The organism is Amycolatopsis thermalba (genome assembly GCF_023376025.1).
GTDB classification, from domain to species: Bacteria; Actinomycetota; Actinomycetes; order Mycobacteriales; family Pseudonocardiaceae; genus Amycolatopsis_E; species Amycolatopsis_E thermalba.
The window spans coordinates 3689235-3914172 of record NZ_CP091196.1; the positions used below are offsets into that span (position 1 = coordinate 3689235).

Annotated in this window: 219 protein-coding genes, 4 pseudogenes and 1 riboswitch (2 of these 224 only partly in view); of the genes and pseudogenes, 123 read left to right on the forward strand and 100 right to left on the reverse strand. The window is 73.5% G+C overall.

What is annotated here, in order from left to right; all coding sequences use genetic code 11:
- On the reverse strand, positions 1–718 hold the 5' portion of the coding sequence (locus tag L1857_RS17735) for a class I SAM-dependent methyltransferase (RefSeq protein WP_115944944.1). The gene continues 155 nt to the left of window position 1, outside the view; the window shows 718 of its 873 coding nt (coding positions 1–718); its start codon is at positions 716–718; its stop codon lies off the left edge, out of view.
- A 273-nt stretch (positions 719–991) separates the two neighbouring features.
- On the opposite strand from L1857_RS17735, the gene rpsA reads away from it, so the two are divergent.
- The gene (gene rpsA / locus L1857_RS17740) at positions 992–2488 is read left to right on the forward strand and encodes a 30S ribosomal protein S1 (RefSeq protein WP_094009190.1); all 1497 of its coding nucleotides are present in this window, start codon (positions 992–994) and stop codon (positions 2486–2488) included.
- A gap of 304 nt (positions 2489–2792) precedes the next feature.
- Here the strand turns inward: rpsA and L1857_RS17745 are convergent, their stop codons facing one another.
- Complete coding sequence (locus tag L1857_RS17745; protein ID WP_094009189.1) at positions 2793–3428, reverse strand: TetR/AcrR family transcriptional regulator; 636 nt, start codon at positions 3426–3428, stop codon at positions 2793–2795.
- A 142-nt stretch (positions 3429–3570) separates the two neighbouring features.
- Here L1857_RS17745 and folP point away from each other — a divergent pair, with 142 nt between their 5' ends.
- Positions 3571–4383, forward strand: coding sequence for a dihydropteroate synthase (folP, locus tag L1857_RS17750; protein ID WP_198958410.1), 813 nt, complete (start codon positions 3571–3573; stop codon positions 4381–4383).
- A 94-nt stretch (positions 4384–4477) separates the two neighbouring features.
- Here the strand turns inward: folP and L1857_RS17755 are convergent, their stop codons facing one another.
- Complete coding sequence (locus tag L1857_RS17755; protein WP_094009187.1) at positions 4478–4981, reverse strand: hypothetical protein; 504 nt, start codon at positions 4979–4981, stop codon at positions 4478–4480.
- Positions 4982–5062: 81 nt separating this feature from the next.
- Positions 5063–5809 (reverse strand): IclR family transcriptional regulator, encoded by a 747-nt coding sequence (locus tag L1857_RS17760; protein WP_240323363.1) that lies wholly within the window; start codon positions 5807–5809, stop codon positions 5063–5065.
- 58 nt (positions 5810–5867) lie between these two features.
- Between L1857_RS17760 and L1857_RS17765 the strand changes: the two genes are divergently transcribed.
- Positions 5868–6779 carry an acetaldehyde dehydrogenase (acetylating) gene (locus tag L1857_RS17765; protein WP_116113384.1) on the forward strand — a complete coding sequence of 304 codons (912 nt, stop codon included), beginning with the start codon at positions 5868–5870 and terminating at the stop codon, positions 6777–6779.
- Positions 6776–7795 carry a 4-hydroxy-2-oxovalerate aldolase gene (gene dmpG / locus L1857_RS17770; RefSeq protein ID WP_116113387.1) on the forward strand — a complete coding sequence of 340 codons (1020 nt, stop codon included), beginning with the start codon at positions 6776–6778 and terminating at the stop codon, positions 7793–7795. The genes L1857_RS17765 and dmpG overlap by 4 nt, the downstream gene beginning before the upstream one ends.
- A gap of 266 nt (positions 7796–8061) precedes the next feature.
- Here the strand turns inward: dmpG and L1857_RS17775 are convergent, their stop codons facing one another.
- Positions 8062–8652: a TetR/AcrR family transcriptional regulator gene (locus L1857_RS17775; RefSeq protein WP_094009183.1), complete on the reverse strand. Its 591-nt coding sequence runs from the start codon at positions 8650–8652 to the stop codon at positions 8062–8064.
- A 48-nt stretch (positions 8653–8700) separates the two neighbouring features.
- Between L1857_RS17775 and L1857_RS17780 the strand changes: the two genes are divergently transcribed.
- From L1857_RS17780 to L1857_RS17800, 5 genes are all read left to right on the forward strand, one after another.
- Entirely contained in the window at positions 8701–9624 is a 924-nt protein-coding gene (locus L1857_RS17780; protein WP_094009182.1) for an oxygenase MpaB family protein, read from the forward strand.
- Positions 9621–10646: an LLM class F420-dependent oxidoreductase gene (locus tag L1857_RS17785; RefSeq protein ID WP_116113389.1), complete on the forward strand. Its 1026-nt coding sequence runs from the start codon at positions 9621–9623 to the stop codon at positions 10644–10646. Before L1857_RS17780 ends, L1857_RS17785 begins: the two co-directional genes overlap by 4 nt.
- Before the next feature lie 93 nt (positions 10647–10739).
- Complete coding sequence (locus L1857_RS17790; protein ID WP_116113392.1) at positions 10740–12752, forward strand: neutral/alkaline ceramidase; 2013 nt, start codon at positions 10740–10742, stop codon at positions 12750–12752.
- An 80-nt stretch (positions 12753–12832) separates the two neighbouring features.
- The gene (locus L1857_RS17795; RefSeq protein ID WP_094009179.1) at positions 12833–14134 is read left to right on the forward strand and encodes an MFS transporter; all 1302 of its coding nucleotides are present in this window, start codon (positions 12833–12835) and stop codon (positions 14132–14134) included.
- Entirely contained in the window at positions 14131–15552 is a 1422-nt protein-coding gene (locus L1857_RS17800) for a pyridoxal phosphate-dependent decarboxylase family protein (protein WP_249465673.1), read from the forward strand. The genes L1857_RS17795 and L1857_RS17800 overlap by 4 nt, the downstream gene beginning before the upstream one ends.
- Before the next feature lie 420 nt (positions 15553–15972).
- On the opposite strand, the gene L1857_RS17805 is transcribed toward L1857_RS17800, so the two are convergent.
- From L1857_RS17805 to mrf, 4 genes are read right to left on the reverse strand one after another with little or no spacing between them, the layout of a single operon-like run.
- Entirely contained in the window at positions 15973–17022 is a 1050-nt protein-coding gene (locus tag L1857_RS17805; protein ID WP_094005287.1) for a GTP-binding protein, read from the reverse strand.
- Positions 17019–17177: a 50S ribosomal protein L32 gene (gene rpmF / locus L1857_RS17810; protein ID WP_094005288.1), complete on the reverse strand. Its 159-nt coding sequence runs from the start codon at positions 17175–17177 to the stop codon at positions 17019–17021. The genes L1857_RS17805 and rpmF overlap by 4 nt, the downstream gene beginning before the upstream one ends.
- Positions 17177–17425, reverse strand: coding sequence for a type B 50S ribosomal protein L31 (locus L1857_RS17815; RefSeq protein WP_116113399.1), 249 nt, complete (start codon positions 17423–17425; stop codon positions 17177–17179). Before L1857_RS17815 ends, rpmF begins: the two co-directional genes overlap by 1 nt.
- A complete protein-coding gene (gene mrf / locus L1857_RS17820) occupies positions 17422–18648 on the reverse strand; it encodes a ribosome hibernation factor-recruiting GTPase MRF (RefSeq protein WP_249465674.1) in 1227 nt (408 codons plus the stop codon). The genes L1857_RS17815 and mrf overlap by 4 nt, the downstream gene beginning before the upstream one ends.
- Before the next feature lie 50 nt (positions 18649–18698).
- On the opposite strand from mrf, the gene rpmB reads away from it, so the two are divergent.
- The 6 genes from rpmB to cobA are packed head-to-tail and all read left to right on the forward strand — an operon-like array spanning position 18699 to position 21352.
- The gene (rpmB, locus tag L1857_RS17825) at positions 18699–18935 is read left to right on the forward strand and encodes a 50S ribosomal protein L28 (RefSeq protein WP_094005291.1); all 237 of its coding nucleotides are present in this window, start codon (positions 18699–18701) and stop codon (positions 18933–18935) included.
- Positions 18935–19099 (forward strand): 50S ribosomal protein L33, encoded by a 165-nt coding sequence (rpmG, locus tag L1857_RS17830; RefSeq protein ID WP_017988077.1) that lies wholly within the window; start codon positions 18935–18937, stop codon positions 19097–19099. The genes rpmB and rpmG overlap by 1 nt, the downstream gene beginning before the upstream one ends.
- Positions 19099–19404: a 30S ribosomal protein S14 gene (gene rpsN / locus L1857_RS17835; protein ID WP_116113404.1), complete on the forward strand. Its 306-nt coding sequence runs from the start codon at positions 19099–19101 to the stop codon at positions 19402–19404. The genes rpmG and rpsN overlap by 1 nt, the downstream gene beginning before the upstream one ends.
- A complete protein-coding gene (rpsR, locus tag L1857_RS17840) occupies positions 19401–19649 on the forward strand; it encodes a 30S ribosomal protein S18 (protein ID WP_094005293.1) in 249 nt (82 codons plus the stop codon). The genes rpsN and rpsR overlap by 4 nt, the downstream gene beginning before the upstream one ends.
- 49 nt (positions 19650–19698) lie before the next feature.
- Complete coding sequence (locus tag L1857_RS17845; protein WP_094005294.1) at positions 19699–20085, forward strand: ankyrin repeat domain-containing protein; 387 nt, start codon at positions 19699–19701, stop codon at positions 20083–20085.
- Between the two features lie 37 nt (positions 20086–20122).
- Positions 20123–21352: a uroporphyrinogen-III C-methyltransferase gene (cobA, locus tag L1857_RS17850; RefSeq protein WP_094005295.1), complete on the forward strand. Its 1230-nt coding sequence runs from the start codon at positions 20123–20125 to the stop codon at positions 21350–21352.
- Here cobA and L1857_RS17855 read toward each other — a convergent pair.
- Positions 21340–22167 (reverse strand): alpha/beta fold hydrolase, encoded by an 828-nt coding sequence (locus L1857_RS17855; RefSeq protein WP_116113411.1) that lies wholly within the window; start codon positions 22165–22167, stop codon positions 21340–21342. The two genes, cobA and L1857_RS17855, sit on opposite strands and share 13 nt — an antisense overlap.
- A 68-nt stretch (positions 22168–22235) precedes the next feature.
- On the opposite strand from L1857_RS17855, the gene L1857_RS17860 reads away from it, so the two are divergent.
- Together L1857_RS17860 and L1857_RS17865 are read left to right on the forward strand one after the other, a co-directional pair.
- Positions 22236–23078, forward strand: a complete 843-nt coding sequence (locus L1857_RS17860) for a crotonase/enoyl-CoA hydratase family protein (RefSeq protein ID WP_094005296.1) — start codon at positions 22236–22238, stop codon at positions 23076–23078.
- Between the two features lie 11 nt (positions 23079–23089).
- Complete coding sequence (locus L1857_RS17865) at positions 23090–24793, forward strand: AMP-binding protein (protein WP_249465675.1); 1704 nt, start codon at positions 23090–23092, stop codon at positions 24791–24793.
- A 34-nt stretch (positions 24794–24827) separates the two neighbouring features.
- Here the strand turns inward: L1857_RS17865 and L1857_RS17870 are convergent, their stop codons facing one another.
- Positions 24828–25274, reverse strand: a complete 447-nt coding sequence (locus L1857_RS17870; protein ID WP_240323364.1) for a hypothetical protein — start codon at positions 25272–25274, stop codon at positions 24828–24830.
- A gap of 156 nt (positions 25275–25430) precedes the next feature.
- Here L1857_RS17870 and L1857_RS17875 point away from each other — a divergent pair, with 156 nt between their 5' ends.
- From L1857_RS17875 to L1857_RS17905, 7 genes are all read left to right on the forward strand, one after another.
- A complete protein-coding gene (locus tag L1857_RS17875) occupies positions 25431–25634 on the forward strand; it encodes a hypothetical protein (protein WP_094005298.1) in 204 nt (67 codons plus the stop codon).
- A gap of 737 nt (positions 25635–26371) precedes the next feature.
- Complete coding sequence (gene clsA, locus L1857_RS17880; protein WP_094005299.1) at positions 26372–26983, forward strand: cardiolipin synthase ClsA; 612 nt, start codon at positions 26372–26374, stop codon at positions 26981–26983.
- Between the two features lie 58 nt (positions 26984–27041).
- Entirely contained in the window at positions 27042–27425 is a 384-nt protein-coding gene (gene gcvH, locus L1857_RS17885; protein ID WP_094005300.1) for a glycine cleavage system protein GcvH, read from the forward strand.
- A 104-nt stretch (positions 27426–27529) separates the two neighbouring features.
- Positions 27530–27994 carry a glycogen accumulation regulator GarA gene (gene garA, locus L1857_RS17890; RefSeq protein WP_017988089.1) on the forward strand — a complete coding sequence of 155 codons (465 nt, stop codon included), beginning with the start codon at positions 27530–27532 and terminating at the stop codon, positions 27992–27994.
- Complete coding sequence (ftsR, locus tag L1857_RS17895; protein WP_162831004.1) at positions 27991–28740, forward strand: transcriptional regulator FtsR; 750 nt, start codon at positions 27991–27993, stop codon at positions 28738–28740. Before garA ends, ftsR begins: the two co-directional genes overlap by 4 nt.
- 247 nt (positions 28741–28987) lie before the next feature.
- A complete protein-coding gene (locus tag L1857_RS17900; protein ID WP_017988091.1) occupies positions 28988–29461 on the forward strand; it encodes a bifunctional nuclease family protein in 474 nt (157 codons plus the stop codon).
- Positions 29462–29836: 375 nt separating this feature from the next.
- Positions 29837–30403, forward strand: coding sequence for a MerR family transcriptional regulator (locus L1857_RS17905; protein ID WP_094005301.1), 567 nt, complete (start codon positions 29837–29839; stop codon positions 30401–30403).
- 42 nt (positions 30404–30445) lie between these two features.
- Positions 30446–30546: riboswitch (glycine riboswitch) on the forward strand.
- 162 nt (positions 30547–30708) lie between these two features.
- Here the strand turns inward: L1857_RS17905 and L1857_RS17910 are convergent.
- Positions 30709–31071, reverse strand: coding sequence for a nuclear transport factor 2 family protein (locus L1857_RS17910; protein WP_094005302.1), 363 nt, complete (start codon positions 31069–31071; stop codon positions 30709–30711).
- 124 nt (positions 31072–31195) lie between these two features.
- Here L1857_RS17910 and L1857_RS17915 point away from each other — a divergent pair, with 124 nt between their 5' ends.
- A complete protein-coding gene (locus L1857_RS17915; protein ID WP_094005469.1) occupies positions 31196–31960 on the forward strand; it encodes a helix-turn-helix transcriptional regulator in 765 nt (254 codons plus the stop codon).
- Positions 31961–32051: 91 nt separating this feature from the next.
- On the opposite strand, the gene L1857_RS17920 is transcribed toward L1857_RS17915, so the two are convergent.
- A complete protein-coding gene (locus L1857_RS17920) occupies positions 32052–32738 on the reverse strand; it encodes a substrate-binding domain-containing protein (RefSeq protein ID WP_249465677.1) in 687 nt (228 codons plus the stop codon).
- 85 nt (positions 32739–32823) lie between these two features.
- Here L1857_RS17920 and L1857_RS35410 point away from each other — a divergent pair, with 85 nt between their 5' ends.
- Positions 32824–32955: a hypothetical protein gene (locus tag L1857_RS35410; protein WP_275895889.1), complete on the forward strand. Its 132-nt coding sequence runs from the start codon at positions 32824–32826 to the stop codon at positions 32953–32955.
- Positions 32956–33347: 392 nt separating this feature from the next.
- On the opposite strand, the gene L1857_RS17925 is transcribed toward L1857_RS35410, so the two are convergent.
- From L1857_RS17925 to L1857_RS17940, 4 genes are all read right to left on the reverse strand, one after another.
- Complete coding sequence (locus L1857_RS17925) at positions 33348–34208, reverse strand: 3-methyladenine DNA glycosylase (protein ID WP_116110167.1); 861 nt, start codon at positions 34206–34208, stop codon at positions 33348–33350.
- Positions 34208–35251 (reverse strand): hemolysin family protein, encoded by a 1044-nt coding sequence (locus L1857_RS17930; RefSeq protein WP_094005304.1) that lies wholly within the window; start codon positions 35249–35251, stop codon positions 34208–34210. Before L1857_RS17930 ends, L1857_RS17925 begins: the two co-directional genes overlap by 1 nt.
- On the reverse strand, positions 35248–36582 hold the full coding sequence (locus tag L1857_RS17935; RefSeq protein WP_094005305.1) for a hemolysin family protein: 1335 nt from the start codon (positions 36580–36582) through the stop codon (positions 35248–35250). The genes L1857_RS17930 and L1857_RS17935 overlap by 4 nt, the downstream gene beginning before the upstream one ends.
- A 191-nt stretch (positions 36583–36773) precedes the next feature.
- Entirely contained in the window at positions 36774–37367 is a 594-nt protein-coding gene (locus L1857_RS17940; RefSeq protein WP_094005306.1) for a TetR/AcrR family transcriptional regulator, read from the reverse strand.
- A gap of 166 nt (positions 37368–37533) precedes the next feature.
- Here L1857_RS17940 and L1857_RS17945 point away from each other — a divergent pair, with 166 nt between their 5' ends.
- From L1857_RS17945 to egtD, 4 genes are read left to right on the forward strand one after another with little or no spacing between them, the layout of a single operon-like run.
- On the forward strand, positions 37534–38787 hold the full coding sequence (locus L1857_RS17945) for a glutamate-cysteine ligase family protein (RefSeq protein WP_249465680.1): 1254 nt from the start codon (positions 37534–37536) through the stop codon (positions 38785–38787).
- The gene (egtB, locus tag L1857_RS17950; RefSeq protein WP_249465683.1) at positions 38784–40145 is read left to right on the forward strand and encodes an ergothioneine biosynthesis protein EgtB; all 1362 of its coding nucleotides are present in this window, start codon (positions 38784–38786) and stop codon (positions 40143–40145) included. Before L1857_RS17945 ends, egtB begins: the two co-directional genes overlap by 4 nt.
- A gap of 1 nt (position 40146) precedes the next feature.
- Entirely contained in the window at positions 40147–40905 is a 759-nt protein-coding gene (gene egtC / locus L1857_RS17955; RefSeq protein WP_116110165.1) for an ergothioneine biosynthesis protein EgtC, read from the forward strand.
- Positions 40905–41879 (forward strand): L-histidine N(alpha)-methyltransferase, encoded by a 975-nt coding sequence (gene egtD / locus L1857_RS17960; RefSeq protein ID WP_116110164.1) that lies wholly within the window; start codon positions 40905–40907, stop codon positions 41877–41879. Before egtC ends, egtD begins: the two co-directional genes overlap by 1 nt.
- Here egtD and L1857_RS17965 read toward each other — a convergent pair.
- Positions 41876–42861 (reverse strand): annotated as a pseudogene (locus tag L1857_RS17965) (IS481 family transposase). The gene egtD and the pseudogene L1857_RS17965 overlap by 4 nt on opposite strands.
- A gap of 469 nt (positions 42862–43330) precedes the next feature.
- Positions 43331–43783 carry a transposase gene (locus L1857_RS35725; RefSeq protein ID WP_429727768.1) on the reverse strand — a complete coding sequence of 151 codons (453 nt, stop codon included), beginning with the start codon at positions 43781–43783 and terminating at the stop codon, positions 43331–43333.
- A 160-nt stretch (positions 43784–43943) separates the two neighbouring features.
- On the opposite strand from L1857_RS35725, the gene L1857_RS17975 reads away from it, so the two are divergent.
- From L1857_RS17975 to L1857_RS17985, 3 genes are all read left to right on the forward strand, one after another.
- Positions 43944–44414 carry a nitroreductase family deazaflavin-dependent oxidoreductase gene (locus L1857_RS17975; protein WP_094005310.1) on the forward strand — a complete coding sequence of 157 codons (471 nt, stop codon included), beginning with the start codon at positions 43944–43946 and terminating at the stop codon, positions 44412–44414.
- A 141-nt stretch (positions 44415–44555) separates the two neighbouring features.
- Entirely contained in the window at positions 44556–45134 is a 579-nt protein-coding gene (locus L1857_RS17980; RefSeq protein ID WP_116110163.1) for a TetR/AcrR family transcriptional regulator, read from the forward strand.
- On the forward strand, positions 45131–46303 hold the full coding sequence (locus L1857_RS17985) for an SGNH/GDSL hydrolase family protein (RefSeq protein WP_249465686.1): 1173 nt from the start codon (positions 45131–45133) through the stop codon (positions 46301–46303). Before L1857_RS17980 ends, L1857_RS17985 begins: the two co-directional genes overlap by 4 nt.
- On the opposite strand, the gene L1857_RS17990 is transcribed toward L1857_RS17985, so the two are convergent.
- Both L1857_RS17990 and L1857_RS17995 read right to left on the reverse strand, forming a co-directional pair.
- Complete coding sequence (locus L1857_RS17990; protein ID WP_094005313.1) at positions 46270–47358, reverse strand: serine hydrolase domain-containing protein; 1089 nt, start codon at positions 47356–47358, stop codon at positions 46270–46272. The two genes, L1857_RS17985 and L1857_RS17990, sit on opposite strands and share 34 nt — an antisense overlap.
- Complete coding sequence (locus L1857_RS17995; RefSeq protein ID WP_094005314.1) at positions 47355–48677, reverse strand: flavin-containing monooxygenase; 1323 nt, start codon at positions 48675–48677, stop codon at positions 47355–47357. The genes L1857_RS17990 and L1857_RS17995 overlap by 4 nt, the downstream gene beginning before the upstream one ends.
- Positions 48678–48760: 83 nt before the next feature.
- On the opposite strand from L1857_RS17995, the gene L1857_RS18000 reads away from it, so the two are divergent.
- Positions 48761–49354, forward strand: a complete 594-nt coding sequence (locus tag L1857_RS18000) for a TetR/AcrR family transcriptional regulator (protein WP_094005315.1) — start codon at positions 48761–48763, stop codon at positions 49352–49354.
- A gap of 101 nt (positions 49355–49455) precedes the next feature.
- Positions 49456–50667 (forward strand): acetyl-CoA C-acetyltransferase, encoded by a 1212-nt coding sequence (locus L1857_RS18005; RefSeq protein ID WP_116110161.1) that lies wholly within the window; start codon positions 49456–49458, stop codon positions 50665–50667.
- A 10-nt stretch (positions 50668–50677) separates the two neighbouring features.
- On the opposite strand, the gene L1857_RS18010 is transcribed toward L1857_RS18005, so the two are convergent.
- On the reverse strand, positions 50678–52165 hold the full coding sequence (locus L1857_RS18010) for a peptide MFS transporter (RefSeq protein ID WP_233157244.1): 1488 nt from the start codon (positions 52163–52165) through the stop codon (positions 50678–50680).
- 175 nt (positions 52166–52340) lie between these two features.
- On the opposite strand from L1857_RS18010, the gene L1857_RS18015 reads away from it, so the two are divergent.
- Genes L1857_RS18015 through L1857_RS18025 form a run of 3 tightly spaced genes read left to right on the forward strand, consistent with a single transcriptional unit; the run spans position 52341 to position 54428 of the window.
- Positions 52341–53324: an Lrp/AsnC family transcriptional regulator gene (locus L1857_RS18015; protein ID WP_233157245.1), complete on the forward strand. Its 984-nt coding sequence runs from the start codon at positions 52341–52343 to the stop codon at positions 53322–53324.
- Positions 53325–53328: 4 nt separating this feature from the next.
- Positions 53329–53904 (forward strand): class F sortase, encoded by a 576-nt coding sequence (locus L1857_RS18020; RefSeq protein WP_094005318.1) that lies wholly within the window; start codon positions 53329–53331, stop codon positions 53902–53904.
- Between the two features lie 23 nt (positions 53905–53927).
- On the forward strand, positions 53928–54428 hold the full coding sequence (locus tag L1857_RS18025) for a hypothetical protein (RefSeq protein WP_094005319.1): 501 nt from the start codon (positions 53928–53930) through the stop codon (positions 54426–54428).
- Positions 54429–54477: 49 nt separating this feature from the next.
- Here L1857_RS18025 and glpD read toward each other — a convergent pair whose 3' ends face one another.
- Genes glpD through L1857_RS18040 form a run of 3 tightly spaced genes read right to left on the reverse strand, consistent with a single transcriptional unit; the run spans position 54478 to position 58528 of the window.
- Complete coding sequence (gene glpD, locus L1857_RS18030) at positions 54478–56163, reverse strand: glycerol-3-phosphate dehydrogenase (RefSeq protein WP_116110159.1); 1686 nt, start codon at positions 56161–56163, stop codon at positions 54478–54480.
- Between the two features lie 19 nt (positions 56164–56182).
- Positions 56183–57694 carry a glycerol kinase GlpK gene (gene glpK / locus L1857_RS18035; protein ID WP_249465689.1) on the reverse strand — a complete coding sequence of 504 codons (1512 nt, stop codon included), beginning with the start codon at positions 57692–57694 and terminating at the stop codon, positions 56183–56185.
- Between the two features lie 18 nt (positions 57695–57712).
- Positions 57713–58528, reverse strand: a complete 816-nt coding sequence (locus tag L1857_RS18040) for an MIP/aquaporin family protein (RefSeq protein WP_094005322.1) — start codon at positions 58526–58528, stop codon at positions 57713–57715.
- Positions 58529–58681: 153 nt separating this feature from the next.
- Between L1857_RS18040 and L1857_RS18045 the strand changes: the two genes are divergently transcribed.
- Both L1857_RS18045 and glpK (L1857_RS18050) read left to right on the forward strand, forming a co-directional pair.
- Positions 58682–59443: an IclR family transcriptional regulator gene (locus L1857_RS18045; RefSeq protein WP_249465692.1), complete on the forward strand. Its 762-nt coding sequence runs from the start codon at positions 58682–58684 to the stop codon at positions 59441–59443.
- 30 nt (positions 59444–59473) lie between these two features.
- Entirely contained in the window at positions 59474–61378 is a 1905-nt protein-coding gene (gene glpK / locus L1857_RS18050; protein WP_249467440.1) for a glycerol kinase GlpK, read from the forward strand.
- Between the two features lie 25 nt (positions 61379–61403).
- Here glpK (L1857_RS18050) and L1857_RS18055 read toward each other — a convergent pair whose 3' ends face one another.
- Together L1857_RS18055 and L1857_RS18060 are read right to left on the reverse strand one after the other, a co-directional pair.
- Entirely contained in the window at positions 61404–62003 is a 600-nt protein-coding gene (locus tag L1857_RS18055) for an isochorismatase family protein (RefSeq protein ID WP_116110156.1), read from the reverse strand.
- Between the two features lie 71 nt (positions 62004–62074).
- The gene (locus tag L1857_RS18060) at positions 62075–63058 is read right to left on the reverse strand and encodes a GlxA family transcriptional regulator (protein ID WP_094005325.1); all 984 of its coding nucleotides are present in this window, start codon (positions 63056–63058) and stop codon (positions 62075–62077) included.
- A gap of 148 nt (positions 63059–63206) precedes the next feature.
- Between L1857_RS18060 and L1857_RS18065 the strand changes: the two genes are divergently transcribed.
- From L1857_RS18065 to L1857_RS18090, 6 genes are all read left to right on the forward strand, one after another.
- Positions 63207–63551 (forward strand): MmcQ/YjbR family DNA-binding protein, encoded by a 345-nt coding sequence (locus L1857_RS18065; RefSeq protein WP_094005326.1) that lies wholly within the window; start codon positions 63207–63209, stop codon positions 63549–63551.
- A 41-nt stretch (positions 63552–63592) separates the two neighbouring features.
- Positions 63593–64129 carry a sugar O-acetyltransferase gene (locus tag L1857_RS18070; protein ID WP_283258016.1) on the forward strand — a complete coding sequence of 179 codons (537 nt, stop codon included), beginning with the start codon at positions 63593–63595 and terminating at the stop codon, positions 64127–64129.
- A 67-nt stretch (positions 64130–64196) separates the two neighbouring features.
- Positions 64197–64553 carry a hypothetical protein gene (locus tag L1857_RS18075; RefSeq protein WP_249465694.1) on the forward strand — a complete coding sequence of 119 codons (357 nt, stop codon included), beginning with the start codon at positions 64197–64199 and terminating at the stop codon, positions 64551–64553.
- A 202-nt stretch (positions 64554–64755) separates the two neighbouring features.
- Positions 64756–65979 (forward strand): MFS transporter, encoded by a 1224-nt coding sequence (locus L1857_RS18080; protein ID WP_249465697.1) that lies wholly within the window; start codon positions 64756–64758, stop codon positions 65977–65979.
- Positions 65979–66770 (forward strand): ArsR/SmtB family transcription factor, encoded by a 792-nt coding sequence (locus L1857_RS18085; RefSeq protein WP_094005329.1) that lies wholly within the window; start codon positions 65979–65981, stop codon positions 66768–66770. Before L1857_RS18080 ends, L1857_RS18085 begins: the two co-directional genes overlap by 1 nt.
- On the forward strand, positions 66767–67228 hold the full coding sequence (locus L1857_RS18090; RefSeq protein ID WP_198958212.1) for a DinB family protein: 462 nt from the start codon (positions 66767–66769) through the stop codon (positions 67226–67228). Before L1857_RS18085 ends, L1857_RS18090 begins: the two co-directional genes overlap by 4 nt.
- 46 nt (positions 67229–67274) lie before the next feature.
- Here L1857_RS18090 and L1857_RS18095 read toward each other — a convergent pair whose 3' ends face one another.
- From L1857_RS18095 to L1857_RS18105, 3 genes are read right to left on the reverse strand one after another with little or no spacing between them, the layout of a single operon-like run.
- Positions 67275–67484, reverse strand: coding sequence for a hypothetical protein (locus tag L1857_RS18095; protein ID WP_094005330.1), 210 nt, complete (start codon positions 67482–67484; stop codon positions 67275–67277).
- Between the two features lie 3 nt (positions 67485–67487).
- Positions 67488–67946, reverse strand: coding sequence for a cupin domain-containing protein (locus tag L1857_RS18100; protein ID WP_094005331.1), 459 nt, complete (start codon positions 67944–67946; stop codon positions 67488–67490).
- A complete protein-coding gene (locus L1857_RS18105) occupies positions 67946–68608 on the reverse strand; it encodes a hypothetical protein (RefSeq protein WP_094005332.1) in 663 nt (220 codons plus the stop codon). Before L1857_RS18105 ends, L1857_RS18100 begins: the two co-directional genes overlap by 1 nt.
- Positions 68609–68750: 142 nt before the next feature.
- Here L1857_RS18105 and L1857_RS18110 point away from each other — a divergent pair, with 142 nt between their 5' ends.
- Complete coding sequence (locus L1857_RS18110; RefSeq protein ID WP_249465700.1) at positions 68751–71354, forward strand: helix-turn-helix transcriptional regulator; 2604 nt, start codon at positions 68751–68753, stop codon at positions 71352–71354.
- Between the two features lie 3 nt (positions 71355–71357).
- Here L1857_RS18110 and L1857_RS18115 read toward each other — a convergent pair whose 3' ends face one another.
- The 3 genes from L1857_RS18115 to L1857_RS18125 form a co-directional block, all read right to left on the reverse strand.
- Positions 71358–71531, reverse strand: coding sequence for a hypothetical protein (locus L1857_RS18115; protein WP_162831003.1), 174 nt, complete (start codon positions 71529–71531; stop codon positions 71358–71360).
- Between the two features lie 100 nt (positions 71532–71631).
- Positions 71632–72282 (reverse strand): response regulator, encoded by a 651-nt coding sequence (locus tag L1857_RS18120; RefSeq protein WP_249465702.1) that lies wholly within the window; start codon positions 72280–72282, stop codon positions 71632–71634.
- A gap of 68 nt (positions 72283–72350) precedes the next feature.
- On the reverse strand, positions 72351–72914 hold the full coding sequence (locus L1857_RS18125; RefSeq protein ID WP_116110149.1) for a TetR/AcrR family transcriptional regulator: 564 nt from the start codon (positions 72912–72914) through the stop codon (positions 72351–72353).
- Between the two features lie 89 nt (positions 72915–73003).
- Between L1857_RS18125 and L1857_RS18130 the strand changes: the two genes are divergently transcribed.
- Complete coding sequence (locus L1857_RS18130; RefSeq protein WP_249467444.1) at positions 73004–74524, forward strand: MFS transporter; 1521 nt, start codon at positions 73004–73006, stop codon at positions 74522–74524.
- 22 nt (positions 74525–74546) lie between these two features.
- Here the strand turns inward: L1857_RS18130 and L1857_RS18135 are convergent, their stop codons facing one another.
- Positions 74547–76073, reverse strand: a complete 1527-nt coding sequence (locus L1857_RS18135) for a hypothetical protein (protein ID WP_240323118.1) — start codon at positions 76071–76073, stop codon at positions 74547–74549.
- A 39-nt stretch (positions 76074–76112) separates the two neighbouring features.
- Entirely contained in the window at positions 76113–76832 is a 720-nt protein-coding gene (locus L1857_RS18140; protein WP_116110148.1) for an SDR family NAD(P)-dependent oxidoreductase, read from the reverse strand.
- Between the two features lie 54 nt (positions 76833–76886).
- Here L1857_RS18140 and L1857_RS18145 point away from each other — a divergent pair, with 54 nt between their 5' ends.
- The gene (locus L1857_RS18145) at positions 76887–77423 is read left to right on the forward strand and encodes a MarR family winged helix-turn-helix transcriptional regulator (protein WP_094005337.1); all 537 of its coding nucleotides are present in this window, start codon (positions 76887–76889) and stop codon (positions 77421–77423) included.
- On the opposite strand, the gene L1857_RS18150 is transcribed toward L1857_RS18145, so the two are convergent.
- Positions 77377–78780, reverse strand: a complete 1404-nt coding sequence (locus tag L1857_RS18150) for an MFS transporter (RefSeq protein WP_249465705.1) — start codon at positions 78778–78780, stop codon at positions 77377–77379. The genes L1857_RS18145 and L1857_RS18150 overlap by 47 nt on opposite strands.
- A 100-nt stretch (positions 78781–78880) precedes the next feature.
- Here L1857_RS18150 and L1857_RS18155 point away from each other — a divergent pair, with 100 nt between their 5' ends.
- Complete coding sequence (locus L1857_RS18155) at positions 78881–79549, forward strand: TetR/AcrR family transcriptional regulator (protein ID WP_116110145.1); 669 nt, start codon at positions 78881–78883, stop codon at positions 79547–79549.
- A gap of 339 nt (positions 79550–79888) precedes the next feature.
- A complete protein-coding gene (locus tag L1857_RS18160; RefSeq protein ID WP_249467445.1) occupies positions 79889–81343 on the forward strand; it encodes a DEAD/DEAH box helicase in 1455 nt (484 codons plus the stop codon).
- 127 nt (positions 81344–81470) lie between these two features.
- On the opposite strand, the pseudogene L1857_RS18165 reads toward L1857_RS18160, so the two are convergent.
- The 3 genes and pseudogenes from L1857_RS18165 to L1857_RS18175 all read right to left on the reverse strand — a co-directional run.
- Positions 81471–81935: pseudogene (locus L1857_RS18165) on the reverse strand (gamma carbonic anhydrase family protein); the annotation flags it as partial.
- Positions 81936–81965: 30 nt separating this feature from the next.
- The gene (locus tag L1857_RS18170) at positions 81966–82124 is read right to left on the reverse strand and encodes a hypothetical protein (protein WP_233157247.1); all 159 of its coding nucleotides are present in this window, start codon (positions 82122–82124) and stop codon (positions 81966–81968) included.
- A 2-nt stretch (positions 82125–82126) separates the two neighbouring features.
- Complete coding sequence (locus L1857_RS18175; RefSeq protein WP_240323117.1) at positions 82127–82285, reverse strand: CoA transferase; 159 nt, start codon at positions 82283–82285, stop codon at positions 82127–82129.
- Positions 82286–82434: 149 nt separating this feature from the next.
- Between L1857_RS18175 and L1857_RS18180 the strand changes: the two genes are divergently transcribed.
- The 4 genes from L1857_RS18180 to L1857_RS18195 are packed head-to-tail and all read left to right on the forward strand — an operon-like array spanning position 82435 to position 85364.
- Positions 82435–83406, forward strand: a complete 972-nt coding sequence (locus L1857_RS18180; RefSeq protein WP_233157249.1) for a thiamine pyrophosphate-dependent enzyme — start codon at positions 82435–82437, stop codon at positions 83404–83406.
- A complete protein-coding gene (locus L1857_RS18185; RefSeq protein ID WP_094005341.1) occupies positions 83399–84388 on the forward strand; it encodes an alpha-ketoacid dehydrogenase subunit beta in 990 nt (329 codons plus the stop codon). The genes L1857_RS18180 and L1857_RS18185 overlap by 8 nt, the downstream gene beginning before the upstream one ends.
- Positions 84381–84698 (forward strand): biotin/lipoyl-containing protein, encoded by a 318-nt coding sequence (locus tag L1857_RS18190; protein ID WP_094005342.1) that lies wholly within the window; start codon positions 84381–84383, stop codon positions 84696–84698. Before L1857_RS18185 ends, L1857_RS18190 begins: the two co-directional genes overlap by 8 nt.
- Positions 84699–84701: 3 nt before the next feature.
- Positions 84702–85364, forward strand: coding sequence for an alpha/beta fold hydrolase (locus L1857_RS18195; protein ID WP_094005343.1), 663 nt, complete (start codon positions 84702–84704; stop codon positions 85362–85364).
- Between the two features lie 16 nt (positions 85365–85380).
- On the opposite strand, the pseudogene L1857_RS18200 reads toward L1857_RS18195, so the two are convergent.
- The 3 genes and pseudogenes from L1857_RS18200 to L1857_RS18210 all read right to left on the reverse strand — a co-directional run.
- A pseudogene (locus L1857_RS18200) lies at positions 85381–85911 on the reverse strand (hypothetical protein); the annotation flags it as partial.
- A gap of 544 nt (positions 85912–86455) precedes the next feature.
- Positions 86456–87118: a response regulator gene (locus L1857_RS18205; protein WP_116110142.1), complete on the reverse strand. Its 663-nt coding sequence runs from the start codon at positions 87116–87118 to the stop codon at positions 86456–86458.
- Positions 87115–88218 carry a sensor histidine kinase gene (locus L1857_RS18210; RefSeq protein ID WP_094005345.1) on the reverse strand — a complete coding sequence of 368 codons (1104 nt, stop codon included), beginning with the start codon at positions 88216–88218 and terminating at the stop codon, positions 87115–87117. The genes L1857_RS18205 and L1857_RS18210 overlap by 4 nt, the downstream gene beginning before the upstream one ends.
- 194 nt (positions 88219–88412) lie before the next feature.
- On the opposite strand from L1857_RS18210, the gene L1857_RS18215 reads away from it, so the two are divergent.
- Genes L1857_RS18215 through L1857_RS18225 form a run of 3 tightly spaced genes read left to right on the forward strand, consistent with a single transcriptional unit; the run spans position 88413 to position 90351 of the window.
- Complete coding sequence (locus tag L1857_RS18215; RefSeq protein WP_094005346.1) at positions 88413–88730, forward strand: DUF6223 family protein; 318 nt, start codon at positions 88413–88415, stop codon at positions 88728–88730.
- 41 nt (positions 88731–88771) lie between these two features.
- Complete coding sequence (locus tag L1857_RS18220; RefSeq protein ID WP_094005347.1) at positions 88772–89428, forward strand: maleylpyruvate isomerase N-terminal domain-containing protein; 657 nt, start codon at positions 88772–88774, stop codon at positions 89426–89428.
- Positions 89425–90351, forward strand: a complete 927-nt coding sequence (locus L1857_RS18225) for an LLM class flavin-dependent oxidoreductase (protein WP_094005348.1) — start codon at positions 89425–89427, stop codon at positions 90349–90351. Before L1857_RS18220 ends, L1857_RS18225 begins: the two co-directional genes overlap by 4 nt.
- A 10-nt stretch (positions 90352–90361) precedes the next feature.
- Here the strand turns inward: L1857_RS18225 and L1857_RS18230 are convergent, their stop codons facing one another.
- A complete protein-coding gene (locus L1857_RS18230; protein ID WP_346009476.1) occupies positions 90362–91156 on the reverse strand; it encodes an alpha/beta hydrolase in 795 nt (264 codons plus the stop codon).
- 172 nt (positions 91157–91328) lie between these two features.
- Between L1857_RS18230 and L1857_RS18235 the strand changes: the two genes are divergently transcribed.
- From L1857_RS18235 to L1857_RS18245, 3 genes are all read left to right on the forward strand, one after another.
- A complete protein-coding gene (locus L1857_RS18235; protein ID WP_249465708.1) occupies positions 91329–92858 on the forward strand; it encodes a Re/Si-specific NAD(P)(+) transhydrogenase subunit alpha in 1530 nt (509 codons plus the stop codon).
- Positions 92859–92880: 22 nt separating this feature from the next.
- Positions 92881–94341 (forward strand): Re/Si-specific NAD(P)(+) transhydrogenase subunit beta, encoded by a 1461-nt coding sequence (gene pntB, locus L1857_RS18240; RefSeq protein ID WP_249465710.1) that lies wholly within the window; start codon positions 92881–92883, stop codon positions 94339–94341.
- Between the two features lie 237 nt (positions 94342–94578).
- Positions 94579–95610: a hypothetical protein gene (locus L1857_RS18245; RefSeq protein WP_233157250.1), complete on the forward strand. Its 1032-nt coding sequence runs from the start codon at positions 94579–94581 to the stop codon at positions 95608–95610.
- A gap of 48 nt (positions 95611–95658) precedes the next feature.
- Here L1857_RS18245 and L1857_RS18250 read toward each other — a convergent pair whose 3' ends face one another.
- A complete protein-coding gene (locus tag L1857_RS18250) occupies positions 95659–96057 on the reverse strand; it encodes an MmcQ/YjbR family DNA-binding protein (protein ID WP_198958213.1) in 399 nt (132 codons plus the stop codon).
- A gap of 26 nt (positions 96058–96083) precedes the next feature.
- Positions 96084–96374 (reverse strand): hypothetical protein, encoded by a 291-nt coding sequence (locus L1857_RS18255; RefSeq protein ID WP_094005353.1) that lies wholly within the window; start codon positions 96372–96374, stop codon positions 96084–96086.
- Between the two features lie 348 nt (positions 96375–96722).
- Between L1857_RS18255 and lnt the strand changes: the two genes are divergently transcribed.
- From lnt to L1857_RS18270, 3 genes are read left to right on the forward strand one after another with little or no spacing between them, the layout of a single operon-like run.
- Positions 96723–98210, forward strand: coding sequence for an apolipoprotein N-acyltransferase (gene lnt, locus L1857_RS18260; RefSeq protein ID WP_094005354.1), 1488 nt, complete (start codon positions 96723–96725; stop codon positions 98208–98210).
- 10 nt (positions 98211–98220) lie between these two features.
- On the forward strand, positions 98221–98847 hold the full coding sequence (locus L1857_RS18265; RefSeq protein ID WP_094005355.1) for a VOC family protein: 627 nt from the start codon (positions 98221–98223) through the stop codon (positions 98845–98847).
- 50 nt (positions 98848–98897) lie between these two features.
- Positions 98898–99350 (forward strand): iron chaperone, encoded by a 453-nt coding sequence (locus tag L1857_RS18270; RefSeq protein ID WP_094005356.1) that lies wholly within the window; start codon positions 98898–98900, stop codon positions 99348–99350.
- On the opposite strand, the gene L1857_RS18275 is transcribed toward L1857_RS18270, so the two are convergent.
- Entirely contained in the window at positions 99343–100017 is a 675-nt protein-coding gene (locus L1857_RS18275; RefSeq protein ID WP_249465712.1) for a haloacid dehalogenase type II, read from the reverse strand. The two genes, L1857_RS18270 and L1857_RS18275, sit on opposite strands and share 8 nt — an antisense overlap.
- Before the next feature lie 70 nt (positions 100018–100087).
- On the opposite strand from L1857_RS18275, the gene L1857_RS18280 reads away from it, so the two are divergent.
- On the forward strand, positions 100088–100627 hold the full coding sequence (locus tag L1857_RS18280; RefSeq protein WP_094005358.1) for a CGNR zinc finger domain-containing protein: 540 nt from the start codon (positions 100088–100090) through the stop codon (positions 100625–100627).
- Here L1857_RS18280 and L1857_RS18285 read toward each other — a convergent pair.
- The 5 genes from L1857_RS18285 to L1857_RS18305 form a co-directional block, all read right to left on the reverse strand.
- The gene (locus tag L1857_RS18285) at positions 100597–101394 is read right to left on the reverse strand and encodes an NAD(P)-binding domain-containing protein (RefSeq protein WP_233157256.1); all 798 of its coding nucleotides are present in this window, start codon (positions 101392–101394) and stop codon (positions 100597–100599) included. The genes L1857_RS18280 and L1857_RS18285 overlap by 31 nt on opposite strands.
- 2 nt (positions 101395–101396) lie before the next feature.
- Positions 101397–102902, reverse strand: coding sequence for an amino acid permease (locus L1857_RS18290; RefSeq protein WP_094005477.1), 1506 nt, complete (start codon positions 102900–102902; stop codon positions 101397–101399).
- A 4-nt stretch (positions 102903–102906) separates the two neighbouring features.
- Positions 102907–104502 carry an MFS transporter gene (locus tag L1857_RS18295; protein ID WP_094005359.1) on the reverse strand — a complete coding sequence of 532 codons (1596 nt, stop codon included), beginning with the start codon at positions 104500–104502 and terminating at the stop codon, positions 102907–102909.
- A gap of 525 nt (positions 104503–105027) precedes the next feature.
- On the reverse strand, positions 105028–106809 hold the full coding sequence (locus L1857_RS18300; RefSeq protein WP_094005360.1) for a GMC family oxidoreductase N-terminal domain-containing protein: 1782 nt from the start codon (positions 106807–106809) through the stop codon (positions 105028–105030).
- Positions 106809–107711 carry a hypothetical protein gene (locus L1857_RS18305; protein ID WP_116110133.1) on the reverse strand — a complete coding sequence of 301 codons (903 nt, stop codon included), beginning with the start codon at positions 107709–107711 and terminating at the stop codon, positions 106809–106811. Before L1857_RS18305 ends, L1857_RS18300 begins: the two co-directional genes overlap by 1 nt.
- Before the next feature lie 166 nt (positions 107712–107877).
- On the opposite strand from L1857_RS18305, the gene L1857_RS18310 reads away from it, so the two are divergent.
- Together L1857_RS18310 and L1857_RS18315 are read left to right on the forward strand one after the other, a co-directional pair.
- Entirely contained in the window at positions 107878–109065 is a 1188-nt protein-coding gene (locus L1857_RS18310) for a PucR family transcriptional regulator (RefSeq protein WP_249465713.1), read from the forward strand.
- Between the two features lie 15 nt (positions 109066–109080).
- Positions 109081–110073, forward strand: coding sequence for a crotonase/enoyl-CoA hydratase family protein (locus L1857_RS18315; protein ID WP_094005363.1), 993 nt, complete (start codon positions 109081–109083; stop codon positions 110071–110073).
- 183 nt (positions 110074–110256) lie between these two features.
- Here L1857_RS18315 and L1857_RS18320 read toward each other — a convergent pair whose 3' ends face one another.
- Positions 110257–111174, reverse strand: a complete 918-nt coding sequence (locus L1857_RS18320; protein ID WP_094005364.1) for a DUF3048 domain-containing protein — start codon at positions 111172–111174, stop codon at positions 110257–110259.
- Complete coding sequence (locus tag L1857_RS18325; RefSeq protein ID WP_233157251.1) at positions 111174–112082, reverse strand: DUF4175 domain-containing protein; 909 nt, start codon at positions 112080–112082, stop codon at positions 111174–111176. The genes L1857_RS18320 and L1857_RS18325 overlap by 1 nt, the downstream gene beginning before the upstream one ends.
- A gap of 239 nt (positions 112083–112321) precedes the next feature.
- On the opposite strand from L1857_RS18325, the gene rho reads away from it, so the two are divergent.
- The 4 genes from rho to katG all read left to right on the forward strand — a co-directional run bounded on the left by rho (position 112322) and on the right by katG (position 117073).
- Positions 112322–113371: a transcription termination factor Rho gene (gene rho, locus L1857_RS18330; RefSeq protein ID WP_249465716.1), complete on the forward strand. Its 1050-nt coding sequence runs from the start codon at positions 112322–112324 to the stop codon at positions 113369–113371.
- 63 nt (positions 113372–113434) lie between these two features.
- A complete protein-coding gene (locus tag L1857_RS18335) occupies positions 113435–114271 on the forward strand; it encodes a GNAT family N-acetyltransferase (RefSeq protein ID WP_094005367.1) in 837 nt (278 codons plus the stop codon).
- A gap of 72 nt (positions 114272–114343) precedes the next feature.
- The gene (locus tag L1857_RS18340; protein ID WP_116110129.1) at positions 114344–114796 is read left to right on the forward strand and encodes a Fur family transcriptional regulator; all 453 of its coding nucleotides are present in this window, start codon (positions 114344–114346) and stop codon (positions 114794–114796) included.
- Positions 114797–117073 (forward strand): catalase/peroxidase HPI, encoded by a 2277-nt coding sequence (gene katG, locus L1857_RS18345; RefSeq protein WP_116110128.1) that lies wholly within the window; start codon positions 114797–114799, stop codon positions 117071–117073.
- Between the two features lie 85 nt (positions 117074–117158).
- Here the strand turns inward: katG and ilvD are convergent, their stop codons facing one another.
- A complete protein-coding gene (gene ilvD / locus L1857_RS18350) occupies positions 117159–118994 on the reverse strand; it encodes a dihydroxy-acid dehydratase (protein ID WP_116110127.1) in 1836 nt (611 codons plus the stop codon).
- 82 nt (positions 118995–119076) lie between these two features.
- Between ilvD and L1857_RS18355 the strand changes: the two genes are divergently transcribed.
- Positions 119077–119919 carry a helix-turn-helix transcriptional regulator gene (locus L1857_RS18355; RefSeq protein ID WP_116110168.1) on the forward strand — a complete coding sequence of 281 codons (843 nt, stop codon included), beginning with the start codon at positions 119077–119079 and terminating at the stop codon, positions 119917–119919.
- Positions 119916–120323: a RidA family protein gene (locus L1857_RS18360; protein WP_116110126.1), complete on the forward strand. Its 408-nt coding sequence runs from the start codon at positions 119916–119918 to the stop codon at positions 120321–120323. The genes L1857_RS18355 and L1857_RS18360 overlap by 4 nt, the downstream gene beginning before the upstream one ends.
- 130 nt (positions 120324–120453) lie before the next feature.
- On the opposite strand, the gene L1857_RS18365 is transcribed toward L1857_RS18360, so the two are convergent.
- The 6 genes from L1857_RS18365 to L1857_RS18390 are packed head-to-tail and all read right to left on the reverse strand — an operon-like array spanning position 120454 to position 127067.
- The gene (locus L1857_RS18365) at positions 120454–121419 is read right to left on the reverse strand and encodes an ABC transporter substrate-binding protein (RefSeq protein ID WP_094005372.1); all 966 of its coding nucleotides are present in this window, start codon (positions 121417–121419) and stop codon (positions 120454–120456) included.
- A gap of 19 nt (positions 121420–121438) precedes the next feature.
- Positions 121439–122434 carry an ABC transporter permease gene (locus L1857_RS18370; protein WP_094005373.1) on the reverse strand — a complete coding sequence of 332 codons (996 nt, stop codon included), beginning with the start codon at positions 122432–122434 and terminating at the stop codon, positions 121439–121441.
- The gene (locus tag L1857_RS18375) at positions 122431–123990 is read right to left on the reverse strand and encodes a sugar ABC transporter ATP-binding protein (protein ID WP_369806796.1); all 1560 of its coding nucleotides are present in this window, start codon (positions 123988–123990) and stop codon (positions 122431–122433) included. The genes L1857_RS18370 and L1857_RS18375 overlap by 4 nt, the downstream gene beginning before the upstream one ends.
- A 14-nt stretch (positions 123991–124004) precedes the next feature.
- Positions 124005–124853 carry an amidohydrolase family protein gene (locus tag L1857_RS18380; RefSeq protein ID WP_094005375.1) on the reverse strand — a complete coding sequence of 283 codons (849 nt, stop codon included), beginning with the start codon at positions 124851–124853 and terminating at the stop codon, positions 124005–124007.
- Positions 124850–125797, reverse strand: coding sequence for an aldo/keto reductase (locus L1857_RS18385; RefSeq protein ID WP_094005376.1), 948 nt, complete (start codon positions 125795–125797; stop codon positions 124850–124852). The genes L1857_RS18380 and L1857_RS18385 overlap by 4 nt, the downstream gene beginning before the upstream one ends.
- Positions 125790–127067: an L-fuconate dehydratase gene (locus L1857_RS18390; RefSeq protein ID WP_094005377.1), complete on the reverse strand. Its 1278-nt coding sequence runs from the start codon at positions 127065–127067 to the stop codon at positions 125790–125792. Before L1857_RS18390 ends, L1857_RS18385 begins: the two co-directional genes overlap by 8 nt.
- 149 nt (positions 127068–127216) lie before the next feature.
- On the opposite strand from L1857_RS18390, the gene L1857_RS18395 reads away from it, so the two are divergent.
- The gene (locus L1857_RS18395) at positions 127217–128074 is read left to right on the forward strand and encodes a fumarylacetoacetate hydrolase family protein (RefSeq protein ID WP_116110123.1); all 858 of its coding nucleotides are present in this window, start codon (positions 127217–127219) and stop codon (positions 128072–128074) included.
- Positions 128074–128808: an SDR family NAD(P)-dependent oxidoreductase gene (locus L1857_RS18400; RefSeq protein WP_116110122.1), complete on the forward strand. Its 735-nt coding sequence runs from the start codon at positions 128074–128076 to the stop codon at positions 128806–128808. Before L1857_RS18395 ends, L1857_RS18400 begins: the two co-directional genes overlap by 1 nt.
- A gap of 374 nt (positions 128809–129182) precedes the next feature.
- Here the strand turns inward: L1857_RS18400 and L1857_RS18405 are convergent, their stop codons facing one another.
- The 4 genes from L1857_RS18405 to L1857_RS18420 form a co-directional block, all read right to left on the reverse strand.
- Positions 129183–129860, reverse strand: a complete 678-nt coding sequence (locus tag L1857_RS18405; RefSeq protein WP_094005380.1) for a FadR/GntR family transcriptional regulator — start codon at positions 129858–129860, stop codon at positions 129183–129185.
- A 120-nt stretch (positions 129861–129980) separates the two neighbouring features.
- Positions 129981–130409 (reverse strand): MFS transporter, encoded by a 429-nt coding sequence (locus L1857_RS18410; RefSeq protein WP_249465719.1) that lies wholly within the window; start codon positions 130407–130409, stop codon positions 129981–129983.
- Positions 130346–131170, reverse strand: a complete 825-nt coding sequence (locus tag L1857_RS18415) for an MFS transporter (protein ID WP_249465721.1) — start codon at positions 131168–131170, stop codon at positions 130346–130348. The genes L1857_RS18410 and L1857_RS18415 overlap by 64 nt, the downstream gene beginning before the upstream one ends.
- Entirely contained in the window at positions 131167–131328 is a 162-nt protein-coding gene (locus L1857_RS18420; RefSeq protein ID WP_162831002.1) for a hypothetical protein, read from the reverse strand. The genes L1857_RS18415 and L1857_RS18420 overlap by 4 nt, the downstream gene beginning before the upstream one ends.
- A gap of 20 nt (positions 131329–131348) precedes the next feature.
- Here L1857_RS18420 and L1857_RS18425 point away from each other — a divergent pair, with 20 nt between their 5' ends.
- A complete protein-coding gene (locus tag L1857_RS18425) occupies positions 131349–132257 on the forward strand; it encodes a LysR family transcriptional regulator (RefSeq protein WP_116110120.1) in 909 nt (302 codons plus the stop codon).
- 292 nt (positions 132258–132549) lie between these two features.
- Here the strand turns inward: L1857_RS18425 and L1857_RS18430 are convergent, their stop codons facing one another.
- Both L1857_RS18430 and L1857_RS18435 read right to left on the reverse strand, forming a co-directional pair.
- Positions 132550–134145 (reverse strand): non-homologous end-joining DNA ligase LigD, encoded by a 1596-nt coding sequence (locus tag L1857_RS18430; RefSeq protein ID WP_249465724.1) that lies wholly within the window; start codon positions 134143–134145, stop codon positions 132550–132552.
- Between the two features lie 68 nt (positions 134146–134213).
- Positions 134214–134861 (reverse strand): TetR/AcrR family transcriptional regulator, encoded by a 648-nt coding sequence (locus L1857_RS18435; RefSeq protein ID WP_116110118.1) that lies wholly within the window; start codon positions 134859–134861, stop codon positions 134214–134216.
- Positions 134862–134986: 125 nt separating this feature from the next.
- Here L1857_RS18435 and L1857_RS18440 point away from each other — a divergent pair.
- The 5 genes and pseudogenes from L1857_RS18440 (at position 134987) to L1857_RS18460 (ending at position 141351) form a co-directional block, all read left to right on the forward strand.
- Positions 134987–136208 (forward strand): annotated as a pseudogene (locus L1857_RS18440) (oxygenase MpaB family protein).
- 14 nt (positions 136209–136222) lie between these two features.
- Positions 136223–137440 (forward strand): oxygenase MpaB family protein, encoded by a 1218-nt coding sequence (locus L1857_RS18445; RefSeq protein WP_116110117.1) that lies wholly within the window; start codon positions 136223–136225, stop codon positions 137438–137440.
- 3 nt (positions 137441–137443) lie between these two features.
- A complete protein-coding gene (locus L1857_RS18450; RefSeq protein WP_249465727.1) occupies positions 137444–139705 on the forward strand; it encodes a molybdopterin cofactor-binding domain-containing protein in 2262 nt (753 codons plus the stop codon).
- 8 nt (positions 139706–139713) lie between these two features.
- Entirely contained in the window at positions 139714–140190 is a 477-nt protein-coding gene (locus tag L1857_RS18455; protein WP_116110115.1) for a (2Fe-2S)-binding protein, read from the forward strand.
- 789 nt (positions 140191–140979) lie between these two features.
- Entirely contained in the window at positions 140980–141351 is a 372-nt protein-coding gene (locus tag L1857_RS18460; RefSeq protein ID WP_249465730.1) for a hypothetical protein, read from the forward strand.
- Positions 141352–141603: 252 nt separating this feature from the next.
- On the opposite strand, the gene L1857_RS18465 is transcribed toward L1857_RS18460, so the two are convergent.
- Both L1857_RS18465 and L1857_RS18470 read right to left on the reverse strand, forming a co-directional pair.
- Positions 141604–143196, reverse strand: coding sequence for an amidohydrolase (locus L1857_RS18465; protein ID WP_116110113.1), 1593 nt, complete (start codon positions 143194–143196; stop codon positions 141604–141606).
- A 14-nt stretch (positions 143197–143210) separates the two neighbouring features.
- Positions 143211–145088, reverse strand: a complete 1878-nt coding sequence (locus tag L1857_RS18470; protein WP_249465733.1) for a primary-amine oxidase — start codon at positions 145086–145088, stop codon at positions 143211–143213.
- Between the two features lie 83 nt (positions 145089–145171).
- Between L1857_RS18470 and L1857_RS18475 the strand changes: the two genes are divergently transcribed.
- From L1857_RS18475 to L1857_RS18500, 6 genes are all read left to right on the forward strand, one after another.
- The gene (locus L1857_RS18475) at positions 145172–145759 is read left to right on the forward strand and encodes a TetR/AcrR family transcriptional regulator (protein ID WP_094005393.1); all 588 of its coding nucleotides are present in this window, start codon (positions 145172–145174) and stop codon (positions 145757–145759) included.
- A gap of 100 nt (positions 145760–145859) precedes the next feature.
- Positions 145860–147239 (forward strand): spinster family MFS transporter, encoded by a 1380-nt coding sequence (locus L1857_RS18480; protein WP_249465737.1) that lies wholly within the window; start codon positions 145860–145862, stop codon positions 147237–147239.
- On the forward strand, positions 147240–148328 hold the full coding sequence (locus L1857_RS18485) for an NAD/NADP-dependent octopine/nopaline dehydrogenase family protein (protein WP_249465739.1): 1089 nt from the start codon (positions 147240–147242) through the stop codon (positions 148326–148328).
- The gene (locus tag L1857_RS18490; RefSeq protein WP_116110109.1) at positions 148325–149272 is read left to right on the forward strand and encodes a 3-hydroxyacyl-CoA dehydrogenase NAD-binding domain-containing protein; all 948 of its coding nucleotides are present in this window, start codon (positions 148325–148327) and stop codon (positions 149270–149272) included. The genes L1857_RS18485 and L1857_RS18490 overlap by 4 nt, the downstream gene beginning before the upstream one ends.
- A gap of 415 nt (positions 149273–149687) precedes the next feature.
- Positions 149688–149840, forward strand: a complete 153-nt coding sequence (locus L1857_RS18495) for a hypothetical protein (RefSeq protein WP_198958216.1) — start codon at positions 149688–149690, stop codon at positions 149838–149840.
- Positions 149837–150016 carry a GYD domain-containing protein gene (locus L1857_RS18500; RefSeq protein WP_198958217.1) on the forward strand — a complete coding sequence of 60 codons (180 nt, stop codon included), beginning with the start codon at positions 149837–149839 and terminating at the stop codon, positions 150014–150016. Before L1857_RS18495 ends, L1857_RS18500 begins: the two co-directional genes overlap by 4 nt.
- Before the next feature lie 44 nt (positions 150017–150060).
- Here L1857_RS18500 and L1857_RS18505 read toward each other — a convergent pair whose 3' ends face one another.
- A complete protein-coding gene (locus tag L1857_RS18505; RefSeq protein ID WP_249465742.1) occupies positions 150061–151401 on the reverse strand; it encodes an MFS transporter in 1341 nt (446 codons plus the stop codon).
- Between the two features lie 175 nt (positions 151402–151576).
- Here L1857_RS18505 and L1857_RS18510 point away from each other — a divergent pair, with 175 nt between their 5' ends.
- Positions 151577–152131 carry a nuclear transport factor 2 family protein gene (locus L1857_RS18510; protein ID WP_094005397.1) on the forward strand — a complete coding sequence of 185 codons (555 nt, stop codon included), beginning with the start codon at positions 151577–151579 and terminating at the stop codon, positions 152129–152131.
- A complete protein-coding gene (locus tag L1857_RS18515) occupies positions 152128–152742 on the forward strand; it encodes a response regulator transcription factor (RefSeq protein ID WP_116110107.1) in 615 nt (204 codons plus the stop codon). The genes L1857_RS18510 and L1857_RS18515 overlap by 4 nt, the downstream gene beginning before the upstream one ends.
- A 68-nt stretch (positions 152743–152810) precedes the next feature.
- On the opposite strand, the gene L1857_RS18520 is transcribed toward L1857_RS18515, so the two are convergent.
- The 4 genes from L1857_RS18520 to L1857_RS18535 form a co-directional block, all read right to left on the reverse strand.
- Positions 152811–154034 (reverse strand): amidase family protein, encoded by a 1224-nt coding sequence (locus tag L1857_RS18520; protein WP_116110106.1) that lies wholly within the window; start codon positions 154032–154034, stop codon positions 152811–152813.
- The gene (locus L1857_RS18525; protein ID WP_094005400.1) at positions 154031–154288 is read right to left on the reverse strand and encodes a hypothetical protein; all 258 of its coding nucleotides are present in this window, start codon (positions 154286–154288) and stop codon (positions 154031–154033) included. The genes L1857_RS18520 and L1857_RS18525 overlap by 4 nt, the downstream gene beginning before the upstream one ends.
- 10 nt (positions 154289–154298) lie before the next feature.
- Complete coding sequence (locus tag L1857_RS18530) at positions 154299–154805, reverse strand: flavin reductase (RefSeq protein WP_094005401.1); 507 nt, start codon at positions 154803–154805, stop codon at positions 154299–154301.
- A 94-nt stretch (positions 154806–154899) separates the two neighbouring features.
- Positions 154900–156396: an ATP-binding protein gene (locus L1857_RS18535; protein WP_116110105.1), complete on the reverse strand. Its 1497-nt coding sequence runs from the start codon at positions 156394–156396 to the stop codon at positions 154900–154902.
- Positions 156397–156530: 134 nt separating this feature from the next.
- Here L1857_RS18535 and L1857_RS18540 point away from each other — a divergent pair, with 134 nt between their 5' ends.
- Genes L1857_RS18540 through L1857_RS18565 form a run of 6 tightly spaced genes read left to right on the forward strand, consistent with a single transcriptional unit; the run spans position 156531 to position 161530 of the window.
- Positions 156531–157664, forward strand: coding sequence for an acyl-CoA dehydrogenase family protein (locus L1857_RS18540; RefSeq protein ID WP_249465745.1), 1134 nt, complete (start codon positions 156531–156533; stop codon positions 157662–157664).
- Positions 157665–157686: 22 nt separating this feature from the next.
- Positions 157687–158067: a hypothetical protein gene (locus tag L1857_RS18545; protein ID WP_116110103.1), complete on the forward strand. Its 381-nt coding sequence runs from the start codon at positions 157687–157689 to the stop codon at positions 158065–158067.
- A gap of 12 nt (positions 158068–158079) precedes the next feature.
- A complete protein-coding gene (locus L1857_RS18550) occupies positions 158080–159357 on the forward strand; it encodes an aromatic ring-hydroxylating oxygenase subunit alpha (protein ID WP_116110102.1) in 1278 nt (425 codons plus the stop codon).
- A complete protein-coding gene (locus tag L1857_RS18555) occupies positions 159350–159850 on the forward strand; it encodes an aromatic-ring-hydroxylating dioxygenase subunit beta (RefSeq protein ID WP_116110101.1) in 501 nt (166 codons plus the stop codon). The genes L1857_RS18550 and L1857_RS18555 overlap by 8 nt, the downstream gene beginning before the upstream one ends.
- Positions 159847–160572 carry an SDR family NAD(P)-dependent oxidoreductase gene (locus L1857_RS18560; RefSeq protein WP_094005407.1) on the forward strand — a complete coding sequence of 242 codons (726 nt, stop codon included), beginning with the start codon at positions 159847–159849 and terminating at the stop codon, positions 160570–160572. Before L1857_RS18555 ends, L1857_RS18560 begins: the two co-directional genes overlap by 4 nt.
- Before the next feature lie 16 nt (positions 160573–160588).
- Positions 160589–161530 carry a PDR/VanB family oxidoreductase gene (locus L1857_RS18565; protein ID WP_116110100.1) on the forward strand — a complete coding sequence of 314 codons (942 nt, stop codon included), beginning with the start codon at positions 160589–160591 and terminating at the stop codon, positions 161528–161530.
- Between the two features lie 52 nt (positions 161531–161582).
- Here L1857_RS18565 and L1857_RS18570 read toward each other — a convergent pair whose 3' ends face one another.
- Together L1857_RS18570 and L1857_RS18575 are read right to left on the reverse strand one after the other, a co-directional pair.
- Positions 161583–162569, reverse strand: a complete 987-nt coding sequence (locus L1857_RS18570; protein ID WP_094005409.1) for a transketolase family protein — start codon at positions 162567–162569, stop codon at positions 161583–161585.
- Complete coding sequence (locus L1857_RS18575; protein WP_094005410.1) at positions 162566–163429, reverse strand: transketolase; 864 nt, start codon at positions 163427–163429, stop codon at positions 162566–162568. Before L1857_RS18575 ends, L1857_RS18570 begins: the two co-directional genes overlap by 4 nt.
- Positions 163430–163522: 93 nt before the next feature.
- On the opposite strand from L1857_RS18575, the gene L1857_RS18580 reads away from it, so the two are divergent.
- The 7 genes from L1857_RS18580 (at position 163523) to L1857_RS18610 (ending at position 171658) form a co-directional block, all read left to right on the forward strand.
- A complete protein-coding gene (locus L1857_RS18580; protein WP_094005411.1) occupies positions 163523–164314 on the forward strand; it encodes an IclR family transcriptional regulator in 792 nt (263 codons plus the stop codon).
- Between the two features lie 125 nt (positions 164315–164439).
- Entirely contained in the window at positions 164440–165231 is a 792-nt protein-coding gene (locus tag L1857_RS18585) for an SDR family NAD(P)-dependent oxidoreductase (RefSeq protein WP_094005412.1), read from the forward strand.
- A gap of 47 nt (positions 165232–165278) precedes the next feature.
- Entirely contained in the window at positions 165279–166235 is a 957-nt protein-coding gene (locus L1857_RS18590; protein WP_094005413.1) for a substrate-binding domain-containing protein, read from the forward strand.
- Position 166236: 1 nt separating this feature from the next.
- The gene (locus tag L1857_RS18595; protein WP_116110099.1) at positions 166237–167784 is read left to right on the forward strand and encodes a sugar ABC transporter ATP-binding protein; all 1548 of its coding nucleotides are present in this window, start codon (positions 166237–166239) and stop codon (positions 167782–167784) included.
- 4 nt (positions 167785–167788) lie between these two features.
- Positions 167789–168799, forward strand: a complete 1011-nt coding sequence (locus L1857_RS18600; protein ID WP_116110098.1) for an ABC transporter permease — start codon at positions 167789–167791, stop codon at positions 168797–168799.
- 34 nt (positions 168800–168833) lie between these two features.
- Positions 168834–169895 carry an SDR family oxidoreductase gene (locus L1857_RS18605; RefSeq protein ID WP_249465747.1) on the forward strand — a complete coding sequence of 354 codons (1062 nt, stop codon included), beginning with the start codon at positions 168834–168836 and terminating at the stop codon, positions 169893–169895.
- A 26-nt stretch (positions 169896–169921) separates the two neighbouring features.
- Complete coding sequence (locus tag L1857_RS18610) at positions 169922–171658, forward strand: flavin-containing monooxygenase (protein WP_205413197.1); 1737 nt, start codon at positions 169922–169924, stop codon at positions 171656–171658.
- A gap of 9 nt (positions 171659–171667) precedes the next feature.
- On the opposite strand, the gene L1857_RS18615 is transcribed toward L1857_RS18610, so the two are convergent.
- Entirely contained in the window at positions 171668–172150 is a 483-nt protein-coding gene (locus tag L1857_RS18615; protein ID WP_094005417.1) for an Lrp/AsnC family transcriptional regulator, read from the reverse strand.
- A gap of 154 nt (positions 172151–172304) precedes the next feature.
- Here L1857_RS18615 and L1857_RS18620 point away from each other — a divergent pair, with 154 nt between their 5' ends.
- Complete coding sequence (locus L1857_RS18620; protein ID WP_249465750.1) at positions 172305–175739, forward strand: indolepyruvate ferredoxin oxidoreductase family protein; 3435 nt, start codon at positions 172305–172307, stop codon at positions 175737–175739.
- Positions 175740–175751: 12 nt separating this feature from the next.
- Here L1857_RS18620 and L1857_RS18625 read toward each other — a convergent pair whose 3' ends face one another.
- Complete coding sequence (locus tag L1857_RS18625; RefSeq protein WP_116110094.1) at positions 175752–176528, reverse strand: alpha/beta fold hydrolase; 777 nt, start codon at positions 176526–176528, stop codon at positions 175752–175754.
- Between the two features lie 166 nt (positions 176529–176694).
- Between L1857_RS18625 and L1857_RS18630 the strand changes: the two genes are divergently transcribed.
- The 3 genes from L1857_RS18630 (at position 176695) to L1857_RS18640 (ending at position 178207) form a co-directional block, all read left to right on the forward strand.
- Positions 176695–176985, forward strand: coding sequence for a hypothetical protein (locus tag L1857_RS18630; RefSeq protein WP_162831001.1), 291 nt, complete (start codon positions 176695–176697; stop codon positions 176983–176985).
- Positions 176986–176998: 13 nt separating this feature from the next.
- Entirely contained in the window at positions 176999–177316 is a 318-nt protein-coding gene (locus L1857_RS18635; protein WP_115944449.1) for a hypothetical protein, read from the forward strand.
- A 66-nt stretch (positions 177317–177382) separates the two neighbouring features.
- Positions 177383–178207 carry a thioesterase family protein gene (locus L1857_RS18640; RefSeq protein ID WP_116110092.1) on the forward strand — a complete coding sequence of 275 codons (825 nt, stop codon included), beginning with the start codon at positions 177383–177385 and terminating at the stop codon, positions 178205–178207.
- A gap of 662 nt (positions 178208–178869) precedes the next feature.
- Here L1857_RS18640 and L1857_RS18645 read toward each other — a convergent pair.
- Entirely contained in the window at positions 178870–179526 is a 657-nt protein-coding gene (locus L1857_RS18645) for a winged helix-turn-helix domain-containing protein (protein ID WP_094005424.1), read from the reverse strand.
- Between the two features lie 118 nt (positions 179527–179644).
- On the opposite strand from L1857_RS18645, the gene L1857_RS18650 reads away from it, so the two are divergent.
- The 6 genes from L1857_RS18650 to L1857_RS18675 all read left to right on the forward strand — a co-directional run bounded on the left by L1857_RS18650 (position 179645) and on the right by L1857_RS18675 (position 188093).
- Complete coding sequence (locus L1857_RS18650) at positions 179645–180328, forward strand: response regulator transcription factor (protein WP_233157252.1); 684 nt, start codon at positions 179645–179647, stop codon at positions 180326–180328.
- Positions 180325–181704: a sensor histidine kinase gene (locus L1857_RS18655; protein ID WP_249465754.1), complete on the forward strand. Its 1380-nt coding sequence runs from the start codon at positions 180325–180327 to the stop codon at positions 181702–181704. Before L1857_RS18650 ends, L1857_RS18655 begins: the two co-directional genes overlap by 4 nt.
- Before the next feature lie 6 nt (positions 181705–181710).
- Complete coding sequence (locus tag L1857_RS18660) at positions 181711–183648, forward strand: fibronectin type III domain-containing protein (protein WP_249465757.1); 1938 nt, start codon at positions 181711–181713, stop codon at positions 183646–183648.
- A complete protein-coding gene (locus L1857_RS18665; protein WP_249465760.1) occupies positions 183633–184610 on the forward strand; it encodes an AAA family ATPase in 978 nt (325 codons plus the stop codon). Before L1857_RS18660 ends, L1857_RS18665 begins: the two co-directional genes overlap by 16 nt.
- A 2-nt stretch (positions 184611–184612) precedes the next feature.
- A complete protein-coding gene (locus L1857_RS18670; RefSeq protein WP_094005428.1) occupies positions 184613–185749 on the forward strand; it encodes a DUF58 domain-containing protein in 1137 nt (378 codons plus the stop codon).
- Positions 185750–185987: 238 nt separating this feature from the next.
- Positions 185988–188093 carry a transglutaminase TgpA family protein gene (locus tag L1857_RS18675; RefSeq protein WP_116115517.1) on the forward strand — a complete coding sequence of 702 codons (2106 nt, stop codon included), beginning with the start codon at positions 185988–185990 and terminating at the stop codon, positions 188091–188093.
- Here L1857_RS18675 and L1857_RS35415 read toward each other — a convergent pair.
- The 4 genes from L1857_RS35415 to L1857_RS18695 are packed head-to-tail and all read right to left on the reverse strand — an operon-like array spanning position 188086 to position 193389.
- Positions 188086–189750, reverse strand: a complete 1665-nt coding sequence (locus L1857_RS35415; protein ID WP_283258017.1) for a serine/threonine protein kinase — start codon at positions 189748–189750, stop codon at positions 188086–188088. The genes L1857_RS18675 and L1857_RS35415 overlap by 8 nt on opposite strands.
- A 53-nt stretch (positions 189751–189803) precedes the next feature.
- Positions 189804–191453 (reverse strand): right-handed parallel beta-helix repeat-containing protein, encoded by a 1650-nt coding sequence (locus tag L1857_RS18685; RefSeq protein ID WP_249465761.1) that lies wholly within the window; start codon positions 191451–191453, stop codon positions 189804–189806.
- Complete coding sequence (locus L1857_RS18690; RefSeq protein ID WP_116115502.1) at positions 191453–192154, reverse strand: helix-turn-helix domain-containing protein; 702 nt, start codon at positions 192152–192154, stop codon at positions 191453–191455. Before L1857_RS18690 ends, L1857_RS18685 begins: the two co-directional genes overlap by 1 nt.
- A complete protein-coding gene (locus L1857_RS18695) occupies positions 192151–193389 on the reverse strand; it encodes a hypothetical protein (protein WP_249465763.1) in 1239 nt (412 codons plus the stop codon). The genes L1857_RS18690 and L1857_RS18695 overlap by 4 nt, the downstream gene beginning before the upstream one ends.
- A 109-nt stretch (positions 193390–193498) precedes the next feature.
- On the opposite strand from L1857_RS18695, the gene eccD reads away from it, so the two are divergent.
- Together eccD and eccB are read left to right on the forward strand one after the other, a co-directional pair.
- Positions 193499–194872 (forward strand): type VII secretion integral membrane protein EccD, encoded by a 1374-nt coding sequence (eccD, locus tag L1857_RS18700; protein ID WP_249465766.1) that lies wholly within the window; start codon positions 193499–193501, stop codon positions 194870–194872.
- Between the two features lie 3 nt (positions 194873–194875).
- A complete protein-coding gene (eccB, locus tag L1857_RS18705) occupies positions 194876–196270 on the forward strand; it encodes a type VII secretion protein EccB (RefSeq protein ID WP_094005435.1) in 1395 nt (464 codons plus the stop codon).
- 105 nt (positions 196271–196375) lie between these two features.
- On the opposite strand, the gene L1857_RS18710 is transcribed toward eccB, so the two are convergent.
- From L1857_RS18710 to L1857_RS18755, 10 genes are all read right to left on the reverse strand, one after another.
- A complete protein-coding gene (locus tag L1857_RS18710; RefSeq protein WP_094006720.1) occupies positions 196376–197575 on the reverse strand; it encodes an IS110 family RNA-guided transposase in 1200 nt (399 codons plus the stop codon).
- 680 nt (positions 197576–198255) lie between these two features.
- Positions 198256–199524, reverse strand: coding sequence for a type VII secretion-associated serine protease mycosin (mycP, locus tag L1857_RS18715; protein WP_198958219.1), 1269 nt, complete (start codon positions 199522–199524; stop codon positions 198256–198258).
- Positions 199521–199853 carry a hypothetical protein gene (locus L1857_RS18720; protein ID WP_094005436.1) on the reverse strand — a complete coding sequence of 111 codons (333 nt, stop codon included), beginning with the start codon at positions 199851–199853 and terminating at the stop codon, positions 199521–199523. Before L1857_RS18720 ends, mycP begins: the two co-directional genes overlap by 4 nt.
- The gene (locus L1857_RS18725; protein ID WP_094005437.1) at positions 199840–200199 is read right to left on the reverse strand and encodes a YbaB/EbfC family nucleoid-associated protein; all 360 of its coding nucleotides are present in this window, start codon (positions 200197–200199) and stop codon (positions 199840–199842) included. Before L1857_RS18725 ends, L1857_RS18720 begins: the two co-directional genes overlap by 14 nt.
- Positions 200196–200684 carry a hypothetical protein gene (locus L1857_RS18730; RefSeq protein WP_094005438.1) on the reverse strand — a complete coding sequence of 163 codons (489 nt, stop codon included), beginning with the start codon at positions 200682–200684 and terminating at the stop codon, positions 200196–200198. Before L1857_RS18730 ends, L1857_RS18725 begins: the two co-directional genes overlap by 4 nt.
- 18 nt (positions 200685–200702) lie before the next feature.
- On the reverse strand, positions 200703–202358 hold the full coding sequence (locus L1857_RS18735) for a hypothetical protein (RefSeq protein WP_249465769.1): 1656 nt from the start codon (positions 202356–202358) through the stop codon (positions 200703–200705).
- 220 nt (positions 202359–202578) lie between these two features.
- A complete protein-coding gene (locus L1857_RS18740) occupies positions 202579–204063 on the reverse strand; it encodes a DUF6973 domain-containing protein (RefSeq protein ID WP_116115352.1) in 1485 nt (494 codons plus the stop codon).
- Between the two features lie 64 nt (positions 204064–204127).
- Positions 204128–204418 (reverse strand): hypothetical protein, encoded by a 291-nt coding sequence (locus L1857_RS18745; protein ID WP_233157253.1) that lies wholly within the window; start codon positions 204416–204418, stop codon positions 204128–204130.
- 32 nt (positions 204419–204450) lie between these two features.
- Positions 204451–204885, reverse strand: a complete 435-nt coding sequence (locus tag L1857_RS18750) for a WXG100 family type VII secretion target (RefSeq protein WP_094005442.1) — start codon at positions 204883–204885, stop codon at positions 204451–204453.
- On the reverse strand, positions 204882–205283 hold the full coding sequence (locus L1857_RS18755; protein ID WP_116115354.1) for a YbaB/EbfC family nucleoid-associated protein: 402 nt from the start codon (positions 205281–205283) through the stop codon (positions 204882–204884). Before L1857_RS18755 ends, L1857_RS18750 begins: the two co-directional genes overlap by 4 nt.
- A 453-nt stretch (positions 205284–205736) precedes the next feature.
- On the opposite strand from L1857_RS18755, the gene eccCa reads away from it, so the two are divergent.
- The 4 genes from eccCa (at position 205737) to L1857_RS18775 (ending at position 211794) form a co-directional block, all read left to right on the forward strand.
- A complete protein-coding gene (gene eccCa, locus L1857_RS18760) occupies positions 205737–209693 on the forward strand; it encodes a type VII secretion protein EccCa (protein WP_116115356.1) in 3957 nt (1318 codons plus the stop codon).
- Positions 209690–210007, forward strand: a complete 318-nt coding sequence (locus L1857_RS18765; RefSeq protein ID WP_233157254.1) for a hypothetical protein — start codon at positions 209690–209692, stop codon at positions 210005–210007. Before eccCa ends, L1857_RS18765 begins: the two co-directional genes overlap by 4 nt.
- On the forward strand, positions 210007–211224 hold the full coding sequence (locus tag L1857_RS18770; protein ID WP_249465772.1) for a hypothetical protein: 1218 nt from the start codon (positions 210007–210009) through the stop codon (positions 211222–211224). Before L1857_RS18765 ends, L1857_RS18770 begins: the two co-directional genes overlap by 1 nt.
- Before the next feature lie 72 nt (positions 211225–211296).
- On the forward strand, positions 211297–211794 hold the full coding sequence (locus L1857_RS18775; RefSeq protein WP_249465774.1) for a hypothetical protein: 498 nt from the start codon (positions 211297–211299) through the stop codon (positions 211792–211794).
- Between the two features lie 17 nt (positions 211795–211811).
- On the opposite strand, the gene L1857_RS18780 is transcribed toward L1857_RS18775, so the two are convergent.
- From L1857_RS18780 to L1857_RS18800, 5 genes are all read right to left on the reverse strand, one after another.
- Positions 211812–213173, reverse strand: a complete 1362-nt coding sequence (locus L1857_RS18780; protein ID WP_094005447.1) for an MFS transporter — start codon at positions 213171–213173, stop codon at positions 211812–211814.
- 164 nt (positions 213174–213337) lie between these two features.
- Positions 213338–214735: an aspartate ammonia-lyase gene (locus L1857_RS18785; RefSeq protein ID WP_094005448.1), complete on the reverse strand. Its 1398-nt coding sequence runs from the start codon at positions 214733–214735 to the stop codon at positions 213338–213340.
- Positions 214736–214762: 27 nt separating this feature from the next.
- Positions 214763–215899, reverse strand: coding sequence for a M20 family metallopeptidase (locus tag L1857_RS18790; protein ID WP_094005449.1), 1137 nt, complete (start codon positions 215897–215899; stop codon positions 214763–214765).
- Positions 215899–216564: a DUF1028 domain-containing protein gene (locus L1857_RS18795; protein WP_116114447.1), complete on the reverse strand. Its 666-nt coding sequence runs from the start codon at positions 216562–216564 to the stop codon at positions 215899–215901. Before L1857_RS18795 ends, L1857_RS18790 begins: the two co-directional genes overlap by 1 nt.
- The gene (locus tag L1857_RS18800; protein ID WP_116114449.1) at positions 216561–216983 is read right to left on the reverse strand and encodes a RidA family protein; all 423 of its coding nucleotides are present in this window, start codon (positions 216981–216983) and stop codon (positions 216561–216563) included. Before L1857_RS18800 ends, L1857_RS18795 begins: the two co-directional genes overlap by 4 nt.
- Before the next feature lie 183 nt (positions 216984–217166).
- Here L1857_RS18800 and L1857_RS18805 point away from each other — a divergent pair, with 183 nt between their 5' ends.
- Positions 217167–218408: a flavin-containing monooxygenase gene (locus L1857_RS18805; protein WP_116114473.1), complete on the forward strand. Its 1242-nt coding sequence runs from the start codon at positions 217167–217169 to the stop codon at positions 218406–218408.
- Between the two features lie 2 nt (positions 218409–218410).
- Here L1857_RS18805 and L1857_RS18810 read toward each other — a convergent pair whose 3' ends face one another.
- Together L1857_RS18810 and L1857_RS18815 are read right to left on the reverse strand one after the other, a co-directional pair.
- Positions 218411–219331: a LysR substrate-binding domain-containing protein gene (locus tag L1857_RS18810; protein WP_116114475.1), complete on the reverse strand. Its 921-nt coding sequence runs from the start codon at positions 219329–219331 to the stop codon at positions 218411–218413.
- 102 nt (positions 219332–219433) lie between these two features.
- Positions 219434–220588: a PP2C family protein-serine/threonine phosphatase gene (locus tag L1857_RS18815; protein WP_116114451.1), complete on the reverse strand. Its 1155-nt coding sequence runs from the start codon at positions 220586–220588 to the stop codon at positions 219434–219436.
- 131 nt (positions 220589–220719) lie between these two features.
- On the opposite strand from L1857_RS18815, the gene L1857_RS18820 reads away from it, so the two are divergent.
- From L1857_RS18820 to L1857_RS18830, 3 genes are all read left to right on the forward strand, one after another.
- Positions 220720–221199, forward strand: a complete 480-nt coding sequence (locus L1857_RS18820; protein ID WP_338024707.1) for a MarR family transcriptional regulator — start codon at positions 220720–220722, stop codon at positions 221197–221199.
- 254 nt (positions 221200–221453) lie between these two features.
- Positions 221454–221849 (forward strand): ATP-binding protein, encoded by a 396-nt coding sequence (locus tag L1857_RS18825; protein WP_346731875.1) that lies wholly within the window; start codon positions 221454–221456, stop codon positions 221847–221849.
- Between the two features lie 96 nt (positions 221850–221945).
- Positions 221946–223055 carry a hypothetical protein gene (locus L1857_RS18830; protein ID WP_249465777.1) on the forward strand — a complete coding sequence of 370 codons (1110 nt, stop codon included), beginning with the start codon at positions 221946–221948 and terminating at the stop codon, positions 223053–223055.
- A gap of 53 nt (positions 223056–223108) precedes the next feature.
- Here L1857_RS18830 and L1857_RS18835 read toward each other — a convergent pair whose 3' ends face one another.
- Complete coding sequence (locus L1857_RS18835) at positions 223109–224269, reverse strand: TetR/AcrR family transcriptional regulator (protein ID WP_116114455.1); 1161 nt, start codon at positions 224267–224269, stop codon at positions 223109–223111.
- 188 nt (positions 224270–224457) lie between these two features.
- Here L1857_RS18835 and L1857_RS18840 point away from each other — a divergent pair, with 188 nt between their 5' ends.
- Positions 224458–224938, forward strand: the start of a protein-coding gene (locus L1857_RS18840) for an oxygenase MpaB family protein (protein WP_116114457.1). It continues 728 nt past the right edge of the window; the window shows 481 of its 1209 coding nt (coding positions 1–481); it begins with the start codon at positions 224458–224460; the stop codon falls past the right edge of the window.

Sequence of the window (224938 nt, forward strand, 5' to 3'; positions counted from 1 at the left end):
CGTAGTCGCCCACCGTGCGGTGGTACTCGACGTAGGTGGCCCGGCTGCCGGCGTCGACCTCGACGTAGGGGGTGCGGTCGAAGTACGGCTGGCTCGCGGTCAGCCCGGCCGGGCCGGGATCGTCCGGAAAGATCCACCGGATCGGGTGAGTCACCGCGAACACCCACGGCCCGCCCGGCCGCAGCACCCGGCGCACCTCGGCGAACACGGTCTCGATCGAGGCCACGAACGGCAGCGCGCCGAACGCCGAGCAGGCTGCGTCCATGCTCCCGTCCGCCAGCGGCAGCCGCTCGGCCGTGGCCTGGATCAGCGGGACGCCGATGCCGGTGCGCGCGGCGGCCGCCCGGGCGTGCCGGAGCATCCCGGCGGACAGGTCGAGCCCGACCGGGTGCGCCCCGGCGGTGGCGAGCCAGCGCGAGCACGCGGCCTGGCCGCACCCGATCTCGGCCACGCGGCGGCCGCGCACGTCGCCGAGCAGGCGGGCGTCGGCCTCGCGCACACCCTCCGGGCACCACACGAAGTCCGCGTCGCCGAGGAACTCGCCGTGGGCCGCCTGGTAGTCGTCGGCGTCGGCGTCCCACCAGGCCAGGTTCGCCGCCGTCGCCTCGTGCGCGGCCACCTCCCGGTGCGCCACGCCGACCGTGCCGAGCCGCTGTTCGGCCCGCGCGTGCCGGTCCGGGTCCAGGTCTTCGCCGTGGTGCTCGCCCGCCGTCGTCACACCGGTATTCTCACCGGCCGGCCGGTGCGCGTCCGTGCGGGCGACCCTGTTTGTGCGCCTCGCAGGCGGCCGCGTACGATATCTCTAGCGCAGTGGGTTCGCGCTACCTTCCACTCGGCAGAGCTGAGCCGGGTTCCGGGTCGCGCACCGTCGGCGGTGATGCTCCGCGGCCGTTCCGTTGTGAACGTTTGCTCATGGTTGCCGTCGTACGCTCGCCGCGCACGCAAACTGCAAACCTACTCGAGCCGTAAACCAACCGGAGCAACCCACCTAATGACCACCGACACCACCACCGCCCCGACGTCCGGCGCCGCCCAGGTCGCCGTCAACGACATCGGGTCGGAGGAAGACTTCCTCGCCGCGATCGACAAGACGATCAAGTACTTCAACGACGGCGATATCGTTGAGGGCACCATCGTCAAGGTCGACCGCGACGAGGTGCTGCTCGACATCGGTTACAAGACCGAGGGCGTCATCCCCTCGCGTGAGCTGTCCATCAAGCACGATGTCGATCCCGGCGAGGTCGTCAGCGTCGGTGACGAGGTCGAGGCCCTCGTCCTCCAGAAGGAGGACAAGGAAGGCCGGCTGATCCTGTCCAAGAAGCGCGCCCAGTACGAGCGCGCCTGGGGCACGATCGAGGAGCTCAAGGAGAAGGACGAGCCCGTCAAGGGCACCGTCATCGAGGTCGTCAAGGGCGGCCTGATCCTGGACATCGGCCTGCGGGGCTTCCTGCCCGCCTCCCTGGTGGAGATGCGCCGCGTGCGGGACCTGCAGCCCTACGTCGGCCGCGAGCTCGAGGCGAAGATCATCGAGCTGGACAAGAACCGCAACAACGTGGTCCTGTCCCGCCGCGCCTACCTCGAGCAGACCCAGTCCGAGGTCCGCAGCGAGTTCCTCAACGCGCTGGCCAAGGGCCAGGTCCGCAAGGGCGTCGTGTCCTCGATCGTCAACTTCGGCGCGTTCGTCGACCTCGGCGGCGTCGACGGTCTGGTGCACGTCTCGGAGCTGTCCTGGAAGCACATCGACCACCCGTCCGAGGTCGTCGAGGTCGGCCAGGAGGTCACCGTCGAGGTGCTGGACGTCGACATGGACCGCGAGCGCGTGTCCCTGTCGCTGAAGGCGACCCAGGAAGACCCGTGGCGCCAGTTCGCCCGCACCCACGCGATCGGCCAGATCGTGCCGGGCAAGGTCACCAAGCTCGTCCCGTTCGGCGCGTTCGTCCGCGTCGAGGAGGGCATCGAGGGCCTGGTGCACATCTCCGAGCTGGCCGAGCGCCACGTGGAGATCCCGGAGCAGGTCGTGCAGGTCGGCACCGAGGTCATGGTCAAGGTCATCGACATCGACCTGGAGCGCCGCCGGATCTCGCTGTCGCTGAAGCAGGCGAACGAGGGCTTCACCACCGACACCGAGTTCGACCCGACCCAGTACGGCATGGCCGCCGAGTACGACGACCAGGGCAACTACATCTACCCCGAGGGCTTCGACCCCGACACGCAGGAGTGGCAGGAAGGCTACGACAAGCAGCGTGAGGAGTGGGAGCGCCAGTACGCCGAGGCGCACGCCCGCTACGAGGCCCACATGCGGCAGATCGCCAAGGCTGCCGAGGCCAGCGCCCAGGCGGCGGCCGAGGAGGCCACCGGCGGCCCGGTCGGCGGCGGCGAGCAGAACTACAGCTCGACCGGTGGCGGCGCGGAGCAGCGCAGCGGCGGCACCCTCGCCAGCGACGAGCAGCTCGCGGCCCTGCGCGAGAAGCTGTCGGGCGGCGCGTGAGCGCGTAGCTCAGGCTGACTGATCGATTCGTGGCCCCCGGTTCTCTGCGGAGACCGGGGGCCACGTTCGTCTCACCCGCCCGCGAGTCCCACGCTCCGGCGGGCGAGTTCTGCGTTCGGTGCGCGCGAGTTCCACGCTCCGGCGGGCGAGTTCCACGCTCCGGCGGGCGAGTTCCACGCTCCGGCGGGCGAGTTCCACGCTCCGGCGGGCGTGTCCCACGCTCCGGTGGGGGAGTTCGGCGTCCCGTGCGCGCGAGTCCGTGTGCCCGGGTAGGTGCGGGGCGTGGGCCGTGAGCGGGCGCGGATCAGCCGAGGTCGAGGTCCAGTCCGTTGAGCATCGCGCGGATGCCGGCGCCGAAGATGTCGTCGTAGGCGGTGTCCGTCGTCGCGATGAACCACTTCGGCGGCGGGTTGCGCGCGCGGTGCGTCAGCTCGACGCTCACCAGCCCGTGCATCGTCGTCCAGATCAGGTAGCCGGTGACGTTCGGATCGCGGCCGGGCGGTGTCGCCGGCGCCACGCGGTCCACGAGCAGGTCGAAGGTGCCGCGCTGGGCGAACGACCGCAGATCCGGGTCCGGGTCGAACCCGGGCACCGACTGCTCGAACATGAACGAGTACCGCGCCGGGCTGTCCAGCGCGAACCGGCGGTAGGCCCGGGCCAGCGCGAGGATCCCCGCGGCCGGGTCGCCGGGAACCCGCGGCACGGCCACGAACTTCTCGTGCAGCATCTCGAAAGTGCGCTCGTACAAGGCGTCCAGCACCCCGTTGCGGCCGCCGAAGCGCGTGTAGACCCCGATCGTCGACGTGCCGGCCGCCTCGGCGACGCTGCGCACCGTCAGCCCGGACACGCCATGCTCGAGGAGAACCGTCAGCGCGGCCTGCAGGAACCGCTCCCTGCTGTGGCTGTCCGCCGGGCCCGCCGGGCCGTGCCGGGTGGCCATCCGCGCACCCCCTTCGCTCTTCTGGAAGCAACTTAGGGCATAACGCGCGTTATCGCGCCCCCGCCACGGCAGGCATGATGAACTCGTGGCAGTCGACTTGGTCTTCCGCGGGCGGCGCGTCGTCTCCGACCGCGCGCTCGTGATGGCGATCGTGAACCGCACCCCCGATTCGTTCTACGACCGGGGCGCGTCCTTCGCCGATCCGGACGCCCTCGCGGCCGTCGACCGAGCCGTCGCCGAAGGTGCCGACATCGTGGACATCGGCGGGGTCAAGGCCGGCCCGGGCAGCGACGTCGGCGTCGCCGAGGAGACCCGCCGGGTGGTGCCGTTCGTGGCCGAGATCCGGCGCCGGCACCCGGACCTGGTGATCAGCGTGGACACCTGGCGGCACGAGGTGGGGCGCCTGGCCTGCGAGGCCGGGGCGGACCTGCTCAACGACACCTGGGCCGGCGCCGACCCCCGGCTGGCGGAGGTCGCGGCCGAGTTCGGCGCCGGGTACGTGTGCTCGCACACCGGGGGAGCGGTGCCGCGGACGCGCCCGTTCCGCGTGCGTTACGAGGACGTGGTGGGGCAGGTGATCGAGGAGCTCACCCGCCGCGCCGAGGAGGTCGTGGCGCTCGGCGTGCCCCGCGGCGGCGTCCTGATCGACCCGACGCACGACTTCGGCAAGAACACCTGGCACAGCCTGGCGCTGCTGCGGCACGCGCGCGACCTGACGGCGACCGGCTGGCCGGTCCTCATGGCACTGTCCAACAAGGACTTCGTGGGGGAGACCCTGGGCGCGGGCATCACGGAGCGCCTGGACGGCACCCTGGCCGCGACGGCGCTCGCCGCGCGGGACGGGGCGCAGGTGTTCCGCGTCCACGAGGTCCAGCAGACGCGCCGGGTCCTGGAAATGGTGGCGACGATCGCCGGGGAGCGCCCGCCGGCGCAGGCGCTGCGCGGACTCGCCTGACCCGCGCGGCGGCGGCACCGGCCGCGGTGGTCCCGCGCGACCGGCGCCGCGCACCGCTCCCGGGAAGCGCTGTCCGGCCCGCCCGCGGAAAGCGCTATCGTGCGGAACCGTTGAGTCCGTGCAGCACGCGCTGCAGGATCTGCGAGTCCAGGAAGTCGGGCTCCGGCAGCGGCTCCTCGGCCGGGTACTCGGTCGCGGGGCTGGGCAGGCGGTGCGGGGAACGCGTCGGGAGGGCTCCGGTCACCCCGGCGGGCAGCGGCAGCTCGCACCACGCGGTGCGGTGCCCGCCGGGCAGGGCGACGGTGTTGATGGTCCAGCCGGGCAGTTCGGGGGGTTCGCCGGGGCGGTCGTCGTCGAGTTCGACGACCACCACGTCGCGGTGCAGGCGCAGCCGGACGGTCAGGAAGCGGGGCGATCGCCGGTCCGCCCCGTCCACCGAGGACCGCACCAGGTGCCGGATGACGGTCGCCGCGTCGTCGGCCAGCGGGCGTAGTTTCCACTCCAGGAGGGCGAAACGGACGAACATCTCGGCGCAGCTGACGGCGGTCGGCGCCGCCACGAGCCGAAGGTCGTCTACCTGGGTGGTCGCGGTGGTCACGCCAATCCTCCCTAACATCCCCGTGGCCCGGCGAGCGCCACGAGACCTACGTGTCGATCTTCCCCGCTGGTGCGCGAGACCCTACGGCAAGGCCCGCGACAAAGCGAGAGCCGCCGTGCGCACCGCTGGAGAGACGCGCTCGACCCGGACCCGGTTGCTCCAGCCCGAGATCGAAATCGCGGCCCGTGCCCGACCGGTCGCGTCGAGCACTGGACTGGCTGCACAGGTTACGCCCACCCCGGATTCCTCCCGCTCGTAGGCGACCCCCTCGTCGCGGATCCGGGTCAGCTGCCGCCGCAGCAGCCCCGGCGCGGTGATCGTGCGCGGGCCCACCCTGGTCAGCCCCGCCGCCAGCACGGTCTCCAGCACGGACGCGGGGGAGTGCGCCAGGATCGCCTTGCCCACCGCCGTGGCGTGCGCGGGGAACCGGCCGCCGATGCGGGACGGCAGCGCCGGCGCGTCCGGCCCCCGCACGATGTCGAGGTACACCACCTCGGTGCCCTCCAGCACCGCCAGGTGCACCGTGTTGCGCGTGGCCTCACGCAGATCGGCCAGGTAGGGGCGGGCGGCGTCGACGAGCCCGCGCTCCCGCCCGGCCAGCTGCCCGATCTCGAACAGCCGCAGCCCGAGCCGCACCGCGGTGCCGTCGCGCTCCAGCAGGCCCTGCGTGACCAGGTGCCCGGTCAGCCGGTGCACCGACGACTTCGGCACGCCGGTGCGGCGCGCCAGCTCGGACGCGCCCAGCGCCCGGTCTCCGGGCCGGAACGCGCCGAGCAGCGCGGCGATCCGCGCCGCGGTCATCCCGTCGTCCCGCTCAGCGGCACACATGCGTTGAGTGTGCCGCAGTCCGGCGCGCACCGTGGAGCCGACCCCGGAAGGAGGGCGCATGAGCACCCGGAAGGCACGGGCCGCGATCGTCGGACCCGGCAACATCGGCACCGATCTGCTCGTCAAGCTGCGGCGCAGCGAGCACATCGAGGTCGCGTACATGGTCGGGGTGGACCCGGCCTCCGACGGCCTGAAGCGGGCGGCCGCGCTGGGCGTGGACACCTCGGCCGAGGGCGTGGACTGGCTGCTGTCCCGCGACGAGCTGCCGGACATCGTCTTCGAGGCCACCTCCGCCAAGGCGCACCTCGCCAACGCCCCGCGCTACGCCGAGGCCGGCATCCAGGCCGTCGACCTGACCCCGGCCGCGGTCGGCCCGTTCACCTGCCCCGCGGTGGACCTGCCGGACCAGCTGGGCGCGGCGAACTACAACATGATCACCTGCGGCGGGCAGGCCACGATCCCGATCGTGCATGCCGTCTCCCGCGTCACCGAGGTGCCCTACGCCGAGATCGTGGCGTCGGTGTCCTCGCGGTCGGCCGGTCCGGGCACGCGCGCCAACATCGACGAGTTCACCGAGACCACCGCCCGCGGCCTGGAGATCGTCGGCGGCGCCGCGAAGGGCAAGGCGATCATCATCATCAACCCGGTCGAACCGCCGCTCATCATGCGCGACACCGTGTTCTGCGCGATCTCGCCGGACGCCGACCGCGACGCGATCACCGCGTCGATCGAGCGGATGGTCGCCGACGTGCAGGAGTACGTCCCCGGCTACACGCTCAAGGCGGCGCCGCAGTTCGACGACCCGCGGCCGGACTGGCGGGGCCGGGCCCGGGTCGCGGTGTTCCTCGAGGTCGCCGGCAACGGCGACTACCTGCCGCCCTACGCCGGGAACCTGGACATCATGACCGCCGCCGCGGCCCGCGTGGGTGAGCTGCTGGCCGCCAACCGCGCGCAGGAGGTGCCGGCATGACCGAGCGGGAGGTGCGGCTCGTCGACACGAGCCTGCGCGACGGCAGCCACGCCATGGCCCACCAGTTCACCGAGGCCAACGTGCGGGACACCGTGCGCGCGCTGGACACCGCCGGGATCTCGCTGATCGAGGTGACCCACGGCGACGGCCTCGGCGGATCGACCTTCAACTACGGCTTCTCCCTGGTCGACGAGCGCAAGCTGATCGCCGCCGCCGTCGACGAGGCCGAGCGGGCCACGATCGCCGTGCTGCTGCTGCCCGGCCTGGGCACGGTCAGCGACCTGAAGGCCGCCGCCGACCTGGGCGCGGGCGCGGTGCGGATCGCCACGCACTGCACCGAAGCTGACGTGTCGATCCAGCACTTCACCGAGGCGCGCACGCTGGGGCTGGAGACCGTCGGATTCCTGATGCTGTCGCACATGGCCACGCCGGAGACCCTCGCGAAGCAGGGCCGGATCATGGTCGACGCCGGATGCCAGTGCGTGTACGTGGTGGACTCCGCCGGCGCGCTGATCCTGGAGGAAGCCGCCGACCGGGTGGCCGCGCTGGCCGCCGAGTTCGGCGACGCGGCGCAGGTGGGCTACCACGGCCACCAGAACCTCAGCTTCGGCGTGGCGAACTCGGTGCTTGCCTATCGGGCGGGGGCGAAGCAGATCGACGGCTCGCTCGTCGCGCTCGGCGCCGGGGCCGGCAACTCGCCGACCGAGGTGCTCGCCGCGGTGTTCGAGCGGCTGGGCGTCCAGACCGGGGTGGACAAGGACGTGCTGATGGACGCCGCGGAGAACGTGGTCAAGCCGTTCATCACGCGGCTGCCGGTGATGGACCGGTCGTCGATCGTGCAGGGGTTCGCCGGGGTGTACTCCAGCTTCCTGCTGCACGCCGAGCGCGCCGCCGAGCGGTACGGGGTGCCCGCCCACGAAATCCTGTACCGGGTGGGGGAGCGGCGCTACGTCGGCGGTCAGGAGGACATGATCATCGGCATCGCCCTCGAACTCGCGGGGGAGAAATCCGGGTAGGGCGTGAGTCGCGGTGCGGGTGGTGGCCCCTCCCGCCAGCCCACCACCACCCTCAACGGACGCGCTCCGCGCGGCTGGGCCGACTCAGCCCCCTCGCTGTGGGATCGCCTCCTCATGAATTCCCGCCCGCCGGCCCGACCACCACCCCTGGTGGACGCGCTTCGCGCGACAGTGCCAACCACCACGTCGGCGCTGTCCTCGCGAGGGGGCTCCTGAGAACCCGCGGCGGTGCCGGTGGCTCGAGCGTGCCGGGCAGAGAGGTCCGCTTAGGACGATCGCACCAGCAGGCGGACGCAGTGCTCCACGAGGCGCTCCCGGGACATCTCCGGCGTGCCGGACAGGTAGGCGGTGAACAGGTGGGTCAGCGCGCCGACGAGGCCGATCGCGGTCAGCTGCTTCTCCAGCGCGTCCATCCGCTCGGGCAGCTGCTCCCGCACCAGCCCGGCGAAGGCCGGCAGCAGCGCCACGCCGCGGGCGGACAGGGCCGGGTCGGTGATCGGCGCCAGCAGCAGGACCCGGCCCTTGCGCGGATCGTCGAGCATCAGCCCGACGAACGCGGTGACCGCCGCCTCGGCGCGCTCGGCCGGGTCCCGCCGGCTGTCCGGCACCGCGTCGGCGAGGGCGCGGTGGGCCTCGGCGGCGACCTGCTCGTAGACCGCGACCACCAGCTCCTCGCGGTCGGCGAAGTTCTCGTAGAAGTAGCGCTCGGTGAGCCTGGCCTGCCGGCACACCGCGCGCACGGTCACCGCGGCGCTGCCCGCGGTGCCGAGCAGGTCGAGTCCCGCGTCGAGCAGCTGGGCGCGCCGGGCCGCCCGGCGGTCGCTCAGCGTGGTGCCCGCCCAGGTCTTCTCCGCCATCCGCCCTCACAATTGACTACAGGTGTTGTCAATTGTAGCGTTCGGATCATGGCAGCGCAGCCCCTGGGCCCCGGGTCCCTGACGTGGAAGTACTTCGGCGACTGGCGGACCCTGCTCATGGCACTGTGGGCGGGCTCGTTGCAGAACATGCACCCCGAACTCGGCGCCGGGGTGGAGCAGCACTCGCGGTTCTTCGCCGAACGCTGGCAGCGGCTGTTCCGCTCGCTGTACCCGATCGGCGGCGTGGTCTACGACGGCCCGCGCGCGGCCGGGACCGCGCGGGCGGTGCGCGGCTACCACGAGACGATCCAGGGCGTGGACTCCCGCGGCCGCCGCTACCACGCGCTGAACCCGGGCACGTTCTACTGGGCGCACTCGACGTTCTTCATGCTCACCGTGGTCGCCGCGGAGCGGATGATGGGCGGGCTCAGCGAGGCGGACAAGCGGCGGCTGTTCGACGAGCACATCCAGTGGTACCGGCTCTACGGGCTGAGTATGCGGCCGGTGCCGGCCACCTGGGAGGAGTTCCAGTCCTACTGGGACCACATGTGCACCGAGGTCCTGGAGGACAACAAGGCCACGCGGGACGTGCTCGACCTCCGCGGGATCGCCAAGCCACCGTTCGTGTCTTGGATGCCGGAGCCGGTGTGGCGGGTGCTGCGCGCCGGGATCGCCAAGTCGTTCGTGTGGTGGACCGTCGGCCTGTACCACCCGGCGGTGCGGGCACGGCTGGGCTACTCGTGGTCGCGCCGCAGCGAGGTGCTGCACCGGCTCACCGGCCGCGCGATCGGGCTGGCGTTCCGGTTCGTGCCGCGCGACCGCCGCTACCACCCGCGCGCCCGGGCGGCGTGGCGCCGGGTGCGCGGGGAGGTCCCGGCGGACGCCCCGCTGGTGGAGACCCCCGCGCGCAACCTGCCACCACTGTCCGAACGGGACAGTCCCATCCACTACGTTCCCCGGGAGGCGTCGTGAAGCTCGGCTATCACATCGGTTACTGGTCCTCCGGTCCGCCGGAGGGCGCGCTCGAGGCGATCCGCGCCGCGGAGGAGCTGGGGTTCGACTCGGTGTGGACCGCCGAGGGGTACGGCTCGGACGCGCTGACCCCGCTGGCCTGGTGGGGCGCGGCGACCTCGCGGGTCAAGCTGGGCACCAACATCGTCCAGATGTCGGCCCGCACCCCGACCGCGACCGCGATGGCCGCGATGACCCTGGACCACCTCTCCGGCGGCCGGTTCATCCTCGGCCTCGGCGCGTCCGGCCCGCAGGTGGTGGAGGGCTGGTACGGGCAGCCGTACCCGCGGCCGCTGGCCCGGACACGGGAGTACGTGGAGATCGTGCGCCGGGTGGTGGCGCGCCGCGAGCCGGTGACCTTCGACGGCGAGCAGTACCAGCTGCCGCTGCGGGACGGGACCGGGCTGGGCAAGCCGCTGAAGTCCACCGTGCACCCGCTGCGCCCGGAGATCCCCGTCTACCTGGCCGCGGAGGGGCCGAAGAACGTGGCGCTGGCGGCCGAGATCTGCGACGGCTGGCTGCCGCTGTTCTTCTCCCCGAAGAGCGACGCGTTCTACCGCGAGGCGCTCGCCGAGGGCTTCGCGCGCCCCGGCGCCCGGCACACCCAGGCCGATTTCGAGGTGGCCGCGTCGGTGCCGGTCATCGTGCACGACGACGTCGAGACCGCGGCCGGGTTCATCAAGCCGTCGCTGGCGCTCTACATCGGCGGCATGGGGGCCAGGCAGGTGAACTTCCACAAGGACGTGTTCGCCCGGCTCGGGTATGCGGACGTCGCGGAGAAGGTGCAGGAGCTCTACCTCGCCGGGCGGAAGGAGGAGGCCGCCGCGGCGATCCCCACGTCGCTGGTGGAGGACACCTCGCTGATCGGGCCGCCGGAGAAGATCCGGGCGGAGCTGGCCGCGTGGGAGGAGACGGTGGTGACGACCTTGCTGCTGCGCGGGGATGCGCGAACCTTGCGGCGGATCGCTGAGGTGATCGGGTAGCGAATCCACCCGGACGAGGGTTGGCAGCGCCGGGCGGCCTCCTCTAGTCTCCGTCAAATCTGAAAGGGCTTCACGTCTGGAAGGAGTGTGCCGATGCCGGTGAGCCGCAGGACCGTCTTGGCCGGAGCGGCCGCGGCGCCGCTGGCCGCGGGAGTGCTCGCCATCCCGCAGGCGACCGCGCAGCAGGGCTACCTCGTCGGCGCCGGGATCTCCGACGTCACCGGGCCCGCGGCCGAGTGCGGCATGATGGGCTACTCGATGCCGCAGCAGCAGACCGCCGGCATCCACCAGCGCACCCGTGCCCGCGCCTACGTCGTCGCCGAGCCGGGTGGGCGGCGGATCGTGTTCGTCACCGCCGACGTGGGCGCGCTGTTCCAGTCCGTGCACCAGGGGGTGCTCGCCCGGCTCGCGCAGCGCTACGGCGACCTCTACACCGAGCAGAACGTGCTGCTCAACGCCACCCACACGCACGCCGGCTGCGGCGGATCGTCCTGGTACGCCGCCTACAACCTGTCGATCCTGGGCTTCCAGCGGCAGACCTACGACGCGCAGGTCGACGGCATCGTCGAAGCGATCCAGCAGGCGCACGACGACCTCGCCCCCGGCACGATCACCCTCGGCCGGACCGAGCTGACCGACGCCAGCGTCAACCGCTCCCGCACCGCGTTCGAGCTGAACCCCCAGGCGGACAAGGACCACTTCCCGCTCGCCATCGACCCGGCCGTCACCGTGCTGCGGTTCCGCCAGGGCGGCCGCGACATCGGCGCCATCGCCTGGTTCGCCACCCACGGCACGTCGATGACCAACGCGAACAAGCTGATCAGCGGCGACAACAAGGGCTACGCCGCCTACGCCTGGGAACACGGCCGCGGCACCCGCTCCCTCGACGGCGCCCCGGAGTTCGTCGCCTGCTTCCCGCAGACCAACTCCGGCGACATGTCCCCGAACCTCAACCTGAAACCGGGATCCGGCCCGACCGAGGACGAGTTCACCAACACCCGCATCATCGGCGAACGCCAGTTCACCGCCGCCAAAACCGCCTTCGACAGCACGCGCACGCCCCTCGCCGGGCCGCTGGACTTCCGCTTCTGCTACGTGGACATGTCGAAGGTGACCGTCGACGGCCGCTACACGCCGGACGGACGGCAGCACACCACCGCCACCGCCGCGATCGGCGTGTCGATGCTGGCCGGCAGCACCGAGGACGGCCCCGGCCTGCCGCTGCCGGAGGGCGTGCGCAACCCCTTCGTCGACGCGCTCGGCGGGATGGACGCGCCGATCCCGCAGGCGCTCGCCGACGCGCACGCGCCCAAGGTGATCGCGGTGCCCTTCGGCGCGATGAAGCCCTACCCGTGGGCGCCGGAGGTGCTGCCGCTGCAGATCCTGCGGCTCGGGCAGCTCTACCTCGTCGGCGGGCCCGCCGAGTACACGATCGTCGCCGGGCTGCGCATCCGCCGCACCGTCGCCGCCGAGCTCGGCGTGCCACTGGAGAACGTGATCATGCAGGGCTACGCCAACGCCTACAGCCAATACGTGACCACGCCCGAGGAGTACGACTCGCAACAGTACGAGGGCGCGTCCACGCTCTTCGGCCGCTACACGCTGCCCGCCTACCAGCAGGAGTTCGCGCGCCTGGCCGCGGCGATGCGGACCGGCGCGAGCGTGCCGCACGGCCCGGTGCCACGCGACCTGTCCGGCGCGCAGCTCAACTTCCAGCCCGGCGTGGTGGTCGACTCGCCGCCGCTGCTCAAGCGGTTCGGCGACGTGCTCACCGAGGCGCGCGGCAGCTACCGGCGGGGCGAGCAGGTGGTGGTCGAGTTCGTCACCGGCCACCCGAAGAACGACCTGCACCGGAACGGCACGTTCGCCGAGATCCAGCGCCTGGACGGCGGCGCCTGGGTGCGGCACGCCGACGACGGCGACTGGGCCACCAAGTACCGCTGGACGCGCACCTTCCTGGCCGAGTCGAAGGCGACGATCACCTGGGACATCCCGCCGGACACCCCGGTCGGCAAGTACCGCGTCGTCCACTTCGGCGACGCGAAGGCACTCGACGGCACGATCACCCCCTTCACCGGCACCTCACGCGCGTTCGTCGTCTCGTGACGAATTCGCGCCCCGGGCTCACCCGGGCGCGTGATCGGTGACACGATGCGGGCGATCATCGGGGTGTCGATCGGAGGACCATGGTCGCCCTACCGGCCAAGACCAGGCTCGGCTACTCCGCCGGGTCGTTCGTCACCGGCGCGTTCGGCACGGTGCCCGGCCTGCTGCTGCTGCCCTACCTCACCGACACGATGGCGGTGCCGGGCGCGATCGCCGGGGCCATCGTGCTGGTGCCCAAGGCGTGGGACGTCCTGTTCAACCCGGTCGCCGGGCGGCTGTCCGACGCGAGCCTGAACCGGCGGGGCAGCAGGCGCCCGTTCCTGCTGTTCGGCGGGCTCGGCGTCGCGGTGCTGTTCGCGGCGATCTTCGCCCACCCGGGCTTCGGCAGCACCACGCTGGACGCCGGGTACGTGGTGCTCGCGTTCTTCCTGTGCGCCACCGCGTTCGCGTTCTTCCAGGTGCCCTACAACGCGCTGCCCGCCGAGCTGACCGGGAACTACCACGAGCGCACCCGCCTGACCAGCTGGCGCATCGGCCTGCTGGCGATCGCGATCCTGGTCTCCGGCGGCGGCGCACCCGAGATCACCAACCAGGTCGGCGGCGTCACCGGCTACCGCGTCATGGGCGTCGTGATGGGCGTGATCATGATCCTCGGCACCATCGCGGTGTACGTGGGCACCCGGACCGCGCCGGTGGGCAACCTGCGCCCGCCGACGCCGGGCTGGCGCGACCTGCTCGCGACGATGCGGCAGTGGCGCGCCTTCCGGTGGCTGCTGGGTGTCTACTTCGTCCAGTCGCTCGGCCTGGCCACGCTGCTCGCCGGGGTCAACTACGCCTCCCGGTACGTGTTCGGCGACGCGGACCTGCAGACGTTCCTGTTCGTCGGGTTCGTGCTGCCCGCGCTGGTGACCATGCCGCTGTGGCCGCGCATCGGCGCGCGCTGGGGCAAGCTGGCCGGCTTCCGGTTCGCCTGCATCGCCTTCGGCGTCGCGTGCGCGGGCCTGTGCGCCGCGCTGGTGGTGCCGGTCGGCGTGTCGTTCGTGTTCGTGGCCCTGGCCGGGGTCGGCTACGCCGGGATCCAGGTGTTCCCGCTGGCGATCCTGCCGGACCTGATCAGCGCCGAGGAGGAACGCACCGGCGCCACCCGGGCCGGCGTCACCGCCGGGGTGTGGACCGCGTCGGAGACCCTCGGCCTCGCGCTGGGGCCGGGCCTGTTCGGGCTGGTGCTGTCCGCGGGCGGGTACGTGTCCAGTGTGGACGCTTCGGCGGCGCAACCGGGCAGCGCGGTCACCGCGATCCTGCTCGGGTTCGCCCTGCTGCCCGGAATCCTCGTGGTGGCGGGCCTGCCGCTGCTGCGCCGGTCGATCCTGGAGCCGCGATGAAACCCGCCCGCGAGGTCCTGGCCCGGCTGCGCGAGCTGCGCGCGGCAGACCTGCCCACCCACGGCGGCCGCACCCTGGCCTACGTCTACGACAGCGGGCTGTCCGGTGTGGACGAGCTGGCCGCGCAGGCCCACGCGCTCGCCGCCGCCGCCAACGGTCTCGACCCGACGGCGTTCCCCAGCTTGCGGCGCCTGGAGAACGACCTCGTCGCCGCGACCGCCCGCCTGGTGGGCGGCACGCCGTCCACGGTCGGCGCGGTGACCTCCGGCGGCACCGAGTCGTGCCTGCTCGCGGTGCTCGCCGCGCGCGAGGGCCGCCCGGACGTCGCCGCGCCGAGCATGGTGCTGCCCTCGACCGCGCACGCCGCGTTCCACAAGGCCGCGCACCTGTTCCGGGTGCGGCCGGTCGTGGTGCCCGTCGACCCGGTCACCTTCCGCGCCGATCCGGACGCGATGGCGGCCGCCATCGACGACACGACGGTGCTCGTGGTCGCCAGTGCCCCGTCCTACGCCCACGGCGTGATCGACCCGGTCGCGCCGATCGCCGCCGCGGCCGCCGCGCGCGGGGTGCGGATGCACGTGGACGCCTGCATCGGCGGCTGGATCCTGCCCTACTTCCGCCGGCTCGGCCGCCCGGTGCCGGAGTTCGGGTTCGCCGTCGAGGGCGTCACCAGCGTCTCGGTGGACCTGCACAAGTACGCCTACGTCCCGAAGGGCGTGTCGGTGCTGCTGCACGCCGACGCGGATCTGCGGCGCGGGCACTTCTTCGCCAGCGCGGACTGGCCCGGCTACACGATGCTCAACAGCACCGTCCAGTCCACCCGCTCCGGCGGCCCGCTCGCCGCCGCGTGGGCCGTGCTGGAGCACCTCGGCGACGACGGCTACCTCGAACTCGCCCGGCAGACGCTGGCCGCGGTGACGACCCTGGCCGAGGGCATCAGGAGCGTCGACGGCCTGCGGCTGCTCGCCGAACCGGACTCGACGCTGATCGCGCTCACCGCCGGCGACGCGGGCTTCGACCTGTTCACCGTCGCCGACGAGATGCGGGCCCGCGGCTGGTACGTGCAGCCGCAGTTCGCCCACGAGTCCTCGCCGGTGAACCTGCACCTCACCGTCACGGCCGCGAACCGGGGTGGCGAGGCCGGGTTCCTGGCCGACCTCGCCGCGTCGGTCGCCGCCGCCCGGGACGCCGGACCGGTCACCGTGGACGAGAACGTGGCGGCGTTCGTCGCCGCCCTCGACCCGGACACGCTGACCGGCGAGCAGTTCGAGGGCCTGCTCACCGCGGCCGGCCTGGGCGGCGGGGCCGGGGTGCCGGACCGGATGGCCGGGATCAACGCCCTGCTCGGCACCGCCCACCCGGCGCTGAGGGAACGCCTGCTGCGCGAGTTCCTCGGGATGCTGTACCGGCCGGACTAGTGCGCCGCGTGGTCGTGCCGTTGTCCAGGTGGTGACGTCGGGCGTCGAAGGTAGGTGGCCGTCCGCCGCGGGAACCGCTTCACTTGCGATGCCGGGCCTGGTCGCCGGGCCCGGGAATGACCGCCTGGCTCGCGCGTCGGCGTAGGTCGCGGGGATGGTGCGGGAGGAGCTGGCCTTGCCGAGGACTCGGTGGCGGCGGGCGCGGCCGCTACCGAGGCGGGTACCCGCGGTTGGGACATCAGCGGCTCGGTCATCGGCGAGTCCCTGGCCCGACGGCGGTCAGGCCAGGGACCAGAGGGCGGCCGTTGCCCTCGGCCAGACGGTGTAGCCAGGTGGTCCAGCCGCCGCGGCCGGCCGCCGCTTCAGCACCACGTCCCAGGCGCCTTCGCCGACCAGGCGGCGATGCCAGGTCCAGAGACCCTAGTGCGCCGCGTGGTCGTGCACCGCCCAGGCGGGGAACGGGTCGGGACCCGCTTCCTCGCCGAGGCAATCCGCCAGCGCCGCCGTCAGTGCCGCGTGGTCCAGGCCCGTCCCGATGAACACCAGCTCCTGCCGCGCGGGCCCGCTGCCCTGCGGTTCGAACCGCGCCACCGAACCGGCCTGCGACCACAGACCCACCACGCCCGGACGGGACGCCAGCGCGAAGAACCCCTTGGCGCGCAACACCTTCCCGAACCGGCCGGAGTCCAGGTCCCGCGTCACGAACGACCACAGCCGGCCCGGGTGGAACGGCCGGTCCGCCCGGAACACGACACTGGAGATGCCGTACTCCTCGGTCTCCGGCACGTGGTCGCCGTTCAGCTCGGCCACCCAGCCGGGCGCCTGCTGCGCCCGTTCGGCGTCGTAGCGGCCGGTCCCGAGCACCTCCCGCACCGGCACGCGCCCGAAGCCGGCCCGGATCACCTCCGCCGCCGGGTTCAGCCGCCGCAGCAGCGCCTCCAGCCGGGCCAGCTCGCCGGGGCCCACCAGGTCGGTCTTGTTCAGCACCAGGACGTCGGCGAACTCCACCTGGTCGATCAGCAGGTCGCTGACCGTCCGCTCGTCACCGTCGTACTGGTCCAGCGACCGCTCGGCCAGGCCGTCCCCGCGGTCCAGCTCGCGGGCGAAGTTCACCGCGTCCACCACGGTGACCATGGTGTCCAGCCGCGCCCGCGGCAGGAACGTGAACGTCGCCGCGACCGGCATCGGCTCGGAGATCCCGCTCGACTCGATCAGCACGTGGTCGAAGCGGCCCTCGTCGCACAGCCGGCCCACCTCCTCCAGCAGGTCGTCCCGCAGGGTGCAGCAGATGCAGCCGTTGGTCATCTCGACGAGCCGCTCTTGCGTGCGCACGAGCGCGGCGTCGATGTTGACCTCGCTCATGTCGTTGACGACCACCGCGACCCGCAGGCCCTCGACGTTGCCCAGCACGTGGTTGAGCAGCGTCGTCTTCCCCGCACCGAGGAACCCCGACAGAACGGTGACCTTCACCGGGCCAGCCGGTGGAAGTGGCCGAGCAGCCTGCGCGGCACCAGCTGCTCCTTGCCGTCGATCACCACCGGCACCAGGTCCGGCTTGACCGCCTTCCACTGGGCGCGGCGGTGGCGGGTGTTGCTACGCGACATCTTGCGCTTGGGAACGGCCATCACTTCCGCCTTCCGTAGCGGCGGTGGAACTTCTCCACCTGGCCCGCGGTGTCCATGATCCGGCGCGCGCCCGTCCAGAACGGGTGCGACCACGCGCTGACGTCGACCAGCACCAGCGGGTAGGTGTTGCCGTCGCGCCACTCGATCGTCTTGTCCGAGGTGATCGTCGACCGCGTCAGGAACCCGTCCCCGGTCGCGGTGTCCTGGAACACCACCGGGTGGTAGTCGGGATGGATGCCCGGTTTCACTGCTTCTCCGTTCCGGACGTGACGTTCACGTCCTGCGTCTCGTCGGTTTCTTCGCACGGCTCCTCGTGCCAGGCGCCGAACGGGTCGTCGTAGGTCAGCCACTCCCGCTGCCCGGCGGCGAGCTCGGCGTCGGTGAGCAGCGCCCCGGACAGCGCCTCCTCGATCTCGGCCGGCGTGGCCTGATCGGTGACGACGAAGATCTCCGAGGCCCGGTCGCCGAACACCGGGTGCCAGCGCAGCGACGCCAGCGTCCGCCGCTCCGGGGACACGTCCGTCCACGCCGGACCGTCCGGCGCGTCCAGCCACGGCCCGGCGTGCCCGACGCCCAGGCCACCGCCGGCCGACTCCAGCCACAGCGCCATGTCCGGCTGGCTGGCCACCCACACCCGGCCGCGGGCGCGCACGACGCCGTCCAGCAGCACGTCGAGCGCGTCGTGCAGGCGCTCCGGGTGGAACGGGCGCTGCGCGGTGAACAGCAGCGTCGCCACGCCGCAGTCGGCGCCCAGCGGCGGCTCGCCGTGCAACAGCGGGCCGTGCATGTCGGTCACCTCGCCGCGCCGCGCGCCCGCGGGCACCTCGGCCAGGCGCGAGGTGCGCAACGCCGCCGGGGCGACGCGGTCGAGCACGGCCGCGGTCTTCGCGTCGGTCCAGGCGTCGGCGGTGCCGGTCAGCACGAGCACGTCGGCGAACTCGGCCTGCGACAACGCGACCTGCGCGACCGTCCGCTCGTCGTCCTGGCTGGCCTGCAGCCCGCGCTCCTCCAGGGTGTCGTCACCGGTGGCGTCGGCCAGCCAGGTGCCGCGGTCGAGCACCGTGTGCACGCCGTCGATCGTCACGAAGTCGCTCACCGGCCGGTCGCCGACGAGGACGTGCCGGATCGCCCAGCACACCGGCTCCGGCTCCATCGCCTCGTCCAGCCGCACCGCGATGTGCCGCACGCCGGGCGTGCCGGCCAGGCGGCGCAGCAGGGGGAGCAGGTCCTCCCGCAGGGTGCAGGACACGCAGCCGTGCGCGAGTTCGAGGACGGTCGTCTCGTCGCGGTCGCCCAGCTGCAGCCGCCGCCGCACGACCCCGCCGCGGATTTCGCGCAGGTCGTGGTGCACGACCGCGGTGCCGGGCCGGGCCGCGCGGACCTGCTCGGCGAGGTCCGCGGTGGCCGCCGGGACGAGGCCGCTGATCAGGGTGAGGGGCACCCGGGTGGTGCCGGTCGTTTCGGGATCCACGCGTTGTAGAGTAGTTGGTAATGAAAATCGATACCAACTAGGGAGGGTGGATGTCGGCGGTCTGCCAGGTCACCGGCCGCAAACCGGGCTTCGGCAAGCAGGTGTCCCATTCGCACCGGCGGACCTCGCGGCGGTGGGACCCGAACCTCCAGCGGCGCCGCTACTGGCTGCCCGCGGAGGGACGCTGGGTCACGCTGCGGGTTTCGGCGAAGGGCATCAAGACGATCGACAAGCGCGGCATCGAGGCGGTCGTCGCCGAGCTGCGCGCGAAGGGGGTGAAGCTGTAGTGGCCCGCAACGACGTCCGGCCGATCATCAAGCTCCGCTCGACCGCGGGGACCGGCTACACGTACGTGACCAGGAAGAACCGGCGCAACGACCCGGACCGGATGGTGCTGCGCAAGTTCGACCCGGTGGTCCGCCGCCACGTCGAGTTCCGGGAGGAGCGCTGATGGCGAAGAAGTCGAAGATCGCCCGCAACGAGCAGCGGCGTGCCGTCGTGGCCCGCTACGCCGAGCGCCGCGCGGAGCTGAAGGCGGTCGTGTCCTCGCCGCGGTCCACCGCGGACGAGCGGGCGGCCGCGGTGTCGGCGCTGCAGAAGCTGCCCCGCGACGCCAGCCCGACGCGGCTGCGCAACCGCGACACCGCCGACGGCCGCCCGCGCGGCTACCTCCGCAAGTTCGGGTTGTCCCGGGTGCGGCTGCGCGAGATGGCCCACCGCGGCGAGCTGCCCGGCGTGTCGAAGTCGAGCTGGTGAGCGCCGTGCCCAAGTACGTCAAGGAGCGGCCCGGCCGCCGTCGCCGCAACCTGCTCGCCGAGGCGGACGTGTCCGTTGTGGACTGGAAGGACGTGGACCTGCTGCGCAAGTTCATCTCCGACCGGGGCAAGATCCGCGCCCGGCGGGTGACCGGCCTGTCGCCGACGCAGCAGAAGCAGGTGGCCCAGGCGATCAAGAACGCCCGCGAGATGGCGTTGTTGCCCTACCCCTCGTCGGCGCGCTGAGGTGGTGCGGTGCGGGCCGGGTGGCCCGCACCGCACTAGGCTCGGCGTCATGAGCGAGCCCGATCCCGAACTGGTCGAGCTGTGGAGCCGCGTCTTCCAGATGGCGCGGGAGGGGCGGACCGAGACGCTGGCCGCCTACGTGGACGCCGGCATCGCGGTCAACCTGACCAACGACCGCGGCGACACGCTCGTGATGCTGGCGGCCTACCACGGCCACGCGGACACGGTCAAAGCACTGCTCGACCGCGGCGCCGACCCGAACCGCCTCAACGACCGCGGCCAGAGCCCACTGGCCGGCGCGGTGTTCAAGAACGACCCGGACGTGGTGAAGGCGCTGCTGGCCGGGGGAGCGGACCCGGATGCGGGCACGCCGTCGGCCGTGGACACCGCGCGCATGTTCGGCAATACGGAGTTGCTCACACTCCTGCAACCCTGAGGTGTCATCGGCGCTTCCGGCAGGCATGCTTGTCCGCATGCCCGAAGACCAGCACTACCTCGTCGGCCTCGATCTCGCCGGGCGGCGCGTGGTGCTCGTCGGCGGTGGCACCGTCGCCCAGCGCCGGCTGCCCCGCCTGATCAGCGCCGGGGCCGCGGTCGAGCTGATCTCGCCGTCCACCACGCCGGCCGTCGGCGGCATGATCGACGCCGGTGAGGTCGTCTGGCACCAGCGCCGCTACGCCGACGGCGACCTCGACGGCGCCTGGTACGCGCTGGCCTGCACCGACGACCCCGAGGTCAACGCCGCGGTCTGCGCGGAGGCCGAGCGGCGCCGGATCTTCTGCGTGCGCGCCGACGCCGGCATCGAGGGCACCGCGGTGACCGCCGCGGTCGGCCGCCACGAGGGCCTCGTCGTGGGTGTGCTGTCCGGCGGCCAGCCGCTGCGCTCGGCGGCGGTGCGCGACAACATCGTGGAGGCCCTGCACACCGGCGCGATCGCCGGCGATCTCACCCCGCCGGACGCCACCGAGCTGCCCGGCGTCGCGCTCGTCGGCGGCGGCCCGGGCGATCCGGAGCTGATCACCGTCAAGGGCCGCCGTCTGCTCGCCCGCGCCGACGTCGTCGTCGCCGACCGGCTGGCCCCGCGTGAGCTGCTCGACGAGCTGCCCCCGGACGTCGAGGTCGTGGACGCCGCCAAGATCCCCTACGGCCGCGCCGCGAGCCAGGAGTTCATCAACGCCACCCTGATCGAGCACGCCAAGGCGGGCAGGTTCGTGGTCCGCCTCAAGGGCGGTGACCCGTACGTGTTCGGCCGCGGCTTCGAGGAGCTGCTCGCCTGCGCCGAGGCCGGGGTGCCGGTGACGGTGGTCCCGGGCATCACCAGCTCGATCGCCGGGCCGGCGGCCGCCGGGGTCCCGGTCACCCACCGCGGGGTCGCGCACGAGGTCGTCGTCGTGTCCGGGCACGTCGCGCCGGACCACGAGAGCTCGCTGACCGACTGGACGGCGCTGGCGAAGCTGCGCGGCACGATCGTGCTGATGATGGGCGTGGAACGGCTCGGCCAGTTCGCCGCCGCGCTGCTCGACGGCGGCCGCCCCGCCGACACGCCGGTCGCGATCGTGGAGAACGGCACCATGCCGGCCCAGCGCGTGCACCGCTTCACCCTGGCCACCGCGGCGGAAGACGCCAAGGCCGCCGGGGTGCGCCCGCCCGCGGTGATCGTGATCGGCCCGGTCGCCGGCCTGCTGCCGGATCAGCTCCGGTAGCAGCGCCGCACGAAGTCCAGGATCGCCGCGGTCAGCCGCTGCGGGTCGAACCGCAGCTCGACCGGGCTGCGGGCCTGCACGAACTCCGCGTGGGGCAGGTCGGCGGCGAGGGTGTCCGCGTCGCCGAACGGGTGAATCGGGTCGCGCTGGTGCCCGATCACCAGCGCGGGCACCTCGATCCGCCCGCGCACCGACCGCGGCGGGGCGATCCGGCCGAAGAACACGCCGTGCAGCAGCGCGGCCATCGACGCCGGGCGCTGGTCGAGGGTGTCGGTGACGACGTCGACCCACTGGCTGCCCTGCGGCACCAGCCCGGCCACCTTCGCCACCGCCTGCACCCCGAACGGCACGAACCGCGCCGCGAACAGCAGCGGCGTGAACGCCAGCAGCCCGGCGACGATCGCGTTGTCCAGCACCGGCATCTCCACCACGATCCCGCGCAACCGCTCCGGCGCCTTCACCGCCACCTCCAGCGCCACGTTCGCGCCGAGCGACGTCCCGCCGACCACCGCGCGGCCGACGTCCAGGTGGTCCAGCAGCGCCACCACCTGGTCGCCGAACGCCGGGATCGAGTAGTGCCACGACTCGCGCGGCCGGTCGGAGTCGCCGTGACCGAGCAGGTCCAGGGTGATCACCCGGAACCCGTCGGCGGCGAGACGGCGCGCCAGCGGCGCGTGCATCCGCCGGGTGAACATCAGGCCGTGGGCCAGCACCACGACCTGGTCGCCGGTGCCGAACTCGGTGTAGCAGAGCCGGTGGCCCTCGAAGGTGAACGCGGCAGCCAGTCCGGTGGTCTCCAGGGGACGGGTCAGCATGACGATCAGCAAACCATCCCGCGCGGGCTTGTGCGCGCGAATGCGTCCGGATGCGTCAAGATGGCCGCATGACTGACACCGCCGACAAGCTCCCGGACCTGGTTTCGCTCGCCGTCGAGCGCACCGGCCCGGTCGCCCGCGTCACCCTGCTCGGCCCGGGCAAGGGCAACGCGATGGGCCCGGACTTCTGGCGCGAGCTGCCGATCGTGTTCCGCACCCTGGACGCTGATCCCGCGGTCCGGGCGATCGTGCTGACCGGCAGCGGGAAGAACTTCTCCTACGGCCTCGACCTGCCCGCGATGATGGGCGGGTGGGCGCCGCTGCTCGCCGGGGACGCCCTGGCCGGCCCGCGCACCGAGTTCCTCCGCGAGATCCGCGTCCTGCAGGACAGCGTCACCGCGGTCGCGGAGTGCCGCACGCCGGTGATCGCCGCCGTGTCCGGCTGGTGCATCGGCGGCGGGGTCGACGTCATCGCGGCCGCCGACGTGCGGCTGGCCAGCGCGGACGCGAAGTTCAGCGTGCGCGAGGCGAAGGTCGCGATCGTGGCGGATCTGGGCAGCCTGCAGCGGCTGGCCGGGATCATCGGCGAGGGCCACCTGCGTGAGCTGGCCCTGACCGGCAAGGACATCGACGCGGCCCGCGCCGAGCGGATCGGCCTGGTCAACGACGTGTACCCCGATCAGGACGCGGTGCTGGCCGCGGCCGAGGACCTGGCCCGCGAGATCGCCGCCAACCCGCCGCTGGTCGTCCAGGGCGTCAAGGAGGTCCTTTCGCTCAACACCGAGCGGCAGGTCAGCGACGGGCTGCGCTACGTCTCCACCTGGAACGCGGCGTTCCTGCCCAGCAAGGACATCCAGGAAGCGGTGCGGGCGTTCATGGAGCGCCGCGCGCCGGAGTTCACCGGCGAGTGAGGAGGAACGCCATGAGCAACACCGCTCACCAGCGGTTCCGCGAGGCGCGCGACTTCCTGCTGGCGCACCGCGAGGACTACGACACCGCCTACCGCGAGTTCGCCTGGCCGCGGCTGGACGAGTTCAACTGGGCGCTGGACTGGTTCGACGTCGTCGCCGCCGATCCGGCCAACGCGGAGAAGTACGCGCTGTGGATCGTCGAGGAGGACGGCGGCGAGGGCCGCTGGACCTACCCGGAGATGTCCCGCCGCTCCAGCCAGGTGGCCAACTGGCTGCGCGGGCTCGGCGTCCGCCGCGGCGACCGGCTGATCCTGATGCTCGGCAACCAGGTCGAGCTGTGGGAGACCATCCTCGCCGCGATCAAGCTGGGCGCGGTGATCATCCCGGCGTCGACCCTGCTCGGGGCGGCCGACCTGCGCGACCGGGTCGACCGCGGCAACGCGCGGCACGTAGTGGTCCGCTCGGCCGACACCGGGAAGTTCGCCGACGTCGCCGGGGACTACACCCGCATCGCGGTGGGGGAGCCGACCGAGGGCTGGCACTCCTTCGCCGACGCCTATTCCGCGGAGGAATCGTTCACGCCGGACGGGCCGACCGCCGCGGCCGATCCGCTGCTGCTGTACTTCACCTCGGGCACCACGGCCAAGCCGAAGCTGGTGCAGCACACGCACGTGTCCTACCCGGTCGGGCACCTGTCCACGATGTACTGGATCGGCCTCGAACCGGGCGACGTGCACCTCAACATCTCCTCGCCCGGCTGGGCCAAGCACGCGTGGAGCAACGTGTTCGCGCCGTGGAACGCCGAGGCCACGGTGTTCCTGTACAACTACACGCGCTTCGACGCCGGCGCGCTGATGGCGCAGATGCAGCGGTGCGGGATCACCAGCTTCTGCGCGCCGCCGACGGTGTGGCGGATGCTGATCCAGGCCGACCTCGGCGCGCTGGAGACGCCGCCGGTCAAGGTGGTCGGCGCGGGCGAGCCGCTCAACCCGGAGGTGATCGACCAGGTCCGCAAGGCGTGGGGCGTGACCATCCGGGACGGGTTCGGCCAGACCGAGACCAGCGTGCAGATCGCCAACACGCCCGGACAGGAGGTCAAGGCCGGGTCGATGGGGCGTCCGGTGCCCGGCTTCCAGGTGGTGCTGGTCGACCCGGTGAGCGGGCAGCCCGCCGAGGAGGGCGAGATCTGCCTCGACCTGACCGAACGGCCGGTGGGGCTGATGGTCGGGTACGCCGACGACGCCGACCGGACGGCGGACGCGTTCCGCGGCGGCTACTACCACACCGGTGACGTCGGGTCGGTCGACGAGAAGGGCTACATCACCTACGTCGGGCGCACCGACGACGTGTTCAAGGCGTCGGACTACCGCATCTCGCCGTTCGAGCTGGAGAGCGTGCTGCTGGAGCACGAGGCGGTCGCCGAGGCGGCGGTGGTGCCCGCGCCGGACCCGATCCGGCTCGCGGTGCCCAAGGCCTACGTCGTGCTCGCGGCCGGGCACGAGCCGGACGCGGCCACCGCGGAGAGCATCCTGGCGTTCTGCCGCGAGCACCTGGCGCCGTACAAGCGGATCCGGCGGCTGGAGTTCGCCGAGCTGCCCAAGACCATTTCGGGCAAGATCCGCCGCGTCGAGCTGCGCGGCAAGGAGCAGGCGTCGCCGGAGTCGCGCCCGGCGGGCGAGTTCCGCGAGGACGACTTCCCGGGGCTCAAGGGCTGAGGACGGGCCGCCCCCGGTTCGTGGCCGGGGGCGGCTACTCCGCCTCGGTGACGCGGGCGAAGACGGTGTCCTCGCCGCGGCTGCACGTCGTGCCGCCCTGGGAGGCGGGCGGGCCGGACACGCACAGCCAGCCGTCCACGGTCTCGCCGACCGGGCGGCCCGACCCGGCCGGCTGCCGCCCGGCGATCGCCTGCTGGAAGCGGGTCACCAGGTCGGTGGCCTGACCGCAGCTCAGGCCGCTGGTCGTGGTGTCCATGACCTGGAGCGTCAGCCCGCTGGCGGCGCGCACGGTGCCGCACTCGTCCGCGCGGGCCCCGGCCGGGCTGGTCGCGGTGGTGCTGGTCGCGGTGGTGCTGGTGGTCGCGCTGGTGGTCGCCGGCGGTGGGCTCGATGCCGGCGCGACGTCCGGTGTATCGGTACAGCCGGCGAGGACACCGGCGGACAGGAGCAGCAGCGCCAGGGCGCGGCGGGGTGCGGTCATCAGTGGTTGCCTCCTGGATCCCGAAATTACCGTGACAGCGGCGAAATCGCTGGCAGGACGCGCCCGGCGAGGCTCCATTGTGGACGCTGATCCACCGGCCGGGTGAATGGTCGGCGGGAGGCTAACACTTCGGTCTCCTCGCGCGACTCCACAATCGTGTTGAGCACCGAAACCGCGACCGAGACGGACCCGCTCCCTACCGCCCCCTGCTCCGTGGTGTGGAGCCAGGGCCGCCCCTACGTCCTCGAGCCCGGCGCCGGGACGCTGCGCTGGGTGGGCACCGACCACCTCGGCCGCCCGCTCACCCTCAGCGGAGACGAACTCCGCCGCCGCGGCTGGACGCACCGCCGCGCGGGCTGACCCCGAAGGGGCGCCGGACAGAGGCGCCCCCGGCCCGCTGGCGTACCCCTCGCGCGCGCCGCGGAGCCTCGGATACACGCTTGCCCGGGCTCGTCCACCGTTGGCGGCGGCCGGCCGGCGAGATGCGGGCCGCGGCTCGGGGAGCTGGCGAACGCCTGGCGCGCCGCGGAGCCTCGGATGGGCCGTTGCCGCCCCGGCGACACGGACACCACCCGGAAGCTGGTGGAGTGCCTCCGGCGGCAGGACCGCCACGACCGCGTGTGCCGCTCGTCCGCCGTTGGCGGCGGCCGGCCGGCGAGATGCTGGCCGCGGCTCGGCCCGCCGACGCACGCCTGGCGCGCCACGCAGCCTCGGATGCGCGGTTGCCGCGCTCGCCCGCGTTGCGGCTGCGGGCCGCGCCTCGGGCGCTCGGGAACCAGCGATCCGGCTGGACCGACCTCTCGCCCGCCCGGGCCCACTCGGCTGGCCCGGCACGCACGATGCCCCGGGCCGGGCTGTCCGGCCCGCCCTGGGGGCCACCTGCCACCCATGAAGTGCACCGCCGGGCCGGAAACCCCTGTCCCGTCCGCCTTCGCGCTGCTCACCCGGCTGCCGACCGCCGCAGGTGCGTCCGTGACGAGCCGAGCCCGCCGCCACCCCGGCCGGCCCCCGTCCGCCCCTCCCCACCATCACCCCCGCGGTGCCCGCCTGGCCCGAAGGGGTGAACCCGCCCCCGCACCACCGATTAGGCTCATCCCGTGATCGAACCGCGCACCGAGACGGCCGAGCCCAGCCTGTTGCGGCAGGCGTGGACCGTGCCGAACCTGCTGTCCCTGCTGCGGCTGGCGGGCGTCCCGGTGTTCCTGTGGCTCCTGCTCGGCCCGAAGGCCGACGGCTGGGCCCTCGCGCTGCTGGTGTTCAGCGGCCTGTCCGACTGGCTGGACGGCAAGCTCGCGCGCTGGCTGGACCAGACGAGCCGCCTCGGGCAGTTGCTCGATCCGGCCGCCGACCGGCTCTACATCGTCGCCACGCTGGTCGCCTTCCTGGTCCGCGGCATCGTGCCCTGGTGGCTCGTCGCGGTGCTCGTCGGGCGCGAGCTGCTCGTCGGTGTGGCCCTGCTGGTCCTGCGCCGCCACGACTACGCCCCGCCCGAGGTCACCTACATCGGCAAGGCCGCGACCTTCGTGCTGATGTACGCCTTCCCGTTCCTGCTGCTCACGCAGGGCGCTTCGACCGCGGCCGCGATCGCCCGGCCCATCGCCTACTCCTTTACCGCGTGGGGCACCGTGCTGTACGTGTGGTCCGGCGTGCTGTACCTGCTGCAGACCTTCTGGGCGGTCCGGCGTGCCAGGGCGGGCGCGCGGATGTAAGACTGCGCGCGAGCATCGCGACGCCTCGCGCGAGCCGGGGCAGGAAAGGGGACGTGGAGTGTCCGCGCCAGAAGAGTTGCGCTACACGGAGGAGCACGAGTGGGTGGCCACCCGTGCCGACGACGTGGTCCGCGTGGGGATCACCGAGTACGCGCAGGACCAGCTGGGTGACGTGGTGTTCGTCGACCTGCCCGAGGCCGGCAAGTCGGTCACCGCGGGCGAGCCGTTCGGCGAGGTCGAGTCGACCAAGAGCGTGTCCGAGCTGTTCGCCCCGGTCGACGGCGAGGTCGTCGCCGTCAACGACGCGGTCGCCGACTCGCCCGAGCTGATCAACAGCGACCCCTACGGCGAGGGCTGGCTCGTCGAGATCAAGGTGAGCGACGCCGACGCCGTGGCGGGACTGCTCGACGCCGACGCCTACAACCGGCTGACCGCAGGCTAGGACCGCGTTTTGGGGGGAGCCGCGGGGGCCGAATCGATCAGGCACGGTACGTTGGCAGCCACAGGTTTTCAGCCAGCGACACATCAGTGGTGAGGAGAGCTCAGGTGAGCACCAACGACGGGCCCGGCGTTCCCCCGGAGCAGTCTCCGGAGCGGACCTCGGTCTTCCGGGCCGACTTCCTGGCGGACGTGGAGGGTCAGGAGGCGCCGACGCCGGAGCCTTCGGTCGCCGGTGTCGACGCGCTGCCGGCCGGTACGGCGTTGCTGGTGGTCAAGCGGGGCCCGAACGCGGGTTCGCGCTTCCTGCTCGACCGGGACACCACGAGCGCCGGGCGCCACCCGGACAGCGACATCTTCCTCGACGACGTCACGGTGTCCCGCCGCCACGCGGAGTTCCGCCGCGAGGGCGGGGAGTTCGTCGTCATCGACGTGGGCAGCCTCAACGGCACCTACGTCAACCGCGAGCCGGTCGACCAGGCGGTGCTCGCGGGCGGTGACGAGGTGCAGATCGGCAAGTTCCGCCTGGTCTTCCTGACCGGCCCGGGGCACGGGGGCCAGGGGGCGCGGTGACGGCTGCCGGGCGGCCACAGCGTGATGGACTGAGCATCGGGGCGGTACTGGCGCAGCTGCGCCCGGACTTCCCCGATGTCACCATCTCCAAGATCCGGTTCCTCGAGTCCGAGGGACTGGTCCGCCCGGGCCGGACCGCGTCCGGATACCGGCAGTTCTCCGCGGCGGACGTCGAACGGCTGCGGTTCGTGCTGGCCGCGCAGCGGGACCACTACCTGCCGCTCAAGGTCATCAAGGAACAGCTCGACGCGGCCGACCGCGGCCTGACCGACGGCCAGCCCCTCGGGAAACTGCCCCGCAAGCTGGTCCCGCTCCCGGCGACCCCGGGCGCGGGGGACGGCCTGCCCCGGCCCGACGACTTCGCGCCGGGCCGCGACGTCCGCCTGACCCGGGAGGACCTGCTCGCCGAGGCCGGCGTCGACGGCGGCCTGCTCGCCGAGCTGGAGCAGTACGGGCTGATCCGCCCCGGCGCCGCCGGGTTCTACGACCCGGACGCGGTGCTGGTGGCCCGCACGGTCCGCGCCATGACCGAGTTCGGCATCGAACCGCGGCATCTGCGCGCCTTCCGCTCGTCGGCCGACCGCGAGGTCGGGCTGCTCGAGCAGATCGTGCGGCCGGTGGCCCGGCACCGGGACGCGGACGCCAAGGCGCGCGCGGACGAACTGGCGCGCCAGCTCGCCGCGCTGTCCGTGACCTTGCACACGCTGCTGGTCAAAGCGGGCATCCGGGACGTGACGGACAGATGAGCGCGACCGGCCGGTCTGGATCTCCGCTGGTCGCGGCTCGCGACGGTAATGACATGGTTTCGGGGCTCCGCAGCGGGCCGCCGATGCCGTACCGTTGGTGATGGATTTGCCGGAACGGTCCATGCGACTGCCACACGGTTCCCGAAAGCGAGCACGGCGTCGGGATGGCGGGTAGCGTCGGAGATGTCGATGCGGGGCCCTCGGACCAGCGCTGCGGCCCGCGCACACGAGAGGGAGGCGAAGCCCGATGAGCGAAATGCGCGTCGTCGGCGTGCGGGTGGAGTTGCCCGCGAACCAGCCGATCTTGTTGCTGCGGGAGGCGCAGGGTGAGCGGTACCTCCCGATCTGGATCGGGTCCGTGGAAGCCACCGCGATCGCGCTCGAGCAGCAGGGCGTCCGCCCCGCCCGCCCGCTGACCCACGACCTCCTCAAGGAGGTCATCGGCGCGCTGGGCCGCGAGCTCGAGCAGGTCGTGATCACCGACCTGCGCGAAGGCACGTTCTTCGCCGAACTGGTCTTCGACGGCAACGTCCGGGTGTCCGCGCGGCCGAGCGACTCGGTGGCGCTGGCCCTGCGCGTCGGGGTGCCGATCCACGCGGTGGACGCGGTGCTCGACGAGGCCGGGCTCATCATCCCGGACGAGCAGGAGGACGAAGTCGAGAAGTTCCGCGAATTTCTCGAATCCGTCTCGCCGGAGGACTTCCGCGGCGCGGACACCTGACCGCCCGCCCTCCGGCGGCGCCGAAGGGGTCTTCCCGGCTCGAGCACCGGCCGGGAGGGCCCCTTCGGCGCGTTCCGGGGCCGCGCACGGTGCCGGCGGCGGAAAATTACCCGTCCGGGTAACCGTGGTCGGGGCGTCTTGACCGGTCAACTCTCGAGACACCGTCGAGGCGGGCCGCGCGTCGCGTTGACCAGGGGCGCGCCCACGCATACCGTCGATGGCGGTAAATCGCTTCGGTGTGATTCGGCCGCGGCGCGGTCACTGGGGCACAGTGCGGTCACGAGCGCGGGGCGGTTTACCACTGCCGCGGGTCCTGTCCAGGGCCCCGGGTGCTTGTTTCGACCGGCCGCACCGGCCGGGCGAGGGGAGGCATGCGTGGTCGACGAAAGGCCGGTTCAGGTCGTGCCCGGGGAGCAGGGTGAGCTCTTCCCGGACTCGTCCCTGCCTGACGAGCTGGTCGGATACCGGGGTCCCGCGGCCTGTCAGATCGCCGGCATCACCTACCGGCAGCTGGACTACTGGGCGCGCACCGGGCTGGTCGCGCCGAGCATCCGCACCGCCCACGGTTCGGGCTCGCAGCGGCTGTACTCGTTCAAGGACATCCTCGCCCTCAAGATCGTCAAGCGTTTACTCGACACGGGCGTCTCGCTGCAGAACATCCGCGTGGCCGTCGAGCACCTGCGCAAACGCGGTGCGCGTGACCTGGCGAAGGTCACGCTGGTCTCCGACGGCACCACGGTCTACGAGTGCACCTCGCCGGAGGAGATCGTGGATCTGCTCCAGGGCGGCCAGGGCGTGTTCGGGATCGCGGTGAAGGTGCCGATGCAGGAGATCAGCGGCACGATCCACGACTTCCCGGCCGAGCGCGCCGACGGTGGCGAGGTCGAATCGGTCGTACCCGACGAACTCACCCAGCGCCGCAACGCTCGCCGGACCGGGTGATCGTCCGGCCGAACCGGGGAGTAGGGTACTGATCGCGGTCGCCGAAGCCGCGCGGGAGAGACCGGGCCACCACCAGCGCGCCCGGCGCCGAAGGAGCAAATCCTCCCCGGAACCTCTCAGGCACCCTGGACCGCGCGGACGAGACGCCTCTGGAAAGCGGGCCGACGGGCACAACTCCGTCCGGCCCCGCCGAAGGTGCAAACCCGGCTCAACTCTCGGGTGAACCTCTCAGGCGCCCTGACGGGGCACGACAGAGTGGGGAGGGCCCGGAACTGGGGGTTCCGGGCCGGCCGGCGGCTTGCGCGTCAGCTGGGCACCTTGTCCAGGAATCCCAGCACCTGGCTGATGCGGCCGTTGTCGATCACCACCACGTCGAAGCCGATGACGAGCGGCTCCGCGGCACCGGGCGCGCCCAGGTGCCAGGTGAACCGCGCCTGGTCGTGGTGGCCGTCCACGGCGCCGCCGAGGCTGAAGGTCAGCCCGGCGAACTGCGCCTGCGCTCCGGCGACGAACCCGTCGATCCCGTCCGTGCCGCGCACCGCGCCCAGCGGGTCGGTGTAGGTGGCGTCCGGGGTGAACAGGTCCTCCACCAGCGCCCGGCGCTTGTCGGCGTCGGTCTCGTTCCACACGTCGATGTAGCGGTGGGCGAGGGTGGTGTAGTCGGACATTCGATCCTCCTGATGTGGTCGGTGTGACCTGATCACGATCTCCCGGAACGCGCGGCGCGTCGATTACGCCGGAGGTAATGGCGGCCGTGCCCCCGAACCCCGTAACTTCGCACGGGTGACGACCATGCAGCGCCCCGTGGGCGAGCAGTTGCGGAACTGGCGGGAACGCCGACGGCTGAGCCAGCTCGACCTCGCCCTGTCCGCCGAGATCTCCACGCGCCACCTGAGTTTCCTGGAAAACGGCCGGTCCCAGCCCAGCCGCGACATGGTGCTGCGCCTGGGGGAGCGGCTGGAGGTGCCGCTGCGGGAACGCAACCGGCTGCTGCTGGCCGCCGGCTACGCCCCGGTGTTCCCGGAGACCCCGCTGCCCGACGTGGGCGCGGCGCTCGACGCCGTCCGGCACCTGCTCGCCGGGCACGAGCCGTACCCGGCGGTGGTCGTGGACCGCAACTGGGACCTCGTCGAGAGCAACAGCGGCATCGCGTTGCTGACCGATCTCGCCGACCCGGCCCTGCTGGAGCCGCCGGCCAACGTCCTGCGGATCGCGCTGCACCCCCGTGGCCTGGCGCCGCACGTGATCAACCTGGGGCAGTGGCGGGCCGAGCTGCTGGGACGGCTGCGGCGCCAGGTGGAGATCACCGGGGACCCCGATCTGGCCGGCCTGCTGACCGAGGTGAGCGGGTACCCGTGCGACGATCCGGTGGACGAGGCGCCGGCCGGGTCGGTGTTCGTGCCGGTGCGGCTGCGCCGCGGGGACGCCGAGCTGACCCTGCTGTCGGTGGTCGCGACCTTCGGCACCGCGCTGGACGTCACGCTGGCCGAGCTGGTGATCGAGTCGTTCTACCCGGCGGACGCGGCCACCCGCGAGGTGCTCACCCGGTCAGCGTGACCACCGGCGCCCCGCACCGGCCCGGGCCGGTGCGGGGCGCCGGATCTGCCCGGTGCGGTGGTGGCCCGGAGGGCGGAGCCGGTCCGGGTCCTCAGGCGCCGGGGGTGAGCACCCGGGCGAAGTCGGCCTTCTGCGCGGGTTCCTGCAGGTAGTTGCGGAACACCTGGGAGGCGCGCTGCTGGACCTCGTCCACGGCGTCGGCGGTGAGCACCGCGCACGGGTAGTCGGCGGTGGGGGTGGTCGCCAGCGGTTCGGCCGGGGAGGTCAGCAGGGCGGGCCGGGCGGCGGTCAGCTGGGTGATCGTCGCCGTGGTTTCCGGGATCCACACGGCGGGCTGGCCGCCGATCGAGTCGAGGTTGCCGCGGCCGGTCAGGGCGAGCAGGACGCGCTGGTCGTCGATGGCCTGCACCCGGACGTGGACGCAGTGCGCGCGCACGACGGTCCTCGCCTGGTTCCACCGCTCGGCGGCGGCGGTCACCGCGGGCGCCACGGACGGGGCGGCGACCACGCTGAGGGTGGAGTCGCCCTCGGCGCAGGCGCTGGCCTGGGCCTCGGCGCGGCTGTTGAGGATGCTGTCGGCCCAGCCCCAGCCGAGGAGCCCCAGGACGAGCAGCACGACGAAGCTCGCGGCGACGATCGGCCACTTCGCGATGCCGCGCTTGGTCTCGCCGAGCACGCGGTGCGAGCCGGTCGCCTCCCCGGGCGGCGCGACGCGGTGCGAGCCGGTCGATTCGCCCGGCGAGGCCCGCCGGCGGCCGAGCTGGGGACGCCCATCCACCGCGAGGACCTGCCGGGTGCCGGCGCTCCGGCCCGCGCGGCCACGCCGCGAGCCCGACGCCTCACCCACCGCACGCTGGCTGCCAGTGAACTCAGCGGCGCCCGCGCGGCGGCTGCCGGTGGTTTCGGAGACGCCCACGGCGGCGCGGCGGCTGCCGGTGGTGTCGGCCGTGATCGCCCGGCGGCTGCCGGTGGTTTCGCCGGGCGCGGTGCGGTAGCCGGAGTCGAGGGCGCGGCGGCTGCCTGTCGCCTCACTGGGGGTGGTGCGGTAGCCGGAAGCCTCACCCGCTGCGCGGAAACCCGGCCGATAGCCGCTCCCGTCGACGGCGCCCGGAGTGCGGCGGCCCGTCGTCTCACCAGGAGCGTCCGGCACGCGCCGGTACCCGCTCGCCGGGCCGGGATCCACTGGGAAGGCCCCCACGACCTCGCCCGGCCGCGGCGCCGCGGTCCGAGTCTCAGGACGGCCGTGAGCGGGGTCGTCGCCCCTGCTGTGTCGCCCCATACGTGCTCTTCCTCAACTCTCCGTGTGCTCCGACAAACGATGTTCACCCTAACAGGGGTTCGCCGTTAGCGAAACGTGATGAACCCAAGAAAATCGCAGGACTGAGCGTTACCGCTCTGCTGCGAGCAGCGTCCGGCAGTGCTCGATCAGCCGAGTGCGCAGCGGGTCCGCCCGGGCCGCGAACGCCGCCTGGGCACGCGCGTACTCCGCGCGCCCCCGGGCGGTCTCGATCCGCACGGGGGAGTAGCCGAGCCCGGACAAATCGTACGGGCTGGCCCGCATGTCCAGCTCCCGGATCTCCACCGCCAGCTCGAAGCAGTCCGCGACCAGCTCGGACGGCACGAACGGGTCGAGCTTGAACGCCGCCCGGTACAGGTCCATGTTGGCGTGCAGGCACCCCGGCTGCTCCAGCTCCACCTGCCGCTCCCGCGACGGCTCCAGCGCGTTGCGCGGCCGCGCCGGCGGGGTGAAGAACCGGAACGCGTCGTAGTGTCCACAACGGAGCTCCAGCGACTCCACCACGGTGTCGGTGCCCGCCGGCCCGAGCCGCAGCGGCAGCTGGTTGTGCCGCACCTGCCCGGGCGGCTGCCGGTACACCATCGCCCACTCGTGCAACCCGAAACAGCTCAGCCGCGGCGCGCGGGACGCGGTGGCCTCCAGCAGCACGAGCAGCGCCCGCACCGTCGCCACCCGCTTGGCCGACAACTCGCCGACCACCACGCCCCCCTCGGCCTCCCGGAAACCCGGCCGCTCCAGGAACTCGCGGGCGCCCGCGAGCACCACACCCGGCCCCGGGCTCCACCGCTCCAGGTGCGCGGGGCGGTGCGGGTAGTACTGGAACAGGAAGTCGTGCACCGGGTGCTTCTCGCCCCGCGACCGGCGCTCCTGGTAGGGCACGGTCCAGCGGCGGACCCGCGCGACGTGCTCGCGTTCCCGGGCCCGCCACTCGTCCTCGGTCAGCACCCGCATCACGCCGTCACGTGCGTCCCGTCGCGCACCGTGCCCACGTACTCCTCGACCAGGTCCTCCAGCGCGACGACACCGATGATCGTGCCGTCGGCGTCCCGCGCGCGGGCCAGGTGGCTGCCCTCGCGCCGCATCGCGGACAGCGCCTCGTCCAGGCGGGCGTGCACCGGCAGATCGGTCAGCGGCCGCGTCCTGTCCGCCGGGACCGTGCTCCCCGCGGGCTCGCCGATCTGGTCGAGCACGTCCTTGACGTGCAGGTACCCGATCAGCTCACCGCCGGCCGACCGCAGCGGGTAGCGCGAGAAGCCGGTCGAGGACACCGCCGCCTCCACCTCGCCCACCGTCGGCGCGCTCGGCAGGGTGGTCAGCTCCGCGGTGGGCACCAAGACGTCGGCCACGGTCTTCTCCACCGACGACAGCGTCTGGCTCAGCCGCTCGTGCTCGGACTGCTCCAGCAGGCCCTCCCGGCGCGACTCGGACAGCAGCTCGGCCAGCTCGTCGGAGGTGTAGGCGGTCTCCAGCTCGTCCTTGGGCTCGACGCGGACCACCCGCAGCAGCGCGTTGGCCATGGCGTTGAGCAGCCAGACGAACGGGTTGGTGAGCTTGACCCAGCCCACGTGGATCGGCACCAGCCACAGCGCCAGCCGCTCCGGTTCGGCGATCGCGAGGTTCTTCGGCACCATCTCGCCGATCAGCACGTGCAGGACCGTGATGAAGGCCAGCGCGATCGCGAACGACACCGCGTGCAGCACCACGTCCGGCAGGCCGATCAGCTCGAACAGCCCCTCGAGCTGGTGTGCCACCGCCGGTTCGCCGAGGCGGCCCAGCAGCAGGGAGCAGATCGTGATGCCCAGCTGGGCGCCGGCGAGCATCTGCGACACGTGCCTGCTCGCGTTGATCACGATCCGGGCCCGGGTCTTGCCCTGCTCGAGCAGGGCCTCCAGGCGGTCGCGGCGCGAGGAGATCAGGGTGAACTCCGCGCCCACGAAGAACGCGTTGAGCAGCAGCAGGACGACGATCAGGAAGATGGCGAGCCCGTCGTTCACCGCGCCACCTCCGGCCGCGCCCCGGCCAGCGGCCGCAGGCTCACCTCGGCGATCCGCAGCCGGTCCATCGCGGACACGGTCAGCCGCCAGCCGTCGACCTCGGTGGAGTCACCCGGCTCGGGGATGCGGCCGAGCCGCTCCAGCATCAGGCCCGCGATCGTTTCGTAGTCGCCGTCGGGCATCCGGAACCCGGTGATCTCGGTGACCTCGTCGGCGCGCAGCTGCCCGGACACCAGCCAGGTGTCGGTGCCGACGCGCTGCGAGGACGGCGCCTCGCCGGTGTCGTGCTCGTCGCGGACGTCGCCGATGATCTCCTCGACCACGTCCTCCAGCGTCACCAGGCCGGCCGTGCCGCCGTACTCGTCGACGACCATGGCCAGCTGGAAGCGCGAGTCCCGCAGGCGGGACAGCAGCGCGTCACCCGGCAGCGACTCCGGCACGGTGGGCACCGGGCGCATCACCGAGCCGATCCGCACGGTGCCGCGCTCGGCGGCGGGCACCGCGAAGGCCTGCTTCACGTGCACCGCGCCCTGCACGTCGTCCAGGTCCTCGGTGTAGACCGGGAACCGCGAGAACCCGGTGCGCCGGGACAGCTCGACGAGGTCGTTGATCGTCTCGCCGACGGTCAGCGACTGGACCTGCACGCGCGGGGTCATCAGCTCCTCGGCGGTGCGGTCGCCGAAGCGCAGCGACTTGTCCAGCAGCTGCGCGGTCGAGGTGTCGAGCGTGCCGCTTTCCGCGCTGGTGCGCACGATCGAGCCGAGCTCCTGCGGCGAGCGCGCCGAGCGCAGCTCCTCCTGCGGCTCGATGCCGAACTTGCGCACGACCCAGTTGGCGCTGTTGTTCATCAGCGTGATCAGCCAGCGGAACAGCGCCGAGAACCGGGAGTGGTAGCCCATCACGGCCCGCGCGGTCTCCAGCGGCTTGGCCACGGCGAGGTTCTTCGGCGCCATCTCGCCCAGCACCATCGACAGGATCGTCGCCAGCAGCAGCGCGATGACCAGGGACGTGCCCGCGGCGAGGCCGTCGGACAGCCCGGCGCCGGTGAGCAGCGGGCGGACCAGGTTGCCGATCAGGGGCTCCGCGACGTACCCGGTGACCAGGGTGGTCAGCGTGATCGCGACCTGCGCGCCGGAGAGCTGGAACGACAGCGTCGAATGCGCCTTGCGGACCGTGTGGGCCCGTTTGTCACCGACCTGGCGGACGTGCGCCTCGACGGTGCTGCGCTCGAGGGCGGTGAGGGAGAACTCGGCGGCCACCGCGAGACCGGTGCCGACGGTGAGCAACACGAAGAAAACGACTCCGAGAACGGAGAGGAGCACTTCCATCATCGGCCATCACGGTCCTGAACCGGGCCGGGGAGGTGCTCGGGAACGCCGGGTTCGCCACCCGGCTTCGTACTGTCACCAGGTGACTGCGCGTCGCGCACGAAAGAAGTCACTCCTTGGGAGTTGGCTGAAAGTGTGCCGCCATGATACCCGCCCGCGCGTGCGCACGAGTGGTATCGGCGCTGGTGAGCGTGTCAGGACTCGGCGGCGGCCCGCGCCCGGTGCCGTCGCACGCTCTCCTCGACCAGGTCGAGCACCGGCCCGAGGTCGTCGGCGGGCAGGCCCATCGCCAGGTGCGAGACCAGGCCCTCCAGGACCAGCTCCAGGTACGCGGTGAGCACGTCCACGTCCACGTCGTCGCGGAGGTTGCCGGCCTGGCGCTGCCACTGCAGGCGCTGCCGGGTCGCGGCGGTCAGCTGCTGCGAGCGCTCGGCCCAGCGGCCGCGGAACTCCGGGTCGGTGCGCAGCCGCCGGGAGACCTCCAGGCGGGTGCCCAGCCAGTCGGCGGGGTGGTCGCTGCCCTCGGCGAGCAGGTCGCGCATCACCTGCACCAGGCCCTGCTGGGCCACGACGTCGGCCATCCGGGCGGCGTCCTCCTCCGCGAGGGCGAGGAAGAGTGACTCCTTGTCACGGAAGTGGTGGAAGATCGCGCCCCGGGACAGCCCGGTCGCTTCCTCCAGCCTGCGTACCGTGGCACCCTCGTAGCCGTACCGGGCGAAACAGACACGGGAACCGTCGAGGATCTGGCGCCTGCGCGCTTCGAGGTGGTCCTGGCTCACCCGGGGCATGGCTAGATCCTGACACCGGGTGCCCGGTTTTCGCAAACCGTACGTACTTACTGCAATTCTTCCGGATCTCCCGCGCCGTGGCCTGTCCGGTCCGTTCGACGCCTGAAATTGTCGGTGCCCGCGTGTAGCTTCCGAAGACGAGTGCTCCGCAGAGATTGGACACGACATGACAACGGCTCGGCCCGTTTCTCCCGCCCCGGGCGGGGCGGTGGCGGCGAAGGTGGTTTCCGACCGCGCCGAGGGTGAGGCGTACGTGGCGTCCGTGTGCTTCAAGCACGGCCCACCGCGCCTGCTCGGCGTGGAGCTGGAGTACACCGTGCACTACGCCGGCGCCCCCCGAAGACCACTCGACCCTGATGACCTCGCCCGTGCGCTCGGCCCGCACGCCCCGCGCACCCTCAGTCCCGACAGCCCGGCCCGCCCGTTGCCGGCCGGCTCCCCGCTGACTCTCGAACCCGGCGGCCAGGTGGAGATCTCCGCCCTGCCCCAGGCCTCGCTCCGCGAGCTCGCCGCGGCGGTCACCGCCGATCTGGAACACCTCACCGGACTCCTCGCCCGCCACGGGTTCGTCCTGCGCGACGACGGCATCGACGCCCACCGCGCACCGGCCCGGCTGCTCGACACCCCCCGCTACGCCGCGATGGAACGCCGGTTCGCCCCGATGGGCCCCGGCGGGGTCACGATGATGTGCAGCACCGCCGGCCTGCAGGTCTGCGTCGACGCCGGGGAAGCCGACACGTTCCCGGCCCGCTGGGCGGCGATCCACGCGCTCGGGCCGCCGCTGCTGGCCCTGTTCGCCAACTCGCGGCGGCACGCGGGCCGCGACACCGGCGCGGCCTCGGCCCGCTGGCTCGCGGTGATGAACACCGAACCGTGCCGGACCGCGGCCGCCGCGTGCGGCCCGGACCCGGTGGACAGCTGGTCCCGCCGCGTCCTGGACACGCCGCTGCTGGTGGTGCGCCGGGGCGGGGAGCCGTGGGACGCGCCGGAGGACCTGAGCTTCGCCGGCTGGGCCACCGGCCGCGGCGCCGGGCGGGTCCTGCGGCGGCCGACGCTGGCCGACCTCGACTACCACCTGTCCACGATGTTCACCCCGGTGCGGCCCCACGGTTACCTGGAGGTCCGCTACCTCGACGCCCAGCCGCGGCACCGTTGGCTGCACCCGGTCGCCTTGCTGACCGCCCTGCTCGACCGGCCGTCCACTGTGGACCGCGTGCGCGAGGTGTGCGCGCCCGTCGAAGGGGAGTGGGAAAGGGCCGCGCGCGCCGGGATGGCCGACCCGCGGATCGCGGCGGTGGCCCGCGAGGTCGCCGACCTCGGGTGCGCCGAGCTCGGCCGCACCGATCTGACCGAGGAGACCGTCGACCGGATCAGCGAAGGCGTGCAGCGGCTCGCGCACGCCGGGGAGGGGACGAAATGACCGAGGTGTCGCCGCTGACCGAGGCGCCGAACCCGGTGCGGGACCTGCCCGCCGAGGCCCTGCGGTCCCGCGCGGCCGCGGCGCTGGAGCGGGCCCGCGCCCGCAGCACCGCGCTCACTGGCGCGGTGGACGACGACGACCTCGTCCGCCAGCACTCGAAGCTGATGTCGCCGCTGGTCTGGGACCTCGCGCACATCGGCAGCCAGGAGGAGTTGTGGCTGGTGCGGGACGTGGGCGGCCGGGAGCCGCTGCGGCCCGACATCGACGACCTCTACGACGCCTTCCAGCACCCGCGCGCCACCCGGCCGTCGTTGCCGCTGCTGGGCCCGGCGGAGGCGCGCGCGTATGTCGCCGAGGTGCGGGCCAAGGCGTTCGACGTCCTGGAGCGCGCCCCGATGACCGGCCGCCCGCTCACCGAGGCCGGGTTCGCCTTCGGCATGATCACCCAGCACGAACAGCAGCACGACGAGACCATGCTGGCCACCCACCAGCTGCGCCGGGGCGATCCGGTGCTGCACGCGCCCGAGCCGCCGCCCGCCCGGTCCGGGCCGCTGCCCGGGGAGGTCCTGGTCCCGGCCGGCCCGTTCGTGATGGGCACCTCGCTCGAGCCGTGGGCGCTGGACAACGAGCGCCCCGCGCACGAGGTCCACGTGGACGCGTTCTACCTGGACACGGTGCCGGTGACCAACGGCGCGTACGTGGAGTTCCTCGAGGCGGGCGGCTACGAGCAGCGCGAGTGGTGGAGCGCGGCGGGCTGGGAGTACCGCACCGCGCACGACATCACCGCGCCGCGGTTCTGGCGGCGCGAACCGGACGGCTGGTGGCGCGTCCGGTTCGGGGTGCACGAACCGGTGCCGGCCGGTCAGCCGGTGGTGCACGTGTCGTTCCACGAGGCCGAGGCGTACGCGAAGTGGGCCGGCAAGCGGTTGCCGACCGAGGCGGAGTGGGAGAAGGCCGCCCGGTTCGACCCGGCGACCGGGGAGTCCCGGCGGTACCCGTGGGGCAACGACGATCCCACGCCCGAGCACGCGAACCTGGGCCAGCGGCACCTGTCCCCGGCCCCAGCGGGCGCCTACCCGAAGGGTGCCTCGGCGTTCGGCGTGCACCAGCTGATCGGCGACGTGTGGGAGTGGACGAGCACCGACTTCGCCGGCTATCCGGGCTTCCGCGCGTTCCCCTATCGGGAGTATTCGGAGGTGTTCTTCGGGCCGGAGTACAAGGTGCTGCGCGGCGGTTCGTTCGGCACCGACGCGGCGGCCGTGCGCGGCCCGTTCCGCAACTGGGACTACCCGATCCGGCGGCAGATCTTCTCCGGGTTCCGGTGCGCGCGGGACGTCCCGCCGGGCGAGCGGGCCTGAGATGTGCCGTCACGTGGGTTACCTGGGCCCGCCCCGCTCGCCGGTGGACGCGGTGTTCGACGCGCCGTACTCGCTGCTGCGCCAGACCTACGCGCCGCGGGACATGCGCGGCGGTGGTGTGGTGAACGCCGACGGGTTCGGGCTGGGCTGGTACGACGACGGGCCGGAGCCGGTGCGGTACCGGCGACCGGTTCCCCTGTGGAGCGACCACGACCTGCCGCGGCTGGCGCGATCGGTCCACAGTGGCGCGTTCGTCGCCGCGGTGCGCAACGGCACCACCGGCATGCCGTCCGGGGAGGGCGCGTGCGCGCCCTTCACCGGGGGCCGGTGGCTGTTCAGCCACAACGGGATGGTGCGCGGCTGGCCGGACAGCCTCGCCGTGCTCGCCGGGAAGCTGCCCGTCACCGACCTGATGACGCTGGAGGCGCCCACCGACTCGGCGGTGCTGTGGGCGCTGCTGCGCGAGCGGCTCGCGGCGGGGGAGGACCCCGCCGGGGCGGTCGCCGACCTGATCGCGCAGGTCGAGCGGGCCGCGCCGGGGTCGCGGCTGAACTTCCTGCTCACCGACGGCACCGTGCTGGTCGGCACGGCCTGGACCCACGCCCTGTCGGTGCGGGTCGAGGGCGAGGCCGTCCTGTTCGCGTCCGAACCGCTCGACGACGCGCCCGGCTGGTCGGAGGTGCCGGACCGGCACCTGGTCCGCGCCGAGCACGGCGCCGTCGAAGTCATCCCCCTCAACGCCGATCGGAGTGTTCCCTGATGACCGAGTCCGAACTGGACATTCACCGCAGCGCCACCGACATCGCCGAGGCGCTGCGCGCGGATGTGCGGGAGGGGCTGTCGGCCGAGCAGAAGTGGCTGCCGTCCAAGTGGTTCTACGACGCGACGGGAAGCCGGCTGTTCGAGGACATCACCGCGCTGCCCGAGTACTACCCGACGCGGTCCGAACGGGAGGTGCTGGCGCGGGAGGCCGGGGCGATCGCGCGGATCACCGGCGCGCACACGCTGGTCGAACTCGGTTCCGGGTCGAGCGAGAAGACCCGGCTGCTGCTGGACGGGTTGCGCGATCACGGCAGCCTGCGCACGTTCGTGCCGCTGGACGTGTCGGAGTCGGCGCTGGCCGAGGCGGTGGAGGCGATCCAGGCCGGCTACCCGGGGCTGGACGTGCGCGGGGTGGTCGGCGACTTCACCGAACACCTGGGCCTGCTGCCCGGTGAGCCGCCGCGGCTGGTGGCGTTCCTCGGTGGCACGATCGGCAACTTCCTGCCGGCCGACCGCGGCAAGTTCCTGCGCTCGGTGCGGGACGTGCTCGCCGGTGGTGAGTGGTTCCTGCTGGGCACCGACCTGGTCAAGGACGCGGAGACGCTGGTGCGCGCCTACGACGACGCGGCCGGGGTGACGGCGGAGTTCAACCGCAACGTGCTGCGGGTGGTCAACGAGGTGCTGGGCGCGGACTTCGACCCGGACTCCTTCGAGCACGTGGCCCACTGGGACGCCGGGAACGAGTGGATCGAGATGCGGCTGCGCGCCCCGGAGGCGGTGCGCGTGTCGATCCCGGGCGCGGGCATGGAGGTGTCGTTCGAGGCCGGGGAGTACATCCGGACGGAGATCTCGGCGAAGTTCCGTCGCGAAGGAGTGACCACCGAACTGGCCGTCGCGGGCTTCGAGGTGGCGCACTGGTGGACCGACGCCCAGGGGCGCTTCGGGGTGTCCCTGGCGCGCGCGGTGAGCTAGCTGTTCTGTCCCGTGAGGTTGGGTATGCGGGTGGCGGTGGGCCGCCGATGCTGGTGTGGTGTCGGTGATGGTTGTAGTGGTGGAGGAAGTGGGGCAAGGCGGCGCGCCGTTGGGTTTCTGTGTGGTAGGGGTGGGCGTAGGCCCATTCGTTGAGCAGGGTGCGGTTGAAGCGCTCCACTTTGCCGTTGGTTTGGGGGCGGTAGGGGCGGGTGCGTTTGTGCTGGATGCCGGCGGCGGTGAGGGTGTCGCGCCAGTCGCGTGAGCGGTAGCAGGAGCCGTTGTCGGTCAGCACCCGCTGCACGGTGATGCCGTGGGAGGCGAAGAACGCCTGGGCCCGGGTCCAGAACGCGACCGCGCTGGTCGTGGTCTCGTCGGGCAGGATCTCGGTGTAGGCCAGGCGGGAGTGGTCGTCCACGGCGTTGTGCAGGTAGCTGTAGCCGATCTGGGGTTTGCCGTGGGGGTAACGGGCGGTGGTGGTGGCCTTGCGGTGCTGGTTGCCGGTGGCGCGGTCGCAGATCTTGTGGCCGCCGCCGTCGGGGATGTTGCCCAGCTTCTTGATGTCGACGTGCACCAACTCGCCCGGGGTGGCCCGTTCGTAGCGGCGCACCACCCGCCCGGTGGCCCGGTCCAGATCAGCCAGCCGCGCCAGGCCGTAGCGGGCCAGCACCCGATGCACCGTGGAGGCGGCCAACCCCAGCAGGGCAGCGATGCGGGCGGGTCCCCACCGGCGCAGCACCCGTACCTTGATGATCCGGCGCTCGGTGCGTGTCGGGGTCCGGTGGGGACAGGTGTGTGGCCGTGAGGAGCGGTCCACCATCCCGGCCTCACCCTCAGCGCGGTAGCGGTCAGTCCACCGCTTAGCGGTGGCCACCGACACCTGGAACCGCTCCGCCGCCCGCCGCAGCGGCCACCCCTCCTCCGCGACACACCGGGCCAGACGCAGCCGACCGGTCGGGGTCAACGGGGCGTTACCGTGAGACACGAGGACCTCCCGAGGTGCGGTGCAGATTGTGGTGATCCACACCGAACCCGGAGGCCCTCCCTATTTCAAGATCATCATCTACACATCTCCACGTCCACAACTCCCCGGGCAGTACAGCTAGTGCGTGTTTTGTCAGCGGGGCAGCCCCGCGTTGATCGAGGCGATCATCGGTACCGCCTCGAAAACGCGCGGCGAGCTTGTCGTAGCGGGTGGCCACTGCCCGGTTGCGTTTGAGCCGGTTGATGCAGCACCGCGTGCCGCTGCTTGGAGACCTCTGGATCGAACGCTGGTGGCCGGCCAGCCACACGGCTACAACGCCGCAGGTAGCCGCGGTCAGCGCGGGAGCTGCAGGCATTGTCGGCCAGCACCCGATCCGGCCGGGTCCGTGCTCGACCACCGGCGATACGGGCCGCCCGAACACCCTCCGACACCACCGGAAACTGAGGGCTGTCGGCTCGTTGTCCGGCGGTCACCAGCAACGGCAACGGCTTCTGGCCCTGCTCGGTAGCCAGATGAGTCTTCGTCGTGAACCCGCCCCGGGAGCGGCCGAGCCCGTGTTCAGCAGGTTCGGCGTCGATCCCGGCGGGCGGTTCGACCTGCGGATCCCCCTTGGCCGTGCGCCAGCCGCATGCTGGGGCGCCCGGCTGGTCGTGGAATGCACACTCACAGCCCAGGTGATCAATCCGGCGGCATTCGCGCGAGCCTGCAGGCCGGGGAGGATCCGCTTCCCCGTGCCGTCACGTTGCCAGCGTCGGAACAACCCGTACCCCGTCTGCCACGGCCCATCGACCTGGGGGATGTCTCGCCAGGGTGCACCGACCCGGATCCGCCAGCGGATCCCGTTGATCAGCGACCGTTCGGTCCACTTCGCGAGCGGCCAGGCTTTCTGCCGATGCGCAGCAGTGGTTCCAGTGCCGTCCAATGCCGTCGGTCAGGTCCGCTCGCCCCGTCACGCCCCGACGCAATCGTCATCGCCATCACACCAGCTCCCAGCTTTGAAACACGCGCTAGCCGCGGTGGTGACCGGCACCCCAATGCGGGGTGATCGGTGGCGGGAGCGGGCGGGTGGTCCAATAGGGGTCGTGAAGAATCCGCTTCCGCTCCTGGCCCGCAGGCTGGGCACCCGGCCGTGGCTGATGCGGCTCGCGAAGGTCATCATCTGGGCCGACAAGCGGCTGCACGGCCTGTTCGGCGGGCGGGTCAGCCTGGTCGGCATCGCGGGCCTGCCGTCGCTGCGGCTGACCACCCTGGGGCGCAAGAGCGGACTGCCCCGCAGCACGAACCTGCTGTACTTCCCGCACGAGGACGGCTTCGTGCTGGTCGGCTCCAACTGGGGCCGTCCCCGCGATCCCGGCTGGACCTACAACCTGCGCGAGCACGCCGAGGCCACGGTCGCCATCCGCGGACGCGAGATCCCGGTGACGGCGAAGCCCGTCAAGGGCGAGGACTACGACCGCATGTGGCAGCGCTTGCTCGACTTCTGGCCCGGCTACGAGATGGAGCGCCTCGCCGCCGGCCGGGAGCTGCCGATCTTCCTGCTCACGCGCCGCTAGCTGGAGGGATCATGGGGAGTCAGGACCGGCAACGCCCTGGCCTGCCGCCGCTGGCACGCCTTCCGCACCCAATTTGTGTATAACGACCTATACGGCGCGACCTTCCTAAAACTTTTAGGAAGTATCTGATAGCCTTTAGGCATGGTGCGAGCGGGACTGACCGCGGAGCGGGTGGCCCAGGCCGGTGCGGAGCTGGCCGACGAGGCCGGGTTCGACGCGGTGACCCCGTCGGCGCTGGCGCGGCGCCTCGGGGTTCAGGTGGCGAGCCTGTATTCGCACGTGCGCAGCGCCCACGACCTCAAGGTCCGCATCGCGCTGCTCGCGCTGGGGGAACTCGCCGCGCGGGCCGCCGAGGCGCTGGCCGGGCGCTCGGGCAAGGACGCCCTGGTCGCGTTCGCCGGCGTCTACCGGGACTACGCCCGCCGGCACCCCGGCCGGTGGGCCGCGGCGCAGTTCCGGCTCGACCCGGAGCACGCCGCCGCGAGCGCGGGACCCGAGCACACCCGGATGATGCGGGCGATCCTGCGCGGCTACGACGTGCCGGAAGCCGACCACCCGCACGCCGTCCGTCTGCTGGGCAGCGTCTTCCACGGCTTCGTCGCGCTCGAATCGGGCGGCGGGTTCGGCCACAGCGCGCCCGGCGCCGGCCAATCCTGGACGCGAATCCTCGAGGTCCTCGACGCCACCCTGCGAAACTGGCCGGAACGGACCGGATCATGATCACCACACCGCTGACCGCGGACCTGCTGCGCGGCGCGCTGGACCTGGAAACCACCGCGCACGGCCTGCTGCCGCACCGCCTGCCCGCGTGGGCGCGCGCGAGGGCCGACGCGCAGCTGGCCATGGCGGAGTCGCAACCCTCCGGCGTGCGGCTGGCGATCCGGACCCGGGCCACCGTCGTCGAGCTGGACGCGCTGCGCACCGCCCGCGCGTACGTGGGCGCCCCGCCGCGCCCGGACGGCGTGTACGACCTGTTCGTCGACGGCCGGTTCACCGCCCAGCGCGGCGTCGGCGGCGGCAACACCGTCCACCTCGACCTGTCCAGCGGCGCCGCCCGGATGGAGCCCGGGCCGCCCGGCACCGTGCGGTTCGACGGTCTGCCCGGCGCGGACAAGGACGTGGTGATCTGGTTGCCGCACAACGAGATCACCGAGCTGATCGCGCTGCGCACCGACGCGCCGGTCGAGCCGTCGCCGTCGCGGGGCCGCGTGTGGCTGCACCACGGCAGCTCGATCAGCCACGGCTCGGACGCCGCGAGCCCCGCCACCACGTGGCCCGCGGTCGCCGCCCGGCTGGGCGGCGCCGAGCTGGTCAACCTGGGCTTCGGCGGCAGCGCGCTGCTCGACCCGTTCACCGCGCGCGTCATGCGCGACACGCCCGCCGACCTGATCAGCGTCAAGATCGGGATCAACCTGGTGAACAGCGACGTGATGCGGCTGCGGGCGTTCACCCCGGCGGTGCACGGGTTCCTCGACACGATCCGCGACGGGCACCCGGACGTGCCGCTGCTGGTCGTCTCGCCGATCCACTGCCCGATCCACGAGGACACGCCCGGCCCCGGCGCGTTCGACCTCGCCGCGTTGCGGGCGGGCGTCGTGCGGTTCCGGGCCACCGGCGACCCCGCGGACGCCGCCGCGGGGAAACTCACGCTGCGCGTCATCCGCGACGAGCTGGCGCGGATCGTCGAGCAGCGCGCCGACGAGAACCTGCACTACCTCGACGGACGCGAGCTGTACGGCGAGGCCGACTACGCCGGACGCCCCCTGCCCGACGGCCTGCACCCCGACGCGGACACCCACCGGAGCATGGGGGAGCGGTTCGCCGGGCTCGCCTTCACCGGCCCGTTCGCGGCGCGTCAGTCCAGGCAGGACCGCAGCGCGTCCAGGTAGGCGGTCGTGTTCGGCGCGTTCAGCAGGCCCGGCGCCATCCGGTTCATGACGTAGGCGAAGGTCAGGCGCCGGTCGAGGTCGTTGACCACCACCGAGCCGCCGAAGCCGCTCCACCAGCACGTCCGGCCGTCCACCGCGTAGCCGAGCCCGAACCGGACCGGCGCGCCCAGCACCCGGTCCACGCCATCGGCCTGCACGTCGAAGATCCGGTCCACAGTGGACTCCGACAGGTAACGCCTGCCGTCGATCACGCCGCCGTGGGAGACGACCGATTGCAGCCGCGCCACCGAACGCGCGTTGCCCTGCCCGTTCAGCCCGCCCAGCTCGGCCGTGAGGAACGGCCGGGTGGTCGTCACCGCGGGCGGGATCAGCGGATTCGTCAGCGTCCGGATCGCCACCGCGCCGAGCGCGGCGTAGTCCACCCCGGACGACGGCGGCGGAACCAGCGTGGCGAGCCGGGAATCGAGGTCCGGCGGGGCGCCCAGCCAGTAGTCCGCCCCGAGCGGTTCGGCGAACTCCGCGCGCAGCACCGTGCCCAGCGACCGCCCGGTCACCCGCCGGACCAGCTCGCCGACCAGGTGCCCGTGGCTGACCGCCTGGTAGCCGGAGCCGTCGCCGGGTGTCCACCACGGCTCCTGGGCCGCCAGCAACGCGGCCGCTCGCGTGGTGTCGCAGACGTCGTCCAGCGTCACCGGCGCGTCCCACCCGCACACGCCCGACGTGTGGCCCAGGACGTGCCGCACCAGCACGCCTTCCTTGCCCGCGGCGCCGAACTCCGGCCAGTACCGCGCCACCGGCGCGTCCGGATCCAGCAGGCCCCGGTCGGCGAGCGCGAGCGCCACCAGCGCCACCATGGTCTTGGTCAGCGAGTACGTGGTCACCAGCGTGTCCCGCGTCCACGGCACGCCGGGGGAGGCGAAGCCACCCCACAGGTCCACCGCCACCACGCCGTCGGCGATCACGCAGACCGAGGCGCCCGCTTCGTCGCCGTCGCGCAACCGCTTCGCCAGCAGGTCGCCGAGCGCGGCGAACCGCGCGTCGCAGTGCCCGTTCACGTCAGGGCCGCCGCCCGCTTCCGGCCCGCCTCGATCTCCCGGTGCAGGTCCCGGACGTAGCGGGCGAAGTCGAGCTGGATGGTGTGCCGCGGCGCGGAGTAGTACTGCCCGAGGTGCTTGGCCTCGTCACGCGCGATGACCGCCGTCATCTCCGCCACGGCCGGCAGTTCGTACTCCCCGGTCAGGTGCGCGGCGATCAGCTTGCTCTGCTGCTCGGCCAGGTTCACGATCGTCGGGGACGCCTGCGCGAGCCCGGCGAAGTACAGGTTGCCGACGCCCGGCTTGACGATCCGCTTGAACAGCGGCATCCGGTGCTCGGCGTCCGGCAGCAGCTCCGGGTCGTCGAAGAACGGGAACGCCATCCGGTAGCCGGTCGCGCACACGATCACGTCGGCCTCGATGCGGGTGCCGTCCACGCACACCACGGCGTCGCCGTCCAGCCGCTCGATCGCGGGCACGCACGTCAGATCGCCCGAGCCGGCCTTGGCGAGGAAGTCCACGCTCACCGACGGGTGCGCGGACAGCGGCTCGTGGTCCGGCTTGGGCAGCCCGTAGTCCTCCATGTTGCCCAGCGTCTTCTTGATGGCCCGCCGGGACAGGGCCAGGCCGAGCTTCTTCGGCATCCACGGCGGCATCATCATCTTGTCCGCCGGTTTCCCGCCGCGGTACTTGGACAGCACCCACACCCCGCGCCGGGCGGACACCCAGACGTGCCGGGCGATCGCGCGGTGCGACAGCTCGGAGGCGATGTCCAGCGCCGAGTTCCCCATGCCCACCACCACGATCCGCTTGTCCCGCATGTCGACCGGGTCGAACGGGCTGCGGTAGGCGTGGCTGTGCAGGACCGGCCCGTCGAAGGTGCCCGGGTAGTCCGGCAGGTACGGGTTCCAGTGGTGGCCGTTGGCGACCACGAGCGCGTCGTAGGTCCGGGTCTCGCCGGTGGACAGGGTGACCCGCCAGGTGCCGCCGGACTGCCGTGCCGCGTGCTCGACGGCGGTGTTGAAGGTGATCGTGTCGCGCAGGCCGAAGTGGTCGACGTAGTCGCGGAAGTACTGGTGGATCAGCGAATGGTGCGGGAAGTGCGGCCAGTCCTCGCCCGCCGGGAAGTCCTCGAACTGCAGCCGCGTGGTCGAGGTGTCGATGTGCAGCGACTCGTAACAGGCCGAGCGCCCGTTGGGGTTGCCGAAGTACCAGTTGCCGCCGACGTCGTCGGACATCTCGAAGCAGTCGTAGGGGATGCCGTGGTCGCGCAGCCGCTTCGCGGTGGTGAAGCCGGAGCAGCCGGCGCCGATGATGCAGACGGTCGGGAGTGAACTCAACGCGTACCTCCTGTGCCGGCCACGATGCCGCAGTCACTGTGGCACGTTCGCTGACGCTGTGTCCAGTGAGTAGGCTGACCGTTATGACCCTGCGCGAGCGGCAGAAGCAGCAGACCCGGCGTGACCTGCTGGAGCAGGCCAAGGCGTTGTTCGTCGAGCGTGGCTACGCGGCGGTGACGATCGACGACATCGTCTCCGCGGTCGGCTGCAGCCGTGCGACGTTCTACCTGCACTTCACCGGCAAGCCCGAGGTGCTGCAGAAGATCGGCGCGGAGACGATGGCGCGGCGCGCGGTGGCGGTGTACGCGGAGCTGGACGAGGTGCTCGACTCCGGGTCGCGTGCCGAGTTCACCCGGTGGATGCGGCGCGCGGTGGCGTGGTTCGAGGAGAACCAGGCGATCCTGCCGGCGTGGGACGAGGCGGTCGCGCTCGAACCGGAGTTCCGGGCGATCGCCAAGCGCGCGGTCGACGAGCTGCCCGCCGCGATGCCGCGCTACCTGGCCCGCTGGGGGCCGGACCGCCGGGCCGAGGCGCACCTGCGGATCGAGCTGCTGGTCAGCCAGCTGGAGCGGTTCTTCACCCGGTGGGCGGTGCAGGGCACGATCACCTCCACGGCCGACGAGGCCGCGCAGGTGCTCAGCGACATCTGGTTCCCGGCCCTGCGGCCACCGCGCTGAGACGGTCGCCGTCTCAGTCGGATGCCAATCGGATATTGGACATCTCGGTGCCGGGGTGCGATGGTCGGAGGCATCTCTGCCCAGCCGTGAAAGGACGACGGATGTCCGTGGATGTCGTGATCTGCGAGCCCCTGCGCACGCCGATCGGCCGGTTCGGCGGAGCGCTGGCCGGGCAGACCCCTGCCGCGCTCGCCGCGCACGTGCTGGCCGCCGTGGTGGAGCGCACCGGCGTGGACCCGGAGCGCGTCGACGAGGTCATCCTCGGGCACGCCTACCCGACCTCGGAGGCGCCCGCGCTCGGGCGCGTGGCTGCTCTGGACGCCGGGTTGCCGGACACGGTCACCGGCATCCAGATCGACCGCCGCTGTGGTTCGGGCCTGCAGGCCGTGCTGGACGCCGCGATGCAGATCCGCGCCGGGTTCAGCGAGGTGGTGCTCGCCGGTGGCGCGGAGGTGATGAGCGCCGCGCCGTACTACACGCACGAGGGCCGCTGGGGCATCAAGGGCGCCGGGCTGCAGCTGCACGACTCGCTGGCGCGCGGCCGGGCCACCGCGGGCGGGGTCCACCACCCGATCCCGGGCGGGATGATCGAGACCGCGGAGAACCTGCGGCGCGAGCACGGCATCTCCCGCGAGGACCAGGACGCGCTCGCGCTGCGCTCGCAGCAGCGGGCGGCCCGGGCGATCGAGGGCGGGCTGTTCAAGGAGGAGATCGTCCCGGTCACCGTGCGCTCCCGCAAGGGCGAGACGGTGGTCGACGCCGACGAGCACCCGCGCCCGGACACCACGGCCGAGGGCCTGGCGAAGCTGAAGCCGGTCATGATCCGCACCGACCCGGAGGCGACGGTCACCGCGGGCAACGCGAGCGGCCAGAACGACGCGGCGGCGGCGTGCCTGGTCACCAGCCGGGAGACCGCCGAGAAGCTCGGGCTGCGCCCGCTGGTGCGGCTGGTGTCGTTCGCGCGCGCCGGCGTGCCCGCGGAGACGATGGGGATCGGGCCGGTGCCCGCGACCCGGGCGGCCCTGGACAAGGCCGGGCTGTCGCTGCGCGATCTGGACCTGATCGAGCTGAACGAGGCGTTCGCCGCCCAGGTGCTGGCCTGCACCCGCACGCTCGGCCTGAGCGACACCGACGAGCGGCTCAACGTCAACGGCTCCGGCGTGTCGCTGGGCCACCCGGTAGGCGCGACCGGCGCCCGGATCCTGACGACGCTGGCGAGGGAACTCACCCGCCGCGAGGCGCGCTACGGCCTGGAAACGATGTGCATCGGCGGCGGCCAGGGCCTGGCCGCGGTGTTCGAGCGCGTGGCCTGACCGGCGTGGTTCATCGCCGCCCCTGGTGCTCCACTGTGGACACCCGGCGTTCGGTGAGCCGCCGGATGAGTGGCGCGAGCGCGAACAGGATCGCGGCGAGGACGACCGCGCCCAGGCCGAGCAGGCCGAAGTAGGCGGCCGCCGACCCGGCGTCGTAGAACTTCACCAGCTGCGCCCCGATGCCCTGCCCGGCGGCGTTCGACGACAACCACAGGCCCATCGTCTGCGTGGCGAACGCCGCGGGCGCCAGCCGGGTCGTCGCGGACAAACCGATGGGGGACAGGCACATCTCGCCGATCGTGACCACCGCCAGGCTGCCGATCAGCCACAGCGGGCTGGTCTGGCCGGGGCTGGCCGCCGGGACCACGAGCATCAGGTACGACAGCCCGGCGATCGCCAGGCCGGCCGCGAACTTGTGCGCCGTGGCGGGGGAGCGGGCGGACCGGTCCAGGCGCAGCCACATCACCGCGAACACCGGCGTCAGCACGATCAGCACCAGCGACCCGACCGACTGGAACCACGACGCCGGGATGGTGAACCCGAACGCGCCCAGGTCGGTGCTCTCGTCCGCGTACTGGGCGATCACCGTCGCACCCTGCTCCTGGATGCACCAGAACGCGACCGCGGCGACGAACATCGGGATGTAGCCGCGCACCCGCGCCCGCTCGGCCGCCGTCGTGCGCCTACTGCGCAGCATGACCGTGAAGTAGCCGACGGGCAGCGCGATCGCGAGCACGCTGATCAGGTCGACGATCCGGCCCGGGCCGAGCGCACCGGTGCCCACGGCCACGGACAGCACGGCGACGAGCACCGCGATCCCGGCTGCCACCGCGGCCAGCCGCGCCCGGGGAACCTCGCCCAGCCGCAGCGGGTTCTTCGGCGCGTAGCTGAGCGGGCTCAGGTGGCGCTGGCCGCGCACGTAGACGACGAGGCCGAGCGCCATGCCGATCGCCGCGAGACCGAACCCGAGGTGGTAGTCGTAGTTCTCGCCGACGGTGCCGACGATCAGCGGCGCGGCGACCGCCCCGACGCTGATCCCCATGTAGTAGATGCTGAACCCGGAGTCGCGCCGCGGATCGTCCGGCGCGTAGAGGTCGCCCACCGACGAGGAGATCGTCGGCTTCAGCAGCCCGGTGCCGCTCGCGATGAAGATCATCGACGCGAACAACGCGCCGGCGCCGGCGGGGATCGCCAGGCAGACGTGCCCGCACATGATCAGGACACCGCCGGTCAGCGTCGCCCGCCGGTCCCCGAGCAGCCGGTCGCTGATCCAGCCGCCCAGGATCGCCGCCATGTACGTGGCCGAGCCGTAGACCGCGATCAGCGATTTCGCGCTGCCCGGGTCGATGCCGAGCCCGCCGTCCAGAATCCGGTCGGTCATGTAGTACAGCAGCAGCGCGCGCATGCCGTAGTAGGAGAACCGTTCCCACGCCTCGGCGAAGAACAGCCCGACCAGCCCGCGCGGCTGGCCGAAGAACATCCGATCCGTACTCGCCACGGCCACGCCCACCCTCCGACCCGCGTCCAATGGGCGCAGACGATACATCCGCCGCCAGCGGTGATCAATGGATGATTCGGTGGTCCGGTCGGCGAATACTCGCTGTTACGACTTCGCCAGGGCGTTCCGCGCGATTCGATCGGCGATCGGGTCCGGCGTGCGTTAGGTTGTTCCCGTGCCCGGGAACCTGGACGAGATCGACGAGCTGCTCGTCCGCGCCCTGCACGAGGACGGCCGGGCCTCCTACGAGACGCTGGCCCGCCTGGCCGGGCTCGCCCGCTCGACCACCAAGGCCCGCGTGCAGCGCCTGCTCGCCGACGGCGCGCTGCGGGTGGTCGGCGCGATCCACCCCGCGGTGTTCGGGCTGCACCAGCTCGGTCACGTGACCATCGAGACCGGCGGTCCGGCCGTCCCGGTCGCGCGGCAGATCGCCGGACTCGGCGAGGTCTCCTTCGTCACCACCACGGCCGGCCGGTTCGCGGTCACCGCCGAGCTGCGCGCCGCCGACCTGGAGTCGTTCGCCCGCGGCCTCGCACGCGTGCAGGCCGTGCCCGGGGTGCGCGCGCTGCAGACGATGACCTTCCTGCGCATCTGGAAGGACCCCTACTTCCCGCCGGGGCCGCTGGACAGCCCCGGCCCGCTCGCGCACATCGACCTCGACGCCGCCGACCACGCGCTGCTCGCGCACCTGCGCGTCGACGGCCGCGCGTCCTTCGCCGAGCTGGCGAGCGTCACCGGCCTGTCCCCGGGGGCCACGCGGGCCCGGGTGCTGCGGCTGCTGGACACCGGCGTGGTGCACATCGGTGCGCTGGTGCGGATGACGCCGCTGAGCCGCGTCCACACGATGGGGTTCGCGCTGCACGTCAACGGCGACATCGAACCGGTGGCGCGCAAGATCGCGGCGCTGCCGGAGATCGACTGCCTGGCGACCGGGATCGGCTGGTGCGGCGGCATCGGCACCATCCGGGCCGGCTCGCTCGACGACGTGCTCGCCACACTGGAGCGGGTGCGCGGCCTGCCGGGCGTGCGGACGGTCGAAGCGTGGACGCACCTGCGTGCCATCAAGGAGGAGAACGACCGGGCGCTGCCCCTGGCCGGCCAGGGTGCACGTCACGGTTCGGTGTCGGTGGCAACCGGATCGGGCCGGGGAGCGAGTTAGCGGCATGGTTGCCGTGAGGGTTTTCGTCGCGCTGCTCGGCCTGCTCCTGCTCGGCGGGTGCGCCGCGCAGCAAGCGCCGGTGCCGGTGCCGCCCGGCGTGACCACCGCGGAGACCACCGCGGAGGCCGCGGCGCCGGTGGAGCCGGAACTCGTCGACATCCCGCGCATCGGCGCGCGCTCCACGCTCGTCCCGCTGGGACTCAACGCCGACGACACCATCGAGGTGCCGCCGGTGACCCAGCCGATGCAGGCGGGCTGGTACCGCCACGGGCCGGCACCGGGCGAGGCGGGACCGGCCGTGATCCTCGGGCACGTCGACGGTGGCGGGCAGAAGGGGATCTTCCACCGGCTGAAGGAACTCGCGCCGGGGGACGAGGTGGCGGTGTCGCGAAAGGACGGTTCGGTCGTCCGCTTCGCGGTGTCCCGCGTCGAGCAGATCGACAAGGACGAGTTCCCCACCGAGGCGGTCTACGGCGACACCGCCGGGCCCGAGCTGCGCCTGATCACCTGCGGGGGCAGCTTCGACCGGGCCGCGCACAGCTACCGGGACAACATCATCGTCTTCGCCGTGCTCCGGTGAAGACCGATTCTGGGAGGAAAACCATGCAGCACAAGAGAATTCTCGCCGGCGCCGGGCTGCTGGCGTTCGCGGCGGGGATGCTGAACACGCCCGCGGCCGGCGCGACCGCGCCGCCGCCGAAGCTGAGCGTGTCCCCGTCCTCGGTGTCGGCGGGGGAGGTGCTGGAGTTCACCGCGGTCTGTGCGGGCAACGCCAGCACCGTGACCTCGCCCGGGCTGGCCGCGCCGGTCACGATGACCCGCACGCTCGACGGCTACGCCGGCACCGGGAAGGCCGCCGCCAAGCCCGGCAGCCACGCGGCCACCTTCACCTGCTCCGGCAGCGGCGGCCCGGCCGGCAACGGCACGGCGACCGTCACGTTCACGATCACCGGCCCCACGCCCACCACGACGACGAAACCCCGGCCGGACACGCCGACGGCCACCCGCACGCCGGCCCCCTCGAAGACCACCCCGAAGGCCCCGCAGGTCAAGGTGCTGCCGAAGGGCGCCCCGGAAACCGGCGACGGCACGTTGGCGGGGTAAGGCCGAGCCCCGGGTGATCCCACCCCTCGTCGGATCACCCGGGGCCGGCTCACCCCAGCGCGGGGACCGCCAGGCGGCGTTCGTTCGCGGTGGCGTCGTCGGGCGCCTCCTGGGCGGTGCGCTCCGCCTCGACGCGGGCCCGGTAGTGGGCCACCTCGCGGTCGCGGCGCTCGGGCGACCAGCCCAGCTCCGGCGCGATCAGGCCGGCCACCACCGGCGCCGCCGCCAGGCCGCGGTCCCGCTGCTCGATCGAGATCCGCGTCCGCCGCGTCAGCACGTCCTCCAGGTGCAGCGCCCCCTCGTGCGTGACGGCGTACACCGCCTCCGCCTTCAGGTACTCCGGCGCGCCCGGGATCTCCTCGCCCAGCTCCGGCCGCTCACCGGCCAGCTCCAGGACCTCCTCGGCCGCCGTGCCGTAGCGGCCCAGCAGGTGCTCGATCCGCGACACCGGCAGCCCGGCGCGCCGGGCGAGCGCGTACCGGTCCTCCCACATCCGCGCGTACCCGCGCGCGCCGACGATCGGCAGCCGGTCCGTCCACGACGGCGGCGCCGGGCGGTCCACATCGGACATCGCGGCGTCCACCGCGTCCGCCGCCATCACCCGGTACGTCGTGTACTTGCCGCCGGCCACGACCACCAGCCCCGGCACCGGGTGCGCCACCGCGTGCTCCCGGGACAGCTTGGTCGTCGCGGTCGCCTTCGCCGCCAGCAACGGCCGCAGCCCCGCGTACACGCCTTCGATGTCGTCGTGCGTCAACGGCTTGCGCAGCACCGCGTTGACGTGGCCGAGCACGTAGTCGACGTCCGCGCGGCTGGCCGCCGGGTGCTCGCGGTCCAGGTCCCAGTCGGTGTCGGTGGTGCCGACGATCCAGTGCGGTCCCCACGGGATCACGAACAGCACGCTCTTCTCGGTGCGCAGGATCAGCCCGGTGTCCAGGTCGATCTTCTCGCGCGGCACCACCAGGTGGATGCCCTTCGACGCGCGCACCGTGAACGGCTTCTCGATGCCCGCGGCCTCGGCGATGTCGTCGCTCCACACCCCGGTCGCGGCGATCACCACGCGCGCCCGCACGGTGATCTCCGCGCCGCTCTCCCGGTCGGTGACCCGCGCGCCGGTGACCCGCTCGCCGTCGCGCACCAGCTCGGTGACCCGCGCCCGGGTGACCACCGCCGCGCCCTGGTCGGCGGCCGTGCGGGCGATCATCATCGTGTGCCGGGCGTCGTCGACCTGCGCGTCGTAGTACTGGATCGCGCCGATCAGCGCGTCGTCGGCGAGGCCGGGCGCCACCTCGAACGCGCGGCGCCGGCTCAGGTGACGGTGCCGCGGCAGCGCCCGCGCCCCGCCGAGCGTGTCGTACAACGTGACCCCGGCGCCGATGTAGCCGCGCTCCCAGACGCGGTGCCGCAGCGGCACCAGGAACTTCACCGGGCGCACCAGGTGCGGCGCGAGCGTGCGCAGCAGCAGCCCGCGTTCGCGAAGCGCCTCCCGCACCAGCTTGAAGTCCAGCTGCTCCAGGTAGCGCAGCCCGCCGTGGATCAGCTTGCTCGACCGGCTGGACGTGCCGGCCGCCAGGTCACGTGCCTCGACGAGCGCGACGGACAGCCCGCGCGACGCGGCGTCCAGCGCGGCGCCCGCGCCGGTGACACCACCACCGACGACGAGCACGTCGAACTCTTCGTTGGCCAGGCGACGCAGCGAGTCGCCGCGGTAGGCGGGGGACAGGGGTTGGGACACGGCTTTCTCCTCGTGATCGTCAGTCGACGTCGACCCAGTCGAGGGTGCGGCCGACGGCCTTCTGCCAGCCGGCGTAACCCTCGGCGCGCTGGGTGTCGCTCCAGGACGGTTCCCAGCGCCGGTCCTCGTTCCAGTTCTGTTCCAGCTCGCCGGTCGACCGCCAGAACCCGGCGGCCAGCCCGGCCGCGTAGGCGGCCCCGAGCGCGGTGGTCTCGGCGACGACCGGCCGCGACACCGGCACGCCGAGGATGTCGGCCTGCAGCTGCATGCACAGCTCGTTCGCGGTGACGCCGCCGTCCACGCGCAGCACGTCGAGCGTGACGCCGGAGTCGTTCTGCATGGCCTCCACCACGTCGCGCGTCTGGTAGCAGATCGACTCCAGCGTCGCGCGCGCCAGGTGGGCGTTGGTGGTGGCGCGGGTCAGGCCGACGATCGCGCCGCGCGCGTCCGAGCGCCAGTACGGCGCGAACAGCCCGGAAAACGCCGGCACGAAGTAGATCCCGCCGTTGTCCTCGACCTGCCGGGCCAGCGTCTCGCTCTGCGACGCGCCGCTGATGATGCCCAGCTGGTCCCGCAGCCACTGCACGGCCGACCCGGTGACCGCGATCGAGCCCTCCAGCGCGTACACCGGCTTGTCGTCGCCGAACTGGTAGCACAGCGTGGTGAGCAGCCCGTGCTGGGACCGGACCAGCTCGTGGCCGGTGTTGAGCAGCAGGAAGTTGCCGGTGCCGTAGGTGTTCTTGGCCTCGCCCGGCCGGAAGCACACCTGCCCGACGGTGGCCGCCTGCTGGTCGCCCAGCACCCCGGTGATCGCGATCTCCCCGCCGAGCGGGCCGTCGGCGCGGGTGGTGCCGAAGTGGCCCGACGACGGCTTGATCTCCGGCAGCATCCGCCGCGGGATGCCGAAGAACGACAGCAGCTCGTCGTCCCAGTCCAGCGTTTCCAGGTCCATCAGCATGGTACGGGAGGCGTTGGTGACGTCGGTGACGTGCACGCCGCCGTCCACCCCGCCGGTGAGGTTCCAGATCAGCCAGCTGTCGGTGGTGCCGAACAACGCGTCGCCGTTCTCCGCGTCCACGCGGACGCCCTCGACGTTGTCCAGGATCCACTGGAGCTTGCCGCCGGAGAAGTACGTGGCGGGCGGCAGCCCGGCCTTGCGGCGGATCACCTCGCCCTGGCCGCCGCGCTCCAGCGCCGAGGCGATGCGGTCGGTGCGGGTGTCCTGCCACACGATCGCGTTGGTGTAGGGGCGGCCGGTGCGCCGGTTCCACACCACGGTGGTCTCGCGCTGGTTGGTGATGCCCAGCGCGGCCAGGTCGGACACCGTCAGGTTCGCCTTGGTCAGGGCGCTGGCGATCACCGCGCGGGTGCGTTCCCAGATTTCGGTCGGGTTGTGCTCGACCCAGCCCGGCCGGGGCAGGATCTGCTCGTGCTCGAGCTGGTGGCGGGCGATCTCGTTGCCGCCGTGGTCGAAGATCATGAAACGGGTGCTGGTGGTGCCCTGGTCGACGGCACCGACGAAATCGGGCATGGTCACTCCTTCGTGAACTCAGGCGGTGGGCTCGAGGGCCTTGGCGGGCCCGATGTCCTCGGTGCGGGGCAGGTGGCGGCTGATGAAGTACTTGTAGATCGCGCCGCCGATCACCGCGCCGACGATCGGCGCGACGACGGGCACCCACCAGTACGGGCTGCCGTACTGGTCGTTCCACGCGGTGTCGTAGCCGGTCAGCCAGGACGCCAGGCGCGGGCCGAAGTCACGGGCCGGGTTGATGGCGTAGCCGGCGTTGGTGCCCCACGCCATGCCGATCCCCACCACCAGGAAGCCGACGACGACCGGGCCGAGGTTCGCGGCGGGCGCGGTGTTGCGCAGGTCGGTGATGGCGAAGATGACCAGGGCCAGGATCGCGGTGCCGATCACCTGGTCGCGGAAGGCGCCCCAGTCGCCCACCGGCAGCGCGCCGTTGCCGGGCAGGGTCGAGAACACGCCCTGGGTCTTGATGGTCAGGCCGGGGTCGACGGCGTTGAGCACCTCGGTGTAGTTCCAGCGCACCAGCAGCGCGGCGACGAACGCGCCGGCGGTCTGGGCCAGGGCGTAGGGGGCGACCTTGCGCCACGAGAACCCCTGGAACACCGCCAGCGCGACGGTGATCGCGGGGTTGAGGTGGGCGCCGCTGATCCGCGAGGCGACGTAGACACCCAGCGTGACGCCGATGCCCCAGGCCCAGGCGATGCTGTCGTGGTCCCCGATTCCGGCGGCGCTGACCTGCGCCACCACCCCGCATCCGAACAGGATGAGGATCATCGTCCCCACGAACTCGGCGGCGAGTTCGCCGGCGAGCCCGTGAGCCTTGAGGCTTCGCGTCATTGCTTCCTCCACAAAGGACCGGTTCCCCCATTGGTGACGCCGAAGCTATGACCGCGGGGAGACCGGGGCAACGCGCCGCGGTCGGCATTGCCGAACACCCGGAGAGGCGGTTCGACATTGTCGAACTCCGTCCCGCCGCGTTAGGGTCCCGCTGTGCCCGGTCCGATCCAGTCCATCGAACGCGCCGCCGCGATCCTGCGGCTGCTGGCGCGCGGTTCCGGACGCCTCGGCGTCGTCGAGATCGCCGAGTCGCTGGAGCTGGCCAAGGGCACCGCCCACGGCATCCTGCGCACGCTGGCCGGCGTCGGGTTCGTCGAACAGGACCGCGACACCGGCAAGTACCGGCTCGGGGCGGCGCTGCTGCACCTGGGCAGCAGCCACCTCGACGTCAACGAGCTGCGCTCGCGGGCCATCAACTGGGCCGACGCGCTGGCCGCCCGCAGCGGTGAGGCGGTGCGGATCGGCGCCCCGCGCCAGGGCCGGGTGCTGGTGGTGCACCACGTGTTCCGCCCGGACGACAGCCCGCAGACCCTCGACACCGGCTCGCTGCTGCCGCTGCACGCCACCGCGCTGGGCAAGGTCCTGCTCGCCTACGACGCCGCGCTCCTGGCGTCGTGGCGCTCGGCCGAGCCGGAGGCCTACACCCGCCGCACGCTGGCGCCGGCCGCGCTCACCCGGGCACTGGCCGAGGTCCGCCGGGCCGGGTGGGCGGCCGAGCGCGGCGAGATGGTGCCGGGCGAGGCCGGGATCGCCGCGCCCATCCGGGGCCACGGTGGCATCGTGGTCGGGGCGATCGGCGTCTCCGGCGCCGAGGACCGGATCTGCGAGCCGAGCGGGACGCCGAAACCGCGGCTGGCCGAGCAGGTCCGCGACGCGGCCAGGGCGGTGTCGCGCGACCTCGTCGCGTCCCGGTGAGGAGGAGGTGAGGCGGTGCAGCACTACGTGATGGCGGTCGACCAGGGCACCACGTCCACCCGGTGCATCTTGTTCGACGCCCGCGGGCGGCTGGTGTCGGTGGCGCAGCGCGAGCACCAGCAGCACTTCCCGCGCCCCGGCTGGGTCGAGCACGACGCCACCGAGATCTGGCGCAACCTCGCCCGGATCGTGCCGCAGGCGCTGGCCGACGCCGGGATCGGCGCGGAACAGGTCGCCGCGCTCGGGATCGCCAACCAGCGCGAGACCACGGTGCTGTGGGACCGGCACACCGGCGTGCCCGTCGGCCGGGCGATCGTGTGGCAGGACACCCGCACCGACGGCATGGTCGAGGCGCTGGCCCGCGAACCGGGCGCGGACCGCGTCCGGCGACTGTGCGGGCTGCCGCTGGCGACCTACTTCTCGGCGCCGCGCATCCGCTGGCAGCTGGAGCACACGCCCGGTCTGCGCGAGCGGGCCGAGCGCGGTGACGTGCTGTTCGGCACCATCGAGAGCTGGCTGATCTGGAACCTCACCGGCGGGCCGGAGGGCGGCGTGCACGTCACCGACGTCACCAACGCCTCCCGCACCATGCTGATGAACCTGCGCACGCTGTCCTGGGACGACGAGCTGCTGGAGTTCTTCGACGTGCCGCGCGCGATGCTGCCGGAGATCCGCTCGTCGACCGAGGTGTACGGGACGACGTCGCGGGTGGTGCCGGGGATCCGGATCGCCGCGGCGCTCGGTGACCAGCAGGCCGCGCTGTTCGGGCAGACGTGTTTCGCGCCCGGAGAGGCGAAGTGCACCTACGGCACCGGCAGTTTCCTGTTGCTCAACACCGGGACCACGCCGGTGCTGAGCACCCACGGCATGCTCACCACGGTCGGGTTCCGCATCGGGGACGAGCCCGCGGTGTACGCGCTGGAGGGTTCGATCGCCGTCACCGGGTCGCTGGTGCAGTGGTTCCGCGACGGGCTGGGCCTGATCGGCAGCGCGCCGGAGATCGAGACGCTGGCGCGGACGGTCGAGGACAACGGCGGGTGCTACATCGTGCCGGCGTTCTCCGGGTTGTTCGCGCCGCACTGGCACAGCGAAGCGCGGGGCGTGATCGCCGGGCTGACCTCCTACATCACGAAGGGGCACCTGGCGCGGGCGGTGCTGGAGGCCACCGGGTGGCAGACGCGCGAGGTGGTCGAGGCGATGAACGCCGACTCCGGGATCGCGCTGTCCACGTTGCGGGTGGACGGCGGGATGACCGCGGACAACCTGCTCATGCAGTTCGTCGCGGACGTGCTGGACGTGCCGGTGGTGCGGCCGATGGTGGCCGAGACGGTGTCGCTGGGCGCGGCGTACGCGGCGGGGTTGTCGGTGGGGTACTGGCCGGACCTGGAGGGGTTGCGGCGCAACTGGCACCGCGCGGGCCAGTGGCTGCCGGAGATGGACCCGGCCCGCCGCGAGCGGGAGTACGCGCACTGGCGGCAGGCGGTCGGGCTGACGTTCGGCTGGACGCGCCCGTCCCCGGCGGCGACCCCCGGCACCGACGTGACGGAGCTGGTGCAGGCCGACCACCGGCGGTTCGAGGAGCTGTTCCGGGAGCTGCGCAACGACCAAACCGACCGGGCGGCGCTGGCGGGCGAGCTGGCCGCGTTGCTGACCGCCCACGCCGCGGCGACTTCGCGTGTGCTCCACCCGGCCGAGCCGGGGGTGGACCTCGCCGCCGACGTGCTCGCGCTGGTGGAGTCCGGTTCGGAGAAAGCGTTGCTGCGCCTGGAATCCGCCGTCGATGACCACATTCGCGCGGAGGAGCGCGGGCTGCTCAACGACCTGCGCCGCACGGTGTCCCCGGCGGAGCGGCTGAGCCTGGGCCGGGCGTACGCGGCGGAACGAGCGCGCCGCCTGGACGCGACGCCGGATCCGGGGCGCGGGCTGCGCCTGTGACGGGGCAGCCCGCGCCGGTGACCGGTCAGATCAGGTCGTCCACCGTGGGGGCGATCGTGCCGAACAGGTCGCCGATCGTGGTCAGGGCCGCGGTGTGGAGCGCGCCGGCCGCCACGGGGGTGCCGTCCGGGCCGGGCAGGGTCCGGGCGGCGCTGGCCTCGGCGACGACCGTCGGGCGGTAGCCGAGGTTGAAGGCGCCCTGGGCGGTGAACATGACGCACATGTGGGTCATGAAACCGGCCAGCACCAGGTCCGGCCCCGCGCCCAGCTCGCGCAGCGTCTTGTCCAGCTCGGTGTCGTGGAACGCGTTCGGCATCTGCTTGACCACCACGGGTTCCCCGTCGGCGGGGGCGACCTCCGGGCTGATCGCGCCGATCTCGGCCCGGATGTCGTAGGGGCTGCCCGGGCCGCCGTCGTTGACGACGTGGACCACCCGGGATCCGGCCTGCCGGGCGGCGGCCAGCAGGCGGGCGCCGGCGGCGAGGGCGGGTTCGGCGTCGGCGAGGGCCATCACGCCGGTGCGGTAGGTGTTCTGGTAGTCGATCAGGACCAGCGTGGCGTCGGCGAGCCGGGGCAGCTCTTTGCCGAGGCCCATCACCTCACGCAGGGTCGCGGACACGATCATGTGAACTCCTTCTGGGCAGGGGAAACGACGGGTGCGGCGGGATTGCCGGGCCCGGAGACTGGGGAATCGGGTCAGACGGTGGTGCGGAAACGGCGGCGGTAGGCCGCCGGGGTGGTGCCGATCTGCTTGCGCATCGCCCGGTGCAGGGTCTCCACCGACCCGAGCCCGCAGACCGCGGCGACCCGGTCCAGTGGTTCGTCGGTGCTCTCCAGCAGGCGCCGGGCCGCCTCCACCCGGGCGGCTTCGACGTAGGCGGCCGGGGTGTCGCCGGTCTCCTGCCGGAAGACCCGGGCGAAGTGCCGCTCGCTCAGGCACATCCGGGCCGCCAGCGCCGCGGTGGACAGGTCGCCGTCGAGGTGGTCGGCGATGAACAGGCGCAGCTCGTCGATGTCCCGGCGGGAGGCCGGTGGCCGGCTCAGCGGCACCGAGAACTGGCTCTGCCCGCCCTGGCGCTTGAGGTACATGACCAGCTGCCGGGCCACCGCCAGGGCGACCTCCTCGCCCAGGTCCTCGGCCACCAGCGCGAGCGACAGGTCCATGCAGGCGCTGATCCCGGCGCCGGTCCAGACGTTGCCGCACCGCACGAAGATCGGGTCGGGGTCCACCCGCACCGCCGGGTGGTCGGCGGCCAGCTGGGCCGCGGTCGACCAGTGGGTGGTGGCGGTCTTGCCGTCCAGCAGCCCGGCCGCCGCCATCACGTGCGCGCCCACGCACACCGACGCCACCCGGCGGGCCAGCGGCGCGGTCGCCTTCACCCAGGCCACCACCTCCGGGTCGATCCGCGCGACCGGCCCGTCCGGGTGCAGGTCGACCGCGCCGGGCACCAGGAGCGTGTCCAGCGCGCCGTCCACGTCGGCGAAGGCGAGGTCGGTCACCAGGCGCACGCCCGCCGAGGTGGTGATCACGCCGGAGTCCGGCCCGGCGAGCTGGACGCGGTAGCCCGCGGCGCCGCCGGTCTCCCGGTTGGCCAGCGCGAACACCTCGGCCGGGCCGGTGACGTCGAGGAGGTCGACGTCGGGGAAGACCGCGATCACGATGCGGCGGGTGGTTGCCATGTACCCATCGTGACCGCTGGAGGGGCGTGGCGGCAATGACGGTGTTCTGTCAGATCCGGACACGTGGCGAAGAGACCTCGGCCCTGGACCGAATCCTGGCGCGGCGCCCGGTTTGTCTAGGCTGGGACCGGACAGTGGGGGTGTGCGGATGAGCGTGCGTGCTGCGGAGTTCCACCGGATGGTGGACGCGCTGGCGGAGGTCCAGCGCGGCAAGGGCAGCGAGTACACGTCCTTCAGCGTGCGCGGCAAGCGGTTCGGCTACTACTGGCCGCGGACGGAGACCGTGGGCCTGAAGCAGACGCTGATCGAGCAGCAGGCGCTGGTCGCGGAGCGGCCGGAGGTGTTCGAGGAGCAGTTCACGGCGGGCGGCTTCGGCTGGGTGGTGGTCCACCTGGCCGGCATCGACGCCGACGAGCTGGCCGAACTGGTCTACGAGGCGTGGCGGTTGTCCGCGCCGGAGGAGCTGATCGACGCGCAGCCGCTGCCGCGGTAGCGGCTGGCGCGCCGGTGCGGCCACTGGCAGTGTGGTGACGCGTGGGTGATCAGCGGGACCGGATGCTCGCGGGCGAGCTGTACCGCGCCGACGACCCGGAGCTGCAGGCCGGGTTGTGCCGCGCGGCCGGGTTGCAGCGGCGGTTCAACACGGACGCGGACCCGGCGGTGCTGCGGGAGCTGCTGGGCTCGGTGGGGGAGGACGTCGAGGTCCGCCCGCCGCTGTACGTCGACTACGGCTCGCACGTCACGATCGGGCCGCGCACGTTCCTCAACTACGGCGTGGTGCTGCTCGACGTCGCCCCGATCACGATCGGCGCGGACGTGCAGATCGGCCCCGGCGTCCAGCTGCTGACCCCGACGCATCCGCTCGACGCGGAGCTGCGGCGGGCGAAGTGGGAGGCCGGGAAGCCGGTCACGGTGCACGACAACGTCTGGCTGGGCGGTGGGGTGATCGTGTGCCCCGGCGTGACGATCGGGGCGGACACCGTGGTGGGCGCGGGCGCGGTGGTGACGCGCGACCTGCCGCCGGGCGTGGTGGCGGTGGGCAACCCGGCGCGGGTGGTGAAAACGCTCTGAGTCCTGTCGATCCGGCGCGTGGTGGTTCGACGTACCGGTATCAGGCACGAGGAGGAGGACGAGAGCGATGACCACCACGACACTGCTGAGCCGGATCGCCCTGGACGACGCGCTCGTCGCCGAGGACCACGCCGAGGAGAGCGGCTTCCTGGACCCGCTGGACCGGATCACCTGCCCGGTGCACCGCCGCTGGATCCACCAGTGCTGCCACAGCGACCTGCACGTCAGCCAGGTCAGCGGGCACCGCTGGTGCCGCCCGTGCCGGCGGGCGCTGGAGGTCGCGGTCGACGAGGTGCTCGGCACGGTCACCCTGCGCTGCCCCGGGTGCGCCCGCGGAAGCCACACCCGCGCCGACGCCCAGCTGATCACCGCCTGCGAGGCGAGCCTCACCGCGGCGACCCGCGCCGCGCGGCGCGCCGCCTGACGGTCACACCGCGAGCCGGTCCCGCCCGGGCGGCGCCGCAAGGTGCCGCCACGTCCCGAACCACGAGCCGGCCCGGCCTGGGCGGCGGCGAAGGTCTCCCCACGTCGAGCGAGCCGTGGACCTCCTGTCACAACGGCCGGTTGTGACACGCCGCCCGGTGCGTTGTTGGTGGTGCCACCCCGGGTTCGGCTTGCCTGTCCCGGTGCGGAAATCAACGAACCTCGGCCGTCCGTTCGCGTGGTTGTGGGCCGCTTACGCGGTCAGCGCCTACGGGACCGGGCTCGGCTTCGGCGCGTTCACGGTCGTCGCCGTCGATGTGCTGCACGCGGGACCGGCGCAGGTCTCGGCCCTGTCGGCGGCCGGGCTCGCGATCGGCGCGCTGCTGGCTGTGCCGCTGGGGCCGTGGATGGAGTGGCGCGCCAAGCGGCCGGTCATGATCGCGATGGACCTGGTCCGCTTCGCCGCGCTGGCCTCGGTCCCGCTCGCCCACTGGCTCGGCGTGCTGTCCTTCGCGCAGCTGCTCGTGGTCGCGGTGATCGCGGGCGCGGCGAAGATCGCGTTCATGGCCGCCGCCGGCGCCTACCTCAAGACCCTCGTCCCCGCCGACCGGCTTCTCGTCGCCACCAGCCGGTTCGAGTCCACCACCTGGTCGGCCACGGTCGTCGGACCGCCGCTGGGCGGCGCGGCGATCGGGGTGCTCGGCCCGGTGGTGACCGTCCTCGCCGACGCCGTGAGCTACCTGCTGTCCGCGCTGGGCCTCGCCGCGATCCGGCACCGCGAACCGCCCCCGCGCGGGACCACGGCCACCCGCCGGTGGCGCGACCTCGCCGAGGGGTGGCGCCTCATCCTCGCCCACCCCACGCTGCGCCGGCTCTTCGCCAACACCATCGCCGTCAACGCGCTGATCATGGCAGGCGAGCCGATCGTGTCCGTGCTCATGCTCGCCCACCTGGGGTTCCCGGCCTGGCAGTACGGGCTGGCGTTCGCGGTGCCCTGCCTCGGCGGCCTGATCGGGTCGCGCCTGGCCCGCCGGATCGCCGCCCGCCTCGGGGAACACCGGGTGCTGCGGGTCTTCGGCACGCTTCGCGTGGTCTGGCCGCTGGGGCTCGCCGCCGTCCAGCCGGGACCGGCCGGGCTGGTGATCGTCATGGGCACCCAGTTCGGGCTCATCGTCTGCCTCAGCGTCTACAACTCCGTCCTCGCCGCCCACCGGCTGAACCACGTCGAGACCGGGCGGCACGCCCGCGTGCTCACCGCGTGGTCGATCAGCTCCAGCGCCGCGATCGCCGTCGTCACGGTGCTGTGGGGGCTGCTCGCCCAGGCCGTCGGACCGCGCGCGGCGCTGGCCCTGGCGGGGGTCGTCCTGCTCGCCACGCCGGTCCTGCTGCCCGGACGGTTGACAAAAGGCAGGTATTTACCTGCATAATGGTCGGCGTGAGCGCGGAAGCGATGGACGCGGTGTTCAAGGCGCTGGCCGACCCCACCCGGCGGTTGCTCCTGGACCGCCTGCGGGAACAGAACGGACAGACGCTGAGCCAGGTGTGCGAGCGGCTCGGCATGGCCCGCCAGTCGGCGACCCAGCACCTCGACGTCCTGGTGCGGGCCGGTCTCGTGACCGTCGTGCGCCGCGGGCGGCAGCGCCTGCACTACCTGAACCCGGCGCCGATCCACGAGATCGAGCAGCGCTGGATCGCCGAGTTCGACAAGCCCCGGCTGCGCGCGCTCGCGGCCATCAAAGCCCAGGCAGAGGAGTCCGCCATGACCATCCCGACCTACGTCTACGTCACCTACATCCGCGCCGGCGCCGAGCAGGTGTGGCACGCCCTCACCGACGCGGACCTGACCGCGCGGTACTGGGGGCACTCCAACGTCTCCGACTGGCAGCCCGGCTCGCCCTGGGAGCACCGCCGCACGGACGGATCGGGCGCGGCCGACGTCGTGGGGAAGGTGATCGAGTCCGAGCCGCCGACGCGTCTGGTCATCACGTTCGAGGACTCACCCGAAGAGTCGCGGGAGCCGTCGGTGGTCACGTTCCTCGTCGAACCGCACCAGGACATCGTGCGGCTCACCGTGACCCACGAGAAGCTGCCCAACCGGGAGATGCTGAACGGGATCTCCGCCGGGTGGCCGGCGGTGCTGGCGAACCTGAAGTCGCTGCTGGAGACCGGCGACGTGCTGCCGCAGGCGCCGTGGGAGATGTCGGCGGCGCACGCGTGATCGCGGGGTTGCGCGACGCCTGCCGCGGGCTGCTCGACGCCGCCGCCGGGCGGTTCACCGAACCGCCCGCGGGCGAGTGGAGCGCGGGCCAGATCCTGGCCCACGTCTCGATCGTCAGCGCGGTGACGATCGGGGCGGTCTCGGCCGTCGCCGCGGGTGAGCACACCACCTACGACAACCGCGTCGCCCAGGACCGCTGGACGCTGTCCCGGATCATCGAGCTGGCCGGCGGGAGCGCCGGGCTCCGCGAGCGCATCCACCGCCAGGGCGAGGCGCTGTGCACCCTCACCTCGGCGCTGAGCGAGGCCGAGCTGGACACCCCGGTCCCGGCGCGGCTGGTGTCCGGTGACGCGGTGCTGGTGGACCGGCCGCTGCCGCTGCGGGATCTGATCACCGGCCTGGCGGAGACCGAATTGCCGGGCCACACCAAGCAGTTGCTCGCGCTGCGGTCCGGTTAGGACAGTGCGACGAGGATGACGCGAAGCGTTCCTCGTGGACCCCGGCTCAAGCGTCGTCGAGCAAGGTGCCCAGCTTCGCCTCCGCGATCGCGAACAACGCGTCCAGCGACTGGGGCTCCACCCGCAACCGCGCGGCGATCCGGGCTCGCGGGACGCCGGCGTCGCGCAGCCGCAGCGCCTCGGCGTAGGCGTCCGGCAGCCGCGCGATCGCCGCGTCCCGCGTGGACGGTGGATCGCCGGACGGGCGCCCTGCCACCTCTCAGCTGCCCGGTTCCAGGAGGCTGACGCCGTGCCGGCGGATCACCTCCAGCACCGCCGGCAGCACCTCCTCGATCGGCCGGCCCGCCGGCACCGTCGCCGCGAAGTCGGCGAAGAACCGGCCCGCGCCGTCGCCGGTGGTGATCGCGAGCACCCGTGCGGCCTTGCTCGTCACCTCGAAGGTGAAGGGGCACCGGGCCGGAATCGTGATGGCCGCGCCCGGGCCGAGGTCGTGGACCTCGCCGCCGGCGTGCACCGTCACGTCCCCCTCGACGACGTACATCGTCCCCGCCCACGGCGACCGGTGCGGCGGTCCCGCGGGTGCCCGCGGCGCCTCGACCTCGAACACCTCGTACACCCCACCGGTGTGTTCCGCGCCCGCCTTGACCGTGTGCACCCCGTCCGGCATGGCGAGCGGCACACCCGCGCCGGGCCCGGTGAGGTGGATCTTGCCGGTCATCACGCCTCCTGCTGGGTGATCAGGGCCTGCGCGCACCCGGCGAACCCGGCCGCGAGGACGAGCCAGGCGACCAGTGCCGCGATGCCGGAACCGGAGAACCACGAGACCGGGATCGCCACCGCGGCCAGGATGAGCGCGGCACCGGCCCACACCGGCGCCGCGTGCCCGCGCACGATCGCGACACCGAGCAGGATCAGGCCGGCGAGCCCGGCGAAGAAGACGAAACCGAGGATGCCGGACGGGATGTCCTCCGCGGTGTCCATCATGGTCACCGTCGTGGACACCGGCACGCCGCTCTTGAGCGCGACGTAGGCCAGCGCCTCGGTGTCCAGACCGACCGGGAGCGCCGCGCCGAACGCCAGCACGGTGCCGGCCAGACCGAGCGTGGGCGCGTTCCGGCGGGCCACGCGGCCGGCGGTGAGCACGGCCGGCACCCACAGGAGCGTGGACACCGCGGCCAGCCAGGCCGTCGCCGGGTAGCCGTCCGGATCGGCGGCCATCCGCTGCGCGATCGCGGTGTTGCTGGTGCCGGCGATGTCCAGGTCCAGCGCCAGGCTCACGGCGACCAGCAGCGGGGCCAGCACGGCGGACGCGCCCATGAGGTACCTCGCCACCGGCGGCAGGGCGAGGCCGGACCGGGGCCCGGTGTGCACAGCGACCATGACGTCCCTCCTTCGGGAACGGCGGAACCCTGACGCGCCCAGCCTGATCCGGCCTCGGGCCGGGCACACGAGTAGTGCGGTACTCGGAAATCGCCCGCGGGGTGGAAGACGCCGGGACAGCGGCCGTCTACCGTCCCGTGTCGTGGGCCTGAACTGGCCGTTGACCGGCCGGGCGGAAGAGCTGCGGTTCGTCGACGCGGTCGTGCGGCGCGGCGCGGGCCACGGCGTGGTGCTGGCGGGCGCGGCCGGGGTCGGCAAGACCCGCCTCGCCCGGGAAGCGGTGGCGGCGGCCAGGCGGCGGCACGCGAGGACGGTGTGGGTCGCCGCGACCGCGTCGGCCCGTGCCGTCCCGCTCGGGGCGTTCGCCGCCGTGCTCACCGACGTGAGCGGGGACGCGACCCAGCTGCTCCGGCAGGCCGCCGAGGCGCTCACCGGAACCGCCCGCGGTGACGTCGTGGTGGCGGTGGACGACGCGCACCTGCTGGACGCGCTGTCCGCGTCGCTGGTGCACCAGTTCGTGCTGCGCCGGGTCGCCACCGTGGTGCTCACGGTGCGCAGCGGGGAACCGGTGCCGGACGCGGTGACCGCGCTGTGGAAGGACGGTCACCTCGACCGGCTGGAGGTCCAGCCGCTGTCCGAGGCGGAGACCGTGGCCCTGCTGGAGGCGGTGCTCGGCGGCCCGGTGGACAGCGCCGGCGCGGCCCGGCTCTGGACGCTCTGCCGCGGCAACGCGCTCTACCTGCGCCAGCTCGTCGACGGCGAAGTGGCCGGCGGCGGGCTGCGCCTGGTTCGCGGGGTGTGGCGCTGGTCGGGGCGGCCCGCGCTCTCGCCCGGCCTGGCCGACCTGGTCAACACCCGCATGGGCCGGTTGTCCGGCGCGGTCCGCGACGTGGTGGACGTCCTCGCGCTCGGCGAACCCCTCGGCGTGCCCGTGCTCGTGGCCCTGACCAGCGCCGACGGCGTGGAGCAGGCCGAAGCCGAGGGCCTGGTGGCGGTCGAACCGGACGGCCGCCGGCTGGAGGCCCGGCTGGCGCACCCGCTCTACGGCGAGGTGCGCCGCGAGGCGCTGGGCGTGCTGCGGGCGCGGCGGCTGCGCGGCCGGATCGCGCGGGCGCTGCAGGACACCGGCGCCCGGCGCGCCGACGACACGATGCGGCGGGCAGTGCTCGTCGTGGACTCCGACCTCGATCCGGACCCCCGGCTGCACACGCTCGCCGCGCAGCGGGCCATCGCGCTGCTCGACGTCCCGCTCGCCGCCCGGCTGGCGCGGGCGGCCGTCGACGCCGGTGGCGGGTTCGAGGCGCGCGTGACGCTCGGTTCCGCGCTGTCCTGGCTGACCCGCGGGGACGAGGCGGAGGCCATGCTGTCCGCGCTGGCCCCGCTCGCCACCGACGACGGCCAGCGCAGCGTGGTCGCGGTGTCCCGCGCCGGGAACCTGTTCTTCTCGTGCCGCCGCCCCGCCGAGGCCGGGGCCGTGCTGGACCGGGCGGAGTCCGCCATCACCCGGCCCGGGGCACTCGCGCCGATCCGGGCGATCCGCGGGGTCTTCCACGCCGCCGCGGGACGGCCCCGGGAGGCGATCGAGTCCGCCGTCGCGGCGCGGTCGGCCGGCGCGCTGCCCCCGCACGCGAGCCTGCTGGCGGCGTGGGCCGCGGTCGGCGGGCTGGGCCCGCTCGGCCGGGCCGGTGAGCTGGACCGGGCGGCCGCGCCCGGATACGCCGCGGCCGAGCAGTCCTTCGACGCGGTCGTCCCGTCGTTCGGGTTGTGCGCGGCCCACCTCCTCGGCCTCCGGCTCGCCGGGGCGCTGCGCGGCGTGGAGGACCTCGCGCGGACCAGGTACCGGCAGGGCGCCGAGATCCCCGGACCGCTGCAGCTGCTGGGTGTGGCGCTGCTGGGCTACGCCGCGCTCTACCGGGGCCGGCTGGGCACCGCCGTCCGCAGGCTCCGGGAGGCGGAGGCCGGGCTGGGGCCGGTCCGCCGGCAGGGGCCGGGGTCCGGCAACCTCGTCGCGCTGACCCAGGCGCTGGCCATGTCCGGGGAGGCCGGTCAGGCGGCGGTGGTGCTCGCTGCCGCGGAGGACGAACGGCACCCGGCGACGGCGGTGCTGGAACCGGAGCTCGTGCTCGCCCGGGCGTGGGTGCGGGCGGCCGAAGGAGCGGTGAGTGCCGCGATCCGGCTCGCCCGTGACGCGGCCGGCCTGGCGGCGGGACGCGGCCAGCCCGCGTTCGAGGTCTACGCGCTCCACGTCGCGGTGTGTTTCGGGGACCGGACCGCCGCCGGCCGGCTCGCCGAGCTGGCCGGCCAGGTCGAGGGTCCCCGCGCGGCGGCCGCCGCGGCGCAAGCAGCCGCTCTCGCCGGCGACGACGCCGACGGACTGTTCGCGGCCTCCCGGGCGCTGGAGGAGATGGGCGACCAGCTGGCCGCTGCCGACGCCGCTGCCCAGGCCGCGGTCGCGCACGCCCGGTCCGGTCACCCGGTGGCGGCACGCGCGGCCGTCACCCGCGCGCACCGGCTCGCCGAAGCGTGCGAAGGCGCGCGAACCCCGGCGCTGGCGGCGGTGCGGCCGTTGCCGCTGACCGGCCGCGAGCGCGAGATCGTCACGATGGCCGCGCGCGGCCTGTCCAACCGCGAGATCGCCGACCGGCTCGTCGTCTCGGTCCGCACCGTCGAGGGACACCTGTACCGGGCGAGCGCGAAGCTGGGTGTCACGGAACGCGCCGCGTTCGCCGAACTGCTCGGGTTCTGAAGGTTACTTCTCCTGGCCCCGGAAGCCGGGGAGTCCAGGGAAATCCCGGCCCCGCCCGGCCCGCACCTTGCAGTACGGCGCGGCGCCGGGCTTCGCGGGCTGGATCGTCACCGGCGCGTCGGTGACGCCACCGAGGTCGAGACCGGGCACGTCGGCGCAATCCAGCACGGGCACCACAGCGGGCAGGCCGTCCGGGGTGACGGCGGACCGGGCAGCGGCGCACGACGGTCAAGGCCTGCGAACAGGATTGCCAGCATTTCGGCCTGAGGCAGCGCTTTCAGCGCGGGGCGTCCGGGTCCCTGTCCGCCTGGAGTTTCGCCGCGAGGACGGCCGCCTGGGTGCGCCGCTGGAGGCCGAGTTTGGCCAGCAGCCGCGACACGTAGTTCTTCACCGTCTTCTCCGCGAGGAACATCCGCTGCGCGATCTGCGCGTTGGTCAGCCCCTCGCCGATGAGGTCCAGCAGCGTGCGTTCGCGCTCGGTGAGCCCGGCCGCCGGGCCGTCGCGGGCGTCGGCGCGCAGCTTGGCCATCAGCGTCGACGCGGCGCGGGTGTCGAGCAGCGACCGGCCGGTGCCGACCGCGCGCACGGCCGAGACCAGCTGCAGCCCCTGGATGTCCTTGATGACGTAGCCGCCCGCGCCGGCCAGGATCGCGTTGAGCATGGCCTCCTCGTCGGTGTAGGAGGTCAGGATCAGCACGTTCAGCTCCGGGAACCGCGACCGCAGCTCCCGGCACAGCTCGATGCCGTTGCCGTCGGGCAGGCGCACGTCGAGCACCGCGACGTCCGGGCGCAGCGCCGGGATCCGCGCCATCGCCTGGGCGGCCGTGGACGCCTCGCCGACGACCCTCAGCTCGCGGTCGGCTTCGAGCAGGTCGGCGACGCCGCGGCGGACGACCTCGTGGTCGTCGACGAGGAACACGGTGATCACGGCAGGACCCTTCCGCAGGCGATCTGCCCAATCTAGGCCGCGTCGCGCGCCCCGCGGCCCGGCGGAAGTCACCTCGGGCGAGGACCAAGGTCACTTTCCGCCGCGTCCAGGCCCAGACGGCGCAGCACCTCCGGCATCCGGTCGAGCACCGGCTGCGGCGTCTGCCCGCCGAGTGTGGCGCGCAGGTAGAGGCCGTCACCGAGCAGGCCGACGATCTCGGCGGTCAGCGGGTCGCCGATGTGCTGTTCCAGCAGCTCCCACCACAGCCGGCCGACCTCGTTCATCGTCTCGGTGACCTTCGGTTCGCTGCCGAGCAGCCGCAGCGCGGCGATCGAGGCGCGGTGGGCCGGCTTGGTCATGTCGGCGTCGGTCACCGACGACAGCAGCCAGTACCGCACCACGCCCTCGGGGGCCGTGCGCGCCTGCTCGACGTCGGCCGCGGTGAGCCGCAGCAGCCGGTCGAGGAGGCCGTCGAGCAGGGCGTCCTTCGACCCGAAGTGGTACAGCAGCCCGCCCTTGGACACCTTCGCGCGCGCGGCGACGGCGTCCAGGGTGACGGCGGCCGATCCGCTCTCGATGAGGATGTCCTGGTAGGCGTCGAGGATCTGTTCCCGCGCGGAGGGGCGTCCCATGTCGCTTGACTATACCGTCTGGACGGTTTAGTTTCGAGAGCGGGGCAAACTGTACCGTCCGGACTGTTCAGAAAAGGGTTGTGATCGTGATGGCCGGGGGACGCCGGGACTGGCTCGCGCTGGGTGTGCTGGTGCTGCCGGTGCTGCTGATCAGCGTCGACATGACGGTGCTCGGGTTCGCGCTGCCGTACCTGAGCGAGGACCTCGGCCCGACCGGCGCCGAGCAGCTGTGGATCGTCGACATCTACTCGTTCGTGCTGGGCGGGCTGCTGGTCCTGATGGGCACGCTCGGGGACCGGATCGGGCGGCGCAAGCTGCTGCTCTCCGGCGCCGTCGCGTTCGGCGCCGCGTCCGTGGCCGCGGCGTTCGCGACCAGCCCGCTCATGCTCATCGCCGCGCGGGCGCTGCTCGGGGTCGGCGGGGCGACGCTGATGCCCTCGACGCTGGCGCTGATCCGCACCATCTTCACCGACCCGGCGCGGCGGCGGACCGCGATCGCCGTGTGGGGCGCCGGGTTCTCCGGCGGCATGGCGCTCGGGCCGGTGCTGGGCGGCTGGCTGCTGGAGCACTTCTGGTGGGGCTCGGTGTTCCTGATCAACGTGCCGGTGATGCTGGTGCTGCTGGTCGCCGGGCCGCTCCTGCTGCCGGAGGCGCGGGACCCGGAGCCCGGCCGCTTCGACCCGCTGTCCGCGCTGCTGTCGCTGGCGGCGGTCCTGCCCGTGGTCTACGGCATCAAGCGGTTCGCCGAGCACGGCGCGGATCCGCTCGCGGCCGTGAGCGTGCTGGCCGGCGCGGTGTTCGTGGTGGTGTTCGTGCGGCGCCAGCGTGCGCTGCCGGACCCGATGCTCGACCTGGCGCTGTTCGCGGACCGGCGGTTCAGCGCGTCGGTGCTGACGAACATGCTCGGGGTGTTCGCCCTGGCCGGACTGTTGTTCCTGGTGCCGCAGCACCTCCAGCTCGTGCTCGGCCTGCGGCCGATGACGGCGGCGCTGTGGCTGCTGCCGACGACGGTCGCCGGCGTCGCGGGTTCCTTCGCCGCGGCGCGCCTCGCCCGGCGGGTGCCGGTGCCGCGGCTGATCGGCGGCGGGCTGCTGGCCGCGGCGGCGGGGTTCGCGGTGCTGGTGGCCCTCGGCGTCCACAGTGGACTGGCGATTCTGGTGGCCGGCATGGCGCTGGTGGGGTTCGGGGTGTCGTTGTCGGAGACGCTCACCAACGACCTGATCATCACCGCCGCCCCGCCCGCGCGGGCCGGTGCGGCGTCGGCGATCTCGGAGACGGGGTTCGAGCTGGGTGGCGCGCTCGGGACGGCGGTGCTGGGCAGCATCGCGGCGGCGGTCTACCGGGCGGGCGTGCCGGCCGGTGCGGGGGACACGGCGCGCGAAACGCTCGGCGGAGCGGTCGCGACGGCGGCCGGGCTGCCCGCGGCGGAAGCGGATGCGCTGCTGGCCGCCGCGAAGGAGGCGTTCGTGCACGGCGTGCAGGTGAGCGCGGTGGCCGGGGCGGTGCTGCTGGCCTACACCGGGGTGCAGGCGCTGTTCTTGTTGCGCTCCAGAGGAACCGGCGCGGCACCCGCGCGTGGGCGGCACCGGGCGGCGGCTCCGCGCGGCTGAGGTCGGCCTGTGCAGGAGTGGATCAGAGGAACAGGCGCAGCACTCGGGCGTGGGCGGTGCCGAGCAGCGGTTCCGCGCGGTTGAGGAGGTCGCGCAGCTCGGCGGCCTGCGTGGTGGTCGGCGTGGTGTAGGTGGTCGCGGACCCGTAGGCGAACCAGTTCCGCAGATCGCCGGCGGCGATGTCCCGGAGCGGCTCGTCCGGGTCCAGCACGAGACGCAGGTCGAGCGCGAGGCGGGTCCAGGTGTCGCGGGCGGAGAGCAGCTGGAACGCGATCCGCCTGCGGTGCGCGGGCTGGCCGGGGGCGAGCATGCCGTGCAGCACGGTTTCGTCGATCAGGGCGGCGGTTTCGCGCAGCGCGAGCATCACCTGCCGGGCGACGCGCGGGGACGGATCGGCGAGCAACGGCACGGCCCGCGCGAGGGGAATCGCGCGCAGGCGACGCAGCGCGCGGACAGTCTCGGCCCGGACGCCGGCCCGCCCGTCGGCGAGGAACGGCAGGAGCAGCACCGCATCGGCGCCGTCGCCGGTCTCCCCGAGGCCGGCGACCAAGCCGGCGGACACGGGATCCGCCGCGGCGGCCGGGCCAGGCCGGTGGGATGCGGGAGTCCCGGCAGCCCCGGGGGCCACGCCCGCGGCGCGCGGGTGTGTGGCGCGGCGGCCGGGCCCGGCTGAGCCGGAGCCATTCGCGCGAGTTCCCGGCGCTGGGCCTGGTGCGGAGTGGTGGGGCGCGGGAGTCCCGGCAGCGATGGCGGCTGCGTGCACCTGTGCGGCGGTGCCGTTCACCGCGGTCAGCAGGGATCGGTAGTGCCGCGCGGGGTCTTCGCCCGCGCGGCGGAGCGTCAGGTGCGCGTGTGCGCGCACCAGCGAGGCTGGATCGGCCAGTGCCGGCACCGCGCCGGCGCGGTCGCGGATCGCCAGGGCGCGCAGGGCCGCCGTGCCGCTGGTGCGCAGCAGGTGCAGCACCTCGGGGTCCGGGCTGCCGGCCAGGGCGCGAGCACACCCCAGCCGGATCTTCAGATCCCCGTCCCGGAGCCCGGCCCTCAGCTCGCCGGCGCTCGCGTATCCCGACTCATACACCGTCCGGCGGGTGAGCACATCCGAAGCGGCGAGTGCGGCCGAGCGGACCTCGGGCAGGCGCAGCATCCCCTCCAGCGTCGCGGCCAGCCACTCGCCCTCGGCGCGGCGCCGCACGCGGCACGCCAGCGGGAACAGGTCCACCACGGTCATCGGGTCGCGGAAGAGGTGACGCAGGCACTCCCGCCGGGCACGCTCGCGCACCTGCGGCACCCAGTCCGCCGCGCGGATCGCCAGCACCGGCAGCGCGATCCGCTGGTCGAGCTGGGGCAGGGCGGCTTCGCGGAGGTGGCCGTCGCGTCCCAGCGCCCGCAACACGACACTGCGGTGCCAGCCCGCCGGGACCGAGCGTCGCGCGCTCGCGTCGACGGCGAGCCACAACCGCGGGTCCGCCCCCGCCATCACCGCCACCTCGGCATCGGCGTCCCGCGCGGCACACAGTGCCTCGACGCGCTCCCGGGCCTCGTCCCACACCCGGTGATCGTCCCGCCGCCCGGCCCGTTCGCCAACCGGTTATCGCGTCGTGTGGGCGCCGCCGTTGACGTGGATCGTCTGGCCGGTGATGTGGCGCGCGCCCGCCGACGCCAGGAAATACGCCGTCTCCGCGACGTCGTCCGGGTGGCCCGGACGGCCGTTGTGCGTCGCGGCGATCAACGCCCGCCGGCGCTCCTCGCTGAGCTTTCCCTGGAAGAACCCGGTTTCCGCGATGTACCCGGGCGCGATCAGGTTCGCCGTCACGCCCTTCGGCCCGACCTCCGACGACAGGCCGGCCGTCCACGCCGCCAGCGCCGCTTTCGCCGCCCCGTAGGACGACGCGGCGTACTCGGCGCCGATCGACCCGACGTTGATGATCGAGCCACCCGGCCGCAGCCGCTCCCGCACGGCCGTCGTGGTGAGCACCGCGCTGAGCAGGTTGGCGTCCAGGTTCGCCCGCCACGCGCGCAGCACCTCCCCGAGCCCGTCCCCGGCGGGCGCGGTGAGATCGGTGTTCCCGCCCGCCATGTTGACCACCACGTCCAGCTCCGGCCCCAGCTCGTCCGCCATCCGCGCCACCTGCTCCGGATCCGTCGCGTCGCAGGTGATCGCCCGCGCGCCGATCCCGGCGGCGGTCCGGGCCAGCCGCTCGCCGTTGCGGCCGGTGATCACCACGGCGTCCCCGCCCGCGCGGAACCGGGCGGCCACGGCCCGTCCGATGCCGTTCCCGCCACCGGTGACCAGCACGATCCGGCTCACTGAGCACTCCTCTCTGCTATGTTTAGCTCTAAACGTAGCGGAGGGAGGCAGGCCGTGTCGAACGACTTCGGCGCCGAGGGCTACCCGATGGGCTCGATCCTCAGGTGGCCCGCGCACGACATCGCCGAGTCGTGGCGGCGCGAACTCCCCGGTGTGCGCACGGAGTCCATCGAGATCATCACCCCGGTGTGGCGGATCGCGAAGATCCTCGCCGACGACCGGCGCCGCACCCTGGCCGAGCTCGGCGTCGATCCGTCCACCCTGGACCTGCTGAGCGTGATCCGCCGGTCCGGCCCGCCGTACGAGCTGACCACGCGGGAGATCACCCGGCGCACGCTGGTCACCCCCGGCGCGGTCTCCCAGCGCGTGGCCCGCGCCGAGCAGGCCGGGCTCGTCGAACGCGCGCCCTCGGCCGCGTCACGACGCGCGGTCGCCGTCCGGCTCACCGACGCCGGTCACCGTCTGATCGAAACCACCGTCCGCCGCCTGCTGGAACACGAGGCGGACCTGATCGGCGGGCTGGCCCCGGACGAGCGCGCGGCCCTCACCGGCCTGCTCGCCCGGCTGGAGCAGACCCTGGAACCACCGTGAGGGCGAGGGCCACGGCGGCGGCGAAGAGCACGGCGCCGAGCGTCAACCCGAACGCGTACCCCGCCACGGGCGAAGCGCCGTACCCGTGCGCGGCCGTGCCGAGGGCGGCGAGCCCGAGCGACGCGCCGATCTGCCGGGACGCGGCGAGCAGACCGGACGCCGCGCCCGAGTCCTCCGGCGCCGCACCCGCGGTGGCCACGGACACCACCGGCCCGAGGCACAGTCCGAACCCGGCACTGGTCACCATCGACGGCCCCAGGACGTCGGCCAGGAACGACCCGTCCGCGCTGAGGAAACCGAACCAGGCGAACCCCGCCGCGGCCAGCAGCCCGCCGCCGGCCATCAGCGTGCGGGCCGCGATCCGGTACCCGAGCTTGACGGCGAGCACGGACCCGGCGACCACCCCGAGCGCGAAGGGCAGGAACTGCAGCCCGGCCAGCGCCGGCCCGGTCCCCAGCACCCGCTGCAGGTACAGGGACACGAAGTAGAAGGCGGACGCCATCGCCGCGCCGAGGAGCAGGTTGTACAGGTTGGCACCGGCGACCGCGCGGTTGGCCAGCAAACCCAGGCGCACCACGGGGTCCCGGGTCGTCGTCCGTTCGATGTGGACGAACGCGGCCAGCAGTGCGACGGCGACCGCCAGGGTGATCAGCGTGACCGGCGAGGCCCAGCCGTACTGCTCGGTGCGCACGACGCCGAACACGAGCGTGGTCATGCCCGCCGTGACCAGGACGGCGCCCAGCACGTCCGGACGGCTGCCGCGTACCGGCGGCGGCTCGGTGGCGACCCCGCGCCGCGCCAGCACCAGCGCGACGGCGGCCATCGGCGCGCTGACGAGCATCACCCACCGCCACCCGGCGTACTCGGTGAGCACCCCGCCGATCAGCACGCCCAGGGCCCCACCGGCGGCGTTCGTCGCGCTCCACACGCCGAACGCGCGGACCCGCTCGCGGCCCCCGGGGAAGGTCGCGGTCAGCAGCGCCAGCGCGGCCGGGGCCGCCGCGGCGGCCCCGATGCCCTGCGCGGCGCGCGCCGCGACCAGCTGGCCGGGGTCCGCGGCGAAACCCCCGGCCAGGGACGCGATCCCGAACACGGCCAGCCCGACCAGCAGGACCCGCTTGCGGCCGTAGCGGTCGGCGAGTTTGCCGCCGAGCAGGAGCAGCCCGCCGAAGGTGAGCGCGTAGGCGTGGATCACCCAGGTCAGGCCCACCGGGCCGAACCCGAGCGCGGCCGCGATCGCCGGCAGCCCGACGTTCACCACCGACAGGTCCAGCGACACCGTGAACTGCACGACGGCCACCGCCGCGAGGGTGAGCCCCGCCCGGACCGCCGGTCCCGGGAACTCCGTCTTCGTCATCGCACCCCAGTCCTCTCGTGCTGGTTTCGGAACACGTTCCGAAACTAGCACCGGAGGGCGCCGGCTGTCGACGAGGGGAGCGGGCAGCATGATGGGACCCATGCCCCGACCCGATGCAGCGCGCGCCCGGACCGGGCGGCCACCGGTGACCTCCCGGGCGGAGATCCTGGCGGCCGCGCGGCAGCTCATCGACCGCGACGGCTGGGAGAAGCTGAGCGTCCGCCGGCTCGCGGCGGAGCTGGGGATCGGGCCGACGACGCTGTACCACCACGTGCGGGACAAGGCGGATCTGCTGGTGCAGCTGCTCAACGCCTACACCGGGCAGCTGGAACGCCCCCGGCTGCCCAGCGATCCGCGGGAGCGGATCGTCGTGGCGGCCACGGTGATGCACGACGCGCTGGCAGCGTGGCCGTGGGCCGCGGAGGTCGTCACGGTGGACGGGTTCGTCGGCCTGCTCGACGAACCGGCCCTGTGGATGGTGGAGGCCATCGTGGGCGGCGCCGTGGACAGCGGATGCAGCCCGGAGCAGGCGGTCGGGGTGTTCCGCGGCATCTGGTACTACACCGCCGGTGAGATCCTCGTCCGCGCGCGGTCCGGCCGGCGCCCCGCGGACGAGCGGCCCTACCGCGACGCCGAGTTCCGGTTCGACCCGGAGAAGATGCCGCACCTGGCGGCGATCGGCGACCAGTGGCCGGAGCTGGCGGCGCGCGACACCTACGCCGACGGGCTGCGCGCCTTGGTGGACGGGCTGCTCGCCCAGCGGGGCTGACGGGTGACCGGCCGATACGCTGAACCGGTCCGTGCCGCGGCACGGACCGGTTCAGCGTGACCACGACCTGCTTCCGGCCCGCCCGCTCGCGCGGCACCACGTCGTAGCGGAGGGTGGTTCCGTCGCCGGAAACGCCGTCGGGTGACCGTGGCGGGAGTGAATCCCGTTCGGTCGAGCCCCGCCGCCGCGGTTCATGGTCTACACTGGTGATCGCGGCCCGCACAGTTCTGCCTCGGGCCGCGTTCTGATGTCGACCACCACGCGCCGCGACCGCCGACGGTCTGCGCCGGGCAGGACGACCCCCCGACGTTCGGAGATCTTCCCTTGACCTCATCCCCCGTGCCCTCCTTCGCCGCGCTCGGCGTGCCTTCGGTGCTCGTCGCCGCGCTGGCCGAGCGGGGCATCGAGGCGCCGTTCCCGATCCAGGCCGCCACGCTGCCGCATTCGCTGGCCGGCCGGGACGTGCTCGGCCGGGGCCGCACCGGCTCCGGCAAGACGTACGCGTTCGCGCTCCCGGTCCTGGCCCGGCTCGCCGCGAGCGGCACCCCGCGCCGTCCCGGACGGCCCCGCGCGCTGATCCTCGCGCCGACCCGCGAGCTGGCCTCCCAGATCGACGCGGCGCTGGCGCCGCTGGCCAAGGCCCTGTCGCTGCGCACCATGACGGTGTTCGGCGGGGTCGGCGCGGGGCCGCAGATCGCCGGCCTGCGGGCCGGGGTGGACATCCTGGTCGCCTGCCCCGGCCGGCTCGCCGACCACCTCGCGAGCGGGCACGCGCACCTCGACGCCGTCGAGGTCACCGTCCTCGACGAGGCCGACCACATGGCCGACCTCGGGTTCCTGCCGCAGGTGAAGCGGCTGCTGGACCGCACGCCGCGGCAGGGGCAGCGGCTGCTGTTCTCGGCCACCTTGGACGCCGGTGTGGACGTGCTCGTCAAGCGTTTCCTCACCGACCCGGTCACGCACAGCGTCGACTCGGCCCGCTCGCCGGTGGCGACGATGGAGCACCACGTGCTGCACGTCCAGCCGGACGCGCGCCTGGACGTGCTGGTGGACCTCGCCGCCGCGCCCGGCCGGACCGTGGTGTTCACCCGGACCAAGCACCGGGCGAAGGCGCTGACCCGCAAGCTCGTGGCGGCCGGCGTCCCGGCGGTGGAGCTGCACGGCAACCTCGGCCAGACGGCGCGGACCCGCAACCTGTCGGCGTTCTCCGACGGCAGCGCGACCACGCTGGTGGCCACCGACATCGCCGCCCGCGGCATCCACGTCGACGACGTGGCCCGCGTGATCCACGCCGACCCGCCGGTCGAGCACAAGGCGTACCTGCACCGGTCCGGGCGCACCGCCCGCGCCGGTGCCGAGGGCACGGTGATCACGCTGATGACCGACGACCAGGTCGCCGACGTCCGCGACCTGACCCGCAAGGCCGGGATCACCCCGGTCACCACCCGGCTGGCGCTCGGGCACCCGCTGCTGGCCGAGCTCGCGCCGGGGGAGCGGGTGTTCACCGCGCCCGCGGCCGGCGGCGCGGTGCGGACCCGGGACGGCTCGCCGTCCCGCGCCGGCTCCCGGCGCGGGGAACCGCGGCGCGGTGACTCCGGCCGTGGCGCCGCGCGGCAGAAGCCGCGGGGCGAGACGCGGGACAAGCCGGCCGGCGAGGCGCGGCAGAAGCCCGTCGGCGACGGGCGGCAGAAGCCGGGCCGTGGCACGGGCGCGGCGCCCCACCGATCGGGCGGGGCCGCCGCGTTCTCGGCGGGCGCCCGCGGCGGTCGTCGCCGGGGTGCTTCGTCCCGCTGACGCCGCCGGGCGCGGCTCAGTCCCGGGTCGTGCGCGCCAGGTCGCGGTGGTTCGCCGCGAGCCTCGCGGTGGCCGCCGCCGGGGTGCTTCGTCTCGTTGACGCGGCGGGCCGCGGCTCAGTCCCGGTGGCGTGGGTGCGTGCCAGGTCGCGGTAGCTCGCCGCGTTGGCCCGGGTCGCGGCCTGCTCGTCGGCGGTCAGGGGGCGCCGGACCTTCGCCGGCAGGCCCGCGACGCGCGAGCCGGGCGAGACGAGGCTGCCGGCCCCGATCCGGGCCCCGTTGAGCACGACCGCGCCCATGCCGATGAGGCAGTCGTCCTCGACGGTGCAGCCGTGCAGCACCGCGCGGTGCCCGACGCTCACCCCCGCGCCGATGACGGCGGGGAAGCCGGGATCGGCGTGCACGATCGTGCCGTCCTGGATGTTGCTGCCGGCCCCGATGCTGATGGTGTCCAGATCCGCGCGCAGCACGGCGGTGTACCAGACGCCGGCGCCGGCGGCGACGGTGACCGCGCCGGCCAGCACCGCGTTCGGGGCGATCCACGCGGCCGGGTCGACGGACGGCCGCCGGCCGTCCACGGTGAAGTGGTTCATGATGTCCTTTCCGGAATGTCTACTGTGGAGTCACAACGCGGACGGCAGGATCGCCACCGTCCAGGCGAGCAGGGGAGCGCCGGCCACGACGGGCGCGCTGTAGGCGAGCATGCGGCGCTGGAAGAGGCGTTTGCCGGGCACCTGCGCCTGCGCGAGCACGATGATCCCGTTGGTGGAGAACGGGCTCACGTTCACGCCGTAGAGTCCGGCGGCGCCGCCGGCCGCACCGGCGGGCGGTCCGGGTGCCCGGTGACCTGCCGCAGCCCGCCGAACGCCTCGGCGACGCCGCCGAACCCGGCGCGGTCGCGGTAGGGGCCGGTCTGGTCGTAGCCGGAGACGGGCACGATCACCAGTAGCGCTGCGGGTGCCGGGCCGTCGCGGCGGCTCGCTGGACAATCTGCCCAGCGAAACCGGCGAAACGCCGCGCAGATCGTGCACAGTGATCAGCCGCTGGGGCGACACTTGCGCACTCCGGAGGCCGCACCGCACCCTTCCCGCCATGCAGGAAGCTGATCTCCCCGCGCTCCACCGGCTGATGCTGGTGGCACGCCGGCTCGACGACGAAGCCATCGCGTTGCAGCGCCAGGGTGTCCTCCCCGCCTACGCCCCGGCGAAGGGCCAAGAGGCCGCGCAGGTCGGCAGCGCCGCCGCGCTCGACCTCGGCCGTGACTTCGCCTTCCCGTGCTACCGGGAACTCGGCGTCGCGGTGGCGATGGGCGTCGACCTCGCCGGCTACCTGGCCACCCACCTCAACCTCTGGCACGGCGGCCTCTACGACCCGCTGGCCTCCCGCCTGGCGCCGTTCAACGCCGTCGTCGGCGGTCCCGTCACCCACGCGGTCGGCTGGGCGATGGGCGCGAAGCTGGACGACACCGGCGGCGCGGCCATCACCTACTTCGGCGACGGCGCCAGCTCCCAGGGCGACGTGCACGAGGCCATGAACTTCGCCGGCGTCTACCGGCTGCCGGTGATCTTCTTCTGCCAGAACAACGGCTGGGCGATCTCGGTGCCCACCGCGGACCAGGTCGCCGGCGGTTCGGTCGCCGCCCGCGCCGCCGGGTACGGAATCGAGGGCGTGCGCGTCGACGGCAACGACGTGACCGCCGTGTTCGAGGCGACGCGCGCCGCGCTGGACCGCGCCCGCGACGGCGGCGGCCCGACGGTGATCGAGGCGATGACCTACCGGCTGGGCCCGCACTCCACTTCGGACGATCCCGGCCGCTACCGCACCCTGGACGACGAGCGGGCCTGGGCCGGGCGCGACCCGCTCCTCCGGGCGGCGAACCAGCTCACCGCCGAGGAGGTCGCCGCCGCCGAGGAGCACGCCGCCACCGTGGTGAGCCGGGTCCGCGACGACCTGCTCGCGCTCGGCGCGCCCCCGGCCGAGGAGCTGTTCTCGTTCGTCTACCGCGAGCCCACGGCGGCCCTGCTGGAGCAGCAGCGGGCGTGGAAGGAGTCCCTCGATGCCTGAGTTCTCGTTGCAGCAGGCCCTCAACCTCGCCCTGCGCCACGCGTGCGAGGACGACGACCGGGTGCTGATCTTCGGCGAGGACGTCGGCACGCTCGGCGGGGTGTTCCGGGTGACCGACGGCCTGCGCGACAAGTTCGGCGAGCACCGCGTGTTCGACACACCGCTGGCCGAGTCCGCGATCATGGGCATGGCGGTCGGGCTGGCGATGGCCGGGTGGCGGCCGGTGCCGGAGATCCAGTTCGACGGCTTCAGCTATCCGGCGATCGACCAGATCGTCAACCAGGTCGCGCGCATGCACTACCGCAGCCGCGGCGTGCTGAGCATGCCGATCACGCTGCGGCTGCCCAGTTTCGGCGGGATCAAGGCGCCCGAGCACCACGGCGAGAGCCTGGAGGCGCTGTTCGCGCACGTGCCCGGCCTGAAGGTGGTGTCGCCGTCCACCCCGGGCGAGGGGTACCACCTGCTGCGGCAGGCGATCGCCGATCCGGACCCGGTGATCTTCCTGGAACCGAAGTCCCGCTACTGGCACCGCGAGACGTTCGACCCCACGGAGGCCGTCGAGCAGCTGCCCGTCGGCACCAGCCGGATCGTCCGGCCGGGCAGGCACGCCACGCTGGTCGCCTGGGGCGCGATGGTCGCCCGCTGCCTGCAGGCCGCCGAACTGGCCGCCGAGGACGGCGTCGAGCTGGAGGTCCTCGACCTGCGCTGGCTCAAGCCGATCGACGCCGCCGGGCTCGCGGAGTCGGTGGCCCGGACCCGCCGCGCGGTCGTGGTGCACGAGGCGCCGCTGACCGCCGGGCTCGGCGCCGAGGTGTCCGCGCTGATCACCGAACGCTGCTTCGCCGGGCTGCGCGCGCCGGTGCAGCGGGTCACCGGGTTCGACGTGCCCTACCCGTCCGGCGCGCTGGAGGACGAGTACCTGCCCAGCATCGACCGCATCCTGACCGCCGTGCAGACCACCCTGGAGTACCGCCGTGGCTGAAGTGACCTTCCCCCTGCCCGACCTCGGTGAGGGCCTGATCAGCGCCCGCGTGCTGGAGTGGCTGGTCGCCGAGGGCGACTGGGTCGAGCGCAACGCGCCGCTGGTCGAGCTGGAGACCACCAAGTCCGCGGTGGAAATCCCCTCGCCCCAGTCCGGCCGCGTCACCCGCCTGCACGTCGGCGAGGACGAGGAGCTGGCGGTGGGGGAGCCGCTGGTCACCTTCGCCGTGGAGGACGCCGGGATCGTCGGCACCGTCCCGGAGGAGAAGAAGCCGCGGCGGAGGGTCCGCCTGACCCTGCCGGAGGACTGAGCCGTGTTCGCCACCGCCGCCGACGGCACCAAGATCTGGTACGACACCGCCCCCGGGCCGCGTCCGGTGCTGCTGATCCACGGCTTCGCCTCGGACAGCCTCCGCACCTGGGAGCAGACCGGCTGGATCCGCGCCCTGGCCGGGCACGGGCACGGGCACGGGCACGTGACCGTGGATCTGCGCGGGCACGGGCAGAGCGACCGCCCGGCGTCCGGGTATTCGCCGCGAACGCTGGCGCGGGACGTGCTCGCCGTGCTCGACGAGGCCGGACTGTCCACTGTGGATGTGGTCACCTACTCGATGGGCGGTCTGGCCGGGTGGGAGCTGGCGCGGCTCGCTCCGGGCCGCGTCGGGCGGATGGTGCTCGGCGGGATCGGCGGGCGTGCCGCCGACCGCGCGTCGATGGAGCGCGTGGCGGAGCAGCTGTCCGGCGGCGGCCTGGACGCCTGTATCGACGGGATGGCCGGGCACCGGCTCGACGGTGCGCCGCCGGTGCCGGTGCTGTTCGCCGCCGGTGAGCAGGACGAGATCGCCGCGGACGCGCCGGAGTTCGCGGCGTCGCTGGGTGCGCCGTTCGTCTCGCTCGGCCGGCGCACCCACCTCAACGCCGTGTCCAGCCGGAAGTTCAAGGACGCGGCGATCGAGTTCCTCGCCCCGGCAGGATGACCAGCGCGCCGAGGACGAGCACGGCCACGCCGAGCGCGCTGCCGAACTCGCGCGTGGCGCCGGTGCAGGCCGGTCGCGACACCGGCCTGCGCGGGGGCAGCGAACCCGCGATCACGCTGGACAGCGTCGGCAGCGCCAGCGTCACGCCGGTCCCGGTCACGACGAGCCAGACCGCGTACAGCGGACAGGGCGTGGCCATGTCGCTTGTGGACAGCCCGAGCAGGCCGGCGCCGGTGCAGGCGAAGGCGAGGGCGATCACGGCGGTCAGCCCGATGCGCCCCACCAGACGGCCGACGTGCCACGCGCCGTCCTGCCCAGGCACGTGCTTCGCAGACCCGCGGCCCGGAACAACCGCGGGTCGAGCAGCGGGTGCGCGGATGCCGAGCAGCAGCGCCACCGACGCGAGCAGGACGGCGAGGGTGTCGGGCAGCACGGCGGCCACGCCCACCCCGGTGATCGCCCGCCCGGCGAGCAGGCGCGGGATGTCCGGTGCGGCCGCCGAGAGCAGCGCGCCCGCGGCGAACAGCGCCAGGCCGGTCAGCAGGAGATGGCGCCAACGCCGCTCGCGCCGCGGGTGCGGTCGCTGTTGGACGAGGCGGCGGGTGGCGCCGATGCCCACCGGCGCGAGCGCCACGCCGGCCCAGGGCGGCCAGCACCTCGGCGATCACCTCCGGCCACCCGGCGGTGTCGACCGCCGCCTGAGCGGCGCGGCCGTGGAGTTCGGGCTCCAGCACGTCGAGGACGGTCCCCGCTCCCGTTCGGACACTGCGGCTCAGCGGCGCGGCCGGCACCGGCGGGAAGTCCGCCGTTGCCGGAACCGTGCTGGACTCGTACGCCGGCGCGTCGCGAAGCTGGACCGGCCGAAGAAGATCCCGAACACCGGCACGCCGTCCCGGGAGTGCGCGGTGCTGTCCGTACATGCGCAACACGAGACCGAGGGCGGCCGGCACCCGCTCGGCCCGTGCACCCGGCGCGACGGGCCACCATCCCAGGCGCGGGCGGCCAGGTCGTCCAGCGCCCACTCGGCGGCGGCGCGGCGGTCGTCGGGAGGGTGGCTCTGCCCGGAAACCCTCGGCGGTCACCGCCGATGATCACTCACCGGAGCCGCTCGGTGTCACCAGTCCGGACTCGTACGCGAAGACCACCAGCTGGGCGCGGTCGCGGGCGTGCAGTTTCGTCATCGCGCGGTTGACGTGCGTCTTCGCGGTGAGGGGGCTGATCACCATCCGCCCGGCGATCTCCTCGGTGGACAGTCCCTGTGCGACCAGCGCCACCGCCTCGCGTTCGCGGTTGGTCAGTTCGCCGAGGCCCGGGCCGGGGTGCGGCGGCCGGCTGACGTACCGGTCGATCAGCTTGCGCGTGATCGACGGGGACAGCAGCGCGTCGCCGCGGGCGGCGACCCGCACGGCGTGCAGGAAGTCCTCCGGTTCGATGTCCTTGACCAGGAACCCGGCCGCCCCGGCGCGCAGCGCGTCGAACACGTACTCGTCCAGGCCGTAGTTGGTCAGGATCACCACGTGCACCCCCGCCAGGGCCGGGTCCGCGGCGATGCGCCGGGTCGCCTCGATCCCGTCCGCCACCGGCATCTGAATGTCGACGAGCGCGATGTCCGGCACGTGTTCCCGGGCCAGGGCGACCCCGGCCGCGCCGTCGGCGGCCTCGGCGACCACCTCGATGTCGTGCTCGTTGTCCAGGAGCGCGCGGAACCCGCTGCGGATCAGCGGCTGGTCGTCGACCAGCAGGACGCGGATCACGACGCCCGGTCCACGGGAAGCTCGGCCCGGACGCTGAACCCGCCCCCAGCACGCGGCGCGGCGGTGAGACTTCCGCCGAGCGCCATCACGCGCTCGCGCATGCCGAGCAGCCCGACCCCGGGCACCGGCGCGGCGTCCGGGCTTGCGGTGCCGTCGTCGTCGACCCGGATCACCACGGCGCCGGGCCGGTAGCCGATGCGGACCGACGCGGTGGCGGCGCGCGCGTGGCGGGCGACGTTGGTCAGCGACTCCTGGACGATGCGGTAGGCGGTGCGTGCCACGGCGGCGGGCACGTCGTCGTGTTCTCCCTCGATCGTCAGTGTCGTCTCCAGTCCGGTGGATCGCGCGCGCCGCACCAGTTCCGGGACGTCGCCGAGCCCGGGCGGTGGGCTGGTGCCGTCGTCGCGCAGCGCTGACAGGGTGGCGCGCAGCTCGCGGGCCGCTTCCCGCCCGGCGTCCCGGATCGCCAGCAGCGGCTCGGGCACGTCCTCGCCCCGCTTGCCGGCCAGGTGCACGGCGACCTCGGCCTGCACCTTGATCACGGAGATCTGGTGGGTGAGCGAATCGTGCAGCTCCCGCGCGATGTGCAGCCGCTCCTCGTCGGCGCGGCGCCGCGCGGTCTCCTCCCGGGTGCGCTCGGCCTCGTCCGCCCGGCGCTCGGCCTGGCGCACCGCCTCACCCGCCGCGCCCGCGGCGACCAGCCAGGCGAGCTGGAGCACGTCCCGGGACTGGGCGAAGGCCGCGCCGACGGTCAGCTCGTGCGCGATCAGCAACGCGAACGGCAGCGTCGCGAGCATGACCACCGTGGCTGCCACCGCGACGAGACGACGCCCGGCCCGGAACGCGGCGAACACCGCGAACAGGTACGCCAGCGCGGGCACGTCGAGCCCGGTCGCCTGGTAGCCCAGGGCGCTCAGCCCGGCCGCCGCCAGCACGACCACCGGCGCCCGGCGGTGCGCGGCCAGCGCCAAGCCACCGGCGACCAGCAGCGCGTAGCCCACCGGCGCGAGATCCGTGGCGGGGTGCTGCCGGGACAGCGCGGTCACCAGCAGGATCGCCGCCATCCCGGCGCCGATCGCCCGGTCCCCGGCACGGCTCATGCCGGAAACCCTAGCCGGAGCGCCGCGCCGGCGACTCCTGCGCGCGGAGGATCTCGCGACTACCGCGGCCGCGGTAGATCCGCCGGTCCTGCGGCACCGGCGGCAGCGCGGATTGCCTGCCTCCGCCGGACGACGGACGGCGGTGATCCGCGCAGGATGTGCCGGAAAGACCCTTACGGCAGAAGGAGCTCACGATGTTCGGATACACCCTCGCCCAGGCCGCCGACCCCGGCACGCTGACGTCGGGACGGCTCGTCGGTGCGGTGGCCGCGCTGGTGGCCGTGGCCGGAGTGGTCCTCGGTGCGCTCGCGGTCGCCCGGCACCGGCGACGCGGGTCCACCGCCGCCCTGGCCACCGGGGTGGCGGGCATGGCGGGCGGCGGCCTGGTGGTGGCGCTGGCCGAGGGCGGTCCCGGCACCGGTTACGGGATCGTCGGCGGGTTCGCGGCGGTGGCGATCGGGCTGATCGCCGCGGTCCTCGGCGGGCTGGGGCTGGCCCGGTCCCGGGCGTGAAAGCGGTCGCCACCCCCGCCCGCCGCTGTTAGCTTGCGACGGTGGATCTCTTCTCACGCTCGTGGGCGGCGCTGCGGGCCGCGGTCGCCGGGCTCGCCGACGACGACCTCGCCCGGCCGTCCGGGTGCGCCGGCTGGCTGGTCCGGGACCTGGTGTGCCACCTGATCATCGACGCCCAGGACGTGCTGATCACGCTGGCGACCCCGGCGGCGGAGGAACCGACCCGGGACGCGCTGACCTACTGGGAGGTCGGGGACACGCCGCCGACGGGCGAGGACCCGCTGGACGCGCTGACCGTCCGGCTGGCCGCCGCCTACCAGGAGCCGTGGCTGCTGAAGTTCCACCTCGACGACGTCGGCTCCGCCGCGGGGCGCGCGGCGGAGCTGGCCGACCCGGCGGCGCGGGTGCGGACCCGCGAACAGGTCCTCACCGTGGCCGACTACCTGTCCACCTACGTGGTGGAGTGGACGCTGCACCACCTCGACCTGGTGGCGCACCTGCCGTCGGTGCCCGGTCCGCCCGCCGACGGGCTCGCCGCGTCGCGGGCGATGCTGGAGAAGATCGCCGGAGCCGCGTTCCCGGCGTCGTTCTCCGACGCCGACGCGCTGCGCGTCGGCACCGGGCGGCGCGCGCCCACCGAGGCCGAGCAGGCGGCACTGGGCGAGGTGGCCGCGCGGGTGCCGGTGGTGCTCGGATGACGGCCGGGGTGATGCTGCCGCGCGACCTGGCGGCGGCGGAGATCGTGCCGTTCGCGCGGCGGGCCGAGGAGCTCGGGTTCGGCGAGGTGTGGGTCGTGGAGGACCTCGGGTTCCACGGCGGGATCGCGCAGGCGGCGACGGTGCTGGCGGTGACCCGGCGGATCCGCGTCGGGATCGGGATCCTGCCCGCGGGGGCGCGCAACGTGGCGTTCACGGCGATGGAGCTGGCGACGCTGGCGCACCTGCACCCGGGGCGGGTGGTGGCGGGCATCGGGCACGGGGTGCCCGGGTGGATGCGCCAGGTGGGCGCGTGGCCGTCGAGCCCGCTGACGTTGTTCGCCGAGTACGCGCGGGCGCTGACCGGGCTCATGCGCGGGGAGCGGGTCCGCGTCGAGGGCCGGTACGTGCGGCTGGCGGACGCCGGCCTGGAGTCGCCGCCGGAGACGGTTCCGCCGGTGCTCGCCGGGGTGCGCGGCCCGAAGTCGCTCGCCGTGGCCGGGGCCGAGCTGGACGGCGTGATCCTGGCCGAACCGGCGCCCGCCGAGTACATCGCCGCGGCCCGGCGCATCCTGCCCCCGCACGCGCGGGTCGTGGCCTTCGAGCACGCGGTGGTGCACCCCGACGCCGAGACGGCCCGGGCCCAGCTGCGGCCGCTGCTGGCGGAGGTCACGAAGCGGTCGCTGGTGCCGCACGTGGAGCCACTGCCGTTCGTGGCCGAGCTGCGTGAGCTGCGCGCGCGGCACGCGGACGCGGAGTCGTTCGCGGCGGCGTTGCCGGGGGAGTGGGTGGACGCCCTGACACTGGCCGGTCCCGCGGACGCGGTGCGGCAGCGGATCGCCGGGCTGGGTGCGGACTCGGTGGTGATGATCCCGGTGGGCCGCGATCGGCCGGCCGCGCTGGAGGCGCTGGCGACGGCGCTGTGAGAACCGCCGATCAGCCGGCCGCCGCGGTGATCGCCGAGATCACCGCGGGACCGTCCAGCAGGACCGGGTCGTTGTGGTCGGCGCCGGGCACCTCGACCGCCCGCCCGCGCGCCGCCGCGGCCACCGCCCGGCTCTGCTCCGGCGGCACGATCGTGTCCGCGCCGCCGTAGACCACCGTGACCGGCGCGGGCACCCGCGCGACCCGCTCGGCGACCGGGAAGGTGTCCAGCAGCAGCAAACGCACCGGCAGGAACGGGTAGTGCCGGCGGGCGACCGCGGCGAGGTCGGTGAACGGCGACCGCAGCACCAGCGCGGCCGGCGGGAAGTCGACGGCGAGCCCGGCCACCACCGCGGCCCCCAGGCTCTCGCCGAAGTACACCAGCGGCACCCGCGCCCGCGCGGCCAGGAACTCCCGCGCCGCCCGCACGTCCAGCGCCAGCCCGGCCTCGGTGGGCGAGCCCGGGTTGCCGCCGTACCCGCGGTAGTCCAGCAGCAGGGTCGCGAGCCCAGCCGCGTGCAGGGCCCGCGCGAGCGGCGTGCGCAGCGACCGGTTCCCGGCGTTGCCCGGCGCCACCAGCACCGCCGCGCGGGCGCCCTCGACCGGGAAGTACCAGGCGGTGAGGGTCAGCCCGTCGGCGGTGCGCAGCGGGACGTCCCGGCCGCCGGGCAGGACCTGCGCCGCGGACGGCACCGGCCCGCCCGAGGGCAGGTAGATGAGCTTGCGCTGGAACGCGAAGGCGCTGCCGAACACCACCGCCACGATGATGACGACCACCGTGGCGCCGATCAACATCCGCCTGCGCACCACCCCATCATCCGCATGTGTCCGCGGTCATCGGCAGAATCGGGCCATCGTGTTAAAAAGGCGCATGTGATCGCGCGCTCCCCGACCGGGGTCGGCCACGGGGGAGCGCGGCAGGAGTACGTCGACGTACGACACCCGGCGTTCGTCGTCCGAGCGTGGACGAGGTGATTCGATGCTGGTCGGAGTGCTGAAGGAGGCCACCCCCGGCGAGACGAGGGTGGCCGCGACCCCCGCGACGGTGGCCCAGCTGCTCAAGCTCGGGTACGAGGTCGTGGTGGACCCGGGCGCCGGGGAGCTGGCGAGCTTCTCCGACGAGGCGTACGCCGAGGCGGGAGCGTCGATCGGGAACGCCGTGCAGGCGGAGATCGTCCTGGGGGTGAACGCGCCGGCCAAGGAGCAGCTGGACGCGCTGAAGCCGGGCGCGACGCTGATCAGCCTGCTGGCCCCGGCCCTGAACCAGGAGCTGGTCGACGACCTGGCGAACCGGCCGATCACCGCGATGGCGATGGACGCGGTGCCGCGGATCTCGCGGGCGCAGTCGCTGGACGTGCTGTCCTCGATGGCGAACATCGCCGGGTACCGGGCCGTGGTGGAGGCGGCGCACACGTTCGGCCGGTTCTTCACCGGCCAGGTCACCGCGGCGGGCAAGGTGCCGCCGGCGAAGGTGCTCGTGGTCGGGGCGGGCGTGGCGGGTCTGGCCGCGATCGGCGCCGCCGGGTCGCTGGGCGCGGTGGTGCGGGCGACCGACCCGCGGCCGGAAGTCGCCGACCAGGTGAAGTCCCTGGGCGGGGAGTACCTGTCGATCGAGGCGCCGGACGTCGAGGTGTCGGCGACCGGCTACGCCAAGGAGATGAGCGACGACTACAAGGCCCGCGAGCGGCAGCTCTACGAGGAGCAGTGCCGCGACGTGGACATCATCATCACCACCGCGCTGATCCCCGGCAGGCCCGCGCCGCGGATCATCACCGCGGACATGGTGGCGTCGATGCGGCCGGGCAGCGTGATCGTGGACATGGCCGCCGCCAACGGCGGCAACGTCGAAGGCACGGTCGCCGGCAAGGCCGTCACCACGGACAACGGCGTGACGATCCTCGGCTACACCGACCTGCCCGGCCGGTTGCCGGCGCAGTCCTCGCAGCTGTACGGCACGAACCTGGTCAACCTGATGAAGCTGGTGACCCCCGGCAAGGACGGCACCCCGGTCTTCGACCTCGACGACATCGTCGTCCGCTCGATGACCGTGGTGCGCGACGGCGAGCTGTTGTGGCCGCCGCCCCCGGCGCCGGTGTCGGCGGCCCCGGCGCAGGCGGCGCCGAAGGCCGCGGCCCAGGAGCCGGAGCCGGCGAAGAAGAAGCTGTCCCCGGCCGGCCGGATCGGGGTGACCGCGGTGGCGGGCGCGCTGATGTTCCTGCTGGTCGCGGCGTCGCCGCCGGCGCTGCAGGGGCACCTGACGGTGTTCGCGATGGCGGTGGTGATCGGGTTCTACGTGATCGGGCACGTGCACCACGCCCTGCACACGCCGCTGATGTCGGTGACCAACGCGATCTCCGGGATCATCGTGGTCGGCGCGCTGCTGCAGGTCGGGCACGGCGGCGGGGTGGTCACCTGGCTGGCGTTCGCGGCGATCCTGCTCGCCTCGATCAACATCTTCGGTGGGTTCGCCGTCACCCGGCGCATGCTCTCGATGTTCTCCCGCAGCTGAGCCGGATCAGGAGACCACAGTCATGACTCTCGACACGATCGCGCAGGCGGCCTACCTGGTCGCCGCGTTGTTGTTCATCCTGGCGCTGGCGGGGCTGTCCAAGCACGAGACCGCCAAGACCGGCAACGGGTTCGGCATCGCCGGCATGGTCGTCGCGCTGGCCGCGACCATCGCGCTGGCCGTGCACCGCGACATCTCCACCCTGGGCGTGGTGCTGCTGGTGGTCGCGATGGTGCTGGGCGCCGCCGTCGGCCTGCAGCGGGCCCGCGTGGTGCAGATGACCGGCATGCCCGAGCTGATCGCGCTGCTGCACTCCTTCGTCGGCCTGGCCGCGGTGCTGGTCGGGTGGAACGGCTACCTGGAGGTGGAAGCGCATCCCGAGGGCGCCGAGGCGCGGACGCTGGCCGCGCTCGGGCTGGGCGGGATCCACTCCGCCGAGGTGTTCATCGGCGTGTTCATCGGCGCGGTGACGTTCACCGGGTCGATCGTGGCGTTCCTGAAGCTGTCCGCGCGGATCGACTCCAAGCCGCTGGTGCTGCCCGGCAAGAACGTCCTCAACCTCGGCGCACTGGCGGTGTTCGTGGCGCTGACGGTGTGGTTCGTGATCGACCCGCAGCTGTGGCTGCTGATCGTGGTCACCGTGGTGGCGCTCGCGCTGGGCTGGCACCTGGTGGCCTCGATCGGCGGCGGGGACATGCCGGTGGTGGTGTCGATGCTCAACAGCTACTCCGGCTGGGCGGCCGCCGCGTCCGGGTTCCTGCTGGAGAACAACCTCCTCATCGTCACCGGCGCGCTCGTCGGCTCCTCCGGTGCCTACCTGTCCTACATCATGTGCAAGGCGATGAACCGGTCGTTCATCTCGGTGATCGCCGGTGGGTTCGGGATCGAAGCGGGCCCGTCGGACGACACGGACTACGGGGAGCACAAGGAGATCACCGCCGACGGCGCGGCCGAGCTCCTGGCCGACGCGAGCAGCGTGATCATCACCCCCGGCTACGGCATGGCCGTCGCGCAGGCGCAGCACGGGGTGGCCGAGCTGACCCGCCGGCTGCGGGAACGCGGGGTCGAGGTCCGGTTCGGCATCCACCCGGTCGCCGGGCGGCTGCCCGGCCACATGAACGTGCTGCTCGCCGAGGCCAAGGTGCCCTACGACATCGTCCTGGAGATGGACGAGATCAACGACGACTTCGCCGACACCGACGTCGTCCTCGTCATCGGCGCCAACGACACCGTCAACCCGGCGGCGGCCGAGGACCCCGGCTCGCCCATCGCGGGCATGCCGGTGCTGCGCGTGTGGGAGGCCAAGAACGTCGTGGTGTTCAAGCGGTCCATGTCCTCGGGCTACGCGGGCGTGCAGAACCCGCTGTTCTTCCGGGAGAACTCGGCGATGCTCTTCGGCGACGCGAAGGAACGGGTGGAGGACCTGCTCCGCGCCCTGCCCGCGCCGAGCACGGCCGGTGCCGGAGCACGCGCCGGGAGCTGAGCCGGCGGGAAAGCGTTTCCCCGGCGGACCGCGCGGCGGCCGGTCCGCCGGGGAAACTCCAGGTAACAGATCAAGGCCGATCACCCGGTTGATCTACCCACCTGCTATGTTCGCGCTCCCCACCGTCGAGAACTCCACAAGGACAACGACATGGAAACCGAGAGCGACCAGCACGCTGCTTCAACCGACGTGATAAGCAGCGCGGCCCACGCCGCCCGCCTGGTCATGTTGGACACCATGGACGAAAAGATCCGGTACGCGTGCGAGACCCTGGGCGAGCCCTCGACCTCCGACGTGCTGGCGTTCCTGGTGACCTACGGCGTGGTCACCAACCCCAAGCGCGAGCGGGCGGCCGTCGCGGAGCGGGTCGACAAGTGGCGGAAGGAGCGCGGGCTCGGCGACACCGGGGACCTGCCACGGCTGTCGGTGAAGATGCTGGCCGAGCTGGACGGCCGCCGGGACGCCGACGCCGACGAGGCCGAGCCGGCCGGCGACGAGACCGACACGCCCACCGGCGACACCACGGACACCGCCGAGGCCGAGAAGCCGGCCAAGCGCAAGTCGCCGGAGGGGTCGCGCGGGTTCTACCTGGTGGCGTTCATGTCGCTGCTGGTCTCGGTGGACACCTCGTGGCGGTTCTTCGGGGAGAAGCTCGGGATCACCAACGTCTACGAGCGCGCCGCGATGTTCGCCGTGGTCGAGGTCGCGCTGATCGCGTGCGGGTTCGCGATGCGCGCCGAGATCCGCAGCCCCAAGGGCAAGCCCGGCCCGGCCCGGCTCATCCTGTGGGCGCTGTGCGCCGCGTCCGGCTACATGGCCTTCGACCTGGCCGGCCCGGTGTCCGGCCTGGCGCGGGTCACGCTCGGCCCGGTGCTCGGCGTGGTCATGCTGCACCTGGCGCTGGGCATCGAGCTGCGGCACACCCGCAACCGCGTCACCACGTGGTCGCGGGTCAGCCGTGAGCTGAAAGAGCGCTTCCTGTCCCGCCTCGGCCTGGGTGACGACGAGCGGGACGCCCTGGCCCGCACCCGGGACCGCGCGGCTCGTCGTGCCGCGCACCTGGCTCGCGCGTCCTGGTTCACGCCGTTCCGCAAGACGCGGCTGGACCGCGCGCTGCGGGCGGCCAACGCCGCGCACGACGACCGGATGCGCGCCCGGCTGATGGCGGAGCTGGCCGCCGTCCAGCACGCCGACGAACTGCGCAGGCTGGACCTGGCCTCGCCGTGGTCGGACTCGCTGTCCAACAGCCTGAAGTTCCTCAAGCGCTGAGGTCCGGTTGCCGGGAACGGCCGCGCGCCCCCGGGCGCGCGGCCGTTTTCAGTCCGGAGTGGACGGCAGGCCGTGTGCCTCGAGCCAGGCCCTGGCCCGGCGCGGGGACGCGCGGGCCAGCCACGCGTCCTGCACGATCTCGGCCAGCTCGTCGTAGCCGAGCCGGTCGAGGTGCGCCTCCCGCAGCAGCACGGACGGGTGGCCGCGGAAGTGGGGCGTGGTGAAGAACGGCGAGCCCTCGTCGGCGACGAGGGCTTCCTTGTCCGCCTCGGAGGCGACCCAGAAGACGATCACGTCCGGGTAGCGCTCACCGGTGTCCGGGTCGGCCGCGTCCGGGCGCGGGTTGCGGAAGAACACGAACGACTTGCCGCCGACCTGGTAGACGGGCCTGCCGCGGGTGCCGTCGAGGCGCTGCACGTGCGGCATGCCCATCGCCAGGTCGTGCACGTCCTGGACGCGGGCCCGCCGGCCGGTCAGCCGACCGCCTCGTCGGTGGGCCCGAGGCCGGTCTCGTCGACCGAGGACGTGCCGCCGCCGCCGGTGAGGCGCTGCCGCAGCAGGGCCTTGCCCTGCTCGGCTCCCTTGCGGCTCTCGCCCTGGGCGCGGCGGAAGAACTCGGCCAGCTCGGTGTCGCCGTCCCGCTCGGCGTCGGCGACGTACTGTTCCAGCCGCAGCGCGTTGCTGAGACAGGCCTCGACGAACCAGATGATGTTGTAGTCCTTGTCCTGCGTGCCGGTGACGTGCCCGGTCTCGCTCGTCGACATCGGTCCTCCTTCCGGTTGACGACGACGGGTACCCGCGGCCGCGCACGGTCAAGCGCACCCCGGGCGAGTTCCTGCGCCGGCGCGGCACGACAGCAGGGGTGCCGCCGCTGCCTGAGCGAGGAGGTGCGAGCCGGCCGGGCTTCGGCTGGCTTTCGCCCAGGGCGGCGTGGCGGTAGCCACTCGCCGCGCCTTCTCCGGCCACCCCCAGCGTGTGGGCGCCGCCGCCCGCCGTGCGGCCGCGGCTGGCCGTCGTCTCCGTGCTTGCGCCGCCGCTCTCGGTCCGAGCACCGCCTGGCCGGCTCCAGCCTGCGGCTTAACCGGGCCGCCTCCGGTCGTTAGCGTGGCGTCATGTGGGTGCGCCGTTGGCTGCCGCGTGGGCTCGCGCTGGCGAGTGGCTGCCTGCTGGTCCTCGCCTACCCCGCGCCGGCCCTGGGGTGGCTCGCCTGGGCCGGGCTCGTTCCGGTGCTGCTCCTGTGCGCCCGCGCGGGCTCGGTGCGCGAGGCCGCCTGGCGGGGCTCCCTCGCCGGGGCCGGGTTCTTCCTCACGCTCTTCCAGTGGGTGCTGCCGCACGTCGGGCTCCTCGCCCCGGTGCTCGGCCTCGTCGGCGGCCTGCTCTGGGTTCCCGTCGGCGTCGTGGCCCAACGGCTGCTGCGGGAACCCACCGCGGGCCGCACGCTTCTGGCCGTCGTCGTCCTGCCGTCCGTCTGGGTGGGCGTCGAGGCGGTGCGCTCCTGGGAACACCTCGGCGGCGCCTGGGGACTCCTCGGGCTCACCCAGTGGCAGGCACGACCGGTGCTGGCGCTCGCGTCCCTCGGCGGCGTCTGGTTGCTCAGCTTCGTCCTCGTCGCCGTCAACGCCGGCCTCGCCGCCGCCCTCCTCCCCGGCCGCGCCCGGCCGCTCGGCGGCGCGCTCGCCCTCGGCATCGTCGCACTCGTCCTCGGGTACGGCCTGCTCCGGCCCGACCCCGTCCCCTTCGGCAGCGTCCGCGTCGCCGGCGTGCAGCCCGGCCTCGTGCACGGCGTCGAGGAACGCTTCACCACCCACCTGAACCTGACCCGCCAAGCCGCCGGCCGCGGCCAGGCCGTCGTGGTGTGGGGCCAGAGCAGCACCCCCTTCGACCCCGCCCGCCGCCCGGGCGCGGTGGCCCGGCTGCGGGAGACCGCCGCCGCGGTGGGCAGTGACGTGCTGGTCAACGTCGACGCCCGCGCCGCCGACGGGCGCATTCGCAAGACCACCCAGCAGTACGGTCCGGACGGCTTGACCGCGACGTACGAGAAACGCCGCCTGGTCCCGTTCGGCGAGTACGTGCCGCTGCGCCCCCTGCTCGGCGGCCTGTTGCGCGACACCGGCATCGCTGAGGAGGACCGCGCCCCGGGCGCGGCGCCGGTGATCCTGCGCCTCGGCACGGCCGACGCGGGACCGCTGATCTCCTACGAGTCGATGTTCCCCGACCTGCGCCGCGAACTCGTCCGCCTCGGCGCCGACGTGACGATCGTGCAGGGCTCGCTCACGTCGTTCCACGGCACCTGGGCCCAGCCGCAACAGGCGAGCGCCGAAGCGGTCCGGGCCGTCGAAACGGGCCGGTCCGCCGTCCTGGTCGAGCTGAACGGCACCTCGGCCGCCTTCGACGCGCAGGGCAGGCGGCTGGCCTGGATGCCGCCGGACGAGCGCGGGATCTTCGTGGTCGACGTCCCGCTGTACGAGGGGACCACCCCGTACGTCCGGTGGGGCGACTGGGTCCCGGCCGCCGCGTTCGCGATCACCGCCGTCGCCGCCGGCTGGGCGCTGGTGAACCGGTCAGGAATCAAGAAGCGCAGGTCAGGGCACGGGGAATAGCGTTGCTGTCATGACCTCGATCGACACCATCACCCTCGAAGTGGCCGACATCGCCGCCGCCGAACGCTTCTACGCCGACGCCTTCCCGCTCGGCTCCCGGCTCCGCCTGCGGGCCGCGCGGGAGGAGACCACCGGCTTCCGCGGGTTCACCCTCTCGCTCATCGTGTCCCAGCCCGCCGACGTGGCGGAGCTGTTCCAGTCCGCCGTGGACGCCGGGGCCACCGTGCTCAAACCCGTCGCGAAGAACATGTGGGGCTGCGGCGGTGTGGTCCAGGCGCCGGACGGCACGATCTGGAAGGTCGCCACCCCGGCGAAGAAGAACACCGGCCCCGCCACCCGGAACGTGGAGAACATCGTGCTCCTGCTGGGCGTGTCCGACGTGGCCGCGAGCCGGAAGTTCTACACCGACCACGGCTTCACCGTGGCGAAGAGCTTCGCCCGCATGTACGTCGAGTTCGCCGCCGGGGACGGCCCGGTCAAACTGGGCCTGTACCGGCGCCGGGCGCTGGCCAAGGACGCCGGCGTGCCCCCGGAGGGCAGCGGATCACACCGCATCGCCATCAGCGGCGACGGCGGCCCGTTCACCGACCCGGACGGGTTCGCCTGGGAAGCCACCGCGGCCGCGGCGCTGTCCTGATGTGCCTCCACCAGCCACCCGCACACCTACGCACCCCAGGAGGAACCACCATGAGCCGCACCAAGACCAGTGACTACGACGGATTCAGCGCCGAGGAGCGCGCCGTGATGAAAGAGCGCGCGCAGGAGCTGAAGAAGGAAGCGCGCCGCAAGTCGGCCGCGGACAAGGCCGCCGAGGCCGAGCGGGACGTGCTGGCGAAGATCGCCGACATGCCCGAGGCCGACCGGGTCCTGGCCGAGCGCGTGCACGCCCTGGTCAAGGCCAACGCGCCGATGCTCGCGCCGAAACTCTGGTACGGCATGCCCGCCTACGCCCGCGACGGCAGGATCGTGTGCTTCTTCCAGAGCGCGGAGAAATTCAAGGCGCGCTACGCCACCCTCGGGTTCGACACCGAGGCGAACCTGGACGACGGGCCGATGTGGGCGACCTCGTTCGCCCTGACCGAGATCACGCCCGAGGTCGAGGAGCGCATCGCCGCCCTGGTGCGGCAGGCGGTCAGCTGAGGGCGGCGATCAGGCCGTCCAGCCCGTCCACCCGCAGGTCGAACGCGTCCGGGTCCGACGGCGGATCCCCGGCGGGCCGGTGCACGTAGGCGGTCCGCATGCCCGTCGCCTGGGCGCCGCGCAGGTCCCAGGCGTGGGCGGCGACCATCAGCACGCGGTCCGGCGCGCAGCCGGCGGTGCCGATCGCGTGCTGGTAGATCTCCGGCGCCGGCTTGTAGGCGCGGACGTCCTCACTGGACAGCGCCTGGTGCCAGCGCAGCCCGGCGTGCGCGTGGAGCCGCAGCAGGGCGGCGTGGCTCGCGTTGGACAGGGCGAGCACGGGAAACCGCCGCGACAGCCGCTCCAGCCCGGCGACGGAATCGGGCCACGCGGGCAGCCGCTGCCCCGCGGTGGCCAGCCGCGCGACGACCGCCGGATCGGTGACCCCGGCGCGTTCGGCGACCAGCCGCGCGGCCTCGGTGTCGAGGACCTCGGAGGGGGCGTAGGCGCGGTCCCCGCGCCCGATGCGGGCCTGCTCGCGCTCGACGTGCTCCTGCCACAGCCGGAGGTGTTCGTCGCCGGCCCCAGGTATCGCCTCGCGGATCGCGGCGCGCAGCCCGCTGGGTTCGTCGACGAGCGTGCCGAGCACGTCGAAGACGACGACCTCGATGTCGTGGATGCCGGACACGCCGCCCCCTGTCACCGGTTGAACTGGTGACGATCTTGCCGCCGCCGGCGTCACCGGTCAAGCTGGTGACGTGGAGTTCGCCTTCGTGAGCGGTGACCCGGCCCTCGACCTGGCCGGCACGGTGCTGGCCCGCCGGGACGCCCCGGTGGACCTGCTGCCCGCGCCCGCGGACCTGGCGCGGTGGGTGGCCGCCTGCCCCGGCCTGCCGGACCGGGTGCGGGTGGACCGCGCCGGCTTCGAGCTGGCGCGCTCGCTCCGGGAGGCGTGCTACCGGCTGGCGCTCGACCGGGTGCACGGCCGGCCGTTCGACGCGGCGAGCCTGGCGATCGTCAACCGCGCCGCCGCCGCGCCGCCGCCGGTGGTCGAACTCGGCGACGCGGGCCTGCGCGTGTCGGGGAACCTCCGCGCGGTGCTGGCGCAGATCGCGCGCGGCGGGATCACGGTGCTCGCCGATCCCGCCGCCCGTGTCAAGGAATGCGGCCGCGCCGGGTGCACGCGCCTCTACCTCGACCGGTCCCGCGGCGCGCGGCGCACCTGGTGCGGGATGGCGGAGTGCGGCAACCGGGTCAAGGCCGCGGCCTACCGCGCACGCCGGAAAACCCCGGCCTGACGGGTCATTCCCGCACCCGGGCCAGGATCCCGGTCGAGAGCCCGGCGCACCGCGTCCGGCACGCCGTCGCGGCGCAGGTCGTCCCGGAACTGCTCGTTGAGCCCGCCCGGGGTGGTGTGGCGGGTGCTCATCACGGTCAGCGAGTCCGGCCGCTCCAGCAGTGAGGAGCCCAGCTCGCCGAAGACGTGCGTGACGAAGGCGCTCGCCGCGCCGGGGTCCACGCCGCGGGCGGCCATCCAGTCCACGATGGTGCCGAGGTAGTCCAGGTGCGCGGAGAACGCCGCGGTCGCGCCGTGGAACGTGTCCAGCGCTGCCTCGTCGCCGGGCACCAGCACGCCGCCCACGCGGGTGAACAGCTCGCGCGCCACGGCGTTGTCCGGGTACATCACCGTCAGGCTCCGGCGGCGCGTGGCCTGGGGGAGCGGAATGGACCGGACCACCGCGCCGGCCGGAGCCGACCACGCGCGCAGCCGCTCCGGCGGCACCCCGGCGGTCGCGCTGATCAGCACGTGCTCCGGCCGGAACGACAGCTCCGCCAGCACGTCGCGCGCCACCGGGGCGGGGACCGCGAGCACGATCGCCGGGGCGTGGTCGAGCACGTCCTGGTTGTCCGCGCACACCCGCACGTTCGGAAACCGCTCGGCGAGCCGGGCGGAGACCGCGCGCCCGCGCGGTGACAGGAACACCTCCGGCGGATCGGCGGCCGTGCTCAGCCCTGCCACGATCGCGGCGGTGATCTCGCCCGTGCCCACGAACCCGTATCGCATGCTCACACCGCTCGCAGGTCTCGTTCGACGGCTTCCAGCTCGGCCGCCGTGCCCTGCACCTTCGGCCCGGTGAACCACTTCCGCGCCGAGGCGAACCACCACACCGCCGCGCCGCCCAGCACGACGAGGAACGCGATCGGCGTGTAGTTGAAGGTGCTCACCGTCACCGGGTACGACTGCGGCAGCAGGAACAACACGAAGATCACCACCACCCACGCCGTCGCGACGGCACCGACCGGCCGTCCCCACCGCCCGAGGTGCCACGGGCCCCGCTCGAACTCGGCGCCCTTGCGCACCCGCAGGAACACCGGGATGACGTAGGCGACGTACAGCCCGACGGTCGCGATCGAGGTCACCGCGGCGTACGCGGTGGCGCTCCACAGGTACGGCAGCGCGAGGATCAGCGCGCCGGTCGCGGACAGCCACACCGAGTTCGTGGGGGTGCGGGTGCGCTTGTTGATGCGGTGCCACACGCGGGAGCCGGGGATCGCGCCGTCGCGGGCGAACGCGTAGATCATCCGCGAGTTCGCCGTCACCGACGCCATCCCGCAGAACAGCTGCGCGCCGATGGCGATCAGCAGCAGGAACTTCCCGGTGGTCGCGCCGGCCGCGTCGAGGAAGATCTGCGCCGGCGGCACCCCGGTCGCCGTGTTCACCGCGCCGTCGTAGTCCTGGATCGCGAACGTCAGGCCCAGCAACAGGATCCAGCCCGCGACGAGCGACACCAGGATCGAGTTCACGATCCCGCGCGGGCCCGCCGTGGCCGCGTTCTTCGTCTCCTCGGTCATGTGCGCGGAGGCGTCGTAGCCGGTGAGCGTGTACTGCGCGACCAGCAGCCCGAGCGCGAACACGTACGGTGCGAAACCCCAGCCGGTGTTGTTCACGAAGTGGCCGAACACGAACGACGCGGACTGGTGCCGGTCGGGAACGAACACCAGCACCCCGACGATCACCAGCACACCGGTCAGGTGCCACCACACGCTGACGTTGTTGAGCACGGCCACCAGCCGCACGCCGAACGTGTTCAGCAACCCGTGCACCACCAGGATGATCGCCAGCAGCAGGATCGTGTGCCCGGGCGTGGCGGCGAACCCGAACTGCAGGTCCAGGAACGCGTTGAGGAACAGCGCGGCGCCGAAGTCGATACCCGCGGTGACCGCGACCTGGCCGATGAGGTTGAACCACCCGGTGAACCAGGACCAGGCCGCGGCCGAGCGGCGCGGCGCGAGCTTCGCCGCCCAGTAGTAGAGCCCGCCCGCGGTCGGGTAGCTCGAGCACACCTCCGCCATGCCGAGGCCGACGAGCACCACGAACACCCCGACCAGCGGCCATCCCCAGATCATCGCGGCCGGGCCGCCGGTGTCCAGGCCGAACCCGTAGAGCGTCAGGCAACCGGACAGGATCGAGATGATGGTGAAGGAGACGGCGAAGTTGGAGAACCCGGACATCGTGCGCCGGAGTTCCTGGGCGTAGCCGAGCTGGTGCAGCCGGGTGCTGTCGGGGTCCACGGGCTCACCTCGGTGTTCGGTCGACCGGGTGCCCGAACGGTAGTGGCCGGCCGCGACGAGCGTCAAGGTCCGTTCGGGTGTCCACATCGGACTCGGCCCGGCCGGTCGGCGGAACGTGGCGCAGCAGACGGAGGATCAGCACGGCCACGACGGCGAGGGCGGCCGCGCTGATCACCGCGACCAGGTGCAGGCCGTCGACGAAGGCCGCGCGGGCCGGGGTGAGCAGCGCCCGGGCCAGGTCTGCGGGCAGGTGCTGAGCGACGGCCACCGCGTCGGCGAGGCTGTCCCGCGCGGCGGCGGGGACGTTCTCCGGCGGCGTGAAGCGGCTGGTGTAGACCGCGGCGCCGATGCTGCCGAGCGCGGCGAGCCCGAACGCGAACCCGAACTGGCCGCTGGTCTCGTTGAGCGCAGCCGCGGAGCCGGCCTTCTCCGCGGGCGCGGAGCCCAGGACCAGGCCGGTGCTCAGCGTCACCAGCGGGCCGGCGCCGAGGAAGATCAGCGCGAACCCGGTCGCCAGGGTCGCCGGGCCCGAGGTGGTGCCGGTGCGGGTGAGCACGATCAGCCCGCACACCGAGATCGCCAGCCCGGCGGCGATCAGGTGCGCGGGCCGGAACCGGCGGGCGAGGACCGGCGATACGACGAACGAGACGGTGTTGGCGGCGATCGCCGGCATCATCCACAGCGCCGCGCCCAGCGGCGAGAGGCCCTCGACCAGTTGCAAGTCCTGGGTGATGAACAGCATCAGCGCGCCGATCAGCAGCGTGCCGGACATCATCGCGCCCAGCGCCGTGCCGAACGAGCGGTTCGCGAACAGGCGCAGGTCCAGCAGCGGGTGCTCCAGGCGGCGCTGGCGGCGCGCGAACACGGCGGCGAAGACGATCCCGGTGGCGAGGCTCGCGAGCGGCAGCGGGCGCCAGCCGTCGTGGGCCAGTTCCTTGAGCCCGTGGATCGCGGGGATCACCGCGGCCAGGGACAGCGCGACGCTGACCAGGTCGGGTGTGCCGGCGTGCGGGTCGCGGTGCTCGGGCAGCAGGACCGGGCCGGCCACCAGCAGCAGCACCATCGCGGGCACGCCGAGCAGGAACACCGAGCCCCACCAGAAGTGCGCGAGCAGGGCGCCGCCGGCCACCGGGCCGATCACCGCCCCGGCCGAGAAGCACAGGCCCCACAGCCCGATCGCCAGCCCCATCTGCCGCGGGTCGCGGAACAGGGTGCGGATCAGGGACATCGTGGAGGGCGCGAGGACCGCGCCGGCCACGCCGAGGGCGGCGCGCGCGGCGATCAGCATGGCCGGGCTGGTGGCGAACGCGGCGGCGACGGAGGCCGCCCCGAACGCCGCCGCGCCGAGGAGCAGTAGTTTTCGCCGGCCGATGCGGTCGCCGAGGGTGCCCATGGTGATGAGGAACCCGGCCATGGCGAAGCCGTAGACGTCGGTGATCCACAGCTGCTCGACGCTGCTCGCGCCGAGGTCGGCCGCCAGGCGCGGCAGGGCGAGCAGCAGGACGTGGACGTCGAGGGAGACGAGCAGGGTGGGCAGGGCGAGCACGGCGAGCGCGAGCCACTCCCGCCGCCCGGCCCGCGCCGGGATCGTGTGGGTCATGCGAGGTCCTTCCCTTCCGTGGATGTCACGGGCAGGTCGGAGCGGCCGCGCGTTTCTCGACACCGGGCGCCGGCGGGTTTCCGGCATCCGGCGGCCGCCGGGCCGGCCCTGGCTTGCGGGCAGGTGGGTGCGCGCGATGGAGGCGCACGGGTGGCGCCGGGTGGCCGCCGGGTTTCCGGCATCCGGCGGCCGCCGGGCCGGCCCTGGCTTGCGGGCAGGTGGGTGCGCGCGATGGAGGCGCACGGGTGGCGCGGGGTGGCCGCCGGGTTTCCGGCATCGGCGGCTGGCGGGAGAGGCGGAGGTGGCGTACAGCTGGGTGGTGTGTGGTGACGGGCCCGAGGCGGCCGCCCGATTCGACATCTGGGGGTGGCCGGTCGGGCGCGTGGGCCCGCGGTGTCGCGGGCGTGGCGCGAGGTGGCCGCCGCTTCTCGGCACCCGGCGGCCGCCGGGCTGGCCTTGGCTCGTGGGCGGCTGGGTGGCGCGGGGTGGTCGCCGGACTCGGCATCCGGCGGCCACCCCGACACCTCAGCTCGCCGGGAGCTCCGCGAACCGGCGGGTGATGCGCGGGTCCGTGGACTCCACCGGCGCCTCCGTGCGCACCCAGCCCTCGCCGCCGAAGTAGCGTCGCACGATGTGCTCCGCCGTGCGGGTCGCCACCGCTTGGCTGGTCAGCGTCGGGTTCGGGCCGCCGAGTGCGTTGGCCAGCGCGGAGTTGTCGGCCACGAACAGGCGCCGCACCCAGCGCGCCTCCGCCGCGTCGTCCAGCACCGAGTCGCGTTCGGACAGTCCCATCCGCATCGACGAGTGGACGTGCAGGATCAGCGGCGGCCAGTCGATCCGGAACACCTTCCGGGCCCCGGCCGCGCGCACCACCTCGACCGCCTTGCGGGCCAGGAACTCCCGGTTCGCCACCGTGCGCGCCGAACGTGCCCGGTGCCGCATCTCGACCTTCGCCACCGGCCCGTGCTCGTCCGCGGGCAGCGCCGACAGCGTCGCCCGGTTGTGCGGCTCGACGTCGTCGTCGGTCATCACCAGGATGTTGAACAGCCGGTCCGCGCCGTGGGTGAGCACCTCCTTCAGCTCCTCGCCCAGCAGCCGCCCGGCCGGGCCGTCCCACGGGCCGGTGAAGCCGCGCCCGTTGCCGTACCGCCCGCGGATCCCGCTGTCGGAAAAGGTCAGCGCGAACTGCTGGATCGCCGGCGGCAGCCCGACGTTCATGATCCCGCCACGGCCCGGGAAGTCCGCCCGCGCCGCCGACGCCGCACCCTTGGTGGACCCGGTGTAGTCGTCGAACAGCCCGATCACCCAGTCGAAGTAGTGGTCGGTGTAGCCGCGGCCGACCCAGTCGTTGGGGTTGGGCAGCCCGCTGTTGAACCACAGCCGCGGGTTCTCGGTGCAGCCCGCGGACAGCACCACCACCCGGGCGTCCTCGGAGTGCTCCTCGCCGGTGGTCACCGAGCGCCACGACACGCCGGTCGCCACCGTCTCGCCGCCACGCCGCTCGGACCGGATCCGGGTGACGAACGCGTCGGTGACCAGCGAGACCGGCTTGCCGTGCGGCGACCACGCGTCGGCGGTCAGCGCCATCGGCATGTAGGAGTTGTCCGCCGACCGCTTGGCCGCCAGGGTGCGCGGCGCGCCCGCCGGGTGCTTGCACCCCTGGAAGCAGTACCCGCAGAACGTGCAGCCGGTGGCCAGCGGCCACCGCACGCGCGGGTCGTCGTGCCCGCTGAACCGGCCCGCGGTGCCGCCGGGCGGCAGGATCGCGTTCTCCTGCGGCCGGTAGGAGTCACCGGTCGTGGTCTTCGTGGTCTGCAACGCCATGCCGAGCTTCTCGCAGCCGCGGAAGAACACCGACTCCTTGGTGCCCATCGCCGCGGTGTGCACCGGCAGCGTCGCCTCGACCCATTCGTAGTAGGGCACCAGATCGGCGTAGGTGAACGGGAACAGGTGCGCGGTGTCGTAGGCGGCCGCGTCAGCGCCGTCGTAGCCGGCGAACACGCCCGGGTAGGCGCGCGGCGAGTTGCCGAAGTAGTGCTGGGTGGTGCCGCCGACCCCGGCCAGCTGCCACAGCAGCGAGTTCTGCGGGGTCTCCCGGAACCAGGCCGGCCGCGAGCGGTCCGACGGCCCGAACCGCAGGAACCCGGTGAGCGGGTTGTTCGCGTCGTTCTCGTAGTGCGTCCAGCCGGTCTCCGGGTCGGCGTACCCGCCCGCTTCCAGGACCAGCACGTCCAGGCCCCGGGCGGCCAGTTCCTTCGCGACCACCGAACCGCCGGCCCCGGCGCCGATGACGATGACGTCCCGCATCAGACGTTCTCCACCTTCGTGCGGCCCTGGTAGTACCCGAGGAAGTCGTCCCAGCCGTGCACCACGCCGTGCGGCTGGTACCCGGACAGCTGCCAGCCGACGGGCCGGGCGCTGAGGGACTTCGTGGCCGGGTCGAACACCGCCCACTCGCAGGCGCTGCCGTAGGCCGCGAACTCCAGCACGGCACCGGCCACGAACCGCAGCATCCCGGACACCGAGCCCTGGACCGGCTCGGGCAGGTTCGCGTCCAGCAGCGACACCAGGCCCGCGTGCGGCCCCTCCAGTCGTTCGAACACGCGGCACTTGTCCGCATAGGACAGCCGGGCGAACGGGGAGAGGAACGCGCCGCTCAGCGCGAGCGGGTTCACCTCGGTCGCCACCAGGTTCAGCAGCATCGCGATCGCCGACGACAGCGGCAGCGTGTCGTCGTTCTCCAGCAGCGTGCGCAGCGCGGCGTCCAGGGTCCGCACCGTGCCGATCGGCAGGTCCAGCAGCGCGGACGGCAGCGGGGTGCCGGCCAGCCCGGTCGCCAGGCTCTGCGTGAGCGGGGTGGCGAGCTGCTCCGGGAACGGGACGTACTCGTCGAGGGCCTTGATCAGGAAGTCGGTGGCCCGGGCCTCCAGCGCGCCCGGCTCGGTGCGCGGGGTGCCCTGGGCGCGGGAGTAGGCGTCCGGGCCGGGGCAGGCCATCACGACCAGGCCGTTGAGGGTGTCGCGCGCCAGCTCGGCGAGCACCGGGCGGAGGGCGGCGACCACGTCGGTCAGCCCGGCGGCGCGGACCGGTCGCGGGGCGGCCGCGGCGGTGAGCCCGGGCAGCAGGCCGCCGGCGGCGACCGCGGCGCCCAGCACCCCGATCTTCGCCAGGAAGGCCCGGCGGCCGACGTCGTTGTCAGCGTGTGGCATCGATGTTCTCCTGTGGTGGGCGGCGAGTGCCCGGCGGCGGTGCCGGGCTTGCACCGGATGGAGCAATCCTCGGTGAACCGTTCACCGGCGCCCATGTCCCCGGCGACAACTCACCCGCGCGGGGTTTTGTGCCGGAGGACAAACCGGTCGCCGTTAAGCTTCCGGCGTGTCAACGGACATCTCGGGCATCGACGCCCTGGTCGACGCGCTGCTCGGCGAGCTGGACGACCTCGCCGACGCCGTCACCCGGCGCATCCGCCACGAGGTCGTGCTCTACCAGGCCGGCGACCCGGTGCCCACCTCCTCGCTGCGGCAGTCCGTGCGGGACAACGCCGAGCTGATCCTGCGGCAGTTCGTCAGCGACCACGCCCCCGACCTGTCCGCGCCGTGGGCAACCGGGCGCGAGCGCGCCCAGCAGGGGGCGCCGCTGCCGGAGGTGGTGCGGGCCTACCGCGTCGGGTTCGCGCACCTGTGGGACGCGCTGGTCGCCAAGGCGCGCGCATCGTCCTCGGTGGACGACCGGGTGCTCGTCGATTTCGCCGCGACGGTGTGGCGGCTGGTCGGCACCTACACCGACGCGATGGCCGACGCCTACCGGGACACCGCCTCGCAGATCATGCTGGAGCGCGAGCACGAGCGGTCGATGCTGGTCGAGGCGTTGTTCACCGGTGTCCTCGCCCAGGACACGCTGTGGGAGGCCGCACAGACGCTGGGACTGCCGGTGGAGGGTTGTTTCGTCGTCGTGGCCGCGGAGATCCCCGAGCTGGGCAAGCGGTCCCTGGTGGGCATCGAGTCACGGCTGCGGTCGGACGGGATCCGCTCGGCGTGGCGGCTGTCGCCCGAGGAGCACATCGGCGTGCTGGCGCTGCCGTACCCGTCGCTGGGGGAACGGCTGCCGGACCTGCTGCGCGGCCGCGCCACGGCGCGGATCGGGCTCAGCCCCGCCTACCCCCACCTGCGGGAAACCCCGCGGGCGCTGCGGCTGGCGCGGCTGGCGCTGGGCACCCTGCCGCCCGGCCGGGCCGGCGTCGCGCCGTGGGACGACGCGCCGGTCGCGGTGCTGATCGCCGCCGCGCCCGGGGAGGCCGAGCGGGTGGCGAGCGCGGTGTTCGGCCCGCTGCTGGACCTGCCGCCCGCCGACCGGAAGGTGCTGGTCGACACGCTGGACGCGTGGTTCGCCTGCGCCGGGTCGGCCGCCGAGGCCGGCAAGCGGCTGTACTGCCACCCCAACACCGTGCGCTACCGGTTGCGGCGGGTCGAGGAACTCACCGGCCGTGGGCTGGGCGACCCCCGGGCCGTGGCGGAACTGGCGACGGCGCTGCAGGTCGTGCGGCTGCTGCCGGCGCGCGAGTGACGCTACGGTCGGGCGATGACCGATGACGCCGGCTCGCGCCCCGCGCCGTGGCGGGACGCCTGGACCGAGAGCAGCCTGTTCCGGGACCGCGCACCCCGCGGGGACACTGGGGACTACCGGACCCTGACCTACGAGGTGACCGGGCGGATCGCCCGGATCACGTTCGACCGGCCCGAGCGGGGCAACGCGATCACCGCCGACACGCCGTTCGAACTGGCCGCCGCGGTGGAACGCGCCGACCTCGACCCGCGCGTGCACGTCATCCTCGTCTCCGGGCGGGGCAAGGGGTTCTGCGGCGGCTACGACCTGTCGATCTTCGCCGAGCACGGCGACGCGCCGCCGGAGACGGACCCGGACCGGGCCGGGACCGTGCTCGACCCGGTGGTGCAGGCACGCAACCACGACCCGTCGCGGCCGTGGGACCCGATGGCCGACTACGCGATGATGAGCCGGTTCAACCGCGGCTACGCCAGCCTGCTGCACGCGACCAAGCCGACGGTGGCGAAGCTGCACGGGTTCTGCGTCGCGGGCGGCACGGACATCGCGCTGCACTGCGACCTGATCGTGGCCGCCGACGACACGAAGATCGGCTACCCGCCCACCCGCGTGTGGGGTGTGCCCGCGACCGGCCTGTGGGCCCACCGGCTCGGCGACCAGCGCGCGAAACGGCTGCTGTTCACCGGCGACTGCATCACCGGCAGGCAGGCCGCCGAGTGGGGGCTGGCGGTGGAGTCCGCGCCGGCCGGCCGGCTGGACGAGGTCACCGAGGCGCTGGTCGCCAAGATCGCCCTGCTGCCGGTCAACCAGCTGATGATGGTCAAGCTCGCCCTCAACAGCGCGCTGACCACGCAGGGTGTGGCCAACTCGGCGATGATCGGCACCGTCTTCGACGGCATCTCGCGCCACACCCGCGAGGGCTACGCGTTCCAGGACCGCGCGCGAACGGCGGGTTTCCGGCAGGCGGTGCGCGAGCGCGACGAGCCGTTCGGGGACGTCAAACGCACCTGACGGTCATCCCGCGGCGTCAGGTGGGGATCAGCAGCACCCACACCGGTCCGGTGGCGGCGGGCAGCGGCGCGCCGCCCGGGGTGGCGAAGGTGGTGATGGTCTGTGGCGCTGGGCGGGGCTGGATGGCGTCGGAGGCCGCGCTGTTCGGGGACGTCAGACGGCCCTGGCGGTCATCCCGTGGTGTCAGGTGGGGATCAGCACCACCCACACCGGTCCGGTGGCGGCGGGCAGCGGCGCGCCGCCCGGCGTGGCGAACGTCGTGACCGCCTGCGGGACCGGACGGGACCAGACGCCCTCGAAGGCGGCGCCGTCGCGCAGCACGGTGGCCGCGCCGGTGCCGACGGTCTGCGCGACCGGCGCGGTCCGGCCCTGGCTGTCCGCGACGGCGCCGGGGCGGGTGGTCACCTGCTGCAAGATCACCGTGCCCGCGCCGAGCTGCCCCGCCTCGGTGGAGGTCAGCGGGCTGCCGTCGAGCCACACGAGCCATCGCCCGCCGTCCCAGCGGAAGTCGAAGGACGCGGCCGGGTAGGACACCGCGCGGCTGGCTGTGGGGGTGCCGCCGGCCGGGGCGGGCCCGCGGGCGATCAGGGCGTCCGGGAGCGGGCCCTCGCCCGCGGGCAGCGCTTCGGGGCGCAGGAACAGGTTGTGCGGGACCGGTCGGGCGTCCTCCCGCACGTAGGCGGCGGGCGCGTCGGCGGGGGAGGCGTTGACGATCCGGTCCGCCAGCGGCGGGGTGTGCAGCGCGCGGTCGACCTCGGGAGCGGCTCCGGAGTAGGCGAACACCGGGCGGCCGAAGGCGGCCAGCAGGTCGTAGTCGGTCTCGCGGGCGCTGCGGACCGGGCCGATCACCGGCGGGCGGCGAGTGGTGAACACCGCGGCGAGGCGGCTCAGCCCGCCTTCGACGGGCTCGGCGACGACGAGGTCGGCCGAGCCGAGGCCGGTCGCGGGCCGCGCCGGGGCCACGTTGTCGATCTTGACGACGAGCACCGGCCCGGCCGGTGCCGCGGGGGCCATCGGACTGCTGGGCCCGGCCGTCGAGCAGCCCGCCAGGAGGCCGGCGCTCGCGAGCCCGGCCAGGCACCGGATGAGCCGTCGTCGCATCACCCCACCCGCTTCCCGTCGGAACCATTGTCCTCCCGGGACGCCCGGCGCGCCCAGCGCCGGTGGTCGCGGTCTTTCACGGCGAACCACGCGACGGCGAAGGCGTCGCCGTCGGGGAGGCCCACCGCGACCTCGCCGTCACGTGGTTCGCCCGCGATCCACAGGCGGCGCCGATCGAGGAGGCCGGCGAGGACGTCCGGTGGGCAGCCGGTGATCCCGAACCGGGCGCGGAGCCCGTCCGGGAACACCGCCCATCCGGACACCGAAGAGCCGTCGATCTCCTCCGGCAGCGTGGCCGCGGTGATCCCGGTCCACGCCCCGGCCGCGAGCAGCCGCACGGCTTTCGCGTTCCGCCGGCGCCGCACCGCGGTCACCCCGACGACGAGGAGGACCGGAGCGAGCACCACCCACGGCAGCGCGCCGCCCACGGTGACCAGCACCGCGACCTCCAGCGCCACCCCCGTGCCGACGGCGGCCCCGAGGACGGCCGTGCACAGCCGCAGCCGCCTATCCTGGCCCGACCGGGAGAGGGGGCCGGAAGCCGGGCGCAGCGCGAGCACCACCACCAAGCCCACCGCGAGGACGGCCACGAAACCCACGTAGAGCACATCCATCCCGTGCGGCGGGTGGTCGATCAGTCCGATGAGGACGGCCACCACGCCCAGTAACGCGAGCGGCAGCGCGACGATCAGCCGGGTGCGGCTCGCCCGCACCGGCGCGCGCAACGCCTCCTCGCCGGTGGCCCAGGACGGCAACCGCCGCACGAACGCCAGCACCAGCGTGCCGGCGAACCCCACCGAAAGCCCCACCGCGGACGTCGAATCCCAGCCACCGGCCAGGTGCACCGCGGCCACCATCGCGAACACCGCGAAGACCCACCAGCGCGGCCGCCACGCGCGCTCCTCCACCACTTCCTCCACTGGCCCGGTTCCGCCCGCAGCCTAACCAGCCGCCCGCGACGGCGGGAAACCATTTCGGACGCCGCTTGCGGACCGAGTGCCGGACGGGTTATGGTGCGAGGGATCTTCCCGGATGCCGGCTCAGCCGCCCGCGAGATCGTCTCTCTTCTCCACCTCACCCGGTGACACCGTTCCGGGTTTCTCCCTTCCGGCGATCCACGCCGCCTTCCCTTTTTTGGAGTACCACCATGTCCTGTCACGGCATTCTCGACATCTCCGGCAAAACCGCCACTCTCGGCTACGGCCGCGGTGGCCCCACTGTCCCCTTAGGACTCGTCCGGGCGCACGGTCTGCGGCGCGGCGACGAAATCGTCCTGGACGGCCAGGAACTGGTGTCGGTCAACGGCGCCGATCCCGGCGGCCGCCGTCCCGAGTTCGACCGGCTCACCCCGGTGCACCCGGACCGGCGGCTCGTGCTGGAGACCGCCCGCCACCAGCTCACCACCCGCGTGCTCGACCTGGCCGCGCCGATCGGCACGGGGCAGCGCGCGCTCGTCGTCGCGCCGCCGCGTACCGGCAAAACCGCCGTCCTGCAAGCGATCGCGCACGCCGTCGCCACCAACCACCCGGACGCGCACCTCATGGTGCTGCTCGCCGACGAGCGGCCGGAGGAGGTCACCGACCTGAGCCGCTCGGTCCGCGGTGAGGTCATCGCCTCCACGTTCGACCGCGCGCCTGCCGAGCACACCGCCGTCGCCGAACTCGCCCTCGAACGCGCGAAACGCCTGGTCGAGACCGGACGTGACGTCGTCCTGCTGCTCGACTCGCTGACCCGGCTGGGCCGCGCGTACAACCTCGCCGCCCGGGCGTCCAGCCGCACCCTGTCCGGCGGTGTCGACGCGGGCGCCCTGCACCCGATGAAGAAGATCCTCGGCGCCGCGCGCAACATCGAGGACGGGGGCTCGCTCACGATCATCGCCACGGCGCTCGTCGGCACCGGTTCCCTGGCCGACACCGTGTTCTTCGAGGAACTCAAGAGCACCGGCAACGCCGAGCTGCGCCTCGACCGCACCCTCGCCGACCACCGCGTGTACCCGGCCATCGACCTGTTCGCCTCCGGCACCCGCCGCGACGAGCTCCTGCTGTCGCCGGCGGAACTGACCGTGATGACGGAGGTCCGCCGCGCGCTGGCGGGCCAGGACCCGCGGCGCGCGACCGAACAGTTCCTGGAGCAGCTGCGCACGACGAGGTCCAACGCCGAGTTCGTCGCGCGGGTGTCCGCCACCGCCGCCGCGTGAGGTTTCCCGGCCCGCGCGATATTCGGGAGGAGCTCCCGCGGCCGGGCCGCTACAGTCCGGCCCGTGAACGCCCTCTTCTGCGACCTCCCGCTGGCCGGACGAATCGAACGAGCCGAAGCACGACGGATGGCCGAGGCCACCGGTGTCGCGCGGGGCAGGCCCGGCTCGGCCGCCTTCGTGCGGCCCGTCGCCGGGGGAGTGGCGACCTTCGCCGAAGCCGGGTCGCCGCTGAACAAGATCGCCGGCCTCGGATTCGGCGGCGTGCCGGCCCCGGACGTGCTCGACGAAACCGAACAGGCCTTCGCCGCGGTGGGCTCCCCGGTGCAGGCCGAACTCGCGCACGTGGCCGACCCCGCGATCGCCGCGACGCTGTCCGGGCGCGGGTACCGGCTGGAGTCCTTCGAGAACGTGCTGGGCCGCAGCCTGCGGGAGGAGCCGGACCGGGTGACACCGCCGGGGGTCGAGATCCGGCCGGTCGGTGCCGGGGAGTTCGGCACCTGGCTGGACACCGCCGTGGACGCCTTCACCCAGCCCGAGACCGACGGGCCGCCGCCCGACCAGGAGTTCCCCCGCGAGGTCCTCGCGCGCGCCCTGCGCGACCTCGCCGGGGACGGCGTGCGGCGCTACCTGGCGCTGTGCGACGGAGTCGTCGCCGGTGCGGGCAGCATGTGCGTCACCGACGGGCTCGCGCAGTTCACCGGCGCGGCGACCCTGCCCGGCCACCGGCGCCGCGGCGTCCAGACCGCGCTGCTGTCCGCCCGGCTCGCCGACGCCGTGACCGCAGGCTGCGACCTCGCCGTCATCACCACGCAACCCGCCTCGAAGTCGCAGCAGAACGCCCAGCGCCGCGGCTTCCAGCTGCTCTACACGCGGGCCGTGCTGGTGAAACCCGCGGATTGAGTGGCGCCCGCCCCGGACACGCCCTGACCCCTAACTTGATTTGTTCCAGACTAGTGCTCTAGGGTCTGCCGCGTGACGTCGGACTTCGAGGCGCAGCTGCGGGCGGTCTCGTTGCGTGTGACCCGGCCCCGCCTGGCGGTGCTGGCCGCGCTGCACGACCACCCGCACGTCGACACCGAAACGGTGATCGAGCTGGTGCGCGCCGACCACCCGACGGTGTCCCATCAGGCCGTCTACGACGTGCTGCGGGCCCTCACCGAGGCCGGGCTGGTGCGCCGCATCCAGCCGGCCGGCGCGAACGCCCGCTACGAGTCCCGGGTGGGCGACAACCACCACCACGTCGTCTGCCGCTCCTGCGGTGCGATCGCCGACGTCGACTGCACCGTCGGCCACGCCCCGTGTCTCACCGCCTCGGACGATCACGGCTTCGTGATCGACCAGGCGGAGGTCGTCTTTTGGGGCGTCTGCCCCGACTGCTCGGCCGCCGCAGTTCCCCACGAAACCGCCAGCTCGGAAGGCAAGTAGATGAGCGACACCCAGGACAACACCCCCTCCAGCGCGCAGGGGGTGGACAAGAAGGCGGCGGCCGGGTGCCCGGTCGCGCACGATTCGGTGACCTCGCACGGCAGCGAGAGCGAGAACCCGGCCATCGACTCGCCGACGCCGAAGTCGAGCGGCCGCCCGCGCACCAACCGCGACTGGTGGCCCAACCAGCTCGACCTGTCGGTGCTGCACGCGCACGACTCCAAGAGCAACCCGCTGGGCAAGGACTTCGACTACGCCAAGGAGTTCGCCAAGCTCGACGTCGAGGCGCTCAAGCGCGACATCGAGCAGGTGCTGACCACCTCGCAGGACTGGTGGCCCGCCGACTTCGGCCACTACGGCGGCCTGATGATCCGCATGAGCTGGCACTCCGCGGGCACCTACCGCATCCACGACGGCCGCGGCGGCGCCGGTGACGGCGCGCAGCGCTTCGCCCCGCTCAACAGCTGGCCGGACAACGCCAACCTGGACAAGGCGCGCCGCCTGCTGTGGCCGGTCAAGCAGAAGTACGGCCAGAAGATCTCGTGGGCCGACCTGCTCGTGTTCGCCGGCAACGTGGCCCTGGAGTCGATGGGCTTCAAGACCTTCGGCTTCGGCTTCGGCCGCGAGGACGTCTGGGAGCCCGAGGAGATCTTCTGGGGCCCGGAGGACGACTGGCTGGGCGACGAGCGCTACGCCGGCGACACCGAGATGGTGCCCGAGCTCGGCGCCACCGAGATGGGCCTGATCTACGTCAACCCGGAGGGTCCCCGCGGCAGCGCGGACTTCATGGCCGCGGCGCACTTCATCCGCGAGACCTTCGGCCGCATGGCGATGAACGACGAGGAGACCGTCGCGCTGATCGCCGGTGGCCACACCTTCGGCAAGACCCACGGCGCCGGCATCGCCGACGACCACGTGGGCCCCGAGCCGGAGGCCGCCCCGCTGGAGGCGCAGGGCCTGGGCTGGCTGAGCACCCACGGCAGCGGCAAGGGCCCGGACACGATCACCAGCGGCCTCGAGGTCACCTGGACCGACAAGCCGACCGAGTGGAGCAACCGCTTCTTCGAGATCCTGTTCGGCTACGAGTGGGAGCTGACCACCAGCCCCGGCGGCGCCAAGCAGTACGTCGCCAAGGACGCGCCGGAGATCATCCCGGACCCGTACGACCCGAACAAGAAGTACAAGCCGACCATGCTCACCACGGACCTGGCGCTGCGCTTCGACCCGGTCTACGGCAAGATCTCGCGCCGGTTCCTGGAGAACCCGGACGAGTTCGCGCTGGCGTTCGCCAAGGCCTGGTACAAGCTGCTGCACCGTGACATGGGCCCGGTCACCCGCTACCTGGGCCCGTGGGTCGCCGAGCCGCAGCTGTGGCAGGACCCGGTGCCGGCCGTGGACCACGAGCTGGTCGGCGAGGCCGACATCGCCGCCCTCAAGGCGAAGGTGGTGGAGTCCGGTCTCACCACCGCCCAGCTGGTCAGCACCGCGTGGGCGTCGGCGGCGAGCTTCCGGTCCACCGACAAGCGCGGTGGCGCCAACGGCGCCCGGATCCGGCTGGAGCCGCAGCGCAACTGGGAGGTCAACCAGCCCGAGCAGCTCGCGGCGGTGCTGGAGAAGCTGGAGGCCATCCAGCGCGAGTTCAACGAGGCCGGCGGCGCGAAGATCTCGCTGGCCGACCTGATCGTGCTGGCCGGTTCGGCCGCGGTGGAGAAGGCCGCGCGCGACGCGGGCGTCGAGGTGACCGTGCCGTTCCACCCGGGCCGCACCGACGCCAGCCAGGAGCAGACCGACGTCGAGTCGTTCAAGGTGCTCGAGCCGCGCGCCGACGGGTTCCGCAACTACCTGCGGGCCGGTGAGAAGCTCCAGCCGGAGGTGCTGCTGGTCGACCGCGCCTACATGCTGGACCTGACCGCGCCGGAGATGACCGTCCTGGTCGGCGGTCTGCGGTCGCTGGGCGCCAATCACGGCGGCGTCCAGCACGGTGTCCTCACCGACAAGCCGGGTGTGCTCACCAACGACTTCTTCGCCAACCTGCTCGCGCCGGGCACCCAGTGGAAGGCGTCGGAGTCGGAGGAGAACGTCTACGAGATCCGCGACGTGGCGACCGGCGAGCTGAAGTGGACGGCCACCCCGGTCGACCTCATCTTCGGCTCCAACTCGCAGCTGCGGGCCCTCGCGGAGGTCTACGCCAGCGACGACGCGCGGGAGAAGTTCGTCAACGACTTCGTCGCGGCCTGGACGAAGGTCATGGAACTGGACCGGTTCGACCTGTCCTGATCCCCCAACCCCAGCGGCGAGCCCGGCCGGTCCACAGTGGACCGGCCGGGCTCGTCCCGTTGCTGCCGGTGCCCCGGTCCGGACCTCACGGGGCCTCCGGCACCTCGCGCACCGCGCCCTTGTCCGCTGACAGGGCCATCGCCGCGTAGGCGCGCAGCGCGGTGGACACCGTGCGCTCCCGGTTCCGGGGCCGGAAGGTCGCCTGGGCCCGGCGTTGCGCCAGCACCTCGGCGGGCACGTCGAGGTGCAGCGTGCGGCCGGGGATGTCGATGACGATCCGGTCGCCGTCCTCGACCAGGGCGATCGTCCCGCCCGCGGCGGCCTCCGGGGAGACGTGCCCGATCGACAGGCCCGAGCTGCCGCCGGAGAACCGGCCGTCGGTGACCAGCGCGCAGACCGTGCCGAGGCCGCGTCCCTTCAGGTACGAGGTGGGGTTGAGCATTTCCTGCATGCCGGGGCCGCCGCGCGGGCCCTCGTACCGCACCACCACGACATCGCCGGGCCGCACGCGCCCGGCCAGGATCGCCTCGGCGGCTTCCTCCTGCGATTCGGTCACCACGGCCGGCCCGGCGAAGGCCAGCACCGACGGGTCCACCCCGGCGGTCTTGACCACGCAGCCGTCCTCGGCGAGGCTGCCGCGCAGCACGGCCAGCCCGCCGTCGTCGGAGTAGGCGTGGGCGGCGTCGCGGATGCAGCCGCCCGCGGCGTCCAGATCCAGGTCGTGCCACCGTTCGGATTGCGAGAACGCTTCGGTGGTGCGGCGGCAGCCGGGTGCGGCGTGGAACAGCTCGACCGCCTCCGGGGAGGGCGAGCCGCCGCGGACGTCCCAGGTCTTGAGCCATTCGGCGAGCGAGCCGGCGTGCACGCTGTGCACGTTCTCGTGCAGGTGCCCGGCGCGGTGCAGTTCCCCGAGGAGCGCCGGGATGCCGCCGGCCCGGTGCACGTCCTCCATCAGGTAGTTGCCGTTGGGGGCGACCTTGCACAGGCACGGCACCTCGCGGGACCGCTGCTCGATGTCGGCCAGCGTGTAGTCCAGACCGGCCTCGTGCGCGGCGGCGAGCAGGTGCAGGACGGTGTTGGTGGATCCGCCCATCGCCAGGTCGAGCGCCATCGCGTTGTCGAAGGCGGCCCGCGAGGCGATGGCCCGGGGCAGCACGCTCTCGTCGCCGGTGTCGTAGAAGCGGCGCGCCAGGTCCACGACGGTGCGCCCGGCCTGCTCGTAGAGGGCGCGGCGCGCGGTGTGGGTGGCCAGCACCGAGCCGTTGCCGGGCAGGGCGAGTCCGAGGGCCTCGGTGAGGCAGTTCATCGAGTTGGCGGTGAACATGCCCGAACAGGATCCGCAGGTCGGGCAGGCGGCTTCCTCGATGCGGGCGATGTCGGCGTCGGACACGGTGTCGGCGGCGGCGTCGGACATCGCCGAGACCAGGTGCAGCTTGGTGCGGACCGTGCCGTCGACGAGGACCGCGGTGCCGCCCTCCATCGGGCCGCCGGAGACGAACACGGTGGGGATGTTCAGGCGCAGCGCGGCCATCAGCATGCCGGGGGTGATCTTGTCGCAGTTGGAGATGCACACCAGGGCGTCGGCGCGGTGGGCCTGCACCATGTACTCGACGGAGTCGGCGATCAGGTCGCGGGAGGGCAGCGAGTACAGCATCCCCTCGTGGCCCATGGCGATGCCGTCGTCGACGGCGATCGTGTTGAACTCGCGCGGGATGCCGCCGGCCGCGCGGATCGCCTCGGACACGATCCGGCCGACCGGCTGGAGGTGGACGTGGCCGGGCACGAACTCGGTGAAGCTGTTGGCGACGGCCACGATCGGCTTGCCGAAGTCCTCGCGGGCCACACCCGCGGCGCGCAGCAGCGCGCGGGCACCGGCCATGTTGCGTCCGTGGGTGACAGTGCGTGATCGCAGTTCGGGCATGCGCTCACGATGCCCGCCGCGTGCGGGGAAGCGAAGACGCTGCGAACACCAGTAGCGGCACTACTAGTGTTGCGGGGTGACCATGCGTGCCCTCGGGGAGTTCCTGCGCAACCGGCGGACCCGGCTCGTGCGGGCCGAGCTCGACCTGCCCCCGGTGGGCCGCGGCCGGACCACCGGGCTGCGCCGCGAGGAGGTCGCGTTCCTGTCGGGTGTCAGCGTCACCTGGTACACCTGGCTGGAGCAGGGCCGCGACATCAACCCCTCGCGCGAGGTCCTCGACGCGATCGCGCGCACGCTGCGGCTGAGCGGCGCCGAGCACGCCTACGTGGTTTCCCTCGCCGGATACACGGCGCCACCGCCGCCCGCCGCGCCGGTGCCCGAAGCCGCGCCGCGGCACGTGCAGCGGCTGCTCGACGCGCTCGCGCAGTCGCCCGCCTACGCGGTGGCGCCGGACTGGCAGATCACCGGCTGGAACGCCGCCTACGCGGCGCTCTACCCGAACGTCGCGACCGTCCCGGCGCAGGACCGCAACCTGCTGTGGCTGGTGTTCACCGACCCGTACGTGCGGCAGCTGCTGCCGGACTGGGAGGTCACCAGCCGCCGGTTCCTGGCCGAGTTCCGGGCCGAGGCCGGTCCCCGGCTGGGGGAGTTCGGTTACCTGATCGACCGGCTGCTGGCGGCCAGCGATCACTTCCGGGCGGGCTGGGAGAGCCTGGGCGTCGAGCGGTTCGCCTCCCGCGAGCGCCTGTTCCGGCACCCGGTGGCGGGGGAGCTGCTGCTGGAACACCACCAGCTCACGCCTCAGGACCACCCCGGCCTGCACCTGGTCGTCTACACCCCGGTGCGCGAGGCCGACACCGCGACGCTGCGGCGGCTGCTCGCCGCACCACCCGTATCCATCGAACGAACTGAGGAGAACGCATGATCCGGCGCTGGAACCCGGACACCGTCGCCGCCCCCATCGGGATGTACAGCCACCTGGCCCAGGTGCCGTCCGGGCACGAGCTGGTGGTGATCTCCGGCCAGGTCGGCGCGCTGCCCGATGGCTCGCTCGCGGGTGCCGACGCCGAGGCCCAGACCGAGGCGGTGTTCGCCAACCTGGAGCGGCTCCTGGCGGCGGCGGGCGCGCAGCCGGGGCACGTGGTGAAGGTGTTCAGCATGGTGGCCGGCGCCGAGCACCTGCCCGGCTTCCGCTCGGTGGTGAAGCGGACCTTCACCCGCTGGTACCCGGACGGCGACTGGCCGGCGCAGTCGCTGATCGTGGCGGCCGCGCTGGCCCGGCCGGACATCCTGGTGGAGGTCGAGGCGATGGCCGCGGTGCCGCGCTGACGCCCACTCCGAGCCCGCCGTGACGGCGATGCGCGAGGCTGCTCGACCCGTGGCCCAGCACCGCGGTGCTGGGCCACGGCACGCCGGCCGTGGACGGCCCCGTCGACCGTCCACGGCCCTCACCCGGCGGTCACTGGTACAGCGCCGCCTGGATCTTCGGGTCGTTGATGTTGCTCTTGTCGTACCAGTAGTACGCCGTGTCGATCCGCTTCGGCAGTTGTTCGCCGTTGATGGCCTTCAGCGCGGCGTCCACCAGCTGCCGTCCCATGTCCACCGGGTCCTGCGTCACGGCGCCGGCCATCAGGCCGCTGTTGATCGCGTCGATCTGGGCCTTGCCGGAGTCGAACCCGACGATCGTCAGGCCCTGCTTCCCGCTCTCCTGCACGCCCTTGATCACCCCGATCGCCGAGCCCTCGTTGGAGGCGTAGATCCCCTTCAGGTCCGGGTTCGCCGCGATGATCGACTTGGTGATGTTGGCCGACTCCAGCTGGTCACCCCCGCCGTACTGGGGCGCCAGCACCGTGATGCCGGGCGCGTTCTTCGCCATCCAGTCCAGGAACCCGTCCCGCCGGTCCTTGCCCGACAGGCTCGTCTGGTCGTGCACCACCAGCGCGACCTTGCCCTGCCCGCCGATCTGCTCGGCCAGGTGCTTGGCCGCCTCCGCCGCCGCGGCCTTGTTGTCCGTGGCCACGGTCGTCACCGGGATGTCACTGTCCACACCGGAGTCGAACGCCACGACCGGGACGTTCTGCGCCTTCGCCTGCTGCAGCAGGGGAGCGGCCGCGCGCGAGTCCAGCGCGGCGAACCCGAGCGCCCGTGGCGATTTCGCCAGCTCGTTGGTGAGCATGTTGACCTGCTGCTCGACGTCCTTCTCGGTCGCCGGGCCGACGAAGGTCGTACGGGCGCCCTTCGCGGCGGCCTGGTCCTCGGCGCCCTTCTTCACGGCCTGCCAGAACTGGTGCTGGAAGCCCTTCGACACGATGGCGATGAGCGGCCCGTTCCCGCCGCCCGCGGTGCCGCCGTCCTGGCCGCACGCGGTCATCGTCAGCGCCAGCACGGCGCCGGCGACCGCGGCGACGATCTTCTGCGTCCTCATCAAGAACTCCTTCGTTCTCTCAGGCTTCCCGTTTCCGGATCCGGTCGGTGTAGACGGCCACCAGGATCACGCACCCGAGGATGACGTTCTGCCACTCCTGCGGGATCGACATGATCTGCAGCCCGTTGTTCAGCACCGAGATGATCAGCGCGCCGATCAGGGTGCCGATGATGGAGCCCTTGCCGCCGGACAGCGACGTCCCGCCGATCACCACGGCGGCGATCGCCTGCAGCTCGTACCCCATGCCGGTGGCCGGCTGCGCCGACCCCAGCCGCGCCGAGATCATCACCCCGGCCAGGCCGGTGAACAGCCCGGCGAACGCGTAGATCCCGACCTTCCACCGGCGCACGTCGATGCCGGACAGCGCGGTCGCTTCCTCGTTGCTGCCGATCGAGTACGTGTAGCGGCCGAGCACCGTCTTGGTCAGCAGCACGCCCGCGATGATCGCGATCGCGGCCAGGATGAGCACCGCGTTGGGCACGTTCGGGATCAGGTTGCCCGCGGAGATGTCGATGTAGCCGGGCGAGTCGCTGAAGTAGATCGGGGTGCTGTTCGACAGCACCAGCGCCAGCCCCTCGGCGACCAGCATCATCGCCAGCGTCGCGATGAACGGCGGGATCTTCAGCAGCGCCACGTTGATGCCGTTGACCAGCCCCATCAGCCCGCCGAACAGGATCGCCAGCGGCACCCCGACCGCCGGCGGCAGGCCGGAGTTCACGATGAACACCCCGGACATCACCGCGCACAACGCCATGCCGGTGCCGATCGACAGGTCGATGCCGCCGGTGATGATCACGAACGTGGTGCCGATCGCGAGCGTCCCGATCACCACCGTGGAGAACAGGATGGCGATGAAGTTGCCGTAGGAGAAGAAGAACGGGCTGACGATCGAGAAGAACGCGTAGATCACGATGAGGCTGGCGAAGGCCAGCAGCTGCTGCAGCCTGCTCTTGATCGCGCCGGCCACCCCGCCGGTGCGCTGCGGCTCCGCCGGGGGAGCTTTCACCGTGGTCATGACTGACCTGCCTTCCCTTCGGGGGCGAGACCGAGTTCGGCGGCGTCGGCGGGATTCTCGTCCGGCCGCAGGGTCGCGTAGTGCATGATGTTCTCCTGGGTCGCCTCGGCGGCGTCGAGCACGCGGGTCACGCGGCCCTCGCTCATCACCACCACGCGGTGGGACATGCGCAGGATCTCCGGGAGTTCCGAGGAGATCATGATGATCGACTTGCCCTGCCCGGTCAGCTCGCGCAGCAGCTGGTAGATCTCCTCCTTCGCGCCGACGTCGATGCCGCGCGTCGGCTCGTCGAAGATGAGGACCTCGCAGTCCTTGGCCAGCCACTTGGCGATGACGACCTTCTGCTGGTTGCCGCCGGAGAGGTTCTTCGTCGTCTGGTCGAGCGAGGGCGTCTTGATGCGCAGCGCGCCGACGTAGCGTCCGGCCTTCGCCCGCAGCGCGCCGTCGCGCACGAACCCGGCCCTGGTGAACTGGTCCCGCAGCGCCGACAACGCGATGTTGGCCTTGACGTCCTGGTCCAGCAGCAGGCCGAACCGCTTCCGGTCCTCCGACAGGTAGCCGATGCCCAGTTTCGCGGCGTCGGCCGGGGTGCCGATGCGGACCGGCCTGCCGTGCAGGGTGACGGTGCCGGCCTCGGCCTTGTCCGCGCCGACCAGCGCCCGCGCGACCTCGGTCCGGCCGGCGCCCATCAGGCCGGCGAAGCCGAGGATCTCGCCGTGCCGCAGGTCGAACGACACGTCCTTGAGCAGGTCCCGGGTGCGCAGGCCCTCGACGCGCAGCACGACCTCCCGGTCGGAGCGCACCCCCTCCGGGCGGGCCTCGGTGTCGATGGCCCGGCCCACCATCAGGGCGATGATGTCCGGGGTGGCGGCCGTCGCCATGTCGAGCGTGTCGATGTACTCGCCGTCGCGGATCACGGTGACCCGGTCGGCGATGCGCTTGATCTCCTCCATCCGGTGGGAGATGTAGATGACGCCGGTGCCCGGCCGCACGAACCGGCGGATCAGCTCGTGCAGCGTCGCCACCTCGGCGTCGTTGAGCGCGGCGGTCGGCTCGTCCATGATCAGCACACGCGGGTCGTAGGACAGCGCCTTGGCGATCTCCACCATCTGCTGGTTGGCCACGGTCAGCTCGCCCACCACGGCCCGCGGGTCCAGGCGCAGGTGCAGCCGGTCGAGCAGGTCGGCGGTGTCGGCGTTGAGCTTGCGCTCGTCGAGCAGCAGCCGCCCGCGGCGGGGTTCCCGGCCGATGAAGACGTTCTGCGCGACCGTCAGGTGCGGCACCAGGTTGAACTCCTGGTGGATGATGCTGATGCCCAGCTCCAGGGCGTGCCGCGGGCCGGCGGGCCGGTAGGGCTCGCCGCCCAGCCGGAACTGGCCCGCGTCGGCGCTGTGGATGCCGGACAGCAGCTTCATCAGCGTGGACTTGCCCGCGCCGTTCTCGCCGACCAGCGCGAGCACCTCGCCGGACCGCAGCTCCAGCCGCATGTCGTGCAGCGCGCGCACGCCGGGGAAGCTCTTGTCCACGCCCTCGACTTCGAGCAACGGTTCCGTCATCGTCGCGACCCCGCTCATCGCACCCGCTCCGCCACACCGTAGATCGCGCTCGCGGTGCCGGACAACACGAGCGACCGTTCGCTGGCCGGCAGCTCACCGATCAGTGCCGACACCGCGTCCCAGGTCCGGCCGTACCCTCCACTGGGGACGGTCATCGGCCAGTCCCCGCCGTACATCAGCCGGCCCGCGCCGAACACCTCGAACGCCGCCTCCACCGCCGGCCGCGCGGCGTCGGCGGTCAGCGGCTCGCCGGGCCGCTGCAGTCCGGAGATCTTCGCGACCGTGCCGGGGTGCGCGGCCACCGCCCGCAGCGTGGACAGCCAGGCGCGGAACTCTTCCGGGTCCGCGGGCGGTTTGCCGAGGTGGTCGACCACGATCGTCAGCTCCGGCAGGGCCGCCGCCAGGTCGGCGACCTGGCCGAGGTGCCGGGGCCAGGCGTCGGGGACGTCGAACGGCAGTCCGCGCTCGGCGAGCACGGCCAGCGAGCGGCGGACCGCGGGCAGGTCGAGGAAGTCCGCGCGCGGGTCGTCGTGCACCAGGTGCCGCACCCCGCGGAAGGCCGGGTGCCGCTGCCACCGGTCGAGCTGGCGGCGCGCGGTGTCCGGGTCGTCGAGGCGGACCCAGCCGACCACCCCGGCGATCCAGTCGTGCCGGCCGGCCTGGGCGAGCATGAACTCGGTGTCGGTCTCGGAGTCCTCGGCCTGCACCAGCACGGCCGTGGCGATCCCGGCGGCGTCCAGTTCCCGCCGGGCCTGTTCCGCGGTGAAGGTGGTGTGCAGCGGGCTGCCGGGCGGCAGCCACGCGTACTCGCTCACCGTGAGGTCCCACAGGTGCAGGTGGGTGTCCACGACGTGCCCGGTCATGCCCGGATCAGCCCCTTGTCCCGCAGCGTCGTCCAGAGCTCGGCGGGCACGGTGGCCGCCAGCCGCCGGGCGTTCTGCCGCACCTCCTCCGGGGTGGCCGCGCCGGCCACCACCGCGCGCACCGCCGGGTCCCGCAGCGGGAAGTGCAGCGCGGCGGTGGGCAGGTCGACGCCGAATTCGGCGCACACGGCGGCGATCTCGCGCGCGGTGACCAGGACGTCCGGGGGAGCGGCGGCGTAGTCGTAGCGGCCGGCCGGCTCGGGTGTGGCGAGCAGTCCGGAGTTGAACACGCTCGCGGCCGCCACGCCGATCGAGCGGGCGCGGCACTCGGGCAGCACCTCGTCCAGCGCGGACTGGTCGAGCAGGGTGAACCGGCCGGCGACCATCAGCAGGTCGGCGATGCCGGAGCGCGCGGCGGCGGCGAGCGCGGCGACCGATTTGGAGCCGACGCCGACCGCCCGCACCACGCCCTCGTCGCGCAGCCCGGCGAGCGCGGGCAGCCCCGAGGCCAGGGCGGGGTCGAGGTCGTACTCCTCGGGGTCGTGCAGGTAGACGACGTCGACGGAATCCAGGCCGAGCCGGGTCAGCGAGTCGTCGAGGCTGCGCCGCACCCCGTCGGCGGAAAAGTCCCACACCCGGCGGTGGTCGGCGGGCACGGCGAACTGGTTCGCCTCGTCCAGGCGGCCCGCGCCGGCCGGGTCGGGCACCAGGAGCCGCCCGGCCTTGGTGGACACCACGAACTCTGCGCGCGGCTTGCCCGCCAGGAACGCGCCGAGGCGGCGCTCGGACAGGCCGAGGCCGTAGTGCGGGGCGGTGTCGAAGTAGCGGATGCCGGAGTCCCACGCGGCCTCCAGCACGGCGTGGGCCTGCTCGTCGCTCATCGGCGCGTACAGGTTGCCCAGGTTCGCGGCGCCGAGCGCGAACGGGCCGGGCAGGCTAGCCATGGGCGTACTCCTGGAGGGAGGCCGCGTGCATCTCGGTGCCCGCGCCCGGCGCCTTCGGCGCGAAGTAGCGTCCACTGTGGACGTCCACCGGGGTGACGAAGTGCTCGTGCAGGTGGTCGACGAACTCGATCATCCGGTCCTGCATGGTCCCGGACACCGCGACGTAGTCGAACATCGCCAGGTGCTGCACCGCCTCGCACAGGCCGACGCCGCCGGCGTGCGGGCACACCCGGACGCCGAACTTGGCGGCCAGCAGCAGGATCGCGATGTTCTCGTTGACCCCGGCCACCCGGGTGGCGTCCAGTTGCAGCACCGACAGCGCCTTGGCCTGCAGGAGCTGTTTGAACAGCACGCGGTTGGCGCCGTGCTCGCCGGTGGCGACCGGGATGGGCGCGACGGCCTCGGCGATCGCGGCGTGGCCGAGGATGTCGTCCGGGCTGGTGGGTTCCTCGATCCAGGCGAGGTCGAACGGGCGCAGCCGCTCCACCCAGGCGATCGCGTCGGCGACGTCCCAGCGCTGGTTGGCGTCCACCGCGATCCGCACGTCCGGGCCGCACACCTCACGCGCGATCCGCAGGCGGCGCACGTCGTCGTCGAGGTCGGCGCCCACCTTGAGCTTGATCTGGCCGAACCCGTCCGCGACCGCCTCCCGGCACAGCCGGGCGAGCTTGTCGTCGTCGTAGCCCAGCCAGCCGGGGGTGGTGGTGTAGGCGGGGTAGCCCTCGCTCAGCAGCCGCGCCTCCCGTTCGGCACGGCCGGGCTGGGCGGCGCGGAGGATGTCCAGCGCCTCCTCGCGGGTCAGCGCGTCGGTCAGGTACCGGAAGTCGACGAGGTCGACGATCTCCTCCGGGCTGAGCGAGGACAGCAGCTGCCACAACGGTTTGCCTTCGCGTTTGGCGCGCAGGTCCCACAGCGCGTTGACGGCCGCGCCGATGGCCATGTGCATGATCCCCTTCTCGGGGCCGAGCCAGCGCAGCTGCGAATCGTGCACCAGCTCGCGCCACAGCCCGCCGAGGCCGGCGAGCGTGGCGTCCACGTCGCGGCCCAGCAGGTGCGGTTCGAGCGCGCGGAGCGCGGCGACCTGGACGTCGTTGCCGCGGCCGATGGTGAAGACGAACCCGTGGCCCTCCAGCCCGTCCCCGGCGTCGGTGACCAGGCGCAGGTAGGCGGCCGAGTAGTCGGGGTCCGGGTTCATCGCGTCGGAACCGTCGAGCGTCTGCGACGTCGGGAACCGGACGTCGTGCGTGTGCAGGGCGACGATGCGTGCCACGGACCCACTCCCTTGTACGCCTCGGTGACGACGCCGACGATAGAGATCCGATGTCTGCGGCGTCAAGGCTCGCGGGCGAGGGGAAAGTTCGCCTAGGATTTCGACGAGATCACGCGAGAGACCCGACCAATATCGTGAGGAAGTGAACCGTGCACCTCGTCCGCCTCGGTCCCGTCAACCAGGAACGTCCCGCCGTCGTCGCCGGCGGCACGACCTACGACCTGACCGGGCTGACCCCCGATCTCGACGGCGGGTTCCTCGCCGGGGGAGGGATCGCGGCGGTGCGGGCCGCGCTGGAGGCCGGTGAGCTGCCGGAGCTGCCGGACGCGTCGTCGCGGCGGGTCGGCTCGCCGGTCGCGCGGCCCGGCGCGATCATCTGCATCGGCATGAACTACGCCGAGCACGCCGCCGAGTCGGGCTCGGCCCCGCCGGACGTGCCGATCATGTTCCTCAAGACGCCCAACACGCTGGCCGGGCCGGACGACCCGGTGACGATCCCGCCCGGCAGTGAACGCACCGACTGGGAGGTCGAACTCGGTGTCGTGATCGGCAAGCGCGCCCTGTACCTCGACTCGCCGTCGCGGAGCCTGGAGCACGTCGCCGGGTTCGTGATCGGCAACGACGTCTCCGAGCGGCAGTACCAGCTCGCCGACTCCGGCGGGCAGTGGAGCAAGGGCAAGTGTGCGCCCGGGTTCAGCCCGCTGGGGCCGTGGCTGGTGCCCGCGGACGAGGTGGACCACACGGATCTGCGGCTGCGCAGCTGGGTCAACGGCGAACCGCGCCAGGACTCCACGACCGCGGACATGATCTTCGGCGTCGAGCACCTGGTGTGGCACCTGAGCCGTTATCTCGCGCTGGAGCCGGGCGACGTGATCATGACCGGCACGCCGCAGGGTGTCGCGTTGTCCGGGAAGTACCCGTACCTGCGGCCCGGGGACGTGGTGGAGCTGGAGATCGAGGTCCTGGGCAGGCAGCGTCAGGAGTTCGTCGCGGCGGAGGTGGCGTGATGGGCGAGTTCGACGGGCTGGTCGCCGCGGTCACCGGCGGGGCGTCCGGGATCGGCGCGGCGGTCGTGGCGGCGCTGCGGGAGCGGGGCGCGCGGGTGGCGGCGCTGGACCTGACCGAGGTCCCGGACGGTCTGCGGGTCGACGTGACCGATGACGAATCGGTGCGGCGGGCGATCTCGGCGGTGGTGGAGCGGTTCGGCGGGCTGGACATCGTGGTGAACAACGCCGGCGTCGGGGCGCAGGGCACGGTCGCCGACAACGACGACGCGGAATGGCTGCGGGTGCTGGACGTGAACCTGCTCGGCATGGTGCGGGTGAGCCGCGCGGCGCTGCCGCACCTGCGCCGGTCCCGCGCCGCGGCGATCGTGAACGTGGGCTCGATCGCGGCGACGGCCGGGCTGCCGCAGCGGGCCCTGTACAGCGCGTCGAAGGGCGCGGTGGCGGCGCTGACGCGGGCGATGGCCGCGGACCACCTGCGCGAGGGGATTCGGGTCAACTGCGTGCACCCGGGCACCGCCGACACGCCGTGGATCGGGCGGCTGCTGGAGCGAGCGGAGGACCCGGAGACCGAGCGGGCGGCGCTGGAGGCGCGGCAGCCGCACGGCAGGCTGGTGTCGCCGGCGGAGGTCGCCCACGCGGTGGCGTACCTGGCCAGCCCGCTGGCGAGGTCCACGGCCGGTGTGGGAGTGGCGGTGGACGGCGGGATGCAGGACCTGCGCCTGCGGCCCCGGTGAGCGCGGGGGCGAGCCGAGGCCGGTCGCCGCGTGGCGGGCGGTTCGGTGCCCACGGTGAGTGGCGCCCCGGGCGGAGCGGGCGCCCGCCTTCGGTGGGCACCGCCGGGCGCGCACGTTGAGTGGCCGTGCTGACCCCGCGGGGCGCCCGCGTTCGGCGGGACGTCGTGGTGCGCACGGTGAGTGGGCGTCGGCGCCTGGGCGCCTTCGGCGGGCGGTGGTTCGGTACCCGCGGTGAGTGGGCGCCTGTGCTGGCCGCGCGAGTTGCCCGCCATCGGCGGGGCAGTGCCCGGCGCCACCTGGAGTAGCCGTCTAGCCTCGCGGGGTCGCCCGCCTTCCACCGACGGGCGCGGGAGTGCGGGCCGCCCGGCGCTGGGTTACTCCACCAGCGTCTGGCGCAGCCACTGCTCCACGCCGGCGATGTGCACCGTCGCGGCGGCGCGGGCCACGTCGGGCTGCCGTGCGGTCAGCGCGTGCAGTATCGCGCGGTGCTCGGCCAGCGTGCGCTCCGCCACGCCCTCCTGCGTGATGCCCCGCCACGTCCGGGCCCGCTGCGTGCGGCCGGACAGGCTCTCCAGCAGCGAGGCCAGCACCGGATTCCCGCAACCGCCCGCGATGCGCCGGTGGAACTCCAGGTCGTTTTCCACCAGCTGGTCCACCGTCGGCCGGTCGCCCAGCGAGTCGAGCAGCTTCGCGAGGTCCTCGAGGTCGGCATCCGGCATGCACCGCGCCGCCATCTCGGTCACCGCGGGCTCGATCACGCGCCGCGCCTCCAGGAACTGCAGCACCGTGTCGTCGCGGTGGAAGTCCACCACGAACCCCATCGCGTCCATCAGCAGCGACGGCTCCAGGCTCGTCACGTAGGTGCCGTCGCCGCGGCGGACGTCCAGCACGTGGATGAGCGACAGCGCGCGCACCGCCTCGCGCAGCGAGTTGCGTGACAGGCCGAGGCGGTCGGCGAGGTCGGCTTCGCGGGGCAGGCGGTCGCCCGGGCGCAGCTCGCCGTCCACGATCATCTGCTTGATCGCCTCGATGGCGTCGTCGGTGACGGACATGCCGCTCAGCGTTCCACCACATCGGAGGGGATGGACCGGTGCACGGCCTCGTGGTCCAGCTCCGAACCCGGCGTCAACTCCGTGTGCAGCGCGATCTCCGGCATGCCCGCTCCCTGTCTGTCACGTAGGGGCAGGATACATCGGATCTTTCGCCGCACGATGCACCTGCAGCACGCCCGGCCGGGCGGCTACCAGGCCGCAGACGAGTTCGGGCACCACCAGCAGGAGCAGCAACCAGATCGAGGCGTGCCAGCCGCCGGTGAGGGTGTGCAGCAGCCCGAACGTCAGCGGCCCGGACGCGGCGAGGAGGTACCCGCCGGACTGGGCCATGCCGGACAGCCGCGCGGTGGTCGCGGCGTCGGGGGAGCGCAGGTTGAGCAGCGTCAGGGCGAGCGGGAACGCGCTGCCCGTGGCGATCCCGAAGATCGTGGTCCACACCCACCCGGCGCGCGGCGCCAGCAGCAGGCCGCCGAGCCCGATCACCATCAGCGCGGCGACCCCGAGCACGAGCGGCCGCTGGTCGCGCATCCGGGCGGCGACGACCGGCACGACGAACCCGAGGGGATGCCGATGACGATGATGACCGAGTTCATCGTCCCGGCGGTGGCGGCCGGAACCCCGTGCTCGCGCATGATCTGGGGCAGCCACGAGGTCAGCGTGTAGAACATCAGCGACGCCATGCCCATGAAGACCATCACCGACCACGCCAGCGGCGAGCGCAGCAGCGACAGCTCCCCGTGCTCCGGGGCGGACGGGGGCCCGGCGGCGGGGCGCCGCGCGAGCGGGCCCCACGCCAGTGCCGCGACCAGCGCGGGCACCGCCCACACGACCAGCGCCAGCCGCCAGCCGCCGGCCTGCTCCAGCGGCACGGCCAGGCCCGCCGCGGCGGCGCCGCTGACGGACATGAGCATCATCGCCAGGCCGGTGAGTGTTCCCGCGCGGGTGGGGTAGACGCGTTTGATGACCGCCGGCACCAGCACGTTGCCCGTCGCGATCCCCGCCCCGGCCAGCACGGTGCCGGCGAACAACGCGCCCTTGCCGGGGACCGCGCGCAGCACGAGCCCGGTCGTGAGCACCAGCAGCGCCACGGTGATCGCCGCCTCCGTGCCGATCCGGCGGGCCAGCGCGGGGGCGAGCGCGGAGAACAGGCCCACGCACAGCTCCGGCAGGGTGGTGAGCACGCTGAGTTCGACGCCGCTCAGCCCGAACACGCCCTGCAGCTCGCCCAGGACCGGCGGGACGCCGGTGATGGCCGCACGCAGGTTGAGGGTCAGCAGCACCAGGCTGACCAGCGCCCAGGCCGCCTTCACGGCCGCGACCGGGAGGACCAGCGGGCGAGCGCGGCGGCGACGGCGGTCACCACCACGGTCTCGGCGAGCAACGACAGCCACACGGTGAACATCGGGACACCTCCTGGTTCCAGCGTGCGGCGCCGGACCGGGTAGGTCCAGGTTGCGTTTCCGGACATGACCGTGAAGAATCAGCTACATGATCGATCTGCGGAGGCTTCACGTGCTGCGGGCCGTGGACCACTACGGCACGGTGCGGGCGGCCGCGGAGGCCCTGCACTTCACCCCGTCGGCGGCCTCCCAGCAGATCCGCCAGCTGGGCCGGGAGCTCGGGGTGACCCTGCTCGAACCACAGGGCCGCCGGGTGCGGCTCACCCCGGCGGCGCAGCGGCTGCTGGCGCACGCGGACGACATCCAGGCGCGCTGGGAGCTGGCCGAGCGCGACCTGCGCGCCGACGACGACGAACCCGCCGGGCTGCTGCGGCTGGCGGGGTTCCCGGTCGCGGTCACCGCGCTGCTCGCCCCGGCCGCCGCGGCGCTGGTGACGCGGCATCCGCGGCTGACCCCGCGGATCAGCGAGGCCGAGGCCGGGGAGTGCTTCGACCTGCTGTTCACCGGCGACGCCGACCTGGCCCTGGTGGAGGCCAAGCCGGACGAGCCGCCACGCGACCGCGCCCGGTTCGACCAGCGGTCGCTGCTGGACGATCCGTTCGACCTGCTGGTCCCGGCGGGCCACCGGCTCGCCGCTCGGGAGCGGGTGGACCTCGCGGAGGCCGCCCGCGAGCCGTGGATCGTGCCGAGCACGCCGTGCACGTGCCGCACGCACGTGTTGTCCGCCTGCGGCGCGGCCGGCTTCACGCCGGACGTCGCCCACGACGCGGTGAACTGGGACGTCACGATCGCGCTGGTGGCGCACGGCCTGGGCGTGGCGCTGGTGCCCCGGCTGGCCCGGGTCCCGGCGAGCGCCGCCGTGGTGCGGCTGGCGTGCGAGGGCGAGCCCCGGCGCAAGATCCTGACGGTCACGCGTCCGGGCGGCCGTGCCCGTCCCGCGGTGGCCGCGGCGCTGGCAGAGCTGGAGCGGCTGGTGCCCACCATGCTCGCGGTCTGACGGCGGGCCGCCCGCTGGCGTGAACCGGCCGGCGGCCGGATTGCTCGGCGTGCCACGAGCTGCGGCGTGCGCCGCCGTGGCGTGGCCGGCGCCCCGCGATGGCCGCGTCGCCGTGCGGTGAGCGTGGATGGCCGGTGGTTTCGGCGGGCGGTCCGCCGTGGAACGGCGACCTGCGGCGGGGAGCCGGCCGGGCTGCTCGCCGCGGCCGCTGCCCCCGCGCTGCGGCGTGCGCCGCCGTGGTGCGGGTGGCGCCCCGCAGTGCCGCAGGGCGAGTGGGCCGCCGGTCGGGCGGTCAGCTGTCGAGCGCCGGGAGGTGCTGCGGCAGGCCGATGAGCGGGGCGAGCGGGTCGCCGGCCTCGGCGACGCGGTCCAGCACCGTGCGGACGGTCCAGCGGTCCGGGCGCAGAGCAGGATCGTCGAGTTCGTCCCACGTGATGGGGACCGACACCGGCGCTCCCGGCGCCGGGCGCGGGCTGAACGGGGCGACCAGGGTCTTGTTGATCGCGTTCTGCGTGTAGTCCAGGCGCGCCAGCCCGCCGCGCTCGTTCTTGTACCACCGCCAGCTCACCAGGTCCGGCAGGACGCGTCCGACGACCCGGGACAGGGCCTCGACCCAGGCGCGGGTGCCGGCGAAGGTGTAGCCGGGCGCGACGGGCACCCAGATCTGGATGCCGCGCCGCCCGGTGACCTTGGGCGTGCCCCGCAGGTCCAGGTGCTCCAGCGCGGTGCGGTACAGCCGGGCGAGTTCGACGATGTCGTCGAAGCCGGTGGTGGTGCCCGGGTCGATGTCGATCAGCGCCCAGCTGGGCTGGTGCACGTCGGGCAGCCGCGAGGTCCACGGGTGCAGCTCGACGCCGCCGAAGTTCGCCATCCACACCAGCGCCGGCACGCTGTCGAGCACCGCGTAGCACTGGGTCTCGCCGGGATCGGCTTCGGTGTTGTGCCAGCGGGTGAGCCAGTCCGGGGCGTGGCCGGGCACCTCCTTGTGCCAGAACCCGGGCCGGTCGACGCCGTCGGGGTAGCGGTGCGCGTTCACCGGGCGCCCGGCGAGGTAGGGCAGCATGACCGGGGCGATCCGCGCGTAGTAGCGGATGAGGTCCCGTTTCGTCACCGGCGGTTCGGCTTCGGTGCCCGGGAACAGCACCTTGTCCAGGTTGGTGAGCTTGAGCCGCCGTCCGGCGATGCTCCAGGTGCCGGACTTGCCGATCCCGTCGAGCGCGGCCAGCTCGCCGGCCGTCGGCGGGTCCCAGCGCGGGGCCAGGGGCACCTCGGCTTCGGCGGCCGGAACGTCGCTGCGCCACATCGCTTCGGGCGCGGCGGCGACCTCGTCGTTCGTGCGGCCCGATTTGACCGACCGGGGCAGCTCCTCCGGGTCCCAGCCGGGCCGGGCGTGCTCGTCGTGCTTGTGGATCAGCAGCCACTGCTCCTTGCCCCGCCGCGCGGTGCGGACGAGCGCGAACCGCCCGGCCAGCTTCTCGCCACGCAGGTCGAAGTGCAGCTCGCCGTCCTCGATCGCCCGCGCCGGATCGGTGCCCTCGGCCGGCTGCCAGGTGCCCCGGTCCCACACGATCACGTCCCCGCCGCCGTACTGGCCCTTCGGGATGACGCCCTCGAAGCCCGCGTACTCCAGCGGGTGGTCCTCGACGTACACCGCGAGCTGCCGCACCCCCGGGTCCAGCGTCGGGCCCTTGGGCACCGCCCAGCTGGCCAGCACGCCGTCGACCTCCAGCCGGAAGTCGTAGTGCAGCCGCCGGGCGCGGTGACGCTGCACGACGAAGCGGCGGCCCGGCTCACCGGCCGTGCCGCCGGCCGGCTCCGCGGTCACCGAAAAGTCCCGCTTGGCCCGGTAGGGCGCGAGCCGGTCCGTCGTCCGCCGTGGTGGGCTCACCCCATCCGGGTACCCAGCGCGAGGCAGGATGATCCCTGCCGCGCGGGGCGCCCGCCGTGGCCGGCGGCTCAGCGCGGCGGGTCCAGCATCGGCACGAGGAAGCGGCGCGCGACGTCCTTCAGCTGCTCCTCGTCGTCGAGGTCGATCAGACGGCTCGGGGTGACCAGGAACGACGTGGAGATCCGCACCATCAGCTCCGCGACCAGGTCCACGTCCACCCCGGCGGAGACGTGCCCCGCGGCCTGTTCGCGGCGCAGCTGGCCCGCCACGAAACCCCGCACCGTCGCCATCGTCCGGCCGCCGTCGCCGATCAGGGACGGGACGACCACCTCCGGCTCCACGTCCATCAGCCCGCCGATCAGCGGGTTGTGCCGGATCGCCCGCAACGCGCTCGCGAAACCGAGGACCACCCGGTCGGCCACGCTCGCCGCGCGCCGGATGTCCAGCAGGAACTGGTCGAAGTAGCGGCGGAACTCGCGCTGCACGACCTGCTCGACGAGCGCGTCCTTGGTGGCGAAGCGGCGGTAGACGGTGATCCGCGAAACCCCGGCCCGCTTCGCGACATCCTCCATTGTGGACCGCCGGATGCCCACGCGGCGGAACTGCTCGTAGGCGGCCTCGAGCACGCGCTCGGTGGTTTCGTCGGTGTCCCCGGCGCCGGCCATGGCGTCCACGAAGGCGCGCTCCAGCAGCGATTCCGAGCCCGGAGAGGTCATGAGGGCGGATCGTACAGGTTCCACGCGGGCCCTTCCCGGTTCGAAAACGGCCCCCTTGATACAAGGAACCAAGTGCTGTATCACAGTATCAGTCGATGTCAGCCGACTCGAGGAGGAGTCCGGGCATGGAGCAGCTCAACAGGCGCAACGCGTTGATGGTCGGCGGAGCACTGGGCGCGCTGGGGGCGCTCGGCGTGGTGTCCCCGGCCCAGGCCCGCGCCGCGTGGACGTGGTCCCCGCAGGGCTCGGTCGCCGGCGCCGGAGCGGGCGCCGATCCGCGCGGGTGTGGGACCCGGAGGCCGACCCCGTGGTCGCCGCGCTGCTGGACTCCGGTGACGTGCCCAGGGTGAACGCACTGCTGCGGACGTGGACGAAGAACGGCCAGCCGCTGCCGGCCGGCCTGCCCGCGGACCTGCGCGACTTCGTCGAAGAAGCCCGGCGGCTGCCCGCGTGGACCGATCACGCCAAGCTGGACCAGGCGTTCTCCTTCACCGAGCGGCGCGGGCTCTACCTCGGCGTGCTGTACGCGATGGCCAGCGGCATGATGAGCACGGTCATCCCCAAGGAGGCTCGGGCGGTCTACTACTCCTACGGCGGCGCCAATATGAAGGACCGCATCTCCAAGACCGCCAAGCTCGGCTACGACATCGGCACCCGCGACGCCTACGACCCGGGCGGCGAGATGATCGTCACCTGCGTCAAGACCCGCCTGGTGCACGCGGCGGTGCGGCACCTGCTGCCGCAGTCGCCGCACTGGACCGACGCCGCGCCCGAGGACATCCCGATCAGCCAGGCCGACATCATGGTCACCTGGCACAGCCTCGCCACCACGGTCATGCAGAAGCTGCTCGAGTGGCAGGTGCCGATCGCGGAGCAGGACTCCGTGGCCTACCTGCACTCGTGGCAGGTGACCGCGCACATGCTCGGCGTCCGCGACGAGTACATCCCCGCGTCCTGGCGCGAGGCCGGCTCGCAGGCCGAGCAGGTGCTGACCCCGATCCTCGCGCCGACCCCCGAGGGCAAGAACCTCGCGGACATCCTGCTCGGTCTCGGCGCCGAACTCGACGGCACCATCCTCACCCGGCCGCTGCTCGGCTCGTTCACGCGCTACACCCTCGGCGACGAGATCGCCGGCTGGCTGGAGATCCCCGGGAACCGGTGTTCGACCCGCTGATCCGGACGCTGTGGCGGCCGTTCATCGCCGCGCGGGAGTTCGGCCTGCACTTCCCCGGCGCGAAGGAGACCTACTGGCTCTTCGAGGAGTTCATCCGCAAGGTCGTGCTCGTCTACCTGTCCGAGGCGCAACCGATCAGCATCGAGATCCCCGTGGTCAACCGTCCCTCCTGAAAGGACTGCCGGACATGACGGACATCAGCAGGCGCAAGGCGTTGCTCTCCGGCGGGGCGCTGGGCGCGCTCGGCGCGCTGAGCATCGCCGCGCCGGCGCAGGCACGCGACCTGGTGTGGACGTGGGCGCCCAGCGGTTCGGTCGCGGGCACGGGCGCCGGTGCCGACCCGCGCTGGGTGTGGGACACCGAAGCCGACGCGCTGCTGGCGTCACTGATGCAGCGCGGGGTCATTCCCCAGGTCAACGAGCTGCTGTGGAACTGGGAGCGCAACGACCAGCCACTGCCCGCCGGGCTGCCCGCGGACCTGCGCGACTTCATGGAACGGGCCCGGCGGCTGCCGGACTGGGCCGACCGCGGCAAGCTCGAACGCGCGGCCGAGTTCAACAAGAGCCGCGGGATCTACCTGAACCTGTGCAACGGCCCGGGCGGCGGGATCCTGGCGACCGCGATCCCGCACGAGGCCCGCGCCGTCTACTACTCGGCGGGCGGCGCGGACATGGAGGACCGGGTCGCGAAGACGAGCCTGTTCGGCTTCGCCGTGGGCTCGCTGAACGCCTACCGCCCGGACGGCAAGTGCGTGGTCGAGTGCGTGAAGACGCGGCTGGTGCACGCGGCGGTGCGCACCCTGCTCCAGCAGTCTCCGCACTGGCGGGACGGGATCCCGATCAGCCAGGAGGACATGCTCGTCACCTGGCACACCCTGCCGACCTTCGCGATGCGCAAGATGCGGGAGTGGGAGGTGCCGATCGGCGACGCCGACGCCGAGGCCTACCTGCACGTGTGGCAGGTGACCGCCCACCTGCTCGGCATCGCCGACGAGTACATCCCGGCCACCTGGGACGCCGCCTACGCGCAGTCCGACCAGGTCCTGCCGCGCAACATGGGACCCACCCCCGAGGGCGTCGAGCTCACCGACATCCTGCTCGGCCAGCTCGCCGAGCAGACCAGCCCGGGCAGCATCAGCCGCCCGCTGTGCAACGCGCTCGCCCGCTACCTGGTGGGTGACCGGGTGGCCGACTGGGACGGCATCCCGCGCGAACCGGTGTGGGACCGGCTGCTCCCGCAGATGTGGCCGCTGCTGGTGAAGTTCCGCGAGGGCCTGGTGCCGCTGCCGCTGGTGCCGGAGGTCGCCTGGACCATCGACGAGGCCCTGCGCCGGTACATCCTGTTCTACCTCACCAAGGGGCAGGAGACGAAGATCGAGATCCCGACCCGCAACCGGCCGGAGTAGGGCGTGGCCGGACCACTGGGCAGGCGGCGGTTCCTGGGATACGTGCTGGCCGCGCCGACCCTGGTGACCGCCGCCGGGCTCGGCCGGTCCCCGGCGGCGGCCCCGCTGCCGTCGCCGGAGATCACCGGGATCGCCGACCTCACCGACCTGATGACCCTGGCGACCCTGCCCACGGCGGGCCTGATCACCGTCGAGGTCGGCCCCGACGGCACGGTGTCCTTCGCGCTCCCGCGAGCCGAGGTGGGGCAGGGGATCACGACCTCGACGGCCATGCTGATCGCCGAGGAACTGGGCACCGGCGTGGACCGGGTGCGGGTCACGCTCGCCGACGCCCGCCCGGAACTGGTGTTCAACCAGCTCACCGGCGGCTCCAACACCACGGTCGCCACCTACACCCCGGTCCGGGTGGCCGCGGCGATCGCCCGGCAGCGGCTGCTCACCGCGGCTTCCCGCGAACTCGGTGTCCCGGCCGGCGAGCTGACCCTGGAGAACGGCGTCATCTCCGCGCCGGGGCGCGGCGGCACCGGCATCGGGGCGTTCGCGGCGCGGGCGGCGAGCGCGCGCACCGAGCCGGTGCGGGTCGGGCTGCGATCCCGCGAATCGTTCACCGTCATCGGCAAGCCGCACAACCGCATCGACGCGCTCGCGGCGGTCACCGGCCGCAAGAAGTTCGCGATGGACCTCGACGTGCCGGACGCGCTGCCGACCATGGTGTGCCGCGCGCCTACGCTGGGCGGCCAGCCCGGCGCGGTGCACAACCTCGCCGAGGTCCGGGCCCTGCCGGGCGTCACCGACGTCGCCGTGATCTCCACCGGGGTCGCCGTGCGGGCGCGGACCTTCGGGCAGTGCATCGACGCGGTGCGCGCGCTGCGGGTGTCCTGGCGTGACGGCACCGCGGCGGGGAAGTCCGACGACACCGTGCTCGCCGAGCTGCGTGCCGCCGAGCTGCCGATCGGGCCGCGGCCCCCGTTCACGCAGACCGTGGACGAGACGTTCACGTTCTTCTTCCGCAGCACCAGCGCGCTGGAAACCAACTGCGCGATCGCCGACGTGCGCCCGGGCCGGGCCGAGATCTGGGCGGGCCTCAAGGCGCCGATCGTGGCGAAGCAGGCCATCGCGGCTCGGCTCGGGCTGCCCCCGGGCGCGGTCACCGTGCACGTCACCGAAAGCGGCGGCTCGTTCGGGCGCAAGCTGTTCTTCGACGCCGCCGCGGAAGCCGCCGAGGCGTCGAAGGCGTTCGGCAAACCGGTCAAGCTCATGTGGCACCGCGCCGACGACTCCCGCCACGGCCGCGCCCACCCGATGGCGACCTCACGTGTGCGGGCCGCCTTCACCGGGAGCACCGTCGTGGGCTACGACCAGCGGCACACCAGCGTCGCGACCGACCTGGGGCACGGGTTCGGCGAGATCGTCACCGCGTTCGCCGCCCGGCTGCCGGTCGCCGACCGCGGGTTCGCCCAGGTGTTCTTCCAGCTCTCCCAGGAGATGTCCTACGACTTCGGGATCAGCACGCGGCTGCTGTCCGAAACGGATCGCGGCTTCCACACCGGCAGCATGCGCAACGTCTACTCGCCGGACGTCACCTGCGCCCGGGAACTCGTCGTCGACCGGCTCGCCGCCCGCATGGGCAAGGACGCCTACCGGTTCCGGCGCGAGTTCCTCCGCGACGACCGGTCCCGCGCCGTGCTCGACGCGGCCGCCGAAGCCGGTGAGTGGGGCCGCGCGCTGCCGGCCGGGGTGGCGCAGGGGATCGCCTTCCACGCCGAGTACAAGTCGGTCAGCGCGTGCCTGGTCGAGCTGGACTGCCGGCCGGAGACGGTGAACCGCGTCGTCCGCGACGGGGTGACCGGGCCACGGGTGACCAGGGCGGTGATGGCCGTGGACGTGGGCCTGGCGGTGAACCCGCGCGGGCTGGAGGCGCAGATGACGGGTTGCGTCATGGACGGCATCGCGCTGGCCCTGACCTCCAGCCTGCACCTGCGCGACGGCTACTTCCTGGAAGCCAGCTGGGACAACTACTTCTACACCCGGCAGTGGAACACGCCACCGGAGGTCCGGGTCGTCGTGCTGCCGGACACCGGCGACCGGCCCGGCGGTGCCGGCGAGCTCGGCGTCGCGGCCTCGTTCGCCGCCGTGGCGTGCGCCTACGGCCGCGCGACGGGCACCACGCCCCGCAGCTTCCCGATCAACCACGGCGTGTTGTCGTTCGAACCGAAACCGACCGTGCCGCCGGTCCCGCCGTCGCCTGCCGACGGCCTGAGGTGAGGAGTTCCGTGCCCGAACACACCTTCCGCGTCAACGGCGCCCAGGTCACCGTCGACGTCGACAGTGACGTCCGGCTCCTGTGGGTGCTGCGCGACGTCCTCGGCATCACCGGGCCCAAGTACGGCTGCGGCATCAACGTCTGCAAGGCGTGCACCAGCCACCTCAACGGGAAAGCCGTCAACCCGTGCGCCATCCCGGTCGGCGACCTCGGGCCGGCGGACGAGGTCACCACCATCGAAGGCCTGGCGGCCACGGCCGGCCAGGAGCTGCACCCGATGCAGCAGGCCTGGCTGGACCACGACGTCGCGCAATGCGGCTACTGCCAGCCGGGCCAGATCATGGCGGCGGTCGCCCTGGTCCAGCGGGTCGCCGCGGAGGGCCGCACGATCAGCGACGCCGACCTGGACACGCTGCGCAACATCTGCCGCTGCGGCACCTACCCCCGCATCCGCGCGGCGATCAGGTCGGCGGCGGCGAAGATGTGACCTGCCCGGCGCGTGCCGCGTCCAGCACGTACCCGGGCGGGTTCCTCGGCGCAGGCGCGTCACGGCCGGTCAGCATCGCGTCGTGGCGGGCGCACAGCCGGGCCGCCTCGTCTCGCCGGCCGTCCGTGAGCGCCAGCGTCGCCAGGCATCGGGTTGCGGATCCGCTCGAACAACTCCCGGGCGTTCGAGCAGCTCGCGCAGGTCGCCGCGGGCCGCGACCAGGTGCTCCACGTTGCCGGCCACCAGCGGCATCCGCTTGCCGGACAGTCGCTGGGCCAGCGGGGCAGCCGCGCGTTTCGCCCAGCCCGACCCCGCGGGTGATGCGGAAGGCGGCCGCGGCCCGCTCCAGCACCGCGAGCGCCACTCGCGTCTTGCCCACGCCGCCCGGTCCGGTCAGCGTGCGCAGCCGGGTCTCGCCCGCGCCGAGCAGTTCGGCCACCGTGGCGACGACGCCGTCCCGTCCGATGAGCGGCGTCAGCGGCCGGGGAGGCCAGCTCCTCCTGGGGCGGCGGGTGCCCGACGGCCACGCCGGACGTGCCGCGATCGCCATCCCGGTCGCGAGCCTCGTGCCATCGGGACTGGACTCTTCCGAGACGACGACATAGTGTCGGCCTCAGCCGCGGGAGAAGTCCGATGGGCAGACGGCTTTTCCCGATCGCGGCGCGGGCCACCGCTCCGGACCTCGGCGGTGCCACCCGGACTGTCCCGAAAGGAATTCGCGTTCGCTGTCCACTGTGGAGCGCACGGTCCGGGTCCGGTTGCGGGCGTTACCGGAGGAGGCGCACGACGTTGACCACCGTTTCCCACGAGCCAGCCAGGGACACCGCCGGGAGCCGGCCACCCGCCGAGCGTGAGCCGTGGTTCCCGGTCTACGGGGACGGCGGGCCGCCAGGTGCCGCGCGGGACCCGGAGTCGCTGCGCGCGACCCTCGCCACGGTCGCCGAGACCGCGGCCGCGCTGACGGCGCTGCTCGACGGCCTGCGCCGGGAGCAGACGCGCGAGCCGGCCATCCGGCAGACCCCGGTGTGCGTGGAGCTGGACCAGGCCGCGGCGGCCGCGGACGACCTGCGCGCCGCGGCGGAGAGCGCCGCCAGGGCGGTGGCCGGGTTCGAGCGCCGGGCGCCGCAGGTGCGGCTCCCACGCCAGGAGACGCCGCGATAGGCCCGTGCCGCCAGCCTGAGCGGAGGGAGGCTCGACAACGGCTTGCCCGGCCGGGTCCCGGGTGTCTGGACGCGGGCCTGGCGGACGGCTCGCCTGCCGGCGCGCGGCTACCGGGGCCGGGCGTTGGCGGCGAAGCGGGCGGGTGCCCGTGATGCGGGCCGGGCGGCGCCGCGAGGGGCTTGCGGGGGGATCGTCTGGCCGCGGAACCCGCCCGGCGGCCACGGCGAACCGGCCGGACCCGCCGGCGCCCCGCTACCCGCCGGCCGCGCGCTCGTACACCTTCCGGCCGGCGAACCACGTCTGCTCCGCCCGCGTGCCCGCCAGCCGGTCCGCCGGGACGGCGAACGGGTCGCGGTCGAGCACCACGAAGTCGGCGGACTTGCCCGGCTCCAGCGAGCCGGTCACGTCGTCCACGCCCATCGCGCGGGCCGCGCCCAGCGTGTAGGCCTGCAGGGCCTCCTCGAGGGTCAGGGCCTGCTCCGGCCACAACCGGCCGGGGTGGACGCCCGTGGGATCGGCCCGCGTCACCAGCCCCTGGATCCCCGGCCACGGGTCCGGCGAGGGCACCACCGGCCAGTCCGAACCCCCGGCCACCAGCACGCCCGCGTCGACCAGGTCGCGGTTCGGGTGCAGCCGCTCCGCCCGCTCCCGCGGCACGCACGCGCAGATCGCCTCGAAGATGACCCCCGGGAACCACAGCGCGGGCGACAGGTCCGCGATCACCCCGAGTCCGGCCATCCGCGGCACGTCCTCCTCGGCGACGTACTGGCCGTGCGCGATGTGGAACTTCGCCGCGCCGAACCCTTCGGCCCGCACCGCGGCCACCGCGTCCAGCGTCATCCGCACCGAGGCGTCCCCGGTGCAGTGGATCTTCGCCGACAGGCCCTGCCCGGCCACGCGCAGCAGCCAGCCGGTCAGTTCCTCCGCGGTCATCGTGGTCTCGCCGCGCCAGGACGGGCCGTGCACGTCGTCGGGCAGGTACGGCCGCAGGAACGCGGCGGTCTTCGACGTCGGCACCCCGTCCAGGAAGATCTTGACGAAGTCCGGGCGGTGGTGGCGCCCGCGGTAGTCCTCCCGCACGTCGATGAGGTCCTGCCCGAGCGGGTGCGTGCCGAAGATCTTGTCGTTGACCTGCAGCGACGTCACCACCCACGCGTCCAGCCGCCCGGTGTCGTCCAGGTGCTTGAGCGCCCGCAGCATCGGCAGCGACGCGGCGGCGTCCTGGAAGGCGGTGACGCCGAACGAGTGCAGGATCTCGATCCCCCGCAGGCACGCCTGGGCATCCTGTTCCACAGTGGACGGCGCCGAGGCCGCATATGCCCGCTCGACCGGGATCAGCGCGGACTCGATGAGCAGCCCGGAGCCGGGGGAGATCCCGGCGAGCGCCAGCGCGGCCGAGGACACCCAGCGGTTGTGGCAGCTGTCGTCGCGCAGCAGCACCGGCCGCCCGCCGGCCGCGTCGTCGAGCGCGGCCAGCGCTTCCGGCGTGGACAGCTCCGGGATCAACGTGCTGCCCCACCCGCCGCCGACCACCCAGCCGTCCGGCGGCAGGTCCGCCGACCAGGCCCGGATGGCGGCCAGCAGCCCGGGCAGGTCCTCGGTGCCGTCGAACTTCAGCTCGAACAGGTCGGCCCGCCCGGCGGTCAGGTGGTGGTTGTGGACGTCGGCGAGCGCGGGCATCAGGAACGCGCCGCCGTGGTCGACGACCTCGCCGTCGTACGACGACAGCAGCTCCTCGCCGCCGACGGCGGTGATCACCCCGTCGGTGACGACGAGGACCGCGGCTCGCGGCCGCGCCGGGTCGAGCGTGCGGATCCGGGCGTTGCGGTGGATCTGAACGGACATCGGGGTTTCTCCACTCAGTCGCAGCAGTGTGATCCGGCGGCCCGCGGCACGTCGAGGGCGGGGTTGCGGTCGAAGAACCCGACCGGCCTGAGCTTGAACCCGGTGTAGTCGACCGGCATGATCGGCCAGTCCTCCGGGCGCGGGAAGTGGGTGAGCCCGAAGGTGTGCCACACGACGAGGTCCTGCCCGTCGATGTCCCGGTCGTCCGCCACGTAGGCGGGCAGCCCGGCGCCGCCGGGGTGCTGGTTGACGAAATCACCGGCGGCGTAGCGCTGCGCGGGGTCGTAGCGGGTGACCCACAGGTGCTTGGTGGCGAAGGTGGCGCGGCGGTGGATCGAGGACTCCTCGTCGGCGAGCAGCTCGGGATTGCCCTCGGGGATCAGCGCGTAGGCGACCGGATCGCCGAGCCGGTTGCGGGAGCCGGGGTTGGTGATGTGCCAGACGCGGCCGCGGCGGGGGCCGGCGAGCCGCTGCGCCTCGGACTCGCGCCGCAGCGGGGTCCGGCGGTGGGTGAAGGCGTTGCCGCGCGGGTTGTCCGGCCCGATCGGCACCCGCTCGACCTCGACCTCTTCGACCAGGTTCGCCGGCCCGTCCACGGCCATGTCCAGGCGCGCGCTGAACAGGTGCTGGTGGTAGGGGGCGCCCAGGCCGGGGGCGAGTTCGGCGGCGTAGGGGTAGCCCTTGCCGGGGTAGGCCGAGGTGAACACCACGCCGGTGGCCTTGACCTCGCACTCGATGGTGCCGTCGAGGTAGAGGTACCAGTAGAAGCCGTAGTCGTAGTTGCCGATGGTGGTGAAGAAGGAGATCACCATGCGGCGCTGGCGGCGGGTCTCCGACGAGCCGGCCCACAGGTCGGTGTGCTTCCAGAGGATCCCGTAGTCCTCCTCGTGCAGGCAGATCGCGTTGGGCAGCACGCGGGGGTGGCCGAACTCGTCGGCGATCATCGCGTCCAGGTAGGTGATCTCGCCCAGGCAGTCGCAGCCGAGCTCGAGCGCGTTGGCGTAGCGGCCGACGAGGTATTCACCGGTGTCGAAGTAGTTCTGCCACGAGCGGATGGGGGAGGGGTCGGCGTAGGGCACGACCATCTCCGAGATCGAGGCCCGGTGCACGATCGGCCGGTCGCGGCCGCCGTCGCGGAAGGCGATCCCGTGCAGGACCAGCCCCTCACGCGCGTCGAAGCCGATGCGCAGCGACCAGTTCTCCCACCTCAGCAGGTTCCCGTCGAGGGTGAAGCTGGGGCCCTCGGGCTGGGTGATCTCCAGCGGTTTCTGCGAGGTGCGGAGCGGACCGGTGACCGCGGGGTCGTCGAAGTTGCCCGGCTCGGCGGGAACCGGGACCGGCCCCAGGTCGATCACCCGGGTGACCTCCCGGGCCGTGACGTCCACGTAGCCGACGAGCCCGTCGACGGGGTGGGCCCACGCGTGGTCCCGCGGGTGCTCCTGGACGAAGGCCAGGCCGCGCAGGATGCGCCGCCCGGTCTCCTCCGGGTAGCCGAACACCCCGGCCGACAGCGGCGCCACCCGCACCTTCGCCACGTCCAGGTCGCGGGCGGCCAGCGCGGCCAGCCACCGCTCGTCCTTGGCGAGCACCTCCTCGACCAGGGCGAACTCCTCGTCCAGCACGGGCAGCTGCCCGTCCACGGCGGGGTCGAGCGTGCGCTGCGCGAGCACGGACTCCGCGGTGAGCGACACCAGCACGTCCCGGCCACCGGTGACGTCGTGCAGCAGGACGCGCACCACGCGATCGGGGCGGACCGCGTCCTTGGCGGGCTCTTCGAGCCCCAGGTAGGCGACCCGGGCGGTGCCGGGGAAGAGGCCGGCGCTGGTGAGGATTCGGCGGGCGGTGGTGATCTCGTCGGCGGTCAGCGGCGCGAGCGGGTGGGCCGGAGGCATCGTCGGACTCCTTTTTTCTCCACGTGTAGACGAAAGGGTGAGGCATCGTCGCCGCGAGCGCAAGGGGCCGTTACCGTGAAGGCATGCCGAAGCAGGTGGACCACGACCGGCGGCGCGCGGAGATCGCCGGCGCCGCGTGGCGCGTGATCGCCGAACGGGGCATCGACGCGGCCACCATGCGGGCCATCGCCGGGGAGATGGGCATGGCCAACGGCGCGCTGAAGCACTACTTCCCGGGCAAGAACGCGCTCATCCGCACCGCGTTCACCCGCGTGGTCGACAACACCGACGCCCGCGTGCGGGACCGCCTCGGCGAGGCGACGGGACTGGCGGCCCTGCGCGTGTTCTGCCACGAGGTCATGCCGGTCGAGGACGTCACGCGGCTGGAGGCCCGGGTCGTCCTGCCGTTCTGGCAGCGCGCCCTCGCCGACGCCGAGCTGGAGGCGGTCTACGACGCGGCGATGACCGCGTGGCGGGCGCGGATCGGCGGGTTCCTCCGCGACGCCCGCGCCGCGGGCGAGGTCCGCACCGCCGTCCCGGACGAGGTGATCGTCGAGCAGCTGCTCGCCATGCTCAACGGGGTGCAGGCCCTGGCGCTGCTCAGCCCGGGCACGACCACGCCGGAGCTGCAACGGCGGATGATCGACGCGTTCCTGGACGGGCTGGCGTAGGGGAATCCTTCAGCGGGCGAAGGGAAACACCCAATGTCGCCCGGAACCGCCCGTGATTAGCGTTTTTCAGCAACGCTGGCGAAAATCACGGGAGGCGTTCGTGCCGTTGGACGAAGACCTGTTGCCCGAAGCGCGGAAATCGTATCGTTACCAGTGGTACGTGGTGGCGGTGTGCATGGTCGCCTACGTGTTCTCGTTCGTCGACCGGCAGATCCTGTCGCTGATGATCGAGCCGATCAAGCGCGATCTGCACCTGTCCGACACCCAGTTCAGCCTGCTCAACGGGCTGGCGTTCTCCCTGCTGTACTCGGTGATGGGCCTGCCCATCGCGATTCTCGCCGACAAGCGCTCCCGCCCGCTGATCATCTCGATCGGGGTCGCGTTCTGGAGCCTGGCCACCGCCGCCTCCGGGCTGGCGAAGGGATTCGTGCACCTGTTCCTCGCCCGGATCGGCGTCGGCGTGGGCGAGGCCGCGCTGTCGCCCGCCGCGTATTCCATGTTCAGCGACATGTTCCCGAAGAGCAAACTCGGGCGCGCGTACGGGATCTATTCGCTGGGCTCGTTCATCGGCGGCGCCGCCGCGTTCATCATCGGCGGTTACGTCATCAACCTGCTCAAGTCGGTCGACACCGTCGCGCTGCCGCTGATCGGCGAGGTGCGGGCGTGGCAGCTGACGTTCCTGATCGTCGGGCTGCCCGGGGTCGTCCTGGCGCTGCTGGTGTTCCTCACGGTGCGCGACCCGCGGCGCCGCGGGCTGCAGCGCGACGCCGACGGCGGCGTGCGCAAGGTCGCGCTGCGTCACGTGTTCGCGTTCCTGTGGGCCCACCGCCGCACGTTCACCGCGCACTACCTGGGGTTCTCGCTCTACGCGCTGGTGCTGCTCGGGATGATGGCGTGGACCCCGGCGTTCTACATCCGCACCTTTTCGCTGACCTCCACGCAGGCCGGCTACCTGCTCGGCGTGGTGGTGCTGGTCGCCAACGGCAGCGGCGTGCTCTTCGGCGGCTGGCTGGTCGACCGGCTCGCCCGGCGCGGCCACACCGACGCCGGGATGCGGGCGGGGGTGATCGGCGCGCTGGGCATGATCGTCCCGGTCGTCGCGTTCACCCAGGCCGGGCAGCTGTGGCTGTCGCTGGTGCTGCTGGCCGTGGCGATGTTCTTCGCGTCCTTCCCGATGCCGGCCTCCACCGCCGCCATGCAGGTGCTCAGCCCCAACCAGATGCGCGCCCAGGTGTCGGCGATCTTCCTGCTGAGCTCGAACCTGATCGCGCTCGCGCTGGGCACCACCCTCGTCGCGCTGGTCACCGACCGGGTCTTCGGCGACCCGAAGATGGTCGGCTCCTCACTGTCCATTGTCTACGGTCTCGCCTCCGTGGCGACCGTGCTGCTGCTGTGGCGCGGGTGCCGGCACTTCCGGCACAGCCTCGCGGCCGAGCGGGAGACCGGGGAACGCGCCGCGCAACCGGAAGGAGTCAGCTAGATGAGGATCGCAGTGCTGGGCGGTGGCCACGGGTGCTGGGCCGCGGCGGCCGAACTGACCGAGCACGGGCACGACGTGCGGTGGTGGCGACGCGACACCGCCGCGCACCAGGCCCTGCGCGACGCCGGTGCGATCACCGTGCGCGACCACCGCGGCACCCGGCACGTGCGGGTGGGACAGCTGGTCACCGGCCTCGCCGAGGCGGTGCGCGAGGCCGAGCTGATCGTCGTCCCGCTGCCGTCGACCACCCACCCCGACCTGGCCGCCCGGCTCGCCCCGCTGCTCACCGACGGGCAGGTGGTGTTCCTGCCGCCGGGCACGCTCGGGTCGGTCCTGTTCGGCAAGGCGCTGGCCGACGCGGGCAACCCCGCCGACGTCGCGTTCGCCGAGACCGGCACGCTGCCCTACCTGGCCCGCCGCCACGGCGACACCGAGGTGGTGATCAGCGGCTACGCGACCCGGCTGCCCACCGGCGTGTTCCCGGCCCGGCTGGCCGGCAAGGCGTTCGACGTGCTGCGCGCGGCCTACCCGAGCGTGGAGGAGAGCGAGGACGGGCTGAGCGGGGCCCTGATGAACGCCGGGCCGGTGATCCACCCGCCGCTGATCCTGATGAACGCCGGGCCGCTGGAGCACTTCGACGCCTGGGACATCCACAACGAGGGCACCCAGCCCGCGATCCGGCGGGTCACCGACGCCCTGGACGCCGAGCGGATCGCGCTGCGCGAGGCGCTGGGCTACGGCGCGCCGCACTTCCCGCTGGCCGACCACTACGCCACCGACGGCGACGAGTGGATGTACGGCCGGGCCGCGCACGAGAAGCTGACCGACAGCGGCGACTGGCGGGAGAAGATCGACCTGCTCACCCACCGCTACATGCTGGAGGACACCCGGCTGGGCCTGTCGCTGCTGGTGTCGGTGGGCCGCTGGGCGGGGGTGCCGACGCCGGTCGCGGCCGGTCTGCTGAGCCTCGCCTCCGCCGTCACCGGGCGCGACCTCTACGCCGAGGGCCGCACCCTGGAGAGCCTCGGGCTGGCCGGGCTGTCCCGGCCGGAGCTGGCCCGCCTGCTGCGGGAGGGTTTCACCTCGTGAGCGACGACATCGCCGTGGTCGGGGCCGGCCGCATGGGGGAGGGCATCGCGCTCACCTGCCTCGCGGCCGGTTTTCCCGTGGTGCTGGCCGACGTCAAGGACCGCACCGGAGACGAACGGAACGCCTACGCCGGCCGGGTCCGCGCGCGCCTGGCCGGGAAGCTCGGCGAGGACGCGCTGGCCCGGTTGACCGTGTGCGGGCGGGAGCCCGGGACGCTGTCCGGCGCGGCGGTGGTGTTCGAGGCGGTGCCGGAGGTCCTGGAGATCAAGCGGGACGCGCTCGCCTGGGCCTGCGCGCAGGTCGCGGGGGACGCGGTGATCGCCTCGACCACGTCGACGTTCCTGGTCACCGAGATCGCCGCGCTGGTCGGGCGGCCGGAGCGGGCGGTCAACGCGCACTGGCTCAACCCCGCCGACGTGATGCCGCTGGTCGAGGTCAGCCGCAGCGACGACACCGACCCGGCGGCGGTCGCCCGGCTGACCGGCCTGCTGGAGCGCCTCGGCAAGATCCCGGTGGTGTGCGGGCCCGCGGCGGGCTACATCGTGCCGCGGCTGCAGGCGCTGGTGATGAACGAAGCGGCCCGCATGGTCGAGGAGGGCGTGGCGAGCCCCGCCGACATCGACCTGGCCGTGCGGGCCGGGCTCGGCCCGCGGTTCTCGGTGCTGGGGCCGCTGGAGTTCATCGACTGGGGCGGCGGCGACATCCTCTACTACGCCTCCCGCTACCTGACCGACCGGCTCGGTGACCGGTTCCGGCACCCGGACGTGATCGAGCAGAACATGACGGCCGGCCGCCGCGGCCTGCGGGACGGGACCGGGTTCTACGCCTTCGACCCCGGCCGGGTGGCGGAGTACCGGGCGGCGCGGATGCGGGAGTTCGCCGAGCTGTTCCGCCTGCGCGAGCCGGAGTTGCGGCACGGCACCGAGGTACCGACGCGGGACTGAGCGGACGGGGCTCGTCGCGAGCGCGACGGGCCCCGTCCTGCGGATCCGGGATGCGCCGCGATCAGCCGGCGAGGTTGCGCAGGCGCGCCGAGGGAGTCGAACACGGAGGTCCTCCCGCGACGGCACTGCCTCCGCGCCCCGGGCGGGGGAGTACAGCCACCAGAAATTGCCCCACGGGTCGCGCAGGGTCCTCACCGCCGAAGAACGGCGCTACCTCGGTGACCACCACGGCGCCTCGCGCGGTGGCGCGATCGGGCACCGAGTCGCCGATCGCCACCTCGGCGTGGATCTGCAGCTCGACCGGTTCGGCCTCGCTTGACCCCGGGTACCGGTCCGGCGCCCGCGACGGCCAGGCGCGTAATGATTCGCCACCCCTGGCGACTCCCTTCGGTCACCGTGGGAAAGGGGACGACCGATGCCGCTCTACCTGTCCAAGTTCAGCTACACGCCGGAGACGTGGGCCCGGCTGGTCCGCCACCCCGAGGATCGCCGGACGGCCACCCGGTCCTACATCGAGTCCGTCGGCGGGACGCTCCACGGGTTTCTGGTACGCCTTCGGCACGCATGACGGGCTTCACCCTGTGGGAGGCTCCGGACAACGTGTCCATGGCCGCGGTCGCGCTGGCGCTGAGCAGCGGCGGGGCGATCAGTTCGCTGGACACGACGGTCCTCCTGACCGTCGACGAGACAATGGAGGCGATGAGCCGGGCCACCCAGGTGGGATACCGGCCTCCCGGGGCGTAGCCCTGGCGCCGCTCACCCGCCCGCGGCCGGACGCCGGCTGATCCTCACCGGCTCGCCTCCGGGACCGCCGCGGCCCGGCGGTTCGCCCGGAGCGCGCGGGCCGGCGCGGTCTCCGGCAGGCAGAGCAGGCACACCAGCGACAGCACCAGCAGCGCGGCCAGGTAGAAACCGACGTTCACCGCCTCCCCGGTGCCGGCGACGACCCGGTTGGCGATCATCGGCGAGATGCCGCCGCCCAGCACGGCTCCGATGTGGTACCCCACGCCCACCCCGGACTGGCGCTGCTCCCGCGGGAACAGCTCGGAGAAGAACGTGTACATCGGTCCGAAGAGGACACCGGTGGCGCAGAACCCGAGGATCACCGCGGTGTTGACGGCGGCGACCGTGCCCGCCGAGCTGAGCGGGAACATCACCAGCGCGGATGCCAGCGACAGCACGGCACCGGCCAGCATCACCGGCTTGCGGCCGACCCGGTCGGACAGCCACGCCGCGCCCACGTTGCACAACGCGTGGCAGACCAGGGCGATCATCGAGCCGTTGACGATCGGCTGGCGGGGCAGCCCGAGGCCCTCCGGGGCGCGCGCCGTCGCGTAGGACAACATGAACGTGGCCAGCGCGAACGTGCTGGCGGTGAGCCCGATGTTGACGCCCGCGATCAGGCCGAGCCGCCGCCAGTTCGACTTGACCACCGCCAGCAGCGGCGCCTTCGCGCGGGCGCCCTCCTGCTCGGCCATCTGCCGGAACACCGGGCTCTCGGCGACGCCCTTGCGGATCCACAGCCCGACCACGAGCACCAGGCCGCCGGCGAGGAACGGGATCCGCCAGCCCCAGCTCAGGATCGCGTCGTCGGGCAGCAGCAGCACCAGGGTGAAAGCCAGGTTGGCCAGGATCGTGCCGACGGGCGAGCCGATCGCCACGAAGGACCCGTACAGGCCGCGGCGGCGCTGCGGCGCGTGTTCGATCGCCAGCACCGCGGCGCTGGAGTTCTCGCCGCCGCGCGCCAGGCCGTGGCACAACCGCAGCAGCACCAGCATGACCGGCGCGGCGACCCCGACGGCCGCGTAGGTGGGCAGCACCCCCATGCCCAGCGTCGCCAGGCCCATCAGGACGAACGCGCCGAACAACGCCGTCTTGCGGCCGCGCCGGTCCCCGAGCCAGCCGAAAACGGCGCCGCCGAGCGGGGCGGCCACGAAGCCGATCGCGAACGTCGCCAGGCTCATGAACGTGCCGAACCACGCGTCCCCGGTCGCGAAGAACACCTGGCCGAACACCAGGGCGGCCGCGGTTCCGTAGATCTGGAAGTCGTACAGCTCGAGCGAGGTGCCGACCGCGGCGGCCACGCCGATGCGCGGCAGGCTGGGCCGGGCGGGATCCTGTGTGGTCATGGACCGTCCTCATCGTCCGTGGGAGTTCCCGCTACGGTAGGAAAACGCCGGCCGTGCCTCCCAGTCGCAAATCCCGCAGCCGCGTAGGGAAAACCCGTAGCACGCTTGACAAGGTTCGCGCCGGTGACAGATGGTGTGCGGCATCGTGCCTCCCGCTCGGAGAAGGAGAATCTCGTTGACCGACACCGCTCTCGAAGCACTCGCCCGGCGGGTCGACGTTCTCGAGGCCGAAGCCGACATCCGCCGGCTACAAGCTCGTTACCTGTTCCTGTGCGACACGCCGCTGCCCGAGTACGGGGTCACCGGCGACGCGGAGCGCATCGAGCTGATCCTCCAGCTCTACACCGAGGACGCGGTGTGGGAGGGCGTCGGCGAGTACTACGACGGCCAGTTCGGGCGGGCCGAGGGCAAGCAGGCCATCCGGGAGCACTTCGCGCGGTTCTGGGGCGAAAAGCGGGACCCGGCGCTGGTGCTCAACGCGCACTACCTGACGTCGGAGCAGATCCACGTGCACGGCGACACCGCCGACGGGCAGTGGATCCACATGCAGCCGTGGCTGTTCTCCGACGGGTCGGCGCTGCTGCGGTCCAGCCGGCTCAACAACGCCTTCCGCCGGGACGGCGGGGTCTGGCGGATCACCCGCACCCGCACCGAGAACGTGTTCGTGGCGCCGCTGCCGGACCGCTTCGCCAGCGACCACCCGTCGGCGTCGGTGCTGCTGAAGCCATGACGGGCGAAGCGGTGGTGCACATCGTCGACGACGACGAGGGGCTGCGGCAGTCGCTGGCGTTCCTGCTGGAGAGCGTGGGGATCCAGGCGCTGACCTACCCGGACGCGCCGGCGTTCCTGGCCGAGTTCGACCCGGACGAGCCGGCGGTGGTGATCGTCGACGTGCGGATGCCCGGCATGAGCGGGTTCCAGCTGCAGGAGGAGCTGACCGCGCGCGGCTACCCGGCGCCGGTCGTATTCTGCTCGGCGCACGGCGACATCCCGATGTCGGTGCGCGCGCTCACCCGCGGCGCGGTGGACTTCCTGGAGAAACCCTACGAACCGCAGCGGATCCTGGAGGTGGTGCAGCGCCAGCAGCAGCACGCGTGCCGCCGCTTCGCCCGCGACGCCGCGCGCCGGGCCGTGCAGCAGCGCCTGAGGCAGCTGACCCAGCGGGAACGCGAGGTCCTGCGGCTGGTGGTGGAAGGGGTGTCCAGCCAGATGGCGGCCAACCGCCTGGGCACGAGCGTGAAGACGATCGACGTGCACCGGGCCCGCATCAAGGCGAAGACCGGCGCGGAGAGCCTGGGCGCCCTGGTGCACGACATCCTCACACACCGGGTGACGGTGTAGAACGCATCCGAGCGGCGCGTTGCACCCGGGCGACGGGTGGTCGGCCGCGCAAGCCGCCCGGGTGAGCCTCACCCCGCCAGGGTGCGTTCCACCCAGCAGCCCGTCGCCAGCAGTGCCGTTTCCTCGCGTGCTCGGCCGATCAGCTGCAGCCCCAGCGGCAAGCCGTCCGCCGTGGACAGGCCGGGCACCGCCAGCTGCGGGGCGCCCAGTGCCTGCCACGGGCGGCTGAGCACCGGGTCACCCGTCGCGGCCAGGCCGGCCGGTGCGGGGCCCGGTGCGGCGGGGCCCAGGATCGCGTCGCAGGACCTCAGCAGCTTCGCCACCGTCCCGGCGGCTGATCGCACGACCTCCTGCGCCCGCCGGTACTCCGCCTCCGGGGTGCGGGCGCCCGTCCGCAGCAGGTTCGCCAGGGGTGCGCTCAACTCCGGCGCCCGCGCCAGCTCGGCCGCCCGCTCCCGGGCCGCCTCGTAGGCCATCACCACCGGGTGCGCGGCCGTCACCTCCGCGATCAGCCGCTCCTCCGGGAACGCCTCGACCACCGCCCCGGCCGCGACCAGGCGATCACGCGCGGCGGTGAGCGCCTCCCGCATCGCGGGGCCGGCCGTGCCGGTCCACAGCAGCAGCCGCGGCGGAACCGGCGGCGCCGCAGCCGCGTCCGGCTCGCCCGTCAGCGCCGAGAACGCCAGCGCGAGATCCGCCACCCCGGCCGTGTAGAAGCCGTGGCTGTCCAGGCTCGGGCTCAGCCCGGTCACCCCGTCGACCGGGAACCGGCCGTGGCTGAGCACCAGCGCCGCGACCCCGCAGAACGCGGCGGGCCGGATCACCGACCCCGCGGTCTGCGACCCCAGCGCCAGCGGCACCTGACCCGAGGCGACCGCGGCCGCGGACCCGCTGGACGACCCGCCCGGCGTGTGGCCCGGCGCGCTCGGGTTGTCCGTCGGGCCGGGGGAGAAGAACGCGAACTCGGTGGTGACGGTCTTGCCGACCGGCACCGCCCCCGCCCGCCGCCACGCGGTGACGATCGCCGCGTCCGCCCGGGCCGGCGGGGCGCCGGCGCGCAGCGGGGAACCGCACCGCGTGGGCAGGCCGGCGACGTCGATGATGTCCTTCACCCCGAGCGGCACCCCGCCGAGCGGACCGGACACGACGGGCTCCGGCGCCTCCGCGAACTCCACCCAGGCCCGCAGCCTCGGCTCGGTTTCCGCGATGCGTTCCCGCGACCGCCGCAGCGCCCCGTCCACCGGGCCGGTCACGAGTTCACGCAGCGACCACGGCGCGCGCAGCGGGTTCACGCGTCCTCCCAGGCGGCCTCGGCGACCCAGAAGTCCATGCCGCTCTCGCTCACCCCGTGCCGCCACTCCGAGATCCGCCGCAGCGTCGGCTCGACCTTCGCGGTGACGGCGTCGGCCGCCTCCGGGCCGTCCTCGGGCACCTGCCAGTGCACCCAGCTCAGCTCGCGGCCCTGCGCGTCGTGGACGAACAGGTCCACGTGCCGCCAGCCGTAGCCGTGCGTGTCGGTGTAGCAGGTCAACGTCATCCGTTCCATGCGCGCTCTCCTAGGCGGCCGTGGTGCCGAGGCTGTGGAACCGGCGCCGGAAGTACACCAGCGCCGCCGGATCGTCCCCGGTCAGCACGGTGTCGACCTCGACGAACAGCACTGAGTGCGACCCCGACGCCTGCTCGCCCACGATGGTGCCGATCACCGACGCGCACGCCCCGGCGAGCACCGGGACCCCGTGCGTGTCCAGATCCCACCGCCCGTCGGTGAACCGCTCGGCGGTGGGCACCCCGGTGGCGCCGGCGAAGTGCAGCGCCAGGTCCTCCTGGCCGGCGCCGAGCACGTTCACCGCCAGCCGGCCGTTGCCGAGCAGCACGTCGTGCGAACGGGCGGTGCGGTTGACGCAGACCAGCACGGTGGGCGGCGAGTCCGTCACCGAACAGGCCGCGCTCACGGTCAGGCCGGCGCGGCCGCGGGGGCCGTCGGTGGTGATGACGGTGACCGCCGCCGAGAGGGTGGCCATCGCGGCGCGGAACTCGGTCTGCCGCCGGGTCAGCTCGGGCACGATTCCTCCAAACGATCGCCGGACAGCTCGACCGTACGCGCGCGCCGGGGCGGGCGGGAATTGCGACTTCTTCCCGCCCCGGTAAGGGTTTCCCTTACTCACCGTGGAGTTCCGCGAGGGGCAGCGCGAACCCGAACCGGGACCCGCCACCGTCACGCGGCTCGGCCCAGATGCGGCCGTGCTGGCGCGTGATGATCCGGTGCGACAGCGCCAGGCCGATCCCGCTGCCGTGCTCCTTGGAGGTGAACGACTCGGCGAACGGGTCGCGCGGCAGGCCACGTCCCCGGTCCTCGACCGTCAGCACGCCCTCGCCGCCCTCGGCGCGCGTGGTCAGCACGATCTCGCGGCGCTCCGGATCACAGGCCGCGACCTCGTCGATGGCGTTGAAGCAGAAGTTGAGCACCACCTGCCCGGTCAGCACCCGTTCGCACCGCACCGGCACCGGGCCCGGGTGCTCGCGCACCACCACCGCCACCCCCGCCGCGTCGGCGCGCAGCCGCACGAAGTACAGGCACTCGGCGACGATGTCGCCGAGGTCGGCCACCTGCCGCACGTGTTCCAGGTGCCCGACGAACGCGCGCAGGGCGGCGACGATGGCGCTCGCCCGGTCGATCTGCCGGACCGCGCTGTCGATGCCGAAGGTCACGTGCTTGGCCGCGGCCTCGCCGGCGGCCGCCAGCGAGGCGGCGTGGCGGGCGGCGCCACCCAGGAAGTTGCCCGCCGCCGCGAGCGGCTGGCCCAGCTCGTGCGCGATCGCCATCGCCATGTCGCCCATCGCGTGGTAGCGGGCCAGGTAGTTCTCCTGCTGCAGCTCGCGTTCCCGGCGCAGATCGGCCCGCACGCGCCCGGACACGTCGTGCAGGATCATCAGCAACGCGTCCCCGCCGGTCTCCTGGAGCCGTTCCAGGCTGCCCTCCAGCCACACCGGCTCCTCCGCGGCGGTGACCGCGAGCTGCACCGTGGTCACCGGATCGGCCCGGTCCAGGACCTCCGGCCAGGACACCGGGCGCCCGGCGAGCCGCAGCGTGCCGTAGCGCTCCAGCGGGCCGAGCGGCTGCCCGCTGTCCGCGCCGATCACCTCCAGTGCCGTGTCGGTGGCGAACCGGAGCACCCCGGCGCGGTCCAGCATCAGCGCGATCGTCGAGGTGCGGTGCGCCAGCGCGTCCATGTAGGACGCGGTGCGCCGCAGCTCCTGCTCGACCTCCTGCTCGCGCTCGATGTCGCGGAACTGCACCATGACCGCGGTGCCCTGCGCGAGTTCCACGCGGATCGCGATCGCCTCGGTCGGGATCACCCGGCCGGTGCGCGACCGGTAGTGCCACTCGATGCTGTTGGTGCCCTTCTCGACCGCCTCCTGCAGCCACGCCCGGCCGATCACGCGGTCGTACTGGCGGGCCGTGCTGCTCATGTGGTGCGCCTTGAGCGGCCGCAGCTCGGCCACGCTCCACTCGAGCATCTCGCACGCGGCGGGGTTGGCCCACAGGATGTTCTTCGTCGCGGCGTCGTGCACGAGCACGCACATGCGGCTGGCGTTGAGCATCGCCACGAAGTCCTGGGTGACCAGTTCGGGCGCGCGGGGATCCACCTGCATCCCGCCAGCGTAGGCCGGGCGCGCCGGCGTCGCGCTGAAGGAATCCCCTACCCGGGGCCGGAGAACCACCAATTCCGCGCGGTGTCCCCGGCTGCCTACCGTCGGGAGGCAACCTGCGACGAGGAGGAGGCGCGATGGTGCACACCCCGGAGGGCGTCGGGTTCGGCGACGTCCTCGCCGAGCTCGCCCGGCGGCGGCAGGAGTTCCGCGAGCAGCGCTACGTGCCGAAGGACTTCATCGACCGGCTCAAGCGCATCGGCATCTACCGCGCGGCGACGCCGAGCAAGTTCGGCGGGCAGCCGCTGCCGCCTGCCGAGTTCTGCCAAGCCGTCGAACGGATTTCGGTGGTGGACGGCTCGGCCGGCTGGGTCGCCAGCTTCGGCTCCGCCCAGATCTACCTGGCCGCGCTGCCGCTGGAAACCCAGGCCGAGCTGTACCGCGACGGCCCGGACGTGGCGTTCGCGGGCGCGTTGTTCCCGATGCAGCGCGCCGCGGCCACCGAACGCGGCTACCTGGTCGACGGGCACTGGAAGTTCGCCAGCGGCTGCATGGGCGCCGACGTCATCGGGGTCGGCCTGCCCGGTGACGACGACTCCGGCGGCAAGCCCCGCACCGCCGTGCTGCGGCCGGACCAGGCCGAGATCGTCCAGGACTGGGACGTGGTGGGCATGCGGGCCACCGGCTCGTTCGACATCGTCGTGCGCGGGGTCGAAGTGCCGCGCGAATGGACGTTCATCCGCGGCGGCGCGCCGACCGTGGACGAGCCGCTCTACCACTACCCGACGATCGCCTACGCCTCCCAGGTCCTCGCCGTGGTCGGCGCGGGCGTGGCCCGTGCGGCGCTGGACCACGCCCGGCAGGCCGGCGGCGGCTACACCGGCGTCACCGGCGCCCCGAAACTCGCCGACCGGGCCTACTACCGCACCGAGGTCGCCCGCGCCGAGGCGGAGCTGAGCTCGGCCCGCGCCTGGTTCTACGACCTCAGCGACCAGGTGTGGCAGCACGTGCTGCGCGGCGACACCGCCACCGACGAGCACAACGCCCGGCTGCGGCTGGCCTCGGCGCACCTGGCGCGGGTGTCCTCGCAGGTGGTGGACCGGCTCGTGGAGATCTCCGGCACCGCCCCGATCTACACCGCCCACCCGTTGCGCGACCTGGCCGGTGACGCGCTCGTGCCCAAGCAGCACGCCTTCCTCGGCCCGGCCATCTTCGACTCCGCCGGCGCCGTCCTGATGGGACTGGCGCCCACCAGCCCCGGTTTCCGCTGACCCCCCGACGAGGAGGACCGAGATGAGCGCACCCCCGCTGCGCGTGCTGTTCTGCATCGGCATCAACCAGAACTTCTTCGACCTGCCTGCCGGCGGCATCACTCCGGGCCACGTGTGGCAGGCGTTCGTGTCCATGATGGACGGCATCAAGGCGTTGCCCGGCGTGGACTTCATCGGCGACATCGACGACGACTCGCACATGGTCGGACCCTCCGACGGATGGCCGTGGACCGCCTACATCCTGGCCGATGTGGACACCGCCGAGACCGTCAAGGCCGCCTGCAACCTGTTCCGCACCACCCCGGTGGGCGACGGCGGCGCGAAGCTGTGGCGCTTCGCCAAAGTCGAAGCCCGCATCGGCCGCGCGCTCACCGTGCGCGACGACGTCGAGCTGCCCGGCTGAGGAGAGGACACCATGACCGACGACATCTTCGCCGAGGCGCCCGCGGACCTCGTCCGGCCGGACCGGGTCGCCGGCCGCCTCTACACCGACCCGGAGATCTTCGAGCAGGAGATGACGAAGATCTTCGAGCGCACCTGGGTGTGGGTGGCGCACGACAGCGAGCTGCCCAGGCCCGGCACCTTCAAGTCCACCTACGTGGGCCGCCAGCCGGTCATCGTCTCGCGCGACCGCAAGGGCACCCTGCACACGCTGCTCAACCGCTGCCGCCACCGCGGCGCCAGCCTCTGCGAGAAGCCGCGCGGGCAGGCCAACGGCTTCACCTGCCCCTACCACGCGTGGTCCTACGGCCTGGACGGCACGCTGCGCGGCATCCCCTACCCGGACGGGTACGAGGGCGTGGTGGACAAGAAGGACCTGTCGCTGCGCAAGCTGCGCACGGAGTCCTACGGCGGCATGGTCTTCGCGACGTTCGACCACGACATCGAGCCGCTGGAAGACTTCCTCGGCGACGCGAAGCTGTGGCTGGACCGGTTCATGAAGCAGGGCGGCGGCTACCCGGTCAAGGTGCTGGGCCGCCACCAGTTCCGGTTCCGCGGCAACTGGAAGATCCAGCTGGAGAACACCACCGACGGCTACCACTTCCCGATCGTGCACCGGTCGTGGATGGCGTCGGTGGACGCCGAGACCGCCGACATGATGTCGTTCATGACCGATCCGGCGGCGATCACGCACGCGCTGGGCAACGGTCACAGCGTCATGCAGATGGTGCCCGAGCACTCCGACCTCGACGCCGACGACGGCACCGAACCGCTGCAGGCGCGCTTCGGCCACGTCGTGGCCGAACTGTCGAAGACCCTCGACGACGCGCAGGTGCGCAAGCTGGTGCGCGCCATGCACGGCACCGGGTTCAACCTCAACCTGTTCCCGAACGTGTCGATGTCGGCGGCGTTCTTCCGCGTCCTGCGGCCGGTCTCGGTCGACGAGACGATCATCGAGCACATCGCGATCGGCCCGGACGGCCCGCCCGAGCTCGACGTCGTCAACCGCGAGCGGCTGCGCATCCACGAGCACTTCCAGGGCCCGTTCGGGTTCGGCACCCCGGACGACGCCGAGGGCTGGGACCGGGTGCAGCGTGGCGCCCAGGCGGCACCGGGCATGCCGATCCTGGTCAACCGCGGCCTCGGCCGGGAGAAGGCCGACGAGCACGGCTGGCCGACCTCCCACGTGACCGACGAGACCGGCATGCGCGCCGCGTACTCCCAGTGGAAGCAGATGATGAGCGATGACTGAGGCGACGATCATCCCGGCGGCCGACGCGCGCGTCACGCGCGCGATCGAGCTGATCTGGCGCGAAGCGGAACTGCTCGACCGCAAGGACTACCTGGTGTGGCAGGAGCTCTACACCGATGACGCCTACTACGTCGTCCCGATCGACCCGGACACCGAGGACTTCGCCGGCTCGCTCAACATGATCTACGACGACGCGCGCATGCGGCAGGCGCGCGTGGCCCGGATGACCGAGGGCTACGCGATCGCCGCGGTCGACGCCGCCCGGACCGTGCGCACCGTGTCCCGGTTCGTGCCGGAATCCTTGTCGGACAGCGAAGTCGTGCTGCGGTCGGCGCAGGTGCTGATCGCGTACAAGCGCGGACGGCACGACATCTGGGCCGCCGACGTGCGCCACCGCATCCGGCTGTCCGAGTCCGGCGACCGGATCGCGGAGAAGGTCGTGCGTCTGGTCGACAGCGAGGACGCCGTGCCCGCCGCGGGATTCCTGCTGTGAGCGCGCAGACCGCCGTGGTCACCGGTGGTGCCCACGGCCTCGGCGAGGCGATCGTGCGGCGCCTGCGCGCCGAGGGCTACCGCGTCGCCATCGCCGACCTCGACGGCACCGCCGCCGAGGCGCTGGCGAAGGAACTCGGCGAGGCCAAGGGGTACGCGGCCGACGTCGCCGACCGCGCGGCCCTGGAGGGGCTGCTCTCGGCGGTGCTGGCGGATTTCGGGTCGGTGCACGTGCTGGTCAACAACGCCGCCCGCACCCAGGCGAAGAAGCTGATGGACATCACGGCCGAGGAGCTGGACGCGGTTCTGAAGGTCAACCTGGGCGGCACGTTCAGCGCCTGCCAGATCTTCGGCGCGCACTTCGCCGCGCAGGGCTACGGGCGGATCGTGAACATGGCCTCGCTGGCCGGGCAGAACGGCGGCACCGCGACCGGCGGGCACTACGCGTCGTCCAAGGGCGCGATCCTGGCCGCCACCAAGGTGTTCGCCCGTGAACTGGCACCGCACGGCGTGACGGTCAACGCGGTGTCGCCCGGACCGCAGGACAGCCCGATGGTCCGGTCCATAGTGGACGATCTGGACGGGTTCGTGCGGACCATCCCGGTGGGCCGGCTCGGCGACCCGGCGTTCGTCGCGCGCATGGTCGCCCTGCTCGCCGCACCCGAAGCCGCCTCGGTCACCGGCGCCTGCTGGGACGCCAACGGCGGGCTGTACCTGCGCTGACCCCGAGGGAGGGACGATGACGACAACCGTGGTCCGCGTCGCGGAGGTCACCGAGGAGGCCACCGGGATCCGCAGCCTGCGCCTGGTCCGCGACGACGGCGCCCCGCTCGGGCCGTACGAGGCCGGCGCGCACGTCGACGTCACCGGCCCGACCGGTCTGGTGCGCCAGTACTCGCTGTGCTCGCCGCCGCACGAGACTTCGTCGCTGCTGATCGCGGTGAAGAAGGAGGCCGGCTCGCGCGGCGGCTCGGAAGCCCTGCACACCGTCGAGGTGGGCGACACGCTGCAGATCGGCGAACCCCGCAACCTGCTGCGGATCGCCGACGCCGACCGCCACGTGCTGGTGGCCGGCGGCGTCGGCGTGACCCCGCTGCTGAGCCTGGCCTACGAGCTGGACCGCCGCGGCGCGGAGTTCGAGCTGCACTACTTCGCGCGGTCCCGGGAGCAGGCCGCGTTCGCCGGGCTGGCGGAAACCGAGTTCGGGGCCCGGCTGCACTTCGGCGTCCCGCGAGCCGACCACCCCACCCTGCTCAAGGAGGTGGCCGCCGGCCTGGACCCGCGCGCCCACCTCTACACGTGCGGGCCCGAGGGGTTCATGGCGGAGGTCACCGCCGTGTTCGCGCCCGTCGTCGGCGAGGAGCACGTGCACGTCGAGCACTTCGTGGCCGCGGAGATCGACACCAGCGGAGACCGGCCGTTCACCGTCGAGCTGGACACCGGCGAGGTGTTCGAGGTGCCCGCGGGCAAGTCGATCCTGTCCGTGCTGGGCGAGAACGGCATCGACGTGTTCTCCTCGTGCGAGGAGGGGATCTGCGGCTCGTGCGTGTCCGGGGTGCTGGACGGCGTGCCGGAGCACCGGGACAACTGCCTGTCGGCGGCGGACCGCGCCGCCGGGGACCAGATGGCGCTGTGCGTCTCCCGCGCGAAGACGCCCCGGTTGAAGATCGAGCTGTACTGACCCGCTCGTGCCGGAGCAGCGGCAGTGGCGCCGCTGCTCCGGCACGGGCCGTTCAGCCCAGGGCGGCCCGTGCCGCGCGGGCGATTCCGTCCGCGTCGAGGCCGTAGTGCCGGTACAGGTGGGTCGGCGGCCCGATGAGGGCGTACTCGTCCCGGATCCCGTGCCGCACCACCCGGGCCGGCAGGCCCCCTTCGGCGACGACTTCGGCGACCGCGCCGCCGAGCCCGCCCAGAATGTTGTGCTCCTCGACGGTCAGGATCACGCCGGACCGGGCGGCCGCCCGCGCCACCGCGTCGGCGTCCAGCGGCTTGATCGTGTGCATGTCCAGCACGCCGGCCGAGATCCCCTCGGCCTCGAGCGCCGCCGCCGCGGCCAGCGCGGGGTGCACCATCGATCCGGTGGCGATGATCGTCAGATCGCTGCCCGCCGAATGCTCGATCGCCCGCCCGATAGTGAATTCCCGGTCGCCGCGGTCGTAGACGTCGGGATCCTGCCCGCGCCCGATCCGGAAGTAGATGGGTCCCGGCCAGGCGGTGGCCGCCCGCAGCGCGGACCGCAGCTGCGCCGCGTCCGCCGGGGCGATCACGGTCAGGCCCGCGATGCTGCGGGTGATGGCGAGGTCCTCGGTGGCGTGGTGGGACGTGCCGTAGTAGCCCAGCGTGATGCCGGCGTGGTGGCCGATCAGCCGGACCGGGAGCCGGGTGTAGGCCACGTCGGTGCGGATCTGCTCGCACGCGAGCAGGGCCAGGAACGAGGCGAAGGTGGCCACGTGCGGCTGCCAGCCGGTGGTGGCCAGGCCCGCGGCGGCCGACACCATGTGCTGCTCGGAGATGCCGAACTGCACGTAGCGGTCCGGGTGGCGGTCCTGGAAGCGGATGAGGCCGTTGGAGTACTTCAGGTCCGCGGTGCCTGCGAGGATCGGGTGTCCCTCGTCCACCAGATCGCCGAGGGTGTCGGCCAGCGCGTGCAGGCCGGGGGCGCGGTCGAGCAGCGTCAGCAGGTGCCAGGATTCGGGCTGCAGCCCGGGTGCGACGCTCATCGGCCCCTCCGCAGTTCCTCGATCGCGTTGCGCTCGTCCTGCTCGGCGAGCCAGCCCAGGTGCCAGCCGAACTCGGCCTCCATGTAGGAGATGCCCTTGCCCTTCACGGTGTCGGCGATGATCACCGCGGGAGCGGTGCGCGTGGTGTCCGCGACGACGTCGCGCAGGAGGCCGAGCAGCGCGGCCACGTCGTGGCCGTCGACCCGGTGGGCCTGCCAGCCGAAGGCGCGCCACTTGTCCTCGAGCGGCTCGATCCCGGTGACGGTGTCGATCCGGCCGTCCAGGGAGTGGTCGTTGCGGTCGACGATCGCGATCAGGTTCGACACCCGGTGGTGGGCCGCGCCGAGCGCCGCCTCCCAGATCTGGCCCTCGTGCAGCTCGCCGTCGCCGAGGAGGACGAAGACGTTCGAGTCGTAGCCCCGCATCCGGGTGCCCAGGGCGATGCCGGTGCCGGTGGAGAGCGCGTGGCCCAGCGATCCGCTGCTGAAGTCGATGCCGGGGATCCGGGTCATGTCGGGGTGATCGCCGAACGCGTTGCCCAGCCGGGTGTAGGAGTCCAGCTCGCGGGGGTCGAAGAACCCCCAGTCGGCCAGCAGCGGGTACAGCGTCGCCGCGGCGTGGCCCTTGCCGAACAGGAAGCGGTCCCGCTCGGGCCAGTCCGGCTCGCCGCGCTTCAGCCGCATGACGCCGTAGTAGAGCGTGGCGAGGATTTCCGCGCAGGAGAAGCCGGACGCGTAGTGGCCGGTCTTCGCGATGGAGATCAGCCGGACGGTTTCCAGGCGGGCGTGCAGCGCGCGCTCGCTGATGGTGTCGATGAGGTCCGCGAGCCCGGGCCGCGGATCGGGTTTGACGACTGTCATGAGACGGCAAAGTACCGCCTATCGGGCATGCTGTCCATAGAACGAGATTCCTTTCTGATGGTCGTCGTGTCCGCACAGCGGTAAGATTCCGAGGTGGCGAATGACGGAAGCGTGATGCTGGTGCGCAAGGTGGCGCAGGTGCTCGACCACCTCGCGCAGGGAGAGGCGACGGCGGCGGAGCTGGCCGAGGCGCTGGGGGAGCCGCGCAGCTCGGTCTACCGGCTGCTGTCCAGCCTGCAGGCCGAGGGCCTGGTGGAGCACGGATCCCGGCGCGGGCAGTTCCGCCTGGGGTTCAAGCTGCTCACCCTGGGCACCGCGGTGGTCGCGCGGTTCGACGAGCGCGAGTTCGCGCAACCGGTCCTGGAACGGCTGCACCACCTGACCGGGGAAACGGTCTTCCTGTGCGTCCGCCGGGGGGACGCCGCCGTGTGCATCGAACGGCTCGCCGGCAAGCGTGTGCAGTCGCTGGCCTTGCAGCTGGGCGGGTCGCTGCCGCTGCACGCGGGCGCGGCCTCCCGCGCGCTCCTGGCGTTCGCGCCGGAGACCGAATGGGAGGCCTACCTCGAGCGCAACGTGCCGTTGCCGCGCTTCACCGGGTCCACGCCCGCCGAGCCCGGCGCGCTGCGCAAGCTGCTGCGGCAGGCCCGGGAGGACGGGTTCGCGCTCAGCGACCAGGACGTGACGGTCGGCGTGGCGGCGATCGGGGTGCCGGTCGTGGACTACCGGGGTGAGGTCCGCGCCGCGGTGTCGATCAGCGGTGTGCGCGAGTCGATCCTCGGCGAGGACTTCCCCCGCTGGCGCGACCTGCTGCTCGACGCGGGGCAGGAAGTGTCGCGCGCGCTGGGGTCGGAACTCGCGGGCAAGAACATCGCGCGGTTCGACTGACGGCGCTCGCCCGGTCGCGCTCGACCTGAAATTCTCACCTACTAGACGAGTCGTCCTTTGTGTGAGAATGTGTCTCCCAACGCGGGGCGCTCCAGCCCCTGCCTGACGGCTGAGGGAGGCCAGTCATGGTCGACGGTGACCTGTCCGGTCGGGTCGTGGTCATCACCGGCGCGGGCGGCGGGATCGGGCTCGCCTGCGCCCGGCGCGTGCTGGACGCGGGCGCCCTGGTCGTGGGTGCCGACCTGGAGACCACGCGGCTCGAGGAACTCGCCGGCCCCGACCGGGTGCGGGCCGTGCGCGCCGACCTGCGTGCACCCGGCGCGGCGGAGGAGATGATCGCGGCCGCGCTGGAGGCGTTCGGGCGCGTCGACGTGCTGGTGAACAACGCCGGGGTCGCCCCGGTGCGGGACGGTTTCCTCGGCATCACCGACGACGACTGGGCCGCGACACTCGAGCTGAACCTCATGGGCTACGTCCGGGCGGCCCGCGCCGCGGTGGCGGTGATGCGCGACGCCGGCTCGGGCGTGCTCGTCCACATCGCCTCGGAAGCGGCTCGCATGCCCAACCCGCGGCTGCCGGACTACAGCGTGTCCAAGGCCGCTGTGCTGATGCTGTCCAAGGTGCTCGCCGCCGAGTTCGCGCCGTCCGGCATCCGGTCCAACGTGGTCTCCCCGGCATTCGTCCGGTCACCCATCTACGACCGTCCCGGTGGTCTCGCCGACAGCCTCGCCGAAGAGTTCGGAGTGGACCGCGAGACCGCGCTGCGGCGGTACGTCGAGCTCAACGGCATTCCGCTCGGGCGGCTCGGCACCGTCGGCGAGGTCGCCGAGATGGTGGCGTTCCTGGCCTCCGACCGCGCGGGTTTCGTGACCGGCGCGAACTTCTGCGTCGACGGCGGCGTGACCCCGGTCGTCTGACGATCCAGCCGATCCCTGCCCCTCCGCGAACAGACAAGGAATCAACGATGATCCATCGCATGCTGCCCTCGTGGCGGCCGCTGCGCCGCGCCGGCGCACTGGCCGCGGCCGGGCTCACGGTCCTCGCCGCACTCACCGGCTGTGCCGCCGGCGCCGGTTCCGGCGACGGCGGTCTCACCGTCGGCGTGACCCTCAACGCCGCGTCCAACCCGTTCTTCCTCGCCGAGGGCAAGGCGATCGAGGAGGCGGCCGGCCCCGGGGTGCGCGTCACCGTCCAGTACGCCAACGCCGATGTGGCGACCCAGAGCAACCAGATCGACGCGTTCATCCGCCAGCGCGTGGGTTCCATCGTGGTCGACGCGGTCGACTCGGACGGGATCGGGCCCGCGGTGCTGCGCGCCAAGCAGGCCGGCATCCCGGTGGTGGCCATCGACGTCGCCGCCGCGGGCGCCGACGCCACCGTCGCCAGCGACAACGTCCAGGCGGGCCGCGACGCGTGCGCCTACCTGGCCGAGCAGCTCGGCGGCCGGGCGAAGATCGCGATCGTGGACGGCTCGGCGGTCTCGGCCATCGCCGACCGCATGACCGGCTGCCGCCAGGCTCTCGCGCAGGCGCCCGGGATCGAGGTCGTCGCCACCCAGCGCGCCGACCTGACCCGGGACAAGAGCATGACCGTGGCGAGCAACATCCTCACGGCCCACCCCGACGTCGCCGGGTTCTTCGGCGTCAACGACCCGACCGCGATCGGCATCGCGCTCGCCGCGCAGCAGAAGGGCGCCCGCGTGAAGGTCGTCGGCGTGGACGGCGCCCGCCAGCTGACCGACCTGTTCGGCGAGGGCCTGATCATCGGCACCTCGGGGCAGGACCCGGCGAAGCTCGGACGCACCGGCCTCGACCTGGCCACCCGCCTCGCGCGCAAGGAGCAGGTGCCCTCCGCGCCGGTGCTGATCCCCACCGTGCTGGTCACGCCGCAGACCCTCGGCGCCTACCCGAGCTGGGGCTGACATGGCAGTCCACAACGACACAGCCGACACAGCCGACACAGCCGTGGTGCGGCTGGAGGACGTCACCAAGTCCTTCGCGGGCAACCCGGTGCTGCGCGGTGTCTCGCTCGGCCTGACCCCCGGCGAGGTGCACGTGCTGGCCGGGGAGAACGGGGCGGGCAAGTCCACGCTGATCAAGGTGCTGACCGGTATCCACGCCCCGGACAGCGGCCGCGTCCTGGTCGACGGCGTGCCGGTGACCTTCACCGGCCCCGGTGACGCCCGGCAGCGCGGGCTCACCGTGGTGCACCAGGAACTGAGCCTGGTGCCGGAGCTGACCGTGGCCGAGAACATCGTGCTCGGCCGGGAGCCGCGGCGGCGCGGCGGACGGTTCGACCGCCGCGCGGCCCGGGCACGGGCCACCGACGCGCTGGCCCGGGTCGGCGCGCCGCTCGATCCGGACGCCCGCGTGGCCGACCTGGGCACCGGGCAGCAGCAGCTGGTCGAGATCGCCCGCGCCCTCGCCGACCACCCGCGCGTACTGGTGCTCGACGAGCCCACCGCCGCGCTGTCCGACGAGGAGGCCAACGCGCTGCTGGGAATCGTCGCGGAACTGCGCGACGCCGGCCTCGGCCTGCTCTACATCAGCCACCGGATGGCCGAGATCGACCGGATCGCCGACCGCGTCACGGTCCTGCGCGACGGCCGGGTGGCCGACACCATGTCCCGCGCCGGGATGAGCGAGGACCGGATCGTGACCTCGATGGTCGGGCGGCCCGTCGCGAACCTCTACCAGCACGGTGAGCGGCGCCCGTCGGCGGAGGTGCGGCTGCGGGTGGAGCGGATCAGATCGCGGGACGTGCGGGAGTGCTCGTTCCAGGTGCGGGCCGGTGAAGTGGTCGGGCTCGCCGGCATCGTCGGCGCCGGCCGCAGCGAGCTGTGCCGCCTGATCGCCGGGTTCGACCGCGGCGACGGAGGCGTCGTCACCGTGGACGGCCGGCCGGTCGACACCCGGCGGCCCGCGTCCGCCGCGGCCGCGGGCATCGTGATGCTGCCGGAGAGCCGCAAGAGCCAGGGCCTGTTCCCGGCGATGTCGGTGGCGGACAACGTGTGCGCCGGCACCCGCCTGGGCCGGCGCCCGCTGGGCCGGACCTCGGCGGGCGCACGCAGGTCCGCCGCGCGCGCCTACGCCGACCGGATGCGGATCAAGGCGGCCGGCCTGGACCAGCGCGTCGCCGAACTGTCCGGCGGCAACCAGCAGAAGGTCCTGCTCGCCCGGTGCCTGGCGCGCCGCCCCGCGGTGCTCATCCTCGACGAGCCCACCCGCGGCGTCGACATCGGCGCCAAGGCCGACATCTACGCCCTCGTCAACGAAGTCGCCGCGCGCGGCGTCGCCGTCGTGCTCATCTCCTCCGAACTGCCCGAGGTCCTCGGCCTCGCCGACCGCGTCCTGGTGATGAGCGGACGGTCGATCGTCGCCGAGCTGTCCGGCGCGGCGATGACGGAGGAAGAGGTCATCCGGCACGCGACCGGCCCGGCCGACGCGGCCGCCGAACTCACCCGGAGGTGATCCGATGGAAACCACGTCACTGACCGAAGCCGTCCCGCGCGAGCGCCCGGACCCGCGGCGCAGGCCGCGCGGACGGGCCAGCGTGACCGACTGGCTGGGCGTGCTGTCCGCGTTGCTCGTGCTCGTCGTCGTGTTCGCGATCGCGGCGCCCTACTTCTTCACCGTGCCCAATCTGCTGGACATCGCCCGGCAGATCGCCGTCACCGCGATCCTCGGCGCGGGCCTGACCTTCGTCATCATCACCGCGGGCATCGACCTGTCGGTCGGCTCGGCCGTGGGCGTCACCGCGTTCGTGGCGGTGTCCCTGTCGCTGGGAGGCGTGCCGGCGCTGGTCGCGCTCCCGGTGGCGCTCGCGGCCGGCGTGGCCATCGGGCTCGTCAACGGCGCGCTCGTGGCCGGTCTCGGGCTGGCCCCGTTCATCGTGACCCTGGCCGCGCTCACCTACCTGCGGGGCGTGACCTACGTGGGCACCGACGGGACCACGCTGTTCTCCACCGACCTGAGCTACGCGACGCTGGGCAGCGGGGCAGTGCTGGGCATCCCGACTCCGGTGCTCGTCATGGTCGCGGTGTTCGCGATCGGCGGCTACCTGCTCAACCGCACGGTGTTCGGCCGGTGGGTGTTCGCCGTGGGCGGCAACCCGGAAGCGGCGCGGCTGGCCGGGATCCCGGTCCGGCGCGTGCTCGTGTGGGTGTACGTCCTGTCCGGACTGTGCGCGGCGATCGGCGGCGTGATCGCCTCGGCCCGCCTGCAGAGCTCGGTTCCCGACCTCGGCAGCGGCTACGAGCTGTCCGCCATCGCGGCCGTGGTGCTCGGCGGCACCTCGCTGATGGGCGGGCGCGGCTCGCTGACCGGAACCTTCCTCGGCGCCGCCATCATGGGTGTGCTGGTCAACGGCATGACGCTGCTCGACGTGTCGTCGTTCTACCAGCAGATCATCCAGGGGGCCGTCATCGTCGTCGCCGTGGCGCTGGACCGCCTGCGGTCCCGCCGCACCGGAGCGGGCCCGGCATGAGCCGGATCCACGAAACCACTGGGAGAGAACAACAGTGACAACTCGGACCACACTCGTCGTCGGTGCGCACGGCGTGATCGGCGGGGCGGTGGCGCAGCGGTTGCGCGACCACGACCGGCCGGTGGCGACGCTGGCGCGCCGCGGCCCGGTCACGCTCCCCGACGGCAGCGTGATCGACGACCACGTGCAGGTCGACCTGCTCGACCCCGCGGCCACCGCCGCCGCGCTGGCCGGCCGCGCGGACATCACGGAGGTCGTGTTCGCCGCCTACGTCGAGCGCGAGACCATGGCGGCCACCGTCGGCCCGAACGTCGCCATGCTGCGGAACCTCCTGGACGCGCTGCACGCGAGTGCGTCCGCCGTGCGGCACGTCGTGCTCATCGGCGGCGGCAAGTCCTACGGGGAGCACCTCGGCCACTACAAGACCCCGGCCAAGGAGAGCGATCCGCGCTTCCTCGGGCCGATCTTCTACAACGACCAGGAAGATCTGCTGTGGACGGACGCGGAACGGGCGGGGTACACCTGGACGGTGCTGCGGCCGGACGGGGTGCTGGGGGTCAGCCTCGGCTCGCCGATGAACCTCGTCACCGGGCTGGCCGTGTTCGCCGCGGTCAGCAAGCACCAGGGCGTGCCGCTGCGGTTCCCGGGCACGCCGCAGGCGTGGACCGCCCTGCACCAGGCCACCGACGCGCGGATCGTCGCCGGCGCCGTCGAGTGGGCCCTGGACAGCCCGGCCGCGCGCGGTGAGGTCTTCAACGTCACCAACGGCGACCACTTCCGCTGGCAGCACCTGTGGCCCGACATCGCCGGGTTCTTCGGGATGCCCGCGGCCCCGCCGCAGCCGATGCCGCTGGCCGAGCAGATGGCGGACAAGGGCGCCACCTGGGGCGCCCTGGCCGCCGCCCACGAGCTGCGGCCGCTGCCGTTGTCCGCGCTGGCGTCGTGGCCGTTCATCGACGGCTGGCTCGCCAACGGCGCCGACATGGTGCAGAGCACCATCAAGATCCGCCGCGCCGGGTTCACCGAGTGCATTGACACCCACGACAGCTTCCTGGACAACCTCGACCGGATGCGCGCCCTGCGCCTGATCCCGTGACCGCCCGCGACCCTCAGGAGACGATGATGACGACGCCCGGCCCGGAGACGATCGCCGCCAGCTGGCTCGACGAGTTCGGCAACCTGCTGACCCACGGGGCCGATCTGTCGCCGCTGTTCGCCGGCGAGTGCTACTGGCGCGATCTGGTGGCGTTCACCGACGACATCCACACGGTCGCGGGGGAGCGGGTGCCCGCCGAGCTGGCCGCCCGCCAGCCGGTCGCGAAGGCGTCCGGATTCCGGGTCGCGGCCGGCCGCACGCCGCCGCGGTTCGTGGAGCGCAACGGGATCCGCACCCTGGAGGCGATCTTCGAGTTCGAGGTCACCGCGGGCAGCGGCGCGGGCGTGGTGCGGCTGGTCGAGGAGCCCGGGCGCGGTCACGTGGCGCGGAACCTGCTGACCACGCTGGACCAGCTGGCCGGCTACCCGGAGCGGGTCGGCGAGAACCGGCCGGTCGGCCAGCGCGACTCGGCGAAGTTCGGGGGCCCGAACTGGCTCGACCGCCGGGAGGCGGCGCGCGCCTACGCCGATCACGAGCCGGACGTGCTCATCGTGGGCGGCGGGCAGAGCGGGCTGGCGCTCGCCGCGCGCCTGGGACAGCTCGACGTCGACACGCTGGTGGTCGACACCCACGAGCGCCCCGGCGACAACTGGCGCAAGCGCTACCACGCTCTCACGCTGCACAACGCGGTGTGGCTCAACGACCTGCCGTACCTGCCGTTCCCGCAGACCTGGCCGGTGTTCGTGCCCAAGGACAAGCTGGCCGGCTGGTTCGAGTCCTACGTGGACGCGATGGAGATCAACTTCTGGGGTGGCACCACCTTCGAGGGCGCCGCCTACTCCGCCGCGAGCGGCACCTGGGAGGCCCGGGTGCGGCGCGCCGGCGGCAGCACGCGCGTGCTGCGCCCGAAGCACGTCGTGATCGCGACCGGGGTGAGCGGCCTGCCGTTCGTCCCGGACCTGCCCGGCCTGGGCGAGTTCGCGGGGGAGGTGGTGCACTCCAGCGCCTACCAGGACGGGGCCGCCTACGCCGGCCGCCGCGTCATCGTCGTCGGCACCGGCAACAGCGGCCACGACGTGGCGCAGGACCTGCACGCCAACGGCGCGTCGGTGACCATGATCCAGCGCAACCCCACGACGGTGGTGAGCATCGAGCCGAGCGCCGCGCTGGCCGACGCCTCCTACCTGACCGCGCCGACGCTGGAGGACAGCGACCTGATCGGGCTGTCGGTGCCGTACCCGGATCTCGTCGTGGGCGCCAAGCAGCTCACGGCGCGGATGAAGGAGCTGGACCGGGACCTCGTCGCGGGGCTGAACCGGATCGGGTTCCGCACCGACTACGGCCACGACGAGACCGGGCAGCAGATGAAGTACATGCGCCGCGGCGGCGGGTACTACCTCAACGTCGGGTGCTCGGACCTGCTGATCTCCGGCGAGATCGGCCTGGTGCAGTGGGCGGACGCGGACCGGTTCACCCGCGAGGGCCTGCGCATGTCCGACGGCTCGGTGGTCGAGGCCGACCTCGTCGTGCTCGCCACCGGGTACCAGAGCCAGCAGGAGGGCCTGCGGCGCCTGATGGGGGACGAGGTCGCCGACACCGTGGGACCCATCTGGGGCTACGACGACGAGGGCGAGGTCCGCAACATGTGGCGGCACACCGCGCAGCCGGGGCTGTGGTTCACCGCGGGCAACTTCCAGATGTGCCGGACCTACTCCAAGGTGCTCGCCTTCCAGCTGCGGCGCAGCCTGGACCAGGCGGGGTGAGGCGAGCGGTCAGCTCCGCGGGGGCTCGGCCGGCGAGCCGGGCCAGTCCTGGCCGCGCGTCCACGAGTCCAGCACGATCAGCGTCTTCGTGCTGGTGATGCGGTGGCTGCGGCGCAGCTCGTCGACCGTGCGTTGCAGGTGCTGCACGTCGCGCACCCGCAGCCACACCAGGGCGTCGGGGTCGCCGGCGATGGTGAACACCGCCTGCGCCTCCGGCATCCGCGTGGTGGTCTGCACGATCTCGTCCACGTTGGTGGTGCCGAAGAACCGCAGCTCGGTGAAGGCCTCGATGCCCCAGCCGAGCTTGGCGTGGTCGACCTGCACGGTGAACCCGGTGATGACGCCGGTCTCCCGCAGGCGGTCGACGCGCCGCTTCACCGCGGCCGTGGACAGCGTGACGCGGGAGGCGATGTCGGACAGCGTCCGGCGGGCGTCCTCCCGCAGCAGGGCCAGGATCTCCCGGTCGGTCCCGTCGATCAGTTCGTCGGCCATGGCGCGTGATCGTACGCAACAGATGTGAGCCGGTGCACTCCTCGCCGGAGGATCTTTGCGTGCTGCGCCGAGCAGGACCGCTCGTTGTTGCGCCGCCGCACGTCGTTGGCTGAAGTGATCCACGTCCCAACCGGCGTGACGCGAAAGGCCCGGCATGACGACCTTCACCCTGGACGAGCGGTACGTGCGCGACTCGGGAACCGTCTACCTGACCGGCGTGCAGGCCCTGGTGCGGGTCGTGCTGGACCGCGTCCGGCTCGACCGGCGGGCCGGGACGGACCCGGCCGCCTTCGTCTCCGGCTACGAGGGCTCGCCGCTGGCCGGGTTCGACCTGGAGCTGGCGCGGCGCTCCGCGCTGCTGGACGAGCACGCGGTCGTGCACCGGCCCGGGCTCAACGAGGAGCTGGCCGCCACGTCGGTGATGGGCAGCCAGCTGGCCGCGAACCTCGGCGCGCTGCGCCCGGACGGCGTGACCGGCTGGTGGTACGGCAAGGCGCCGGGCCTGGACCGCGCCACGGACGCCCTCCGGCACGCCAACCTCGCCGGCACCCACCCGCGTGGTGGCGCGGTCGCGCTGGTCGGGGACGACCCGAACGCCAAGTCCTCGACCGTGCCTTGCGCGTCCGAGCACGCGCTGGCCGACCTGGCGATGCCGGTGTTCTTCCCGGCGGACTCCCAGGACGTCCTGGACCACGGGCGGCACGCGGTGGAGCTGTCCCGCGCCAGCGGGCTGTGGACGGCGATGAAGATCGTCGCGAACGTCGCCGACGCGGCCGCCACCGCGGTGGCCGGCCCGGCGTGGTCCGCGCCGGTGCTGCCCGAGAGCGCCTACGGCCACCGCCCGAGCGGCCGCCTGGTCGGCCCGGAACTGGCCACGCTGGAGCACAGCCTGCACCGGGTCCGGCTGCCGCTCGCCCTGGAGTACGTCCGGGCCAGTGGGGTCAACCGGATCCTGCGGTCCGGCCCCGGGGACCGGATCGGGATCGTCACCGCCGGGAAGTCCTATCTGGACGTGCGGCAGGCGCTGCGCACGCTCGGCCTGGACGACGACGCACTGGCCCGCTACGGCATCCGCCTGCTCAAGCTGGGCGTGATTTACCCGGTCGAACCGGGGATCGTCACCGAGTTCGCGCGCGGCCTCGACCGGATCGTCGTGGTGGAGGAGAAACGCGCGCTCGTCGAGCCTGCCGTCAAGGAGATCCTCTACGGCCACCCGGGCGCGCCGCGGGTGCACGGCAAGACCGGTCCGGACGGCCGGACGCTGTTCACCGAGCTGGGCGAGCTGGACCCGGACGGCATCGCCCAGGGCCTGGCCCGCGTGCTCGGTGACATCGAGCCGGTGCGGGCCTGGCGGGGTCGGCGCCGCCGGGAGCGGATCGCGGTGCCGCTGCTGGCCCGCACCCCCTACTTCTGTTCGGGCTGCCCGCACAGCTCCTCGACGAAGGTGCCCGAGGGCACGCTCGTGGGGGCCGGCATCGGCTGCCACACGATGGCGTTGTTCATGGAGCCCGAACAGGTCGGCGACGTCGTCGGCATCACGCAGATGGGCGGCGAGGGCGCCCAGTGGATCGGGATGGCGCCGTTCGTGGCGACGCGGCACCTGGTGCAGAACATCGGCGACGGGACCTTCACCCACTCGGGCAGCCTCGCCGTGCGGGCGGCGGTCGCGGCGGGCGTGAACATCACGTTCAAGCTGCTGCACAACTCGGCGGTGGCGATGACCGGCGGGCAGGACGCGGTCGGGGCGCTGCCGCTGGACAAGCTCGCCGCGCTGCTGCTCACCGAGGGCGCCGCCAGGGTCGTGATCACCTCCGACCAGCCGCGCCGGCTGCGCCGCCTGCGGTTCCCGCGCGGGGTGCAGGTGCGCTCCCGCGACGACCTGCTGCGCACCCAGGAGGAGCTGGCCGCCGTCCCGGGCGTCACGGTGCTCATCCACGACCAGGAGTGCGCGGCGGAGAAGCGGCGCAAGCGGCGGCGCGGCAAGCAGGAAACCCCGGCGACGAAGGTGTTCATCAACGAGCGGGTCTGCGAGGGCTGCGGGGACTGCGGGGTGAAGTCCAACTGCCTGTCCGTGCAGCCGGCCGACACCGAGTTCGGCCGCAAGACCCGCATCCACCAGGCTTCGTGCAACGTCGACTACTCGTGCCTGAAGGGCGACTGCCCGTCGTTCGTGACGGTGGTGCCCGGCGACCGCCCGCGGCGCCGCGAGCTGCCGCCGCTGGACGCGGCGGCCCTGCCCGAACCGGTGGCCGCGTCCGGTGACGTGGCGGTGCGGATCACCGGGATCGGCGGGACCGGCGTGGTGACCGTCGCGCAGATCCTGGCCACCGCCGCGGTGCTCGACGGGCGGCACGTGCGGACCCTCGACCAGACCGGGCTCGCGCAGAAGGGCGGCGCGGTGGTCTCCGACGTCAAGATCACCACCGGGCCGGTGGAGCAGGCGGCCAAGCTCGCCGCGGGGGAGTGCGACCTGTACCTGGCCTGCGATCCGCTCGTGGGCGCCGACCCCACGTACCTGGCGGTCGCCGACCCGGCCCGCACGGTCGCCGTGGTGTCCACTTCGGAGGTTCCCACCGGGCGGATGATCGCCGACACCGCGGTGTCCTTTCCGGACCGGTCGTCGATTCAGTCCGCTTTGGACGGTGCGACGGCCCGCGGTCACTACCTGGACGCGCGCGCGGCGGCCGAGGCCCTGTTCGGCGACGACCAGTTCGCCAACATCCTCCAGCTGGGCGCGGCGTACCAGACCGGCGCGCTGAACGTCAGCGCCGCGGCCATCGAGCGGGCCATCGAGATCAACGGCACCGCGGTGCCGGCCAACCTGCAGGCGTTCCGCCGCGGCCGCCAGCTGGTGGCCGACCCGGACGCGCTGGCCGCGCAGCCGGCCCCGGAGCCGGCCGTCGGTTCGGTGGATGCGGCCGCGGTCCGCCGGGTGCGGTCGCTGGTCCGCACCGAGGGCGGCGAGCTGGCGCGGCTGCTCGACGTGCGCGTGCCGGACCTGATCGCCTACCAGGACGAGGACTACGCGCGTGGCTACGCCGAGTTCGTCGAACAGGTCCGCGCCCGCGCCGGCGACGGCCCGGTCGCCGATGCGGTCGCCCGCAACCTCTACAAGCTCATGGCCTACAAGGACGAGTACGAGGTGGCGCGCCTGTCGCTCGACCCGGCGCTGGCCGCCGGGATCGAGGCGCAGTTCGGCCCCGGCGCCCGGTACGCGCTCCAGTTCCACCCGCCGGTGCTGCGCGCGATGGGGCTGAACCGCAAGATCGGGCTCGGCCCGTGGGCGCGGCCGGTGCTGCGGCTGCTGCGGGCCGGACGGCGCCTGCGCGGCACCCGGTTCGACGTGTTCGGCCACGCCGAGGTGCGGCGCGTGGAACGGCAGCTGATCACCGACTACCGCGCGGCGATCACCCGCGCGCTGGCCGGCCGGGCGCCCGAGCCGGTGCTGCTCGAACTCGCCGAGCTGCCGGACGTGGTGCGCGGCTACGAGGAGGTCAAGCTCGCCGGGGTTGCCGAGTACCGCCGCCGCCAGGCGGAGCTGCTGGAGCGGATCGACCACGCGGGCACCGGCCGCACCCCGGTGGCCTGAGCGGCGGCCGGGTCAGGCCGGCCGCGCGAGGAAATCCGCCACCAGGTCGCTCGCCTCGGGGCGGCACTCCTCGAAGTAGGCGTGCCGCGCTCCCGGGAACACGTGCACCCGCGCGCCGGGGATGCGTTGCGCGATCAGGGTGGCGTTCACGGCGGGGGTGAGCTGGTCGTCCTCGCCGTGCAGGACCAGCGTCGGCGCGGTGATGCGCGGCAGCGCGTCCCACGCGTCGTGCTCGTTGCTCGCCCGCAGGTGGTGCTTGCGGGCGTGCGCGGGCATCGACGCATCGCCCAGCGTGCGGTACGGCCCGGGGTGCGCCGCGCGCCAGCCCGGCGTGTACATCAGGTCGGCCAGCGTCTCCGCGGCGTCCGGCCGGAGCAGCGCCCGGCGCACCTCCGCCGAGCGCTCGACGGCGTGCTGCCCGCCCGGCGAGGCGCAGCCCAGCACCAGCCGGTCCACCCGCTCCGGGTGCCGGATCGCCAGCCACTGCGCGACCCGCCCGCCCATGGAGGTGCCGTACACGTCCGCCCGCTCGATGCCGAGCCCGTCCAGGACCGCGACGACGTCGTCGGCGAACAACCGGGTGGAGTAGGGCGCGTCGGGTTTCCCGCTCGCCCCGGTGCCGCGGTAGTCCATGGTGATCGTGCTGTGGGCCGGGTGGAAGTCGCCGCGGGTGGAGTCCCACCAGGTGTGGTCGTTGGCCTGGCCCGCCAGCAGCACGAGGGGACGCCCCGTGCCCTGCCGCTGGACCGCGAGCGCGGTTCCGTCCGCCGCGATCACCTGGTCGGTCATGACTCTCCGTTCTCCCGTGGTCGTACCCCCAGTCTCTCACCGGATCGAATGGGGTGACGCTCCTTGCGGCCGCTGTCACAGCCGTGGTGCGATCACGGTGTCCGAAGAGGACCGGCGATGGGGGAGGACCATGGCGCGTGCCCGGCGGTTTCCGCGTGTTGTCCCAGTGGCTGCCGTGCTCGTCCTGTCGGCGCTGGTTCCCGGCGTGGCGGACGCCGGCACCGCGGAGGTCGCGCCCGGGTGCGTCCGCCTCGACCAGTGGGAGACGCAGGACGTCAGCGACAAGGAGTGGAACTCGTGGGCGCGGATGACCAACCACTGCGACCGGACCTTCACGGTGCGGATGATCTGGTCGTGGGCGCGGGACGGCGAGTGCCGGATCCTCGACCCGGGCACCTCGTGGACCGAAGGCCGCCTCGGGCCGCACCCCTCGGTTTCGGAGTTGCGGCGCTGCTGAAGAGAGTCAGCTCGTGAGACACCGGCGATGGGCGGTCGTGCTGGCCGCCACGGCGGGATGGGCGACCGCGGCCACCACGGCCGAAGCCGCCCAGCTCACCCCCGCGGAAGCCGCCCCGGCGTGCTTCTCGCTGCGCCAGTGGGACGACTGGACGATCACCGGGTTCCGGTCCCACGCCGAGGTGAAGAACAACTGCCCGCGGGCCTACCGGGTGCGGCTGATCTGGGACGACGACTTCGACGGATCGTGCAGGTCCATCCTGCCCGGCACGGGTTTCACCGAATGGCGCGTGGGCAAGATGCCCTCGGTGGAGGAGATCCGGCTCTGCTAGGGGCCTCCGCGCGGTCTCGTGTCATGCTGTCTGCCGGACAGCCGCCACGACCGAACGGATGCGAGAGTGACCGACCACGCCACCACCACCTTCGACGGCGTCAGCCGGGTCGAGGAGATCGCGCCGGGCCGCTTCGCGGCGCAGGCGCATCCGGACTGGACCATCGGCGGCAAGCCCAACGGCGGCTACCTGCTGGCGATGCTCGGGCGCGCCGCCACCCACTCCGCGTCCCACCGGGACGTGCTCGCGGCCAGCGCGCACTACCTGCGCGCGCCGGAACCGGGTCCGGTGGAGGCGGCCGTGGAGGTGTTGCGGACCGGCCGCTCGGCGAGCCAGGTGCGGGCGCGCCTCACCCAGGGCGACCAGCCGTGCGTGGAGGCGATGTTCACCCTCGGCACGCTCGACGCGGAGTCGAAGCCGTACTGGAGCGAGGGCATGCCCGAGCCGGAGGGGCGCGAGTATGCCGAGTGCGTGCCGGTCACCGGCCCGGCCGGGGGCGGCCCGGGGCCGGCGATCATGGACCAGGTCGACCTGCGCATCCAGCCCGAGGACCTCGGCTTCGGCCGGGGCGCCCCGAGCGGGGCCGGCGTGCTGCGCGGCTGGCTGGGCCTGCCCGGCGGCGCGGACTTCGCCCCGCTGGCCCTGCTCTACGCCGTGGACGCGTTCCCGCCCGCGACGCTGGACATCGCGCTCACCGGCTGGGTGCCGACGCTGGAGCTGACCGCCTACGTGCGCGCGCTGCCGGCCGCGGGCCCGGTGCGGGTGCTGCACCAGGCGCGGCTGATCGAGGACAACCGCGTGGACGAGGTCTGTTTCGTGTGGGACAGCCGGGGCCGTCTGGTGGCGCAGGCGACTCAGCTGGCGGGTATCCGCCTGGACCCGCCTGCCTGAGTGTGGGTGCGGTGATCCGCCTGGCCTCGCGAGCGCCGTTGGTGAGCATGTTTGTGGTGCAGCCGGGGCCGTCTGGCGGGTATCCGCCTGGACCCGCCTGCCTGACTGTCCGTTTCCGGCCACCGCCCTGGCCCGGGCGAGCCGGACGGGCACACAATCGCCGGGTGTCCGCGAACCCGGCCGGAGGTGGCCCCGTGACGACCGATCCCGCCCTGCTGGGCGCGGTGCTGCACCGTTACCGCGTCTCCCATCTGCGACTGGTGCCGGTCGCCGCGGCCGCGCTGGTCGTCGCCGTGGTCGTGGGCGCCGGCACCGTGCTGATGATGCGCTCCGGCTACTCCTACCGGTACACCACCAGTATCAGCTTCGGCATCGTCGTGACCGCATTGGCCGCGCTGCTCGCGCTGTTCTTCGCCGGGCGCCTGATCCGGCGGGGGCCGTCCGAGACGTTCGAGGTGCGCGCCGCGGGCCTGGCCGTGGCACGCGGTCACCGCGGTCACGCCGTTCCGCCCGCACCGCAGCACCGTCCTGACCCGCCTGCTCATCCGCGACTACAGCTGCGTCGTCACCTTCGCCGACGGCGCGAAGATCCGGTTCACCGGCGGCCTGGACGGGCACGAGCTGCTGGAGCACACGATCCGGAGCAACTCCACAGTGGACCCTCAAGCGCCGAGGAGGTAGCCCACGCCGCGCACGGTGTGCAGCACCGGTGGCGGCCCGAGCTTGCCGCGCAGCCCCGCGATCAGCACGTCGAGCACGTTCGAGGCGGGCGGCACGAACTCGTCCCACGCCGCGGCGATCAGCTCGGCCCGGCGGACCGGCCGCCCGCCCGCGGCGACCAGCCGCTCCAGCACCACGAACTCCTTCGCGGTCAGGGTGAGCAGGGTGCCGGCCCGCCGCGCCTCGTGCCGTCCGGCGTCCAGCTCGACGTCCCCGTGCCGCAGCACCGGGGCGGGCGGCGCCGCGCCGCGGCGGCACAGGCTGCGCACCCGCACCACCAGCTCGGCCATCGCGAACGGCTTGACGAGGTAGTCGTCACCGTGGGCGAGCCCGGCGATCCGGTCGCCGACGGTGTCCCGCGCGGTCAGGAACAGCACCGGCACCGGCCAGCCGCGCCGCCGCAGCCCCGCCACGTACCCCAGGGCGTCCCCCGAGGGCAGCATGCGGTCGAACACCGTGCAGTCGTAGGAGTTGACGCTCACCGCCTCGTCCGCCGCGGGCAGGTCGGCGGCCACGTCCACCGCGAACCCGGACCCCCGCAGCGAGGCCTCGACGGCCACCCGGAGGTTCTCGTCGTCCTCGGTGACCAGCACACGCACCCCGCCACGGTATCGCCTCACCACGGCCGGTTCCTGCCAATACCCGCAAACCGGGCGAACGAGATCCGGGGGCACGCTAAGCTTCCGTGCACACGCTCCCCGTGATGAAGGATCCGCCGTGTCCGCACCTGTGACGACCCAGCCCCGGGTGCTGGTGGTCGAGGACGACGAGGACCTGCGGGTCGCGGTGACCGCGGAACTGTCCGCCGCCGGTCTCCGGCTGGACGCCGCCGCGAGCCTCGCCGAGGCCTCGGCCGCCCTCGCCGCGGCCGGGCACGCCTGCGTGGTGTTCGACCGGATGCTGCCCGACGGCGACGCGATCGGCTACGTGCACCGGCGGCGGCTGGCCGGATGGGCGGTGCCGGTGCTGTTCCTCACCGCGCGCGACACGGTGCAGGACCGCATCGCCGGCTTCGAGCACGGCGGCGACGACTACCTGGTCAAACCGTTCGCCCCGGCCGAGCTGGCCGCCCGGGTGCTCGCGTTGTGCCGCCGGTCCGGCAGCGGGCGGCCGTCGGTGCTCCGGCACGGCGGCCTGGAGGTCGATTGCGCCCGCCGCGAGGTGCGCCGCGATGGCGTCCTGGTCACGGTGTCCGGCAAGGAGTTCGCCGTGCTGGAGTACCTGATGGCGCGGCCGGATCAGGCGGTGCGGCGGGAGGAGCTGATCGAGCACTGCTGGGACTCGAGCACCGACCCGATGTCGAACGTGGTGGACGTGGTGGTGCGGCGGCTGCGGGGGAAGCTGGGCGAACCGGACCCGGTGCAGACCGTGCGCGGCGTCGGCTACCGGATGGCGCCGTGAGCGGCCCGCGTCCCGGTTCGGCGGCCGAGCGGCTGCGGCGCCTGCGGTGGGTGCTCACCGGCCTGTTCACCGCCCTGAACGCGGTCGGCCTGCTGGTGTTCGCCGTGCTCGTGGTGCAGGCCGACAAGGACCGGGGCGAGCAGGCGCTGGACGGGGAGCTGCGCCGCGTCACCTCCACCATGTCCCGGGTGCTGCAGTACGACGACGCGCTGGTCACGGCGTTCCTCGCGGAGGACGAGCTGAGCACCAAGTGCCCCCAGTTCGCGGTGCTGCCCAGCGGCGTCGAGCGGTTCGACCCGTTCTTCAGCCAGCGCGTCTGCGTGCCGGTGGACAACGCGGTGCTGGGTGGCCTGGCCCAGCGCGCCGCGCAGTCCGGCACCCTGCTGAAGGGCAACGTGCGTGCCACGGACGGTCGTCTGGTCCGGATCGGCGCGGAACCCTTCCGCAACCCCAGGGGCCAGTACGTCGGCGCCGTGGTCGCGGTCATGGACGCCGAACCGGAGCAGTCGCGGCACGAGCAGATGGTGCTGATGGTGATCGGCGGGTGCGTGCTGCTGCTGGCCGCGGTCGGGGTGGCCGGGCACCTGCTGTCCGGGCGCGCGATCCGCCCCGCGACCGCCGCGCTGGAGCAGCAGGAGGTGCTGCTCGCCGAGACCGCCCACGACCTGCGCACCCCGGTCGCGGCGCTGCGGGCGCTGGCCGAGACCGCGACCCGGCACCCCGACCAGGGCGCCGAGCTGCTGCCGCGCACGGTGCGCCTGGCCGGGCGGATGGGCAGCATCATCGACGGCCTGCTGGTGCGGGCGCGGCTCGCGGCCGGGGTGGAGCGGCTGGCGATCCAGCCGGTGTGGCTGGACCAGCTGGTGACGGGCGTGGTCGCGGAGACCCCGGCCGAGGACGCCCAGATCACCGTGACCGCCGCGCCGACCCGGGTCGACGCGGATCCCGCGCTCGTCCAGCGCGCCATCAGCAACCTGCTGGACAACGCGATCCGCTACGGCAGGCAGCCGGGCGCGCAGGCGCAGGTGCACATCACCGTCGCCGGCGGCCGGGTCACCGTGGCCGACCACGGCCCCGGGATCGACCCGGCGGTGGCCGCGGACAACTTCGACCGCTTCAGCAGCGGCGGCGGTTCCAGCGGGCTCGGGCTGTCGATCGTGCGCTGGGTCGCGCAGGCGCACGGCGGTGTGCTCCGCGTGTACAACGCCGAGGAGGGCGGCGCCATCTTCGAACTGGTGCTGCCGCTCAGCGACGCCGCCCACCCCGGTTTCGGCCGGCCCGGCTCCGGTCAGCCCGGTTTCGGCCAGCCCGGTTTCGGTCAGCCCGGTTTCGGTCAGCCCGGGGTCCCGTCCTGGTTCAGCGAGCATCGGGGGTAGATCCGCATGGACGAGCGAGCTTCCCGGTCCGGCCTGCGCCGCCGCCTGCCGACGGCGCTGCTGGTGGCGGTCGTGGTCGCCGGGGTCGCGGTCGCGGTGTCGGCCGCGGGCCGGCCGCTGCCCGGGCTGAACCTGGCGCAGGGCGGGCACTGGATCGCCTTCCCCGGCCTGGACCGGGTCTTCCACATCAACGGCTCGGCCCGCACCGTGGACGCCTCCGCGGAGGTACCGGGCCTGGAGCCGGGCAGCCAGGTCGTGCAGGGCGAGACGAGCGGGTACGTGGTGGGGCGCTCGCGGATCTACGAGTTCGGCAAGTCCGATCTCAGCGTGGAGCGCAGCTACGTCCCGCCCACCGGCGAGGTGCCGGTGGCGATCGAAACCCCGGGCGGCCCCTACCTGGTCTACCGCGAGGCCGGCCGGGTGGTGCGGCTCGGCGACGGGGCGGTGACCATCCCGGCGGGCGGCGTGCTCGGCGACCCGGTCGCCACCCCGGACGGCACGGTGTGGTTGCACCGCCTGGATTCCGGGGTGCTGTGCCGGCTGCCGCGCGACGCGGAGCAGGTGTCCTGCCCGGTCGCCGCGCCCGCCGGGCACACCGGCGGGCTGACGGTGGTCGGCCGGGACGCCGCGTTCGTCGACACCACGTCGGACGTGCTGCGCCCGGTGACCGGGGACGGGTTCGGCGAGCCGGTGCCGGCGCGGATGGACCTGCCGCCCAACGCCCGGATCGCCCCGGCGGACGCGGACGGCCGGGTGGCCGTGCTCGACCCGGCGACCCGGCGCCTGCACCTGGTCGACTCGGCCGGCCTGGACGAGCGGCGGGCGCCCGCGGCGCCGATCAGCCTGGCGCTGGCCGACGGCGATTACGCCGGGCCGACGGTCAGCGGATCGTCGGTGGTGCTGCTCGACCTGACCCGGAGCGCGGTGCTGACCTACAGCAGCCAGGGCGATCCGAAGCGGACGATGCCGGTGCCGCCGGAGGCCGGCGAACCGCGGCTGGCGCGCGGCGAGGACGCCCGCGTGTACGTGGACGGCGCCGAGGGACGGCACGTGCTCGTGGTCGACCACGACGGCGCGGTGAACCAGGTGCCGGTGGTCGGTGCGCAGCGGCCGGACGAGCCGGGCGCGCCGGTGGCCCCGCCGCCGGAGGCGCCCGTCACCCAGCCCCAGGACCGGCCCCAGGACCGGCCCCAGAACGGGCCCCAGAACGGGCCCCAGCCCGGGCCCAGCGTCGAGAACCGGCCGCCGACCGGACCGCAGGGCGGGACCGGGGGCAGGCCGGGGGGCCAGGGCGGGACTCCGCCGCCGTCGTCCTCCCGCGTCACGCCTCCACCCGCGCCGCCGCCGTCCCCGCCGCCCGCGGTGCCGGCGAGCCCGCCGGGCGTGCCGCCCGGGCTGCGGGCCACCGTGCAGGGGGAGAACGTGCAGCTCACCTGGGGCGCGGCGCCACCCAACGGCGCGGCCGTCACCGCTTACCGGATCTCGTGGCAGCCGGCCTCCGGCGCGGGCGGGTCGATGACCCGGCCGGGCAGCGCGCGGTCGGCCACGCTGAGCGGGCTGCGGCAGGGCGTCACCTACACCGTCACGGTGGTGGCCGAGAACAGCGCCGGCCGTGGGGCGCCCGCGACGGTCCAGACCATGGTGCCGGTGCAGCGGACCCCGCAGATCACGATCCGGCGGGGCGAGGACACGACCTACGACGGGTGCGAGGCGCCGGACTGCGCTTTCATGCACGTGGAGATGACCGGGTTCGACCCGAACACCAGGTACGAGGTCGAGGTCTTCTCCGACAACCCCGGCTACTCCAACCCGGGCCGGGGCGTCCGGACCGACGCCGAGGGCAACGAGGTCTTCGAGGACTTCCCCTTCGAGAGCGTCGGCTACCGCGTGTGGGTCGAAGTCAACGGTGTCCGTTCCAACCAGTACGTATGGCCGGGGGGATAGTGAAGAGCGCAACACGGGCGGGCGAGGTCGCCGGGCTGATCGCGACCAACGTGCAGCAGGTGATCCGCGGCAAGCCGGAGCTGGTGCGGCTGGCGGTGGCCGCGCTGCTGGCCGAGGGGCACCTGCTGATCGAGGACGTGCCCGGCCTGGGCAAGACGACGCTGGCGCGGTGCCTGGCGCGCAGCATCGGCGGGAAGTGGAGCCGCATCCAGTTCACGCCGGATCTGCTGCCGGGCGACATCACCGGCGTCAGCGTGTTCCACCAGAAGGACGAGGAGTTCGGATTCCACCCGGGCGCGGTGTTCGCGAACATCGTGGTGGCCGACGAGATCAACCGCGGCACCCCGAAGACCCAGTCCGCGCTGCTGGAGGTCATGTCCGAGCGGCGGGTCACCGTGGACGGGGTGGCGCACCAGGTGCCGCGGCCGTTCCTGGTGGTGGCCACGCAGAACCCGATCGAGATGGAAGGCACCTACCGGCTGCCCGAGGCCCAGCTCGACCGGTTCCTCATGCGGCTGTCGGTCGGCTACCCGGACGTGGCCTCCGAGGTGCTGGTGATCATGAGCGAGTGCGCCGGGGTCACCGCGGACGACCTGCCCACGGTGGTCGACATCGGCGTGCTGCGCCAGGCCATCGCGGAGGTGCGCGGGTCGCACCTGGACCGGGCGGTGGTCGAGTACGCGGCCCGGCTCGCCGCCGCGACCCGCGAGCACGCCGCGGTGCGGTTCGGCGCGAGCCCGCGCGGCAGCATCGCCCTGGTGCGGACCGCGCAGGCGCTGGCCGCCACCGACGGGCGCACGTTCGTCACCCCCGACGACGTCAAGGACGTGGCCGTGCCGGTGCTGGCGCACCGCCTGATCCTCACCGCGGACGCCGAGCTGAACGGCCGCGGCACGGCCGAGATCGTCACCGAGGTCCTGGCCGCCACCCCGGCGCCGGCGATCGGCGCGGCCCGGCGGTGAGGATGCGGCTGACCGGCCGCGGTCTCGCGGTGCTCGTCGCGGCGGTGCCGTTGCTGGTGTTCGGGCAGTGGGGCGGGTACCCGCTGCTGCGCGCGCTGGGCGCGGTGGCGCTGGTCGCCGTGCTCACCGCGGTGGCCGTCACCGCGCGCGGGCTGGGGGTCGAGGTGCGGCGCGCGGTGTTTCCCGACCGCGTCGAGCGGGGCAGTTCCGCGCTGGCCCGGCTGCGGGTGCGCAACCCCGGGCGGCGGCGGCAGGGCGCGGTCCTGGCCACCGACGGGCTCGGCGGGCGGACCCAGACGGTGCGGGTGCGCCCGCTCGCGCCCGGCGCGGAGGCCACCTACCACTACGAGCTGCCCACCGGGGCGCGCGGGAGGCACCCGGTCGGCCCGCTGACGCTGCACCGGGCCGACCCGTTCGGCCTGGCCGTCAACCGCAAGCCCACCGGCGAGACCTCGGACCTGTGGGTGCATCCGCGGCAGCTCCCGGCCCGGGTGCTGGTCAGCGGCCATCCCCGGCACCACCACGACGGCGCCCGCACCGACGACGCGCTGCGCGGGTCGATCGACCTGCAGGACGTGCGCGAGTACGTGCCCGGCGACGAGGTGCGGCACGTGCACTGGAAGGCGACGGCGCGCACCGGGCGGCTGATGGTGCGGGACCTCGTCGACCCGGAGCAGCCGCGGTTCACGCTGCTGCTGGACACCCGCGCCGGATCGCTGTCGCCGGGCGGGTTCGAGGAGGCGGCCGACGTGGCCGCGTCGCTGCTGGTGGCCTCGGCGCGGGCCGGGTACCCGTCGCGGCTGGTCACCGCGGGCGGGATCGACCTGCCCACGCCCGGCGGCCCGCCCGCGACGCGGCAGCTGCTGGACGAGCTGTGCCAGGTGACGCAGGCCCCGGCCGACGCGCTGGTGCCGGCGACGCTGTCGGCGCGGGGCGGGGCGGGCGGGTGCCTGGTGCTGGTCACCTCGGCACGCACCGGGCCGCCCGCGCTGACCTGGCTGCGGGACCGCTACGACACGATCTTCGTGATCGCGCTGGAGGAGGCGGGATCCCGGGCGGCGGCGGTGCCGGGCGCGCGAGTGCTCCTCGCCCCCGACGCGACGCAGGCGGTGCGGCAGTGGAACGAGGTGACCGGGTGAGGGCGGCTGTGTCCGATGTGGACGGCGGTGCGGCGGCCGCGCGGCGCCCGGCGGCCGCGGCGCACTGCGCTCGGGCGGAGGCGGCCGTGTCCGGTGTGGATGCCGGTGCGGGCGCCGCGGCCGTGGACTGCGGCGGGGCGAGGGCGGCACTGTCCGGTGTGGACTGTGCTGCGCCGCAGAATCCGCTCGGTTCTCCGGCTCGGGCCGGGCGCCGCGGCTCGTGGCGAGGGGTGGTCGCGTGAACCGCGGCGCCGAGCGTGGTTCCCGGATCGTTCCCGTGGCCGGGGTGGTGCTCGCCGCCGTGGTGGCCGGGCTGTTGTTCGCCCCGGTGTTCGGCTTGCGGGCGCTCCTGGTGCCCGTCGCGGTGCCCGCGGCCGTCGTGCTGCTCGTCGTCGCCGTGGTGCGCGGTCCGGGGCTGCGGCCGCTGGTGGCGATGGTGGCCGGGCTGCTGGCCGTCGTCGAGACGACCCTGTGGCCGACCACCGCAGGCGGGCTGCCCACCGGCGAGACCCTGCACGCGCTCGCCGGCGGGGTGTCCCAGTCCTGGCAGCTGGCGCTGCGGTCCACCTGGCCGGCCCGCCCGGAGCCGGCGGTGCTGCTGTTCGTCCCGCTGCTCACGCTGCTCGCCGCGGTGCTCGGCGCCGAACTGCTCCGCCTGAGCCGGCCGCTGGTGGCGCTCGTGCCGAGCCTCGCCGTCGTGGTGCTCAGCCAGTTCTACGCGGCGGCGTCCGGCTGGGGCGCGGTGGCCGCGGCACTGGCGTACGCGGTGGCCGCGGGCGCGGCCACGACCGGGCGCGGGCGGGCGGAGGGGCCGCGTCCGGTGTTCCCGTCGGCGATCGTGGCCGTCGCGCTCGCCGCCGGGTGCGTGGTGGTCGCCGGGGTGGCGGTGCCGGCCCCGCCGGCTCGGTACTCCCTCAAGGACGACCAGCTCGCCCCCCTCACCCCGGTCCAGATCGCCAACCCGCTCGACGACATCGCCTACCGGCTCGCCCACCCGGCGACGCCCGTGTTCCGGCTCGACGGCGCCGCCGGGGTGGACCGATGGGCGGTGGCGGTGCTGGACGAGTTCGACGGCGTCAACTGGTCACCCGGCGGCCGGTACCGCACGCTCGGCAGCGAACTCCGGCCGGGCCCGGAGGTGACCGTGCCGGTCGAGCCGCGCACGGCCCGGATCTCCGCGGTCGACCTCGGCGGGCCGTGGCTGCCGAGCCAGACCTGGCCGGCCGGGGTGAGCGGGGCCGAGCCGCTGGTGGAGGAGCGGCAGGGCACGTTGCTGGTGCCGGACGGCGGCCGCGCCGGCGACTACACCCTGACCTGGTGGGCACCGCAGATCCCGGCGGGCTCGCTGTACGGCGCGGCGATCGACCCGGACGCGCCCGGCGGCCTGTCCGGCGTCGGCGAGGTGCCGCCCGGGATCGCCGAGCTCGCCGACCGAGCGGTGAACGGCACCCGGCCCACGTTCCAGGCGGCGCTCGCGCTGGAACGGTTCTTCCGCGACAACTACCGGCTGGCCACCGGGCAGAACCTGCCGACCGGACATTCCTGGCCGCAGCTGGCGGAGTTCCTGCTGACCGCCAAGCGCGGCACCAGCGAGCAGTTCGCGGCCGCCTACGTGGCGCTGGCCCGGGTGCGGGGCATCCCGGCGCGGCTGGTGGTCGGGTTCCGCGCCCCGGCCGGGCCGGACGTGGTACGCAACGGTGACGTGCTGGCCTGGCCGGAGGTGGCGGTCGAAGGCGTCGGCTGGGTGCCGCTCGACCCGACGGGCACCGCGACACCCGGCGCGTCCGCGGGCGCCGGGCTGGCCGCCGCGACGGCGGGCGCGCGGGCGCAGCTGCCCGCGTCGCAGGACCTGCTCGACCCGCCGGTGGCGGCGGGGGAGGGGAGCGGCGAGGCGCCCGCGGGAGCCGGGCGGTTCCCGTGGGCGCTGACGGGGGCGATCGTGCTCGGCGCGGTCCTGCTGGGCGTGCTCGGTGTGCCGCTGGCCAAGGGCGTGCGTGCCTGGCGGCGACGGCGGCGGGGCGGGGCCGGCGCGGTGGTCGGCGCGTGGGAGGAGGTGCGGGACCGGCTGCGGGGTCATGGCGTGCCGGTGACGGCGGGGATGACCGTGCGGGACCTGGCGACGGCGGCCGCCGGGTTCGTCGATCAGTCCACTGTGGACGAGCTGCGGTCGCTGGGGCGGACGGTGGACCTGGCGCTGTGGTCAGGTGCCGGACCGGACGAGGGCCGGGCCGCGCAGGCGTGGACGGCGGTGCGGCGGGTGCGGCGCGGGCTCGCGCGGCGGGGTGTGCGGGCGTGGCTGCGGGCGGCGTTCGAGCCGGGGACGCTGCTGCGGCGGGTCACTTGACGCAGTTCGCGCCGCGGATCGGTTTCGCCTGGCTTTCGTAGATGTGGGGGCCGTCGGTGCCCTGGATGAGGAAGCAGTACTTGCGCACCGGGTCCACCGGCACGCGGTGGGTGGTGTTGCGCTGCACGAGGACCGTCGTGCTCCGTTCGCCCTCGGCGGCCACGATCACCGCGAAGTCCAGCGCCTCGCTGCTGCGCCAGGACAGCTCGACGTGGTCGCCCTGGTCGACCGGGTCGTCGAGGTCCAGCTGCACCGCCCGCTCCGGAGCCGAGGGCACCCCCGGCGAGCCGATCTGCGGCGGCACGGCCGCGACGTCCAGTTCCTCCGGGGTGTTGACGAGCACGAGCACGGCGGCCACGGCGAGCGCCGAGAGCACGGCGAGCGCCACGAGGACGGAACTGGTGCGGCGAGCCCGCCGCGGCCGATCCCCGGGCCCGTACTCGACGAGCGGCCGCCCCAGCCGCGGCCCGGCCGGCGCCGGGGGTCCCGCGGGTGGCGGCGCCGCGTGCGCCGCCGGGAGCGGCCCAGTGGGCGGCGGACCTGCTGACCGCCGCTGCCCGGTGGATGATGGCCCCGCGGGCCATGCGGCGCCGGAAGGCGCGGGCCCGACCGGCGCCTGAGGCCTGAGAGGGGCGACTGGGGGCGCCAAGGGCGCCTGCGGCACCTGCGCGATTGGCCGCCCCGGTGGCGGGTGGGGCACCTGCCCGCCCGACGGCGACCCACCCTGCGGCGGCCGACCCGGCGATGGCCCGGCCAGCGGCGCCCCACCAACCGGCCGCGCCCCACCCGGCGGCCCACCGAACGGCCCCCCGCCCGGCGCCGTCCCGAAATCGTCGAACGCGGGGCGGATTCCGAGCGCTCGCTCGCCGAAGGCGGCGCCCATCCGGGCGGCCACCGTCGCCGCGTCGAGGGGGCGGGCGTCCGGGTCGCGGGCCAGCAGTGCGGCCACCAGCTGCCCCACGCCGGGCGGCAGGTCGGCCCGCTCCATCGGCGCCACGGGCTCGTGCAGCGCCCGCAGCACCAGCTCGCCCTCCTGCTCACCGGGCCGCCCCTGGTGCGGCGACCGCCCGGTCAGCGCCAGGTACAGCATCGCGCCCAGGCCGTACAAATCCGACCGCTCGTCGGCGGTGCCGTCGCGCAGGGTTTCCGGTGCCAGGAAACCGATGTCGCGCGCCGGGTCGCGGGGGAAGGCCCGGCGCAGCGCCAGACCGAAGTCGGACAGCACCGCCTCGCCCGAGGGCCGGAACAACACGTTCCCCGGCGTGACCCCGCCGTGCACCACACCGGCCGCGTGCGCCGCGGCCAGCGCCGCCGCCAGCGACCGGCCCAGCCCCAGCGCGTCGGCCGCCGTCATCGGCCCGAACGCGGTCACCAGCTCCGGCAGGGACTGCGCGCACAGCTCCATCCGCAGCGCGCACCGCCCGTCGGGCAGGTCCTGCACCGCGTCGGCCACCAGCACCGGCGCCCGGCCGCGCACCGCCGCCAGCGCGCCCAGCTCCGCGTCCACCTGGGCGCGGGTGCCGCGGTCGAGCCGCCCCGGGTAGACCTTCAGCGCGAACGCCGTCCCGGCCGCCTCGTCCACCCCGGCGAGCACACTGGCGCTCGGCCCGTCGCCCAGCGGAACCAGGTCGCCGGGTGCGTCCCCCGCAGCCGTCATGGTGGTCGTCCTCGGAATCACAGTCGCCCTCGCCGCTCCCATGGTACGAACCATCAGGCCCCGACGGCGGCCAGCACGTCGTCGAGCCGCAGTTCCCGCAGCTCGGCGGCGTCCGGAACCCGCCCCAGCCGGCGCAGCCGCCCGGACTGGGCCTTGCGCACGGCCTCGAACAGCTTCCGCGCGTCGCGCGCGTTGCCGAAATCAGGCGCGGCCGACAGGCGGTCGAAGTGCGCGGCGAGCACCGGGTCGGCACGCGGGTCCAGGTCGTAGTCGCCGGCCGTCACCATCCGGCCGATGATGCCGACCAGCTGGTCCGGCGTGTAGTTCTCGAACTCGATCGTCTTGGCGAACCGCGACGACAACCCGGGGTTGGCGGCGAGGAACTGGCGCATCTCGGCGGTGTACCCGGCGACGATCACCGCGATCTCCTCGCGGTGGTCCTCCATCAGCTTCACCAGCGTGTCGATGGCTTCCTGGCCGAAGTCGGCGCCGCTGCCCGTCTGCCGCGACAAGGTGTACGCCTCGTCGATGAACAGCACGCCGCCGACGGACTGCTCGAACACCGTCGCCGTCTTCTCGGCGGTGTGGCCCACGTACTGGCCGACCAGGTCCCGCCGCGACACCTCGCGGAACTCCCCGCCGCCGAGCACCCCCAGCTCGCGCAGCAGCCTGCCGTAGGTGCGGGCCACCGTGGTCTTCCCGGTGCCCGGTGCGCCCGCGAAGATCAGGTGGTGGCTCAGCGCCCCGGTGGACAGCCCGGCCCGCGACCGCCACGAGTTCACCTGGATCTCGTCCACCAGCGAGCGGACCTCGGCCTTGACCGCGGGCAGCCCCACCATGCCGTCGAGTTCGGCGAGCAGGGCGTCCAGCGGGCTCGACCCGCCGGTCAGCGCGGCTGGCTCGGTCGTCACCGTCGCGGTCGCCGAGGACGCGAGCCGCACCGCGGGCTCGGCCGTGTTGGTGACCTCGCACGCTTCGACCGACCCGCCGCAGTGCGGTCCCACGTCGATGCCGACGTCCCCGGCGTCGCGCACCGAGGTCCGGCGCAGCACGGGTTCGCCGCGGTGCGCCACCAGGATCCCGGCCTGGGCGGTGCGGGTGATCCGGCAGTTCTCCACCACCGGCCGCGCGTGCTGGTAGATGTAGAGCCCGCGTTGCCCGCACCCGCTCACCGTGCAGGACCGGATCACCGGGTCGGCACCGAGCCCGACGATCATCCCGTCGGCGGCGACGTTGTCGATGGTCACGTTCTCCACCACCCCGGAGGTGCCCTCCAGCACCAGGCCGTGCTCGGCGCCGGTGACCGACACGTCGGTGATCGCCACCGGCCCGGGCCCGCGGACCGTCACCGCCGGGCCGCGTTCGGCGTGCACGGTGCAGCCGGTCAGCGTCAGCGCCGCGTTCTCGGCCTGCACCCCGGCCGCGCCACCCGCCCGCACGGTCACCCCGTGCACGGTGAGCGCGCCGCCGCGCGCGGACAGCACCGGCACGTCCGCGCCGGTGCCGTCGAACACGACCTCCGCGCCCTCGGCCGCGCGCAGGGTCAGCGTGCGGCCGAGCAGTTCCAGCGTTTCGGCGTAGGTGCCGGCGGCGATGGACACGCACGCGCCGTCGGGCGCGCCGAGCACCGCCTCGCCGACGGTGGCGTAGGCGCCGTGCCGTCCCGGCGCCACGAGGAGGGTCCGGCCGCCGACCGCGGTCATCAGCTCGCCCTCCCCGCCAGCCAGCCGTGCCCGGCGGCCTTGACCCCGGCCTGGAAGCGGCTGCGCGCGCCGAGCCGGTTCATCAGCCCGGCGACCATGCGCCGCACCGTGCGCACGGACACCCCGAGCGCGGCCGCGGCCGACTCGTCCGTGCAGCCCGCGGACAGCAGCGCCAGCAGCTCCCGGTCGCGCCCCGCGAGTTCGGTGGTGGCCGGCGGGTCGGCCGGCGCGAGCGGCACCGCGGCCGGCCAGAGGTGCTCGACGAGTTCGATGATCGTGCCGATCACGCTGGGCAGGCGGAGCACGGCGATGTCCCGCTGCTCGCCGGGCAGCACGGCGAGCGCGCCGTCGACGACCAGCGCCTCGACGGGCACCACCGGCATCGTGCGGATCTCCGCGCCGGCCTGCGCCAGCTTGCCCAGGCGCCGCGCCGGACCGGGCGTCGTGCGCGCGGAGTCCGGGACGAGCATGCGGTAGCGGACGCCGCGGGCGAGGTTGGCGTGGTCGACCGGGCCGAACCTGCTGACCGGGTCGGCGGGGCCGCCGGACAGCGAGCTGACGACCAGCACCTCCCGTTCGGCGGCGGCCAGCTTGGTGGCGACCCGCGCGTGGCGGGACACCAGCGCGCCGGTGGACTGTCCGTTCAGGACCGCCAGTCGCGGCGGGGCCTGGCGTGCCTCGAGTGCGGGCTGGGGGATCATGGCTTTCCTCCGATCGGCAGCGACGCGGCGACGGCCGGTGCGTGCTGGTTGTCCATTCGTTCCAGGTGCAGCCCCGCGGGCGGTGCCCACAGCAGCCGCGTGACGGCGGTGTCGGCGGCGTTGTCGGTCGTGGCGGCGACGCGCAGCACGGCGTCGTGCCCGGGCACGGTGACCGCGACCGTGCAGGCGGCGCCGGGCACGGCGGCGAGCAGCTGGTGCAGCGCGTGGACCCGGGCCCGCGGCGGGCGGGCGCCGAGACCGGTCACGCGCACGCCGATCTGGGTGATCGGGCCGGCCCGCCAGTACCGCCGCTCCTCGGCGACCGCGTCCCGGCCGGGGCCGGTGTGGGTGAGCGCGGCCAGGGTCGCGAGCAGTTCCTGATCGGTCAGGGCGACCGCGCCCAGGCCGGCGCCGCGGAGTTTGCGGTGCGCGCGGCGCACGACGCTGGTCAGCGCGGCGAGCAGCTCGGCGTCGGCGGCGAGGGCCGGATCGCGCAGGGCGCGCACCGCGAGCCAGGCCCGGGTGGCGTCCGTCTGCCGTGGCCCGCGGTGCAGGACCAGCTGGAGCCGGATCGCGGGCGGCTCCCCGGTGCCGGTCACCAGCGCCCCGGCGAGCGCGAGCCGGGCGAACGCGCCGGGATCGTCGCCGGACGGGCGCAGGACCGCGACCAGCTCCTCGTCCCGGCTGATCACCCCGGCCGGCACGCCCGCGAGTTCGGCGGTGCCGACCCGGGCACCCGGGGCGAGGGTGTCCAGCAGGTCCCGCCGGCCCGCGGCGCGCCGGCGCCGCAGCAGCAGGCGCACCCGGAGCGCCACCTCGTCGGACAGCCAGCGGCCCCCGACGCGACCGGCGGTCCAGACCAGCAGCCCGGCGGCGGTGGTCAGCAGGCCCGCCACCACCGGCCAGGGGCGGCCGATGGCGACCAGGCCCAGCACCAGGGCGAGCTGCCAGCACACGATCCGCAGCGCGGGCAGGTCCGGCACGTGCCGGTGCTCCGGGCGCTCACCGGGCGGCTCGGTCTGTTCGGTGGTGTGTTCGGTGTGGACGGTCGCGGGCCGGGCCGGTGCGGGCGTGCCGTGCGCGGGCCGGTTCTGCGGTCGCGGCGGCGCGGCCTGGGCGGGCGCGGGGGCGGTCCGGGGGGCGGCGGCGACGGTCGCTACCGGTTGCCCGGTGGCGCTGGGCGTGGCCGCGGCGACGGGGTGCTGTCGCTGCTGCGCGGTCGTCGTCGGGAGCATGCCGATCACCATGCCGGTCCCAACATGAGGATCCGATGACAACCAGCGCCGTGGCCGGTACCTGCCGGATCCGTTCCGCCGGAGCGCCCGCGAGCCCAGGGTGGGGGCCATGACGACGACGAACCTCGTCCGGGTGACGATCGACGCACCCGCGCGGCGGATCGACCTCGCGCTGCCGGAGCGTTCGCCGGTGGGGGAGATCCTGCCGGGGTTGCTGCGCCGGGCCGGCGAAAGCCTGCCCGACGACGGGGTGGCCGGCGGGGGCTGGCTGCTGCGCCGCGGCGACGGCACGGTGCTCGAGCTCGGCCGGGCGCTGGCGACCTACGGGATCCGCGACGGTGAGGTCCTGCACCTGGTGTCCCGCAGCCTGCACTGGCCCGACCTGGAGTACGACGACCTCGCCGACACGATCGCCAAGGGAGCGGGCCGCACCGGGCGGCTCTGGGGGCCGGTGCACACCCGCGCGGCGGGACTGCTGACCGGCGCGTTCGCCACCGTGCTCGCGCTGGTGGCGGTGGTGCGGGCCGGGCCGCCGTGGGGGACCGCGGCGTGGGCCGCGCTCGGGGGCGCCGTGGTCCTGCTCGCGGCGGGCACCGCGATGGCCAGGGCGCTCGGCGACGCCGGCGCGGGGGCCGCCGTCGCGGCGCTGGCGCTGCCGTTCGCCTTCACCGGGGGAGCGCTGCTGCTCGCCGGCGGGCCGCAGCCGGCCGGGCTGGGGGCGCCGCACGTGCTGGGCGGCTGCTCGGCGCTGCTGATCGCCTCGGTGCTCGGGCAGCTGGCCGTGGTCGAGCGCGCCGAGGTGTTCGTCGCCGGTCTCACCGCGAGCGTCGTGGGGGCGCTCGCGTCGTGGCCGGCGACCACCGACGTCCTGGACGGCGTGGACGGGGCGGCGATCGCGGCCGTGGCGGTGCTGTTGTTCTCCCCGTTGTTCGGTCCGCTGGCGATCCGCCTGGGCCGGGTGCCGATGCCGGTGCTGCCGCGCACGACCGCGGACCTGGTGCGCGACGACCCGCAACCGCCCCGGAAAGCGGTCTACGCCGCGGTCCTGCGTGCCGACCAGCTGCTGACCGGGATGATCGCCGGGGCGGCCACGGTCACCGTGCTGTGCCTGTGCGTCGTCGCGCGGGAGGCCGGGACCGCGGTCGTCGTGCTGCTGTGCGTGCTGGCGGTGGGGTTCTGCCTGCGCGCGCGGCTCTACCCGGCGCTGCGGCACCGGGCGCCGCTCCTGCTCGCCGGGGTCGTCGCGGCGGGCGCGCTCGCCTGCGGTCCCGGCGCGCGGCTGCCGTTCGTGATCACCGCGCCGGTGCTGATCGTGGTCGGCGGGCTGGCCGTGCTGACCGGCCTGAGCCACAGCAAGCGGCTGCCCAGCCCGTTCTTCGGCCGGTACGCCGAGCTGCTGGAGGTGGCGATCGTGCTCGCCTGCGTGCCCGTGCTGTGCGCGGTGCTCGGGGTGTACGGGCTGGTCCGCGGGCTGGGTGGGTGAGCGATGGCGTCCAAACGCGACCTCCTGCAGGCGCACCAGTTCCTCGCGCAGCGGGCCATCTCCGCGCTGGTGACGCGGGAGCCCGATCCGGAGCAGCCGCCGTTCCGCCGCCCGGGCGGGGCCGCGATCGGCAGCATCGTGCTGGCCATCCTCGCCCTGGTCGCGGTCGGGGTGTACGGACTGGTCAAGCCCGGTGGCAACACGACGTGGCGGGACCGGCCCGCGGTGATCGTGGCCAAGGAGACCGGGGCGCGGTACGTGTACCTGAACGGGGTGCTGCACCCCGTCGCGAACTACGCCTCGGCGCTGCTGGCGCTGGGGGAGCGCGCCGAGACGGTGTCGGTGTCGCGCAACTCGCTGGCCGGGGTGCCGCGCGGCCCGGAGATCGGGATCCCGGGCGCGCCGGACGCCCTGCCCGGCCCGGAGCAGCTGCTCACCGGCGGGTGGAGCCTGTGCTCGCGTCCGGTCCCGGATCCCAGCGGGTCCACTGTGGACGAGTCGGTGCTGCTGGTCGGCGCCGGGGCGCCCGGGGGACGGCCGGCGGGGGCGCTGCTGGCCGAGGTGCCCGCCAGCGGCGACCAGTACCTGATCGCGGACGGCTACCGGCACCGGATCCGGCAGGCCGACACGGTGACGGTGGGGCTGGCGTTGCAGTCGGTGCCGCGGACCCGGACGGCCATGGCGGTGGTGGACGTGCTGCCCGCGGGGGAGCCGATCGCGCCGATCCGCACGGCCGGGGCGGGCGGGCCGTCGACGGCGGTGCCGGGGCGGGCGGACATCCGGGCCGGGCAGCTGCTCGTCCTGGACACCGCGGGCAGCCGGGAGCACTACCTCGCCGAGGCCGACCGGCTGCGGCCGATTTCGCCGCTGCAGTACGACATCCAGCGGGCGGACCCGGCGACGCGGCAGGCGTACGGGGGCGGTCAGCCGGTGGGGATCCCGCTGGGCCCGGCCGAGGCGGCGGAGGCGCGCATCGCGCCCGCCGGTGACGCCGGGCCGGGCGCCGCGCCGAGGGAACGCCCCGGGTTCGTGGGCGGCGACACGCTCTGCGCGACGTACGAACCCGGGGCGGTGGCGCCGGTGATGCATGTGGATCCGCGGATGCCGGCCGTCGCGGCGATGGCAACGCCGGGCCGGAGCGCGCTCGGGATGCCGATGGCCGACCGGGTGTACGTCGAGCCCGGCCGGGCGGCCCTGATCGAGGCGATGCCGAGCGCGGGCGCCTACGCCGGGACGGTGCTGCTGGTGACGGACCAGGGGCGGGCGCACGCGCTGGCGGACCGGGCGGTGCTGGGGGTGCTCGGGTACGGGGAGGCCACGCCGGTGCGCCTCCCGGCGGGCATCGTGAGCCGGGTCCCGCTGGGAAGCACCCTGGACCCGGCGGCGGTACTGCACTGAGCGGCGGCGGGCACCGCGGCCACTGATGTCCTCTTGGCGGCGGGGCTGTTCCGGCACGGCCTGAGGTGCGTGGAGGGAGCGCCGGGGGGTGTCCCTATGTGATTGTCAAGCCGCGGCGGGGGCGGGGTCGGGGTGGCGGTAGTGGGTGCCGTTGCGGAGCATGGCGTAGAGGACGTCGCAGCGGCGTCGGGCGAGGCAGATGAGGGCGGCGTTGTGTTTCTTGCCTTCGTCGCGTTTGCGCTGGTAGTAGGCCCTGCTGGTGGGGTCGTGCAGGGCGGCGAAGGCGGCGAGGAAGAAGGCGCGTTTGAGTTTGCGGTTGCCGTTGCGGGTGGGGTGTTCGCCTTTGATGCTGGTGCCGGAGCTGCGGGTGACGGGGGCGATGCCGGCGTAGGCGGCCAGATGCGCCGAGGACTTGAAGGCGGAGGCGTCGCCGACCTCGAGCAGGATGCGGGCGGCGGTCCTGACCCCGATGCCGGGCATCGAGGTCAGGACCCCGGCAAGAGGGTGAGCATCAAGTATGTCCTCCACCTCGGTGGCGACCTGGTTGCGTTGCTGAAGCACGGTTTTCAGGCTGTCGGCGAGTCGGGGCAGGACGGTGTCGGCTGCGGCCGTTCCCGGGACGGTGACGGTCTGCTCGCCCAACGCGGTCCAGATGTCGGCGACGAGTTTCTCGCCCAGGCGGGGCGCGTGAGTCGCTGCGATGGCGGTGACCTTGCGGCGTCCGGCTTTGCGGATGCCTGTCGGGCCGCCGCAGCGGGACAGGATCTCCAGCACCGCTGGGTGCGTGATGCGGGGACCCAGGACACGTTCCAGCGTGGGATGGATGCCGGTGAGCAGGCCGCGGATCCGGTTGCCCAGCCGGGTGGCCTCACCGGCCAGATCGTCGTCGAACCCGACCAGGACCTCCAGCTCGGCCAGGGCCTCGTCACCGGTGTCGACCGGGCGCAGCGTGTGGGGCAGGCTGCGGGCGGCGTCGGCGATGATGAACGCGTCCCGGGCGTCGGTCTTGGCATTGCCCGGGTAGAGATCGGCAATACGCCGCATCGCCAGACCGGGCAGGTAGGCCACCTGATGCCCGCAGGCGCGGGCGACCGCGACCGGCAGTGCCCCGATCGTGGCTGGTTGATCGACGACGACCAGCAGCGGCCCGTGAACGGCGAGCTTGTCGAACAACGCCCGCAGCTTGGGTTCGGTGTTGGGCAGCGGCCCATCGTGCAGCCGTTTCCCGGTCGCGTCCAGAGCGACGGCGTGATGGTCGCCCTTGCCGACATCCAGGCCGAGGAACACGCCATAACTGCTGGTCATGCACAGTGTCTTTCATCCGTCGCGGGTGGTCGCCGGTCAGGGCATCGATGGCCGGCACCCACGCCTGCGACGAGACCTACCCCAAGGGTGGCCGTGTCCCTATTCAGCGGTCCCCCGATGCCACCAGGCCCGGCGACACCACCCCCCGGATCATGACCTCGACTGGGGGCATCAGTCATACCGAACCTGGCGACCACAGCTCCTTGATCAGGAACCACGAAAAAGGTAACGGGGGGGAGAACCGCGGGGGAAGCGCGCCGGGGGAGAGCCGGGGGGAAGAGCGCTGGGGGAAGGAACCCCCGCGGGAAGAGCCCGACGGGACGAACCCGGCCGGAAGGACCTCGCGGGCAGTGCAGGTGGAAGAACCGGCCGGGACGAGCCCGGCGGAAGAACCCGGCCGGCAGTGTGGGTGGAAGAACCGGCCGGCCCCGGGCTTCGGGCCGGAAGAACCCGCTCGCGCTCGGCAGAGTGGCCGGAAGAACCCGGCCGTGCTCGGCAGAGTGGCCGGAAGAACCCGGCCGTGCTCGGCAGAGTGGCCGGAAGAACCCGCTCGCGCTCGGCAGAAGTGGCCGGAAGAACCCGGCCGGCCGTGCAGCCGCGTGAATCCGACCCGCGCTCGGCCGAGCGCGGGTAGCGCGAAGCCCGGCCGGGCGGCCCGGCCGGGCTTTGTGCCGTCCCCCTCAGCGGTCCGCCGGTGGGGGTGGCACCAGGAACATCTCCTCCGGCAGCTCGTCCCGCGCGGGCTCCGCCGGGGGCAGCTCCGCCCGCCGTGCGCGCCAGCCCGTCCGGCGGCCGCGCACCAGCACCAGCGCCACCACCGCCCCCACTCCGGCGACCACCACGGTCAGCACCGCGAACATCCGCGCGTCCGACGTGCTGCCCGCCCACCACGCCGACAGCCGCACCTGGGCCGGGTCCGGCTCCGGGCGTGGCACGGCAGGCAACGCGGCCGGCGGGGCGTCCACGAGCACGTCCGTCAGCGCCCGGTACGGGTTCACCATCCCGGCGCCGTAGGCCCCGCCACCCGGCGACGGCGTGGCGGTGGCCAGGATCCGCTCGGCCACCTCCGCCGCCGGCAGATCCGGCCGCACCGACCGCACCAGCGCCGCCGTCGCGGCCACGAACGGCGCGGCGAAACTGGTGCCGTCGCGGTACTGGTGCCCGTCCACCCGGGCCGCGCACAGCACGCTCGCCCCCGGCGCCACCACATCCACCTGCGGCCCGACCTGGGAACTCGCCAGCCGCACCCCGGCCATGTCCACCGCGCCGACCCCGAGCACCCCGTCGTAGCCCGCCGGATACGTCACCGGGCCCGGCGCCGTGCCCTCCTGCCCGTTGCCCACCGCCGCCACCACGACCACGTCCCGCTCCACCGCGTGCCGGATCGCGTCCCGCACGAAGGGGTCGTCCACGCCGCCCGCGACGGACAGGTTGATCACGTCGGCGCCCGCGTCGGCGGCGTACCAGATCCCCCTGGCGAGCACCTCCGGGTCGATGCCCTCGGTGCCGCCGTCGCTCTCGCTGATCCGGACCGGCAGGATCACCGCGTCCGGCGCGAGCCCGGTGAACCCGGCGCCGGCGACCGGCGCGGCCGCGATGATGCTGGCCACCCCCGTGCCGTGGGAGACGCAGTCGAACCCGCCGGGCAGGTCGCCGACGAGGAAGAAATCCTGGCCGGGCAGCACCTTCCCGGGCTGCCGCAGCTGCGGGTGGTCGGCGTCCACCCCGGAGTCCACCACGGCGACCACCACCCCGGCCCCGGTGGCGTGCTCGTGCACGGCGCGGAAGTCCAGCGTCTTCTGCGCCCACGGCAGCTCGGTGACGACCGGGCTCGCCGGCGCGGGATCGCTGCCGCAGGCGCCCGGCGGCGGCGCGGCCGCGGCGCCCCCCGGACAGACGACGACGGCCGCCGCGATCGCGGCGGCCGTCGTCAGGCCGATCGTCCTCATGACGGTTCGTCACCCGTGCCGGTGAGCCGCCGCACCGAGCCCGTGCCCTGCTGCTCCGCCGCCAGGTAGTCGGCCACGCAGCCCATCGCGTCGTCGCACAGGCGGGTGTAGCTGCCGGGAATGGCGTCGGCCCTGGCGGTCAGCTTCTCCGCGATCGGCAGGTACTTCTCCAGGAACGCCTGCGCGAGCACGTCGGTGCCGAAGCGGCCCTGCGCCGCCTGGATCGCCTGCTTGTGGTTCGCCCACGCGGAGGCGAAGTTCTCCCCGGCGGCGCGCAGCTGGTTGATGCTGCGGGTCACGGCGTCCGGGTCCATGTCATAGTCGGCCATCGCCACACTCCTCGATCTTCTTGTCCAGCTGGGTGATGAAGGGATCGGTGTGCACGTCGGTGTGCTCGTACTTCGCGCCGGGCGGCAGGTAGCGGCGGACGATCTCGAACAGCTGCCGCCGCGACTGCTCGACCGCGTCCCGCACCGTGTCCACAATGGATCTGCCGAGCGCCTTCGGGTCGGCCGCCCGGTAGATCCGCGGGTCCAGGTACAGCTCCCGCAGCTCGCCCCGCCCGGCCACCGTGACGCTGACCAGTCCGTCGGGGGAGTCCGCGGTCACCTCGATGGCCGCGATGCGGGTGCGGGTCTCGAGCAGTTCCGCGCGCAGTCGTGCGTGGTCGGTCATGGGGTCTCCCTGTCCTCCTGATCGCTGCCCGGCCGGATGGAGCCGAGGAACTGCCGGAAGTCCTCCGCCAGCTCCGGGGCCGCGGCGCTGGTCGTGGCCATCACGAACCGCAGCACCGCGCGTTTGCCGTGGTCCTCGGTGTCGTGCAGCGCGAGGAACGCCTGGCAGTGGACGACCTCCGCCGCGGCCGGCGCGCGGACGAGCAGGACCTGCGCGAGCCCGGGTGCGCCGGCCGTGCCGACCGCGGTGTGCTGCAGCACGTCGACGGTGGCGCCGGACTCGCGCAGGTCGCGCACGGACTCGCCGGCGATCTCGGCCAGGCTCGCGTCGCCGGGCCGGAAGCCGCCGCCGGCCGCGATGACGGCGTCCGGTTCGGACCGCACGCAGGCGACCGTCCCCAGTGGCGATCCGGTCTCCGCCGGCTCCGGGGGCCGCCAGCCGGGCGGTACGGCGAATCCGACGGGGAACGGCATGCTGGTGAACACGGTGGGCTCCTCGGCGCGCTAGTAGAAGGTGGGGGAGGGGATCGCGGGGCCGGGGTTGCGGAAGCCCTCGGCGATCGCCGATCCCAGATCGGCCAGCGTCCGGCCCGCCCGCTCCGGATCGATGACGATGTGCCCCTCCACCTTCCCGCCGATCCCGAGCGCGGCGCCGATCTTGCCGCCGACCACCCACTGGTTGTTCTCGTTCACCCCGAAGCTGACGCCACCCTCGAGCCCGAGCCCGAGGATCCGTTCGGCGCGGCCACCCACGCCGATCCCGCCGTACTCGGCGAACCCGCCGGCACCGGCCCGCACCCCGACCGAACCGCCGAGCTCACCACCGAAGAACCGCGGTCCCACGTCGAGTTTCGCCTTGCCCTCCAGGCCCACCGAGGCGGTGACGTCACCGACCACGGTCACGTCGCCGACGGTGGCGCGCCCGACCAGCGACGATCCGGCTCCCCACGCGGCCTTGCCTTCGAAGCGGCCCGCCTTGGGGGTCGGCGTGTCCAGGTACTCGGTGTACCACCCGCCCTGGTTCGGCAACTGGTCGCTGCGCCACGCCGTGGCGTCGGCCGTGACGTGCACGGGCACGTCCTTGCCGGCGAGTTCCAGGTTGCGCTGCCCGGAATCGAGCTGGATGGACGCGTCCCGCACCGCGTCGTAGTTCACGACCGCAGACGGATCGGTCAGCTTGCTGCGCTCGGCGTTGTCGCCCGTCTTGTTCGCCCCGGACAAGCGCTCCCGCCACCCGTTCTTCCCTTCCGCGACGGTGGTTTCCAGCCGGTGCGGGCGCTCCACCGGTCCCCGTTCGTACTGGACCGGCGTGACGCTCCAGCCCTGTTCCCGGAGGGCCTGGCTGACCTGCTCGGTCGGTTCGCGCAGCGCCCCGAACGCCTGCTCGGTGCCGTGCATGAACTGTTCGCCTGCCCGGCGCATCAGTTCCGTGCCCTGGTCGATCAGCTCGCGGTCGCGGGTGATCGCGTCGCGGGCCACGCGGTTCTGGGTGGCGTCGCTCTCCGGCGGGGGCAGGGTCGCGCCCGCCAGTTCGTAGACCGGGTTGTCCTGGTCGACCTCGCCCACCCGCGTCGAGCGGACGCCGTCCTGGATCCGGGCGCCTTCGCCGAGGTACCGGCCGAGCGCGTCCATGCCGTCGCCGAGCGCGGCGGCGTCGGCGGCCTGGGCGTTGACCTGCTCGGCGTGCTGTTGCCCCGCCGGGTCACGCCAGTCCGCCTCGCCGGTCGCGCGGGTGGTGTCCTCGGCGGTGCCACGCAGGTTCTCCGCGGTCCGCGTCGCCTGGTCGCCGGCCTCGGTCATCGCGCCGGTGTCGGCGTCGGACAGCGGGTTCTCGCCGAAGACGCGCTTGCCGAGTTCACCGCCGGGAGTGTCGCCCGGGGCGGAGTTGTCGTTGCGTGATGGCGCCTGCTGGTCCGGCTCGGTCCGGGGTTCTTCCCGATCCGCGGCCGGTGCGGACGCGGGCTCGGCCGAATCCGCCGGTGCCTGCTCGGCCGAGTTCGCCGGTGCCTGCTCGGCAGGTTCCGCCGGTGCGTCGTGGGTTTGCTCCGCCGGCGCGGGTTCGGCCGGTGCGGTCTTGGCCGGTTCCGCGGGTGCGCCCTCGGCGGGCGCCGGTGCGGCCCCGGCCGGTGGGTTGCCGCCGTTTCCTGATGACTCGGGCACCTTTGCACTCCCCTGAACCGTCGCCGATTTGCTCGGAGTCTCGGTGCTCCAGTGTCGTGGCCGCGGGAGGGGCACAGTGGACGGTGACCGGTTCCGGCCATCACCGCCCGGAGGACGTGGGCCCGCGGGCCTGGGGGACGCCCGGCCGGACCTGACCGTGGACAGTGAGCACGGCACAGCGGCGTGCGGACGATCCACGCCCGCACGCCGCCGGAGACCCTCACCGCGGGAAGTCCTCCGCGCCGCCGCTGGGCACGAGGCCGGTGTGATCCTGGTTGAACACGACCAGTTTCCCGTCGCGGATCGCCTGCTCGATCACGGCCCGGACGTCCGCGTCCGTGGCCTGGGGCCCCAGCTCCGTCGCGATCCGGCGGCCGATCGAGTTGTTGTACAGGTCCATCGCCTCCTGCCGTTCCGCGAACAGCGGGGGCTGCTTGTCGACCGGGTCTTCGGGCCGCCGCTCGTGCCCGGTGCCGACCTGCTCAGCCGAATTCTCGCCGAACTCCCTGGTCATCAGCGCGTTCCAGTAGGCGTGGCGGAACGCGTCGCGGTGGTTTTCGCCGGTGCCCGCGCGGCCGCCCTCGGGTCCGGGGCCGTCCGGATCCGGGAAGCTCTGCTCGCCGGCGGTCTCGGCCTCCTCCTTGACGCCGAGGTGGCGGATCGTGTTCTGCGGGTTCACGACCATCGCGTCGAGGAGCGGGATGCCGGTGATGTCCTCCCTCGTGCTCGCCCACAGCTCGCTGGGGGTGAGCTTTTCGCCCAGGATCGGCAACATCCTGTCGTCCCCGGTCTGGTAGTCGCGCAGCAGTTCCTCGTCCGTGGGCGGGGTGGGGAGGTTCGCGACGACGTCGGAGCGGGCAGCCTGGTCGAGCGCGCGCTGGGCGTCGTCGAGTTCGCGGGCGGCGTCCGGGACGGGGCCGCCGGGTTCCGGCGCCGGTTGACCGGCGTCCCCGGTTCCGGGCGGTTGCTCCGCTCCGGCGAGGCGGACGTTCGCCCAGGCCGCGTCCGCGTTCCGCGCGGTCTCGGTGCGCAGCCGCAGGTTCGTCTCGCGTGCGGTCTGCTTGACCCGCTCGGTGGCGAGGTCGGTCTCCGGGCCGGGGCCCATCGTCGCGTGGGCGAGCCCCGCGTCGGTGTCCGCCTGCCGTGCCACGTTCTCCATGTCGGTACGGGTGCGCGCGTAGTCGTCCCGGATGGTCGCCAAGGTGCCGGTCACGGTCCGCGCGTCCTGAGCGACCTCGTCGGTCTCCCGCAGGGTGGACTCGGCGCGCTCGGACATGGCGGCGCCGCTGCCGTCCCGCCAGGCGCCGGGCAGCTCCCGCGTCCCGGCCCGGGCTTCCTCGCCGGTCTGGTCCGCTCGCTCGGCGACGGGTGCCCACCCGTCGTGCGCGGCTTGCACCGGTTGCGGGTCCGGGGGCGGCACGTCCGTGAGGATGTCTCCCGCGACCCCACCGGTCTTCTCCGCGCCGTCCACAGTGGACTCGTCCGGACGGCCGGTGCTGTCCCGCTGTTCGGCACCCGGTGTGTTCTCGCCGGCCGGGGTGTTCTCGGCCGCCGGTCTGTCCGATGCCGGTTCGCCGGCCGGGGGCGAGCCCCCGTTCTGCTCGCCCGCGCCCTGCCGCGTCTCGGCAGACTCCGGGGTGCTCGCGGGCGCGTCGTTCCGCGGTGCCGTCGCGGTGCCGCCACCGCCGGATGTTGCCTCACCCATGTCAGGCTCCTCGGTACGGATGTCCCGGTGCGCGTGGTGCGCACCGGGACATCACGTTCGTGGCTCAGGCACCCAGCCGGGCACACGAGCGCTGCACCGCGCCCATGTTCTCCTGGTTGCAGGTCTGGACGCCCTGGTTCATCGCCTGCAGCAGTTCCTGGCCCGCGGCCATCACCTGCTGGCAGGCCCTGCTGATCTCGGCGAACTGCCCGCCGGCCGCGTCGAGCCAGTCGCTCTCGCCCATCCCGGAGGCCTGACGCCAGGAATCGATCGACTGCTGCACGCCCTGCACACAGCCGTTCATGCTGGACGACAGGCCGTCCAGCGCACCGAACATCGCGAGTTTACGGGTCACGAGTCAACTCCTTTCCGTTGTGTGGTGCCCGGTCACAGGGCGCGCAGCACGCCGGCGAACGCGTAGGTCTGGCCGGACGAGCCGTCACCGGCGCCCGAGGCGCCGCCGCCGAAGCCCGACCCGGATCCGAGGCCGGAGCCGCCGAACCCGGACCCGCCGTCGCCGGCGCCGTTGAAGCACCGGGCGCCCTGCTGGTCGACGTCCATGTAGTCGTTCACCGCGAACTGGGTGTCCTCGCCCAGCTTCTGCAGCTTCTCGCACAGGTTGCGGATCGCCGCGTCCCACTTCTTGTGGGCCGCGACCAGCGACTGCGACTGATCCATGCTCCACTGCGCGGGAATCACGGCGTTCACCTCCCCGTCGAGCTTCCCGCGCTGCGATTCGATTTCCTGGACCACCACGGCCGCCATCTGCACCACCCTGCTGAGGGTTTCGGTGTTGGCGTCCAACAGACCGTTACCGGTCACTGGATTCTCCTTCCGTTTCCGCGGCTTTCGCCGCCCCCGACGCTAGGCCGGGCACGGCCGCCGGCGGGCGGGCGCGGCACGTTCCTGCCAGGCGCGCCGGGCGGCAGGTACTCCCGGGTGATCTCGGTGATCTGCTCGCGGCTGTCGTCCACGGCGTCCCGGATCGTGTCCAGAATGGACGCGGCGAGCGCCTTCGAGTCGGGTGACCGGAAGAGGCGCGGGTCGAGGTGCAGCTCGGTCAGCTCGCCCCGGCCGGCGACCGTCGCGCTGATCAGGCCGTCCGGCGAGTCGGCGGTGGCGGTGACGTCGGCGATCCGGGCCCGGATCTCCAGCAGGTCGTCACGCAGCCGCCGGTAACTGGCGCGGCGGGCCTCGTGGTCGATGGTCGGCAGCTCCATGGGCCCAGCATCGCCGGCCGCTGGACACGCGTGCGGCGCCGCGGCACGTTCCTGCCACCCGGCCGCGATGCCGCGCACCGCGCTGCGGGCGACCTGGACGGCTCGTGGCACAGAGAGCCCGGCAGCCAGGCCACCCGAAGCGGCCGGCGCGGCCGGCCGCGGGGAACAGGCGGTCCACACCCAGCAGATGGCCGAGATGCGCGAGCACGCCCGGCTCGCCAACGAAGCGCTGGCCCGGGGCTGTCGGCGGACCCACGACGAGCCCGGTGGGCTCCCACCCTGCTGTGGCCGGCCGATGAGGAGATCGACCGGTTCGCCCGCTTCCGGGAGTTCTTCCTGGCGGTCACTGGCGCAGGCCCGGCCCGACCGGCCGCGGCACGTTCCTGCCATCACCGTCCGCGCCGGAGCCGGTCCCGGGGATGATCGGTGTCCACCAGCGAGAGGGGAGACGCGATGGGGACCGTCGTCGTGCGCAGGCCGGTTCGCCGTCCCGCGCCGGAGCAGCCCTCGGGTGAGCTGATCCTCGACGCGCCGCCGGAGATCCCGCGCCCGGCGGGCCGCCAGTGGACGCAGGTGCTGATGGTGATCCCGATGATCGCCATGATGGCGGCGATGATGCTGCTGTTCACCGGCAGTTTCGGGCGCGGCTCGGGGGTGCTGCGGCTGGTCGTCTTCGGGCTGTTCGGCGTCGGCATGCTCGGCATGATCGCCGTGTCGCTGCTCAACTCCGCCGGCCCCGGCAAACGCGAGATGGCCCAGGAACGCCGGGCCTACCTCCGCCACCTCGGCCAGCACCGGCTGCGGCTGACCCGCGCCATCCACCAGCAGCGCGACGCCATGGTCTACCTGCACCCGGAACCGGAGTCCCTGCTGACCCTCGTCGCCAGCCACCGGCTGTGGGAACGGCGCCCGCTCGACGCGGACTTCGGCGTCGCCCGCATCGGCACCGGCCCGCAACGCCCCGCGATGACCCTGGTGCCACCGGAGGCCAAACCCCTGGAGCAGCTGGAACCGCTGTCCGCGCTCGCGCTCCGCCGCTTCCTCACCACCTACACCGCCGTGCCCGGGCTGCCGCTGGCCATGGCCGTCAACGGGTTCAGCCGCATCCACGTCACCGGCGACCCCGCCCGCGGCGCGGCGCTGGTGCGGGCGGTGCTGGTGCAGCTGGCGTCGCTGCAGTCGCCGGACGACCTGCGGATCGCGGCCTGCCCCGCGCACACCGCGCAGCCGGCGTGGGACTGGCTCAAGTGGCTGCCGCACGCCCTGCACCCGGAGCGGACCGACGCGGCGGGCCCGCTGCGGCTGGTGGCCACCTCGATCGTGTCGATCGAGGCGATGATCGACGACCTGATCGGCGAGCGGAAGCGGTTCGACCCCGCCTTCGACGACCGCGAGGCCCTCCCGCACGTCGTGGTCGTGCTCGACGGCGGGTCCACCGCGGGCTCGGACCAGCTGATGGCCGACGGCGGCCTCGACGGCGTCACGCTCGTCGACCTGCGCACCCCGCCGCCGCGCGCCCTGGACCCGGCGACCATCGTCCTGCACGTCGCGGCGGACGGCGCGCTGTCCGGCGAAACCATCGACGGCACGGTCGAGCTGGGCCACGCCGACGCCCTCGACATCCCGGCGGCGGAGGCGATCGCCCGGCAGCTCGCGCCGCTGCGCGCCACCGCGGCCGGGCGCGGTGAGCAGCCCCTGAGCACCGATCTCGACCTGGCCGAGCTGCTCGACATCGGCGACCCCCGCGCGTTCGACCCCGGCGCCACCTGGGTGCAGCGCCCGACCCGCGACCGGCTGCGGATCCGGTTCGGTATCGCCACCGACGGCACCCCGGTCGAGCTGGACCTCAAGGAGTCGGCGCAGGACGGCATGGGACCGCACGGGCTGCTGATCGGCGCCACCGGCTCCGGCAAGAGCGAGCTGCTGCGCACCATCGTGCTCGCGCTCGCGGTGGCGCACCCGCCCAGCTCGCTCAACTTCGCGCTCGTCGACTTCAAGGGCGGCGCCACCTTCGCCACGCTCGACGAGCTCCCGCACACCAGCGCGGTCATCACCAACCTCGCCGACGAGCTGCACCTGGTGGACCGCATGACCGACGCGATCAACGGCGAGCTGCTGCGCAGGCAGGAACTGCTGCGCGCGGCCGGGAACTTCGCCTCGCTGCGCGAGTACGAACGCGCCCGCGCCACCGGCGCGCCGCTGCCCGAGGTGCCGACCCTGCTGGTGATCTGCGACGAGTTCAGCGAGCTGCTGTCGGCCAAGCCCGACTTCATCGACATGTTCGTCCAGATCGGACGCGTCGGCCGGTCGCTCGGCGTGCACCTGCTGCTGGCCAGTCAGCGGCTGGAGGAGGGCCGCCTGCGCGGCCTGGAAACCCACCTGTCGTACCGGATCGGGCTGCGCACGTTCTCCGAGATGGAGAGCCGGACGGTCCTCGGCGCCGGCGACGCGTTCAAGCTCCCGCGCGCACCCGGGCACGGGTTCCTCAAGTGCGACAACGAATCCATGGTGCGGTTCCGCTCGGCCTACGTCTCCGGGGTGCACCGCGCCCCGGCCGCGGGGACGGCCGAGCACGGCGACGACGACGTGCTCGACCTGCTGGAGTACACCACCCAGTACCTGGCGCCCGCGCTGCCCGCCGACACCGCCGCGGAGACCCCGGACGAGGACGACGCGGTCGGCGAGAGCCTGCTGGACATCCTCGTCGAGCGCATGCGCGGCCGCGGCACCCCCGCCCACCAGGTGTGGCTGCCCCCGCTGGCCGAATCACCCACCCTCGACGGGCTGCTGCCCGGCCTGAGCCACCGCGACGACCGCGGATTCGGCTCGCACGAACGGCTCGCGGGCGCGCTGCAGGCCGTCATCGGGATCACCGACCGCCCGCTGGAGCAGCGCCGCGACCCGCTCGTGCTCGACCTGTCCGGCGCGGCGGGCCACGTGCTGGTGATCGGCGGGCCGCGGTCGGGCAAGAGCACCGCGCTGCGCACGATCATCACCAGCCTCGCGCTGACCCACACCCCGCGCGAGGTCCAGTTCTACTGCCTGGACTTCGGCGGCGGGACGCTGTCCTCGATCCGTGGCCTCCCGCACGTCGGCGGGGTCGCGGGCAGGCAGAACCCGGGCGCGGTGCGGCGCACCATCGCCGAGCTGCGCACCCTGATCGCGCGGCGCGAGCGCGCCTTCGCCGAGGAGGAGATCGACGGCATGCCGGCCTACCGGCGGCGGCGCGGGACCACCGACCCGTGGGGTGATGTGTTCCTCGTCGTCGACGGGTGGTCCACGCTGCGCGGCGAGTTCGAGGACCTGGAGGCGGCGGTGACCGACATCGCCGCGCGCGGGCTGTCCTACGGCGTCCACGTGATCGTCTCCGCCGCCCGGATGTTCGACCTGCGGATGAACATCCGCGACCTGTTCGGCAGCAAGCTGGAACTGCGCATCGGCGATCCGATCGACAGCATGGTCGACCGCGCCTCGGCCATCAAGGTGCCCGAGGACGCGCCGGGCCGCGGGGTCACCACGAGCAGGCACCAGATGCTGATCGGGCTGCCCCGCATCGACGGCAGCGACGATCCGGCCGACCTCGGGGACGGCGTGCGTGCGCTGGTGGACACGGTGGTCGCGGCCTGGTCCGGCCCGCCCGCGCCGCCCGTGCGGCTGTTGCCCGCGCAGCTGCCCTACGCGCAGCTCGCCGGCGAGCACGACGCGGCGGCGCACCGGCTGGCGGTGGGCCTGGCCGAACACGACTTCGGCACGGTCCACCTGGACTTCGGCGCCGACCCGCACGTGGTGCTGTTCGGCGACACCGAGGCGGGCAAGACGACGTTCCTGCGCTCGGTGGCCCGCGCGATCACCGACGCCTACGAACCCAGCGGGGCGCGGCTGATCATCGTCGACCACCGGCGCGGCCTGCTCGGCGACGTCGCCTCCGAGCACCTCATCGGGTACGGCACCGACCGGGAGACGACCGGCGGGCTGATGCGGCAGGTGGCCGAGGAGATGCGGGTGCGGCTGCCCGGCCCGGACGTGACCCCGGAGCAGCTGCGGGACCGCGGCTGGTGGCGTGGCCCGGAGCTGTTCGTCCTGATCGACGACTACGACCTGGTCGTCAGCCAGACCGACAACCCGTTCCTGCCGCTGGTGGACCTGTTGTCCCAGGGGCGCGACATCGGCCTGCACGTCGTGCTGGCGCGCCGCACCGGCGGCGCGAGCCGGGCGCTGTTCGAACCGTTCCTGTCCCGGCTGCGCGACGTCGGCTCACCCGGGCTGCTGATGTCCGGGGACAAGGACGAGGGGCCGCTGCTCGGCGGGCTGAAACCGGAGCTGCTGCCGCCCGGCCGGGCGTGGCTGACCGGGCGGCGGCACGCGCCGCGGCTGGTGCAGCTGGCCTGGCTCGCCAAGGACGACCGGTGAACGGAGAGCTCATGTGTGAGGCGCTGGACGGAAACCCGGAGGCGATGCGCGAGTTCGCCACGCGGATCGGGACGCTGGAGCCGGCCGCGGTGGCCGAGCCGCCCGGCCCGGCTCCGTGCGCCGGTGGCATGCAGGCGTGCGGGACGTTCGCCGCCGCCGACGCCGTGGCCACCCTGGCGCTCGCGCGGTTCCTGCTGGAGACCCGCGAGGCGGTGGGGGCGCTGGCGGAGGCGGCGGCCGCGGCGGCGCGGGACTACGAGGCCGGTGACCACGCGGGTGCGCGCGCGTTCGTGTCCGTCTTCGTGGAGGAGTGATGGAGTACGCACAGCTGCCGGCCATGGTGCAGTTCGCGCTCGCCGACGTGGAGGCGCACACGCACCTGGAGCGGGTCGAGCAGGCCGCGCGGATGTGGCGGGACGTGGCGCGCGAGCTGCGGGACACCTCCGACGCGCTGGGCCGCGAGCTGGACCGGTTGCGTCCGGAGTGGACGGACGGGACCGGGACGGAGTTCGCCGCGCGGGCGCAGCGGTGCCGGGCCGCGGTCGACGAGGTGCTCGGACGGATCACGGCCGCCCGGCCCTGGGTCGCGCTCGACGACCTCGCCGCCCAGCTCCTGCTGACCCGGGGCAAGGTCGCCGGGACGGTGGAGCAGGGCACCGCGGCCGGCCACGCCGAAGCGGCGGGCCACCTGGGCGAGCTGGACCGGTACTTCCTCGCGGCCGCCGAGGCGGTCCTGGCCGCGGCCGGGGGCGACCAGCCCGCCGGCTGCTGCGCCCCGCCGGGGTTCGTGCTCACCGGCGACACCGCACCGCCCGGGCCGCCCGGCGCGCAGCTGCCGCCGGGGAGCGTGTCGATGCCGGGACTGGTGGCGGTGCCGGCCGGCGGATGGCGGACGGCGCCGGGCGCTGGGGGTGCACCCGCGCGTGGCGGGCGGGCCGAGCCGCACCGGCTGGCGGGCGGGTCCCGGTCCGGTTCCGCCGCCAGACGCCCGCGCGCCGGGTCCGGAGGCATCGGGTCCGGGGGCGCGGGTGCCGGAGGCGCTGGGGCCGCGGGTGCCGCGGCCGGGCCGGCCCGGATCGAGCGGGCCGCCCACCCGGTACCGCTCACCGGCGCGCCGCCGGTGCCCCAGCCCCCGCAACCGCCGGACCTGGCGAGCGGGGCGAAACCGGCCACGCCCGGCACGGCCGGGGCGATGGTCCCGCCGATGATGATGCCGCCGATGATCCCGGGAACCACCGCCTCGACGACCGGCCGCCGATCGGGCGTGTCACCGGTGGGGGAGGAGCGGCGCACGCGCGCCGGCCAGGCGACGCCGGGTGTTCCCGCGCGGCTGCGGGGCCGGTCCGCGGTCGCCGACCCGGCCGCCGCCGGCTACCGGCCCGTGGTGATGTCCGGGAAGGCGGCCACCCCGCCGGAGCCGGAGACGCTCGACCGCGAGGTGTGGCAGGTGGCGAACCCGGGTGCGGTGTCGCCGCTGAAGCCGGAGGTCCCGGAGCCCGAGCCGCGGCGGGTGCGCCGCCCGCGCGTGTGACCGTCTCTTCGCGGACGGCAGGAACCGGACAACGGCGGCGCGGGCGGCCGCGAGGTTGGCTACCAATGGTGCATGCGCCACCACATCCTCGCCCTCGCGGCACTGTCCCTGGTCCTGGCCGGGTGCGGCACGGAAACCCCGGCCGCGCCGCAGCCCGCGCCCGCCCCGGCCACCACGACCACCGCCCAACCGACGACCACGGTGCCGCCTGCCACCTCGGCCACCCCCACGACGACCCCGCCGTCCACCAACCCGAACCCGCCCGCCCCGCCGAGTTCGAAGGTCCGGGACTGCTTCGACGGCGACTGCACCCTCCTGCTGTCCAAGCCCACCACGATCCCGCTGGACGCCAAGCGGTTCCACTACTCGTCGATGCGCGTGACGGCCTTCAGCGCGGACAGCCTCTCCTTCGCCGTCACCTACCCGCAGGGCGGCGGAACCCAGTCCAGCATCGGCCCCGGCCTCGGCAGCGCGAGCTTCGGTTTCCGCGGCTCACCGTCGATCGAGGTCGGCCTCACCCTCGTCGACGGCAAGCCCGCGCTGGTGCTCCAGCCGGGGCCGATCACCTGACACCCGGCCGCCACGACCTACTCGTGGTGGACCGGGGCGCGGGCGCCGTCGCGCAGGTCTTCGGCCCGCAGCAGGGGAGCGCCCGCCGTCTCGCGGAGGGAGAACGCCGCCACCAGGCCGAGGACCGCCGCCGCCATCAGGTACGGGCCGGGCACCAGGGTGCTGCCGGTCGCGGAGATCAGCACCGTCATCAGGTAGGGCACGGTGCCGGCGAACAACGCCGCGGTCAGGTTGTAGGCGATCGACAGGCCACCCTGCCGGGTGCGCGTCGGGAAGATCTCCGCCGACCACACCGCGTACGTGCCGAGGATCGCGGCGAGGATGACGCCCAGGCCGAGCCCGGCGATCCACGTCCCGGCCAGGCCGGTGCGCATCAGCAGGAACGCCGGCGTGGCGAGGACGAACAGTGCGATCCCGGCGCCGATCAGGACGGGCCGCCGTCCGACGCGGTCGGACAGCCGGCCGAACGCGGGAACCAGCAGCAGCCCGGCGAGCGAGATGACGGTGGACAGCAGCGCGGCGTTGCCCGCGGAGTGGCCGAGGTGGTCGGTTTCGTAGGTGACCAGGTAGGTCAGCACCGCGTAGAACGGGACGTGCATCATCGTCATCAGGCCCGCGGCCTGCAGCAGCTGCTTCTTGTTGTGCCGGAACAGTTCCCGCACCGGGCTGCGCGGGATGCTGCCGGTGGCCTCGAGCGCGCGGTACTCCGGGGTGTCCTCGATCTTGGTGCGGATGACGAACCCGATGACGCCCAGCGGTGCGGCGATGAGGAACGGGATCCGCCAGCCCCACGAGGCGAGCTGGTCCGGCGACAAACCCGTGGACAGCAGGAAGAACACGAACGATCCGGCGAGGAACCCCAGCAGCGAGCCCACTTCCAGCCAGCTGACGCCGAACCCGCGGCGGCGGCGTGGCGCGTGCTCGGCGAGGAAGCTGGCCGCGCTGCCGAACTCGCCACCCGCGGCGAACCCCTGCACCAGCCGCAGCAGCACCAGCAGCAGCGGCGCGAAGATCCCGAGCGTCGCATAGCCGGGAAGCAGTCCGATCGCGAGGGTCGCGCCGGACATGACGAAGATGACCAGCGACAGCGTGCGCTTGCGGCCGATGCGGTCGCCGAGCGGGCCGAACACCAGCGCGCCGACCGGGCGGATGCCGAAGGACACCGCGAACACCCCGAACACCGCGAGCAGGCCGGCGGTGCTGTTCTCGTCCGGGAAGAAGACGTCGGCGATCGTGCTGGCCAGGTAGGCGTAGGCGGCCCAGTCGAACCAGTGCACGAAGACGCCGACCGCGCCGGCCGCGACGCTGCGGCGCAGCGACGCGGGATCGGCGAGGGCCTCGGTGAGATCCCCGGCCGCGGGGGTGTTGCGGGTGGTCATGGTGCCTCCTCGGGTTCGCGGACGACGCTAAGCGCGGCCGAAGCATCGGACAAGAAGAAAGAGACGGAGCACTGCATCGGAAGATCCGAAGCAGAGCCGGTGAGCTGCGATGACACCGGGGCCCAACGGCGGGGTAACACAGAGTTCACAGTGGACGGTGCCGTTCAGGCGACGCGCCGGCCGGTGAGGGCCTCGGGTGTGGTGAGCTCACGCAGCTGCTCCTCGGTGAGCAGGGCCCGTTCCCGCACCACGTCCAGCGCCGGCCGTCCGGAGTGGTGCGCCTCCAGCGCGATCGCGCTCGCCGTCTCGTAACCGAGGACGGGGCTGAGCGCGGTCACCAGTCCGGTCGAGGCGGCCACCAGATCGGCGAGGTGCTCGCGGTGGGCCGTGATCCCGGCGACGCAGTGCCGGGTCAGCACCCCGATGCCGGCGGTGAGGTGGTCCAGCCCGGCGGTCAGCGCCCGGGCGATCACCGGTTCGAACGCGTTGAGCTGCAGCTGCCCGCCTTCGGCGGCGAGGGTGACGGTGACGTCGTGGCCGATGATCTCGAACGCGATCTGGTTGACCGCCTCCGGGATCACCGGGTTGACCTTGCCCGGCATGATCGAGGAGCCGGCCTGCCGGGCGGGCAGCGTGATCTCGCCGAACCCGGCGCGCGGACCGGACGACAGCAGCCGCAGGTCGTTGCAGATCTTCGACAGCTTGACCGCGACCCGTTTCAGCACCCCGGACAGCTGGACGAACACGCCCACGTCCTGGGTGGCTTCGATGAGGTCCGGGGCGGAGACGAGCGTGGGGATCCCGGTCAGCGCCCGCAGGTGCGCCACCGCGCGCTCGCGGTAGCCCGGGCGCGCGTTGAGACCGGTGCCGATCGCGGTGCCGCCGAGGTTCAGCTCGTGCAGCAGCAGGCGCGCTTCGGCCAGGCGCTGCTCGTCCTCGGCGAGCGTGGCCGCGAAGGCGCCGAACTCCTGGCCCAGCGTCATCGGCACGGCGTCCTGGAGCTGGGTGCGGCCCATCTTGAGCACGTCGCCGAACTCGGCCGCTTTGGCGCCGAACGCGTCCCGCAGCCCGGCGAGCGCGGTGAGCAGTTCGGCGAGGTGGCGGTCGAGGGCGAGCTTGACCGCGGTCGGGTAGACGTCGTTGGTGCTCTGCCCGAGGTTGACGTGGTCGAGCGGGTGCAGCACCCCGTACTCGCCGCGGCGGTGCCCGAGCAGTTCCAGCGCCCGGTTGGCGATCACCTCGTTGGCGTTCATGTTCGTCGACGTCCCGGCGCCGCCCTGGATCAGGTCGACGACGAAGTGGTCGTGCAGCGCGCCGCCGCGGATCTCCGCGCACGCGGCGGCGATGGCCCGGGCCTTGGCCGGATCGAGCGCGCCCACCTCGGCGTTGGCCGCGGCGGCGGCCTGTTTCACCGCCGCGAGCGCGGTGACCAGGTGCGGCCGGTCCGCGAGCGTCTCCCGGGTGATCGGGAAGTTGGTCAGCGCGCGGGCGGTGTGGGCGCCGTAGTAGGCGTCCGCGGGCACGCTGATCTCGCCGAGCATGTCGTGCTCGATCCGGGACATCCTTGTCCTCCTGGATTCGGAAAAAGCTCAGGTGGGTGTGGGGACGGTGGCGCGGTCCACGCCGGTCCACGCGAGCGCGATCGCCCCGTCGAGCAGGGCCCGCTGGGCGGTGCCGCCGACGCAGAACGCGGCGAACTCGCGCTGGTGGTTGACCGCGGGCAGCGAACCGATGCCGATGTAGGGGTGGATCGCGGGGACGACCTGGGACACGTTGCCCATGTCGGTCGACGCGCGGTTCATCCGCGCCGCCGTGCCGGGCGGGGCGAACTCGCGGCCGAGCGCCACGGCGTTGGCCCGGTAGGCGGCCAGCGCCGTCTCGTCGGCGCGGAACTCCGCGTACGGCTTGCTTTCCGGCTCCACGCGCAGCTCGCAGCCGGTCGCCAGCGCGCCGGCTTCGAACGCGCGCATCACGCGGGGTTCGAGCTCGGCCAGCTCGGCCAGCGTCTCGGCCCGCACGTACCAGCGCCCGGTCGCGTTCTCCGGGATCGCGTTCGGCGCGTCGCCGGCGTGCGTGACGACGCCGTGCACCCGGGCCGAGGCCGGGAGCTGCTGGCGCAGCAGCCCGATCGCGACCTGCGCGACGGTGAACGCGTCCGCGGCGTTGATCCCCGCCTCGGGGTAGGCGGCGGCGTGGGCGGACTTGCCGGTGTAGGTGATCTTGGAGTGGCTCACCGCGAACGGGCGGGCCTCGGCGACGTCGACCGGCGCCGGGTGGACCATCATCGCCAGGTCCGCGCCGGTGAACGCGCCGCGGTCGAGCATCTCGATCTTGCCGCCGCCGCCCTCCTCGGCGGGGGTGCCGTACACCTCGACGGTGATCCCGGCGTCGTCGGCGACGGCGGCCAGGCCCAGCGCGGCGCCGACCGAGCTGGCGGCGATGAGGTTGTGCCCGCACGCGTGGCCCAGGCCGGGGAGGGCGTCGTACTCGGCGCACACCGCGATCCGGGTGGGGCCGCTGCCGAACCGGGCCAGGAACGCGGTGTCCAGGCCCAGGTAGCCCGCGGTGACCGTGAACCCGGCGCGGTCGAGCAGCTCGGGCACCATCGCGGCGGCCCGGTGCTCCTCCCACGCCGTCTCGGGGTCGGCGTGCAGCCGCTCGGACAGGCGGATCAGCTCGTCGGCGTGCCGGTCGATCACCGCGCGGGCGGCGTCCTTGGCGGCCATCACAGGTCCCCGGGAACGCCGTAGGACGGAGCCGAGGCGGGGTCGAGCCCGCGCCGGACGTAGTCGTCGCGCTGCGGCAGCCAGACCTCGAGGATCCCGGCCAGCCGGTCCACCGGGTCGTCGGCCCAGTCCACCCGCAGGTCGGTCACCGGCCAGTCCACGTCGGCCACCACGACCAGGCCGGCCGACCGCACCGGGCCTTCCTCGCCGCCGGCCGCCACCGCCGCCCGCAGCGCGGCGAGCAGGCGTTGTTCCAGCTCGCCGGTCGCCGCGGCGAACGCCTCGATCATCACCCCGGGGATGTGCTCGCCCGCGAGCATGTTCCCCGCCGCGACCGCGCCGTCCGCGGTCGCCGTCGCGTGCGTGCCCAGGGTGCGGGCGCCGCTGTAGGCGAAACCCGGCCCGGTGCGGCCGAGCACGGTCAGCTGCCGGTAGCCGATGTTCTCCGCGGCACCGGCCACTTCGGACAGTGCCTGCCCGGCGTCGCCGTGTTCGGCCAGGCGGTCCAGCAGCCGGGTGCCCAGCCGGGGGTCGGTGACGTTCTGCGAGGCGGCCGCGCCGACGCCGGGCCGCAGGTGCGCGACGCGGGCCACCACCGCCGGGCTGGAGGAGCTGGCGACGACACCGAACCGGTCGCCGTCGCGGGCCACGAGGGAAAAGGTCACCGTTCCTCCTCCGGGATCACCGCGATCGCGTCGATCTCGCACAGCCACTCCGGGCGGGCCAGCGCGGAGACCACCACGCCGGTCGAGATCGGGTGCACGCCCCTGGTCCAGCGGCCCACCACCCGGTAGACCGCTTCCCGGTACCGCGGGTCGATCAGGTAGATGGTCAGCTTGACCAGGTGCTCCATCCGGCTCCCGGCCTCTTCCAGGAGCATCTTGATGTTCGCCATCGCCTGCTCGGCCTGCGCCGCGGCGTCCCCGATGCCCACCGACTCGCTGGTGTCGAGGTTCTGCCCGATCTGCCCGCGCACGTAGACCGTGCCGTTCGCGACGACGGCCTGGCACAGGTCGTTGTCGAGGTTCTGCTCGGGATAGGTGTCGCGGGTGTTGAACGGGCGGATCCGTTTGTGCGTGGTCACGGGGATCAGCGTGACCGGCCTCGTAGCTTCTGTCCAACAGATGTTTCAGCACCACTGCATCGGAACCGTTGATGCTCTGAGCATCGAGAAAACAGATGTTCAAGGCCAACAACATCTGTTGGACAGGAAATCTCGGGGCCACCAGGATTCGGTGAGGCACACACAACCGAGGTGGAGGTCTGGATGTCGAGCCGAGAGGTGGAGGTCCTCGTCGTGGGCGGGGGCCAGGCCGGGCTGGCGATGAGTGAGCACCTGAGCGACTGCGGGGTGCCGCACCTCGTCCTGGAGCGGCACCGGATCGCCGAGCGCTGGCGCACGCAGCGGTGGGACTCGCTGGTGGCGAACGGCCCCGCGTGGCACGACCGCTTCCCGGGGCTGGAGTTCGGCGACCTCGCCCCCGACGCGTTCGCGTCCAAGGACCAGATCGTCGGCTACTTCGAGGCCTACGCGGAGAAGATCGCCGCGCCGATCCGCACCGGGGTGGAGGTGACCTCGGTCCGCAGGCACACCGGCCGGCCCGGATTCCGCGTGGAGACCTCCGACGGGCCGCTCGACGCGCGGTTCGTGGTCGCCGCGACCGGGCCGTTCCAGCGGCCGGTGATCCCGCCGATCGTCCCGGACGACGCCGGGCCCGTGCAGATCCACTCCAGCTCGTACCGGAACCCGGAGCAGCTGCCCGAGGGCGCCGTGCTCGTCGTCGGGGCCGGCTCGTCCGGGGTGCAGATCGCCGAGGAACTGCACCGGTCGGGGCGGCGCGTGTACCTGTCGGTGGGCCCGCACGACCGCCCGCCGCGCCGGTACCGCGGGCGGGACTTCTGCTGGTGGCTCGGGGTGCTGGGCAAGTGGGACGCCGACACCCCGCCGCGCGGCGCGGAACACGTCACCATCGCCGTCAGCGGCGCCCGCGGCGGGCACACTGTGGACTTCCGCGCCCTGGCGGCGCTCGGTATCAATCTCGTCGGCATGACCAGCTCGTTCGACGGCGGCACCCTCCGGTTCAACCCGGACCTGGGCGCCAACATCGCCCGCGGCGACGCGAACTACCTGGCGCTGCTCGACGAGGCCGACGCCTTCGTCGAACGCAATGGCCTGGACCTGCCCGAGGAGCCGGAGGCACGGGAACTCGGTCCCGACCCGGCCTGCGTCACCGACCCCACCCTCGAACTCGACCTCGCCGCCGCCGGGATCACCTCGATCGTGTGGGCGACCGGCTTCGCCGTCGACTACGGCTGGCTGCAGGTCGACGCGCTCGACGAGAACGGCAGGCCGCGGCACCGCCGCGGCGTCTCCACCGAACCCGGCGTGTACTTCCTGGGCCTGCCCTGGCTGGCGCGGCGCGGATCGAGCTTCATCTGGGGCGTGTGGCACGACGCGAAGTTCGTCGCCGACCACATCACCACCCAGCGCGGGTACCTGCGGCAGTGAGGTCAGCGGTCCGGATGCGCGTAGAGGTCGCGGCACAGCTTGACGAACTCCTGTGACCGCCGGGTCAGGCGCACGCCGCGCATCCACGCGACGACGATCTCCAGCGGCGCGACCTCGTCGGTGACCGTGAGCGGGACGGCCCGCGCGCCCGCGTAGGTCGTCTCCACCGGCGGGCGCTGGCTGAGCACCGCGAACCCGTGACCGTGCGCGACGAGGGCGCGCACGGTCTCGTACCCGCTGGTGCGGTGGCGGATCACCGGCTCCACACCGGCGTCGCGCAGCACCGACTGCAGGTATTCGCGGCTGTTGGGCAGATCGAGCAGCACCATGGGCTCACCGGCCAGCTGCGCCAGCGACACCGTGCCGCCCTTGCGCTTGGCGAGCGGGTGGTCCGGCGCCACCAGCACGTAGGGCGGCGCGGTGTCCACGACGACGTGCTCGATGTCGTCGTCGAGGTCGTAGCCGTACAGCAGCGCGACCTCGCACTTCCCGGCCCGCAGCGCCGCCTTCAGCGCGGAGTGCTCGCCCTCGCGGACCGACACCCGCACCTGCGGGTGGCGTCGCTCGAACTCGGCGAGCAGGCTGGGCAGCCGGAACGGCGCCAGGGTCGAGAAGCAGCCGACCGTCAGCGACCCGACGAGCTCGGTCCCGGCCTGCCGGGCCGCTTCGACGAGTTCGGCGCCGTGGGCGAGGAAGTCCAGCACCCGCTGGTGGAACTCCTGGCCCGCGGTGGTGAGGCTGAGCCCGCGCGCGTGGTGGCGCAGCATCAGCTGCACGCCCAGCTCCCGCTCCAGCTGCGCGATCGCGGTGGAGACCGCCGACTGCGACACCATCAGCTCCCGCGAGGCGGCGGTCATGCTCAGGTGCCGGGCCGCCGCCTCGAAGTACCGCAGCTGGACGAGGGTGAAGGAGGGCTCGCTCACCGCGTCATCCTGCCTCGCCGCCCCCGGCGCCGCCACGACCGGGGCCCGGTGCGGGTCCGTCCACACCGGATCCGGGCCGGCGGCCGGGCACCCGCGGCCGGGTCAGCGGCCGTGCCAGTCCAGGCACACCACGGTCGAGTCGTCGGTGGCCGCGGTGTGGTCGCGGAACCCGCTCATGTGGTCCAGGATCGCGCTGGGGACGTGGGCCGCGGGCAGCTCCCGGGTGGCGTGCATGACTTCCGACAGCGCGGCCAGCTGCGCCTGCTCCCGGGCCGGCGCGGCGCCGTAGACCCCGTCGCTGACCAGGATCAGCCGGTCGCCGGCCTCGACCCGGAAGTGCTCGCTGCGGTAGGGGGTGTCCTCGAACATGCCCAGCGGCAGCTGCTGCTCGAACACCATCGGCTCCGCCTCGCCGCCGCGCAGCCGCCACAACCGCGGTGAGCCCGCGTCGATGGCCTCCACCTCGGAGGTGGTCAGGTCGAACCGCAGCAGCAGGGTGGCCACGTGCGCGCGGCCGCGGTACTTCGCGTACACGGCCTGGTCGGCGAGCATGGCCTGGTCGGCCAGCGGCCCGCCGGCCCGGCGGGCGTTGCGCAGGGCGTTGACCGCGAGGTTGGTCAGCAGCGACGCGTCGATCCCCTCGCCCATCCCGTTGGAGACGGTGAGGATCAGGTGGTCGGCGCTGGTGGACCAGTCGAAGTTGTCCCCGCGGATGGCGTAGGCCGGTTGCAGCTGCGCGCCGATGCGGAACTCCGGCCGGGCGCAGGAGCGGCCCGGCAGCAGCTGCCACTGCATCTCGGCCGCGAGCGTCAGCCGCCGCGCGCGCCGCGCCTGCAGGTACAGGTCGGTGTCCCGCTCGGCGATGATGATCTCGTGGCCCAGCGCGTCGGCCAGGTGCAGCAGGCCGGCCACCGCCGCGTCCGCCGGCGCGGCGGGCAGGTCCACCGACAGCACGCCCAGCCGGTCCCCGCGCACGCTGACCGGGAGGAACAGGGTGACCGCGCCGCCGTCCGCGGGCCGGGCCACCGCCTGCTGGCTGGTGAACGCCTCGCCCGCGACGCTGCCCGCCACCGGCAGCGGCCGGGTGGTGTAGGGCAGCGTCGCGACCGGCTGCAGCATGGTCAGGCCGTAATCGGCCATGAGCAGGTCCGCTCCGATAGCCTGGAAGTGCTCGGCCAGGTGCGCGCGCACCACGTCGAGCAGCTCGTGCGGTGCGGCCGATCTCAGCTCCTGGTCGATGCTGACTGGGGTGGTCACGCTCGGGTCCGCCTTTACCGATGCCGGACGACCGCCGGGAGGCGGCCGTCACCAACGAGATCGCAGCCGCCAGCACTGTGACCGGGCCCGGCACCGGGGCCGTCCTGACAGCACAGCATAGAGATGCGACAGTGGACGATGTGAATCACGTGGACGAGCCGGCGGCGACCGAGAGCCTGGCGCGGCTCGTCGTCGAGGTCGCCGAGTTGCTCGACGTGATGTGGGAGGGCGCGCGCGACACCTCGCCGGTGCCGCTGTCGGCGTCGCAGCTGCGCGCGGTGGTCGCCCTGGAGCAGGCCGCCGGGGTCAGCCTGAGCGCGCTGGTCCGCGCGCTGGACTCCACCGCGCCGTCGGTGAGCAGGCTGTGCGACCGGCTGGAGGCCGTCGGCTTCCTCCACCGGGCCCCCAATCCCAGCAGCCGCCGCGAGGTGCGCCTGTCGCTGACCCGGGAGGGCCACGCGTACCTGGCCGACCTGCGTGCGCGGCGCCAGCACCGGCTCGGCTCGGTCGTCGAGCGGATGCCCGCGCACGCGCGGGCGGCGCTGCTGGACGGACTGACCGCCTTCCGGGACGCGACGCGCGCGCTGACCGGCGAGCCGGCGGCCGAGTAGCCCACGCGCATCCACTCCTCCACCGGGCTGTCCCGGCGCTGCGGGATCCACTAACATTTGTCGAACGACAACAGTTTAGCGCCTCAAGCAGCTCGCGTGCATCCGGCCCGTCATGGTCCCGATCGCCGGTCCGGGTTCGCCGCGGGTGGCTACGAAGGGCGGAACGATGGTGCACGACGGACGCCGGCGTGCGAGAGCCGCACCCAGGCCCGCCCCATGCCCCCGACGCGAGCCCGAGCGGCAAGGGGCCCGCGTTGACCTCGGCCGGTGAGACCCTGCCCGGCGGCATCGAGCTGATCCGGGACGACAACGACCTGCTCGGCGGGCGGCACGCGGTGCGCCGGGTCGCGCTCCAGCTGGGCTTCGACCTGGTCGGCCAGACGATGATCGTCACGGCGGCCAGCGAACTGCTGCGCAACGCGGTGGTGCACGGGGGCGGCGGCACGTTGTCCATCGAGACGGTGGTCGCGCCGGACGGCCGCTACGGGGTGCGCCTCACGGTGCGTGACCTCGGCCCCGGCATCACGGACATCGCGGCGGCGATGGCGGACGGCTACAGCACGACCGGCGGCCTGGGCCACGGCCTCAGCGGCACGCGCCGCATGGTGGACGAGTTCGAGATCCGGTCGGCGCCGGGGAGGGCACGATAGCCACGGTGCTGCGCTGGACCCGGTGAGACGATCCATTGTGGAGAGTGCGGCTGCGGCCCCGCGCCCGGCGGAGGGCCGGGCTGGCAGACTGCCGCGGTGACTCTGTTGTTCCGAGGTGAGCTGCACGTGCACTACGGGCAGTTCTCCGTGGAGAGCCGGACGGACGGGTTCTTCGACGGGTTGACCGACGCGCGCGGCGGCCAGTCCAACGGGTTGTGCGGGGCCGCGGTGCCCGGTCTGCTGTTCCTCACCACGGGCCTGCACACCGGGAACGTCGAGGTCACGGTGGAGGTCCTCGACGCGCCGCCGCCGGTGGGGCCGGACTGGGAGGACGTCGTCGAGGTCTCGTTCCGGCCGGCGACCGCGACGGTGCGGCTCGTGCAGTGGACGGCCGAGGCGAGCTGGCCGCTGGACCTCGCGCCGGTCTCCTACCGCGTCCGGTACTGCGCGTCCGGCATGGACCGGGCCCGGGAGCGGGACACCCGGCTCGACGGGGAGCCGCTGCTCGACCGGTACCTGCTCCAGCTGTGGCCCGCGCCCCCGGCGGCCGACGCGGTCGTGCGCCAGACCAGTGCGATCGCCGCCTACTGGCACGACCACGCCCGGACCCTGCCGCCTCCGCCCACCCCGGAGCAGCGGGAGGCCGCCCGGCGGCAGGAACGTCTCGCCCGTGAACGCGCGCTCCGGGAGGCCGCGCGGGCCGCCGAGGTGCGGCGGTGGGGTGGCCGGCCACCGGGCGAGCGGCTCAGGCGGGTGAACGGCGGCCTGGTCCTGGCGGCGCTCGACCGCGATCTCACCGAGGCGATCGAGCAGCTCGACGAGACCACGCAGCGCGCCGTCGCGGTGTGGGTGGCCCGCCGGGCCTGCGCGGAGGCCGGCCTGGACGGTCTCGACTGGGTCGCACCGGCGCTGGCCGCGCTCGGCGAGGGCACCGCCGTCCCGCCGCCGTTCGACGATCACGTCGCCCTGTTCGACCGGCTCGGCGGCGACGCCCGCGTGGTCTACACGACGGTGTCCTCCTACGACGGGCGCCACGCCCGCGTCTCCCAGCAGCACGCGGCGCTGCCCGCGGTGTGTTCGGCCGCCGCCGCCGATCCGCTGGCCGCGGCGGCCGAGACCCTGTTCCACGCCACCGTCACCGTCGGCGGCGGATATCCCCGGCTCTTCGCCGCTTTGCGCCAGGCGTTCCCGGCCCTGTCCCGGTGACCGGCGCCGCCCACCGCCACGGCACGCCTCCGGTGCTCAGGGCCGCGTAGCGCTCACGCGCCCAGGGCGGCCAGCACCAGCGCGGTGATCCCGGCCCGGTGGGCCGGGCTGTCCTGCCACCGCAGCCGCCGGCCGGCCTCGACCACCACGCCGAACCCGGCGTGCACCAGCACCCGCGCCTGACGCGAGCCGAGGTCCGGGCGCACCGCCCGCAGCTGCTGCTCCCACACGGCGATGTGCTCGCGCTGCGCGGCGACCAGCGGCCGCCGCAGGTCGTCGGGCAGGCCGACGATCTCGGCGTTGGCGACCGTGGTGAGCGCGTGGTACTCGAAGCTGTAGGCCACGTACGTCGCCGCCAGCGCGGCGAGCGCGTCGCGCGGGCCGGTCACCCCGCGCAGGTTGTGGTCCACCGCCTGGGTCAGCAGTCCGGCCGCCTGCAGGCACGCGGCCGCGAGGATGTCGGCCTTGCCGGGGAAGTAGCGGTACAGCGCGGACGGGACGAGTCCCACGGCCTCGGCGATCCGGCCGTTGGTGACGGTGGCGAACCCGTCGCGTTCGAACAGCGGGACCGCGGCTGCGAGGATCTCCGAGCGCCGGGTCCGGGGCACCGGCTGCACGGGCAGTTCGACCAGCCGCGGGCTCGCGCCGGCTGCCGGATCGGCCGCCACCACCCGCAGTGCGGCGTCCCGCAGCAGGTCCTCCAGCCGGCGCTGGGCGATCGAGGTGTGGTGCATCGTGATGGACCCGATCGCGCCCAGCGCCGCCACCGCCCGCAGGTGTTCCCCGGGCAGCGGGTGTTCCCGCCGCACCACCTCCGCCACGCGCTCGACCACCCGCGTGAACTTCCCCCGCAGCACCCGGCGGTCGTCGCGGTCGAGGTAGCGGGCCTCCCACCGGTACACGCCGCCGGAGGCGCGGTGGGCGACGGTGACGCGGGTGACGGCGGCGAGCACGTCGGCCAGGGACGCCTCCGGCGGCACCTCGTCGAGCGTGCGGACGAGCCGGTCGGCCATGACGTTCGCGCACTCGGCGAACAGCGCGTACTTGTTCGGGAAGTGCCGGTACAGCGCGGCCGCGGTGATGCCCACCCCGGCGGCGATCTCCTCCATCGACGCCGCGTGGTAGCCGCGCTCGCTGAACACCCGCCCGGCCGCTTCCACGATGAGCTGCCTGCGGTTGCGGGGCCGGACGGCCGCGGCCGGCTCGGCGGTCACCGTGGGTCGGACGTACGCGGGGACTGGGCCATACGCGCCAGTCAACCACGAAGCGCGCCCCCGGCCGCCGCGCCCGCGCGCGGCACGTCTTGCCGACCGGTGCCCACCGCCGATATGTTAATGAGAAATCTCCCCTGGAGCTGGCAGTTGACACCGCACCAAACCTACCGAGGAAGCTAGGTAAGTAAATGAGCGATCTCAACCGAAGGCGAGCACTGTCGCTGGGCGTGGCACTCGGCCTGGCGGGCGCGGCGAGCGCCACCCCGGCGTGGGCGTGGTCCCCGGCGCGCTCGGTCGCCGGCACCGGCTCGGGCACCGACCCGTGGTGGGTCTGGGACGACGAGGTGGACGACCTGGTCGCCGGGCTCTTCGCCACCGGCCGGATCCCCGCGGTGAACACGGCGATGGCGTCCTGGGTGAACAACCGCGATCCGTTGCCCGCCGGCCTGCCCGCCGAACTGACGGCCCACCTGCAGAAGGTCAACCGGTTGCCCGCCTGGGCCGACCCGGTCAAGCTGCGCCGCGCCGCGGACTTCAACCGGCGCAAGGACACCTACCTGTTCATGCTCTACGGGCTGGGCAGCGGCATCATGAGCACGGTGATCCCGCGCGAGGCCAAGTCGGTGTACTGGTCCGCGGGCGGCGCCGACATGAAGGACCGCGCGGCCA

Bases quoted from the DNA above. Each gene is read 5' to 3' on its own strand.
- L1857_RS17795 (WP_094009179.1), top strand. From the start codon at position 12,833: ATGGTCGCCCTACCGGCCAAGACCAGGCTCGGCTACTCCGCCGGGTCG.
- L1857_RS18255 (WP_094005353.1), bottom strand. From the start codon at position 96,374: ATGTCGACGAGCGAGACCGGGCACGTCACCGGCACGCAGGACAAGGAC.
- glpK (WP_249465689.1), bottom strand. From the start codon at position 57,694: ATGCCCGATTTCGTCGGTGCCGTCGACCAGGGCACCACCAGCACCCGT.
- L1857_RS17915 (WP_094005469.1), top strand. From the start codon at position 31,196: ATGCAGCGCCCCGTGGGCGAGCAGTTGCGGAACTGGCGGGAACGCCGA.
- L1857_RS18485 (WP_249465739.1), top strand. From the start codon at position 147,240: ATGAGGATCGCAGTGCTGGGCGGTGGCCACGGGTGCTGGGCCGCGGCG.
- L1857_RS18505 (WP_249465742.1), bottom strand. From the start codon at position 151,401: ATGACCACACAGGATCCCGCCCGGCCCAGCCTGCCGCGCATCGGCGTG.
- L1857_RS18780 (WP_094005447.1), bottom strand. From the start codon at position 213,173: ATGACCACCCGCAACACCCCCGCGGCCGGGGATCTCACCGAGGCCCTC.
- L1857_RS17900 (WP_017988091.1), top strand. From the start codon at position 28,988: ATGAGCGAAATGCGCGTCGTCGGCGTGCGGGTGGAGTTGCCCGCGAAC.
- L1857_RS18790 (WP_094005449.1), bottom strand. From the start codon at position 215,899: ATGGCCGCCAAGGACGCCGCCCGCGCGGTGATCGACCGGCACGCCGAC.
- L1857_RS18625 (WP_116110094.1), bottom strand. From the start codon at position 176,528: ATGACCGACCAGGTGATCGCGGCGGACGGAACCGCGCTCGCGGTCCAG.
- L1857_RS18300 (WP_094005360.1), bottom strand. From the start codon at position 106,809: ATGCGGGACGTCATCGTCATCGGCGCCGGGGCCGGCGGTTCGGTGGTC.
- L1857_RS18320 (WP_094005364.1), bottom strand. From the start codon at position 111,174: ATGCGACGACGGCTCATCCGGTGCCTGGCCGGGCTCGCGAGCGCCGGC.
- L1857_RS18105 (WP_094005332.1), bottom strand. From the start codon at position 68,608: ATGGTCGCTGTGCACACCGGGCCCCGGTCCGGCCTCGCCCTGCCGCCG.
- L1857_RS18600 (WP_116110098.1), top strand. From the start codon at position 167,789: ATGGAAACCACGTCACTGACCGAAGCCGTCCCGCGCGAGCGCCCGGAC.
- L1857_RS18000 (WP_094005315.1), top strand. From the start codon at position 48,761: ATGACCCTGCGCGAGCGGCAGAAGCAGCAGACCCGGCGTGACCTGCTG.
- L1857_RS18400 (WP_116110122.1), top strand. From the start codon at position 128,074: ATGGGCGAGTTCGACGGGCTGGTCGCCGCGGTCACCGGCGGGGCGTCC.
- eccCa (WP_116115356.1), top strand. From the start codon at position 205,737: ATGGGGACCGTCGTCGTGCGCAGGCCGGTTCGCCGTCCCGCGCCGGAG.
- L1857_RS18025 (WP_094005319.1), top strand. From the start codon at position 53,928: ATGCAGCACAAGAGAATTCTCGCCGGCGCCGGGCTGCTGGCGTTCGCG.
- katG (WP_116110128.1), top strand. From the start codon at position 114,797: ATGAGCGACACCCAGGACAACACCCCCTCCAGCGCGCAGGGGGTGGAC.
- L1857_RS18075 (WP_249465694.1), top strand. From the start codon at position 64,197: ATGACCACCACGACACTGCTGAGCCGGATCGCCCTGGACGACGCGCTC.
- L1857_RS18020 (WP_094005318.1), top strand. From the start codon at position 53,329: ATGGTTGCCGTGAGGGTTTTCGTCGCGCTGCTCGGCCTGCTCCTGCTC.
- mycP (WP_198958219.1), bottom strand. From the start codon at position 199,524: ATGAGGACGATCGGCCTGACGACGGCCGCCGCGATCGCGGCGGCCGTC.
- egtD (WP_116110164.1), top strand. From the start codon at position 40,905: ATGACCGAGTCCGAACTGGACATTCACCGCAGCGCCACCGACATCGCC.
- L1857_RS18100 (WP_094005331.1), bottom strand. From the start codon at position 67,946: ATGACCGGCAAGATCCACCTCACCGGGCCCGGCGCGGGTGTGCCGCTC.
- L1857_RS17745 (WP_094009189.1), bottom strand. From the start codon at position 3,428: ATGGCCACCCGGCACGGCCCGGCGGGCCCGGCGGACAGCCACAGCAGG.
- rpmB (WP_094005291.1), top strand. From the start codon at position 18,699: ATGTCGGCGGTCTGCCAGGTCACCGGCCGCAAACCGGGCTTCGGCAAG.
- L1857_RS18130 (WP_249467444.1), top strand. From the start codon at position 73,004: ATGGCCGGGGGACGCCGGGACTGGCTCGCGCTGGGTGTGCTGGTGCTG.
- L1857_RS18380 (WP_094005375.1), bottom strand. From the start codon at position 124,853: ATGACCGGGCACGTCGTGGACACCCACCTGCACCTGTGGGACCTCACG.
- eccB (WP_094005435.1), top strand. From the start codon at position 194,876: ATGGCGTCCAAACGCGACCTCCTGCAGGCGCACCAGTTCCTCGCGCAG.
- L1857_RS18425 (WP_116110120.1), top strand. From the start codon at position 131,349: ATGATCGATCTGCGGAGGCTTCACGTGCTGCGGGCCGTGGACCACTAC.
- L1857_RS18525 (WP_094005400.1), bottom strand. From the start codon at position 154,288: ATGGAACGGATGACGTTGACCTGCTACACCGACACGCACGGCTACGGC.
- L1857_RS17940 (WP_094005306.1), bottom strand. From the start codon at position 37,367: ATGCCCCGGGTGAGCCAGGACCACCTCGAAGCGCGCAGGCGCCAGATC.
- L1857_RS17910 (WP_094005302.1), bottom strand. From the start codon at position 31,071: ATGTCCGACTACACCACCCTCGCCCACCGCTACATCGACGTGTGGAAC.
- dmpG (WP_116113387.1), top strand. From the start codon at position 6,776: ATGACCGAGCGGGAGGTGCGGCTCGTCGACACGAGCCTGCGCGACGGC.
- L1857_RS18620 (WP_249465750.1), top strand. From the start codon at position 172,305: ATGACGACCTTCACCCTGGACGAGCGGTACGTGCGCGACTCGGGAACC.
- L1857_RS18405 (WP_094005380.1), bottom strand. From the start codon at position 129,860: ATGTCCGTCACCGACGACGCCATCGAGGCGATCAAGCAGATGATCGTG.
- L1857_RS18295 (WP_094005359.1), bottom strand. From the start codon at position 104,502: ATGACCCACACGATCCCGGCGCGGGCCGGGCGGCGGGAGTGGCTCGCG.
- L1857_RS17980 (WP_116110163.1), top strand. From the start codon at position 44,556: ATGGTGCGAGCGGGACTGACCGCGGAGCGGGTGGCCCAGGCCGGTGCG.
- L1857_RS17800 (WP_249465673.1), top strand. From the start codon at position 14,131: ATGAAACCCGCCCGCGAGGTCCTGGCCCGGCTGCGCGAGCTGCGCGCG.
- L1857_RS18660 (WP_249465757.1), top strand. From the start codon at position 181,711: ATGGACGAGCGAGCTTCCCGGTCCGGCCTGCGCCGCCGCCTGCCGACG.
- ilvD (WP_116110127.1), bottom strand. From the start codon at position 118,994: ATGCCCGAACTGCGATCACGCACTGTCACCCACGGACGCAACATGGCC.
- L1857_RS18785 (WP_094005448.1), bottom strand. From the start codon at position 214,735: ATGTCCCGGATCGAGCACGACATGCTCGGCGAGATCAGCGTGCCCGCG.
- L1857_RS18055 (WP_116110156.1), bottom strand. From the start codon at position 62,003: ATGATCGTGTCCGCGACCCTGCGTGAGGTGATGGGCCTCGGCAAAGAG.
- L1857_RS18210 (WP_094005345.1), bottom strand. From the start codon at position 88,218: ATGAGCCGTGCCGGGGACCGGGCGATCGGCGCCGGGATGGCGGCGATC.
- L1857_RS17790 (WP_116113392.1), top strand. From the start codon at position 10,740: ATGCCGGTGAGCCGCAGGACCGTCTTGGCCGGAGCGGCCGCGGCGCCG.
- L1857_RS18775 (WP_249465774.1), top strand. From the start codon at position 211,297: ATGCGCCACCACATCCTCGCCCTCGCGGCACTGTCCCTGGTCCTGGCC.
- L1857_RS18555 (WP_116110101.1), top strand. From the start codon at position 159,350: ATGACTGAGGCGACGATCATCCCGGCGGCCGACGCGCGCGTCACGCGC.
- L1857_RS18435 (WP_116110118.1), bottom strand. From the start codon at position 134,861: ATGACCTCTCCGGGCTCGGAATCGCTGCTGGAGCGCGCCTTCGTGGAC.
- L1857_RS18740 (WP_116115352.1), bottom strand. From the start codon at position 204,063: ATGGGTGAGGCAACATCCGGCGGTGGCGGCACCGCGACGGCACCGCGG.
- L1857_RS18270 (WP_094005356.1), top strand. From the start codon at position 98,898: ATGAGCCGCACCAAGACCAGTGACTACGACGGATTCAGCGCCGAGGAG.
- L1857_RS18445 (WP_116110117.1), top strand. From the start codon at position 136,223: ATGACGGACATCAGCAGGCGCAAGGCGTTGCTCTCCGGCGGGGCGCTG.
- L1857_RS18245 (WP_233157250.1), top strand. From the start codon at position 94,579: ATGGACGAAAAGATCCGGTACGCGTGCGAGACCCTGGGCGAGCCCTCG.
- L1857_RS18150 (WP_249465705.1), bottom strand. From the start codon at position 78,780: ATGACGAAGACGGAGTTCCCGGGACCGGCGGTCCGGGCGGGGCTCACC.
- L1857_RS18590 (WP_094005413.1), top strand. From the start codon at position 165,279: ATGATCCATCGCATGCTGCCCTCGTGGCGGCCGCTGCGCCGCGCCGGC.
- L1857_RS18370 (WP_094005373.1), bottom strand. From the start codon at position 122,434: ATGACCACGGTGAAAGCTCCCCCGGCGGAGCCGCAGCGCACCGGCGGG.
- L1857_RS17945 (WP_249465680.1), top strand. From the start codon at position 37,534: ATGACAACGGCTCGGCCCGTTTCTCCCGCCCCGGGCGGGGCGGTGGCG.
- L1857_RS18670 (WP_094005428.1), top strand. From the start codon at position 184,613: ATGCGGCTGACCGGCCGCGGTCTCGCGGTGCTCGTCGCGGCGGTGCCG.
- L1857_RS18805 (WP_116114473.1), top strand. From the start codon at position 217,167: ATGTCGAGCCGAGAGGTGGAGGTCCTCGTCGTGGGCGGGGGCCAGGCC.
- L1857_RS18755 (WP_116115354.1), bottom strand. From the start codon at position 205,283: ATGGAGCTGCCGACCATCGACCACGAGGCCCGCCGCGCCAGTTACCGG.
- L1857_RS18610 (WP_205413197.1), top strand. From the start codon at position 169,922: ATGACGACGCCCGGCCCGGAGACGATCGCCGCCAGCTGGCTCGACGAG.
- L1857_RS18265 (WP_094005355.1), top strand. From the start codon at position 98,221: ATGACCTCGATCGACACCATCACCCTCGAAGTGGCCGACATCGCCGCC.
- L1857_RS18315 (WP_094005363.1), top strand. From the start codon at position 109,081: ATGACCGATGACGCCGGCTCGCGCCCCGCGCCGTGGCGGGACGCCTGG.
- L1857_RS18695 (WP_249465763.1), bottom strand. From the start codon at position 193,389: ATGCTCCCGACGACGACCGCGCAGCAGCGACAGCACCCCGTCGCCGCG.
- rpsA (WP_094009190.1), top strand. From the start codon at position 992: ATGACCACCGACACCACCACCGCCCCGACGTCCGGCGCCGCCCAGGTC.
- L1857_RS18725 (WP_094005437.1), bottom strand. From the start codon at position 200,199: ATGACCGACCACGCACGACTGCGCGCGGAACTGCTCGAGACCCGCACC.
- pntB (WP_249465710.1), top strand. From the start codon at position 92,881: ATGACTCTCGACACGATCGCGCAGGCGGCCTACCTGGTCGCCGCGTTG.
- L1857_RS17870 (WP_240323364.1), bottom strand. From the start codon at position 25,274: ATGACCGCACCCCGCCGCGCCCTGGCGCTGCTGCTCCTGTCCGCCGGT.
- L1857_RS18465 (WP_116110113.1), bottom strand. From the start codon at position 143,196: ATGTCCGTTCAGATCCACCGCAACGCCCGGATCCGCACGCTCGACCCG.
- L1857_RS18565 (WP_116110100.1), top strand. From the start codon at position 160,589: ATGACGACAACCGTGGTCCGCGTCGCGGAGGTCACCGAGGAGGCCACC.
- L1857_RS18365 (WP_094005372.1), bottom strand. From the start codon at position 121,419: ATGAGGACGCAGAAGATCGTCGCCGCGGTCGCCGGCGCCGTGCTGGCG.
- L1857_RS18710 (WP_094006720.1), bottom strand. From the start codon at position 197,575: ATGACCAGCAGTTATGGCGTGTTCCTCGGCCTGGATGTCGGCAAGGGC.
- L1857_RS18515 (WP_116110107.1), top strand. From the start codon at position 152,128: ATGACGGGCGAAGCGGTGGTGCACATCGTCGACGACGACGAGGGGCTG.
- L1857_RS18550 (WP_116110102.1), top strand. From the start codon at position 158,080: ATGACCGACGACATCTTCGCCGAGGCGCCCGCGGACCTCGTCCGGCCG.
- L1857_RS18215 (WP_094005346.1), top strand. From the start codon at position 88,413: ATGTTCGGATACACCCTCGCCCAGGCCGCCGACCCCGGCACGCTGACG.
- L1857_RS18385 (WP_094005376.1), bottom strand. From the start codon at position 125,797: ATGGCTAGCCTGCCCGGCCCGTTCGCGCTCGGCGCCGCGAACCTGGGC.
- L1857_RS18540 (WP_249465745.1), top strand. From the start codon at position 156,531: ATGGTGCACACCCCGGAGGGCGTCGGGTTCGGCGACGTCCTCGCCGAG.
- L1857_RS18085 (WP_094005329.1), top strand. From the start codon at position 65,979: ATGGTCGGCGTGAGCGCGGAAGCGATGGACGCGGTGTTCAAGGCGCTG.
- L1857_RS18005 (WP_116110161.1), top strand. From the start codon at position 49,456: ATGTCCGTGGATGTCGTGATCTGCGAGCCCCTGCGCACGCCGATCGGC.
- L1857_RS18375 (WP_369806796.1), bottom strand. From the start codon at position 123,990: ATGACGGAACCGTTGCTCGAAGTCGAGGGCGTGGACAAGAGCTTCCCC.
- cobA (WP_094005295.1), top strand. From the start codon at position 20,123: ATGCCCGAAGACCAGCACTACCTCGTCGGCCTCGATCTCGCCGGGCGG.
- L1857_RS18575 (WP_094005410.1), bottom strand. From the start codon at position 163,429: ATGACAGTCGTCAAACCCGATCCGCGGCCCGGGCTCGCGGACCTCATC.
- L1857_RS18690 (WP_116115502.1), bottom strand. From the start codon at position 192,154: ATGATCCCCCAGCCCGCACTCGAGGCACGCCAGGCCCCGCCGCGACTG.
- L1857_RS18065 (WP_094005326.1), top strand. From the start codon at position 63,207: ATGAGCGTGCGTGCTGCGGAGTTCCACCGGATGGTGGACGCGCTGGCG.
- L1857_RS17985 (WP_249465686.1), top strand. From the start codon at position 45,131: ATGATCACCACACCGCTGACCGCGGACCTGCTGCGCGGCGCGCTGGAC.
- L1857_RS18570 (WP_094005409.1), bottom strand. From the start codon at position 162,569: ATGAGCGTCGCACCCGGGCTGCAGCCCGAATCCTGGCACCTGCTGACG.
- L1857_RS18355 (WP_116110168.1), top strand. From the start codon at position 119,077: ATGCGTGCCCTCGGGGAGTTCCTGCGCAACCGGCGGACCCGGCTCGTG.
- eccD (WP_249465766.1), top strand. From the start codon at position 193,499: ATGACGACGACGAACCTCGTCCGGGTGACGATCGACGCACCCGCGCGG.
- L1857_RS18155 (WP_116110145.1), top strand. From the start codon at position 78,881: ATGCCCCGACCCGATGCAGCGCGCGCCCGGACCGGGCGGCCACCGGTG.
- L1857_RS18500 (WP_198958217.1), top strand. From the start codon at position 149,837: ATGACGGGCTTCACCCTGTGGGAGGCTCCGGACAACGTGTCCATGGCC.
- L1857_RS18420 (WP_162831002.1), bottom strand. From the start codon at position 131,328: ATGTCCGGAAACGCAACCTGGACCTACCCGGTCCGGCGCCGCACGCTG.
- L1857_RS17925 (WP_116110167.1), bottom strand. From the start codon at position 34,208: ATGCGGGTGCTGACCGAGGACGAGTGGCGGGCCCGGGAACGCGAGCAC.
- rpsN (WP_116113404.1), top strand. From the start codon at position 19,099: ATGGCGAAGAAGTCGAAGATCGCCCGCAACGAGCAGCGGCGTGCCGTC.
- L1857_RS18040 (WP_094005322.1), bottom strand. From the start codon at position 58,528: ATGACGCGAAGCCTCAAGGCTCACGGGCTCGCCGGCGAACTCGCCGCC.
- L1857_RS18360 (WP_116110126.1), top strand. From the start codon at position 119,916: ATGATCCGGCGCTGGAACCCGGACACCGTCGCCGCCCCCATCGGGATG.
- L1857_RS18495 (WP_198958216.1), top strand. From the start codon at position 149,688: ATGCCGCTCTACCTGTCCAAGTTCAGCTACACGCCGGAGACGTGGGCC.
- L1857_RS35415 (WP_283258017.1), bottom strand. From the start codon at position 189,750: ATGACGGCTGCGGGGGACGCACCCGGCGACCTGGTTCCGCTGGGCGAC.
- L1857_RS18585 (WP_094005412.1), top strand. From the start codon at position 164,440: ATGGTCGACGGTGACCTGTCCGGTCGGGTCGTGGTCATCACCGGCGCG.
- L1857_RS17865 (WP_249465675.1), top strand. From the start codon at position 23,090: ATGAGCAACACCGCTCACCAGCGGTTCCGCGAGGCGCGCGACTTCCTG.
- L1857_RS17760 (WP_240323363.1), bottom strand. From the start codon at position 5,809: ATGTGTGCCGCTGAGCGGGACGACGGGATGACCGCGGCGCGGATCGCC.
- L1857_RS17860 (WP_094005296.1), top strand. From the start codon at position 22,236: ATGACTGACACCGCCGACAAGCTCCCGGACCTGGTTTCGCTCGCCGTC.
- L1857_RS17855 (WP_116113411.1), bottom strand. From the start codon at position 22,167: ATGCTGACCCGTCCCCTGGAGACCACCGGACTGGCTGCCGCGTTCACC.
- L1857_RS18685 (WP_249465761.1), bottom strand. From the start codon at position 191,453: ATGACCGCGGTCGGCGGCCGGACCCTCCTCGTGGCGCCGGGACGGCAC.
- folP (WP_198958410.1), top strand. From the start codon at position 3,571: ATGGCGATCGTGAACCGCACCCCCGATTCGTTCTACGACCGGGGCGCG.
- L1857_RS18060 (WP_094005325.1), bottom strand. From the start codon at position 63,058: ATGGCAACCACCCGCCGCATCGTGATCGCGGTCTTCCCCGACGTCGAC.
- egtB (WP_249465683.1), top strand. From the start codon at position 38,784: ATGACCGAGGTGTCGCCGCTGACCGAGGCGCCGAACCCGGTGCGGGAC.
- L1857_RS18535 (WP_116110105.1), bottom strand. From the start codon at position 156,396: ATGCAGGTGGATCCCCGCGCGCCCGAACTGGTCACCCAGGACTTCGTG.
- rho (WP_249465716.1), top strand. From the start codon at position 112,322: ATGTCCTGTCACGGCATTCTCGACATCTCCGGCAAAACCGCCACTCTC.
- L1857_RS17765 (WP_116113384.1), top strand. From the start codon at position 5,868: ATGAGCACCCGGAAGGCACGGGCCGCGATCGTCGGACCCGGCAACATC.
- L1857_RS17935 (WP_094005305.1), bottom strand. From the start codon at position 36,582: ATGATGGAAGTGCTCCTCTCCGTTCTCGGAGTCGTTTTCTTCGTGTTG.
- L1857_RS18545 (WP_116110103.1), top strand. From the start codon at position 157,687: ATGAGCGCACCCCCGCTGCGCGTGCTGTTCTGCATCGGCATCAACCAG.
- glpK (WP_249467440.1), top strand. From the start codon at position 59,474: ATGGCGGTCGACCAGGGCACCACGTCCACCCGGTGCATCTTGTTCGAC.
- L1857_RS18770 (WP_249465772.1), top strand. From the start codon at position 210,007: ATGGAGTACGCACAGCTGCCGGCCATGGTGCAGTTCGCGCTCGCCGAC.
- L1857_RS18180 (WP_233157249.1), top strand. From the start codon at position 82,435: ATGCAGGAAGCTGATCTCCCCGCGCTCCACCGGCTGATGCTGGTGGCA.
- L1857_RS18235 (WP_249465708.1), top strand. From the start codon at position 91,329: ATGCTGGTCGGAGTGCTGAAGGAGGCCACCCCCGGCGAGACGAGGGTG.
- egtC (WP_116110165.1), top strand. From the start codon at position 40,147: ATGTGCCGTCACGTGGGTTACCTGGGCCCGCCCCGCTCGCCGGTGGAC.
- L1857_RS18185 (WP_094005341.1), top strand. From the start codon at position 83,399: ATGCCTGAGTTCTCGTTGCAGCAGGCCCTCAACCTCGCCCTGCGCCAC.
- L1857_RS18225 (WP_094005348.1), top strand. From the start codon at position 89,425: ATGACGGCCGGGGTGATGCTGCCGCGCGACCTGGCGGCGGCGGAGATC.
- L1857_RS18615 (WP_094005417.1), bottom strand. From the start codon at position 172,150: ATGGCCGACGAACTGATCGACGGGACCGACCGGGAGATCCTGGCCCTG.
- L1857_RS18720 (WP_094005436.1), bottom strand. From the start codon at position 199,853: ATGGCCGACTATGACATGGACCCGGACGCCGTGACCCGCAGCATCAAC.
- L1857_RS18595 (WP_116110099.1), top strand. From the start codon at position 166,237: ATGGCAGTCCACAACGACACAGCCGACACAGCCGACACAGCCGTGGTG.
- L1857_RS17845 (WP_094005294.1), top strand. From the start codon at position 19,699: ATGAGCGAGCCCGATCCCGAACTGGTCGAGCTGTGGAGCCGCGTCTTC.
- L1857_RS18305 (WP_116110133.1), bottom strand. From the start codon at position 107,711: ATGCCACACGCTGACAACGACGTCGGCCGCCGGGCCTTCCTGGCGAAG.
- L1857_RS18665 (WP_249465760.1), top strand. From the start codon at position 183,633: ATGGCCGGGGGGATAGTGAAGAGCGCAACACGGGCGGGCGAGGTCGCC.
- L1857_RS17775 (WP_094009183.1), bottom strand. From the start codon at position 8,652: ATGGCGGAGAAGACCTGGGCGGGCACCACGCTGAGCGACCGCCGGGCG.
- L1857_RS17780 (WP_094009182.1), top strand. From the start codon at position 8,701: ATGGCAGCGCAGCCCCTGGGCCCCGGGTCCCTGACGTGGAAGTACTTC.
- L1857_RS18475 (WP_094005393.1), top strand. From the start codon at position 145,172: ATGCCGAAGCAGGTGGACCACGACCGGCGGCGCGCGGAGATCGCCGGC.
- L1857_RS18470 (WP_249465733.1), bottom strand. From the start codon at position 145,088: ATGCCTCCGGCCCACCCGCTCGCGCCGCTGACCGCCGACGAGATCACC.
- L1857_RS18125 (WP_116110149.1), bottom strand. From the start codon at position 72,914: ATGGGACGCCCCTCCGCGCGGGAACAGATCCTCGACGCCTACCAGGAC.
- L1857_RS18285 (WP_233157256.1), bottom strand. From the start codon at position 101,394: ATGCGATACGGGTTCGTGGGCACGGGCGAGATCACCGCCGCGATCGTG.
- lnt (WP_094005354.1), top strand. From the start codon at position 96,723: ATGTGGGTGCGCCGTTGGCTGCCGCGTGGGCTCGCGCTGGCGAGTGGC.
- rpmF (WP_094005288.1), bottom strand. From the start codon at position 17,177: ATGGCCGTTCCCAAGCGCAAGATGTCGCGTAGCAACACCCGCCACCGC.